Origin of the sequence: Sphingobium bisphenolivorans, assembly GCF_000412635.1 — a bacterium.
Lineage (GTDB): Bacteria > Pseudomonadota > Alphaproteobacteria > Sphingomonadales > Sphingomonadaceae > Sphingobium > Sphingobium bisphenolivorans.
Genome location: NZ_ASTG01000006.1, coordinates 1 through 223,252 on the forward strand (window position 1 = coordinate 1; position 223,252 = coordinate 223,252).

Genomic DNA, 223,252 nt, shown 5'->3' on the forward strand with positions numbered 1-223,252 from the left:
GGCGGGGGCGGCGGAGCAGCAGGCTCGCCGAAGTTGTACGCCAGGCCGAGCAACAGGCTGTGGGTGCGCAGCTTGGTATCGACGGTCGCGCCAGCAGGGCCGGCGAAGGTCGTGTAAGCCGGAACGAGCTTGATATCGTCCTGGTTGAAGAAGCGATACTTCAGCGAGACGTCGATGTTGCTGGTCAGCGGGTAGCGAACACCTGCCAGTGCCTGCCAAGCGAAGCCAGTGTCGCTGTCATTCACCAGATCGTTCGCCAGCTTGGCGCGCGACACGCCGACGCCGCCGCCGACAAAGCCCTGCAGGCCGTCATCAGCACCGAAATCGAGCAAGCCGTTCAGCATGAACGAGAGAGCCGAGGCTGCGCCGCCGAAGCCGCTCTTGTCGAGATCGACTTCCGCACGCTTGTAACCGGCTTCAGCCTCCAGGCGGAAGCCGCCGAAGTCATAGCCGATAACCGCGTCGCCATCCCAGCCCTTGTGGTAGTCCACATTTTCCAGCGTGGTGCTGGCAGTGGCCACGCCGCCAGGTCCACGGCCGGGGGTGAAGGTGATGTCCTGATCTTCGACCAGAACGACGCCGGAATCGATACCGATATACCAGCTGTCATCACGCGCGAGGGCCGGAGTGGCCAGGGCGCTAGTCGCAAGAGCAGCCGCGAGGGCAAGCTTCCGCATTTGGATTCCCCTTTCAAAAGTGTCACGAAGGACTACCGAAACCATCTATCCGGAGGAAAGTTTCATGGCAAGTCCACATTTCGGGAAACTGTTGCATAAAAGCCGCAGCAGAACCCCGAGAGTCAGTCTCCAGGCTATTAAAATGCACCGATGATGGTAAAAAAACCTTTGCCGCAAGTCATGGTTCGACAAGACCATGAGCGCGCAAGACGTCGATGATCCGGGCGATCGCCGCCCGCCCCTCCGCATCGACCGAGCCGCCGCCGCTCGGGTAGGCGATGGCGTCTGCCCGTTCCCCTACTACTCTTTGGCCTGCGATATACAAGCCGTCCTGGCGCAGCGAAGAATCTTGCCAGTCGGTTCCGTCATAGTGCAGCGCGTGCCCCCGGTCCGATACCCACAGCGACAGCCCTGATCGCGGCGTGACGAAGCGCCATCCGCCGTCGGTCCAGCAGGCGACCGCCCCTTCCTGGCCTTCCCACGCATCCCCCGCATCCTCCGCCACGATCCAGCAAGTCCCCACGACCGGAGCCGATGGCGGGATCGCCTGATCCGCGCTTTCCGCCCAACCGTGGAGCAGCATGTCGATGAGTGCCAGAGCCTCGTTATGGTAAAGTTCCTTCTGCGCCTGCCCTGCGAACAGGAAGGGCAATCCCCAGCGCGCCGTCATGTCCACGCTCATATCCTTTGTCCTTTCGAAAAGGGGGTCTTCAGAGTGGAAGAATGATCTGCGAAGCCCGGCCCAGGGCGTGGGAACCGATCTGCCGCACCGCCACAGCCACCGACCCTTCAGCGCCATCCGCGGCCCGCGCGGCAGCGTCATAGGTCCAGCTCGGCTCTCCCGTTTCGACCTGGCGGACCTGGAACTCTCCTGAAAAGACGCGAACATCGTAAAGCTCACGCTCTTCACAAAGGGGAACGTCGGCACCACCCAGCCAGCGCCATCCATTCCGGCTCCGCCTGGTCCAACTCAGGCACCAGCCGCCCTCCCCGTCCGCCGCCGACCTCAAATGGACGGGCGCCAGCGGCGTCACGGCTTCCCCGCTCACGGCGATCGACGCTTCAACGGGCTCCACGTCGCCAGCGCCCAGCGCAACGACAGTCAAGGAGGCGCCCATTTCCAGCGCTCCTCCGCCCGCGGTACGAACCTCCACCAGACGGTCCTCTTCCACCAGCAGGAAATTCTCGCCCGCGAAATGAAGCGCCATGGCCCATTCGGTTCCGCGCAAGCCGCGCCGCAAGCCTTCGAGCCGGAAGCTCGCCGCGCCCGTCCTCACTGCGCGGGAAAACTGGATGAGTTCGCGTCCCGCCATGCAGAGGTTGCGCCCCATCCCGAGCGCCGCCTCATCCGCGCCCGTAAGTTCCATATCTTCAGCCAGCAGCGACACATGGAGAACGCTCGCTTCATCGACCAGCGCCGTGGTTCCGCCGCCCGAAAACAGATCGACCTGGCCCATCACCGCGCGCGGCGCAGCCCGTCCGATCGGCACGGCCTCGCCCGTCGCGCTCATCAGGAACAACGCTGCGCCGCGCCATCCTGCACCGCCGCTCGCGGCCGCCATGACGACCGGCGTGGAGGCCAGGTCGTCGCTCACCGGCGGCAGGTCGATCAGCATCAGCCGTGTTGGCCCGTGCGGCAGGTCCGCCTCCCGCACGATGCCGCCGGATGAGGCGCCCACAGGGGGCGCTCCCTCGGTGGAGGGCAGCCGGCGCAGGCTGAGCCGCACCGCCATCGCTTCCCACTCGCGTTCCTCGATGCGCCAGACGCCGGGAATATCTTCCACCATGACGATGTCACCCGCCTGATGCCGCAACGCGGCCCACCCGCATCGCAGGGTGAGGGTCGCGCGCCCGCTCCATGCGCCCGCAAGCCGCCTCGCAGCAAGCGCCTGCGCGCCGTCGCCCGACAATACCGCCGGCAGGTCGATCCCCTGCTCCACCCGGCCCGGCCCCGGTCGACTGACCCGTTGCACTCCCGCCTGATAGTCACGGGCTGCGTCATGGTAGCGGATGGCAAGCGCCGCCGGCACCGCCTCAGCGGAGGCGGCAGACTGCTCCAGAACCTCAAGCGGCCGCCCGTTCGCCAGCCGGCACAGCACATCCTGCGCAATAAGAGCCCCTGCCTCCCGCGCAGGAGCACGCAAGCGCAAGCCGGTCTCATCGGCGGTGAAGGCCAGGTCGAACGCATCGACCAGCGGCTCGATCGCGTCCCCGATGTCGGCTCCACCTGCCGCCAGCCCTTCCACCATGCCCAGATCATCGCCCGCCAACATCCCGCCGCTCAGTTCAGAAGCGATTTGAGCGACGCCGATCGCACCATCATCGGCTTCCACCTCAAAGGTCAGCGAAGGTATGCGATTGCCATAGTCGGCGAGCGCCAGATCCTCGAACACCGCATAGGCGATCCCTCTGTGCGCCGGAGTACGGCCCGAACCTTCCGAAGCGGCGATCAGCGGGTCCGCGCCCTGATCTTCCTCTCCGCGATAGAGACGAAATCCGCTCAATTCGGTCTTGAAGTCCCCCGCAGCCCCACGCAGCAGATTGCCGTCTGCCCAGATGCGCCGAACGGAGCGGATCGCCCTTGCCGATAGAGCCACCGCGAAACTCGCCGAATAGCTGTAGGTGGTGACGCTCGGCCGACCCTTGCCGCCCCCGCTCTTGCTCTTCGTCTCCTTGAGGTCGGTCGCCCAGATCACCGATCCCGCGACCCGCATCGTTCCGAACAGCTTGGGCAACTGCGCGCCGTAGGTCGACGTCTGCACCTGAACGTCGGCCAGCCGCCGGCCCTGCACTCCCTTGGGCTTGAACAGCACCGCATGGTCGAAGGCGTTGCCGATCAGCCCGCCAATCGCCGCGCCGAGCGGCCCGCCGACGGCAGTCCCCAGCGCGGTCAAAACGATCGTAGCCATGTTCCCCCTTTCGTTACGCTCGCCAGTGGCCAATCACCGGCCAGGGCGACTGGCCGGGCATCTCCACCACGCGCCTCAGTCCCGCATGAGCATGGACGTGACCGCCCGGCACCTTGATCATCAGGTGCAGTTGCAGCGGACCTGCGCGAACCAGGGCCACGTCGCCGGCCATGGCCCTCGACACCTCCTTCAGACCGGCGGCGTTCAGCCAGTCCCGCGCGCGCGCTTCATTCCCCGAACGCAGGCCATATTCGTCAGGCACCACGCCTCGATGTCCCGCCCCTGCATAGGCCAGCGTCGTCAAGCCGACGCAATCCAGACCTCGCGCGTCGCGCCCATGCAGGCGAAAGGGCACGCCGACCAGTGCCCGCGCCGCTGCGACGATCCTCGCCGCCCGATCCGGATCGCTCACGCGCCGGGATAGCGGGTCAGCAGGTCGGTGCCCGGCAGGTAGGGCTCCCCCCGGAAGTTCACCGCATTGCCGAAGCGCGCGACGCAACTGTCCAGCCGCCGGTCGCATCCTTCGGTCAGCAGCGCCAGCGCCTCCGCCTCGACCGGGGAGGGCGGCGGGTCCGCCAGCATCACCGCGCTGGCATCATTGTCGATCACACCCTGAACGATGCCGCAGTTGCGCCCGTTCAGCCAGCGCAGCGAGCCAAAGGCATAATGCCCCACCTCCAACTCGCCCACATGCGCCACGGTGCCGGCAACCTCGCTCACCCGCACCAGCCGCCGCCGTCCCGCCATATCGACGCGGCACTCCCGATCGCCCAGCGCCGCGCGGCAGTCCGGCGAGGTCGAGGGCGCAACCGGACCCTTGAGCGCCGCCATCGCGCCCACCAACTCAGCCGTGAACGCGCCGCCCTTGCGCGCCACCGCGCCGATCTCTCCCCTCGCCAGCAGCAGCCACATCGCGCCCGGCTCCTCCCATTCGGTGAGGCGCAACTCCAGCGCAGCGCCATCCCATCGGCCCGCCATCAGGTCCGCCTCGCTGATCGCATCGGCGACCAAAGCGCCCACGATATCGGCGTCACCCCCTTCCACACCGATCCCGCTGCGCACGGCGGACGGCGTCATCCCCGGCGCCGCGCGGTAGCGGACATACCCCACCAGCAGATCCCGGTCATGGCTCGTCAGGCCGATCGCCACACCGTCGCGCCGCTCCAGCCGCCAGCAGAAGGCCAGCGTCGCAAGCGGCTTGTCCAAAGCCTCCAGCCCGATCATTCGCGTATCTCCACCAGCGGTACGGAGGGCGCCTCGCCCGCCGCGAAGGTCGCCCTGTTGATGTCCAGCCGATCCTCGGCAAAGCGCACCGGTACGTCGAAGCGGAAGCCGGCCGTCAGCACCGCGCCCTCCGCCGGCGCCGTATCGAAGGCGATCACGCCCAACCCCACATGGCTCCACCCGCTGGTCAGCTCGACGCCGTCGGCCGCGACCCTGATCGTGCCAGCCACAGGCCGCGTCACCCGCCGCACCTGGGCGTCCTCGCCAGCCCCGTAGAAGCGCTGCAACCGAAACTCCGCCCGCACCCCGTCACCCACGCCCAGCCGCTGGTCGAGCGCGCCCGGCGCCTCGCCCACGGCGCAGCTGCGATCATCATAGGGGTCGGTGAAGCGGAAGCCGCGCGCAGCCCCGCGCCGCGCCCGGAAGAAAGCAATCAGCGCCGCGATGTCTGCTTCCGACCGCACCCCCGGCCCTGCATCGAAGGACAGGCGCGCATCCGCCCAGTCGCTGCTCCTGCGCTCATGGCCGGAGGGGCTCTCCACCACCTGCGTTGAAAAGCTCGGGGCCACGCTCGCCTCCCGCCCGATAGGCAGAGGAAAACTCACATCGTCAAAGGCTTGCACATCATTCTCCCCATCCAGCCTGAAGCAGGTGAAGCCATCGCGCGCCACCTGCGGCAGCGCCCATATAAATGTCGCCGCCGTGCCCCGCTTGACCGCCGCCTCCGCCGCCGCGGCGATCTCGCGCCACTGCCCTGCCTCCTCCGGACGCAGGACGAACCCCGAAAAATAATGCTGCTCCTCGACCGGGTAGCCGAGCCGTTCGGTCGCCACCTCGACGCCGCGCGCCGTCAGCCGCTCGCGCCCCTGCGTCACCCAGTCATAATCCTCCAGCTGGAGCACATCGAAGGCCGGGGACGCCCACCCGACCGGCATGTTCGCCCGCTTCGCCTCGGGCGCGAGCGGATCGAGCACCGTCGGCAGATAGGCGAGCAGATGCGTCACGGCGCCCGGCGCCAGCCCCTTCACCCAACTGCAAAGCGCCGCCGTCGAAGCGGCCAACACCGCCCCCGCCTGATCCAGCAGCGCCTTCTGCGCCGCGCTCAAAGCACTCCGCACATCGGGAATGGAAACCGGCGCTCCGCCAAAGGCCGCTCGCGCCGCATCGTCATACAGGCAGATGCGCCCATCGGCGGGCATGACCCACCACCAGGGTTCACCAACCTGGAACCGTATCGGAATTTCGGCTGCCAACCCTATGTAAACAAAGGCGCCCGCAACCAGCCGCAAATAGCTCATGGCGCCCTCATGGGCAGGCGACAGCAAAGTCGATGGCGGTGTCCACCCGGTCAGTGCCGGCTCGCCATTCTCCGCTCTTTGCTTCCAGTCGTTCCAGCAATGCGCGTCGAACAGTTCGTAGGACAGCGACCAAATGATCCCCAGCCCCAGCGCCTTCGCGCGTCGTGCGAAGTCCGCGTGCCAGGCGGCGCAGGGCGCATTCAGAACGCCGCCCGCCAGGCTGACATAGTGGCCGCCGCCCAGCGGTTCGAGCCGGAAATAATGGCTCATCCCGACATAATGGTTGATGTCGCCGCGATAGCCGAGCGCATGGATCATCGCCACGATCCGCTCCGGCGTCTGGTTGAAACAGTCGTCATAGCCCGTCGCCATTGACAGGCCATGTTCGGGCAGCACGACATCGCCGATGTGCAGCACCGATCCGGCACCATCGCACTGGATATCAGTCAGTTCTGCCCAACCTTCGACACCCGCTGGGAACGGCGTGCTTCCCGCATCATATCCAGGGGGCGCGAGCGAGATGAACATCCGATCGACATCGCCTGCCCAAACCGGGTCAGCTTCGCCCGGCAACAAAAATCCGCCTGCAAGATCAGAGAAGTTCAACTCGATTTCAGCATCTTCCGCGGTACCGCTCGCATAGTTCCACAGCCGCACATACCAGCTTCGCGGCTCGCCCGCCGCATCGCGCCCCTCGATCGCCAACGTCGGGCCATGCGTTTCATCCAGCCGCCGCAACCCGTCGCTCCGCCAGCGAAAGCGCAGCACGCACTGGCGAAAATCCCGCGCCGTCTCATAGGCCAGCAGCGGATGACTCCATCTGTCCTCCGCTTCCCAGATCAGCCCCGCCAGATCGCCCGATCCGTAAAAGACCGCATCCACGCGCAGCGCATCAGGCGCCGTGGTCACGACCGCCGCCATCATCGGGCGCGGGAAATTGACCGTCCAATGCGTCGGCGCAAACCGCTTGATGAAGCGGCTGTCCTGCCCCCGCCTCCGGTCGGCGAGCCAATAGTCCAGGCCACTCATCCGTTCAGCGCTCCCCTCACCGCCCGCGCCACCTGCCGCGCACTGCGCGCCAGCAGCCGTGCACCGTCCTGCCCTTCGCCGCGGCCTTGCACCGCGATGCTCACCCGCACGTCGCGCGCGCCCGGCGGGCCGTGCGCGACCACCTGCCCGCTTGCCGTCGGCACGAACAGTTCGGGACCCCGCTCCCCCACCATATAGGCGCGCCCCGGCGATACCGGCCCGCCGGTCGCCCGCCCCGGAGCGCCCAGCGCCACCGCAGCAAGCTTCAGCAACCCGCCGCCGTCGCTCACACTCGCCACGCCGGACCGCAACGCATTGGCGGCGATGTCGTCGAGCGTGCGCAGGGCGATCCGCTTCAGATCCTCAAAGCCGAACTGCCCCGTCCGCACCGCGCGCAGCAGCCCCTGTTCGATGCGCCGGCCCGCCCGCTCCGCACCCGACGCCAATGGTCCCTCCAGCTCCCCGCGCATCGCCTCGACGTCACGTCCAAAAGCCTGCCTATCCGCCCGCACCCGCACGACCAGATCATCGATGTCCTCGTCCAAGCCCCACCTCCCAAATGCAAGAAGCCCTCCCTTCAGGTTCAGCAGGGCCACATGACTCTGCTGAAGGCTGGGGAAGGACCTTTCGCGCTCACCTCCCGGCGCCCCGCTTCCTCAACTCCGCCGTTTCGAGCGAAGTCGAGAAACAGCCCGCCTCAATCCGGCATCATTCGCCGCAAACGCTCCAGTTCGCCCGCATCGACGCCAAGTCCCGTCTCCTCCTCTCCCCGCGCCGCGCGCAGCACCGCCTCCAGCTCGTCCGGCGTCGATCGCCAGAACTCGTCCGGCCGCCACCCCAGCAGCCATCCCGCGACCCCGGCCAACCGGGCCGCCGCCTTGAAGAAGCTCATCGTCCCGCCAGTATCTGCTTCAGGATGATCCGCAGCACCGGCGACAGCCTCGCCAGTCCGGCGCCGACGATCGCCTCGCCCAACGCTTCGCGCGTCAGGCCGCTCGGCGGATCAACCAGACAGTGCCAGAACAGCGCCGCCATATCGGCCAGTGACAGCTTTCCGTCCGCCGCGCGCTCCACCAGGTCGAACAGCGGCCCCAATTCCTCCTCCGCCGCCACCAGCGCCGCGAAGCTCGGCCGCAGCGTCAGCGTCTCGCCGCCAAGGTCCAGCGCGGCCTCGCCCCGCGCCCCATTCGCCCCGCTCACAGCGACACCACTGCGCCAGAGCTTTCCAGGCTCAGCGCATAATTGCGCTCGCCATTATAATCGCCCGCATAGTCAAGCCGGGTGACCAGGAAGCGGCCGCGCATCCGCTCGCCGCTTTCGAAGCTCAGCTCGTAATCCTCGATCGTCCCGGCCAGCGCATGGTTGCGCAGCCGCACTTCCGCCGCCGATCCGGTGAAAATCCCGGCCGCCGACACGCTGACCGATCGCACGCCGGCGCCCGAAAGCAACTCGCGCCAGCCGCCGCTGTCCTTGGTCGTGACGTTGACTGCCTCGCCATTCACCGACAGCTGCGTCGTCCGCATGCCGGCGACGGTCGCATAGGCTGCGGGGCTACCGCCATCGCCTATTCTCAACAGAAACGCGCTTCCTTTTTCCACAGCCATGGAGCATTCTCCTTTAAGACAAGTCGTGCATGAATCGGGATTTGGAGAGGTTTAGATGCTCGTTGCCGCACCCCTCATTTTGATGCTGGCCGCTGCTCCGCAGGGTGCCGACGCGGTCGGCGCGGGCCGCAAGGCCTATTCGGAATGCTTGTCGAAGCAGATTCAGCCTGCGCTCGACAAGAAGCTGACGCTCGCCGACTTCCAGTCCGCACTGAAGGAAAAGTGCGGCGCGCAGGAAACAGCCTTCCGCACCGCCATCGTCAACGACGACAAGTCCAGCAAGATGTCCGATGCGGACGCACAATCGGACGCGGACGAACAGGTTTCGGAATATAAGGACAAGATCGTCGGCGAGTTCGAGGATTATTCCAAGCCCGGCGGCTGACCGCGCGCTCCGCATCCCCACTCAGCGTCATGCTGAACTTGTTTCACCATCCATCCATCGCCCCGAGCGATAGCCTGTGGAGGCGCGGTGGATGCTGAAGCGAATTCCTCGCAACATTATGCGTCGTGCCTCAGTCTGAACTGACCTGCAGCGTGCAGAAAAGGTTCGGCCGCGGTTGAGACAGATCGCGTCAGCCCCGCACCACCCGCAGCCGATAATCCGCCACGCCCTGCCAGCCATCCCGCGTTCCGGTCCGCGCCACACGCGAGCGCACCAGCCGCGCGCTGATGACCCGCCACTCGGCCCCCGCGCCGACATCGCGAACCACCAGATCGATCAGCGCCAGCAGCGCTCCCAGCCGCTCCGGCCGCTCCCCGACATCGTACAGCTGGATCGCCAGCGTCAGTTCGCGCCCATCAACATCCTTCGCACCCCAGTCGTTGCCCAGGCAGTCGCCCACCACCGCATAGGGCTCGCTCGCCCGCCCCGGCCTGCCATCGAACAGGCCATTGAGGCCGCTCATCAGCGCGCTGTCCGCCCGCAAAGCCTCGATCAGGGCCGCTCGCACCGCCACCTCAGCGCTCATCCCCGTCCCCTTCCCGCCTCACGCAGCGCCAAATCGCTGAGCCACCGCCGCCTCAGCCCCGGCCCGCGCAGCCGCACCAGTTCACCTTCGATGCCGACATCCTCGACGCCGGCCGCGCGCACCGCCGCCGCGATTTCACGGCGCCGCTTCTCCGCCCCGGATTCCATCAGCGCCTCCACCAGCGCCTGCAGCCGCGCCCTCATGTCAGCCGCATCCGCCGCCAGGGCCGCCACAGCGCGCTCACGACAGCAGGCGGCGTCGCCACCTGCCCGTCCCGTGCTCCGAAATGCTCCGCCGCCAGCCGCACTATGCCCTGCCGGATGGCATCGGGCAGCCCTTCGGCATCCTGCGCCATGCCTGCATGATAGCGCACGGTGGCCATGCCCACATCTGGACGTACCCGTACCCAGCCGTCCCCCGCCGCATCGATGTCGATCGCATAGGCATCCGCCGCCAGCGCGCTCCCCTGCGCCTCCACGCCCAGGATAGCCACGACGGGCCGCCCCGACAGCCTCTGCCATGTTCCGTCCGCACCCGCCGTCTCGCTGGCCTCGCGCACGATCAGCCATTGTCCGATGAACTGTTCGCAAAGCCCCGTGGCGCTCGCCAGCAGCCGCTCCAGCACGCCATCCTCATCATCCGACCCGATCCGCAACCAGGCCTTAAGCTCCACCAGCACGCGCCGCCCTCCCCTTGAAAAAGGGGGACGCCCTACGGACGCCCCCAGCTTCCTTCTCCCTCCCGGAGAAGGATACGCAGCCTTGCCAGCTCTGCTGGCTAGGCGAAGTTGGATGAGGCCGACGTCAGGACGCTGCGAACTTCATCAGCTTGATCGCCTCCGAATTGGCGACCGCGCCGCCGATCCGCTTGACCGCATAGAAATGCACGAACGGCTTGTTGCTGAACGGATCGCGGAGGATGCTCGTCTCGCTGCGCTCTGAGACGACATAGCCCGCCTTGAAGTTACCAAAGGCGATCGAGAGCGACCCCGCCGCCAGATCGGGCATGTCCTCGGCCTCGATCACCGGATAGCCGAGCAGCGTCGCCGGCTGCTCTGCGGCCAGCGAAGGCTGCCAGATGAATGCGCCGTCGGTCGTCTTCATCTTGCGGATGACCGCCAGCGTCGCCGAATTCATCACGAAGCACGCCCCCTGCCGGTAGGGGGCCCGCAGGCTCTGCACCAGGTCGATCAGCTTGTCCGGACCCGCCGCCGTGAACGCACCCGAAGCCCCCGACGCCACATATTGCAGCGACCCGAATGCGCGCACGCTGTCCGCCTCGTTGGTCGTCGTATAGGTCAGGAAGCCCTTGGGCTTGTTCGTTCCATTGCCGTTCACGAACGCCGCACCCTCTGCCGCCGCGAACTCGCGCGCAATCTCGCCCGCCAGCCAGCTCTCGACATCGAACTCAGCGTCGTCCAGCATCGCCTGGCTCGCCGCCGGATTGGCGTAGAGCTCGCCATAGGGCGGCACGATCTCGTTGAAGCTCGGCGTCGCCGTCTCCGTCCGTGCACCCGTCTCGCTCGCCCAGCCCGACACGATGCCGCCCGACGTCACCAGCTTGCGATAGCCCGCCGATCCCGTGCGCACCACATTGGCGATGCTCCTGATCGGCGAGATGCTTTTCAGCGTCGCGTCGATGATCTGGTCGATCTCGCGGGGCACCGCATAGCCGCCTGCCGTGCCGGACGCCCCCGAAAAGCTCTTCAGCTCCACCCCCGCCTCAAGCCCCTGCCGCAGATAGCGTTCGACAAAGGCAGCGTGCCGCGGATCGGCGGCCCCGCCCTTCACCCCGTCCAGCGCCGGCCGCTGCTGCGCCAGCAGGCTCCCCTTCAGCGCGGCGACCTCACCCTCCAGCTCCGCGATGCGCTCACCCCGCACCACCGCGTCAAAGCTTGCTTCCAACTGGTCCGTCATCCACTACTCCCACGAAAAAGGGCGGCCCGAACCGGACCGCCCGCACAGAAACCTCTTGAGCGCCCAAGCGCCTATTCCACCGCGATCACCCGCGCCAGGGGCTGCATCGGGTGCGTCACCACGCTCACCTCCACCACCTCCAGGTCCAGCAGTTCGCGCGGCCCATGCCCCCGCGCAGCCCGCACCCGATAGCCGAACGAGAGCCCGTCCACCGCCTTCTCCCGCAGCGCCCGCGCCGCCTCCCGCCCCGCCGCCGTTCGCGCCGACACCCGCCCGATCACCCGCAGGCCGCGCGCATCCTCCTCGATCCGCTCGACCGTGCCGATCGCCTCCCCCGGCCGATGCTGCCACAGCAGCGGCACCCCCGCCGCCGCTCCCGCAAAGGCGCCCGCCCGCACCACGTCGCCACCGCGATCGACCCGGTCGAACACCGCCGCATAGCCGGCGAAGCGCAGATCCCCGCTCACGCCCGCACCAGCCCCAGCAGCCCCAGCTTCACCGCCATGCCCAGCAGCAGCAGCGCCATCACGATCCGCACGGCCCAGGCGACGACAGCGCCCCGCGCCGCCTTCTTGGCGTCACGCCAGGCGCCCAGCAGCTCGCGCAATTCCCGCACGTCGCCTTCAGCGCTCCGGTCGGCCAGCCCCAGCCGCTCCAGCGCCCGCCCGGCGCCCAGCTCGCTCGCCTCCTCGACCAGCGCCCGGATCATCAGCATGTCGCACCCCACCGGCTGCGCTTCCGCCTGAGCCACCAGCCGGGCCAGCATCTCCCCATCATATTTCATCGTGCCGCTCCCATCCCCAGCATCGCCCGCTTCTCTTCCCCGCTCAGGAAGTCCGCCGCCGCCACCCTGTCCCACAGCGCCCCGCGCTCCTCGGCCAGCGCCGGCACGGCATCCAGGTCGGCGCGCAGACAAAGCTCCGGCCACCAGCCTTGCAGCCCCTGCGCCAGCCCGCCGAAAATCTTGCCCAGCAGCGGCAGGATCGTCTGCCGCCAGAGCGCCCGGTTGGCCTCGCGATAATTGGCATAGGCATTGTCGCCCGGCAGCCCCATCAGCATCGGCGGCACCCCAAAGGCCAATGCGATCTCCCGCGCCGCCGCCGCCTTCAGCCCCACGAAATCCATCTCGGCCGGCGTCAGGCTCATCGCCTTCCAGCTGAGCCCCCCTTCCAGCAGCATCGGCCGCCCTGCATTGGCCGCGCCGGAAAAGGCGACCTCCATCTCCCGCTTCACGCGCTCGAACTGTTCCGGGCTCATCACCGACCCGTCGCCCGGCTCATAGACCATCGCGCCCGAAGGCCGCGCGGCATTGTCGAGCAGCGCCTTGTTCCACACCGTCGCGGCATTGTGGATCGCCACCGCGCCCGCAGCCGCGCCGATGCATCCCAAGCCATAATGATCGTCCAGCGGATGCAGCGCCTTCAAATGGATGATGCTCGTCCGTCCGGCGCTATCCTGGGGCGAGAGCCGCGTCACGCTATCCCCGACACGATAGAGATAGGCAGCCGGCCACCCCCGCCCGTCCGCCTCGACGCTCACCCGCTCGGGCCGCAGCGCGTATAGCTCAGCCGGTAGTCCGTCCGCCCCCAGCAGCATCTGCACATAGCCGTTGCCATGCAGCAGCAGATGGCTCGCCAGCGTCTCGACCAACGGCTGCCCCGCCGAACAATGGGTCAGCAGCGCGGCGATCTTCCTTCGCTCCCGCTCTTCCACGCCGGCGACCGTCAGGGCGGTCCCGCTCGCGCCCTCCGCCACCAGCCGCATCGCCCGCTGCGCCACCGGATTGCCCAGCACCGCCGCGCGCACCTGCGCCTCATAGGATGCGGGCCATTCGCCCAGCGCGACGCCGCCCGATCCCCAGGCGCGCGCCAGCACCGGCCGCGCGCCCCCGCGCGCCGCTTTCGTCCCGAAAAATTTCATGCAAACCCCGCCACAAAAAATCCTCCCCGCTCGGGGGAGGATAGTGAAGCCCGGCGACGATCAGCCGCCTAACGAAAGATGGAAAGGGGCGACGCCCTCAAGGATTGCGGGCCAATACCCGGTCGCAAGCCGCGTTCGTGCCCTCGCTCTTGCCGATCACCCGGCCCGCGACCGCTCCCGCCGCACCAGCCAGCAGCGATTCACCCAGGCTCCCGCCCGCCAGCGCCCCCACGCCAGCCCCGCCGGCCGCGCCGATCACAGTGCCGCGGTCGCGCCCTTTCTTCCCCTGAAGCAGGCAATAGCGCACCTCGTCCCTATCCCGTGGCGCCGCCCGCGCCACCCGCGCGCGCTCCTTGCCGTTGAGCGAAGCGGCGAGAGCCGGGGTTGTCGCCACAGCCATGCCAGCCAGAACCATCACAAATTTAGCGCCCATTTTCATATCTCAAGCTCCTCCTAGATCGCCTGAATATACGCCAGGAGCCGCAGCGCAGTTCCGGCACCCCGACACTCCCCCTGTTCCTGCGATCCGAAGAAGGCCGTCGGCCAACGCAGGAACCCGGCTCGAACGGCGGGGCGGGGCTCCTGTCCGCAGGAGCACGACATCCCTAAATTATCCGCACCCGCGCGTCCGACCACCGCCCCAGCATCAACTCGGTCAACGCCCAGACCAGCGCATCCGCCCGGTCCGGCGACCGCCCCGGCCCGACATAGCCGCCGCCCATCACCATGCCGCACATCTGGTCTTCCAGCTGCCAGAGGGCGCCGCGATGCGCCACGCGCCCTGCCTCGTAGAGCGCCGCCACCGGCTCCGCCCGCGCCACCTTGCCCCGGCTCGCATGGACCAGCCGCACCGGCAAAGCGGCCTCCGCCGCCCGCAGCACGCTCTCGACCATCGCGCCGCCATTATTGGCTTCAGCGACAACCCGGTCGGCACCATGCGCGACTGCCGCCGCTGCGACCGCGCGCGCCCAGCCCTCCGGCCTCATGCCCTCGACAGTAGCGTCGGCAATGACATAGGCGCGCCCGTCACCGCCCAGGCCAGCAACGACAATCCCGCAGGCATCGCCATCGGCGGAAGCGGGCGGGTCCACCGCCACCACTACCCGCGACAGCGTGCCCCCTTGCGGCACATGCGGCACCCGGCATCGCTCCAGCAGATCGCGGCTCCACAGCGCGCCCTGCACATCCTCGATCAGTTCACCGTGCAGCTCCTGCCGCCCGAGCCGCGTGCCGCCATAGCTGCGCTCCATCGCGGCGACGAAGCCGTCCGCCAGATGCGCCGCATTGTCCGCCGTCCGCCCCCGCGTCACCACGACATCCGCGCCGTCCCGCGCCACCAGCCCGCACACCAGCGGCACCGGACGCGGCGTGGTCGTCGCCAGCACACGCGGCCGCGCGCCCAGCCGCATGCCCATCATCAGATTGTCCCAGCACATCTCGCCCGCCGGCCATTTCGCGATTTCGTCGGCCCAGCCATGGCTGAACTGGGGCCCGCGCAGGCTCTCCGGCTCCGCCGCGCCGAACAGCGACGCGACCGCGCCATTGGGCCACAGCAGCCTGCGCAGAGCGGGCGAGAAGACCGGCCGGTTCCACCAGGGTGCCACCGCCAGGATTCCCGACGGTCCCTCCACCATCACGGCGCGCGTCTCGCCCAGCGTCGCCCCAACGATAGCGATCCGCGCCGATGGGTCATTTTCCGCGATCGTCCTGACCCATTCGGCGCCCGCCCGTGTCTTGCCGAAGCCGCGCCCGGCCATCATCAGCCAGATGGTCCAGTCACCCCCCGGCGCCAGTTGTTCCGGTCGCGCCAGCCACCGCCAGTCATGCGCCAGCGCCTCGGCCGCCGCGCCGTTCAGGCCGGCCAGCACCCGCTCGCGCTCCGCTTCGGGCAAGCGCGCCAGCCGCTCGAAATCCGAAAGGCTCCCCATGCACCCCTGCTCCTTTCGCCACATTCTGCCTTATTTTCGGGCTCCGGCCCTTTTCGCGGCGCATGCCCCGAACCTATATGCCTCGCCATGTCTTCGATCCGACCCGCCCGCGCCGCCGATGGTGCCCGCCTGCTCGACATCTGGCGCAGCGCCGTCGATGCGACCCATGATTTTCTCTCGGCGCAGGACCGCTTCGCCATAGAGCAGGAAGTGTCCGCCTCGCTTCCCAATGCTCCCGCCTGGCTCGCAACCGATCCCGATGATCGCGCGGTCGGCTTCATGCTGATCGACGGCACGCATATGGATGCGCTCTTCATCGATCCCGAATGGCGCGGCCAAGGGATCGGCCGCCTCCTCGTCGAGCATGGCCTTGCCCTGCACCCAACGCTTACGACCGACGTCAACGAACAGAATGAACAGGCGATCGGCTTCTACGAACGTCTCAACTTCGCCCGCACGGGCCGTTCGGACACGGATGGACAGGGCCGCCCCTACCCTCTCCTCCACCTACGCCACGCGCCCGCCTAGACCATCCGGCCTCGCGGCCATTTCGCCCGAACCATCTCCGGCGCCGAACGCAGATTGCCTCTTCACATCTTGCCGCCTCACCCTCCCGCTCCGCTGCATCCCCGACAACCCTCCGCCGTTCCCCAAATATCGTCACCCCGGGCTCCCGCTGCCTGCCCCGTCGCGTCCAGCGCAGCGCAGGAGGCCTGACGCCGGAACATCCCGTCACCCCTCATCCTCACCCTTCGCCCGGACAGCCTCCAACGCCGCACGCAGCCGCTCCACCGCGTCGTCCCCATCCGGGCGCTCCGCCTTTTCTCTCAGGCGCCCGGCTTCCCGCTCCACTTCAACGGCATGCTTCTCCAGCAGCAGCGCTGCGATTCGGTGAGGATAGCTTTTCCTGATCTTCCGGCTCTTCACCGCGCCCTCGCCATCCAGCACGATCTCCTCCTCCTCGACGCCGAACAACGACTGCCGCAGCAACTGGGTCTGAAGTTCCGCATATCCGACATCCAGCGCCCGCGCCCATTCGCGCGCGAAGCTGCTGCTGCGCCGCTTGTGATAATAGGCGGTCGACAGATTGATCCCCGCCACCCGCGCCGCCTCGCTGACATTGCAGGTCCCCGCCAGCGTCTCCAGGAAGATCCTGTGCCGCTCGGGCGTCAGCCCGTCCTTGCGTCTTGCCCGCAGTTGCGGTCCGCTGCCGAAAGCCCCCAACTGGTTGTGCTGCAGGGTCATCGTGCGGTCCGGCGCATCGCTGGCCCTGCCGCCAAAGCGCGCCTTGTTCACCTTGTCCGTCATGCCCATCCCCCCGTCACCGAAAGACGAAGGGCCAGTCCTCTCTTCAAGGACCGGCCCGCACCGCCGCATCAGCGACTCACATTTTCCAGTGTCGCCATCTTTGCCAGAACAGCGTGACGATGTCAAGAAAAATGTTCCAGATCGGTTAGTTCATGATGCGGCCATACGCTGGATCATGGGCTCCTCGGCCGCCAGGGCGGAAGCGAAACTCGGCCGCTCCATGATCTGCTGCAGCCAGCGTTGCACCTTGGGCCAACGCCCGTTTGCCGGCACCTCGCTGCAATAGCCGATGTTGATCAACGGGCAGGCAACCGCGATATCTGCAAGCGTGAAGCGCCCCTCCACCAGGAAGCCGCTGTCCGCCATCACCGTTTCAAGATAGTCCAGCGCCCGGGGCAGAGCCTCTGCTTCAGCCTGCGCGGCCGCGTCCAGATCCTGCGGAAGGCCCAGCAGCGGAGCGACCATCCGATGAAAGAATATCGCGCCCCCCGCCGGCTGGACGATGGTGTCGCCAAACTCCTCATACCAGATCGTCCGGGCTCTTGCCCTGGCTTCCGTCGGGATCAGATTGGGCTCGGGGTACAGCGTGTCCAGATAGGTTATGATGGCGCTACTGTCGCTGATCAGGAAGTCGCCATCCTTAAATGCGGGCATCTTCCCGAAGGGCGACGCTTCCTGGAAAATCTGACCGCCTTGGCCGAAGCCGCCGGGTTGCAGTTCCAGCTCGACGCCCTTCTCCGCCGCGAAGACGATCACCTTGCGCACAAAGGGCGAGGGCCCCGCTCCATACAAGATCATGCATCATTCCCCTTCTCATCTTGCGGTCCGCTGCCCGTGCAGCGGAATTCATCCACCGTCGCCGCTTCCTGTGCTCGCCACGCTCTGCCGGTAATCGATCCTGATGCGGACCCAGCTGCCCACCATCACCTTGCCATTGACCCGGGGCGGCAACACGAGGAATTGCCATGCCGCCAGCCGGACCGCCTTGGCAAAGCCCGATCCCAGCGGGGATTCGCCCAGCGCCTGGCAATTTTCGACATGATAATTGTCCACCGTCTTGCAGGCGACCAGCCCCCACCCCGCGCGCGGTGCGTCGCTCGGCAGGTAGCTCGCCAGTTCCGTATGGGTGGGCCGTCGATACCATTCCGCCTCGAACAGCTGGACGCCGCCCGGCCCCTCTCCCGGGCCGGAAACGGCTGCACTGTTCCCCTTCCCGGGCGTACCTTCGCTGCCACCGCTTGCCGGCGCTTTGGCGATGTTGGCTGCGGCCATCTGCTGACTATCGAGCACCAGGAACGGCAGGGGCGAAGGCAGCTGCGGCAAAGGCCGCGCCACCGGCAGCAGCGGCCTCAATTCCGGCTTAACCAGCGGCTCCGGCCGTTTTTTCTCCGGGACCTGCCGTTCGGGCTCCTTCTCGCGCTTCTTTTCCTGTTTCTCGGGCTTTTTGGCCTTGCTCTCCGCCTTCTCCTCTTTCTCCGCCTTGGGCGCAGGCGCCATTTCGAAGGTGACCGGATTGCGCAGGTCGGGCAGCTGCACGACCGGCTTGGGCGCCAGCGTCAGCAACGCCAGCAGCAATAGTCCGTTGAACAGCAGCGCGAACAGCATGCCGCCGCCGCGCTCGCGCCATTTCGGTGTCAGGGGTTGTGCAAGGGTCAATTCAGCGCGCCGCTCGATTTTCGCAAGGGCTCATGCCCAGACGCCGCAGCGCCGTGAAGGCCGTGCGCTCAGCACACATCCTCTTCGCGCACCACCGGGCGGCTTTCCCGCGTCGCGCGCATCCGGCTCGCCTTGTCGTCGGGGTCTGACGTCAGGATCACATGATCCTCATGCACCTCCAGCAGCACGCCCGCGAAGGGGAAGCCCTCCAGCCCGCCGGTCACCCGATAGCTCACCTGATCGCCGACCTTGAACGTCGCCGGGTCCACGTTGAAGTCGAAAGGGCAGGCGCCCTCGCCCATGCCTTGCATGATGGATCTCCTTTTTTAGCGACTCTATTCTGCCGGCCACCCTCGATCAAGCGCAGCCACAAACATCCCTGCCGCGCCGTTGTCTGAAAGCGCTGGATAGCATTCCCATTCTCGGCTAGGCCCGCCACGATGCTCACCAAGCTCTATCAATGGACGCTGGCGAAAGCCGCCCACGCCCATGCCGAACGCTGGCTCTTCGCCATCAGCTTTATGGAGTCGAGCTTCTTCCCGATCCCACCGCACCCGCTGCTCGGCCTGATGTGCCTCGCCCGGCCGGAGCGCGCGATCCGTTTCGGCTTCATCTGCACCCTGGCGTCGGTTCTGGGCGGTCTGTTCGGCTATGCGATCGGCCATTACCTCTATGAAGCGCTAGGCCAGCAGATCCTTCAGGCGTTGGGCCTCGCCGCGAAATTCCCGGTCGCCGCCTGCTACCTGCGCGATTACGGAGCAGAGATCATCCTGATCAAGGGCGCCACGCCCATTCCGTTCAAGCTCATCACGATAACGGCAGGCTTCATCGGCCTTTCGCTCTTCACCTTCCTTTGGGCGAGCATCCTTTCGCGCGCCTTCCAGTTCATGCTTGTCGGCTTCCTGTTCTGGAAGTTCGGCCGCCCTATCAAGGCATTCATTGAGAAATATCTGGGCCTGCTCTCCGCAGCATTTCTGCTGCTCGTTGTCGGAGGCTTTATCGCCGCCTCGACGCTCTCCGGCAACCACGGCGACAAGAGCGACAAGTGCAGTCACGCCACCATAGCCACCCTGCGCTAGTCCGCGCCCCCATGCATTACATCATCACCCGCCATCCCAAGCTCGCTGCCCTGCTCGCCGGATTCATCGCGGCAACAGGCTTCGAGCCGCTCAAGCTCTGGCCTGTCACCCTCGCCTGCTTCGCGCTGCTCATCGCGCTGATCGAGCGCGCGCCCGACCGTCGCTCCGCCTTCCTGCGCGGCTGGTTGTTCGGCGTCGGCCATTTCACGCTCGGCCTCAACTGGATTGCCCACGCCTTCACCTTCCAGGACGCGATGCCGCACTGGTTCGGCTACGGCGCGGTCGTCCTGCTGTCTCTTTATCTCGCGGTTTATCCCGGCCTCGCCACGTTGGGCGCCTGGTGGCTACAAAGCAGCGTTTTCCTGCCGAGGCAGAAGCACGGAAATCTCACCGTGCCCCTCCTCTTCGCGGCCACCTGGCTCGCAACAGAATATCTTCGGGCTGTCATCTTCACAGGTTTCGCCTGGAACCCGTTGGGGGCAACGCTGCTGCCGACCGGCATCGCCATCGCCTCAACCCTCATCGGCACCTACGGCCTGGGCGCCCTCACCATTCTTGCGTCCGGCGCACTTCTCCTCGTCTCGCGCCGCCAGTTCACGCCCGCCGCAGCCATCGCCGTCCCCCTCCTGGCGCTTGCTGCATGGGGCCTGTTATCGCCAGCACCGCCCGCCGGGACAGGCGCCCCCCGCATCCGCGTCGTTCAGCCCAACATCGGCCAGGACGAGAAATATTCGCCCGAACTGGAGCAAGCACATTTCCGCACCCTGGCGACGCTCTCCGGCACGCCTCGCCCGGCGCCCCGCCTGATCTTCTGGCCCGAGGCGGCGATCCCCGCCTATCTCGATATGGAGCCGGAATGGCGCACTCGTCTCGCTAGCCTGCTCGGCCCCGGCGATCTGCTGATGACCGGTGCCACCAAGGTCTATTTCAAGCAGGTCGAAAAGAACGGCTATGCTGAAAATGTGCTGGCCGGCGCGAACAACAGCCTGTTCGTCGTGACGCCCGACGCTCGGCTCGCCGCGCGCTACGACAAGTCGCATCTCGTACCCTATGGCGAATATCTGCCGATGCGATCGATCCTCCAGCCGATAGGCCTCTCCCGCCTCGTTCCCGGCGACGCCGATTTCTGGCCGGGTCCCGGGCCCCAAAGCCTCACCCTGCCCGCAACGCTCGGCCGCCCGGAACTCAAGATGGGCGTGCAGATCTGCTACGAGATCATCTTCTCGGGCCAGGTCGTCGACTCCGCGCATCGCCCCTCCTTCCTCTTCAACCCCTCGAACGATGCCTGGTTCGGCAGTTGGGGTCCCGTCCAGCACCTGGCCCAAGCCCGCCTTCGCGCGATCGAGGAAGCGCTGCCGATCATCCGCTCCACGCCGACCGGCGTCTCCGCCGTGATCGACGCCCGCGGCCATGTGCTGAGCGCACTCGGCCTCCACCGCGCAGGCTTCCTCGACACCGGCCTTCCCTCGGCGCTGCCGCCGACCCTTTTCTCCCGCCTTGGGAATTGGGCGCCCTTCCTCTTCATGGCGCTTCTCCTCGCTCTCGCCATTGCCACCCGCAGAACGACCCGCTAATAGCCACATAAACTTTTCTTTATGTCGCTTGTCCGCACTGCGTGCTAACGGGAGTCCCATGCGCAACAATTATCTCTTCACCTCGGAATCAGTGTCCGAAGGCCATCCCGACAAGGTCGCTGACCAGATCTCCGACGCCATCGTCGACCTGTTCCTTTCGAAGGATCCCGAAGCGCGCATCGCGTGCGAAACGCTGACCACGACTCAACTCGTCGTCCTCGCCGGCGAAATCCGCTGCAAGGGCGTCTATGAAAATGATGCCTGGGCTCCCGGTGCCCAGGAAGAGATCGAACGCACCGTCCGCGAAACGGTGAAGCGCATCGGCTATGAGCAGGACGGCTTCCATTGGGAAAGCTTCCGCTTCGAAAACAATCTTCACGGGCAGTCCGCGCACATCGCGCAGGGCGTCGACGCCGCTGGCAACAAGGATGAAGGCGCTGGCGACCAGGGCATCATGTTCGGCTTCGCCTGCGACGAAACCCCCGACCTCATGCCCGCCACGCTCGACTACAGCCACAAGATCCTGGCGAAGATGGCCGCCGACCGCCACTCCGGCCGCGCCCCCTTCCTTGAGCCGGACGCCAAGAGCCAGGTCACGCTGCGCTTCGAAAACGGCAAGCCTGCCGCCGCCACCGCCATTGTTGTCTCGACCCAGCACGCGCCCGGCTATGATCAGGGCGATAAGGAAGCCGAACTCAAAAACTATGTGAAGGGCGTCGTCGCCGAGGTTCTTCCCGGCGAACTGCTCTCGGCCGAGACGGTGTACCACATCAACCCGACCGGCAGCTTCGAAATCGGCGGCCCCGATGGCGATGCTGGCCTCACCGGCCGCAAGATCATCGTGGACACCTATGGCGGCGCTTCGCCCCATGGCGGTGGGGCCTTCTCGGGCAAGGACCCGACTAAGGTCGATCGCTCCGCCGCCTATATCACCCGCTACCTGGCGAAAAACATCGTCGCCGCCGGCCTCGCCCGCCGCTGCACGATTCAGCTCGCCTATGCGATTGGCGTTTCGGAACCTTTGTCGCTTTATGTCGACACCCATGGCACCGGAACAGTCGCCGATGACCGCATCGAAAATGCGATCAAGGGCATCACCGAGTTGGGAGGCCTTACCCCGCGCGGTATCCGCACGCATCTTGGCCTCAACAAGCCGATCTACCAGCCGTCGGCGGCCTATGGCCACTTTGGTCGCAAGGCGGAAGGCGACTTCTTCCCCTGGGAGCGCACTGATCTGGTGGAAAAGCTCAAGGCCGCCCTTTAAACTTTTTTCCGTTATCGAAGAAGGGCGCGAAACCTGTGTTTCGCGCCCTTCTTAGTTGCTTGACTTCCCCTTTTTCGTTTCCTATGCGTTCTCCATCCGTTCCAAGGAGGGCACGCAGATGTTGACACCCAAGCAACAGGAATTGCTCAGCTTCATTCAGATCCGGTTGGAGGAAGACGGCGTGTCTCCTTCCTTCGAGGAGATGAAGGAAGCGCTCGACCTGCGTTCCAAGTCCGGCATTCATCGGCTTATCAACGCACTGGAGGAACGCGGCTTCATCCGGCGGCTCGCCAATCGCGCTCGTGCGCTGGAGGTGCTCAAGCTTCCCGAAGCCATGCATCGCGCGCCAAAGGCGGTAGCTTCGTCAAAGCCGCAACTGCCCGCCAGCCCTCCTATGGCGGCTAATGACGTCGTTGAAATCCCGCTCCATGGACGCATCGCCGCAGGCGTGCCGATCGAAGCGCTGGAGGGGCAGAATATGCTCTCGGTGCCCGCCGCGCTGCTTGGAGCCGGCGATCATTATGCTCTCGAGGTCGCCGGAGACTCGATGATTGAAGCAGGCATATTGGACGGCGATTTTGCATTGATCCAACGCACCGAGGTCGCGCGCGAGGGGGAGATCGTCGTGGCGCTTGTCGAGGAAAGCGAGGCGACGCTCAAATATTTCCGCCGGGAAGGGCCAAAAGTCCGGCTCGATCCGGCCAACAGCGCCTATGAGGCGCAGATCTACGATCCGCGTCAGGTTCGCATTCAGGGCCGATTGGCTGGGCTGTTGCGGCGATATAACTGACGATCGGTCGGCCGCGCCCTACTCGGTGGCGCGGCTATCCAGGGATGCTCGTCACCGACTGTCCTGACGGTGCGGACGCCAGGATCGTCGAGATAGATGGCGAGTCCGCCAGTATGATGGAGCAGCCACTTGTCTGCCTTCAGCCAACGGGGACGACAGCTGCGCGGAAGACGGCGGTCGCTGACCACAATGTCCGCGCCGGCACAATCATGCGCCAGCCGTTGGGCGTCGACCATCGTGCTGGAACGGGTAACCAGCAGGCTCCACATCCGGTCCGGTCCTTTGAGGTGAACGGCGCACAGATCGACCGAGCATCTCGCCTGCGACAGCGAAGCGATGGCTTCCAGGGCACCATCATATCCAGCGCTTTCGCCCATGCTGTCACGAATATAGTCGCCGGCACCCTCGCGAAGGATCGCCATGGCGCCGCTTTCCGTGCGTATCGCCACATGCCGGCCGTCGCCCGTGACGAGGATGGCGGGAGGCGCATTCAGCCCGATCATGACCATCCCGGTCGCCACTGGCAGCAATCCCGCCCATCTCCATGCAGTCCGCCACAGCAGACACCATAATCCACCCATGACGATCAGACCGAAGCTCGCCGCCGATTGGATCGGCGCAGCCATTACCGCCCATGGGCTCGCGGAAATCGAATGAGCGATCCACAATAGCAGGTCCAGCGCGCGCGATGTCAGCCACCAGAACGGCGCGCCCAGTCCCAAGATGTCGAATAGCAATGCCGCCGCCTCCAACGGCATGACGACAAAAGTCGTGAGCGGTATCGCGACGAGGTTCGCCAGCGAGCCGAGCATCCCTGCCTTGTGGAAATGGAACAAAGCAATGGGAGCGAGGACCAGTTCCACCGCCAGACCGGTAGCAAGCATGACAGCAAGTGATCGGCCGGCCTTGCGCCATACCGCCTCGTCCCTGCCGCCGGCGAAGGCGCGAAAGCGCGGATGCTCGCTCAGCGATACCAGCGCGATCACGGCGGCAAAGCTCATCTGAAAACTTGGTCCAACCAAGGCCTCTGGCCATAGCAGCAAGACGACTAACGCTCCTGCCGCCACCAGCCTCAGCGTAAGGGCATCCCGGCCCAATGCCAGTCCGCCCAGGACCAGCAGTGCCGCGACGCAGGACCGGACCGTAGGCACCTCCGCGCCGGTCAGAAGCGTGTAGCCTATCCCCGCCAGGGCGCCGCCTGCCGCCGCGATCAGCATCAGTGGCCAATCGAGCGCAGCGCGACGGCTGAGTGCCATGCATCGCGTCAGGATGAACACGACGGCCGCGATCAGCGCCGTGACATGCAGGCCACTGATCGACAGCAGATGCGCCAGGCCGCTGCGCCGCATCGCGTCCGCATCCTCCAGCTCAATGCCGCCCTGATCCCCGGTCGCCAGAGCAGCCGCAATCCCCGCGCCCTGCCCTCCGGCCTGCTGAAGGATATGCGCAAAGAGGCGCGAACGCAGCGGAGGTTCCATCGTTGCCGGCTCCAGAACGGCAACGGGCTTGAGCGCCCGGCCTGTCGCGCCGATGCCTGAGAAATAGGCGCGCATCGCAAAGTCATATCCGCCGGGCAGGTTCGGTGGAGCAGGCGGCATCAGGCGCGCGCGGAACCTGATTACAGCCCCTTCTCCCACACCTCCAGGCATGTCGCCGTCCGCGATATTCACGCGAACCAGCCGGGGCAGGTCCGGCCTGCTGCGCGGTCGAACGAGAATGCGACTCATCCGCTGCGCCGGCACGCTATTGACCGCCTGAACCTCGCCCACCATCTCGACAAAGGCCGGTCGAGTGAGGGCAGGCTGTCCCCAAATGATCGCCTTGGTCCAGATCAAAAGGCAGCCGAAGGCCGCCAGAAACCCGCCGAGAATGAACAACCGCCGCAGCCTGCTGCCTGCCGGCAGCAGCAACGCCGCGCAGCACAGACCCACCATCGAAATACAAAAGGTAAGCCATTCCAAGCGATTAGGCAGAACCATCCAGGCGACTACGCCAAAACCGAGCGCTACCGGAACCCAGAGCGCCAGCTGCTCCCGCTCCTGCTCCAGCCATCCCTCCAATCGCGTAAAACAGGCCTGCATTCTCCGCTCCACATTCCCGGAAACGGAGGTTTGTCGTGGCTCAAAAGCCATGCTAGGGGGCGCAGCGATCATGGATGGGCAGGACGAATGTCGGGGAATGAAGCGGTGAGTGCGAAGGGTTCGGACAGACAGGTAGTAACCCGTTTTGCGCCGTCGCCTACCGGTTTTCTTCATATCGGCGGCGCGCGGACTGCTCTTTTCAACTGGCTGTTCGCGCGGCACCATGGCGGCAAGTTCCTGCTGCGCATCGAAGACACGGATCGTGCCCGTTCCACCGAAGAAGCAGTAGCTGCGATTTTCGACGGTCTGGAATGGCTCGGGCTGATGGGTGATGAGCCAGCGATATTCCAGTTCGAGCGCACGCCCCGCCATGCCGAGGTTGCCCACCAGCTGTTGGCTGCCGGGCACGCTTATCGCTGCTACGCCACGCCTGAGGAACTCGCCGAACTGCGTGAACAGCAGCGGGCGGCCAAGCAGCCGATGCGCTATGATGGCCGCTGGCGCGACCGCGACCCCTCGGAAGCTCCGGCGGGCGCGCCCTTCGTGATCCGCCTGAAGGCGGCGCGCGAAGGTGAGACTGCCATCGAGGACGCGGTACAGGGCCGCGTGGTCGTGCAGAATGCAGAATTGGACGATATGATCCTGCTGCGTTCCGACGGCACCCCCACCTACATGCTGGCCGTGGTGGTCGATGATCACGACATGGGCATCACCCATGTGATACGTGGCGACGATCACCTCAACAACGCCTTTCGGCAGCTCGGCATCATCAAGGCGATGGGTTGGGAAGAGCCGGTCTACGCGCACATCCCGCTCATCCACGGTTCCGATGGCGCAAAGCTTTCCAAGCGCCATGGGGCGTTGGGTGTCGATGCCTATCGCGATGAAATGGGGATGCTGCCTGAAGCAGTGCTGAACTATCTCCTGCGCCTTGGCTGGGGTTATGGCGACGAGGAAATCATCGCTCGCGACAGGGCTGTCGAACTGTTCGACATCGGCGGCGTCGGCCGTTCCCCCTCGCGGTTCGACATCAAGAAGCTGGAGAACCTGAACGGCCATTATCTTCGTGAAGCCGACGATGCCCGCCTGGCGGAGCTGGTGGCCCCGCACCTAGCGGATCGCCTGGGACGGTCACTGCCGGACCACTGCTTGCCGCTCCTCGAACAGGCCATGCCGTCCCTGAAGCCCCGCGCGAAGACGCTTAATGAAATTGCGGAGGGGGCCGAATTCCTGTTCAAAAATTGCCCGCTCGATTTTGACGAAAAGGCTTCGGCTCTGCTAGACGAATCGGCGCGTGCGCTGCTGGGCAAGACAGCCGATGCTCTTGAGCCCGTTCAGTCCTGGACGGTCGAAGCAATCGAGGAAGCGATTCGCCGCGTGGCAGAGGATGCTGGATTGGGGCTGGGCAAGGTCGCACAGCCCCTGCGCGCGGCGCTGACCGGACGCACGGTTTCGCCGGGAATTTTTGACGTCCTTTTCCTGCTGGGGAAGGCGGAGAGCTTGGAACGACTGGACGCTGTAAGGCACGCATCGGCCGGTTGACGAATCAAGGAGAACGAGATGTCGGATAATAATGCTACGTTGGCCGTGGGCGGCGAAGCGAAGGACTATGCGATCCTCAGCGGTTCTGTGGGACCGCAGGTCATCGACGTCCGCAAGCTTTACGCGAACACCGGGATGTTCACCTACGATCCGGGCTTCACCTCGACGGCCAGCTGCGACTCCGGCTTGACCTATATCGATGGCGATGCCGGCGTGCTGCTGCACCGCGGCTATCCGATCGACCAGCTCGCCGAGCAGTCGAGCTTCATGGAAGTGTCCTATCTCCTCCTGAACGGCGAGTTGCCCTCGAAGAAGGAACTGGAGGACTTCACCCGCACGATCAAGCGCCACACCATGGTGCATGAGCAGCTGACCACATTCTACCGCGGCTTCCGTCGCGACGCGCACCCCATGGCGATCATGTGCGGCGTGGTCGGCGCGCTGTCAGCCTTCTACCATGACTCGACCGACATCAACGATCCGGAACAGCGCAAGATCGCGAGCCACCGTCTGATCGCCAAGATGCCGACGATTGCGGCAATGGCCTATAAATATTCGGTGGGTCAGCCGTTCGTCTATCCCCGCAACGACCTGTCCTACACCGCGAACTTCCTGAACATGACCTTCTCCGTCCCGGCGGAGGAATATGTCATCGATCCGGTCGTCGTCGATGCGATGGACAAGATTTTCACGCTGCATGCCGACCATGAGCAGAATGCCTCGACCTCGACCGTGCGCCTTGCAGGGTCTTCGGGCGCCAACCCCTTCGCATGCATCGCGGCGGGCATTGCCTGCCTCTGGGGTCCGGCGCATGGCGGTGCGAACGAAGCCGCGCTCAACATGCTTCGCGAGATCGGCACGGTCGACCGTATCCCGGAATATATCGCCCGCGCCAAGAACAAGGACGATCCGTTCCGCCTGATGGGCTTCGGTCACCGCGTCTACAAGAATTACGATCCGCGCGCGACCGTCATGCAGAAGACCGCCAAGGACGTTCTGGCGAAGCTCGGCGTCGACGATCCGATCTTCGACGTCGCCAAGGAACTGGAGCAGATCGCGCTCAACGATCCTTACTTCATCGAGAAGAAGCTCTACCCGAATGTCGACTTCTATTCCGGCGTGATCCTCTCGGCGATCGGTTTCCCGACCGAGATGTTCACCGTGCTCTTCGCCTTGGCTCGCACCGTGGGTTGGGTCGCGCAGTGGAACGAAATGATTTCGGACCCAGCACAGAAGATCGGCCGCCCGCGCCAGCTCTACACCGGCCCGTCGCAGCGCGACTATGTTCCGGTGGACAAGCGCTAAGGGGCCCAGCCTCACAAAGCGAAACGGCGCCTATCGGGCGCCGTTTTTCGTTTCAGCCGAGGGCGGGCAGCGAAAGGGTGAAGCGGGCGCCCCCACCCGGAGCCTCATCGACATGGATATCGCCACCCATCGCGCGAGCCAGGCGGCGGGAGATGAACAGCCCCAGGCCGCTGCCTCCCGGATCGTTGCGGCCGAGACGCTCGAACTTCGCAAACACACGTTCGCGGCTGTCGGCCGGCACCCCCTCGCCCTGGTCCAGCACCGCGATCCAGACCCGCTCTCGCTCGCGCCCGGTTTCCACGCGCACCTGAGAACCTTCGGGAGCATAGCGGATCGCGTTGCCGATCAGGTTCATCAGGATTTGCAAGGCTCGCCGGAACTCCCCAACCGCTGGCGCGACGATGTCGGCGGCAGGCGTGATGACGGCAATATCCCGCTGCTGTGCCTTCACGACCAGCAAACCGGCAGCGCGCCGCCCGAGATCGGCAAGGTCGATCTCTTCGGCAATCACCGTGAAGTCGGGCCTGTCGATCGCCTGAAGATCCGCCAGATCGTCGATCAGCGCCATCAGATGCCGTCCTGCCGTTGCTATGTCGCCGGCATAACCCGCATAGTCGGGCCTCAACTCGCCATGGCCCTGCGCGCCGAGGAGATCGGCATTGGCGATGATCCGGCCCAGCGGTTGCCGCAGCGACCGGTCAAGCCTTTTGCTGAACTCGGCGGGATAGAGGACCGTCGGCTTGGGCAGCACCAGCGGCGCGGTCACGGCCCGCTCCAACGGCAAGGCCGTGCCCCTATAGCCTAGCAGCTGCCCGCTGAGGTCAAACATGGGATAACCCGACAGGCGGTAGCTTTCCCCCTGCTTTCCGACCAGGCCCGCAAGCTGATCGTGGAAGGCGCGCCGCTGCGCAAAGCCGCGCAGGATGGCCAGATCGCCCTCGGCGTCGGGGTGCAATTCGAAATAGCTGGTAAAACGGCTGCCCGGCACCGGCGGCGACGCAGGCAGGGCACCTTCGCTGCCTGCCCCTTCCATCACCATCTGGAATCGAAGCTGGGTATCGATCTGCCACAGCCAGCCATCCGCCAGCGACGCGATATCCGCTTCCCGCCGGGCAAGATCAAGGGTCGCGGTGACCGCCGTGCGCTCATGCCAGTCGATGACAGAGAGTTGCACAAGCTCATCATCCGCCCGCGCCCTTACCCACATCTCGATATCGCCGCTATCGCACGCCGCGACCACTGGGCGGGCGACAGGAACATGCAGATGCGCAACCAGTCTCGCTATGGCGGCCAGCTGCGGGATCGCAAGCCGTTCGCCCAAGTCGCCGCCCGCCTCCCGCTGCAAGGAAAGCAGCGGTTCGTCGGCGCTGAGCAGCCGCCCATCAAGTGCGACGGTCGCCCGAACGATGGCGGGAGGCGCCAGCATGTGCATCAAACCATGGTCCGTCGCAGATGCTCCAGCTTGACCCGAAGCGCCGCTGGAGCGCGCAAGTTGCTGACCATCGCGTCGGCCTGGGCCTCGCTTATCTCCTGGTAGCGCGCCGCCTCTCCCACTATCCTCCCGTCGGAGAGGGTGGTACGTACCGGCCGCAGCGCCACCAGCAGCCGCCGGTAATCGGCGTCCGATCCGCCCAGCGCGCGGCACAGCGCCGCCACCTGCGCGACGGAGCCCATCACCAGTATGTCGGCGACCTGCATGCACTCCATCCGCAGCCGCCGGCCCGCCAGTGCCGCGAACAGCAAAAAGCGGCGCTGCGCCAGGGCAGCGCCGATCAGATCGGGCGCATCGGCCCTCTCCCCCAGCCTCTGCACGAGGCGGTCCGCCGCCGCGATCGGGCCAGCCTGCTCGTCATGCCGCCCCAGCATGGCCCAGCCCGCTTCTTCGAAGAGGGACAGCATCGCCTGCGCCTCCGCCGGATGGTCCTGCTGAGCGACAGCTGCCAGGCAAGCAGCTGCCGTCCAGACCAGTTCCGTATAATGGGCGGCAGGAAGGTCGGGGTGCATGGCCTGGTGCTCACCTCCAGCCATCAGCCAGCGCGCCTCCGCCAGAGCCATGGCGGCCAACGCTTCATCCAGCGCCTGATCCCCGGCGGCGAACAAGGCCTCCGCCTCCGTTTCCCCCGGATGATCTTCTGGGCGGCCGGTCTGGCGCAGCATCAGGCTCACACCCGCGCGCATCTGCATATGGGCCAGCAGAGCAGGCGAAAGAAGGGTCGGCTGTGCACATAACGCCGGCCAGCACAGCGGCTCTGGCCGGGCTGCCAGCAAAGCCGCACCCGCGGCGCTCGCCTCCAGGGAAAGCCGCAACCCGGTTTCGATGGCGGTGACGCATCCGCCAAGATGCCGCCGAGTCTCGACCAGCAAAACATCATTCCGCTCGCGCCCTTCCTCCGGAAAGAAGAACGCGAGATCAATGGCATGATCGATCGGCACGGCGGACATGCCGGGCCTGACTCGCGCCATCGGCCAGCTGTCCGCCATGCTCGGTCCGTTCAAGGGCGAAAAGGCGCTCATTGCGGCGACCATAGCCGCACGTCGTTAAAATGCACTAAACCCTAAGCAGAATTCACGGCTGATCGCGGCGCAGCAAGATCATCGCTCCGACCGAAGCGATGGCGCAGAAGGTCGCGACACTCGTCATGGGCGTGAGCGCGCCTGTCATGGCCGCCAGCAGCAGCAGGATCAGCGCGCTGGCTGGCGTGAAAATCATCCATGGCCTGATGCCGCCCGTCCTATGCCGCCGATCCGCCACTTGCACGATCGCGAGCAGCAGGGCGAGGTAGATTGTCCCCATCGTATCGCCCGACAAGGCGATGCCGAGCAGCGCGACAGCAGGCGTGACGAAGGCCGTCCAGCCCATGGGCGGTGAGCGGAGCGCCAGTTCGTCCAAACGATCGGCTATTTCCGCCAGCAGCAGCGCCAGCAACAACAGGCAAAATCCCGCGCCAACCCAGAGCAGTTCGATCGGCACCAGCCCGATCGCCCCCAGCACCATGGCCGCGATCCGCATTTGCGGCGCCGGCACCTGCATGCGCATCAGCGCCGGACCGACGAGCCGGGCCAGCGGAGCCAGCAGATAATGTTCGGCGCCGCCCCGCGACTGCTGGAGCCGGGGGCCGCTCGACAGCACCGCCTGCGCGGCGACATCAGCCTGTTCCTGCCCATCGACGAGAGCAACCCGCCCCTCCAGCAGATCATCCTGCGGCACCGTGACGCGTCGCGCACCGGCCTGAACCGCGCTACGCACCAGAGTCAGCGACAGGTCCCAGTCGCCGATCATATCGAGCGTGTTGAACAGCAGGTCGGGGCTGATCCGCGCCAGGCCGGCCCAGCGCTGCCCGGCGTCGATCCGTTCGAACGGCGCGCTCGCCCGGCTGTCGTCGGTTACCAGCAGCGCATTTCCTTGCCGCTCCGCCATCGCCTCGAAATGACCCTGCGCCACGATCGCGCCATCTGCGACCAGCAGCGTATCGGCGTCGCGCGGAGCATCGCGAACCATGGACACCATGTCGCGGATCAGCGCGACCGCGATACCGTCCGCCGAAAGACGATCGACGGCCTGCGACAAAGCAGGCGTAATCACGCTGACGACGATCATGATCCGGTCCGCACCAGCCCGCGCAGCTTGGCGTGCCTGATATTCCACCAGTGTCTGACCTGCGAAGTGCAGGCTGCCACGAAGCGGTGCAGCCGGATCACCGGACGTCCGGCTCGCGCTGAGAATGGCTGCAAATGTCATGCCGTTGAGAAACCGACCCGATCGTTGTTCGACCCACCTTTTTGCAAGCCGGGCGCCATCACGCAAGCCGGGTGGCGCTTCACCCCTCGGAAAGCTCATCCAGCATGGCGCGCAACCGGCGCAGCACGCGCGGATCACCGGGTGCCGAATCGGCTGCCTCGTCCGCCATCGCAATCAGGCTGCTCATGCCGAAACTCGCCGCCAGCCCCTTCAGCCGCCATGCGGCCAGTTCCCAGTTCGCGTCGCAGCGTGCCCGGCGTAGCAGATCGAATTGCCGCTCGGCGCTTTCCATGAAGGCGACGCGCAGGTCGGCAATCAGCGTACGGTCGTCGCCCACCGCAGCGGCTAGGGCAGCATTCAGGGCGCCTGGATCGTAGGACATAGGGCGAACGCTATCTGGCTTGCGTTAAGTTTTGGTAACAGGCCATTTTCGTTCGTCGAAAAGCTGCTAGGATGCGCGGCATGAATGGGGGCAGCACAATCGTCGAATTTTGGCGAGACAATAAGGCAGCGGCCGATAACGCCGCGCAGGCCGAGGATATCCTGCTTTTGGATCAGGCTGCACCTGATCTGGAGCAAGAGTCACTCGCCGCTGATGAGGCCGAAGGCTCCGTCCGCGGCGCGCAGATCGCGTTCCTAATAGCCGGGCTGGTTTGGCTCGTCTTCGCCGCTTGGGCAACCATATCGTCGGGCCAGTGGCAGGCTGGTCCTGCCGGGTGGCCGGGACTGGTTGCGACCATTCTCATCCCCCTGACGCTTCTTGGTGTTTGCTATCTTCTGCTCCTGCGCAACAGCCGCACCGAAGCGCGGCGCTATATCGACACGGCCCGAACGCTCCGCGCAGAGGCGGAGTTGCTTGAGCTTCGCCTTGGCCGGATCGCTCGTCAGCTCGAAACGGCGCGGCAGACGATGCACGACCAGGCCGAATTGCTCGACAGCTATGGCGCCGCCGCAAGCAGCAATATGGAGGCTTCGGCGGAGTTGATCGCCGGCCGGGCGAACAGCACAGCGGAACGCGCCGAAGCAGCGGAACAGGCCGCGCTCGCCCTTGTCCAGCGGATGGAAACGCTCATCGGCTCCATTCCAGAACTGGAGGATCGCGCGACTCGCATGGCCGCGCGGATCATCGACAATGGCCACGCGCTGTCCGAGCGGATCGACACACTGGAAGCCCGCCTGCATGCTCTCGGCGAACTGTCCGACGACGCTCGTACGCGCACACTTTCGGCGACCAAGAGCCTGTCCAGCCAGCTTACCCAGCTTCAGGAGGCGACACGGTCTGCCACGCAGGAGGTCAATGGCCTTGCCGATTTGGCCGCCAACCGGATCGACGTCACCACCCAGAATGCCCGCCTGGCGCTGGAGGATAGCCGTCAGGATATCGAGCAGCAGGCAAGTTCGCTCGAATGTCTGGTCGCCCGCATCCGCGACAATGTGTCCGACACCACGCGTTCGATGGCGGCGGCGCTGACGCGGGAACTGGACAATGCCGAAGCGGACGTGCGGCAGCGGCTCGAAGCGTCACTCGCCAGTGCGCGGGAAAGCATGGCTGCGACGGATGCTGACCTCTCTGCGCAGGCGGTATCGCTGCGCACGCTCATCGAAGAAGCACGTTCGGGCATCGTCGGTACCAGCCAGACGGCACTTGCCACCCTGTCCCGCGACGCACAGGCGATCGAGGCCGAGTTGCACGATCGGATCGCCGCTGCCGTGGCGCAAGCGCGTGAAAGCCTGAGCTTCACGGAGGCCGGAATCACGCGTCAGACCGAAGCGCTCGACGCACTGATCGCACGCTCCCGCACGAGCATTGAGGCAATCGGCAATGATTCTGTCGCTCATCTGGCGGATCATGTCGCGGAAGTTGAAAGCCGCCTGCATCAGATCAACGATCTGGTCGAGGGTCAACGGACGCTCGTTTCAGGGCTTCAGACCAACCTCAACGAAGCGGTAGACGCCGCGCAATCGCGCTTCACGGCGATGGAAGACGCCGCCCTCGCCCGCAACGAGCGGCTGACCGAGGCATTATCTCGCCTGACGGCTGAAACCCAGCGCATCGACAGCGCGCTCGCGCAAGGCGGTATCACGGCCGAAAAGCTGATCGGCAGTGCGGAAACCCTGCTGGTCGCGCTCGATTCGAGTGTGCGCGAGCTGGACGAAACCTTCCCCGCGGCGCTGGAGCGCTTTAACGGGCGCATCGAAAGCAGCCGGACTTTGCTCGACAGTGCAGCGCCCGAGATCGAACGGCTGGAGGCCATTTCCGAGGCACTCGTCGGACGCACGCAGGAGGCGGAGGAACTGCTCCGCGGTCAGGGCCGTCGCCTCACCGAATGGTTGGAAAGCACGCAGAGCGGCGTCGATGCCAATCGCGAGCTGGTCGAAAAGCTACGCACCGCGCTCGACAATGCGCATCAGGACGCGACCCGCATTACCGAGGGCGCCGGGCCGCTGCTGGTCACCGCGCTGCTCCGCGTCAAGGATACGGCGGATCAAGCAGCCGAACGCGCCCGCCAAGCCCTGAGCCGGGCCATTCCCGATGCCGCCCAGTCGTTGGCTGACGCCAGTGAGGCCGCCATGCAGCGGGCGATCGACGAAAAGGTCACCGCGCAGATCGAGATGGTCGCGCAAGTCGCGGAGGAAGCGGTCAAGGCCGCGCACCAGGCGTCCGATCGCCTGACCCGGCAGTTGCTGACGATCGCCGACACGAGCGCCGGGTTGGAGGCGCGGATCGAGGAAGCGCAGCGGGCAGCCGAAGACCGCGACCGGGAACATTTCGCCCGCCGCTCCGCGCTTATCATCGAATCGCTCAACAGCACCGCCATCGACGTCTCCAAGATTCTGTCGAACGACGTCACCGACTCTGCCTGGTCAGCCTATCTCAAGGGTGATCGCGGGGTGTTCACCCGCCGCGCCGTCAAGCTGCTCGACGCTGGTGAATCCCGCGAGATCGCGCTTCATTACGACAGCGATCCTGAATTTCAGGAGCATGTGAACCGCTACATCCATGATTTCGAATCGATGCTGCGGATCATCCTGTCGGCGCGAGACGGCAATGCGCTGGGCGTAGCGCTGCTCTCGTCTGACATGGGCAAGCTCTATGTCGCGCTGGCACAGGCGATCGAACGGCTGAGGCAGTAGCGCCAGCAGCCGCAGTAATATTATCGGGCGAGCGCGTCATTGGGATCGATCGCCCGTATAGCCGTCGTCGGTGGATTGACGTCGGCCGCTATCTGGGCCGCCGTTAGCGTTGCCGGCGCTTCCGAAGCGAGCGTTACTTCCCGATCCACATAGACGTCGAAAGCCGTGCCCGCCGGCAATTTGACCTCCTTGCCCCGGACCAGAAAGGCGAGCGGCAGGAAGACGACACCGGCTCCAACCGAACCTAAGGTTCCCGATCCCCCCTTCGCGTTCCACTCGCCGCGCACGGGCACCTCCGCCTGCCCCGCCTTCACCTTGCTGACGCTGATATTGAGCTTGCCCGACCTTCCGAAAAGCCCGTTATCCCTGGCCTGCGCCACTTCTCCCACGACGGGCGTTCCGGCCGGGATCAAGGTGACGCCGCCGATGGTCACGGCCTTGGCGACTGCAAGTTCGACCTGATCCCCCACCTTCGCCGATTTGGAGGAGATATCCTGCCGGGTTTCCAGCTGGATCCTCATGCCTTCAGGAAGGATCAGCGACTGCGCCTGCGCGCATTGCACATAAGCCAAGGAGAGCGCCGCCGTCGCCATGGCCAGCCGCTTCGCCCAAGCGATCCGGAATGCAGCGCGCCGCATGGACATCCTTTCCGCCCGGCGCAGATGGCCGCGCTGGACAGTCAACGAACAATTTACGCTTGAGGGTCCGGGCCGTCAACGAATGCGAGCGCCAGCATGCGCCGCATTTTTGAGAAGGTGGTGCGGGCGGTCGGAATCGAACCGACACTCCTTTCGGAACCGGATTTTGAGTCCGGCGCGTCTACCAGTTTCACCACGCCCGCGTCATGGTGGAGGCCAAATGGCAAAATCGACGCTCAGCGTCCAGTCGAAAAACGGACTTCGCGCCGATGCAATTCGCCTTGCACCGGTTGCGGTATGATTTTCACGCCTCTAGCCTGCTTGCGTAACGAGTGCCGCCTTGTATATGACGGCGCCGTGCAGACCTGAAACACTAGCGGAAAAGGGCTTCCTTTGACCGAACCGTCTGCCACGTTCCTGCTGTTCGGCGCCACCGGCGATCTGGCGCACAGGATGATCTTCCCCTCGCTCTACAATCTTCTCGCGGACGGGCTGCTGCCCCATGATTTCATGATCGTCGCGTCGGGGCGCTCGGAATTCACGGACGAGCAATTTCGGGCCGACATCGACAAGGCGTTGCAGAAGTTCCTGGGCTCGGATCGCTACGATGCGGCAACCGCCGCCAGGCTCCGCGCTTTGATCTCCTATCAGCCGGTCGAGGCGGGCAATGCCGCGCAATTCAAGGCGCTGGCCGATCGGCTGGACGGCCGACTGGACAAGGGCGTTTCGGTCTATCTATCGACCCCGCCCTCCCTGTTCGCGCCCACAGCTCAAGGTCTGGCAGACGCAGGCATCATCGCGCGCGACACCCGCATCGCGATGGAAAAGCCCATCGGCAAGGATCTCGCTTCATCGAAAGAGGTCAATGACGGCATCGGCGCTCTCTTCGCCGAAGACCAGATATTCCGCGTCGACCATTATCTAGGCAAGGAAACCGTCCAGAACCTGCTCGCGCTCCGCTTCGGCAATGTGATGTTCGAGCCGCTGTGGAACGCCACCGCCATCGACCATGTGCAAATCACCGTAGCGGAGACGGTCGGGCTGGAGGGCCGCGTCTCCTATTATGACGGCGTGGGCGCGCTGCGGGACATGGTGCAGAATCATGTGCTCCAGATCCTCTCGATCATCGCCATGGAGCCGCCTGCGCGCATGGACCCCACGGCCGTGCGCGACGAGAAGGTGAAGGCGCTCCGCTCGCTGCGCCCGATGTCCGCCGAAACTGTGAAGACAAACAGCGTGCGCGGCCAATATACGCCGGGCGCTGTCGGCGGACAGATCGTCACCGGCTATGCGGACGAACTGGGCAAGCCCTCCGAGACCGAAACCTTCGTCGCGCTGAAAGCTCATATCGACAATTGGCGCTGGCAGGGCGTGCCCTTCTACCTGCGCACCGGCAAGCGCATGCCCACGCGTCAGTCCGAAATCCTCATCCAGTTCAAGCCGGTGCGCCATTCGATCTTCGGCCGCAACGGCGGCGGATCGGGGCTGGAGCCCAACACGCTCATCATCCGCCTTCAGCCGGAAGAATATATCCGCCTGCTCATCATGAGCAAAAGGCCCGGCCTTGAACGCGAGGTGCATCTGGAGGAGGTGACGCTGGACGTGTCGCTGACCGCCGCCTTTGCCGGGCAACGCCGTCGTATCGCCTATGAGCGGCTGATCCTCGACCTGCTAGCCGGCGACCAGACGCTGTTCGTACGCCGCGATGAGGTCGAGGCGCAGTGGACCTGGATCGATTCGATCATCGCAGGGTGGAAACAGGCCGGGGTGAAGCCTGCTCATTATGCGTCGGGGAACTGGGGACCGTCTTCAGCCATTGCCCTTATCGAACGCGACGGAGCCAGCTGGAATGACTGATCTTCACCCCGTGATCGCAAAGGTCACAGAGCGCATCGAGAAACGAAGCGCGGCCTCGCGCCTCAAATATCTGAGCCTGATCGAGCGCGGGCGTGACGCGGGCACCAACCGGGCCCAGCTGTCCTGCGGCAACCTTGCCCATGGCTTTGCCGCCAGTGGTGAGGACAAGCCTGTCATCCGCACCGGCGCCGCCATGAACATGGGCATCGTCACCGCCTATAATGACATGCTTTCGGCGCATCAGCCCTATGGCCGCTACCCTGAGCAGATCAAGCTGGCCGCGCGGGAGGTCGGCTGCACCGCGCAGGTCGCCGGCGGCGTTCCCGCCATGTGCGACGGCGTGACGCAGGGGCAGGCGGGCATGGACCTCTCCCTCTTTTCCCGCGACACCATCGCGCTCGGCACTGCGATCGCCCTCTCCCACGCGATGTTCGAAGGCGCGCTGCTGCTCGGCATCTGCGACAAGATCGTGCCGGGCCTGCTGATCGGCGCGCTGCGCTTCGGCCATCTGCCCACCATCCTCGTGCCTGCAGGCCCCATGCCATCAGGCCTCGCCAATAAGGAGAAGGTGCGCATCCGCCAGCTCTATGCCGAGGGCAAGGTCGGCAAGGAGGAACTGCTGGAATCGGAAAGCGCCAGCTATCATGGCGCGGGCACCTGCACTTTCTACGGCACGGCGAACAGCAATCAGATGATGATGGAGATGATGGGCCTGCACATGCCCGCGGCCTCCTTCATTCATCCGGGCACCAAACTGCGGCAAGAATTGACGCGGGCGGCGGTGCATCAGCTTTCCCGCATCGGCTGGGACGGCGACGATTATCGCCCGCTTGGGGCTTGCGTGGATGAAAAGGCGATCGTCAACGCGATCATCGGGCTGATGGCGACGGGAGGCTCGACCAACCACGCGATCCACCTGCCCGCCATCGCGCGGGCGGCCGGGATCGTCATCGACTGGACCGATTTCGCCGAGATTTCCGACGTAGTGCCGCTGCTCGCGCGGGTATATCCCAATGGCTCGGGCGACGTGAACAATTTCCACGCCGCTGGCGGCATCTCCTACGTCATCCGCGAACTGCTGGACGCTGGCTTGCTGCATGGCGATATCTTGACCGTCGCGCGCGATGGCCTGGCGGCCTACGGCAAGGAGCCCGTGCTCGAAAACGACGCGCTGACGTGGCGCGATGTGCCGGAATCCCGGGACGAGAGCATATTGCGGCCGGTTGAGCGAGCATTCAGTCCGGATGGCGGCATGCGGCTGCTGACCGGCAATCTTGGCCGCTGCGTCATGAAGGTGAGTGCCGTCGATCCCGCTCGCTGGACGATAGAGGCGCCTGCCGCGATCTTCCAGGATCAGGACGATGTGCTCCACGCCTTCAAGGCGGGTGAACTGGAGCGCGACGTCGTTGTCGTCGTCCGCTTCCAGGGGCCTCGCGCCAACGGCATGCCGGAACTGCACAAGCTGACCCCGGCACTCGGCGTGCTGCAGGATCGAGGGTTCCGCGTCGCACTGTTGACCGACGGCCGCATGTCGGGCGCCAGCGGGAAGGTGCCCGCCGCGATCCACCTCTCCCCCGAGGCGCTGGGCGGCGGCCCGATCGGCAAGCTGCGCGACGGCGACCTCGTCCGGGTTTGTGCGCAGACCGGGCAGGTCGAGGCGCTGGTCGAGGCGGCGACATGGGATGCGCGGGAAGACCCGACGCCGCCCCCTACTCCCTATGATACCGGGCGCGAGTTGTTCGCCTTGTTCCGTCACCATAGCGACCTGGCGGAAAGCGGCGCCTCGCCGATCCTCGCCGCTATGGAAACCGAAGTCTAACGCCCATCATCATCTCATGCGAAAGAGCACGCCCTTAGCCTCACGAAATTCTCAGCCGCCGCTGGAATGACGCACTTGAATGGAGAGGTCCTCGATGACCGAGATTATCGCAGCGGATATCGGCGGCACCAACGCCCGTTTCGCCCGGGCTACCCTCGACGCCCGCAACGTCCCGACGCTGGGCACCGTGCGCAAATACAAAGTCGCCGATTATCCCAGCCTACAGGCTTGCTGGGCCGCCTTTGCCGCGGATGAAGGCGGCGACCTGCCGACATCCGCCTCCATCGCCTTCGCCACCGCAATCGGCCGGGATGTCATTAAGCTGACGAACAGCAGCTGGATGATCCGGCCTGACACGCTGGACGAGGAACTGGGCCTCACCCATTTGCGGCTGGTCAATGATTTCGAGGCGGTGGCCCATGCCGTCGCCCGCCTGCCGCAGGAAAATCTGCCGCTGCTGTTCGGCCAGGACAAGCCGTTCCCCAAGGATGGCGGCGTCACCATTTTGGGTCCGGGCACCGGCCTCGGCGTCGCGATGATCGCGTTCGACGATGGGGAGCCGCATGTCGTCGCGACCGAAGGCGGGCATCTGGACTTCGCACCGCTCGATCCGCTGGAAGAAAAGATCCTCGCCTATCTGCGCGACAAGTTTCTGCGCGTTTCGACGGAGCGGATCGTGTCGGGTCCGGGCCTTAACAATATCTATAAGGCGATGGCGACCATCGGCCATGACCGCGTCATGCTGATGGAGGATGCCGAACTGTGGCAGGCCGCGCTCGATAACACGGACCCGTTCGCGCGGAGGGCGCTGGAGCGGTTCTGCCTGTCCTACGGTTCGGTCGCAGGCGATCTGGCGCTTGCCCAAGGCCCCAACGCGGTGGTGCTTGCCGGCGGGCTGACCCAGCGGATGCGCGACGTGTTGCCGGCCAGCGGCTTCTATGGCCGCTTCACCGCCAAGGGTCGGTTCGAAAGCCTGATGAAGACCATCCCCATCCGCCTCGCACTACATGAAGAAATCGGGCTGTACGGCGCGGCCGCCGCCTTTCGGGAGAAGAAATAATGTCGTTGAGCGTTGAACAGGTCATGGAACTGGCACCCGTGATCCCGGTGCTGGTCGTCGATCGGGTGGAAGACGCGCAACCCATCGCGGAGGCACTGGTCAATGGCGGTCTGCCTGCATTGGAGGTGACGCTGCGCACGCCCGCTGCTCTCGACGTCATCCGCGAGATGGCGAAGGTCGAGGGCGCCGTCGTCGGCGCAGGAACCGTGCTCAACCCCGCGCAACTGGACGCGGCGATGGAAGCGGGCGCGCGCTTCATCGTCAGCCCCGGCCTTACCGAGCCCCTCGGCAAGGCAGCGATTTCCGCGGGCGTCCCCTTCCTGCCGGGCACCGCGACAGCGGGCGACATCATGCGAGGCATGGACATGGGGCTTTCGCATTTCAAATTCTTCCCGGCCGAAACGTCGGGGGGCCTGCCCGCGCTCAAGGCTCTGGCGGCGCCGCTGCACACGGCGCGCTTCTGTCCGACGGGCGGCATCACCCCGGAAAGCGCTCCGAAATGGCTGGCCGAACCCTTCATCAAATGCGTCGGCGGCAGTTGGGTCGTGCCGAAGGGAGCGGTCGATGCGGTCAGGATCGAAGCTCTCGCCCGCGAAGCTGCAGCGCTGGCCCGCTAATGAGCGGCATTGCACCTGCCCGGGCCTCATCCTAGATGCGTGCCATGAACCCACGTCGGCTGCTTCCTTCACTGGCCCTTATCCTGTCGGGCTGCGCCAGTAGCTTTCATGGCTATCCCTCCCTCGCCAAGCGCGCGATCGAGGATGCGCCCTTTGCGGAGCCTGCCGCCCAGCCCGCGCCTGCGGCAACGGACGCGGCGCCTTCCAAGGACATCGACCGCCTGACGGCACAGGCCAAGACAGGCGAGGCAGCCTTCGACCAAGCCTATGCGAAGGCTGACCGTGCGACGCGCGCTGCGTCGGGCGCTGCGGTATCGAGCGACGCATGGGTCGCGGCGCAAACGGCAATCAGCGCACTCGAATCAGCGCGGAACGACAGCGTCTCCGCACTCGCCAGCCTAGACGTTCTGCTGGTCGAGCGAAACAATGCCATTGCGGACGGCAAGGCGAGCGGCGGCATCGAAGCCATCGACGCAGCTCGCGCGTCGGCATTGGCTATCGTCGATGGACAGAATGATCGGCTGGATGGGCTGAAGGCGCGACTGGCGCAGCCCTGACCCCAGCTGGCAGGCGTCAGACCGCCGCCTTCACCGCGCCCTTATGCGCTTTAGCATTGTGGACATAATGATCGACACCCTCGCGCATGTCGATCAGCGCCGCATCGGACAGGTCGCGCATATATTTGGCGGGTCGACCAGCCCACAGCTGCCGGTGCGGAACGGTTTTGCCCGACGACAGCAGCGCTCCTGCCGCCAGCATGGCGTCGCTCTCCACCGTACAGCCGCTCATGACGATGGCGCCCAGCCCGACAAAGGCGCGATCGTTCAGGACGCATCCGTGCACCGTCGCCATGTGGCCGATCAGCACATCTTCACCGATGATCGTGGGCCAGCCATCAAGTGGGCGGCCATCCTGCCGCTCCCCGGCGCTATCGCAATGAACCACCGTCCCGTCCTGTATGTTGGAGCGCGCACCGATCCGAATTCGGTTCACGTCTGCGCGGATGACGCAATTATACCAGATGCTGGCATCGGGCCCGATTTCGACGTCGCCGATGATCCGGCAACCGGGGGCGATGAAAGCGCTGGGGTGTATGACCGGCGTCTTGCCGTTGAAGGACAGGATGGTGACGTCGGGGTGATCGGTCATCACTTCAGGCTCCCAGCAATCGCGCCGCATGGAGCGCATGATAGGTAAGGATGCCGGAGCAGCCAGCGCGTTTGAAAGCCATCAGCGTTTCGAGCACCAAGGCGTCGCGATCCCCCGCCCCGGCAGCCACAGCCGCCTCGATCATCGCATATTCGCCGGACACCTGATAAGCGAAGACCGGTACCGCGAAAGCATCTTTCACCCGAGCGATGATGTCGAGATAGGGCAGGCCCGGTTTCACCATCACGCTGTCGGCACCTTCTGCAAGGTCGAGCGCGACCTCGCGCAGCGCTTCCTCGCTATTGGCGGGGTCCATCTGATAATTTTTCTTGTCGCCCCTCAGTAGCCCGCGCGAGCCGACCGCATCGCGAAAGGGACCATAGAAGGCGCTGGCATATTTGGCGGCATAGGCCATGATCTGGACATTGGCGTGCCCCTCCTCCTCCAGCGCTTCGCGGATCGCGCCCACGCGGCCGTCCATCATGTCGCTGGGCGCGATGATGTCGGCGCCGGCAGCCGCCTGGTTGAGCGACTGGCCGATCAGCACATCGACGGTGGCATCGTTCACAACATAGCCGCTCTCATCGAGCAAGCCGTCCTGCCCGTGCACGGTGTAGGGGTCCAGCGCCACATCGGTCAGCACGCCGATGTCCGGCACGGCGTCCTTGATCGCCCGGATGGCGTGGCACATCAGATTATCGGGGCTGAGGGCCTCCATGCCATCGTCGCTGCGGCGCTCGGGCTGCGTGTTGGGGAAAAGCGCGAGGCAGGGAATGCCCGCATCGCGCGCTTCCTTCGCCCGCGCGACGACCAAATCGACCGACCAGCGCGACACGCCCGGCAACGAAGTGATCGGCTCCTCCACCTGCTGGCCCTCCGTCACGAACAAGGGCCAGATGAAATCACTGGGGTTCAGCCGGTTTTCGGCATGCATCGCCCGGCTCCAGGCCGAAGCGCGGGTACGGCGCAGGCGCAGCGCCGGATAGGGGGCATAGCTCATGGCGGGGGTGTAGGCCGCTCCGCTGAGGGGATCAAGGCTCCGCTTGCCCTCCTCTCACCTCGCGAACCGGCGGAAGAAGCTGTCGCGGTTCCAGGCGGGCCGGGCCGGGGCGTTCGCCACACGGAGGGCAACGGCGGCGACATAGTCGTTCAGCTTCACCGACTGATCCGGCATCACCGGCTGGTTCACGTCATCGCGCGGCGAATGGTAGACATTCGCGCGCCAGGCCTTCTCCACCTCCGCCTCCCGAGTGCCCGCCTTGAACCCATATTTGAAGAACAGTGCCGGCACGCCCTCCAGGATGAAGCTATATTGGTCGGACCGGATGAAGACATTGCGGTCCGGGAAGGGATCCGGCGTGATCGGCAGGTTCATCTGTTGACTGACTGCCTCGGCTTCCTTGCCCAACGTGCTCTGATCATAGCCGATCGGCGTTACGCTCGTGAGGGGGAAGATGGGGAGCGCCATGTCGAAATTGAGGTTCGCGACGATTGCCTCCGCCGGCACCGTCGGCTTACGCGCGAAGTAGCGGGATCCGAGCAGCCCCTTCTCCTCGGCCGTAACGATGGCGAAGAGGATGGAGCGTTTCGAGCGGACCGGACCGTCGCGCAATGTGCGGGCAATCTCGATCAGGCTCGCGACGCCCGAAGCATTATCCAGCGCGCCATTATAGATTGAGTCGCCCCCGATGGGTGTGCCGACGCCATAGCCATCGAGATGGGCGGACAGGACGACATATTCCTTGGCAAGACGCGGGTCCGATCCGGGCATCACGCCCACGATGTTGGACGACGACAGGTCGGTGCGTTCGGCCGCCAACTTGACCTTCAGCCGCTGCGCCAGCGGGAAGCTGGGCACGGGCGCAGCTTCGTCCGCCGCCCCTGCAATTCCCGCGAAATCACGGCCTGACCCGGCAAAGAGCAGCGCTGAACGGGCGGGATCGATTTGTGCGTTCAGGAAAGGCCGACGGGTGTCGCGCAGCGCGGCATCCTTGATGAACAGCGCGGGCTGGCTCGCCAGAGCCATGCGGCGGCTCCAGGGGATCTCCACCTGCTTGGGCGTCACCAGCTGGATCAGCCCGAGGGCGCCCATTTTCGCCAGCCATCCGCTGCGCTCGGATCGGGCATGGGACTTGAGCGCGCCGGAAATATGGGACGGCCCTCCCGAAATCACGACGACGATCTTACCCTTCACATCCAATCCCGCGAAATCGTCATGCCCCGCTTCGGGCAGGTGCAGACCATAGCCGGCGAAGACCAGCGGCGTGTCGAGTGCTTCGGGTACCGGGCCGCCGCTCCCCGAAATGATGAGATCGGCGGGGATGGAAAGCGCCCGCTCGCCTCCTGCGCCGATCAGTGCGGCGCTGCTCCCCTGGGCGATGATAGTCTGCCGGATAAAGGCGATAGGCTGCTTATAGCCCTCCGTTCCCGCAGGCTTGAGGCCGAGCGAACCGAACTGAGCGATCACATAGTCCGCCGCGCGATCATAGCCGGGCGTTCCGGCAGCGCGCCCTTCATAGGCGTCGCTGGCAAGCGTCTGCACATGGCTCCACCATGTTGCCCCCCGGTCCTCCCCAGCGGCGAAGGCCGGCACTGTTACCATCAGGAGGGAAAATCCGATCCAATATGTGTGCATCAGTCGCTTGCCTCCTGAAAAACCGCTTGATCTTGCCCGATCTGGTGCGACGAACAAGGGGGGTTGGAGCCGCCACGTCGCGCGCTTATTCCCCTTCTTGAACGATTTAAGAGGCTCTCATGATCCTGGCGCGCTTTATCCTGCTGACGGTCGTCGGACTCGCCGCCCCCGCGCAGGCGGCAACGCGCGGCTTTACCGTCACCAGCTTCGACGCGATCCGGGTCGACGCCCCCATAGAGGTGATCGTCACGACCGGAGCCGGCGCGTCCGCCCGGTCGGAGGGGGACCAGCAGCTGCTCGACCGGCTGAAGGTCGATGTGTCAGGCCGGCTGCTGACCATCACGATGGAGCGGCCCCGGCCGGGCGAGAAATCCGGAGGTCGCGCGCTGCTGCGTCTCTCCACCGGCAACCTCATGCGCGTCGTGCTGATCGGTGGCGGATCGATATCAATCAACCGGATGAAGGGGCTGCGCGGAGAGATCATCTTGGGTGGCAATGGCGATGTCAGCGTCGCAGCCGTGGACCTCGATCAATTGAACCTGGGCGTGGCGGGTGCGGGCCGGGCGACGCTCGCGGGCCGTGCTGGTGTGGCGACGGTGCGGGTGAACGGACCGGGCGCCGTGGCCGCGGAAGGCCTGCACGCGCGACAGGCGACCGTAGCGATTGACGGACCGGGCACTGTCACGCTGACGGCCGACGTGACGGCAAAGGTCAGCGCGTCCGGATCAGGCGACGTGACGGTGATCGGCAAGGCGGCATGCAGCGTCGATAATCGCGGAACCGGGCGGATTTCCTGCGGCGGCGCGGCTTATTGAGGCAGCTTCTCCAATCAGGCTTAGCCAAGTCTTTACCGAAGCGATTTAAGGCAGCGGGAGTTTTCGATTGCCAGGACGTTCGATGCGCCTTCCGCCTGCCCTCCTCCTCGTTGCTGCCGGGACCTTCCTGCCTCAGCCTGCCCTGGCGCAGGTGGCGGTGGCCGACAGCGGCGATACGGGCTGGTTGATGCTGTGCAGCCTGCTGGTGATGCTGGGCGCCCTGCCGGGCCTGCTGCTGCGCCATGCAGGGCTTACGAAGGCCAGGTCCGCACTGTCGATCATGACGCAGGGCATCGCGGTCGCGGCGGGCGCTTCGCTGCTTTGGGGGATCGCCGGATATAGCCTCGCCTTCGCCCCTGGAAGCGGATGGCTGGGCAGCGGGGCGAACCTTTTTCTCGCCAATCTAGGCGCCTTGCGCGAAGGGCTTACGGTTCCTGAGTCCGCCTTTGCGCTGTTCCAGATGGCGCTGGCACTGCTGGCGGCCTGCCTGTTGCCGGCCGCCGTTGCCGAGCGGGTGCGGATCGGCTGGATGGCGACTTTCGCCCCGCTTTGGCTGCTTCTGGTATACGCCCCGGTCGCCCACTGGATCTGGGCGGGCGGGTGGCTGGCGGCGACTGGCGTGATCGACTTCGCCGGCGCGATCGTTCTTCATGTAAGCGCCGGCTTTTCCGCCCTCGTCCTGACACTGATTGTCGGCCCCCGGCGTGCAGCATCAACGCCGGGCCATTCGCCGGTACTGACCCTCGTGGGGGGCGCTCTGCTGTGGATCGGCTGGGCCGGCATCGTCGGCGGCTGGGCGCTCGGCGCCACGGATGACGCCGCGACCGCCATCATCAGCATGCACTTCGCAGCCAGTGCCGGAGCGCTCAGTTGGGCGCTGCTCGATCGCGCGCTCAGCGGCCGCGCGCGGGCGACCGGCCTGCTGTCGGGCGCGCTAGCGGGACTGGTCGCGATCTCCGCATCCGCCCCGCTGGTGGGCGCGGGCGGCGCCATGCTGATCGGCTTCGCAGCAGCCGCCATCTGCCGCTTGGCCAAGGCTCTGCTGAAGGACCGGATCGACGATGCCGCCGACATCTTCCTGATCCACGGCATCGGGGGCCTGACAGGCGCGCTGCTGCTCGTGCCCTTCGTACTGCCAGAAGCGGGGGGCGTGGGATTTCAGGCGGGGATCGATGTCGGCCATACACTCGCGATGCAACTGGTCGGGGTGGTCGTGGTTGCACTCTGGGCGATGCTCGGCTCCGCCATCCTGGCGCTGATCCTTTCGCTGGTCATGCCGCCGCGCCTGGAGCCGGAGGTAGAAGCCGAAGGGCTCGATCTGCCGCAGCACGGGCAGCAGGGCTGGGATTTTCGCTGAACATCATGCGCGTCGCGGTCGGCATCTTCGCGCATCAGGAGGAGCGGCGCATCGCCGCCTGCCTTGCCTCGCTGCCGCTCGACCGCCCCGGCACGCTGTTCCATGTGCTGGTGAACGGCTCCAAAGATGCGACGGCGGAGCGAGCGCGGGAGGCCGCAGGAGGGCGAGCCAATGTGCTCGTGCATGACTTGCCCTCTGGCGGCAAGTCACGGACGTGGAACCGCTTCATCCATGAACTGCTGACCGGGGAAGAGGAAGCCGTCATTTGCCTGGATGGCGATGCGCAGATCAGGGCCGGATCGATAGACGCACTCGCGAAGACACTGACGGACGGTCCGCGACTGAATGCCGCCGCCGGCATGCCGCTCAACGGCCGGTCTGCCGCCGCCTACCGCGAGAGCCTGCGCCACGACCGCGGCCTGTTCGGCGATCTCTACGCGCTCAGCGGCTTCTTCGTGCGGTCGATAAGGCAGCAGGAATTGCGCCTGCCGGAAGACCTGATTGGCGACGACGGGCTAGTCGCCGCCTGGGCGCATACAAACCTTGGGCCTGACGCCGCCTGGGACCGCGATCGGATCATGCCGTGCGAAGCGGCCGGCTTCCTCTGCGAGCCGGTAAGCCTGCTACACCCTGCGACCATCAGGATGCAATATTGCCGCCTGATCAACTATTCTGTGCGCTTCTTCCAGAACCGGATCATATCCGACATCATGGCGCGGGAGGGGCCGCAGGGCCTGCCGGTGCGGCTCAGCAGCCTCTACCCGCAATGGCTGCCGCGCTTCCGGCCGCGAGCCTTGCCGACCGGTTGGTTCGACCGGAAGGCACTCGCCCGGATGCGGGGGCAGATGGAGGGGAACCGGTAAGGGTCCCGCCTCCCCTTACCAGCGGTCGCGGCCCGCCAGTTCCTTGTTGATGTAAAGCGCCACCATCGTCGCCACTGCGCCCGACAGCAGGTAGATGCCCGAGGCGGCAAGGCCGAACTTCACCGACAGCACCAGCGCCACCAGCGGCGCAAAGCCCGCGCCCACCAGCCAGGCAAGGTCGGACGTCAGCGCCGAACCCGTATAGCGCGCCTCGGCCGCGAAATTGGACGCAACCACGCCCGAGGACTGACCAAACGCCAAACCCAGCAGCATGAAGCCCAGGATCATGAAAGCCACTTCGCCCAGATCGCCGCCGTTAAGCAGCAAGGGGGCCATCACGCTGAACAGTGCGATGCCGAGCGCCGACCATGCGAGCAGCGAGCGGCGGCCGATCTGATCCGCGATAAAGCCCGACACGACGATGGCGAGCAGACCGACCGAGGCGCCGATCATCTCGATGATGAGGAAGCGCTCCAGCGGCTGCTTCGTGAACAGCGCCACCCAGGACAGCGGGAACACCGTCACCATGTGGAACAGTGCAAAGCTCGCAAGCGGGGCGAACGCCCCAATGATGATGTTGCGGCCTTCCGCCTTGACAGTCGGCAGGATCTCCGAAGGCACAAGATCGCGCTGCTCGAACAGCCGCTCGAACTCATGGGTCACCACGATGCGCAGACGCGCGAACAGCGCGACGACATTGATCGCAAACGCGACGAAGAAAGGATAGCGCCAGCCCCAATCCAGGAAGTCCGCGCGCGAGAGCGTCATCAGGAAGAAGGCGAACAGGCCGCTCGCCACCAGCAGGGCGAGCGGTGCGCCAAGCTGCGGAACCATCGCATACCATCCGCGCTGATGCTGCGGGGCGTTCAGCGACAGCAGCGAGGCCAGGCCGTCCCACGTGCCGCCCAGCGCAACACCTTGGGCAGCGCGCAGGAGGATCAGCACGACGGCGGAATAATGGCCGATCGTCTCATAGCCGGGCATGAAGGCGATGGAGGCGGTCGATCCGCCGAGCAGGAACAGCGCGCCGGTCAGCTTCGTGCCCCGGCCATAATGGCGGTCGATCGCCATGAAGATCAGCGATCCCAACGGACGCGTAATGAAGGCGACGGCGAAAATCCCGAAGGAATAAAGCGTACCTGTCAGCGCATCGACATAGGGAAAGACGAGGTTCGGAAACACGATCACCGAAGCGATCGCATAAACGAAAAAGTCGAAAAATTCGGAGGTTCTGCCGATGATTACCCCGATGGATATGTCACCCGGCGCGATCTTGTGGTCGCGCGCGTTGATCTTGCGCGCATCGTCCTCAAGCGGGGTGGAGGTAAAGGCAATCGTCGTTGAATTCATCGGCATCCGCTCCTTGATCGGGCAACCGGGCCGATTTTCTGTTATGCCGGCTGCCTGTAAGAGGCAACATAACAGAAAACCCGCGGAGTCTAAGCGGTATCCCGCACTGCGGCCATTTTTTGCAGCTGCGCATAATAGGACAAACTGTCCACTGTCGCTGCACTCGCAGACCGTCTAGGCGCGCGATCATGTCACATCCCCCTTCTCCTTTCCGGAACCGGCTTCTGCGCTGGACCGCCCCGATGCTGGCGCTGCCTCTGACGGCATGCGACTGGGTCGTCATGAATCCTTCGGGCGATGTTGCGGTGCAACAGCGTGATTTGATTCTGATCTCGACGGCACTGATGCTGCTGATCGTCGTTCCGGTGATGGCGCTGATCGTCTGGTTCGCGTGGCGCTACCGCTCGGCGAGCGAGGCAGCCGAGAAGGAGTATGATCCGGACTGGGACCACAGCACCAAATTGGAACTGCTTATCTGGTCGGCGCCGCTGCTGATCATCATCGCGCTGGGGGCGCTCACCTGGGTGAGCACGCATAAGCTCGATCCCTATCGCCCGCTCGACCGGATCGATGCGCAGACCCCCATCGATCCCAAGGTCAAGCCGTTGGTGATCCAGGTCGTCGCGCTCGACTGGAAGTGGCTGTTCATCTACCCCGAACTCGGCATTGCAACGGTCAACGAAATGGCCGTCCCGACCAATGTACCGGTCCGCTTCGACATCACCGCCTCGACGGTGATGAACAGCTTCTACGTGCCCGAACTTGCGGGCATGATCTATGCGATGCCGGGGATGAAGACGCAGTTGCACGCCGTCGCAAACCAGCCCGTCGCCAGCACCGGCATCTCCGCCAACTATTCGGGCGCGGGCTTTAGCCACATGCGCTTTGCCTACAAGGCGCTGGACCGTGCTGGCTTCGAGGCTTGGGCTGCCGGCGTGAAGGCGAGCGGCGCAAGCCTTAGCCGCGACGTCTACCTCAAGCTCGCCAAGCCGAGCGAGAAAGCACCCGTCGCCTATTTCGCGCGGTCCGACCCCAAGCTGTTCGACACGATCGTCAACCTCTGCCCCAAGCCCGGCCAGCGCTGCATGAGCGAGTTGATGCATATCGACCGGATGGGCGGCGCGGGCAAGGAATCGGCGCATGACATTGGCGGGCTCCAGTACGACATGCCCGACAGCCATGTAATCGAGCAGTCGGACGAGAATAAGGGGCAGGAAACCGCCCCCGACGCCGGCCACGCGGCCAGCGGCCCTGCGGATCACTCCTCTCATAGCGGCGCGGATGCGCACGCGCAGCATCGGTAAGAAATATGACCGGCACACTCACGACAACGCAGATGATCCTCGGTCGTCTGAACTGGGACGCCTTCCCGCTGCACGAGCCGATCGTCGTCGCGACCTTCGCGGCGGTGGTGCTGGGCGGGATCGCGATGATCGCGGCGCTCAGCTATTTCCGCCTCTGGGGCTATCTCTGGAAGGAATGGTTCACCAGCGTCGACCATAAAAAGATCGGCATCATGTACATGGTGCTCGGCCTCGTCATGTTCCTGCGCGGCTTTGCCGACGCCATCATGATGCGCATTCAGCAGGCCTGGGCCTTCAACGGCTCGGAAGGCTATCTGAACGCGCATCACTATGACCAGATCTTCACGGCGCATGGCGTCATCATGATCTTCTTCGTAGCGATGCCGTTCATCACCGGCCTGATGAACTATATCGTCCCGCTCCAGATCGGCGCGCGCGACGTCAGCTTCCCGTTCCTCAACAACTTTTCCTTCTGGATGACGGCGGGCGGCGCGGTGCTGGTGATGATGTCGCTGTTCGTCGGCGAGTTCGCACAGACCGGCTGGCTCGCTTACCCGCCGCTTTCAGGGATCGACTACAGCCCCGCGACCGGGGTCGATTATTATATCTGGGCGCTACAGGTGGCCGGTGTCGGCACGACCTTGTCGGGCATCAACCTGATCGCGACCATCGTGAAGATGCGCGCGCCGGGCATGAGCCTGATGAAGATGCCGGTCTTCACCTGGACCTCCCTCTGCGCGAACGTCCTGATCGTCGCCTCCTTCCCGATCCTGACCGCGACGCTCGTCCTGCTATCGCTCGACCGCTATGTCGGCACCAACTTCTTCACCAATGACTTTGGCGGCAATCCGATGATGTACGTCAACCTCATCTGGATCTGGGGCCATCCGGAGGTGTACATCCTCATCCTGCCGCTGTTCGGCGTCTTTTCCGAGGTCACCTCGACCTTCTCGGGCAAGCGGCTCTTCGGCTACACCTCCATGGTCTATGCGACCTGCACCATCATGGTGCTGTCCTACCTGGTGTGGCTGCACCACTTCTTCACCATGGGGTCGGGGGCCAGCGTCAACAGCTTCTTCGGCATCACGACGATGATCATCTCGATCCCGACGGGGGCCAAGCTCTTCAACTGGCTGTTCACCATGTATCGCGGCAAGATCCGGTTCGAGCTGCCGATGATGTGGACCGTCGCCTTCATGCTGACCTTCACCATCGGCGGCATGACCGGCGTGTTGCTGGCCGTTCCCCCCGCCGACTTCGTGCTGCACAACTCGCTGTTCCTGATCGCGCACTTCCATAACGTGATCATCGGCGGCGTGCTGTTCGGCCTGTTCGCGGCGATCAACTATTGGTGGCCCAAGGCGTTCGGGTTTAAGCTCAACGTCTTCTGGGGCAAGGTAAGCTTCTGGTGCTGGAACATTGGTTTCTGGCTCGCCTTCGGCCCGCTCTATGTGCTCGGCCTCATGGGTGTCACCCGCCGCCTGCGCGTATTGGACGACCCGACGCTGCACCCCTGGTTCATCGTCGCGGCGATCGGCGCGGCGGTCATCGCCTGCGGCATCGGCGCCATGTTGATCCAGTTCGCCGTCTCCATCTGGAAGCGCGAAGAATATAAGGAACTGTCAGGCGATCCATGGGATGGCCGGACGCTGGAATGGGCGACCAGCTCGCCCCCGCCGGACTATAACTTCGCGTTCACCCCCGTCGTTTATGACGGCGACACTTGGACGGACATGAAGAAGCACGGCTATCAGCGGCCGCTCTCGGGCTACCAGCCGATCCATATGCCCAGCAACACGGGCGCGGGGATCATCCTCGCCGGTCTTGCCACGGTCTGCGGCTTCGCGCTCATCTGGTACATCTGGTGGCTGGCTGGCCTCAGCTTCGTCGGGATCGTCGGGGTCGCGATCGGCCATACCTTCAACTACAAGCGCGACTTCTACATCCCGCAGGATGTCGTCACGCGCACCGAGGAAGAGCGCACGCGCATCCTCGCCTCGGCCGGAGTCTGACAGCAATGAGCAGCGCAACTGCAACGGCGCATCGGGAAGAGCGGGCCTACCATCTTCCCGAGGAGCCGCACCTCCACGAAGGCCACAGCACCATGCTGGGCTTCTGGATGTACCTGATGAGCGACTGTCTCATCTTCGCCATCCTCTTCGCCACCTACGCGGTGCTGGGCGGCAATTATGCCGGCGGACCGGGGCCCAAGGACCTGTTCGACCTCAACCTCATCGCGCTTAACACCGCGATGCTGCTCTTCTCCTCCATCACCTATGGCTTTGCCATGCTGGCGATGGAGAAGGACCGGGTGAGCGCGACGCAGGGCTGGCTGCTGATCACCCTGCTGTTCGGCGGCGCGTTCCTGTTCATCGAGCTCTACGAATTCTCGCACCTCATCCATGAGGGCGCGGGTCCGACGCGCAGCGCCTTCCTCTCGTCCTTCTTCACGCTGGTCGGCACGCACGGTCTGCACGTCACCTTCGGTTCGATCTGGCTGATCACGCTGATGGTGCAGGTCGCGCGCAAGGGGCTGATCACCGCCAACAAGCGCCGCCTGCTGTGCCTCAGCATGTTCTGGCACTTCCTCGACGTCATCTGGATCGGCGTCTTCACCTTTGTCTATCTGATGGGAATGCTGCGATGAACGAAGCCGTCCATCCTCACGACGCCCATGGGCATAACGACGATCATCACGAAGAGGGCGCGCATGGCAGCTTCGGCAGCTACATGATCGGCTTCGGCCTGTCGGTCATCTTGACGGCCATCCCCTTCTGGCTGGTTATGAGCGGCTATCTGGGCGACCGGCAGCTCACCGCCTTCGTCATCATGGCCTTCGCCGCGGTGCAGGTGGTCGTGCACATGATCTACTTCCTGCACATGAACACCCGGATCGAAGGCGGCTGGTCCTTCATGGCGATGATGCTGACGCTGGTGCTGGTCGTCATCACCCTGTCGGGCTCGATGTGGGTCATGTACCACCTCAACAACAATATGATGCCGCATGAACAGATGAACATGGACGCAACGCAGGAGATGCGCGTCATGCACAATATGAGCGAGATGCCGTGACATCGCCCGAAACCGGGGAGCGCCGCCGGCGATCCCCGGTTTTCCTGATCGGCCTGACGCTGATCGCCTTTCTCTTTTCCACCGGGTTCGGCGCGCTCGGCGTCTGGCAGGTCCAGCGGCTCGCCTGGAAGCAGGACCTGATCGCCAGGGTTGACGCGCGGCTTGACGCACCGCCCGTAACCGCTCCCCCCTTCGCGACGAGAGCCGACGAATATCGCCGCGTGTCCGTTTTCGGGCATTTCCTGCATGACAGGGCCGTGCTGGTGCAGGCGGTGACGGTGCGCGGCGCGGGCTTCTGGGTACTGACACCGCTCGTCACCGGCCGCGGCTTCACGCTGATCATCAATCGGGGCTTCGTGCCTGCCGACGAGCGCCACCATTATGATCGGCCTCCCGGCGAGGTGCGGATCGCCGGCCTGATGCGGTTGAGCGAACCGGGCGGCGGCTTCCTACGCTCCAACGATCCGGCTGCCGACCGCTGGTACTCGCGCGATGTGGCGGCTATCGCCACGGTGAAGAAAGTGAGCGGCCCCGTCGCCAATTATTTCGTCGACGCAGGCGCATCCCCCTCTCCAGACACATTTCCCATCGGCGGCCTCACCGTCGTCACCTTCCCCAACAATCATCTGTCCTATGCGATCACATGGTTCGTGCTGGCGGCGATGGTCGCAGCTGCTTACATATTCGCCATGCGTCAGGAGTGGAAAGCCCGCCACGGATGAGCCTCGATCTGTCGATCAGCACGCTCTGGCAACCCAGCCAGTGGTCGGCGGACGCGGCTGGCCGGAAGAATCTCGCGCTGCTCGTGCAACTGCGCTGGGTCGCGATCGCCGGGCAAGTGGCGACGATCCTGGCCGTGCATTTCGTCATGGGCATTCATCTGCCGATCGCGCCCATGCTGCTTGTCGCCGCCATCGCCGTCATCATGAATGGCCTGAGCTTCGGCACATTGCGCAAACGGACCGATGTTTCCCACGCCGAACTCTTCCTCTCGCTGTTGTTCGACGTGCTGCTGCTGACCGCGCAGCTTTACCTGTCCGGCGGAGCGACCAACCCGTTCATCTCGCTCTATCTGTTGCAGGTCGCGCTGGGCGCGGTGCTGCTAGACCGGCGGAGCGTATGGGGCATCGTCTTCGTCTCCGCTCTCTGCGCAGGGCTGCTGGCGCTGCATTACCGTCCCCTGGACCTCAGCGGGCCGCTGGAAGGGCGCCTGTTCGACCTTCACATCGTCGGCACATGGATCTGCTTCACCATGATCGCCGTGCTGCTGGTCCTGTTCGTGGCGCCGGTGACCCGCAACCTTCAGGCGCGCGAATCCTATCTCGCCCGGCTGCGGCAGCAGGCAGCGGAGGAGGAGCATATCGTGCGCATGGGGCTGCTGGCGTCGGGCGCCGCGCATGAACTGGGAACGCCCCTCTCGCAGCTGGCGGTGGTGCTGGGCGATTGGCGCCACATGCCGGAGATTAGCGGCCATCCCGCTCTCGCCGAGGAAGTGGAGGAGATGCAGGCCGCGGTCGGGCGCTGTAAGCAGATCGTAACCGGCATCCTCCTTTCCTCCGGCGAGGCGCGTGGCGAGGCGCCGGTCGTCACCAATGTACGCGACTTCGTGGACGAGATTTCCTCCAGTTGGCGCGCCGCCAATCCCGGCATGCCGCTGCGCTGCGACTTCGGGCCGCATGACTATCCGCGCATCATCGCCGATCCCGTCATCAGGCAGGCGATCGGCAACCTGCTCGACAATGCGCGGGAAGCGGGCGCGACCTATATCGACCTGCTGGTGGGCCGCGACAGCAACTCGCTCAACATCGCCGTGCGCGACAATGGCAGCGGCTTTACCGAGCAGATGCTGGAGGATTTCGGCAAGCCCTACCGATCCAGCAAGGGCAAGGAAGGCCATGGACTTGGCCTGTTCCTTGTGGTCAACGTCGTGCGGAAGCTCGGCGGCAGCGTCAGCGCGAGCAATGGCGCCGATGGCGGGGCGCTGATCCTGCTTCGCCTGCCGCTCAGCACCGTCGCGATAGAGGAAGAGGGAACGCATGTCGGCTGAGCCGCTGCTGGTCATCGTCGAGGATGACGAGGCCTTCGCCAAAACGCTGAAGCGCTCCTTCGAGCGGCGCGGCTACAACGTGCTCGCTGCGGACAGCCATGCCGCCTTGCTGGCCCTTCTGGCCGATCACAAACCGACCCATGCCGTCGTGGACCTGAAGCTGGGCGCCGAGTCGGGCCTGGTGTGCGTGGAGACGCTGCACGCGCGTGATCCCGCGATGCTGATCGTCGTGCTGACCGGCTTTGCCAGCATCGCGACGGCGGTGGAGGCGATCAAGCTCGGCGCCTCGCACTATCTCGCCAAGCCATCCAACACCGATGACATAGAGGCCGCCTTCGCCAAATCCGCCGGCGACACGACCACCCCTCTCGCCCCCCGCCCTACGTCGATCAAGACACTGGAGTGGGAGCATATTCATGAGGTGCTGAAGGACAGCGACTTCAACATCTCCGAAGCGGCGCGCCGGCTCGGCATGCACAGGCGCACATTGGCGCGCAAGCTGGCGAAGCGGCAGGTCGGCTGATCAGGCGAGCGTCAGATAGATTTCCGCCTCGATCAGCCAATCCGAACCGATCTGCCGCCATTTGGCGCTATAGGCGCCGGAGGCAAGCGCTGCTCCGCTCGATGCTTCGACGCCCTGCCATTCGCCATGCTCCATCGCAATCGGTTCGACCGCGGACACGACGATCGTAGCTGGCGTTCTGGTGTAGAGGGTGCGCGAGGCCGCGGCGAACTCCCGCTTCCAGGCAAGCAGTTGCGCTTTCCGTCCGACAATCACCGCGCTGTCGGTGCCCGCGACGAGTATCGCATTGGACGCGAGCAGCGGGCCGATGGCGCGGAGGTCAGCTTCCGCCAGGGCGCGATTGAACGTCGCGCGCGCTAAACGGATGGCGAGGTCGGGAGAAGATGTCATGGCTGCATCATCATGGAGCGGGTGAAGGGAATCGAACCCTCGTCGTAAGCTTGGGAAGCTTCTGCTCTGCCATTGAGCTACACCCGCCCGGATTTGCGTCGCTTAGCCCGTCGCCTCGGTGGCGTCAACGCATCTCCGCTCGACCGTAGGGCGCGCTGGCATCACGAGCCGGGATGGCGCCGCGCCGGCCAATATTCCATCCGGCGAGCCGATGCCCGGCGAGAGCAGCCTCGCGGGGCTGCTGACCGGCCAGGCGAGCGGCCAGATAGCCGCCGTTGAAGGCATCGCCTGCTCCGCTGGAGTCGATGACATCGACCTTGGCGGGCGGCGGCACCAAAGCGCCATCGACAAGACAGCCCTCTGCGCCAAGCTTCACGACGACCTCACGACCCTGCCCCGCGCCCCAGCGCCGCGCCGCATCCTGCGCATCGTGGGCCTCCCCCATTTCCACTTCGTCCGCCAGAGTGGGGAGCCCGATGTCGCTGAGCGCGATCGCGCGGTCGCGCCACTGGCAGGCGGTCTGCGCATCGGGCCACAGCCGCGCGCGATAATTGCCGTCGAACGCGATCTTCCCGCCGTTGGCGCGTACCGCCTCGCAGAGAGCAAACAGCTTCTGACGGCCTTCTTCGGGCAGTATGGCGAGCGTGATCAGCGAGAAATAAAGCAGGTCCGACTGCGCCGCCTGCTCCACCATCGCGCCGCTGCCAGGCAGATCGAACATCCGCCTCGCCGCGCTCTCGCCCCGCCAATAATGGAAGCTGCGTTCGCCCGCCGCATCCGTCTCGATCGCGTACAGGCCGGGCAAGCGGTCGGGCGACGCGAGCAGCAGGCTGGTGTCGATCCTTTCCCCTTCCCATGCGGTGCGCAGGTCCGCGCTCATCGGATCAGTGCCGATCGCGCTCGCAAATCGGACCTTGTTTCCCGATCTTGCCAGATGAATGGCCGTGTTGATGACATCGCCGCCATAGCGCAGGTCCCAGCCCTCACCAGTTCCGCGGCTCAGTTCCAGCATCGCCTCGCCGATGACCGTGATGATTGCCTGCCTGCCCATGCCTGTCCATCTCCTTTCAAGCTTCATTGGCGTGGAGCAGGTCTGCAAGTCAATCCGCCAGTGCCATCGGTGGCGCGCTTTTCTTGGCGGAAGCTTTCGCCAGCGGAACGTTCACTTGCTCTGGACGTTGGGGATTAAAACACACAATCCAGACGGGGATCATATGAACAACGCGGCACCCGAGACTCCTGGGAACCGCTTTGAGCTGCTGGTCCAGAGCGTCACCGACTACGCCATCTACATGCTGTCGACGAGCGGGATCGTGGTCAGCTGGAATGCCGGCGCCCGCCGGTTCAAAGGATATGAGGCCGATGAGATCATCGGTCAGCATTTCTCCCGCTTCTACACGCCCGAGGATCAGGCCGTTGGTTTACCCGCACGGGCGCTGGGAACTGCCGAAAAGGAAGGGCGGTTCGAATCGGAAGGATGGCGCGTGCGGAAGGACGGCACGCGTTTCTGGGCCAGCGTCGTCATAGATCCGATCCGCGATCCAGGCGGCAAGCTGCTGGGCTTTGCCAAGGTGACCCGCGACCTCAGCGAACGGCGTGCCGCGCAGGAGGCGCTGCGGCTCAGTGAGGAGCGGTTCCGCATCTTGGTGCAGGGGGTCAGCGACTACGCAATTTACATGCTCGACCCTGTAGGCACCATCACCAGCTGGAACACCGGGGCGGAGCGGTTCAAGGGCTATACCGCCGACGAGATATTGGGGCAGAATTTCGCCCGCTTCTATTCCGACGAAGATCGGATCGCCGGCCGCCCCTCCCGCGCATTGGAAACCGCCGAGCGTGAAGGCCGCTATGAGGCCGAAGGGTGGCGCATCCGCAAGGATGGCTCGCGTTTCTGGGCGCACGTTATCATCGATGCAATTCGCGACGAGACCGGCGAGTTGATCGGCTTCGCCAAGGTGACCCGCGATCTCACCGAAAGGCGGCTGGCACAGCAGGCGCTGGACGAGGCGCAGGCAGCGGTTTTCCAGGCGCAAAAGATGGACGCGATCGGGAAGCTGACCGGCGGCGTCGCCCATGACTTCAATAATCTGCTTGCGGTGATCGTCGGCAGCCTCGATCTGGCACGGCAGCGGCTTGCAACAGGCGCTGATGTCTCGCGCTATATCGACAATGCCATGACCGCCGCCGAACGGGGTGCCACGCTGACGCAGCGGATGCTGGCCTTCGCGCGGAAGCAGGAATTGCGCTTTCAAAGCGTCGACTGCGCCGGGCTGGTCCATGACATGGCGGGCTTGCTGAAAACGACGCTGGGCTCCAGCGTCACCATCGAGACGCGCTTCCCCCTATCGCTGAGCTTCGCCCATGCCGATCCCGCGCAGCTGGAACTGGCGCTGCTCAACCTAGCCGTCAACGCCCGCGACGCGATGTCGCTGGGCGGGCGTATCATCATAGAGGGTGGAGAGGCCACCGTGCTGGCCGATCAGCGGCACGACCTGGGCGCGGGCCGCTATGTCCAGCTTTCGATCATCGATCAGGGCGAGGGCATGGATGCAGCCACGCTGAACCGCGCCTGCGAACCTTTCTTCACGACCAAGGGGCTTGGCAAGGGCACCGGACTGGGCCTGTCGATGGTGCACGGTTTTGCGGAACAATGCGGCGGCGCGCTCACCCTGATCAGCGAGCCGGGCGTCGGCACGACCGTGTCGCTTTGGCTGCCAGTAGCGCAGGAAGGTCCAGCCGAAGCGCAGCCAAGCGATACGGCCGACATCGTTGCCCCTTCCCCGCAGCAACTTGTGATACTGGCCGTCGACGATGACGATCTGGTGCTGACCAACACTGCCGGCATGCTGGAGGAACTGGGCCATACCGTGTTCCAGGCCGCATCGGGCATGGACGCCCTGCGCATGGTCGAGGACGGCGCAATCGACATGGTCATCACCGACTATGCGATGCCGGGCATGACGGGCGTGCAGTTGGCGGACGCGGTGGAGGAAAAAGTGCCCGGCCTGCCCGTAGTCATCATCACAGGCTTCGCCGAACTGCCCCCCCAAGCGACCAGCCGCCCCCGCCTCAACAAGCCTTTCAAGCAGGCGGAACTCGCCCAAATGGTCGCCGCAATCGCCCAGACGCGAACGACTGACCGGTTCATCCGGCTTGCCGCGCATCATCCTGGAGACAGCTGACCGGCGGACTCGCCCGCACTGCCGTGCAAATCTCTTCACCGACTGTCCCTAAACGGCGCGCCGTGCCTGAACAAGTGCTTGCATGCGCAGGGAAGTTCGCCAAAGACAGGGTATTCACTCCTTTCCTGCCAAGGATCGCATGAACAGCGCAGCGCTGACCCCCACTTCGCATTTCTACACCTCCCTTCGGATGCGGCTGCATTATCTCGATTGGGGGAACAGCTCGGCGCCTACGCTGATCCTGGTTCATGGTGGCCGCGACCATGCGCGCAGCTGGGACTGGACCGCCCGCGCCCTCGCTAACGACTTTCACGTCATCGCGCCGGACCTACGCGGCCATGGCGACAGCGCCTGGTCCGCCGAGGGGTCCTACGGCATGGCGAATTATGTCTATGACCTGGCGCAGCTGGTCGAACAGCAGGGCCGTGGACCGGTCGCGATCGTCGGCCACTCGCTCGGCGGCGCTATTACCCTCCGCTACGCCGGCATGTTCCCGGACAAGGTCGCCAAGCTCGTTGCGATCGAGAGTCTAGGCCTCGCCCCCGCCGCTCTTGCGGAGGCTACGAAGAAACCTGCTCCTGACGAATGGATCAAATGGGTCGAAAAGCGGCAGTCGCGCGCCCGGCGCCCGACCCGCCACTACCCGACCATAGAAGCCGCGGTCGCCCGCATGCAGGAACGCAACGATCGCTTATCATTGGAGCGAGCGATCCACCTCACCACGCACGGCGTCAATCGCAATGAGGATGGCAGCTATCGCTGGAAATTCGATCCCTATCTTCATGACAGCGAGCCGATGCCCGACGCAGCCGCAGATCTTCCCGCTTTCTGGAAACGCGTCACATGCCCCACGCTGCTTTGTCTGGGGCTTGACAGCTGGGCCTCGAATCCGGTCAAGGACGGCCGTGCCGCCCATTTCCAGGATGCGCGGCTGGTCGAGTTCTCCGACGCGGGCCACTGGCTGCACCATGACCAGTTCGACCGCTTCATCGCGGAGCTGCGCGCCTTTCTGTAAGCGGGCTACTCGCCCACGATCTTGAGCAGCCGCCGTTCGACCGGTGCCAAGATGCCGGGAAGTTCGGCTCCTCGCTTTAGCACCGCACCCGCCTCTCCGATCAGCGCCCACATACCCTGCCGGTGGCGCAGAGCGGGGCGCTTTTCGATCCGATATTCGGGCCGCTCCGCCGAGCGGCGAAAGGCCGAGAAGATCGCCGCATCCCGCCCAAGGTCGATTGCATAGTCGCGCCAGTGCCCAGCAGCGACCATGCGGCCATAAAGATCCATGATCCTTTGCAGTTCGATCCGTTCAAAGCCGGTCTGCCCGGCAGGCGAAGATTGCGACGGGAACGGCGTCACATTGGTCATCAGGCGCGACCGCGCTCCCGATGCGCCGGAGCGTCATCCGGCGGTGAAGGATTTACAATTTCCCGCTCCTCCAACAATTCCGACAGCCGCTGCTGCAGGCGTTCCACCTCGCCGCGCAACACCTCAAGCTTCTGCTTTTCCGGGTCCAGGCAGTCCGTGCACGGCGTCCCATAGGGAAGGAAGTCCCGCTGATAGGCAGTGACATCGACCAGCATCGGCCGGGCGGGAATGCCTACCATCGTGGCCCCTTCCGGAACATCTTTGGTGACGACGGCATTGGCGCCCACGCGCGCCCTGGCGCCGACCTCAATGGGGCCCAAGACCTGCGCGCCTGACCCGACGATCACACCGTCATGCAGCGTGGGATGACGTTTGCCCGCGATTCCATTTGCCGGATCGGTTCCGCCCAGTGTGACATTCTGGTACAGCGTAACGTCGTCGCCAATCTCGGCCGTCTCGCCAATCACGGTAAAACCATGGTCGATGAAGAAGCGCTTGCCGATGCGCGCGCCCGGGTGAATATCGTTCCCTGTCAGAAAACGGGACAAGTGGTTCACCGCGCGGGCAAGGAAATAGAGGCGCGCGCAATACAGCCGGTGCGCCACACGATGAAAGGCGAGCGACCAAACCCCCGGATAAAGGAGGATTTCGGCGCGGGAGCGCGGGGCAGGATCACGGGATTTAACCGAATCCAGATAAGCAACAAGATCGCGCAGCATAAGCGCCCCTCATGGAACCAATCGCTGGTACATAAGTCCAAATGGAGGAATTTTCCAGATGCACGGCTATTTCGGCTTGGCGCGATAAAACAGAAACTTTGTTGGCGCGCTGCTATATACCAATCAATGCGCTAGACAATCAGAGCAGGGGCACCATGATCGACACCTTAAGCGTCCACCTTGGCGACATATTGCCGTTCATCCTTGTGGGCTTCGGCGCGCAGATGGTCGATGGCGCGCTCGGTATGGCCTATGGCGTGATCTCCAGCACGCTGCTCCTCGCGCTGGGTGTGCCCCCCAGCAGGGCGTCGGCCAGCGTCCACGCGGCGGAAACCTTCACCACAGGTGTTTCCGCAATCAGCCATATCGCCCATCGCAACGTCGACTGGAAACTATTCGCCCGCCTGATCATTCCCGGTGTGATCGGCGGCGTCAGCGGTGCCTATTTGCTCTCCAATGTCGACGGCTCCTATATCAAGCCTTTCGTGCAGATCTACCTGGCCTCGATCGGCGTCTATCTGATCTGGCGCGGCCTTCACTTTCCGCCGCAGAAGCGCGATCCCAAATGGGTCGGCCCGCTCGGCCTGATCGGCGGCTTCATGGACGCGACCGGCGGCGGCGGCTGGGGGCCCGTGGTCACGTCCAACCTGCTGATCCAGGGATCGAGCCCACGCCACACGATCGGCACGGTGAACACCGTGGAATTCATCCTGACCCTGTCGATCAGCATCACCTTCCTGCTGCATCTGGGTTGGGAAACCTTCACCACCTACACGGTGGGCCTGCTGATCGGCGGTGTGATCGCAGCACCCTTCGGTGCTATGCTGGCCCGCCACGTGGCGCCCAGGACTTTGTTCATCGCCGTGGGAACCATCCTGTCGTTGACCTCGGCTTTCGGCATTGCCAAATGGCTTGGATATATCGGCTGAAGCGCTTATAATTGCCCCTCTCATCGAGGAAGGCGATCAATGTCGAGCTACATGCCCACGCTCAAGCAGCTGCAATATCTTGTAGCACTCAAGGAGCATGGGCATTTCGGCAAGGCGGCGGATAGCTGCTACGTCACGCAATCTACGCTGTCGGCCGGCATCCGCGAACTGGAATCGCTGATCGGCGTCACGCTGGTCGAAAGGACGCGCCGCGTCGTGCGCTTCACGGCACTCGGCGATCGCATCGTTGAAAAGGCGCACCGCGTTCTGCGCGAGGCGGAGGAACTGGCCGCCATCGCCGAAGCGTCGAGCAAGCCGCTTACCGGCGAGTTGCGCATGAGCGTCATCCCGACGATCGCGCCCTTCCTTCTGCCCCGCCTGCTCCCCAAATTGCGAGCGGAGCGGCCGGAACTGAAGCTCTATCTGCGCGAAGAGACAAGCCAGAGCGCGATCGAATCGCTGCGCCACGGCAATGTCGACTGCGTGCTGCTGGCCCTGCCTTTTCCGACCGGCGAACTGGACAGCGAGTTGCTGTTCCAGGACCGTCTCTATGTGGCCTTCCCGCGCGATGACCCGCGTGACCCGCCCGAATGGATCGCGCCGGAGATGATCGACGAGGAGCGACTGCTGCTGCTGGAGGATGGCCATTGCCTCAAGGATCATGCGCTCGCCGCCTGTAACCGACCGGAAATCCGCGCGGGGGCGATGATGATGGGCACCTCGCTCCACACGCTGGTGCAGATGGTGGACAATGGTCTTGGCATGACGATCATGCCGGAAATGGCGATCGCAGGCGGCATATTGAACCATACGCAGATCACCGCGCGGCCGCTACAATCCGAGCGGGCGCATCGCGACATCGCCCTTGTTTGGCGCAAGAACAGCCCGCGAGAGAAGGAATTCCGCCTGCTGGCTGGGCTGCTACGCGACGCGGCGGATCTCCCGACGGTCAGCGCTGCGGCCTAGCCCCACAATTTCGAGTTCTTGCGAAGGAAGGAGCACAATCCGCTAACCCTCGCCGCGCCAGCTCTGCGCCTTCGCCGCATCCTCGGCGCGTGCCTCGACCCAGGCGGTGCGGTCGGCGAAATGCTCCTTCTTCCAGAAGGGCGCCTCCGACTTCAGCCAATCGATCAGAAAGGCACAGCTTTCCAGCGCAGCCGTCCGATGCCGAGAGGTCGTGCCGACGAACACGATGCGAGCGCCCGGCTCCAGTCGCCCGTAGCGATGGATCACCCGCGCGCCGAGCAGCGGCCAGCGGCTCATCGCTTCTTCAACGATCCTTTCGACCTGCACCTGCGTCATCGCGGGATAATGTTCCAGCTCGAGCGCGACCAGCCTGCCTTCGCCCCTAACGATCCCGGTAAAGCTGGCAACGCCGCCGCCGCCAAGCCCCTCCAAAGCGGCCAACTCCGCAGCAGGATCGAAATCCTCCGCCTGGATCGAAACCCGGCTCATCCGCCCGTCACTGGCGGGAACAGGGCCAGCTCCTTCGCCTCTCCGATCACGCTGTCCAAAGTGACGAAGCGCTGGTCGAGCGCAGCCCGCAGCCGGGCGGGATCGGCGAACGCCTCCGCATAGGCTCCGTCGCGCGCCGCAAGCAGCCCGATCAGGTCACGTACCGTGACATCCGGCGCAGGCAGGTCAATCCGCTCCTCGTCCAGGCCGACCGCCTCGCGCACCCAAGCGAAATACATGAGGGTAAGCTGCCTCATCGCTCAATCCATATGCTTGATGCCGACGCGCAGATAATCCCAACCGGTAACCAGCGTCAGGATAGCGGCGGCCCATAGGGTCAGGATTCCCACGATCTGCACGAAGGGGAATTGCGGAACAGCCCCCGCCAGGATCAGCGCACCCAGCGACACGAGCTGGAATGTCGTCTTCCACTTGGCAAGCCGCGACACCGGGACCGAAACCTGCAATCCCGCCAGAAACTCGCGCAGGCCCGAAACGGCAATTTCGCGCAGCAGGATGATCATCGCGGCCACGATGTGAATACCAGCGATGTCGCGCGTCGCGGCCAGCATCAGGATGACCGCGCCCACCATGATCTTGTCGGCGATGGGATCGAGGAAGATGCCAAGCTTAGACACAGCGCCTTGGGCGCGGGCGAGATAGCCGTCGAAATAGTCGGTGATCCCCATCAGGCAGTAGAGCGCGAAGGCGAGCATATAGCCGGTCGTCCAGCGCGCGCCGATTTCAGCCGGCCACAACAGGCCGACCAGGAACGGGACGGTCAGGATGCGCGAAAGCGTCAGCAGATTGGGCAGCGTCAGCATGGCGGCGGACTGCCACAGTCCACCGCCTCGCACAAGCGCCGCACGCCCGGCGCGCCCCTACTTTCCGCACGGAAGGCTTGCACTTGGTGGAAAGCAACGGCTAGACCGCGCTTCGCTCATCCACAGCGAAGAAGACCCCCTCGCCTATGCAAGCCTCTCTCAGGCTCCTCGACAAGCGACGTTTTCTGCCGCTTTTCATCACCCAGCTGCTCGGTGCCTTCAACGACAATCTGTTCAAGAACGCGATGGTGCTGTTCGTCGTCTATAGCGTCTATAATGACGAGCGGTCGGAAACCTGGTTCAGCGCGCTCGCGACCGGGGTGTTCATCCTGCCCTTCTTCTTGCTCTCGGCGCTGTCGGGTCAGTTGGCCGATCAGCGCGACAAGGCGACCATCATCCGCTACGTCAAGGCGGCGGAGATCGCGATCATGGCGGTCGGAGCCGCGGGGCTGGCGCTGATCTGGAGCGGGATCGCGGTTCATGTCCTCGCCATTCCGCTGCTGCTCGCCGCGCTGTTCGCCATGGGCGTGCATTCGACCTTCTTCGGCCCGATCAAATATGCGATCCTGCCGCAACACCTGCATGATGACGAAGTGCTCGGCGGAACAGGGCTGGTCGAGGCCGGCACCTATATCGCCATCCTCGCGGGCACCATTTTGGCCGGCATCATCCCGGTTCAGGTGGCAGCCGGCGGCATCGTTGTGACGGCGTTGATCGGTTATGTCGCGGGGCGGGAGGTGCCCCCCGCGCCCTCGCTGCTGGACCGCCAGCCGATCGATTTTCACATCATTCGGTCGTCGATTACGCTGGTGCGAGGCACCATGCATATTCGCCGCCTCTATCTCGCCATCATGGCCATCAGCTTCTTCTGGTCGGTGGGCTCTATCCTGTTCATTCAGTTCCCCCCGCTGGTGAAAAACGTGCTGACCGCCGACAAATCGGTCGCCAGCCTCTTCCTCGGCATCTTCTCGGTCGGGATCGCCATCGGCTCGATCGCGATCAACCGGCTGCTGAGCGGTCATGTCTCCGCCCGCTACGCGCCCGCAGCGGTGATCGGCATGGGGCTCAGCGTCCTCGCCTTCCATGTCGTCTGCGATCTTTGGACCCCGGCTCCGGGCGGCCAGATGCTCTCGCTCGCCGGGTTCCTGGCCCATCCGCTGGCGATCCCGCTGTCGCTGTGCCTGCTGAGCGTCGCGACATTCGGCGGCATGTTCGTAGTGCCGCTCTACGCGTTCCTCACCACCACGGTGGAAAAATGCGAAGCGGCCCGGACGGTCGCAGCCAACAACATCGTCAATTCAGGCGCGATGGTGATCGGGTCGCTGCTCACGATCGGCCTCAGCCTCATGGGCCTTTCGGTCGTCAACCAGCTGCTGCTGGTGGCCGCGCTCTGCCTGCCCTGCGCCTGGATCGCATGGACGCTACACAAGGCCTGCGATTAAGCGCGAAGGTTAAGTTGTCTCAGAAAATAAAGCTGTAGAACGCCGTGAAGAAGGCGCCGAAGCTCAACAGGAAGAGTTTCCAGTCATTGTCGTCCGACTCCGCCGCCTTGCTGCTTTTCCCTTCCAAAGCGCGCAGAACATGGCGCGGCAGCCGCTGGCGGAAGGGATGCCGCGCGGACTCGGTCGTAAGGACAAGGGGTCGGGTTCGCATAAGGGCGAGTTAATGCTTTCTTTACGATCATGGCCACTCTCAATCAGGGTTAACCGGAGCCTGTCCCGCGACGGGACAGGCTTGACTGTATCAGGCAAATAACACAGCATGACCGGACCGATGAAAGATCCGCTGCCCTTGTCCGAGACTGACACGCCGCCGCGCGCGTTCGGAGCAGGACCGCCCAGTGCCTTTGCGCGCCCTTCTCGGCTCAAGCGCCGCTTGCATATAGCCGGCTGGATCGCCGCCGCCATGCTCGCGCTGTTGATGGTCATCGTCGCCTGGCTGGCGGTGACAGCGCCGCTTTCCCGATCGCTGAAGCCGATTGCGCCGCCCAGCATCAGCCTCCTGTCGGCTGACGGCCATCTGATCGCCCGGCGCGGCGCGATCATCGACAGGCCGGTAACGATCGCCGAACTGCCGGCCCATGTGCCCCAGGCGTTCATGGCGATCGAGGACCGCCGCTTCTACAGTCACTGGGGCGTCGATCCGCGCGGCATCGCGCGTGCCGCCTGGCATAATCTCTGGTCCGACGGCTCGTCGCAGGGCGGAAGCACCATCACCCAGCAGCTGGCCAAAGGCGTTTTTCTCTCCAGCGACCGCACCTTCGGCCGCAAGGCGCGGGAAGCCCTGATGGCCTTCTGGCTGGAGGCGTGGCTGACCAAGGATCAGATCCTCGAACGCTATCTTTCGAATGTCTATTTCGGTGACAATGTCTATGGCCTGCGCGCGGCTGCGCTCCACTATTTCGACCGCCAGCCCGAGCGGCTGACGATTCCGCAAGCGGCAATGCTGGCCGGGCTGCTGAAGGCACCCTCCCGCCTCGCACCGACCTCCAACCTCAAGGGCGCCCGTGAACGGGGCGATCTGGTGACGCAGGCGATGGTGGAGGCCGGCTATATCAGCAAGGCCGAGCGTAACGTCCTCGCCCCTGCCCGCCTCCGTGTCCGCGAGACGCCCGATCCGACCAGCGGCACCTTTTTCGCCGATTGGGTCCTGCCGCAGGCGCGCGACCGGGCGGGCGCAGTCTATGGCGCGCAGAATGTTGCCACCACCCTCGACTGGCGCATCCAGCGGCTGGCGGAGGGCGCCATCCGCCGCGCGCCGCTCGGCAAGGCGCAGGCGGCGCTGGTCGCGATGAAGCCCGATGGCAGCGTCGTCGCCATGGTCGGCGGCAAGAATTACAGCAAGAGCGCCTTCAACCGCGCGGTCCAGGCGAAGCGCCAGCCGGGATCAACCTTCAAGCTGTTCGTCTATCTCGCCGCCTTCCGCGCCGGCATGACACCGGATGATTTCATTGAGGACACGCCGATCACCACGGGCAGCTACCGCCCGGCCAATCATGGCGGCAAATATCGTGGAAAGATCACCCTGCGGCAAGCTTTCGCCGCATCCAGCAACGTCGCTGCGGTACGGCTGACGCAGAAGGTCGGTGTGGACAATGTCATCAAGGTCGCCCGCGACCTTGGCGTCACCGCGCCGCTGACCGAGGATCTCAGCCTCGCGCTCGGCACCTCCGAAATCCCGCTCATCGAACTCACCGAAGCCTATGCGGCGGTCGCGGCGGGCGCCTACCCCGTCCTCGCGCACGGCCTCCCGCCCGAGGAGCAGAGCTGGTTCAGCCGGCTGATGAGCCGCCAGCACCGCTTCAGCGACGATCAACTTGAAATGATCCGCGATCTCCTGTCCTCCGCCGCCAACCGCGGCACGGGCAGCGCGGCGGCGCTGCGCACCAGCACCTTCGGCAAGACCGGCACGACGCAGGACAGCCGCGACGCCATCTTCGTCGGCTATGCCGGCGGGCTGGTGACGGCAGTATGGATCGGCAATGACGACAACAGCCCGCTCCCCGGCGGCGCGGCGGGCGGCGGCGTCCCCGCGCGCATCTGGCGCGACTTCATGGGCCGCGCGATCAACGAACCGGTCGAGGATGCGCCAACCGAAGAGCAGGACAGCGACCTCGTCAACGCCATAGCCAACGTCACGGTGGAGGCGGGCCTTGGCAACATGTCCGTCGGCCTCGATACCGAAGGCATGACCGTCAATGTCGGCCCGGCGCAGATCAGGCTGCCGATCGATCAGCCGCCGGGCCCGCCCCCCCGCCCCCCGCCGGGCCGCAGCCCGGCACTCCTCCTCCGCGCGTCGTTCCGACCAACCCCGATGAACTTGAGGAATGATGCCCTCTCGCCCTTTCTCACCGAAGCTTCCTGAACTACATGGGTCGAGATGAACGCCCCCCTTTACAATAAGGACATATTGCGGCTGGCCGCGAGTATTCCGCATCATCAGCGGCTCGCAAACCCGCTGGCGACGGTCGAGAAGCGCTCTCCTACCTGCGGATCGCGCGTCACCGCCGACGCGCGGATGGAGGGCGGCCGGCTCAAGGAACTGGGGCTTGACGTCAAGGCCTGTGCCCTCGGCCAAGCCTCGACGTCATTGATGGCCGCTCACGCCATCGGCATGACCGCGGATGAACTGGCTGCGGCGCGGGACAAGCTCACCGCCTGGCTCGCCGGAGAGAGCGAGGATCTGGACTTCTGGCCCGGCCTTGCCGTGCTCGCGCCTGCGCGGGGCTACCCCGCGCGCCATGCCTCGATCCGCCTCGGCTTTGAGGCGATCGCCGAAGCCGCCCGCACGGCCGACGCCTGATGCAGGACCATGTTGCCGCAGCGGCCGCACCCGCCCTCTCCGCCACCGACCTGCTGCTGTCCGAAGGCGTCATCCTGCTGGGCGCGGCGGTGCTCTTCGTCATGCTGTTCCGCCGCCTCGGCCTGGGCGCGGTGCTCGGCTATCTCGTCGCGGGCGCGCTCGTCGGGCCGCAGGGGCTCGGCCTCGTCACCGGCGGCGAATCGAAGCTCGCCATTGCCGAGATCGGCATCGTCCTGCTGCTGTTCCTCGTCGGCCTCGAACTCCACCCCGCGCGCCTCTGGCGGCTGAAGCGCGACATCTTCGCGCTGGGGCTTGCCCAAGTCGTGCTGTGCGGATGCCTGCTCGCCGCGATCATCTTCTACACCACGGGCTTCACCTGGGGCGCGGCGATCGCGCTCGGCCTGCCGCTTGCCCTTTCCTCGACCGCGCAGGTCCTGCCCGGCCTCAAGAGCAGCGGCCGGATCAATTCGCCCTTCGGTGAGAAGGTCTTCTCGATCCTGCTGTTTCAGGACCTGTCGATCGTCCCGCTGATCACAATCGTCGCCGCCCTGTCGCGCAACCCTGCCGATGCTGGCGGACCGCCCGGATGGATGATGGCCGGCTACACTGTCGCGGCCATCGCGGGGCTGGTGCTCGCGGGGCGCTTCATCCTGCGCCCGCTGCTGCAATTTGTCGGTCGGCTGGGCGAGCGGGAATTGTTCGTGGCGGTCGGCCTCTTCACCGTGTTAGCGGCGGCGGCGCTGATGCACGCGCTGCACCTTTCGACGGCGCTCGGCGCCTTTATCGCGGGCGTGATGCTCGCCGACTCGCCCTACCGGCATGAGATAGAGGCGGACGTCGAACCCTTCCGCTCCATCCTGCTCGGCCTGTTCTTCCTGGCGGTGGGCATGGTGCTCGACCTTCACACCGTCGCCGCGAACCCGCTCTTCGTCATCGGTATGGCGGCCGTCCTGGTCGCGACCAAGGCGGGCCTTATCACCCTCCTCGCCCGCCTGTTCGGCATGGAGTGGACGCAGGCAGTCGGTGCCGGCCTGCTGCTCAGCCAAGGCGGTGAGTTCGGCTTCGTGCTGTTCGCGCAAGCGCAGAACGCCCTGCTGATCGCGCCCCAAGCCGCCAGTCTGTTCAGCGCTATCGTCACCTTCTCCATGGCGACGACACCCTTCCTGATGCTGTTCGCCCGCCGTCTGGAGTTCGCCAAACCGAAAAGCGGCAGCGACCTTCCGGGCCCCGATGAAGCAACGCGCGGCACCGCGATCATCGTCGGCTATGGCCGCTTCGGCCAGACGGTCGCGCAGATGCTGATGGGGCATGGCTTCGGCGTCGTCCTGATCGACAAGAAGCCCTCCCAGATAGAGGTTTCGAGCCGGTTCGACATGAAGGTCTATTATGGCGATGGCACCCGCATCGACCTGCTGCGCCGCTCCGGCGCGGAGGAAGCCCGGCTCATCGCCTTCTGCATCGACGACCCCTCGCTCGACAGCCGCGTGCTCGAACCCATAGCCGAAGCCTTCCCGCAGGCCGCGCTGCTGGTGCGCGCCTTCGACCGGCGCCAACAGATGGCGCTCCGCGACATGGACCTCGCTGGCATCGTGCGCGAAGTCTTCGAATCGTCGGTCTGCATGGGCGTGCAGGCGATGCAGGCGCTCGGCGTGCCACCGGAGGAGGTGGAGGAGGTCGAACGTCAATTCAGGGACAATGATGCCCGGCGCATGGCCGTTCAGGTCGAACAGGGCAGCCTGATGGCGGCGAAGGACCTGATGTTCCGGCCCGGCCGCCGCATGATGCTGGCCGCACGTGGCGATGGAGGGGAAGAGGCATGATCGCGGTTCTGGCCTGTCTTTCTGCGGCGCTCGCCATCGGCGCCGGCGCTTTCGGGGCGCATGGCGCGTCCAGCCCGCAGGCGGCCGAATGGCTGCGCACCGGCGGGCTTTACCAACTGATCCATGCAGTGGCGGCGCTTTGCATCGTGGGCGTGGCGCGCGGCCCCGCCACGCTGCTGCTGATCGGCGGCGCGATCTTCGCCTTCACCCTCTACGCCATGGCAGTGGGCGCGCCCAAATGGCTGGGGGCGGTCACCCCCATCGGCGGCACATTGATGATCGTCGGCTGGCTGTGGGCGGGCTGGACCTATTGGCGCGGCTCATAAGCCGCCCTTGCCCCCGACAGGCGCCAAGCATAGATTAGTATCATGGCCGAGCATAATCATCACGATCATCATGAACGAGGCGGCGCCAGCCTGGCGGATGCGGCACGCTTCACGCTGGAGGCGCAGCAGGAGCAATGGACGCCGATGCGCGCGGCCATTTTCGATGCCCTGGCGGCAGAAACGACCCCGGCCTCGGCCTATGACATCGCCGACAGCGTGTCGAAGGCGCGCGGCAAGCGCGTCGCGCCCAACAGCGTCTATCGCATCCTAGACCTGTTCGTGAACAACAACATCGCGATGCGCGTTGAAAGCGCGAACGCCTATATCGCCAATGTGCATCCGGGCTGCCAGCACGACTGCATCTTCCTCGTCTGCAAGAACTGCAAGCAGGCCACCCATGTCGACGACGACAAGGTGACGGACAAGGTGCGCGCGGTCGCCAGGCAGGAAGGATTCCAGCCCGAGCGGCCGGTCGTTGAGATTTTGGGCACCTGCGCGAAATGCGCCGCATGAGGCCAGCGTTGCGTTATGTACCGGAACGGCCTAGCGCGCATCGGAGTCTATGTCTTTCATGAACGATCGCCCCTCCACCCCTCTGCTCGACCAGGTGATCTGGCCGGCGGACCTGCGCGCCCTGAAGCCCGAACAGCTGGGGCAAGTAGCCGACGAACTGCGGCAGGAAGTGATCTCCGCCGTCGGCGTGACCGGGGGGCACCTCGGCTCCGGCCTTGGCGTGGTGGAGCTGACCACGGCGATCCACTATGTGTTCAACACGCCCGACGACAAGCTCGTCTGGGACGTCGGCCATCAATGCTACCCGCACAAGATCCTGACCGGGCGGCGCGACCGTATCCGCACCCTGCGGCAGGGCGGCGGCCTTAGCGGCTTCACCAAGCGGAGCGAGAGCGACTTCGATCCGTTCGGCGCGGCGCACAGCTCCACCTCGATCAGCGCGGCGCTTGGTTTCGCGGTCGCCAACAAGCTCGCCAACAAGCCGGGCAAGGCCATCGCCGTCATCGGCGACGGCGCCATGTCGGCGGGCATGGCCTATGAGGCGATGAACAACGCGCGCGAGGCCGGCAACCGGCTCATCGTGATCCTCAACGACAATGACATGTCGATCGCGCCGCCTGTTGGGGGCCTCTCCGCCTATCTGGCGCGGCTGGCGTCCAGCCGGGAGTTTCTCGGCCTTCGCGACCTTGCCAAGCGGCTGGCGCGCAAGCTTCCCCGCCCCCTCCACAACGCCGCGCGCAAGACAGACGAGTTCGCTCGCGGCATGGCGATGGGCGGCACCTTGTTCGAGGAATTGGGCTTCTACTATGTCGGGCCGATCGACGGCCATAATCTCGACCAGCTGATCCCGGTGCTGGAAAATGTGCGCGATGCGGCGGAAGGCCCCTGCCTCATCCATGTCGTGACGCAGAAGGGCAAGGGCTATGCCCCGGCCGAAGCAGCGGCCGACAAATATCATGGCGTCCAGAAGTTCGACGTCATCACCGGCGCCCAGGCCAAGGCCCCTCCCGGCCCGCCCAGCTATACTGGCGTCTTCGCCCAAGCGTTGATCGCCGAGGCTGAGCGCGACGAGACGATCTGCGCGATCACGGCGGCCATGCCTTCGGGCACCGGCCTCGACAAGTTCCAGCAGGCTTTTCCCGGCCGCACCTTCGACGTCGGCATTGCCGAACAGCATGCAGTGACCTTCGCCGCTGGCTTGGCGGCGCAGGGCATGCGGCCCTTCTGCGCCATCTACTCGACCTTCCTTCAGCGCGCATACGATCAGGTCGTCCACGACGTGGCGATCCAGAACCTCCCCGTCCGCTTTGCCATAGACCGCGCGGGTCTGGTGGGCGCGGACGGCTCGACCCATGCGGGCAGCTTCGATGTCACCTATCTCGCCAGCCTGCCCAATTTCGTCGTCATGGCCGCCGCTGACGAAGCCGAGCTGGTGCATATGGTGCACACCGCCGCCATGCATGACAGCAGTCCGATCGCGCTGCGCTATCCGCGCGGCAACGGCACGGGCGTGGCCCTTCCGGAGACGCCTCAGCGGCTGGAAATCGGCAAGGGCCGGATCGTCCGCGAAGGGCGGCAGGTTGCTATCCTGTCGCTCGGCACGCGGCTGGAGGAAGCTCTGAAAGCCGCCGAAGCTCTGGAAGCGAAGGGCCTGTCCACCACGGTCGCGGACCTGCGCTTCGCCAAGCCGCTGGACGAAGCGTTGATCCGTCGCTTGCTAACCACCCATGAGGTTGCCGTGACCATCGAGGAAGGCTCAATCGGCGGCCTCGGCGCGCATATTTTGACGCTGGCGAGCGACCTTGGGCTGATCGACAATGGCTTGAAGCTGCGCACCATGCGCCTGCCCGACATTTTCCAGGATCAGGACAAGCCGGAGAAGCAATATGCCGACGCCCGGCTCGACTCCAGCGCGATCATCGACACGGTCCTGACGGCGCTCCGCCACAACAGTGCCGGCGTGGGAACCGAGGCGCGCGCCTAATCCGCAACCAAATAGTTGCGCATTTACACAGAGGGTTCATATCGGCAGTCAGGAGGTGCCGATATGAGCGATAGCATCATCAAGTCCATCGAGATCGCCGCGCCCTTAGCCCGTGTCTGGGACGCGCTGATCGATCATGAGAAGTTCGGGTCGTGGTTTCGGGTAGCACTCGACCAACCCTTCGCCGTGGGAAAGCCATCCACGGGCCATATGACCTATCCCGGTTATGAGGATTATCGCTGGGAAGCGCGGGTCGTGGCAATCGAACCCATGACCCGCTTCGCCTATGAATGGCCTGCGACCGGTGGCGACAAGGAACTGATGGAAAGCGGCGTGCCGGTGCCGGAATGGACTCTGGTGGAGTTCGTGCTGGAGCCGATCGGTGATCGCACTCGCCTTACGGTCACCGAAAGCGGGTTCGAGCATGTACCCGAGCCGCGGCGGAGCAATGTCATGCGCTCCAACGACGGCGGCTGGAACGAGCAGGTGAAGAATATCCGCGACTATGTTGAGGGGTGAAGAAGCGCCTGCGCGGCTCTTTGCGGCATTGGGGGATGCCACCCGGCTGGGGTTGATCGGCCGTCTTTCCGAAGGCTCCGAGCGGTCGATCGTTCAGCTAGGACAGGACTTACCGATCAGCCGCCAAGCGGTCGCCAAACATCTGGACGTTCTGCTGGACGCAGGGCTTGTCCGGCGAACAAGGCAGGGGCGGGAGATGCTGTTCGCCCTTCGCCCCGAAATGGTCACTGAAGCCCGGGACTGGCTCACTGAAGTGGAGAACCAGTGGGAGGGGGCCTTGGGCCGGCTCAAGACTTTTGTCGAGAGCCAGCCCTAGGAAGTTATTACTGCTGAGGCGTGGCGGCGCGGGCGTCCTGGCCGTCACCCTCGGGCGCGGCGATGATATCGCGAGTAGTCGCGCCCTTATCCACAACCTCTGTGCCCGGATCGCCTGCCGACGAACGAATACCGGCGGCGGCATTGGCTCGGCCCGCCGCCGTCAGGGCGGAGGTTTCCGTGGCGCTGCGCTGGGCGGGACCGCCGAACATGGCCTCCATCGCCGCCCTGCTGGAATCCACCGACGCAGCGGCAGGCGTGCCCGGCGCAGGCGGGACGAGGGCGTAGTCAGGCGGGATTACCAGCGGAGCCTGACGCGAAACGGCGAACTCGTCGGGACGGTCGCGGTTGAACAGACCGCCGCCGCCGCCGCAGGCGGACAGAGTCGAGATCAGGCCGGCGGCGAGGATCAGTTTACGCATTAGTTCAAAGTCTCCGTCTTTGCGCCCTTCTCGCGCAGCAGAAGCGCTCGCGCAAGGAGGATCAGCACGCCGATCGTGATGGCCGCATCGGCCAGGTTGAAAATCAGGAACGGGCGCCACTCGCCGAAATGCAGGTCGGCATAATCGACGACATAGCCGAGGCGCACGCGATCCACGATGTTGCCGATTGCGCCGCCAAGGACAAGGCCCAGCGCGGCGACGTCCTGCCGTGCCCTTTCGCGCCACATCCACACGCCGACGAAGCCGGCGATCAGCACGGTCATGCCGACCAGCAGCCAGCGCATCATGTCGGTGTCCGCGTGGAAGAAGCCCATCGAGACGCCGCGATTTTCCAGCCAGCGCAGCCGGAAGATCGGGAGGATCTCTATGCCCTCATCCATCCGGCTTTTCAGGGCAAGCGGATAGGTGACGGTATATTTGATGAGTTGATCGAGCGCGAGGGTAACGATCGCGACGGTCAGGCCCAATGGACGGTGGTTGGCAGCAGCCATCAGCCGAGCACCTCCTCGCAGCGCTGGCAGAGGGTTCCGTCCTCCTCCACCTCGGGCAGGAGACGCCAGCAGCGGCCGCATTTGTGCCAGTCGCTGGGTTTCACCACGATACCGTCGCCCTTGCCCATTTCGATGCGCGCAACAATGGCGATTTCAGCGAAGTTCACACCGTCGCTGGGAACCAGTTCACCCATGGTGACATCGGCCTCCAGGCTGGAGCGGACGACTTTCTCTCGGCGCAGCGGTTCGATGGCTTCGTTGACCTGATCGCGCCGGTCGCGCAGTTCGGACCATTTGGCGTCCAAACCTTGGTCCAGCCAAGCCGCATCGACTTCCGGCCATTCGAGGAAATGGACGCTTTCTTCGTTACCTGGGAAACGACTTTGCCAGACTTCCTCAGCGGTGAAGGGGATGATCGGCGCGGCGTAGCGGACAAGGGCATGGAACAGCGTGTCCAGCACGGTGCGATAGGCGCGGCGCTTGGGGTCGCCCTTCGCATCGCAATAGAGGCAATCCTTGCGAATGTCGAAGAAGAAGGCCGAGAGATCGCTGTTGACGAAGTCGAACAGGGCGCGGGTATAGCGGCTGAATTCCAGCCAATTCTCGCTGCCCGCCGCCTTGTCGACCACGCCGCGGAGCTCCGCATCAAGCTTCGCCAGCAGGTGGAGCATGTAGCGCTCCAGTTCCGGCATGTCGCTGACGGGGAGCTTCTCGTCCTCCGAAAAGTCGATAAGAGCACCCAGCAAGTAGCGGAAACTGTTGCGGAGTTTGCGATAGGCGTCGGAGGAACCGGCCAGCACCTCCTTGCCGATGCGGACATCGTCGAAATAGTCAGTGCTGGCGACCCAGACGCGCAATATGTCGGAGCCGCTTTCGGCAATGACTTTCAGCGGATCGACCACATTGCCCAGGCTCTTCGACATTTTGCGGCCCTGTCCGTCCAGCGCGAAGCCATGGGTCAGGACGGCGTCGTAAGGCGCGCGGCCGCGGGTGCCGCTGCTCTCCAGCAGCGAGGACTGGAACCAGCCGCGATGCTGGTCGGAGCCTTCCAGATAGAGATCGGCGCGGACGGGGCTCCCGTCAGGGTTATTTGGGCCATAGCGGCCCTCGACCACGAAGCTGTGGGTGGAGCCGCTGTCGAACCAGACGTCGAGAATGTCGTTCACCACCTCATAGTCGGCGAGGTCGTAATCGGGGCCGAGCAGCGCCTGATGATCGGCGCCGAACCATGCGTCGGCGCCAGCGCCCTTGAAGGCTTCGATGATGCGGGCGTTGACCGCCTTATCAACGAGATATTCGCCGGTCTTGCGATGGACATAGAGGGCGATGGGGACGCCCCAGGCGCGCTGGCGGCTGATCACCCAGTCCGGGCGCCCTTCCACCATCGAGCGGATGCGGTTGATCGAGCGTTCGGGCACCCAGCGGGTATTCTCGATCGCGTCGAGCGCGGTGCCGCGCAGGGTCGCGCCGTTGTTCTGGCGGGCGAGAATGGCTTCTTCCTCGGCGCAGCGGGGGATGACGCCGTCGCCGATGGGGCGATCCATCGGGATGAACCATTGCGGGGTGCAGCGGAAGATGATCTTCGCCTTGGAGCGCCAGCTATGGGGATAGCTATGCTTGAAGTCGTCGGACGCGGCGAGCAGGCCGCCTGCTTCGCGCAGGTCCGAGCAGATCGGGCCGTCCTTGCTGACGAATTTGGGGTTGATGACGCTGCCCTGGCCGCCGAGCCAAAGCCAGTCCTCGCGATATTTGCCGTCATTCTCGACGGCGAAGACCGGGTTGATACCGTTGGCCTTGCAGAGGGCGAAGTCGTCCTCGCCGTGGTCGGGCGCCATGTGGACGAGGCCGGTGCCTGCGTCGGTGGTGACGAAATCGCCCGCGAGGAAGGGACGCGGCTTGCCGAAGAAGCCGCCGAGGGAGTGCATCGGGTGGCGGGCGACGGCTCCGGCGAGCTTTGCACCCAAGTAGGTATTATCGACCCAGTAGCGCTTCAGACCTTCGTTGTCGTCTTCTGCCGGCACATTGTCGGAGTCGAGTAAGGTCAGTCCTGTGCGAGCCTTGAACTGGTCAATCAGATCGAATGCAATGACATAGCGCCTGCCATCACTCGCAAGAAAATGCGAATAGGCGACCCGCTCACCATAAGCCAAAGCCTGATTGACCGGGATTGTCCAAGGCGTGGTCGTCCAGATCACCGCATGAGCGCCGACCAGTTCCGGCGCGTTGGGCGCTTCGACAATCTCGAACGCCACGTCGATCTGGGTGGAGACGATGTCCTCATATTCCACTTCCGCCTCGGCCAGCGCGGTCTTTTCGACCGGGGACCACATGACGGGCTTGGCGCCGCGATAAAGCTGGCCGCTTTCCGCGAATTTCAGCAACTCGCCGACGATGGTGGCTTCGGCGTCGAACTTCATGGTGAGATAGGGATCGTCCCAGTCACCCATGACGCCAAGGCGCTTGAACTGCTCCTTCTGCACGCCCACCCACTTGTCCGCATAGGCGCGGCACTGGGCGCGAAATTCCTGTGCGGGAACCTCGTCCTTGTTCTGCTTCTTCTTGCGATATTCCTCCTCGATCTTCCATTCGATCGGGAGGCCGTGGCAGTCCCAGCCAGGCACGTAAGGCGCGTCCTTGCCGAGCAGCGACTGGCTGCGGACGATGATGTCCTTGAGCACCTTGTTCATCGCATGGCCCATATGGATGTCGCCATTGGCATAGGGCGGGCCGTCGTGGAGGATGAAGCGTTCGCGGCCCTTCCGGCGCTCGCGCAGCTTGCCGTAAAGGTCCATTTCCTCCCAGCGCGCCAGAATGGCCGGTTCCTTCTGCGCGAGGCCAGCCTTCATCGGAAAGTCGGTGACGGGAAGGAAAACGGTGGACTTATAGTCAGGCTGGTCGGTCATGGGCGCGCTTATATCTGAGCCCGTTCTGCTCGAGCCTGTCGAGAGCCATGGATAGAGAGGCGTTCTCGACAGGCTCGAACCGAACGGAGGTTGGTGCGGATTAGGGCCGTGCCCTACGCGACGTGCGGCATTCCCGCAAGGATTTGCCGCGCGTCTTCGCAGTCCTGGGCGATCGCCGCCATCAGCGCGTCCAGACCGTCATATTTCGCTTCCGGGCGGAGATAGTGGATCAGTTGGACTTCGATCCTCTGGTCGTAGAGGCTCTCGGCAAAGTCGAAGAAATGCGGCTCCAGCAACTCCTTGGGCGGGTCGAAGCTGGGACGGATGCCGAGATTGGCAGCACCGTCCAATACCCGCCCGTCCGGTAACAGGCCACGCACGGCATAGATGCCATAGGCCGGCCGTATATAATGGGCGAGGTCGAGATTGGCGGTGGGAAAGCCGATGGTGCGGCCAAGCTTGTCGCCATGCTGCACCACGTTCTCTATGGCGAATGGACGGGTAAGGAGACGGGTTGCCGTGCCGCAATCGCCGGACTTGAGCGCCTGACGAACACGGGTGGAGGAAACGATCTGACCATCAGCACTGGCGACCGGCGCTACCGCTTCGGCGGCCATGCCCATGGTGGCGCCAAGCTGAGAGAGGGTGATGGTGGAACCCGCGCGATCCTTGCCGAAGGTGAAGTCTTCGCCGGTGACGACGCCTGAGACGCCCCACTCCTCAGCCAGCAGACGGATAAAGGCCTCTGGCCCCAGGGTTGCGAGATGCGGAGTGAAGTCGAAGACCAGCATCGCATCCGCTCCCGCCCTCGCGAAAAGACGTTCCCGCTGGTCGAGGGTCGTGAGGCGGAACCAGGGCGTGTCCGGGCGAAACAGCCGCATCGGATGCGGATCGAACGTGGCGATGATCGCAGGGCGGCCCTGCGCGCGGGCATGTTCGATGGCGCGGCTTGCCACGGCCTGATGCCCGGCGTGAAATCCGTCGAAATTCCCCAGCGCCATGATGCTGCCACGCAGATGGGCCGGCATCGGGTCGCTGCTGTGCAGCCGCTCCATGAGGCGGGCTATAGGGGTGTGTCCGGCCGCTGGCAATGCGCGCGGCGGAAAGTCACGAAGCTGTAGGCAGGGCGGCCACCTTGCGCGGGGTGATCTTCGCGGGCGACTTCTAGCCAGTCGGCAGGGTCGGGATAGTCGATGCTGGTGTTGCCCTCCGCCTCGAAATGCACTTCGGTGAGTTCGATGCGATCGGCGAGGGGCAGGAAAAGCCGGGTGATCTCCGCGCCACCGATGACCGCCACGGTGGAGGCCGCCGCTACCGCTATGGCTTGCTGGGGGTCGCGCACGGGTTCGGCGCCCTCCCCTGTCCATCGGGTATCACGGGTCAGGACGATGTGCCGGCGGCCGGGCAGCAGTCCGGGCAGGCTGTCGAAGGTCTTGCGGCCCATCACCATCGGATGGCCGAGGGTCAACGCCTTGAAATGCTTGAGGTCGGCAGGCAGACGCCAGGGCAGGTCGCCATCCTTGCCGATCACGCCATTGTCGGCGCGGGCGAGGATGATGACGATTTCGGGTGCCTGCCTCACAGCGTCAGGCGCGTGACATGGCCCATCTTGCGGCCGGGGCGGGCCTCATGCTTGCCGTAGAGGTGGAGGTGGTTGGCCGGATCGGACAGGATCTGCGGCCAGTCGTTCGCCTCCGCACCGATCAGGTTGCGCATCTCGACACGCGCGGCCGCAAGGCCGGTATCGCCCAGCGGCAGGCCGCAAATCGCGCGGACATGGTTTTCGAACTGGCTCGTCACCGCGCCCTCGATGGTCCAGTGGCCGCTATTGTGAACCCGGGGCGCCATTTCGTTGAAGACGGGGCCGTCCGCGCTGGCAAAGAATTCCAGCGTCAGCACGCCGACATAATCGAGGGCGGTGGCGACCTTAGACGCGAGCGCGCGGGCTGCGGGCAGCTGCGCTTCGATCAGGGCGCCGGCAGGGACCGTCGATGTATCGAGGATGCCGTCCTTGTGGATGTTGGCCGCGCTGTCCCAGAAGCGAATGTCTCCATCGGCGCCGCGCACGAGAATAACGGAGAATTCCTGCGCGAAGGTGACGAAGCCTTCGAGGATGGCGCTCTGGCGCTGAATCGCGTTCCAGGCGCCGACCGCATCGCCGGGATCGGACAGGCGGGCCTGGCCCTTGCCGTCATAGCCCATGCGGTTGGTCTTCAGGATCGCCTTGCTGCCGATCTGGTCGAGCGCTTCCTCCAGGTCATCGAGGCTCTCGACCGGCGCGAAGGGTGCGGTGAGGCCGCCGAGATCGCAGACGAAGCGCTTTTCGGCGAGCCGGTCCTGCGCCACCCGCAGCGCCTGCGCGCCGGGTCGGACGAGGCCATGGCCGGCGAGCGTTTCGACCGCCGAAGGATCGATATTCTCGAACTCGTAGGTAACCACGTCGACGCCGTCGGCAAAGGCGCCGAGCGCGGCCGCATCTTCATAAGCAGCCTGCGTCCAGCGCGGCGAGACGTCGGCGGCCGGACCGCTGCTCTCGGGCGCGAAGACATGGGTGCGATAGCCAAGCTGCGCGGCGGCGATGGCGATCATCCGGCCGAGCTGACCGCCGCCGAGAATGCCGATGGTGGAGCCGGGCGGGATCATGGTCATCTTATTCAGGCGTGTCCGCTACGTCGTTGGTCTGCTTGGCCCGCCAGGCGTCGAGGCGCTCGGCCAGCGCTTCGTCGGTCGTGGCGAGGATGGAGGCGGCGAAGAGCGCGGCGTTGATCGCGCCGGGCTTGCCGATAGCGAGCGTGCCGACGGGGATGCCGCCGGGCATCTGGACGATGGAGAGCAGGCTGTCCATGCCCTTGAGCGACTTGGATTCGACCGGCACGCCGAGCACCGGCAGGCGCGTCATCGATGCGGTCATGCCGGGCAGGTGCGCCGCCCCGCCGGCTCCCGCGATGATGACCTTGAGGCCCCGGCCGACCGCGCCGGTGGCATAGTCGTAGAGGCGCTGGGGCGTGCGGTGGGCGGAGACGACCTTGCATTCATGGGCGACGCCGAGTGCTTCCAGCGTTTCGGAAGCATGGCGCATCGTTTCCCAATCGGATCGCGATCCCATGATGATGCCGACGATGGCGGCTTCTGTTGGCGCGGTCATTTCGCTTGGCACTTCCCCAAACTGTGCGGAAAGCAAAGCCCCTTAGCCGGAGGAGCGCCGAGGGGCAATGCGGAGCGCATAATATTCACAAGTTCCGTTCGGTTCGAGCCTGTCGAGAACTGTGCTCGACGGACGTCTCTCGACAAGCTCGAAGCTGCTCGAACCGAACGGAGGTGGGTGTATGCTCGATGCTCACCGCTCCGACAGGTAGTAACGGTCCTTCGCGGTGAGGTCATCGGCGAGGTCATAGACGATCGGCTGGCCGGTGGGGATTTCCAACTCGGTGATCTCGTCATCGGGGATGTTCGAGAGATGCTTCACCAGCGCGCGGAGCGAGTTGCCGTGGGCGGAGATGAGGACGCGCTTGCCGGCCTTGAGGTCCGGGGCGATGCGCGCTTCCCAATAGGGCAGCACGCGGGCGATCGTGTCCTTGAGCGATTCCGTCGCGGGGATCGGGATACCGGCATAGCGGCGGTCCTGCGACAGGTCGAACTCGCTGCCCGCTTCCAGCGGCGGGGGCGGCGTGTCGAAGCTGCGGCGCCAGATCTTGACCTGATCGTCGCCATGCTTGGCCGCCGTCTCTGCCTTGTCGAGGCCGGTGAGGCCGCCATAATGGCGCTCGTTGAGGTGCCAGTCCTTCTCGACCGGCAGCCACAGGCGGCCCATTTCCTCAAGCGCCAAGTTCAGCGTCTTGATGGCGCGGGTCTGGACCGAGGTGTAGCACTGATCGAAGTCCAGTCCCTTTTCCGCCATCAGGCGGCCGGCGGCGCGCGCTTCCTCGGCACCCTTCTCGGTCACGTCCACGTCCCACCATCCGGTGAAGCGGTTTTCCAGATTCCAGGACGACTGGCCATGGCGGATGAGGACGAGCGTTGGCATGAAGCGTATCTCCTGCACGAGAAACCAAGATTTGCGCCCTCCCATAGCGCCGGAAATATCCGGCGCAAGCTTGTCCGCTGCGTCATTCCGCCCACATTGCAGTCGTTCCGCCGATGGGATAGCTCAGGAGCAGCAGGAAAGAGGAACCGGAAACTTGGCATTCGTAAAGGGCGTCTGGCGCATTTTGGTGACGATCAAGGACGGCCTGGTGCTGCTGTTCCTGCTGCTGTTCTTCGGCCTGCTCTACGCCGCCCTGTCCTGGTCCCCCGCCCCCGCCGGGTCGGTGAGCAGCGGCGCGCTGCTGCTGAAGCTGGACGGCACGATCGTGGAGCAGCCGCAGGAAGCCGATCCCATGGCGCTGCTGACCGGCTCCGGATCGCGCATGAAGGAATATCGGCTGTCCAACATCATCGCCGCGCTGGACGCCGCGAGGGACGATGACAAGGTCAAGGCGGTGGTGCTGAACCTCAATGGCTTCATCGGTGGCGGGCAGGTCGCACTGGCCCGCGTCGGCAAAGCGCTGGACGCGGTGCGGGCGGCGAAGAAGCCGATCTATGCCTTCGCCACCATCTACACGGATGACAGCTATCAGCTGGCCGCGCATGCGACCGAAAGCTGGGTCGATCCGCTGGGCGGCGTGGCGGTCATGGGGCGCGGGGGATCGGGGCTCTATTATAAGGGGCTGATCGACAAGCTGGGCGTCAACACCCATGTTTATCGCGTCGGCACCTATAAGAGCTTCGTCGAGCCCTTCATCCGGTCCGAACAGTCACCCGAGGCAAAGCAGGCCAATCAGGCGCTGGCCGACGCGCTGTGGCAGAATTGGCAGGATGAAGTCGCCAAGGCACGGCCCAAGGCGAAGGTCGCCGCTTACGCAGGCGACCCGGCCGCAGCCGCGACCGGCGCCGGCGGCAACCTTGCCAAGGCGGCGCTGAATGCTGGCCTGATCGACCGGCTGGGCGATGAGGCAGCCTTCGGCGCGCGTGTCGCGCAGGTCGTGGGCGAGGCCCCGGATGAGCGGCCCGGCGATTTCGCTGCGATCGACCTTGGCACCTATATGAAGGCGCATAAGCGGGTCAATGGCGGGCAGATCGGCGTCATCACCATCGCGGGCAACATTGTCGATGGTGAAGCGGGCCCGGGCTCAGCGGCTGGCGACACGATCTCCGCGCTGATCGACAAGGCGCTGGCCGAAAAGGAACTGAAGGCGCTGGTCGTGCGCGTCGATTCGCCGGGTGGATCGGTGATGGCATCGGAAAAGATCCGCAGCGCCATCATGCAGGCCAAGGCGAAGGGCATGCCGGTGGTCGCCTCCATGGGTAATGTCGCGGCGAGCGGCGGCTATTGGGTGTCGACACCCGCCGATATCGTCTTTGCGGAGCCCGACACGATCACCGGCTCGATCGGCGTGTTCGGCATTCTTCCCAGCTTCGAGGGCACATTGGCGAAAATGGGCGTGACCACCGACGGCGTACGCACCACGCCGCTGTCGGGGCAACCCGATCTGGCGGGCGGCACCACGCCCGAGTTCGACCGGATCATGCAGATGGGCGTCGAGGACATCTACCGCCGGTTCGTGGCACTGGTGGCGCAGGCGCGGCACAGGTCGCCCCAGCAGATCGATGCGATCGCGCAGGGCCGCGTATGGGACGGCGGGACCGCGCGGCAGATCGGCCTGATCGACCGCTTCGGCGGGCTGGAGGATGCCATCGCGGAAGCGGCAAAGCGCGCCAAGATCGATCCGGCGAAGGCCAGGCCCTATTGGATCGAGAAGGAACCCGATAAATTCACCCAGTTGCTCCAGACCATCTCTCAGCGCGAGGAGGATGACGATGCCGGGGCGCCGACCGACCTGCTGGGGCAACAAGCCATGATGCAGCGGAACTGGGCGATGCAGGCGCTCGCCGACGTGCAGGCGCTGGTGAGCGGTGCGGGCGTTCGGGCGGATTGCCTGGAGTGCCGAGGCTTTGGCGCACCGCGCGTGACGCAGGTGAACAGGCAGGGGTGGCTTGGCATCGCGCTGAATCTGTTGCGATAGGCACGGGTCGCGCACCAACCGCTCACGCCCAAGAGGTGCCGGCGGAACGATCCGCCGCCATCGGCCGGGAAAAGGAGGCTTAGCGCGGAGGCTGCCGTAAGAAGCGATCACGCGCTAGTGCGACCTGCTCCGGCTCCAGGAACATGCTTCCGATAACAAGACGGGCCTAATCCCGCATTTCATAGGTAGGCAGCCCCAGCCCGCGCCAGATGGCGACCGCACGCAGCAGAAAGCCGAGCAGCGCAGCGATCACGCCCGCCACCGGAACGTCCAGGCCCCACCAGCGCAGAACCACGAACAGGCCTGACGCCAGCGCGGCCGCAGTCACATAAAGCTCCGGGCGCAACAGGATCGAGGGCTCATGCGCGAGCAGGTCGCGCATGATGCCGCCGACGCAGCCGGTGACCACGCCCATCATCGCTGCGACGAGCGGCGGGATGCCAAAGCTCATCGCCTTCGCCGCCCCATAGACGGCGAAGGCAGCAAGGCCCACTGCGTCGAGCCAGTCGAGCGCATGATCGCTCCACAGGCGGCGCGGGGTGAACCAGACGAGCAGCGCGGCGCTCATGCAGACGATGGCGGGCACCGCGTCATGCACCCAGAAGACCGGCGCGCCGATAAGCAAGTCGCGCACCGTCCCGCCGCCCACGCCCGTCACCAGCGCGAAAAAGGCGAAGGTGACGAGCGTCTGACGCAGCCGCGCAGCAGCCAGCGCGCCTGAAGCGGCGAAGACGAATATGCCGACGATGCTCAGCGCCTCCAGAACAGGACCGATCTGCGGCAGCAATGTCTGGTGCATGAGCGTCGCTGCGGCTTATTTCGCCAGTTCAGTCTCGATGGCGCCGACCAGCGCGGCATCGTCGGGCGCCGTCGTGGGCGCGAAGCGGCCGGCGATGGTGCCATCCTTGGCGATCAGGAATTTCTCGAAGTTCCAAAGCACTTCGGGTTCAGGATTGGGCGTGATGCCATAGCCCTGCAGCCTTTCGCGAAAGGCGGCGCCATCACCCTGCGAGGCCGGCTGGCCGCCGGTCAGCGCGGCATAGAGCGGATGCTTTTCGGGGCCCGTGACCACGATCTTCTCGAACATCGGGAAATCGACACCGAAATTGGTGGTGCAGAAGGTCGCGATCTCGTCATTGCTCCCCGGTTCCTGCGCACCGAAATCATTGGCGGGGAAGCCGGCGACGACCAGCCCCTTGTCCTTATAGTCGCGATAAAGCTTCTCCAGCCCTTCATATTGCGGGGTCAGCCCGCATTTGGAGGCGACATTGACCACCAGCACGACCTTGCCGGCATAATCGCCAAGGCTGGCGTCCGTACCCTCGATGGTCTTGAGCGGGATCTGCTGGATATCGGTCATCTATCGTCTCCTTCAAAAATCTCTGCCGGCCATCACAGGGCCGCGCCGAAAAGCCTGCCTGCTCCCGCCGTCACCGCCATCGCCAGCACACCCCAGAAAGTGACGCGGGCAATGGCGCGCGCGCTATGCCCGCCCCCAAGACGGGCGCCGACATAGCCGAGCAGCGCGAGACACAGGAGCGAGGTGATCGCGACAGCCGCGATGACTGCGGCGGCCGGGCTGACTGCCGCCGCCAGCACGGGCGCGAGGGCACCGGCCGAGAAAGTAAGGGCAGAGGTCAGCGCGGCCTGAACGGGGCGCGCCGTGCTGACCTCCGAAATGCCGAGTTCGTCCCGGGCATGCGCGGCGAGCGCGTCGGCCGCCATCAACTGCCTTGCCACCTCGCCGGCAAGATCGCGGGTGAGGCCGCGCTCCACATAGATGTCGCGCAGTTCTTCCCATTCGACATGAGGCTGCTGCGCCAGCGCCTTCTTCTCCTTGGCGAGATCCGCCCGTTCCGTGTCGGACTGCGCGCTGACGGAGACATATTCGCCCGCCGCCATCGACATCGCGCCAGCGACGAGCGCGGCGATGCCGGAGAGGAGGATGGTCTGGGCAGAGGCGCCTGACGCGGCGATCCCGGTCAGCAGGCTGGCCGTCGATACGATGCCGTCATTGGCGCCCAGCACCGCGGCGCGAAGCCAGCCGACACGGTTGACATAATGGACGGCGTGATGGCCGTCGATCATGTCCCTGTCCTTAATCGCGGTGGCCTGCTCCATGCACCTATCCCTGTCCGGCTCCTTGGCTATCAGATGAGGGAATGGGCGCAAGGGCCTCTAAAGGTTGTCGCGTTGTGACGCCCCGTGTTCCTGCGGAAGCAGGAGCACGTCGTTTCTCGATCAAGCCGGCAGATGAATTACGCGCTCAGTCCTTCGGCCCTTTCCGCCAGTTCCAGCCAGCGCTCCTCCGCCTCGTCCTTTTCGGCGCGCGCCTTTTCGATCGCCTTGGTGAGCGCGTCGAACTTCTTGGGATCGCGGCTGTAGAGGCTGGGGTCGGCCAGGGCATCCTCATCGCGGGCGATCGCGGCCTCTATCTCCTCGATGCGCTTGGGCAACAGATCAAGGTCACGCTGATCCTTGTAGCTGAGCTTGGTCGCGGCCGTCTTCGGCGGCGGGGGCGCGGAGGTCTTCTTCTCCTGCCGCGGCGCGTTCTTCGGCTTGCGCTTGGCGACCCAATCGGCATAGCCGCCGACGATCACGTCTATGGTGCCGGAGCCGTCGAGACCGAGTGTCACCGTTACGGTGCGATCGAGAAAGTCGCGGTCGTGGCTGACGATCAGGACGGTGCCCTCATAGTCGGCGATGACTTCCTGCAGCAGGTCGAGCGTTTCGAGGTCGAGATCGTTGGTCGGCTCGTCGAGTACGAGCAGGTTGGACTCGCGGGCAAATTCGCGCGCGAACAGCAGGCGGGATCGCTCGCCGCCGGACAAGGTGCCGACGCGCGCTTCCGCCAGCGAGGGGTCGAACAGGAACTCTTTCAGATAGCCGTGAACATGCTTGCGCACCCCGCGCACGTCGATCCAGTCGCCCCCTTCGGCCAGAACGTCGCGGACCCGCTTGTCGGGCTGCATCAGGCTGCGCTGCTGGTCGATAAAGATCATGTCGAGCGACTTGGCCTGCCGTACCGTGCCGCTGTCGGGGCCCAGTTCGCCGGTCAGAAGCTTCAGCAGCGTGGTCTTGCCAGCGCCATTGCCGCCGACGATGCCGATGCGGTCGCCGCGCTGGATGCGCAGGGAAAAGTCCTTGATGACGGCGCGGTCCCCGAACTGCTTGGTCACATGTTCGGCGGTGATGACGCTTTTCGTCTTGTTGTCGTCGCTGGCGACGGCAATCTTCGCCACGCCCTGCGGCCCCACCATGGCAGCGCGCTGGGCTCGCATTTCCCAGAGTTTCGCTAGACGGCCCTGGTTGCGCTTGCGCCGCGCCGTGACACCGCGTTCCAGCCAGTGCGCCTCGATCTTGAGCTTGGCGTCAAGCTTCTCGGCGGCTCGGGTTTCCTCGGCATAGACGGCTTCCATCCACTCCTCGAAGCCGCCAAAGCCGATCTCATTGCGCTTTATGCCGCCCCGGTCCAGCCACAGCGTCTGCCGGGTCAGGCGCGTCAGGAAAGCGCGGTCGTGGCTGATGACGATGAATGCACCATTATAGCGGCTCAGCCAGCCTTCGAGCCAGTCGATCGCATCGATGTCGAGATGGTTGGTCGGCTCGTCCAGCAGCAGCAGGTCGGGCTCGCTGGCGAGCGCGCGGGCAATGGCGGCGCGGCGGCGCTCGCCTCCGCTGGCGGTGGCCGCCTCGCGATTGAGGTCGGTGCCGAGCTGGCTGGCGATCGCCTCCACCTCATGGGCCGGCGGTGCGTAATCGCCAGCCAGCGCGAACTCGCGGAGGGTCGCGAAGCCGGCGACGTCCGGGTCCTGCTCCAGCATGATCACGCGTGCGCCGGGCCGGACCGATCGGGTGCCCTCGTCCGCCTCGATCTGGCCGGCGATCAGCTTCAGCAGCGTGGTCTTGCCGGCGCCGTTGCGGCCGATCAGCGCCAGCCGGTCCCGCTCCCCCACGAAAATGTCGAGGTTGCGAAACAACCAGTGGGTGCCCTGCGAAAGGCCGAGATTCTCGAAGGAAAGGATAGGTGCCGCCATGCCGGTGCAGCTAGGGCTTCGGGCGCTTCGCGGCAAGGGGGTGGAACCACATGCTTTCACGATGCTTTCAGCGCATGTCAGCGTCCGTTCATCGCAGCCGTTACAAAGTGGCCACCGCACTCTCTTGGAGAAAAGCCTGTGAAATCAACCATTGCCCTCCTCGCTCTGGGCGTCGCCGCCCTGCCCGCCGCCGCTCTGGCGCAGACCAGCGTCACCATCGCGGAGACGGCTCCTGTGGTGACGCTCAACATCACGGAGACGGTGGAAGCCGCACCGGATGTGGCGATCGTCGGCACCGGGGTGCAGACGCGCGCCCCCACCGCCGCACAGGCGATGCGTGACAATGCAGCCAAGATGGACAAGCTGATCGCGGCGCTCGCCAAGGCCGGCATCGCCAAGAAGGACGTCCAGACCAGCGGCATCAACCTGTCGGCGCAATATGATTACAGCAACCAGAACGGCCAGCCCTCCGGCCCGCGCTTCATCGGCTATGAGGCGTCCAATCAACTCAGCATCAAGCTGCGCGACATCAAGAAGGTGGGCGTGCTGCTCGACACCATGGTGGAGGCCGGCGCGACGAATGTGAACGGACCGAGCTTCTCGATCAGCGATCCCACGCCCATGCTGGCGCAGGCCCGCGCGGCGGCGCTGAAGAGCGCGAAGACGCAGGCGGATTATTATGCACAGGCGGCAGGCTATCGGACGGCGCGCCTCGTCTCCATCGCCGAGAGCAACAGCGGCGGCCAGCCGCCCATGCCGATGATGGTGCGGACGCAGTTCAAGGATGCGGCGGCCGCGACCCCGGTCGAGCCGGGCCAGGTCGGGTCGTCGGTCACGCTGACGGTGCAGTACGCGCTTGAGAAATGACCCGCCTTCCCCTCCGGCGTGGTCGGAGGGGAGGTTCTGCACCATTCACCACCTGTTCAATGGTTGCCCGCTATGCCAGTGCCATGAGAATGATGCGGTTCAGACTGATAGCGGCACTGGGCGTCGTAGCGGCACTTTCCACTGTGAGTCCGGTGGCTTACGCCGGCAGCCAGCGGGACGAGCAGGATGCCGCGCGGCGCGCGATGCTGGACGGGCAGGTCATGCCCTTCTCCCTCATCAAGCGCCGTGTCGATTCCACAATGGGCGGCGCGACCTATCTGGGCAGCGAGTTCAATCCCTCCTCCAACCGCTATCGCCTGAAATATGTGAAAAACGGCAAGGTGGTATGGGTTGATGCGGACGGTCGCACGGGCGATATAATCGGCTGGGCGCGCTGAACGGCGCGGTCAGGGCATAACAACAGAAACGGGGCCATATGCGTCTGCTGATCGTGGAAGATGAACCCAGCCTGGGGCAACAGCTCCGCAATACGCTGGAAGGTGCAGGCTACGCCGTGGACCTGGCGACCGATGGCGAGGATGGGCATTTCCTGGGATCGACCGAAAGCTATGATGCGGTGGTGCTCGACCTTGGGCTGCCTACCATCGACGGCCTGACCGTGCTGGACCGCTGGCGCAAGGAAGGACGCGGCTTTCCGGTGCTGGTGCTGACCGCGCGAGACAGCTGGTCCGACAAGGTCGCCGGTCTGGACGCGGGCGCGGACGACTATCTCGCCAAGCCATTTCAGAGCGAGGAACTGATCGCCCGCCTGCGCGCGCTGATCCGCCGTGCTTCGGGCAACGCATCGAGCGAACTCACCGCCGGCGACGTGCGACTGGATACGCGGTCGGGCAAGGTGACGTTGAAGGGCGAGCCGGTGAAGCTCACCGCGCAGGAATATAAGCTGCTCTCCTATCTGCTCCACCACAAGGGCAAGGTAGTGAGCCGCACCGAACTCATCGAGCATATCTACGATCAGGATTTCGATCGCGATTCGAACACGATCGAAGTGTTCGTGACCCGCATCCGCAAGAAGCTGGGCGCGGACGTCATTACGACGATCCGGGGCCTTGGCTACAGCCTTGACGAGCCGGGGCGGTAGAAATCCGCATCGGCCGAGCGTTCAACGCTGCTGATGACCGCTTCCCACTCCCCTCCCCAGGTCCGCTCCACCGGATCGCTGAGCCGGCGCATGATCGGCATTGCGGCGCTGTGGATCAGCGTGCTGCTGCTGGGCGGCGGCGTCGCGCTCGACCGGGTGCTGTCCGATGCGATCACACGCAATTTCGACGAGGGGCTGAACTACGTCCTCACCGCGATGATCGCCTCGGCGGAGATCGGGCCAGACGGCGAGGTGCTGTTCAATCGCCCGCTCGCCGATCAGCGGTTCCTGGAGCCCAATAGCGGCCTCTATTACCAGATCAGCGCCAAGGGGCATGAGGACTGGCGGTCGCGGTCGCTATGGGATCGGGCTTTGAAGGCTCCTCCACCCGAGCATCAGGACGATAATTTCCACGTCTATGACAGCAAGCAGTTTCCCGGCGAGGACCTGCGCGTCATGGAACGGACGATCATCCTGCCGGGATCGGACACGCGCTGGATGTTCATGGTCGCCGCCGCCCGGCAGGGGCTGGACGCGCAGATCAAGACGCTGCGTTCGACGTTGTTCAAGAGCTTCGCGCTGCTTGCGCTCGGCCTTATCGTGCTGGCAACCTTGCAGACACTTTATGGACTGCGGCCGCTGCGTAAGGTCCGGCATGAAATCGTGCGCATGCGCGGAGGGGAGAAGAACCGCGTCACCGAGCCGATGCCCGCCGAAGTGCTGCCGATGGTGGAGGAGCTTAACGCCCTGCTCGCCCATAATGAGCGGCAGGCCGAGGAGGCGCGCACCCATGCCGGCAATCTGGCCCATGCGCTGAAAACGCCGCTGACCGTCATCATGAACGCCGCGACGGCGAAGGCGCCTGATCTGGGCGATGCGGTGATCCGCGAGGCGACGACGATGCGGCGGCAGGTCGATCACCATCTTGCCCGCGCTCGCGCTGTCGGGCGGCGCGGCGCGGCGCAAAGCCGGGCGGAAGTCTGGACCAGCCTGGAAGCGGTCGAGCGTGCCGTGCAGCGGCTCTACCCCGACGTTCGCATCGACATGGATGGCGACAAGAGCGCTTCCGTGCGGGTCGAGCGGCAGGATCTGGACGAAATGATCGGCAATCTGATCGAGAATGCCGCCAAATATGGCGGCGGCAGCGTCTTTGCGACCGTCCGTCGGGCAAGCGGCATGATCGAGATTCTCGTGGAGGATGACGGCATGGGCATCCCCGAGGCGGAGCGCACGCGCATCTTCGATCGCGGTGTGCGCCTCGATTCGGGCAAGCCTGGTACTGGCCTTGGCCTCGCCATCGTGCGCGATGTCGCGGAAATCTACGGCGGCTCGGTCGATATGGCGGAGAGCGAGGATCTGGGCGGATTGCTGGTGCGGCTGCGCCTGCCCGCCGCCTGATGCGCAGGGCCTTCTACCTTAGCCTTGGCTTTCTATCGGTCGGACTGGGCATGGTCGGGATATTCCTGCCGCTGCTGCCTACCGTACCCTTCATGATCCTGGCCGCCTTCTGCTTTGCGCGGTCGAGCCCGGCGCTGGAGGCAAAGCTGCTCGATCATCCGCATTTCGGCCCGCATGTCCGGCGCTGGCGGGAAAGAGGCGCGATCAGCCGGCGCGGCAAGAAGGCGGCGCTGGCGGCCTTCGCGCTCAGCGCGCTGCTGGCGTTGCTGCTGTCGCCTCTGCCCTGGTGCCTGATCCCAATCGCCGCCGCGCTGATCGGCGGGACATGGATCTGGACAAGGCCGGAAAGCTAGGCGTCGGATCGTGCTCCTACGAAGCAGGAGCACGTCACGCTTCAAAACACGAGAAGGTCCGGGTAGCGCAGCGCTCCCCTCAGTTCATCGCCAGGATCATCGCCCGCACCTGCGGATAGACCTGCTTTTCCCATTTGCTGCCGGAAAAAACGCCATAATGGCCGACGCCGAGCTGTAGATGGTGGCGCTTCAGATGCGGGCGCAAACCCGTGCACAGGCCATGCGCAGCCGCGGTCTGGCCGACGGCGCAGACATCGTCCTTCTCTCCCTCGACCGTCAACAGAGCGGTGTTCCGGATCGCGCCCGGATTGACCAGCCGGCCCCTATAGGTGAGTTCGCCCTTCGCAAGCTGCGCCTGCTGGAAAACCCGATCGACGGTTTCGAGATAAAATTCCGCTGTCATGTCCAGAACCGCGAAATATTCCTCATAGAAAGCCTTGATCTTGTTGGCTTCCACTTCCTTGCCGTCCGCGAGCAACTGGTAGAGTTCCCGATGCTGGGCGCCATGTCGCTCCATGTTCATCGACATGAAGGCGCTAAGTTGCAAGAAGCCCGGATAGACCCGCCGCCCCCGGCCGGCATAGCGCATCGGCACCATGCTGATCAGCGTATTTTCGAACCAGTCAATCGAACGGTCATTTGCCAGATCATTCACCACCGTGGGTGCGGCGCGGACGTCGATAGGCCCGCCCATCAGCGTCATCGACCGCGGCGTGGCAGGGTCCTTGTCTTCGGCCATCAAGGCCACCGCGGCCATCGCCGGGACGCAGGGCTGGCAGACCGAAACCAGATGCGCGCCCGGCCCGAGATGCCGCATGAAGGCCATGACATAATCGACATAATCATCGAAGCCGAAGCTGCCTGCGCTCAAGGGTATGTCGCGCGCATTCTTCCAGTCGGTAATGTAGACGTCATGGTCCGCCAGCATCGTGTGCACGGTGTTCCGCAGCAGGGTGGCGAAATGGCCGGATATCGGAGCGACGATCAGCACCTTGGGCTGCGCCGCCTCGACATCATCCTTGGCAAAATGAAGCAGATCGCCGAACGGCAGGCTTGACACCACTTCTTCTCGCACCCGCACCATGGCGTTGCCGCTGGTGACTTCTGCGATCCCGTATGCGGGTCGACGATGGGTCAGACGCGCTCCCTGAAACACGTCGAGCAGCGCGAACATGCGGCGGGGCATGTCCATTTCCGCAAAGGGGCCAATCCGATCCTTGAACGATAAAGCGATCTGCGCCCCGAAACGGGCTGGCGCCAGCATGTCGCTCCAGGCCTGATAGCCGCTATACATCATCAACATGACCTCGAAAAATCATCCTATCTTAGCGTAAACCGACTCGACCTGTTTTAGGTCCGTATAACGACTTCCTCTATTGCACCGCATCATGATAAAGCGGAACAAGAAACTAACGGAGGTTAGCGATGGCCAATGCAGAATTGAGCATTTCCAGCAAGACCTACTCCTCCTGGTCGCTCCGCGGCTGGCTGCTTTGCCGTATGGCGGGGCTAAGAATCAGGGAGAAGATCGTCGCGCTGGACGATCCAGAGAATCGCGCTGAGCTGCTGCTGCTCACCCCCTCCGTGTTGGTACCCCGCCTGACCCATGAAGGCGCAAGCGTATGGGACACGCTGGCGATCGCCGAATATCTGCATGAGCTCTATCCACATGCGAGCCTCTACCCGGAGGACCGGATCGTACGGGCGCACTGCCGGTCGGTGTCGGGAGAGATTCACTCGGGCTTCGTCAATCTGCGGTCTGCGCTGCCGATGAACCTTAAGGTGCGGCATGAGAAATTCCCGGTCTTCTCCGGCGCCAAGCCCGATATCGAGCGGGTGGAGGCGATCTGGACCGAATGCCTCGCTGCGTATGGCGGCCCCTGGCTGTTCGGGAGCAGGCCGACTGTTGCCGACGCGATGTTCGCGCCGGTCGTCCAGCGCTTCCTCACCTATGCGGTCGCCCTTTCGGCGCCAGCCGCCGATTATTGTACCTGGAGCAATGACTGGGAGCTGATTCGGGAATGGATCGACGCTGCCCGACGCGAAAAGGACGAGGTCGAGGAACTCGAAGTCGAGTTTTAGACGGAGACGCCCGCGAGCCACTCGGCGATCATCGCACGACCAGCCGCTACTGCACCCGGACCATGATCTTCATGATCCTTTCGCAGCGCGATGCCGCACTGTTGGGCGATGTCCAGATCCGCCCAGAAATGGGTCAGCCAATCCTCGAAGCGAGGATCCTCGCCCATCTCGGCATGGAATTGCAGCGCGAGAAGGTTGCGGCCGCGCCGGAACGCCTGATGCGCATAGGCCTCCGTCGAGGCGAGCAGATCGACACCCGCCGGCAGTTCGAACGTGTCGCTGTGCCAGTGAAGCACAGGCACTCCGTCGAGATGGCGGAGCGGCGAGTCCGCGCCTGCCCCGTTCAGGGTGACAGGTGAGAAGCCCAGTTCCATGCGGCCGCCGGGATAGACGCGTGCGCCCAGCGCGGCGGCGATCATCTGGCTGCCAAGGCAGACGCCGAGCGTCGGCAAATCCTGTTCCAGTCGGGCGGCGAGCTTCTCGATCTGGTGCGGGATCCATGGGTGGAGGTCATGTTCGTAGACGCCCATGGGGCCGCCCATCATGATCAGCAGGTCGGGCGTGCAGAGATCGACGTCCAGGAAGTGCGGACCCGCGACGTCGATTCGCTCGATCTCGTACCCTGCGGCCTCGATCGGCTGTAGATAGCCGGCCGCTCCCTCTCGCGGCACATGACGGACGATCAGCGCTTTTTTCATTGCTGAAGATCGGTTAGCCAATCGCGGGGCGGCACACCACCCCAGCCTTTCTTGGGCCGGCGATATTCCTCCTATGGTCGCGCGCGCCGGTGAATGCGCCAGAGCGCCACGGCGCCGATAGCTGCCCATATGATGTTGAGGACCATCGAGGGGATAGCGCCATGCCACCAGGTATTGAGCACGAAGAAGGCGGCTCCCAGCGCGTTCATCCACTGGAACGCCGCAGAGTCGCCGGACAGGCGGCCGTTGGTCACCAGGATATATGCGCCAAGGACGAGGAGCGCGCCGAGCCAGCCAAGGATTTCGATCAGGATGGTCAATGCGATCCCTCAAGCCTGCGGTGCTCCTGGGAAGGCAGGAGCACGATATCTTCCGGATGGAAGGTGATGAATGGAAAGAGGGCCGCCTCCACGGGGGAGACGGCCCTCTTTCTCAACTCGATGCGTCAGCCGATCAGGCGGCCAGCTTGCGCAGGACGTATTGCAGGATGCCGCCGTTCAGGAAATAATCCAGTTCGTTGACGGTATCGATGCGGCAGAGCGCGGTGAAGGTGAAGGTCGAGCCATCGGCGCGCTTCACGATCACTTCGACATCCTGGCGCGGCTTGAGGTTCGCAACGCCCTGGATGGTGAAGGTTTCGTCACCGGTGAAGCCCAGCGTGTCCTTGTTCTGGCCGTCCTTGAACTGGAGCGGCAGGACGCCCATGCCGACCAGGTTCGAGCGGTGGATACGCTCGAAGCTCTCCACGATCACCGCGCGCACGCCGAGCAGGTTGGTGCCCTTCGCCGCCCAGTCGCGCGACGATCCGGTGCCATATTCCTTGCCGCCGATGACGACCAGCGGCGTGCCGTCCGCCTTGTGCTTCATCGCCGCGTCGTAAATCGGCAGGACTTCGCCTTCATATTTGGTCATGCCGCCTTCGACGCCGTCCAGCATCAGGTTCTTGATGCGGATGTTGGCGAAGGTGCCGCGCATCATGACTTCGTGGTGGCCGCGGCGCGAACCGTAGCTGTTGAAGTCGGCCTGGGCGACCTGATGCTCCGACAGCCACTTGCCCGCGGGCGAGGACGCCTTGATCGAGCCGGCCGGCGAGATGTGGTCGGTGGTGATCGAGTCGCCGAAGATCGCCAGCGGCTTCGCCTCGACGATGTCGGTGACGGGCGCGGGGGTCATCGACAGGCCCTCGAAATAGGGCGGGTTGGCAACATAGGTCGAACCGGCGCGCCAGCTGTAGGTGTCCGAACCGGTGACGTCGATCGCCTGCCAGTGCGCGTCGCCCTTGTAGACATTGGCGTAGCGCGCCTGGAACATCTGACGGTCCATGCAGCCCGCCATGGTCGTGGCGACCTCGTCATTGGTCGGCCAGATGTCCTTGAGGTACACGGCCTGGCCGTCCTTGCCGGTGCCGATCGGGGTGGTGATGAAGTCCTCCACCACCGTGCCCTTCAGCGCATAGGCGACCACCAGCGGCGGCGAGGCGAGGAAGTTCGCGCGCACGTCGGGCGACACGCGGCCTTCGAAGTTGCGGTTGCCCGAGATGACGGCGGCGGCGACGAGGCCATTGTCGTTGATCGCCTTGCTGATCGGCTCGGCCAGCGGGCCGGAGTTGCCGATGCAGGTGGTGCAGCCATAGCCGACCAGGTTGAAGCCGATGGCGTCGAGATGCGACTGAAGGCCGGCCTTTTCGAGATAGTCGGTGACGACCTGCGAGCCGGGGGCAAGCGACGTCTTGACCCAGGGCTTGGGCTTCAGGCCCAGCTCGTTTGCCTTCTTGGCGACCAGGCCCGCGGCGACCAGAACGCCGGGGTTCGACGTGTTGGTGCAGCTGGTGATCGCGGCGATGGTAACGTCCCCGTCGCCAATGTCGAAATCCTTGCCCTCGACCGGAACGCGGGCCTGTTCCTTCTTGTAGACCTTCGCCATGTCGGCGTTGAACACGTCATCGACTTCCGGCAGCGACACCCGGTCCTGCGGGCGCTTGGGGCCGGCAAGGCTGGGGACGACGGTGGAAAGGTCCAGTTCCAGCGTATCGGTGAAGACCGGCTCGACCGACGGATCGATCCAGAAGCCCTGCTCCTTGGCATAGGCTTCGACCAGCGCGATATTCTCTTCGGTGCGGCCGGTCAGGCGCATATAGTCCAGCGTCTTGTCGTCGATGCCGAAGAAGCCGCAGGTCGCGCCATATTCCGGCGCCATGTTGGCAAGGGTCGCACGGTCCGCGAGCGACAGGGTGGCAAGGCCAGGACCGAAATATTCGACGAAGCGGCCGACCACGCCACGGGCGCGAAGCATCTGGGTGCAGGTGAGGACGAGGTCGGTGGCGGTGACGCCTTCCTTCAGCTCGCCGGTGAAGCGGAAGCCGACGACTTCGGGGATGAGCATGGAGACAGGCTGGCCGAGCATCGCGGCCTCGGCCTCGATGCCGCCGACGCCCCAGCCCAGCACGCCAAGGCCATTCACCATGGTGGTGTGGCTGTCGGTGCCGACGCAGGTGTCGGGATAGGCGACGGTGACGCCATCGGGGCCCTCGCTCGACCAGACCGCCTGGGCGATATTTTCGAGGTTCACCTGGTGGCAGATGCCGGTGCCCGGGGGCACGGCGTAGAAGTTGGCAAGGCTCTTGCTGCCCCACTTCAGGAAGTCGTAGCGCTCCAGATTGCGCTGATATTCGATTTCCACATTCTGCTCGAACGCCTTGGGCGTGCCGAATTCGTCGACCATGACCGAGTGGTCGATGACGAGGTGGACGGGAACCTGCGGGTTGATCTTGCTGGCGTCGGCACCCAGCGCGTTCATCGCGTCGCGCATGGCGGCGAGGTCGACCACGCAGGGAACCCCGGTGAAGTCCTGCAGCAGCACGCGGGCGGGGCGATACTGAATCTCGCGCTCGGCCTTGCCCTTGTCATTCTGCCACTCGACGATCGCCTTGATGTCGTCGGTGGTGACGGTGACGCCATCCTCGAAACGGAGCAGGTTCTCCAGCAGCACCTTCATCGAGAAGGGCAGGCGCGAGACATCGCCCAGCTTGGCGGCGGCCTTCTTCAGCGAATAATAGGCGATGTCCTTGCCGCCGACGCTCAACGTGTCGCGCGTGCCCAGAGTGTCCTGTCCGATGGCGGTCATAAGATATGCGTCTCCTCGCAATTGCCCCAACCTGGGACGGGAGGAGAGCGACATTCCACCAGAAGCTCGCCGGACGGCGAACGAATACCGGGCGGCAAATGGCGGGAATGCGCCCCAACCCAAGGCCGAAGCGGGTATGTCCCTTGATGCGCGCCGCCATAGCGCCTGCGCCGCTCAAGTCAATCCGGTGGGAAGGCAACCGATTCTTTCCGCGTCTTTCTTATGGACGTCGCGGCGGCGGTCAGGATACATTGTGGGTCAGCCGCGTTCTGCAACGCAGAGCGGGCACCAAAAAATTGGAAGCGGGTCGCACGCTCTGACGTTGACGTTGCATCGGTTGTCGGCGTGAAAATGGGGGTTTTTCCGATTTCAACGCCAATGCCCGAGAATATATGTCCAAGGAGGAAGAGACGATGCGCCCAGTTTCGAGCCTCGCCACGGGGAAATCATTCGACCCGGCAATCAGGGGTTACATCATTCACTATCATCCGGGGGAAGCCAATCATTGCCCCAGCTGCGGACGCAGCCAGTGGATGGTCGGACGCCTGATGGCGGAATGCGCCTATTGCGAAACCGCATTGCCGCTGGAAAATAACCGGGGGGTGGGCGCATGCGCCCGTTTCGTTCGCGCTCATGACGCCGTCGCGTCCTACGACCCGCGCGAAGCCATCCTCCCCTGACCATTGAACGCGAGCCGCCGCTGAAGAATCAGGCGGCGGCCACGCCTTCCACTTCCACTATGTCGTTGCCGGCATAGAATCCCTGCACGCGCACCCGCTTCTCGACATGATCGACGGGCACTCGGAGCAGTACCAGGCGGAATGTCCCGCCCCTGTCACGCTGGAGCAGGAAACCGCTTTCATCTCTAACGAGACGACCGGTTTCGTCCACTCCTGCGCCAATTTCCGTCATTTCATCGATCTATCGCATTCTTGATGCCCTTGCCAGCCATGAGGCCAAGGACGAGGAAGATCACGAACAGCGCGATTGCCAGGAAGAACAGGAACTTGGCGATGCCGACGAACGTGCCCGCAGCGCCACCGAAGCCCAATATGGCAAGGACGGCGGCGATGACGAGGGAAATGATGGCGAGGCGTATCATGCGATGCTCCTGCTGATGAAGTCTCGGCAGGGAAACGGCTGAGTCGCGGCAGCGGTTCCTTGGCGCTTCGCCCAACGGCTTACTCTTGTGGCACAGGCTCTTGAGCGCCGCTTGCTATGCTGCACCTGTTCCTGACACTGATTTGAAACATTCTGCACCGCAACAGCACGAATTCGGCATCAAAGCAGTAGGCGGTACCATAGCCTGACTTCCAACAGCACAAGCTGATCTATGGGAGCAATCGATGAAAATGTCCCGCCTGCTAACTGCCGCTCTCTGCACCGGCGCCATGCTCGCCGCCACCGCGCCGCTGAGCGCGCACGGCATCTGGTTTGCTCAGCGCGCCAAGCAGCTTGCCCTCATATACGGCGTGGGGGCCGACGATCTGGACGCAGTGAAGCGCCTGCCGCTGGTCAAGACGGTCACGGGCTATGACAGCGACTGGGCCCCCGTGACGACATCGTTGCGCGCGGCCGGTCCGATCCCGGTGGTCGACAGCGACGAACCGGTAACGGCCGTCGCGGCGATCATGGACTATGGCTATTGGAGCAAGACGCCCGATGGCGAATGGCATAATGCCGGTCGCGACACCGTCCCCACGGCGACGCTGGCCGAGCATAATTTCAAATATGCCGTGTATCTCGCGCAGGTCCCGACCAAGCCCGTTCCGCTGCTGGAGGGGCACACACTGCAGCTGGTGCCTGCCGACCCCGCCATCCCGCAGAAGATGGGCGAGCCGATGAAGGTGCGCGTCTATTACAAGGGCAAGCCCGTCGCGGGTGCCACCGTCATGCAGGATTATGTCAACGATCCCGACGAGGCAAACCCGGTGAAGACCGGTGCCGACGGCACCGCGACGATCAAGCTGCGCAACCAGGGCATCAATGTTCTGATGGCGATCTATGTCGGCCAAACCACCGACAAGAAGGTGGATCATGAGGAATATCGCGCCTCGCTCTCCTTCGTTCTGCCGCATCTGCCCGAATGAGCCATTTATCACGGAGACTAAGCCCATGAAGATCGACCTTTTCCGCAGCGGGCTGGCTGCCCTCGCCCTCATCGCCGCCCCGGCGGTCGTCCATGCTCATGGCAGCATGAAGCCGCAGCATGGCGGCATGGTCCAGATGACCGGCGAGACGATGTTCGAGCTGGTTACCGGCCCCAAGGGCGTCGATGTGTATCTGAGCGAAGAGGATGAGCCGATCCCGGCTGCCGGCTACACCGCCAAACTGACCCAGACCGCGGCAGGCAAGAAGTCCGAAGCGCCTCTGAAGGCGGCTGGCGGCAACAAGCTCTCCGCGCCGGGCTTCAAGGCAGCCAAGGGGGCGAAGATCGTCGTCGCGCTCATCGACAAGAGCGGCGCCAAGACGTTCGCCACTTTCCAGACCAAGTAAGGGCCACATATGACCAGCGCGACCCTCCCCCCGCTTCGTTTCCAGAATATGCGGCGGGTCGCGCTGCTGGCTCTGGGGCTTCTCATGGCGCTCATGAGTTCGACGCTCTGGGCGCATGGTGTCAATGAGAATGACAAGGCCTTCATCGAAGGCGCGTCGGGCGTCAACATCATCCCCTATATGTATCTGGGCGCCAAGCATATGGTCACCGGCTATGACCATCTGCTGTTCCTCGCCGGGGTCATCTTCTTCCTTTACCGGCTGAAGGATGTGGGCGCCTATGTGACGCTGTTCGCCATCGGGCACAGCACGACGCTGCTGCTGGGCGTCATCTTCGACATTCGCGCCAATCCCTTCATCATCGATGCGATCATCGGGCTGTCGGTCGTTTACAAGGCGATCGACAATCTGGGCGGCTTTCGCACCTGGTTCGGCTTTTCGCCCAACCCCAAGGCGGCGGTGCTGATCTTCGGCTTCTTCCACGGCTTCGGCCTTGCCACCAAGCTGCAGGAACTGACGCTGGCGAAGGAGGGCATGATCCCCAACCTCATCAGCTTCAATGTCGGGGTCGAGATGGGCCAGTTCATGGCGCTCACCATCATCCTGCTGCTGATGAACCTGTGGCGGCTCACCGATAATTTCCGCCGCAGCGCCATTGTCGCCAACGCCGCGCTGATGACCGCCGGCTTCGTCCTGATCGGCTTCCAGCTGGCCGGCTATTTCACACCCATATCTTCCTCTTAGGGGCATGACATGAACACGCAGACCATTTCCGCGCTTCCGGCGCAGATTTCCCCCTCCCCTTCGGCGCTTGCAAAGGCGACCGGCGGCGCAGTGATCGCCGCGGCCGCGATCCTGACGCTGTTCGTGCTGCCGGCGGAATATGGGATCGATCCGACCGGCGTCGGATCGACGCTTGGCCTGACCGGCATGGTGTCGGGCGAGGCGAAGGAAGCGACGCCCGCTCCGGTTGCTGCCGCTGCCGCTGGTGCGCTGCCGACGCCGACCAAGGAAAGCATCTCCAAAGCCACGCCATGGCGCCAGGATGAGATGACGATAACCCTGCCACCGCACAGCGGCCAGGAAGTGAAGGCCCATATGGAGAAGGGCGACAGCTTCATCTTCAGCTGGAAGTCGAGCGGCCCGATCAAGGCGGAGATGCACGGCGAGGAGTTGAACGCGGCCGACGACGCCTTCACCGATTATTGGAAGGAGCTGGAGATCAGCGGCGGCCAGGGCGACTTCACCGCGCCCTTCGGCGGCATTCACGGCTGGTATTTCCGCAACAAGGGCGAGACCCCCGTGACGGTCACAGTCAAGACGGTGGGCTTCTACAAGGATCTTTACCAGCCCAAGGCTGAGTAAGCGTATAAGGGACAAGAGGACAGGTGCCATGAGCAGTATCGCGGGCCAAGCGCCCTCCATCGACCTTCGGGCCGCCCCAGCAACCCCCATGAACGCGGCCAAGGCGCGCACGAGGCTGATCGCGATCGATGCTCTGCGCGGACTCGTCATGCTGTTCATGCTGGTCGATCATGTGCGCGAGACATGGTTCCTGCATTTGCAGGTGACCGATCCGGTCGACGCCAACACGACCGATCCGGGGCTGTTCTTCACGCGCCTGCTCTCCACCTTCTGCGCGCCGACCTTCGTCGCGCTGACGGGCTTGTCGGCGTGGCTCTACGGCCAGTCGCACAGCAAGCGGGAAGTGTCGGAATTCCTCTTCAAGCGCGGTCTGTTCCTGCTGTTCCTTGAATTCACGGTGGTCTGCTACGCCTGGCCGACGCAGGCGAACATATTTCCGCCGCCGGTCCTGTGGATGCAGGTGATCTGGACCATCGGGCTCAGCATGATCTGCCTTGCGGCGCTCATCCACATTCCCCGTCCAGCGCAGTTCGCGCTCGGCCTCGCCATTGTCTGCCTGCACAATCTGCTCGATCCGATCCGGCTGACGCCGGACTCGCCCTTCTTCATTCCCTGGGCGCTGCTGCACCAGCGGGACAAGTTCGAGATCGCCGGGATGGCGTTCAAGACCACCTATCCTGTGCTGCCGTGGATCGGCGTGATCCTGCTCGGCTATGCCTGCGGACCATGGTTCGCGCGGGGCAGCGATCCGGAACGGCGGATCAAACGTCTCACCATGCTGGGGCTTGGCCTCGTGCTCGGCTTCGTCCTGATCCGCTTCCTGAACGTCTATGGCGACAAGCCCTGGTTCTACGCGGAGACGCCGCTGCGCACGGTGATGAGCTTCCTGGCGCTCACCAAATATCCGCCTTCGCTGCTGTTCCTGATGCCGACGATCGGCGTAGGCTGCCTCCTGCTGGCGCTGTTCGAAACCTATCAGGACAGCAAGACGATGCCGCATCTGGCACTGCTCGGCGGCGCCCCGATGTTCTATTACATCCTCCACCTCTATACGCTGAAGGTGATCTACAATATCGCGCTGACGATGTACGGCCCGACCAAGGGAACGGTGTTCGGGGTCGATCATCTGCGCTGGGTGTGGATCTGGGTCTTCATCCTGATCCCGGTTCTTTACTTCCCCACCCGCTGGTTCGCGCAGTTGAAGCAGCGGCGGAAGGATATTTGGTGGCTTAAATATCTGTAATCCCGTGCCTGCGGGTTTCCTGGCCGCCTTCCACCCGGAAGGCGGCTTTTTTATTGGGCCCTTTCGCCATCGAAACGCTGTTTTCAGCCCCGGTGAATCCTGCCGTCCCGAACGGCTTTTCACTATTTTTCACTGCGAGGAGCGTGAAGTTTGAAGTAATATTCCTGCAACAAAGCCATAGCCTCTCTTTCATCAAGAGGCGACAAAACGCCCAGTGACCGGCACCGGAACGAAAGGACCCGAAGAGGTCCGACTGGAGAGAGAGAGAAAAGAAAAGGCCGGTTCACCCCGTTTCGCAGGACAAGTGGGAACAGCGATAGATCAAGGGGTAAGCACAATGCGCAATATATCGGCCTTTCGACTGGCACTGACCGCCAGCGCAGCCGCCATCATTTTGGCTCAGGGCGCGCAGGCTCAGACAACAGCGCCTCAACCGGCAGGAGATGCCGACGGCACGATCGTGGTCACGGCAATGAAGCGGCAATATTTCGGCGACACGCCGGTGAAGGAAATCCCGCAGGCGGTGCAGTTCCTTGAAGGCAAGCTGCTCGACGACCTCAACATCACGCGCCTCGACACCGCGCTGGAACTGGCAAGCGGCGTTTCGAAGCAGAATAATTTCGGCGGCCTGTGGGACAGCTTCGCCATTCGCGGCTTTGCCGGCGACGAGAATTTCCCGAGCGGCTTCCTGGTTAACGGCTTTAACGGCGGTCGCGGATATGGCGGCCCGCGTGATGCGTCGAATGTCGAGCGGATCGAGGTGCTCAAGGGCCCCAACTCCGCCCTCTTCGGACGCGGCGAACCGGGCGGCACGATCAATATCGTGACCAAGAAGCCGGTGCTGGAAAAGACCTTCGGCAGCTTCGGCATCGCCGGCGGCAGCTGGAACACCTACCGCGTCGAGGGCGACTTCAACCTGCCCTTGAACGACATGTTCGGCATTCGCTTCAACGGTGCGGTGGAAGATGCCGACAGCTTCCGCGACACGGTCCACACCCGCAAATATGTGCTGACGCCGTCCTTCCTCGCGAAATTCTCCGACCGCGACCTGTTCACCTATGAAATGGAATATGTGAACCAGGAAGTGCCGTTCGAGCGCGGCGTAGTGGCTGTGCCGACCATCAATACCAACGGCACGATCAGCTATGATCTGGGTGCCATTCCAAATTCGCGTTTCCTGGACGATCCCCGGAACGGCCCGACCAAGGTCGAGGTTTTCGGTCATCAGCTGCAATATCAGCATGACTTCAGCGAAGATTGGACGCTGATGCTGGGCGCCGGCTACAAGGACACCACCTTCGTCGGTTTCTCCAGCGACCCGGAACTGGCGTTCAACCGGACCAATCCCATCGCAGGCCGCCAGCGCATCTATGCCGATGGCCAGACACTGTCACGCCAGCGCCGCTTCCGCGACTACAGCACCAACCATATGGTGGTACGCGGTGAAATCAGCGGCAAGATCGCGACCGGATCGATCGTCCACAATATCCGCATCGGTGCGGACTGGGACCGCTTCAAGATCGAGACGTTCCAGACCCGCTACCGCCCGAGCGCCACGGATCAAAGCTACGCGATCAACATCTTCAATCCGGTTTACACCCAGCCGCTGCCAACGCCGACCGGAGTGATCCAGAACGCGACCGAAATCCAGAAGGCTTGGGGCATCTACGCGCAGGACCAGATCGAGATTACCGAGCAGTTCAAGGTGCGCTTCGGCGGCCGCTATGACGACTTCTCGCAGGACATCGATCTGCGGCTCAACAACACCAACCCGAAAAAGGCGTACACGAAGTTCAGCCCGATGGCCGGCCTCGTCTTCGAGCCCACTCGTTCGCTGTCATTCTATGCCAGCTACGGTAAGGGCTTCCGCCCGAACAGCGGCGTGGGTGCCGATGGCCAGCCCTTCGCTCCCGAACTCAGCAAATCCTATGAAGTCGGCGCGAAGTTCGTGACGCCGGACGGCCGCATCACCAGCACCGTGTCGCTCTACAAGATGAAGAAGACCAACGTGCTGAGCACCGATCCCGGCAACGCGAACTTCTCCAAGCCGGTGGGCTCTGCCAAGAGCAAGGGCATCGAATTCGATCTGAACGCGAAGCTGCCCGCCGGGTTCGAAGCCTTCCTGACCTATGCCTATACCGATGCGGGCTGGGACAGCGCGGTGGGCGACCCCAATTTCAACCAGCCGATCCTTCCCGGCGATCCGCTCATCAACATCCCCAAGCATCAAGGCAACGCACTGCTGTTCAACAATTTCGAGATTGGCGGACATAAGGCGATGCTGGGCGCGGGCGTGAACTACGTCGGCCGACGCTTGGGCGAGACGGCGACGACCTTCTTCCTCCCCAGCTATACGCTGGTGCGGCTGATGGGATCGTTCAACGTCACGGATCAGATCAAGATCTCGGCGGATGTGAACAATCTGTTCGACAAGAAATATTACGCCAGCTCCTACGCCGCGCTGTGGGTGCAGCCGGGCACGCCGCGCCAGTTCACGGTTCGTGCGACGTTCGACTTCTAAAGAGCGCGTGAATTCGGGCCTTTGAGGTTCGATCGGCCGCCGGCGACCCACCCCTCCAAGCCCGAGGGTCGCCGGCGGTCTCATGCGTCAGGAAGGAAGGCACGATGAGCCGGGTGCAATGGCTGCGCGTCCATAAATATGTAGGGCTTGCCATGGCGGCGCTGCTGCTGGTGCAGGCGCTGACAGGCATGCTGCTGCTCTATCGCGGGCCGGTGGCGCGTCTGGTCGATCCGGCCGGCATGACCAGCCAAGGGGCCGGCCCGGCAACGCCGCCCGGCATGGCCGTCATGCGCGCGGAACAGGCGCTGCCCGGCTTTTCCGTCGTGCGCCTCTTCGCCCCCGACGTGGAGGGTGCCACCTATGTGGCGGAAATGGCGAACGGCGCGGGCGAGAAGCGCTATGCGTCGATCGATCCGGCCGGCGGCGCGCTATTGCGAGCGGGCACGATCTGGGCCTTTCCGGTCGAGGCGGCGCTTCAAATTCACTATCGGTTGATGGCCGGCAAGGTGGGCATGGCGCTCGTGCTGCTGAACGCGCTGGCGCTGCTGACGATGGCCGCGACCGGCCTTGCCTATTGGTGGCCCAGGCGCGGCCCCGTTTCAAAGCATCTGTCGATCCGCTGGAGCATCGCCTTCCGGCTCGTGCTGCGGCAATTGCACCGCACCCTCGGCGTCGTCGCCTCGGCGCTGCTGGGCTTCATGGCGGTAACCGGCCTGCTCCTGATCGTGCCCGAGATCGTCGCGGCGGACGGCCCGCCGGCGCTGCACGCGGCATCCAGCGCGACCCGGATAGAACAGTCGCTGAGGATGGCGCAAAGTGCTTTCCCCAACATCCGCTTGCGCGATTTTCGGCTCGCAGGCGGGCAGCTGATCGTCAATTTCAACGCGCCCGAGCGGAACCCGCGCGCCGTGCACCGCGCCATCGTCACGATCGCGGAACCGCATATCGTCAGCGCCACGCGCGCGGAGAATAGCACCGCCTTGTGGATGACGGTGCTCCCGCTCCACGGCGGCAATAGTTTCGGCGCCGTGGGGCCCATGGTGCTGATGATCGTGGCGGTCATCCTTGCGGCGCTCGCCATTTCAGGACCGCTGATGTGGTGGCAGGCCAAGTCCCTGCGCCGGCGGTCCACCACCAGAAAGCAGATTGCATGACCCTGCTCTATACATCCGATCCGGAACGCGGTCGCATCTGGCGTGAAATTTTCGCTGCAGAGGCGCCCGACATCGGCTTTGTGACGACCGAGCAGATGACCGATCCGGCGGCTATCCGCTATTTGGCCGCCTGGGACCCTCCGCGCGATCTGCTGGAGCGACTGACGCGGCTTCAGGCGCTGTTTTCCGTGGGCGCCGGCATCGACCAGTTCGACATGGACAAGCTGCCGCCGCACGTCCGGCTGGTGCGCATGATCGAACCGGGCATCACCGAGGGGATGGTCGAATATGCCTGCGCCGCCGTGCTGGCGCTGCACCGCGACTTCATCGAATATGGCCTTGCGCAACGGGCGCATCGCTGGGCACCGATCACGCTCACCCCTGCTGGCTCCCGCCGCGTCGGGGTGATGGGACTGGGGCAGTTGGGTCAGGCGGTGCTGAACGCGCTGCTGCCGTTCGGCTTCGCGTTGTCGGGATGGAGCCGCTCGCGCCACCACATGGAAGGCGTTGCCTGTTACGCGGGTGAGGCGGAGATGGCGGCGTTTCTGAAAGGTTGCGACATTCTGGTATGCCTGCTTCCCTTGACCGCAGAAACGCGCGGCATCTTGTGCCGGGATACATTGTCCAAGCTACCATTTGGCGCTGCCCTCATCAATGTAGGCCGGGGCGGTCATCTGGTGGAGCATGATCTGCTGTCATTGCTGGACGAAGGACGCATTTCCGCTGCCATCCTGGACGTGACCGAGCCGGAACCCCTGCCGGAACAGCACCCCTTTTGGGATCATCCGCGCATCCTGCTGACCCCCCATATTGCGAGCATGACGCGGGCAGACACCGCTGCGCGGGCGCTGATCGCGAACATCCGGCGGCTTCAGGCGGGCGAGCCGATGGAGGGGGAAGTCGGTCGGGAACGGGGTTACTGACCAACCCCGTTGTCGTTGCCTGGGGGGGGGGCGGGAACCCGTCTCCCATAAGAAGCGCCAAGGTTGACCGGGCCGGGGGGGGTGGATCCCTCCTTCCGCGGGGATGACGAAGCAAGGGCTGGGCGGCGACATGATCTGCCGTAGGTTGCTCGATTCCCCTCCAGAACAAGCTTCCGCCTACCCCCCTTCGCGCCCTCATCCAACCGCAGCAAACTATGCCGAAACCATGCTATAAAAGGCCAAATCTGCGCCTCGTCCCGAACCAATCGGAGACATGTTCCGGACAGCCCATGTCGTAATGACTGCATCAAAGAGATGCCAACCAGGGGGATTGAACCCATGCCCAACTTCCGGCCCAAATATATCAGCTTCGACTGCTATGGCACACTGACCCGTTTTCGCATGACCGAGATGGCGAGCGCCTTCATGGCCGATCGCGTCGCGGCTGAAGACCTGGCGGCCTTCTGCAAGGATTGGGGCGCCTATCGGCTCGACCAGGTGCTGGGGCCGTGGGAACCCTATCAGGAGGTCATCCGCAACTCGCTGCGCCGCACCTGCAAGCGCTGGGGCGTGGAATATCGCGAGGCTGACGCCGACGCCGTCTACAACGCCGTGCCCACCTGGGGTCCGCATGAAGATGTGCCGGGCGGCCTGTCGAAGATCGGCGACAAGATCCCGCTCGTCATCCTCTCCAACGCGATGAACGACCAGATCCATCACAATGTCGAGATGCTAGGCGCGCCGTTCCACAAGGTCTACACCGCGCAAATGGCGCAGGCCTACAAGCCGCGCATGCAGGCGTTCGAATATATGTTCGACCAGCTCGGCGCGAAGCCCGAAGAGATGATGCACGTCTCCTCCAGCTTCCGTTATGACCAGAATACCGCGACGGACCTGCATTTCGGTTGCCGCGTGTTCGTCGGCCGCGGACATGAGCCTTCGAACCCCTTCTATCGCGACGTGGAAATCCCGCACATCGGCGCTCTGCCGGCCGTCGTGGGCCTCTGATCCGCTCGATGAGCGCATCCCCCCTCTCCTACTGGCTCGCAAGCGCGCCCGGCTTCACCGGCGGGGCGCAAGGGAGTGTCGAAGGCAAGGCGGACGTCGCGATCATCGGCGGCGGCTTTACCGGGCTTTCGGCGGCGCTGGCGCTGGCGAAGCGTGGCGCGAGCGTCGTGCTGCTGGAGAAGGGAGAGGTCGTCGGAGAGGCGTCCGGGCGCAACGGCGGGCAGTGCAACAACGGCACCGCGCATGACTATGGCGCGCTTTCCGCCCGCTTCGGGAAGGATGTCGCCAAGGCCTATTACCGCGCACATGTCGATGCGGTCGACAATGTCGAGCGGCTGGTGCGCGAGGAAGCCATCGACTGCGCCTTCAACCGCTGCGGTCGGGTGAAGCTGGCCGCCAAGCCGCAACATTATGAGAAGCTGGTGCGGGCGCACGACCTGCTCGCCGCCGAGGTGGACGACAATGTCCGCCTGGTCCCGCCCGAGCGCATCCGCGAGGAAGTGGGGTCGGACGCTTTTCATGGCGCGCTGATCCAGACGACGAGCGCGCAACTGCATCCGGCGCGCTTTGGCGTTGGGCTGGCGGAAGCGGCGGCACGGGCAGGCGCGAAGATCTACGAGGGTGCCGAAGTTACCGGGCTGGACCGGCTGGCGAAAGGCTGGCGCGTGACGACGCCAAAGGGGCAAGTCGCGGCCGATCAGCTGCTGGTCGCGACCGGTGGTGCGCCTGCGGCTGCGCCCTTCGGCTTTTTCCGGCGACGGATCGTGTCGGTGGGAAGCTTCATCATCGCGACCGAGCCGCTGGATGATGCGGTGATCGATTTGCTGCTGCCCGGCCGGCGCAACTATGTGACCAGCAAGAATATCGGCAATTATTTCCGCCTGACCGCCGACAACCGGCTGATCTTCGGCGGCCGCGCGCGCTTTGCGATCAGTGACCCACGCTCCGACCTCAAGAGCGGCCGCATCCTCGAACAGACGATGCACGATATCTTTCCGGTGCTGAAGGGCGTGGGTGTCGATCATGTCTGGGGCGGGATGGTGGACCTGACCGCCGACCGCCTGCCCCGCGCGGGCGAGCAGGACGGGCTTTTCTATTCGATGGGCTATAGCGGCCATGGCGTGCAGATGGCGACCTATATGGGTCAGCAGATGGCGCAAGTGATGGCGGGCGATCGCGCCGCCAATCCGTGGGACGGCCTCGATTGGCCGAGCGTGCCGGGCCATTTCGGCAAGCCCTGGTTCCTGCCGCTCGTCGGCCTGTGGTATAAGTGGCAGGACGTGATCCATTGATGGACGATCTCCCTTTTTCGCGGCGTGAGCTGCTGGGCGGAGTGGGCGCTGGACTACTGCTGCCGCAAGCCGCGCTCGCAGCGCCCGCGAAGCCGCGTGTCGGCGGGCGCATTCGGGTGGCGAGCCTGTCCAGCTCCACCGCCGATACGCTGGACCCGGCCAAGGGGGCGCTGTCGACCGACTATATCCGCCATTATATGCTCTACAGCGGGCTGACCCAGCTCGACCGCAACCTGGTGCCGCGCCCCGCCCTTGCCGAGCGGATGGAGAGCAAGGATCAGAAGAACTGGCATGTCCGCCTGCGCCGGGGCGTGACCTTCCACGATGGCGCCACGCTGACCGCCAGGGACGTCGCCTGGTCGCTGCTGCGGCACAAGGATCCCGCCGTCGGCTCGAAGATGGCGACCATCGCGGAACAGTTCGCCGAGGTGAAGGCCACCGGGCCGCATGATCTGATCATCCGCCTGACCGGCCCGAACGCCGACCTGCCGACCATCCTGGCCCAGTCGCACTTCCTGATCCTGCGGGCGGGGCAAAAGGATTTTGGCACCGCCAATGGCACCGGCCCCTTTCGCTGCGTCCAGTTCCGCCCCGGCGTTCGCACGCTGGTCCGACGCAATCCCGACTACTGGAAGCCCGGCAAACCCTATCTGGAGGAGATCGAGCTGATCGGGATCCCCGATGAGGTCAGCCGGGTGAACGCGCTGCTCTCCGGCGACGTGCATCTGGTCATCGCGGTCAACCCGCGCTCGGCCAAGCGGGTCAAGGCCTCGCGCCGTCATGCGCTGATGGAAAGCAAATCGGGCCTCTACACCAACCTCATCATGCAGCAGGGCGCGATGCCCACGGGCAACCCCCATTTCGTCGCGGCGATGAAATATCTGGTGGACCGGCCGCTCATCAAACGGGCGCTCTATCGTGACTATGCGACGATCGCCAACGATCATCCGATCCCGCCCTTCCACCCCTATTACCGGTCCGATCTGCCGCAGACCTCGCTCGATCTGGACAAGGCGAGATGGCATCTTCAGCGGGCGGGCCTCAGCGGCGTGCGGCTGCCGGTCTATGCCTCCCCCGCGGCGGACGGGTCGGTCGACATGGCGTCGATCATGCAGGAATATGGATCGCGCGTCGGCCTGAACCTCGCCGTGAACCGGGTGCCGGGCGACGGCTATTGGTCGACACACTGGATGAAGCATCCGCTGACCTTCGGCAACACCAACCCAAGGCCGACCGCCGACCTGATCTTCAGCCTTTTCTACAAGTCCGATGCCGACTGGAACGAGTCCGGCTGGAAAAACCCGCGTTTCGACCGGCTGCTGCTGGAGGCGCGCGGCGAGGCGGATCAGGCGCGGCGCAAGCAGCTCTACGGTGAGATGCAGGGTCTGGTCCATGACCGCTGCGGCGTCGCCATTCCCGTCTTCATCAGCCTGGTCGACGGGTTCGACCGTCGGCTTAAGGGGCTATATCCGATGTCGACGGGCGGCCTCATGGGCTATCAATTCGCCGAGCATGTGTGGTGGGAAGGCTGATGGCGGGCGCATCCTCCTCTTCGGGCGTCAAGGCGGCGTTGTCGCTGATCGCCAAGCGCTTTGCCTCCTCGCTGCTGACGCTGTTCCTGGTGTCGCTGGTGGTCTTCACCATCGCGCAACTGCTCCCCGGCGACGCCGCGCAGGAGGCGCTTGGCCAAAGCGCCACTGCCGAGCAGGTCCAGGCATTGCGCCACGAAATGGGCCTCGATCGACCGGCGCATGAACGCTATGCGAGCTGGCTATCCGGCATGGTGAGCGGCGATCCGGGCCAGTCCCTTGTCGCCAATTTGCCCGTGTCCGAAGTCATATCCAGCCGACTGCCCAATAGCCTGCTGCTCGCAGCCCTGAGCGCGTTGGTCGCCGTGCCGGTTGCTCTCGCCATCGGTATCGGATCGGCGATGAACCGGGGCGGCAAGCTGGACCGGGCGCTCAACATCTCGACACTTTCCATGGTCGCGGTGCCGGAATTTTTGGTCGCGACGCTAGCCGTCCTGATCTTTTCGGTGAAGCTGCGCTGGCTGCCCTCCATCGCTCTGGTCGCGGACGATATGAGCTGGGGCGACTATCTGCGGGGAGCGGCGATGCCGATCCTCTGCCTCTCCATCGTCGTGATTGCCCAGATGGCGCGCATGACCCGCGCCGCCGTGATCGACCAGATGGACCGGCCCTATGTCGAAATGGCGGTGCTGAAGGGCGTCGCCCCGGTCCGGATGGTGCTGCGGCACATCATGCCCAATGCCGTCGCGCCGATCGTCAACGCGATGGCCTTGAGCCTCTCCTACCTGCTGGGCGGGGCGATCATCGTCGAGACTATCTTCAACTATCCCGGCCTTGCGAGCCTGATGGTGAACGCGGTGACCAGCCGCGACATGCCTTTGCTTCAGGCCTGCGCGATGATCTTCTGCGCGGCCTATCTCATCCTCATGCTGATCGCGGACGTCACCGCCATCCTTGCGAACCCCAGGCTGCGCGCACAATGACCGCTTCCTCCCTCCGCTGGGCCAAGGCCCTCCCGCTGTCGGCCAAGATCGGCCTCGCCTTCGTGCTCTTCTGGCTGACGGTCGCGGTTGTCGGGCCGATGCTGGCGCCCTACCCGGTCGGCGCGTTCGTCGCCTATGATGTGTTCGACGGCGTGTCGGCGCAGCATTGGCTCGGCAGCGACTATCTCGGCCGCGACGTGCTGAGCCGCCTGCTCTCGGGTGCGCGCTACACGGTGGGGCTGGCCGCCGCCGCTGCGCTGCTGGCGAGCGCCACCGGCACCGCTCTCGCCCTGACCGCTGCGGTCGGCGGGCCAAAGGTGGACGAGCCGCTGTCCCGCTTCATGGACACGCTGATCTCGATCCCGTCCAAGATATTGTCGCTGGTGCTGGTCGCCGCTTTCGGTTCTTCGCTGCCGCTGCTGCTGCTGATCGCCGCCGTCACCTATGTTCCGGGCAATTACCGCATCGCCCGCGCGCTGGCGGTGAACCTGGCGCAGATGGACTATGTGCAGGTGGCGCGGGCACGCGGTGAAGGGCGCATCCATCTCGCACTCCGGGAAATCCTGCCCAACATGATCCACCCGCTGCTGGCCGATTTCGGCCTGCGCTTCGTGTTCATCGTGTTGCTGCTGTCGGGCCTCAGCTTCCTCGGCCTCGGGGTACAGCCGCCCGACGCGGACCTTGGCTCGTTGGTGCGCGAGAATATCTCCGGCCTTGGCGAAGGCGCGCTGGCGATCCTGATGCCCGCCGTTGCCATCGCGACGCTGACCGTGGGGGTCAACCTGCTGATCGATGGCCTCAAGGGGAAGCGCGCATGACCGCTCATGTCGAGGTAAACGGCCTTCGCGTCACCGCCCGCAATGCAGCGGGCGAAACGTTCCCCATCGTCAGCGAGATCGACTTCGCGCTGAAGCGAGGCGAGGTGCTGGCGCTGATCGGCGAGTCCGGCTCCGGCAAGACGACCATCGCCCTTACCCTGCTCGGCCACGCCCGCCCCGGCGCGACGATCGCGGGCGGGTCGATCCGGGTCGGCGACCACGAAATCCTTTCCCTCGATGCCAGGGGCATCGCCCAGCTGCGCGGCAACCGCATCGCCTATATCGCACAGTCGGCAGCGTCCGCGTTCAACCCCTCGCGCACGATCATGGATCAGGTGATCGAGCCGGCGCTGATCCACCACCTCATGCCGCGTGCGCAGGCGGAGAAGAAGGCGGTCGAGCTGTTCCGCGCCCTCGCCTTGCCCTTCCCCGACACCATCGGCTCACGCTATCCGCATCAGCTTTCGGGCGGGCAGTTGCAGCGGCTGATGGCCTCAATGGCGCTCGTCACCGATCCTGAACTGGTCATACTGGACGAGCCGACCACCGCGCTCGACGTCACCACCCAGATCGAAGTGCTGCGCGCCTTCAAGGCCGTGGTGTTGGAGCGCGGCGCGACGGCTGTCTACGTCTCGCATGACCTTGCCGTCGTCGCGCAGATGGCGGACCAGATCGTGGTGCTGAACCAGGGCCGCATCCGCGAAAAGGGTGCGGCGGACCAGATCCTCCACCGCCCCGCCGACGATTATACCAAGACGCTGATGGCCGCTGCCCGGCCCGCCATCCGTCCCGCGCCCAAGCAAGCCGTCCTGCCCTCCGCGCCTCTGCTGGAAATCCGCGACATGACGGCGGGCTATGGCAAGATCGGCAAGGACGGCCGCCCGCGCATCCCCGTGCTGCGCGACATCAACCTGACCATAGAACGCGGCGCGACCCTGGGCGTCATCGGCGAGTCCGGTTCGGGCAAGTCAACCATGGCGCGCGTGATCGCCGGGCTTCTACCCCCGGCGCAAGGCGAAGTGCTGCTGAACGGCGAGCCTCTGCCGCCGGGCCTCAAGGGCCGCAGCCGCGACCAGTTCCGGCGCATCCAGCTGGTGTTCCAGAATGCTGACACGGCGCTCAACCCAGCGCATAGCGTGGGCCAGATCCTCTCCCGCCCCCTAGCTTTCTACCACGGCCTCAAGGGCAATGCCGCGCGGCTGCGGGTGCTCGAACTGCTCGACCTCATTCGCCTGCCCGCGACCGTCATCGACCGGCGTTGCGGCGAACTGTCGGGCGGGCAGAAGCAGCGCATCAATCTTGCCCGTGCCCTCGCCGCCGATCCCGAACTCATCCTCTGCGACGAAGTGACCTCCGCCCTCGATACCGTTGTGGGAGCGGCGATCCTCGACCTGATGGCGGAACTTCGCAAGGAACTGGGCGTCGCCTATATGTTCATCAGCCACGACATCTCGACCGTGCGCGCGATCTGCGACGACATCCTCGTCCTCTATTCCGGCACGATGGTCGACATGGGACGTCGCGAGGCGTTCCGCGCCGCGCCCTTCCACCCCTATACCGACCTGCTGATCGGCTCCGTCCCGGAGATGCGCGCGGGCTGGCTGGAGGAAAGCGCCGCCGCCCGCTCGCTCCCGCGGATCGGCGCGCCGGCAGAGGAAGCCGATCTCTGCCGCTTCCTCCCCCGCTGCCCGGCGCGGATCGACGGCCTGTGCAACGTCACGCCACCGCCGCGCCACCAGCTGTCGAAGGGCAACGACATATTGTGCCATCATGGAGAAGTGACTTTGACGCAAGTTCAGGGGGTGGCCGCATGAACGGACGCTTCGTTCGGCTGGGGGAAACCGATCGCCCCCATGTGGCCCTGCATGTCGACGGCCAGGCCGTGACCGCGCTGGAGGGCGACACGCTGATGGTTGCGCTGCTGAGCAGCGGCGGCACGCTGCGCGAATCTGAATTCGGCGACGGCCGTCGGGCAGGCTTCTGCCTGATGGGCGCTTGCCAGGACTGTTGGGTGTGGACTGAAAATGGCGACCGCCTGCGTGCCTGTTCCACGCTAGCAGCTTCGGGCCAGCGCATTCTTACCAGCCAGCCGGAGGCGACATGGCCGAACCTCGGATAGTCGTCGTCGGCGCAGGGCCTTCCGGCGTACGCGCCGCCGAAGCGGTCGCTAAGGCCGGGCTGCGCCCGACGGTCATTGACGAGGCGCGGCGCGCGGGTGGGCAAATCTACCGCCGCCAGCCTGATAATTTCACGCGCTCCTATGAGAAGCTCTACGGCACCGAAGCCGCGCGGGCGAAGGCGCTGCACGACAGTTTCGACGCGCTGGCCGGGAAGATCGACTATCGGCCCGAGACGCTGGTGTGGAACATTGCGGCGGCACATGTCTGGACCGCGAACGGGAACGCGCAGGAAACGCTACCCTACGACGCGCTGATCCTCTGCACCGGCGCGACCGATCGGCTGATGCCGGTCAAGGGCTGGAACATGGCGGGCACCTACAGCCTCGGCGGGTCCCAAGTGGCGCTGAAGTCGCAGGCCGTGTCCATAGGCCGCGAGGTCGTCTTCATGGGCTCCGGCCCGCTGCTCTACCTTGTCGCGTCGCAATATGTAGACGCGGGAGCCAAGGTCGTGGGAGTGCTGGACACGTCCTCCAAAGCCGCGCGGATCAAGGCGCTGCCGGACCTGCTCGCCATGCCGTCCGTCCTTTGGAACGGCGTCCAACTCACCCGCAAGCTCAGCAAGGCAGGCGTTCCCGTTCACCACCAGATCACCCCCGTCGAGATCATCGGTAACAGCGAAACGGGGGTGAGCGGCGTGCGCTACCGCACCGCTTCGGGTGAGGACAAGACGATAGGCTGCGACGCGGTGGCGGTCGGCTACCACCTGCGTCCCGAAACCCAGCTCGCCGATCTGGCACGCTGCGAGTTCGCCTTCGACGCGCACACGCATCAATGGCTCCCGCAGCGCGATGCCGATGGCCGCGCGAGCGCTGCAGGTGTCTATCTGGCGGGCGACGGCGCGAAAATCCTTGGCGCACGGTCGGCAGAAGCCAGCGGCAAATTGGCAGCGCTTGCGGCGCTCTCCGACCTCGGCCTGCCCGTCGACAAGGGGGAGATCACCGCGTTGCGCCGTGATGTCGCGAACTACAGCAAATTTGCGCGCGGCCTCTCCAGGGCTTTTCCGTGGCCCGCTGCTCAAGCGGCCGCGCTGCCCGACGAGGCCATTATCTGCCGCTGCGAAGCGGTGAGCGCAGGCGACCTGCGCGCCGTCATGCGCGAAACCGGCGCGATCGAGGCCAACCGTGCCAAGGCCTTCAGCCGCGTCGGCATGGGCCGTTGCCAGGGCCGCTATTGCGGGCTGGCGGCGGCGGAACTGATCGCCGCCGAGGCCGGTATCCCGGTCGAGCAGGTCGGGCGCCTGCGCGGACAGGCTCCGGTCAAACCGCTCCCCATCGCCATCGGAGAAGAAGAAGCATGAGCGCCGCCAGCGACGTCATCATCATCGGCGGCGGCCTGATGGGCAGTTCCGCCGCGCTGTTCCTACGCGGGCATGGCATGTCCGTGACCCTGCTGGAAACCGACCTGATCGGACGGCAGGCGAGCGGCACCAATTTCGGCAATGTCCGGCGGCAGGGTCGCCCGATTCATCAGCTTCCGCTCGCCAATCGCGCGCTCGCCATCTGGCGCAAGTCGCGCGAACTGCTGGGCGCCGACGTTGAATATCTCCAGTCGGGCCACATCCGCGTCTGCTATCGTGAGCGGCCCGAACTGATCGAGGCGATGGAGGATTATGCCGCCAAGGCACGTCTCGAGGGGCTCGACCTCGAACTCCTCACCGGCAATGCCCTGCGCGCGAAATTCCCCTTCTTCGGCAGCGATGTGCTGGCAGGCTCCTATTCCGCCATGGACGGCCACGCCAACCCGCGCCTCGCCGCGCCCGCCTTTGCGCGGGCGGCCCAGCGCATGGGGGCGACCATCTGCGAGAATACGAAGATCGTTGATGCGCAGAAAGTCGGGGAGGATTTCATCGTCACGGCGCAGGATGGCCGCACCTTTCGCGCACCGATCCTTCTCATCACGGCGGGCGCATGGGGCAATGCCCTCTCCTCCCAATTCGGCGAGCCGGTGCCGATCGTCCCGCGCGGGCCGAACATGAGCGTCACCGAACCCGTGCCCTATGCAATCCATCCCGCTGTCGGCGTCATGACGCCGGTCGAGGAGGAAACCGTCTATTTCCGTCAGGTGGCGCGCGGCAATATCGTGCTGGGCGGATCGACACGCGGGCCGTCCTACCCGGATGACTATCGCGCCTATGTGCTGCCGCAGAATACGCTGAGCCAGTTGAAGCAGATACGGCGTCTGGCGCCTGCACTGGGCAAGCTCAACATTATCCGCGTCTGGTCGGGGATCGAGGGCTATATGCCCGACAGCCAGCCCGTCATGGGGCCGAGCGCCACGACCAGCGGGCTTTATTATGCCTTCGGCTTTTCGGGCTCCGGCTTCCAGATCGGGCCGGGGGTCGGCGAGACGATGGCGGAGATCATCGCCCAAGGCGCGACCGATATTCCGATGGAGCCGTACAAGATTGCGCGGTTTGCGGCTTAACACCTCGTCATTCCCGCGAAAGCGGGAATGACGAGGTTGGCTAAAACTCAATCAGCGCGGTCTTGGTCTTGAGGTTCGCCATATAGGCCTCGCGCCCCAGATCCTTGCCGATGCCGGACTGCTTGTAGCCGCCGGTCGGCAGGATGAAATCATTGCTCCGCCCGTAGCGGTTAACCCACACGGTCCCCGCCTCCAGCGAACGCGTGGCCCTGAGAGCCCGCGCGACATCGCCGGTATGCACCCCCGCCGCCAGCCCATAATCGCTGTCGTTGGCGAGCGCATAAGCCTCCTCCTCATCGGCGAAGGTCTGGACCGTCAGCACCGGCCCGAAAATCTCGCCCTGCACGACTTCACTCTTCTGATCGGCATTGGCGAGCAAGGTCGGCGCGTAATAGCTGCCCTCCTGCGGCGCGGTCGCGCGGGCGCCGCCCGCCAGCACCTCCGCGCCCTCGGCAATCGCGCGCTGCACGATGCCGTCCATGCGGTCGAGTTGCCCTTCGGAAATGATCGGGCCGAGCGTCGTATCGGTGCGCCACGTCGGACCGGCCTTGTGCGCCTTGAAGGCGGCGAGGATGCGATCGATCACCTGATCGGCGATCTTCTCCTGCACCAGCAGCCGCGATCCCGCGACGCAGACCTGCCCGGCGTTGAGCGTGATCGCCCGGGCCACCAGCGCCGCCGCCTTGTCGAGGCCAGCATCGGCAAAGACAATCTGCGGGCTCTTGCCTCCCAGTTCGAGCGTCACCGGCTTCGGGCCTGTTTCGGCACACGCCGCCATGATCGCCGCGCCCGTGCGGGTGGAGCCGGTGAAGGTGACCTTCGCCACTTCCGGCCGCCGCACCAGCGGATCGCCGACGGAACGCCCGTCGCCCTGCACGACGTTGAAGACGCCTGCAGGCAGTCCTGCCTCGACCGCCAGTTCAGCCAGTCGCACGATGCTGAACGGCGTCATCTCGGATGGTTTCAGCACGACGCTGTTCCCCGCCGCAATCGCCGGCGCGATCTTCCAGCCCGCCATGACGAGGGGCAGGTTCCATGGCGCGATCGCCGCCACCACGCCATAGGGCTCCGTGATGGTGAGGCCGAGCTTGTCCGGCGTGGTCGCCGCCACCTCGCCGCCGACCTTGTCCGCCCATTCGGCGAAGAAGCGGATCGTCTCGGCGGTATAGCTAAGGTCCCAGGCGTTGATCTCATTGATCGTCCGCGTCGATCCCAGCGCCTCCAGCGGCGCCAGCGCCTCCGCATCCGCCTCGATCAGGTCGGCCCAGCGGCGCAGCACCTTCATGCGCCCGCGCGGATCGGTCTGAGCCCAGCCGCTTTTCTTGTAGGCGGCCTGCCCGTCCTCCACCGCCTCGGCCAGCTGCCCGGCATCGACGCAGTCCAATTCCGCCTGCACCCGTCCGTCCGATGGACGGCGCACGACTATGCCGGCGCCCCGGCCCTGGACTCGCCGCCCGCCGATGAAATTATGGACGTTGCCAAGGCTGATGAGGTCAGGATTGAAAGCATCCACGGCATGATCTCCTGTTGCGCGCCTGCCGCTTAAAATAGGTGAGCGCCGCGGCATTTGTCGCAGTTGCGCCGGAAAGGCTGCGCGATAATCTTCCAAAAAAGCAGCGAAGGCAGCAGCCAATGCTTGTAGTCCGCCCTTAATGTCCCCTCACTGATTCATGACCAAGGGCGGGTTCCCTTTCCGCCGAGGAGCAAGACGGATGGCGACAGGCATAGAGGCGATGGTGGACCTGCGGCGCATGACCGCGGATGACTTGACCGCCGCCCACGACCTTTCCCACGAACAGAAATGGCCTCATCGGATTGAGGATTGGGACCTGCTCCTGCAACTCGGCTTCGGCTATGTGGCGGAGCGGGACGGCGAGATCATCGGCACCGCCATGGCATGGCTCTATGGCGATGACGCCGCAACCCTGGGCATGGTCATCGTTTCTCCGCGCGCGCAGGGCATGGGCATCGGCCGCCGCCTGATGGACGCGGTGCTGGACGAGCTTGGCGACCGCACGGTCCTGCTGAACGCGACCGACGAAGGGGCGCCACTCTACCGCAAGCTGGGCTTCGAGCCGGCGGGGCCGGTGTTTCAGCATCAGGGCGCGGCCTTCGCCGTGCCGATCGCGGAGCTTATCCCCGACGAACGCGTCCGCCCCTTGGGTGCCAAGGACATGGAGGTGCTCTGCGACCTCGCACGGCAAGCGACCGGAATGAACCGCGACGCGCTGCTGGAGGCGCTGGTTCCCGGCGCGCAGGGCGTGGTGCTCACCCGCAGCAACGAGCCGGTGGGCTTCGCTCTCTTCCGCCGCTTCGGGCGCGGCTATGTCGTGGGTCCCACCATCGCACCGGATACGGGCGGGGCGAAGGCGTTGATCTCCCACTGGCTCGGATCGAACAGCGGCATGTTCTGCCGGCTTGACGTGCCGGAGGAAAGCGGCCTGTCGAACTGGCTGGATGAACTCGGCCTGCCTTGTGTCGGCCGCGTCATGCGGATGGTGCGCGGCAAGCCGATCGACGCCAAGGCATCGGTCAAGACCTTCTCCCTCACGACACAGGCCCTCGGATGACACTAGCCCTCAACAACCCCTCGCTGCTGATCGAACGCGCCTATATCGGCGGTGAGTGGGTCGGCGCGCAGGCCGGCGCGACCCTGCCGGTGGACAACCCCGCGACCGGCGCGATCATCGGCACCGTCCCCGACTGCCGGGAGGCCGACACGCAGGCCGCCATCGCTGCGGCGGAGGCTGCCTGGCCGGCCTGGCGGGCCAGGACCGCCGCCGAACGCGCGGCGTTGCTCGAGCGTTGGAACGCGTTGGTGCTGGACAGTATCGCCGACCTCGCCCGCATCATGACGGCGGAGCAGGGCAAGCCGATCGCGGAGTCCGAAGGCGAAATCCGCTACGCCGCCAGCTTCATCAAATGGTTCGCCGAGGAAGCCCGCCGGGTCGACGGCGGTATCATCCCCGCACCCGAGGCCAACCACCGCATCCTCATCATGAAGGAGCCGGTCGGCGTCTCGGCCGCCATCACGCCGTGGAACTTCCCGGCGGCGATGATCACCCGCAAATGCGCGCCTGCCCTGGCGGCGGGTTGCCCGGTGGTCATCAAGCCGTCGGAACTCACCCCCTATACCGCGCTGGCGCTGATGAAGCTGGCGGAGGAAGCTGGCTTCCCGGCGGGCGCCATCAACATGCTGACAGGCGACGCCGCGGCGATCGGCGGCGTGATGACCGGCAGCCCGGTCGTGCGCAAGCTATCCTTCACCGGCTCCACGCGCGTCGGCGCGCTGCTGATGCGCCAATCGGCCGACACGATCAAGCGGCTGAGCCTGGAGCTGGGGGGCAATGCGCCGCTGATCGTATTCGACGACGCTGACCTCGACCTCGCCGTCGCCAGCACCATGGCAAGCAAGTTCCGCAACGCCGGCCAAACCTGCGTCTGCGCTAACCGCATATTGGTACAGGACGGCGTCTACGACCAGTTCGCCGAGAAGCTGGCGAAGGCGGTATCCGCGCTTAAAGTCGCGCCGGGCGACCAGCCGGGGAGCAGCATCGGCCCACTCATCAACGCGGCTGCGGTCGATAAGGTGAAGAACCATGTCGAGGACGCCCTCTCCCACGGCGCGAAACTATTCGCCCGTGCCCCCGAAGGTGCAATCGGGGAGCGTTTCGCCACCCCGGTCATCCTGACCGGCGCCACGCGCGAGATGCGGCTGGCCGAGGAAGAAACGTTCGGCCCGGTCGCGCCGCTGTTCCGCTTTACCCATGAAGAGGAAGGCATCGAGCTCGCCAACGCCACCAGCTATGGCCTTGCCAGCTATTTCTACACCGAAAATCTCCATCGCGCCTTTCGCGTGGGGGAGCGACTGGAGGCGGGCATGGTCGCGCTCAATACGGGCGGCATCTCGATGGAAATGGCACCCTTCGGCGGGGTCAAGATGTCGGGGCTCGGCCGCGAAGGGGCGCACCTGGGGATCGAGGAATATCTGGAGACGAAGGCGTTTCATATCGGCGGGCTGAAGCTCTGATCTGACGGCGGCTCCGTCTGACGTGGGCTCTCACGAGCCACTCGCCTCGTTCGAGTGCCTTCGCAGGAGCATATTCGCTCAATTCACGTGCAGGAAGGGCAATCATGGCGCGCAACTACAGCATCTCCGTCATCCCCGGCGACGGCATCGGCAAGGAAGTCATGCCCGAGGGCATCCGCATCCTTGAACGGGCCGCCAGCCTCTACGGCTTTACGATCGAGCAGAAGTGGCACGAGTTCGCCTGCTGCGACTATTATGCCAGGCATGGCCAGATGATGCCCGAAGACTGGAAGGCCCAGATCGGCAACCCCGATGCGATCTTCTTCGGCGCAGTGGGCTGGCCCGACACCGTGCCCGATCATGTCTCTCTGTGGGGATCGCTGCTCCAGTTCCGGCGGGAGTACGACCAATATGTGAACCTGCGTCCGGTGCGGCTGATGCCGGGCGTGCCCTGCCCGCTCGCCGGCCGCGAGCCGGGCGACATCGATTTCTGGGTGGTGCGCGAGAATACCGAAGGGGAATATAGCTCGGTGGGCGGCAAGATGTTCCCCGGCACCCCGCGTGAGGTCGTGATCCAGGAAACGGTGATGACCCGCCACGGCACCGACCGCGTGCTGCGCTATGCCTTCGAGCTGGCCACGACGCGCGACCGCAAGCATGTCACGTCCGCCACCAAGTCAAACGGTATCGCCATCACCATGCCGTGGTGGGATGAGCGGGTGGAGGAGATGGCGAAAAATTACCCGACCGTCACCCACGACAAATATCATATCGACATTTTGACAGCGCAGTTCGTGCTGAACCCCGATCGTTTCGACATCGTGGTAGCGTCCAACCTGTTTGGCGATATCCTGTCAGACCTTGGCCCTGCCTGCACCGGCACGATCGGGGTCGCGCCTTCGGGCAACATCAACCCGGATCGCACCGCACCTTCGCTGTTTGAACCGGTGCACGGATCGGCCCCCGACATTGCCGGCTTGGGGATCGCCAACCCGGTTGGACAGATCTGGTCGGCAGCCATGATGCTGGAGCATCTGGGCGAGGCGGACGCTGCCGCCGCGATCATGCGGGCGGTGGAGACAGTGCTGGCCGACCCCGGCCTGCGCACCGGCGACCTGAAGGGCAAGGCGAATACGGAGCAGTGCGGCAAGGCGGTCGCCGAGGCTCTTTCCTGATATCCTGGATACCCCTCCATCGTCACCCCGGGCCTGACCCGGGGTCCCGCTGCCTGAAGCTGGACGCCCAGCGAAAGAAAGCGGGACCCTGGATCAAGTCCGGGGTGACGCATTGAGAGATGTCGGCAAACCACCCACCCCTCTCAACACACAGCAGAAAATGCCGCTCTACTTCATCAAAAAGCCGCGAGCCTTCCATCACCCTCTCCAAATTGGCGCATCCGGCCGCGTGCGAGGGATAGTCTCCTCCCTGTAAACAACACCGCGAGTTTCCTGATGACGCTGACTCCCAACCGGTCCCTGATCGACATCGACCGCGATCACCTGATCCATCCCGTCACCTCGTTTCGCGGTCATGAGGCGCGCGGCGCGACGCTGCTGCAAAGCGGCAAGGGCATGTGGCTGACCGACATGGACGGGAACCGGCTGCTCGATGCCTTTGCCGGGCTTTGGTGCGTCAATGTGGGCTATGGTCAGGATAGCGTCGTCGATGCCGCCGCCGCGCAAATGCGCCAACTGCCCTATGCGACAGGCTATTTCCACTTCGGTTCGGAACCCGCGGTGCGGCTCGCGCAAAAACTGGTCGACCTCAGCCCGGAAGGCCTTGAACATGTTTATTTCACGTTGGGCGGATCCGATGCGGTGGACTCCGCCATCCGCTACATCGTCCATTATTATAACGCGATCGGCCGCCCCTCGAAGAAGCAGTTCATCGCGCTCGATCGGGGCTATCATGGCTCCAGCACGACCGGTGCCGGCCTGACCGCGCTGGGCAACTTCCATCGCCTGTTCGACCTGCCCCATGCGTGGCAGCATCATATACCGTCGCCCTACCCCTATCGCAGCGACCTGGCCGACGATGCGGCGATCATCGCCCGCTCCGTCCAGCAGTTGAAGGATAAGGTGGCGGAACTGGGGGCGGACAATGTCGCCGCCTTCTTCTGCGAGCCGATCCAGGGTTCGGGGGGCGTCATCGTGCCGCCCAAGGGCTGGCTCAAGGCCCTGCGCGAGGCCTGCACCGAACTCGACATATTGTTCGTCGCGGATGAGGTTATTACCGGCTTCGGGCGCACCGGTCCGCTGTTCGCCTGCGAGGAAGAGGCAGTGTCGCCTGACCTCATGACCCTCGCCAAGGGTCTCACGTCCGGTTACGCGCCGATGGGCGCAGTCCTGATGTCGGACAAAGTCTATCAGGGCATTGCGGAGGGCGCCGCCCCTGAATTCGCCATCGGCCACGGCATGACCTATTCGGGGCACCCGGTGAGCGCGGCCGTGGGCCTGGAGGTGCTGCGCCTCTATACCGATGGCGGCATCCTCGCCAATGGGCTGAGCGTCGGCAAGCGGTTCGCGGCAGGGCTGGATGCCATCGCCGATCACCCGTTGGTCGGCGACACGCGCGGGCGTGGACTGCTCGGCGCGATCGAACTGGTGGCGGACAAGGGCAGCAAGGAACGGCTGGACCCGGCCCTCAAGATCCCGGACCGGCTGTTCGCGCAAGGCTATCGCAACGGCGTCATCTTCCGCTCCTTTCCCGACAATATCATCGGCCTTGCTCCCGCGCTTTGCGCGTCGGACGAGGAGATGGACGCGATTTTCGCGCGCATCCGCAGAACGCTGGACGACCTGCTCGAAGAAGCGGATATTCGCGCGGTGGTGGGATAATAAACGGGGGAGCAAAACATATGTTGGGTGGCCCAAGACTGGATCGGATCGACCTCAAGATCCTGACGCAGCTTCAGCAATCCGGCCGCGTCACCAATGTCGAGCTGGCCGACGCCGTGGGTCTGTCGCCCAGCCCCTGCCTAACACGGGTCAAGCGGCTGGAGAAGGCGGGCTATATCACCGGCTATGGCGCGCATATCAACCTGCACAAGCTGGGCGAATTCCTGACCGTCTTCACCGAAGTCACGCTGACCGAACATCGGGCGGGAGATTTCTCGCGCTTCGAAACCCGCATCCGCAAGCTCGACGAGATCGTCGAATGCCACCTGGTCAGCGGCGGATATGATTATCTGCTGAAATTCGTGACGCGCGGCGTCGCGCATTATCAGTCGATTGTCGAAGGGATGCTGGAAAGCGATTACGGCATCGAAAAATATTTCAGCTATGTCGTGATCAAATCACCGTTCATAAAGCATCATTATCCGATCCAGCATCTGTTCGGTGAGCAAAAATGATCGACGACCTGCTCGAGCCCCTGATCGCCTTTCGCCGCGACATCCACCAGCATCCCGAACTCGGCTTTTGCGAGCATCGCACGGCCGGCCGCATCGCGGAGCAACTGCGCGCGCTGGGGCTGGAGGTACATGAGGGGATCGGGCGGACCGGCGTCGTAGCGGTGCTGAGGAACGGCACGTCGGGACGCAGCATCGGCCTGCGCGCCGACATGGACGCGCTGCCGATCCATGAACAGACCAACCTGCCCTATGCCAGCCGGACCGACGGCACCTTCCACGGCTGCGGCCATGACGGCCATGTCGCGATGCTGCTGGGCGCGGCGCAGCATCTGACCCGCAGCCGCAATTTCGATGGCACGGTCAATTTCTTCTTCCAGCCAGCCGAGGAGGGCCAGGGCGGCGCGAGGGAGATGGTGAAGGAGGGGCTGTTCGACCGCTTCCCCTGCGACCGGGTCTTCGGCCTCCACAATTGGCCGGATCTGCCCGCCGGCACGATCGCCACCCGGCCCGGCCCGATCATGGGCGCTGCGGACAAGTTCGAGATCATACTGGAAGGGCGCGGCGGCCATGCCGCCATCCCGCAGGATACGCCCGACGCGATCCTGGCCGCCGCAAGCCTCGTCCAGCAGCTTAACAGCATCATCGGCCGCCGGATCGCGCCGACCGCCTCGGCCGTGCTGTCGATTACCCAGGTCCATGGCGGTCACACCCACAATGTCATCCCGGCCGAGGTAAAAGTCAGTGGCACCGTCCGCACCTTCGGTCCCACGGTGCAGGACCGGATCGAAGCGTCTATCCGCCAGATTGCGGCGGGCGTCGCGCTCGCCAACGAGGTGACGGCGAGCGTCGATTATCAGCGCTACTATCCGGCGACCATCAATGACGCAGAAGCGGCGCAGGAGGCCCTGTCCGCCGCCGCGACGGTCGGCACGGCGCAGCTCGCGCCCGAGCCCGCCTTCACGTCGGAAGATTTCGCCTTCATGCTGCAAGCGTGCAAGGGCGCCTATATCTGGCTGGGTCAGGCCAAGCCCGAAGGGTCGGTGCCGCTGCACAACCCGCATTACGATTTCAACGATGATGTTCTGGCGCTGGGCATCCGTTTGCACGTCGCCCTGGTAGAGCAGCATCTGGCTAAAGGCTGAAGCCGAAGCCTGCCACCGCCATCGTTGATTGCAGTGTCTCCCCCTGCCCACGCGCAAGGTCCCGGCTGTCGCCCAGCAACCGCTCATGCGCGACGCCGACAAAGGCGTTGATCTTGTCGTTGAGGCGGAAGCGCAGCCGTACCGAAGCCTCCGCATCGGTAAAACCGGAGCCTACGCCATCCGCCTCCACCCGCTGGGCCGACCATGCTATCGCAGCGCGCGGTTCGATATAGACCTGCTGAGAAACCGGCAGCTGGTAGACGACCTGTGCGTCTCCGGTCAGTCGGCCGTCGTCGGACAGGAACGCATAGCCTTCCCAGCTCACGCGTGATCCGATCGATCCCTGCACGCCGGCCATGGCATAGCTGTCATGCGGATGCGGCTGAAAATCATGCCGTACGCCTACCAGCAGCACGACATTGTCGCTGATCGACCGGCCGTAGAGCAGTCGCGCCTGCACATCGTCGATCCGATTGCGCCGCACCGCCGCCTTCGACCATCAGCATGATCTGATCCGTGCTGTCCCCATAGGAGAAGCTGCCGTCCCACAGGAATATTTCGTCGCCCTCCCCGGCGCGCAGCTCGATAAAGTCGAAGCCGCCGCTCAGCGCAGCCTTGTCCTCTTCGGCAGCTTCCTGCGCCATCGCCGGCGCCGCGCCGGCCAGAGCGCAACTGCCAAGAAAGGAAAGGAGGAAGGCGTGGCGCACGATCTACCCTGATCCGTTGCTTATTCTATCGGGGATCAGATTAGCCGCGATCAGCAGCGCATAAGCGCGAAGCATATGCGCCGCGCCGCCGATCATGACAAGTTGTCACAAAGCAGCGGCAGATCATGCTGATGCGCTTCCATGCTCAAGGCACTTCAATGGAGAGGGCAAATTAAAACCAGAAGCGCACGCCCATGACGAAGCTGGTCACAGATGCGCGATCCCCGTGCGCCCTCGCATAGCGAGCGCTGTCACCCAGTTTGCGCTCCCAGTTCACCCCCAGATAGGGGGCAAATTCGCGGGCGAATTCATAGCGCAGCCGCAAGCCCAGCTCTATGTCGGACAGCCCCGAACCGATCCCCAGTTCCGGCACGTCCTGCGCGGCTATGTTCACTTCCGCCGCCGGTTGCAGGATCAGCCGCTGGGTGAGGCGCTGGTCATAGCTGCCCTCCAGGCGCAGATGTGCGTCGCCCTTGGTCGAGAGGAACGCCTGCGCGCCGACCTCGAACCAATAGGGTGCCAGCCCCTCGATTCCGATCACCGCATAGCTGCGCTGCGGATCGGGCCGGATGTCGTGCCGCACACCCGCTTCCAGATTAAACCACGGGTCGATCGCCCGGCTGTAGAGCGCCTGCACCTCCGCGCTCTCCAGCGGGCCGCCGATCTCGCCCTCGCCTTCGGTCTTGAAGGCGAGGCGATTGATGTCGCCGCCGATCCAGCCTTCGCCCTCCCAATGATAGCCGTCCGCGCCCTTGCCTAGGCGATATTCCAGCCGGTCGAGCATCAGCTGGGAGAAGGTCATGCCGCCATTCTCCTTCAGCATGGCCGCGCGGGATCGGGCCATTTCGGCCGGGCTGTAATAAGCCTCGGCAGCATGATCCTTCGGCGGCGCGGGCGCAACACCCTTGGGGATGCCATCGTCGCTCGCGGGCATGGAATGACCAGCATGAGCATTGTCGGCGGCCGAATTCTCCTGCGCGGGAGCTTCATGCGCGGAATGATCTTCCTCCTGCGGCATCGCCATGGAGCCATGGTCCATCTGGCTATGATCCATTTTCTGCGCCAACCCCGGCCCGGCGACGGAGGCCAGCAGCAGCGCGGCTGCGGGAGCCAGCATCCTCATGCCGCCTCTCCCTCATGCCGCACCGTGACGACGCGCATCATCCCGGCATGCATGTGCATCAGCATGTGGCAGTGGAAAGCCCAGTCGCCCAGCGCGTCGGCGGTGATGTCGAAACTCACCTTGCCCCCCGGCAGCACATTGACCGTATGCTTGACAGGGTCATGCTCTCCCTTGCCGGTGACCAGCTGGAAGAAATGGCCGTGGATGTGGATCGGATGCGGCATCATCGTGTCGTTGATCAGGTTGACGCGCACCCGCTCCATATGGCGGAAGGCGATCGGTTCGGCCCCGTCCGACAGCTTCACCCCGTCGAACGACCACATATAGCGCTCCATGTTCGCGGTCAGGTGGATGTCCAGCGTCCGGCTCGGCGTACGTGTATCCTTGAACGGCTCCAGCGACTTCAGGTCGGCATAGGTCAGCACCCGATGCTCGACATTTTCCAGCCCGGTCGGCCGGTCCGCCGTCCGGTCCGCAGGCATGGGTGAGAGCGTCGCCACGCCCGGCCCCATCTTCACCTGCGGCGCGACGGACGGGTCGAGCATCTTCATCGAATGGCCCGCCATGCTCTCATTGGCGGGCTGGCTGAGGTCGATGACACCCCCCTGCCCCATGTCCATGCCGGACATATCCATGCCCATGTCCTTCATGCCGAGCAGCGGCCGCTCCCGCAACGCAGGCACCTCCGCCGCCATGCCGATGCGCGGCGCCAAAGTCGCGCGGACCAATCCCGAACGGTCGATCGCCTCGGCAATCAGGCCATAGGCTTTCGCCTCCACGGGCTGCACCACCACGTCATAGGTTTCGGCGATGCCGATCTGGAACTCGTCCGTTTCGACCGGCTGCACATGCTGGCCGTCGCACTGCACGACCGTCATGGCGAGCCCCGGCACGCGCACGTTGAAGTTGGTCATCGCCGACGCGTTGATGATGCGCAGCCGCACGCGCTCACCCAGCGTGAAGAGGCCCGTCCAATTCTCCGCCGTGCCGTGGCCGTTGACGAGGAAGCTGTAGGTGGAGCCAGTGACGTCGGAGATATCCGTCGGGTCCATCCGCATGGCGCCCCACTCCAGACGCTCTTTCGCGCTCTGGTCCTTGCCCGCCAAAAGCCCCGCCAGCGTCTGCCGCTGCATGTTATAATAACCGCCCGACTGTTTCAGCCGCTTCAACAGCACATGAGGATGCACCGGACTCCAGTCGGAAAGGATGATCACATGCTCGCGGGTCGCCTGCACAGGGTCGGCGCCGGCGGGATCGATGACGATCGGCCCGTAATGACCCATCGCCTCCTGCATGCCCGAATGGCTGTGATACCAATAGGTGCCCGACTGGCGGATTGGGAATTCATAGGTGAAAGTCTCGCCCGGCCGGATGCCGGGGAAGCTTATGCCGGGCACACCGTCCATCTGAAACGGCACGATCAGGCCGTGCCAGTGGATCGACGTGTCTTCCTTGAGGCTGTTGGTGACGGACAGACGAACATTCTGCCCCTCCTTCAGCCGGATAAGCGGCGCGGGCAGCGTGCCGTTGATCGTGATGGCATGCGCCGATCGGCCGCCGGTCTGGAAGTGGCTCTCACCAACGGTCAGCGCGATCTGCTCGCCGCTGAGGACGCCCGGCGCCGGGGTGAGCCCCGCCGAGCCGCTCTGCGCCCATGCGGGGAAAGCGCGAACCAGGGCGAGCGCGCCAAGCCCGGCGGTTCCACGGATCAGGCTGCGGCGGTCGATGGAGGAGGAAGTGGGCATGGGGATGGGCTCTGATGATAAAGGGCGACGGACTGGCTAGACTGTAGGATCGTAAATCCGTCATCCCGGCCTTGAGCCGGGATCCCGCTTTCTCTTATCGAGAGCCTGAAGCGGGACCCCGGACCAAGTCCGGGGTGACGAGAACCGAAGGGTTGGTCATCCTCTCAGGATCGTTCTTTCTCCCGATACGCACCCCCATCCTCAATCCCTCAGCATCTCGCTCAATTTCTGCCGCGCGCGGTAGAGCCGCGTCTCGACCGCCTTCTCACCGATGCCCAAAATCTGTGCCGCCTCGGCCTGCGACAGCCCCTCAAGTGCCCGCAGCGTCAACACATCCTTGAGGTTCGCCGGCAGCGCCGCGATCGCCATATTGATCCGCGACAGTTCCGCGTACGAATGCGCCGCCTCCTCCGGCGTTTGCGCCAGGTCGGGAACGACATCCGCCTCCTCGATCGGCCGCGCGAAGGTGAAGAAACGCCGCACCGCCCGTCGCCGCGCCCAGTCATGACATTTGTTGATCGCGATCCGCGCGATCCACAGGCGGAAGGGCCTGACCCGGTCATAACGCTCCAGCGCGGCGAAGGCCGACACGAACGTTTCCTGCGTCACGTCGAGCGCCTCGGTCGGGTCCCCCGTCTGCCCGCGCGCGATGCGGAACACCGGATCGCGATGCCGCCGCATCAGCTCGCCATAAGCGCTTTGCCGGCCGGCCAGCGCCAGGCCGACCAGATCGGAATCGCTGCGTTCGGTGAGCGGCAGGCTCACTGTTACCGTGCAGTCTGGCCGGGTTCGGTCAAGGCCTTGACGACGGCAGCGTCGAACTGCGCGGCCTGATCGGGACGCAGCACCGCGCGCATCGCGAAGATATGCTTCAGCGTCTCCTTCTGCAGCATGCCCATGACATGATGCGACCTGTCGACCGCTTCGCCGACCTTCGGGCCATAGCCATGCTCGGCGGCGATGGCCTGCGCCAGGCGCGCATTGTCAGCGCGCATCTCCGCCTCCATCGCTTGCCGGCGCTGCGCGAACGCACCCTCCAGAGCGTGGATGCGCGCTTCCTGCTTCGCGTCAAGCTTCAGCTTCTTGTGGATAAGTGCATGAACCTCGCTCTCCACTTGAGGTTCGGGCGACATCCAGGTTCGCGCCACCAGCACCGCCGCAAGCGCTGCGGCAAAGGCGACCAGCGCCACCAGCAGATATCGCCCCACCCCCCTCACTTTATTGGCCCAGCAACCGCGAAGGCGCATAATCCGACATGCCGAGCACCAGCGGCGGAGAGGCCGCCTGCGCGGGCGCCCCGGGCACGACGCTGCCGACCCAGCCAATGCTGATTGCGACTATGCCGGCGAGAGCCAGGCTACGCCGCGCCACCGCACGCTCGCGCCGCGTCTCGACGCCGGCCATCACCGCAGCCTCTATGCCCTCCAGCCGCGCGTCCACAGGCATGGCGCGCACTTGCCCCAGCAACTGATCGAGATCGCTCATCACCCAGACTCCCTATCGTCACCTCAGCATACGCACGGGCCCATCCCAACCCCTCATGCAAAATTTAGGGCCGCGCGGCGAGGGGTCGGGACGATCGCTGCGTACTCTGCCCTAACCGCAACCTTACTGGAGTATCTCCATGCGTCGCATCCTGCTTACCGCCGCCGTCGCGCTCGCCGCCCTGCCCTCCGTTGCGATGGCGCATCCGAAGCTGCTGTCCTCGACGCCCGCCGCCAACGCGACCGTTGCCAAGCCGACCAAGCTCAGCTTGAGCTTCTCCGAAAAGCTGCTGGCGCCCTTGAGCGGCGTCGAACTTACCATGACGGGAATGCCCGGCATGGCCGACCACGCGCCGATGCCGATCAAGGGCTTCAAGACCGCCGTCGAGGGCGACGGCAAGACCATGGTCGTCACCCTGCCCCGCGCCCTGCCCGCCGGCAGCTATGACCTCAACTGGCACATCGTCGGCGCCGACCAGCACAAGATCGCGGGCAAATACAGCTTCACGGTGAAATAATGCCCATCGACGGAGCGCTGATCGCCCTCCGCTTCGCGCTCTATGCCGACCTTGCCGCGCTCGCGGGCCTCCCCCTTTTCTGGTGGAGCCACGGCGCGGCCCCTAGCGGCGCGCGCAGGGCGGCGATGGCGGTGCTGGCGGTGGGCGGCATTGTCCTGTCGGGGCTATGGCTGCTCGCCAGCGCCGCCGGCATGGCTGGCACTCCGATCTTTGCGCCGGACTTGAGCATCGTCGACATCCTGCTGAAGGAGACGCCTGTCGGCATGGTGCTGGCTTTGCGTTGCGCCGCGCTGCTGCTGGTCTTTCCGCTGCTGTTATGGCGCGGATCCGGGTGGAGCGCCGCACTCGCTTTGCCTGCCTGCATCGCCGCGGCAACCCTTGCCTGGTCGGGTCACGCGGCCGCCAGCGAAGGGGCAGCGGGCAGCATGCACCGCATCGGCGACGCGCTTCATGTGCTGGCAGCGGCCGGATGGTTCGGAGCGCTTCTGGTCCTGCTGCACTCCGTCCTCGCGCGCGGGGGCCGTCTGGATCAGGCGGCCACGCTGCTACATCGCTTCTCCCTATTCGGTACGATCTTCGTAGCCACGCTCATCGTGACGGGCGCGTTCAATGCGGTGATGATCGTCGGCTGGAGCAATCTGCCTGCCTTGCTACACAGTCTTTACGGCTGGCTCCTTTTTGCCAAGCTGGTCCTGTTCGGCGGCATGCTGCTGCTTGCCGCCGCCAATCGCTGGCGCCTGACGCCACGGCTGGAGGGCGCTTTGCGCTCAGGCGAAACCCGCGCCGCGCTGGGTCATTTGCGCCTGTCCCTCATTCTGGAGACAATGCTGGCGGTCTTGATCCTCGGCCTGGTTGCGATGCTCGGCACGCTCGATCCGCTAGCCTGACGGATGCTGAGCCAAAGGGTCAGACCCAGCCCTCAAGCACCTGATTGGGCGGCCTGTGCCCGTCGGCCCAGCTGCGAATATTGGCGATCACGCGCGCGCCGGTCGCGTCGCGTCCCTCGAAGGTTGCAGAGCCCATGTGCGGCAGCAGCACGACATTGGAGAGGTCCAGCAGGCGCGGATCGATCGCCGGCTCATGCGTGTAGACGTCCAGCCCGGCGCCGGCGATCCGGCCCTCCGCCAGAGCGGCGATCAGCGCGGCCTCATCGGTGATCTCCGCCCGCGACGTGTTGATCAGATAGGCGTCCGGCCGCATCAGCGCGATGCGCCGCCCATCGATCATGCCCCGGCTGTCGGCATTCAGCGGACAGTTGATCGAGACGATGTCGCTTTCGGCCAACAGCGAGTCGAGGTCGGCATGCCAGTTAGCCTGCAATTCCTGCTCCACCTCGAACGGCAGGCGGTGGCGGTTATGATAGGCGATGGAAAGCCCGAACGCCGCTGCCCGCCGTGCCACCGCCCGGCCGATCCGGCCCATGCCGATGATGCCGAGCTTCTTGCCGCCGATGCGGTGGCCCAGCATTCCCGAAGGGCTCCAGCCGGTCCAGGCACCGGCCCGCACCAGCTTCTCACCTTCCGCCAGGCGGCGCGGCACCGACAGGATCAGCGCCATTGTCATGTCGGCGGTATCCTCGGTCAGCACGCCGGGGGTGTTGGTGACGATGATGCCCTTCTTCCGCGCGGCGCCAAGGTCGATATGGTCCACGCCGCTGCCGAAGCTGGCGATCAGTTGCAGCCGCTCCGGCGCAGCTTCGATCAGCGCGGCGTCGAGATGGTCGCTGACGGAGGGAACCAGCACATCGCACTGAGCCATCGCCCGGGTCAGCGCAGCCCGATCCATCGGCACGTCGCCCACGTTGAACACCGTGTCGAACAGCTCCGCCATGCGCATTTCCACATTGGGAGGCAGTCGGCGCGTAACGATGACGCGCGGCTTGGCGGGGCGCGGTTTCATGGCCATATCCGGCCGCTATTCCGCGCGGAGGCGATGGTCAAGCGCTTATCCCCCGGCTATGGTCGCGCCAACGGCTTAAGAGGGAAGAGATTGGAATGAAGGGCAGTCTGCTGGGCGCGGGATTGATCGCGGCGCTTTGCGCGAGCGGCAGCGCATCGGGGGCCCCGGCCAAGCAGGTTCCCTATTGGGCTTCCCTGGCGCAGGAGGAGGCGCGGATGCGCGTCGGTCCCAGCCTGGATTACCCCTCCAACTGGGTCTATCGGCGCCGCGACCTGCCGGTGAAGGTGGTGCAGGTTCTGGGCCTGTGGCGAAAGGTCGAGGACTCGACCGGGACGCAAGGGTGGATGCATGTGCGGCTGCTGAGCGATACGCCCACCGCCATCGTCACCTCGCAGATCGCGCCGATGCGGGGTGCCCCCAGCGAGGACGCCCGCGCCGTCTATCGCGCGGAAAAGGGCGTCGTCGGCCGCCTTGCCTCTTGCAGCAAGGGCTGGTGCGCCTTCGACGTCGGCGGGCAGCGCGGCTTCATCCGCGCCAATGATGTGTGGGGCGCGACGGAGTAGGACTTGGCTCAGACATCCAGGTCGCGCTTCTGCGATGTGGCGGGCTCTGCCTGCCCCTCATGCATCAGCCTTTTGACGAAGGGGGCGAGCGCCATGACCGCAGCGCCGGCGGCGACGGAGATCCAGCCGATCTGGCTGTAGACCGCCAGCATGCTCTCCCGCGACGCCTGCCCGCCTTCGCTGCCGGTCGCCGCCGCGATCAGCCCGGCGACATATTCGCCCAGCGCCATAGCCAGGAACCAGATGCCCATCATCAGCCCGATCATGCGCGATGGAGCCAGCTTCGACATGGCCGACAGCCCGACCGGCGACAGGCATAATTCGCCCAGCGTGTGACAGAGATAGAGGAGAAAGATGAACAGGATCGGCGTCAGCGTGCCCGGCGCACCGGCTGTCGCCCCGGCGACCAGGACGAGGAATCCCGCGCCGACCAGCGCCAGCGCCATGCCAAATTTGGCCGGCGTCGAAGGCTCCCGGCCGCGCTTCGCCAGTCCGATCCACAGCGCCGCCATGACCGGGCCGAACATCAGGATATAGGCGGCGTTCACCGACTGGAACATCGAGGCGGGCACATTGAACCCGGCGATAGTCCTGTTGGCATAACGGTCTGTAAAGAGGCTCAGCGACGATCCGGTCTGTTCATAGAGGCCCCAGAAGATCGGGTTCATGACCAGCAGGAACAGCGCCGCGAGCATCCGATCGCGGCCTATCGGTTCCATGCGGCCAAAGGCTTCCCACAGGATATAGACCACCACAAGGATGCTCGCCCCCGCCAGCAGCCAGCCGACCACGACATGCTGCTGAATCAGGAACCAGCACAGCATGATGGCGCCGAGGCTGGACAGATAGACAAGCCATTCGCGGCTGATAAGGCCGCCCACCCGCTGCGCCAGCCGCTCCGGATCGACCGGCTCTCCCCGGCCCTGAAGCAGCGGCTTGCAGAAGATGAAGCCGATGACGCCTGCGACCATTCCGACCGACGCGGCGCCGAATCCCCAATGCCAGCCCCATCGTTGGCCGAGATAGCCGCAGATGATGGGGCCAATGGTCGCGCCGACATTGATGCCCATGTAGAAGATCGTATAGGCCGGGTCGCGCCGCATATCGTCGCGCGGGTAAAGCTGGCCCACCAGCGCCGAGACGCTGGCCTTCAAAAAGCCGGTGCCGGTGATGACCGTCGCCAGCCCCAGCCAGAAGAGGCCAAGCCCCATGGCGCCCGCATCGTCGCTCTCCATCCCCAATATGAGGTGGCCGATGGCGATCACGATCCCGCCGAACAGCACGGCCTTGCGCTGCCCGAGATAGCGGTCGGCGAGATAGCCGCCCATCAGCGGCGAGATATAGATCAGCGACATATAGGCGCCATAAGCATGCGCGGCATCGCGATCGGTGAAGAGGAAATGCTGCGTCAGATAGAAGATCAGCAGCGCCCGCATCCCGTAGAAGGAAAAGCGCTCCCACATCTCGACAAAGAAGAGCAAAAACAGGCCGCGCGGGTGGCCGATCCAGGTCTTGCCATCGCGATCCGCCGCCGGAACTGAAGTCGCCATCCGCTTCCCTTGTTGCAATCTTGGCTATAAATCGCAGCCTAGTGCCCGGATCGTGCGGCTGTCAAAGCCGCTTCGCCCTTGCGTGCGGCCGCCGGGCAGGCCATCTGGAGCGCCATGTTCAACGACCGCAGCACACCTCTCTCCCTCCTCCAGACCCGCCGCTCCGGTAAGCCACGCGACCTGATCGCGCCCGGTCCGGACGATGATCAGCTGCGGGAGATGCTGCAGATCGCGCTGCGGACGCCGGATCATGGCAAGATCGCGCCGTGGCGCTTCGTGATCGTGCCACAGGAGCGGCGGCAGGATTTCGCCGCGCTGCTCGACGCGGCATACCGCAAGGAAAAGCCCGACGCTGGCCGGCTTGAACTGGAGTCGATGCAGCAGTTCGCGCACCAGGCGCCGACATTGGTGGTGGCGCTGTCCGCTCCGGTGATCGGCAGCAAGATACCGCTTTGGGAGCAGGAGTTGTCGGCTGGCGCCGCCATCATGAACCTGCTGCATGCCAGCCACGCGCTGGGCTTCGCGGGCGGATGGCTGACGGGCTGGCCGGCCTATAATGAAGATGTCCGCGCCGCATTCTCCAAGGGACAGGAGCGGATCGCCGGGTTCATCTTCATCGGCACGCCCGGCCGGCCGCAGGAGGAACGTCCCCGCCCCGCCTATGACAGCATAGTGTCGGTCTGGGACAGCTGATTGCCTGCCTGCCGTAGCGTCAAGTGATATCCATGGCTTGACCTGAGTGGCTGTATTATGCCACTGATGCACCATGGCTGAAGACTCGAAGCCCGTCTATCTGCGCATCCGCGAGATCATAGCAGCATCGATACTGGATGGCGTATATCAGGACGGCGACCTGCTGCCATCGGTGCGAGCGCTTGCCAGTCAGCAGGGGGCCAATCCGCTCACCGTCGCCAAGGCCTATCAGACTTTCCAGGATGATGGGCTGGTCGTCGTTAAACGCGGCGTCGGCATGTTCGTCGCTCATGGCGCGGCCCGCCGCCTGCGCGAAACCGAGCGCGCCCGCTTCCTGACCACCGTCTGGCCGCCTGTGGCCGAGCAGATCCGGCGCCTCGGCATCAGGATCGAAGATCTGGACACGCAGAAGGTTTAGGACGCCACTCCGAGCCGGCTGGCGCCTCTCAAATGCTCAATTCTGCATGCGATATTGTTTCAGCAGATCGTAGAGCGTCGGCCGGCTGATCCCCAGCATCTTGGCGGCGCCGGAAATATTGCCATCGGTCCGCGCAATCGCGCGGCGGATGGCGCGGCGGTCCGCGAGCTCGCGCGCGGCCTTGAGGTTCACCGCTTCGCCCCCTTCGAGCCGCTCTCCGTCCAGATCGAGATCGGCCGCCGTGACATGCTTGCCCTCCGCCATGATGACGGCGCGTTTCATCCGGTTTTCCAGTTCGCGCACATTGCCGGGCCAGGGCCATGCGTCGAGCGCGGCGAGCGCGTCGGGCGCCAATCCCTTGACCTGCGGGTTCATCTCACCGGCGAAGCGGTTGAGGAAATGGCGCGCCAGCAGCGCCGGGTCGCCCGGGCGATCCTTCAGCGCCGGTATCCGCACCACGATCTCGGCCAGGCGGTAATAAAGATCCTCGCGGAAGGTGCCGGCCGCGATCATCTCCTCCAGATTCTGGTGCGTGGCGCAGACGATCCGAGTATCGACGGCGATCGGCTGCCGCCCGCCTACCCGCTCGATCACGCGTTCCTGAAGGAAACGCAGCAGCTTCACCTGCAAGGCGAGCGGGATGTCGCCCACCTCGTCGAGAAACAGGGTGCCGCCCTCAGCCATTTCGATCTTGCCCGGCGTCGTCTTGATCGCCCCGGTAAAGGCTCCCTTCTCATGGCCGAACAATTCGGCCTCCAAGAGCGTTTCGGGAATGGCGGCGCAGTTGATCGCGACAAACGCCCCCTCCCGCCGCGGGCTGGCATCATGCAGCCCCTGCGCCAGCAATTCCTTGCCCGTGCCGCTCGCGCCGAGCAGCATCACCGACACCTGCGCGCCCGCGACCTTCTCGATCGTCCGCGCGACCTTCATCATTTCAGGCGCGCCCGTGATGATGCGGCCCAGCACGCGCGCGCTTTCCGGCGCGGTTTCGGCGAGGCGGGCATTTTCCCGTTCCAGGGCGTGGACGTGAAATGCGCGCCGCACGATCAGCCCGAGTTCGTCGATATCAACCGGCTTCTGGTAGAAATCATATGCGCCGCCCGAGATCGCACTGAGCGCGCTTTCGCGCGCGCCATGCCCCGAAGCGACGATGACCTTGGTGTCTGGCTTGATCCGCAATATGTCGGCGAGTGTCGCAAAGCCTTCGCTGGTGCCGTCCGGATCGGGCGGAAGCCCCAGGTCGAGTGTCACCACATCCGGCGCTTCGCTTCGCAGCATCTCGATCGCCTCCTCGCGATCGCCGGCGATGAACAGCTGATATTCGTCATAGGCCCAGCGCAGTTGCCGTTGCAGGCCGGGATCATCCTCCACGATCAGCAATTTGGGTCGCATGTCACTCATCAGGCGGCCTTCCCCCGGTCCATTTCCCCCTGCGCCAATGGCAGGCGCAGCGTGAAACGGCTCCCCTGCCCCAGCCGGCTCTCCACTTCGATCCGGCCGCCCATCGATTGCGCCAGCGCCCGCGCCTCGAACGCACCGATGCCAAAGCCATTGGCCTTGCTGGACGAGAAGGGCTTGAACAAATCGCGGCGGATGAATTCGGCGCTCATTCCGCGCCCCTGATCAATCACGTCGAGCAGCGCAGAGCCTGCATCGCTCGACAGGCGCAGTTCGACGGGGCTATCGGGCGCACTCGCGTCGATGGCATTCTGGAGCAGATGGACGAGGATTTGCTCCACCCGCGCAGGGTCCGCGAGCGCAAGGGGCGCTTCACCGCTGACCCGCACCGGATGCTGGCGCGAGCGCGAACGCGCGACCTGATCCGCGATGTCGCGCAGCGCCAGCGGCCGTGGCTCCTGCGCCCGCCCCTTGTTATGCTGCGACAGGCGGGCGAGCATGTCGTTCATCTTGCCCACCGACTCTTTCAAGGTCAGCAGCATGTCGGCGCGAAATTCCGGATTGTCGGCGTGCCGCTCGGCATTGCGGGCGAGCAGCGACAACTGGCTCACCAGATTTTTGACGTCGTGCATGATGAAGGCGAAGCGGCGGTTGAACTCGTCGAAACGCTGCGCATCGTCCAGCGCCTGCTGCCCCTGCGCCTCGGCCAGGTAACTTGCAGCCTGCCGGCCGGCGGCACGCAGCATGTCGAAATCCTCCCAGTCCAGTCGGCGGTCGAGGGGCGGACGGGCGAGCAGGATCGCACCGATCAGGCGGCCGAAATGAATGAGCGGCACCAGCGCCCAGGCGCGGGGGTCATGCCGCATCCAGCCGGGCGCGATCAGTTCGCCCGCGCCTGATGGCGGATGGTCGATACCGAGTATCCAGCCGCTCCGCTCGATCAGCGCGGCCAGCGGCGCCGGGATCGTGGCCGTCCCCTGTCCTTCATCAGGCCAGTTCCACGCCGCCTCGAACGTCAACGCGCCATCGTCGGCCCGCAGCATCAGCAGCGCAGCGGGTGAATCGGTGATGTCCGCAACCGCCTTCGCCACGCGCTCGCTGAGCGGCAGGACATTGTCGCCCGACCGGCCGATCGTATCGCCAAAGCGCATCCATTCGGTGCGATAATCGTAGCGATGCTGGAAGAAATGCTTGGCGACCTGCACCTTCCAGAAAGCGCGGATGCGCTGTGAGGGCAGGATGACGAGCGCGCTCACCGCCAGGAAGAAGACGAAGCCGATCTCCATGACGCGCGCATAGGGCCCGGCGATCAACTCGATGAGCACCGCCGCCACCGCCAGGAGCACGACGTAAAGCGCGATCGCCACGAAGGAGAGCGACTGGAATGTCAGCGCGCGCGACAGCTGCAGCCTTCCGGCCATGTCGCGTCGCAGGCCTACCGCGATGACCGGCGCCAGCAAGGCCATCATCGCCCCGCGCAGCGCATACAGCTCGTTCGCTCGTCCGATCGCGAAATAGCCGATCGCGTAAAGGCTGAGGTCGTAAGTCCACATCGCCGCCAGCGCGCCGAGCAACAGCGCGACCCCGCCCCGTTCCCGCGCCGGCCAGCTGATATAGAGGTGATGCACCAGCATCAGGCTGCCGATCGCGGTCATCATGTGCAGGATGATCGAAGCGCTGAAGAGCGCGCGGTGCAGGTCGCTCGTCACCGGCAGTTCGTGCCAGATGAGGTCGGTGAAGGTCTGGAGCGCGATCAGCCCCGCCACTACGGCATAGACCATCGCGATGCCCGCCATCGGCGCCCGCTGGCCGCTGACTCCCCTTCGCAGCATGACGAACAGCAGCAGCAGCCACGCTGCGTTGCGGATATTCTCACCGATGCCGGTCAGGGACTTGTCCACGCCGCCGAAAGAGACATAGAGCGACCAGCAGGATGTCAGCAGCAAAGCCGCGGCGAGCAGGCGCTGCTCGATCCCTTCCGCGCGCCGGCGCAGGATCAGGATGCCGAGCGCCGCGAACAGGATCGCGGCGAGGGCGTGCCCCCAATCTCCGACAAATTGCAGCAAAGCGCCCATCGTCCTGCCCTACCGCGCCCCTTCCGGCCAGAGGATGACCCGCAGCGTCTGGATCAGGATCAGCAGGTCGAGGAAAGGCGTGTAATTCTTCGCATAGTAGAGGTCATATTCCAGCTTATGCCGGGCATCCTCGATCGACGCGCCATAGGGATAGTTGATCTGCGCCCAGCCGGTGATGCCGGGCTTCACCATGTGGCGCTCGGCATAATAGCGCAGATGCTGTTCCAGATCCTCGACGAACTGGCGGCGTTCGGGACGCGGGCCGACGAAGCTCATCTCGCCCTTCAGCACCGTCCAGGTCTGCGGCAGTTCATCGATGCGCAGCTTGCGCAGCCAATAGCCCAGGCGGGTGATGCGGGGATCGTCCTTTTCCGCCCAGACGGCCTGGCCCGACACTTCCGCGTCCTGACGCATCGTGCGCAGCTTCACGATCCAGAATTCCTCACCGTAAAGGCCGACGCGCTGCTGCCGGTAGAAGGCCGGTCCTTTGCTGTCGAGCTTCACCAGGATCGCTGCGAGCAGGATGATCGGCCCGGTCAGCAACAGCAGGATGGCGCTGGCGATGATGTCGAACAGCCGCTTGGCAATGGTCGATACACGGCGCCCGGCGGAGAAGCCGTCGGAGAAGATCAGCCAGCTTGGGTTGACGCTGTCCAGATCGACGCGGCCCGTCTCGCGCTCAAGGAAGGTGGAAATCTCGTTCACATGGACGCCGGTCGTCTTGATGCGCAACAGGTCAGACAGCGGCAGCGCGTTGCGCCGCTCCTCCAGCGCCAGCACCACCTCGCTGGCCGCCAGCCGCACCACGAAATCGGCGAGATTATAGATGGCGCTGCGATTGATGGCTTCGGCCACCACCTGCGGCCCGTCGTTCATCGCGATATAGCCGACGACGAGGAAGCCGGAGCCCTTACGCTGCTCCAGTTCGCGGATGCGGTTCGCGCGATTGCCCGCGCCCAGGATCACCAGCCTGCGCTTGAAGGCTTCGCCGCCCAGCATCGATCCCAGCAGCAGTCGGATGGTGAGCAGCAGCGCTATGGACAGCCCCATCGCATAGAGGCTGTTGGAGCGCCAAAGCGTGATGTGCGGCAGCAGAAAATGCATCACCGAGAGGAAGATGACGCCCAGCGAGATCGCCACCAGCAGCCGGGCAAGGGCGAAGCGGATCGACTGGAGCGCTTCGGGGCCATAGACGCCGACCGCCACCATCGCCGTCTGAATGGCGGCGGCGAAGCTGACGAGCGGGCCAATGCGCGTCAGGACATGGTCGACATCCATGCCGATCTGCCGCGCGCGCAGCAGCCAGCCGCCTTCCGCCGCGCCGAGCAGCAGGGCGAAATCGAGCAGCTCCAGCAGCAGCACGGCGTGCGGCACATAATGTTTGAACAACCTGATCATTCGTCGCGCGCATCCTGCCGGCCGTCCGGCCGGACGGCTGAGTATCGGAGAAGCTTACAGCCGCTGTAAGAAAATCCGACAGTGCAGCCATAGTGCACCGCAATCGCAAAGATTTTCTGAACATCGGCGCGGGGAAGAGGCGGGGAACATAGAGGGTGAGGCAGGATTTAACTATGGATCGTCAGGTCGGTCTGCAAAGGGTATCGCCATGACACAAAGCGCCCCCGTCATCGTCATCTGTCCGAACTGCGCCGCCGCCAACCGCGCGCCTCGCGAGAAGCTGAGCGCTGGCGGGAAGTGCGGGCGGTGCGGGCATGGCTTGTTCGGGGGCGAACCGGTAACGTTGACCTCCGCCAATTTCGACGCCCATGCCAGCCGCAGCGACTTGCCGCTGCTGGTCGATTTCTGGGCTTCATGGTGTGGCCCATGCCGGCAAATGTCGCCCGCCTTTTCCGCAGCGGCGCGCAACCTTGAACCCGCAATGCGCCTGGGCAAGGTCGACACGGAGGCGGAACAGATGATCGCGGGCCGCTACGACATCCGCTCGATCCCGACGATGATCCTCTTCTTCAAAGGCCGCGAGATCGCGCGGCAGTCGGGCGCGATGCCGCAACAGGCGATCGTCGCCTGGGCAAGGGCGCAGCAGGTTCCGGCCGCCTAGAAGCTGGCGATCAAGTTGAAGCTGTTGTAAACGGTCATGTCCTTCGGCGGCGCATTCGGCGCCTCCCGCAGGAAGCGGCCCTTGAGCAATAAAAGCCCATCATATTCGAACCGCAGCCGCGCAGGGACCAGCCAATAGCGAAGCCGCGCTTCGATCTGATGTCCGGCAAAGTCGCCCGAGCGGCCCGATGCATCGCGAACGCCAGTCGTGGAGAAGCTGTCCTCCTTCGCGGCCAGCCACATCGGGCGGTAAACGGCGAACCAGTCGACCCGCTTGCCGGGTGTCGCCTCCAACCGGATCCCCGGCGTGATGATGTTGGCGCGCGCCACCGCATTGTAGAGGCCGGCGGGGGCCAGGTCCGCCCGGCGCATGCCGAACAGCGTGTCGAACCGGCCAAAGCGGCCGCCCGGCCGATCACCGCTCGCCCAGTCGAACTCCGCCGACAGGCGCGGCTTCCATGGGCCGCTGAAACTATATCCGACATCCGCGTGAAGGAAGTTCGCGCTGACCGGCAGGCGCGGCGCAGTTGCGGCGAGCGAGGCGCTGACCTCGCCGGTCTGGTGGAAATATTCGACCTCATAGTCCAGGTGGCCCGGACGCGGCTCGGCGATCACCCTGCCGCCATAGGTGTCGAGCGACCGGTCGCGGGTCGGACGCCCCGGCGCGTCACGCTCGCCCAGATGAAAATAGCTGAGTTCCGCCATGAAAGGGCCGATTAGCCGCGCCCGCGACAGCAGCCCGCCCCAGAGCACCAGATCAAAGCTTTCCCGATCCAGCTTCACCTTATGATCGCGCAAGTCCTGCCGATCGTCGGGCAGGCGCATCTGCGGCAGCACGTAGATGAAGGTCCCCTTCAAATCCTTCGAGGCCGTCAGGTCGACACGCAGGCCGGTAGAACCGTTGGTGGTGTTGCGATAATCGTCCGCCGCGACCAGACGGCGCGAGCCAAGGTTCAGCGTCATGCGACCCGCGAGCAGCGATAGCTTCGTGCCCGCCCCGAACGGACGATCGAAGTCGGCGCCGACATACGCCTGCACCGGTTCCAGCGCATTCACTTCATTGGTCGAAAGCGGCGTGCCGGGATCGGCTCCGTAAGCACGACTGTCGAACAATTCCACGCCGAATCGAACATTCCCGGTGCGATATTCGCCCAATATCTGCGTGCGGATATTGGCCAGGCTGTCGCTGCTGTCGAAGCCCGCGCGGGCCTGCCCGTCGATGCTTTCGTAGCGCAGGCGGACGCTGCCGGTCAGGCTGAAGCCATCCTTCGTCTCCTCAGCAAGACTAGGCGAGACGGAGACGACCAGTGCGATAACCGGAAAAGGAATTTTCTTGAGCATGAGATATAGGTGTTCCTGATAATCAATCAATATGATACACATATATCATGAGTTCGAAACCAGAATCTTCTGCTTGGCTCGCGCTATTGCATCAGCTCCCGGCAAAGCCGCCCTATCTGCGCGTGAAAATCTGGCGGCGCTTGCAGGGGGTGGGCGCCATACCGCTCAAGAACGCCGTCCATGTCTTGCCCCGAAGCGCAGCGGCGGAAGGGGAATTCCGTGAACTGCTGGCGGAGATCACCGACAATGGCGGCGAGGCGATCCTTATCGAAGCGCGTCTTCTGGCGGGACAAAGCGATAGCGAAGTGCGCGGCCTGTTCGATGCCGCGCGCGATGCGGACTATGAGGAGATTGCCGATACGGCGCGCCGCCTCATGGAAACCGGCCCTGCCAGCGGCACCGACATCGCAAAGCTGCACAAGCGGATGGCGGAGGTCGGCCGACTCGATTTCTTCGGCGCGCACGGCCGGCAACAGGCGGAGGCAGCGCTCGCCGAACTGGACCGCCAGCGCTACCAGCACCCCGATGTCAGCCGCGCCGCGACACAAGGCCCGGCGGAAACTTCCGACCTGCTCGGCAAGACCTGGGTGACGCGCAGCGGCATCCATGTGGACCGCATAGCCTGCGCCTGGCTGATCCGCCGCTTCATCGATCCGCAAGCGCATTTTCGCTTCGTCGACGCGCGCACGCATGAGCCCGCGCCTGGCGAGCTGCGCTTCGACATGGCTGACGCGGAGTTCACGCATGAGGGCGACCGTTGCAGTTTCGAGACGCTGCTGCTGCGGGCGGGGCTGACCGGCGATCCGGGCTTGCAGGCGATCGGGGAGATCATTCACGATCTCGACATCGGCGATAGCAAATTCGGCCGGCCCGAAACGTCGGGCTTGGGCGCAATGCTCTCGGGCGTCTGCGCCTCCACCGACGACGATCTTCAGCGCATCAGCTTCGCAGGCGAAGCGCTCAACCAATTTCATGCCTATTTCAGCAACCGGAAGAGTGAGAGATGAACAGCACGCTTTCAGCAGCGTCCGATGCGGCGGACACTACACGGCCGAGCCACGGCGTATCTCTTGGCGAAGCGACGCGGGTCTGGGCGCGGGTCGCCGCGCTCAGCTTCGGGGGCCCGGCGGGCCAGATCGCGGTGATGCACCGTCTGCTGGTCGAGGAAAAGCGCTGGATCGGGGAGGAGCGTTTCCTTCACGCGCTCAACTATTGCATGCTGCTCCCCGGCCCGGAGGCGCAGCAGTTGGCGATCTATATCGGCTGGCTGCTGCACAAGACCAAGGGGGGGCTGATCGCCGGCATTCTGTTCGTCCTGCCGGGCTTCGTCGCCATTCTGGCGCTCAGCTACATCTATGTGCTGCTGGGCCAGGTGCCGTTGATCGAAGGCCTGTTCTTCGGCCTCAAGGCCGCGGTGCTGGCGATCGTGGTGCAGGCGGTGGTTCGCGTGGGCTCGCGCGCGCTCAAGAATAATGTAATGCGGGGCATCGCCGCCGCCGCCTTTATCGCCATCTTCTTCCTCGATGCCCCCTTCCCGCTGATCGTGCTGGCAGCCGGCATCGGCGGCTATCTGGGCGGGCGCAGCGGCCTGCCCCAGTTTCGCGGCGGCGGCGGCCACGGACCCTCGGGCGGCGCGGTGGTCCACGATCAGGACACCGCGCTGGGTGAGCAACTTCCGGACCATGCGCGGCCGAACCTTGGCTGGTCCCTGCGTATATCGCTTGCGCTGCTCACCCTGTGGCTGGCACCGGTGCTGGCGCTGATCGTCCTCGCGGGGCCGGACAATGTCTTCTCCCAGATCGCCAGCTTCTTCAGCCAGATGGCGGTGGTGACCTTCGGCGGAGCCTATGCGGTCCTGGCCTATGTCGCGCAGGAAGCCGTCGGCAGCTTCGGCTGGCTGCGGCCGGGCGAGATGCTGGATGGCCTCGGCATGGCGGAGACGACGCCCGGACCGCTCATCATGGTGACCCAGTTCGTCGGCTTCCTCGCCGCCTTCCGCGAGGCGGGCGGTTTGAACCCGCTGGTTGCCGCCACGCTCGGCGCGGTGCTGACGACGTGGGTCACCTTCGTTCCCTGCTTCCTCTGGATCTTCGCGGGCGCGCCCTTCATCGAACGGCTGCGCGGCAACCGCGCACTATCGGCGGCCCTCACCGCGATCACGGCCGCCGTGGTGGGCGTCATCCTGAACCTCGCGCTCTGGTTCGCGATCCACACGCTTTTCCGGGAGGTGCGCCCGGTGGGCACCTTCGAGGTGCCGGTGCTCCAGTCGGCAAATATTCCCGCGCTGGTGTTGGCGGCAGGCGCGCTGATCGCGGCCTTTCGTTTCAAGGTGAACATGCTCCTGCTGCTAGGAGCGTGTGCGGTGCTCGGCGCGGCCTATGTCCTGATTTTTTAGCGCGCCTCCTGATATCTCATTCCGCCGCGGCGCCCTCCACCGCGGCGGCGATGTGGACGGACAGGTCCTGGATCGAGAAGGGCTTGGACAAAAGCCGGACCCCTTCCTTCGCCGCAGAAGCAGCCGCCGCGCTATAGCCGGTCATCAGCATCGAGGGCATGGCCGGCCAGTGCTGCCTGATCTTGCGCACCAGATCGATGCCACTCACTTCGCCCGGCATGATCATGTCAGACAGGATCAGCGAAAAGGCTGAATCCCTCTCCAGCAGGTTCAGCGCAGCGTCGCCGCTTTCCACCCGCTTATTCTCATAGCCGAGTTCCTCCAGCATGGCGCCGACCGTCGCCGCGACATTATCGTCATCCTCGACCAGCAGGATGCGCTGGCGTCCGGACGCGCTGACCGCGTCGGCACCGGCATCGCTGTCCGCCGGTGTCCGGAGCGAGCGCGGCAACAGCAGCGTCATGGTCGTCCCGCTGCCGGGAAGGCTGTCCACCTGCACCTCCCCGCCGGAAGCCCGCGCGAAGCCATAGACCTGGCTCAGACCCAGGCCCGTGCCCTGCCCCACGCCCTTGGTCGTGAAGAAGGGCTCGAAAATCTTTGCGACCAGTTCGGGCGCGATGCCGGTGCCGGTATCGGTGATGGCGAGCCGGACGAGATCGCCGCCCTGCGGCCCCGCCCCCTCCACATTGGCGGCTTCGATCACGATCACGCCGCCCTTGACCATTGCATCACGAGCGTTGAGGGCGATGTTGAGCACCGCCACTTCCAGCTCCGAGGCATCCACCTCGACGGGCCAGAGATCGCCGGGCAGGTGCATGGCGACCCTGATCCCCTCCCCCAGCGAACGGTCGAGCAGTGCGTCCATACCCCGCACGCGCTTGCCAAGGTCGATGACCTCGGGCTTCAACGGCGTGCGCCGGGAGAAGGCGAGCAGTTGCTGCGTCAGCTTGGCGCCCCGATCGACCGCCTGCCGGATGCCAGCCTTCAATCGCTCCAGCTTCGCCGGATCAGTGGTCCGCTCCATCAGGTCCAGCCCGCCCGACGCGATCATCAGCAGATTGTTGAAATCGTGGGCGACCCCGCCGGTCAACTGCCCCATCGCCTCCATCTTCTGCGACTGGCGCAGCGCCTCCTCGGCCTGCTGGCGGATGGCAATCTCCTCCTGCAACTTCTGGTGCGCCTTGCTCAGCGAGGAGTAGGAGCCTGCCAGGATGACGATCAGCAGCGACGCCATGACGACAATCACGGCAATGCCCAGATAGCGGTTCAGCCGCCTTGACCAGCTGTCGAGCGACGATTGCAGGTAGACCGAGCCGAGCTGCGTATTGCCCTGCATGACGGGCGCCGCCACGGTGAGGGCGTTTCCGACGATCTTCGTTTCCGCGGCAAGGCCGCGCTGCGGGTAGCGGGCCGGCGACAGCGCATAGCCAGCGACGAAATCCCCCCGCTCATCATAGGCCGCGGCCGCGACGATCTGGGGATCGGCGCGCAGCGCGTTCAGATACTCCTGCAATGCGTCATGATCCTCGAACGCGAGCGGCGCGGCGATGCCGCTGGCGAGCGTCTGCGCCTGGACCATGATCTGTCGCTCTTTCTCCGACTGGCCGACCCGCTCCAGCTGCAGGGCGAAGGCGAGGCCGGCCGCCAGCAGGCAGATGGCGATGACAACCGCCGTCAACGGCGTCGCCATCTGGGCGGCGATGGCCCTGGCGCGGAGCCGGGCGTCAGGCGAAGGATCGGGAGCGTCCGTCATTTTCTGTTCACCGAAATGGCAAGTCCGAGCAATTTGGAACTGATCTTGAGGCCGTTGGCGCGCGCGGCGCCGTCATCGATATGGAAGCGCACGCGGCCGCCCTGCCTCACAAATTCGATCATGGCGCCCGGCGGACCGCCCGTCCGATCCGCCACCGTCAGGACCGGCTGCCCGGCCAGCGCCGCAAAGGGGGCATAGCCGGGATCGTCGGAATGGCCCGCGAACAGGATGCGGCAGCCTGCGGCGCTCCCCGCGGCCTGGAGCCGCCGAACGGCAACGGAGCGGCCGGCGATCTTCTGGCCGCGCACCACATCGTCCAGCACGCTGCCGAAGGGATCGCCGCCGGCGACGCAGATCGTGAACGTCCTTTCTCCAGCCGCTAAGGCAGTAGGAGGCCAGTCGACGAAGGGCGCGAATTTGAAGAGGAAGCTCGCCTTCACCGCCTGCTCCAGCGTCGAGGGGGGCAGGCTCGCTTCGACCGGCGTGATCGCAAAGAGGATCATGAGCAGCAGCAGTGCGAAGGCAGAGCGATGCCGCATCCCAGCCCTGATGTGCCAGCGGCTCAGACCGTCCATTTCAGCGCCACGAAGATGCTGCGCCCCACGGGATTGCCCTGAGACAAGGGCAATTCCTGATGACGGCGGTGAAGGAGGTTGAACCCTGAAATCGACAGCTCCGCACGGTCATCAAACTGCCAGCCCAACCGGGCACCCAGCTCTACATAGCCGGGAACATGCGGGTCGGGCAAAGCGCTTACGTAACGCAGGTCCGCATCGAGGTTGATGGCGGAACCGATATCCATCGAGGAACGCAGCGAGGCGCGATGGCGCGGATCATTGCCGACCTGCGTGGTGCCGAGCAGCGGCACCGCCCCATCCTTGAACCGGAACTTCTGTATGGTCAGGCTATAGCCCGGCTTCAGCCGCCACCAGTCCGCCAGCCTGATATCGCCCCACGCATCGAACCCATAGCTGTCGCCCTTGATGCCATTGCCCCAGCGCAGCGGCAGGAGCCCGCCCGGCGCGGGATCGACCGTCCGCAGATCGTCATAGATATTGTAGAAGCCCGAAACCGACAGCGACGCGTGGGAGGAGAGGGTCAGCCGCGTACCCAGTTCGAACGCGGTCAGCTTTTCCGATCGGAAGCTGGAGAGCGCGGTCAGGAATACCGTCGTGCCGACCGATTCCACCACATCGCGATCGAAGGGAGTGGGCGCACGCACCGCGCGCGAGACAGCACCCCACAGCAGCGCGGCCTCGCTCGGCTTCCAGGACAAACGGGCGCTGGGCAGCAGGACGAGGTCGGCGTAGCTGCGCGTCTCCAGCTTGACCCCCAGGTTCGCGGTCAGCGACGGGGTCAGCGTCACGCTGTCCTGCGCGAAGATGTTGGCGATATGCAGGCTGCGCCGGTCCGGCACGAACAGCAGGCCCGGAATATTCTCTATTTCATAGCGGCTGAGGCGCGCCCCGCCGCCGAGCACGATCCGGTGGGCAGCACCTGCATCGAACGCATATTGCGCCTCCACATCAAAGCTATCCAAGGCGAAGCGGCCGCCATCATCGTCGATTTCGCGCGCGGTATGGTCATAATAGGCCTGGAGCTGAAACATGTCGCCCGAGGCCCCCGCATGATGCCAGCGGGCGAGCAGGTCATAGCCATAATAGGCCTCTTTCGGCGTGGCGCCCCGTGATCGCGTTCCGTAATAGCCATCGCCCTGCACCATGACCGCGTCGTCCGCCGACGCGTCCCAGTCGACGCGGAAGCCGGCCAGCGTCCGGCGGTTGCCGTCGTTGGCACCGTCGTCGCTTTCGAAATCCTCATGGCGCTTGGCATAGAGCCGATAGTCGAGCCTGTCCCCTGCCTCTCCGCCATAGCGCAGGCCAAGGTCGTAAGTGCGGTTTCCCGCCACGGCCGTGCCGTACAGCCCTTGAGACGCGCCTGCATCGCGGGTGATGATGTTGATGACCCCGTTGACCGCGTTCGAGCCCCACAGGGTGGCGCCCGGTCCGGATATCACCTCGATCCGCTCGACATCCTCCGGCAGGACATCCTGCATGTCCCAATAGACGCCCGAATAGAGCGGCGAATAAACTACCCGCCCGTCGATCAGGACCAGCAGCTTGTTGGAGAAATTCTGGGCGTCCAGATTGCCGCTCAATCCACGGGCGCTGATGACCGTGCTATTGGGGCCGCCGCGCATGACCTGAAGATTGGGCGCCAGCCGCAATATGCCGGGCAGCGTCAGCGTCCCGGATCGCACGATATCGTCATGGGTTATGACATAGATGGCCGCCGGCGCATCGCCGAGCGAGGAGGAGGAGCGGGTGACCGAGGTGACATCCAGCCGGGCCAGCGCGGAAATGGGCATGTCGCGCAATTCGTCGATGCTCTGCGCCCTTGCCGGCAGAGCGCTTCCGGCCATCAACCCCCCGGCCGCCCAGACCGCAACCATCCCTAACCGCATCTATTCCCCCCCCCCCCCGCGGACGATTTTCTCCTCCACAAGCAGATCGTTACGCAAGTGTAGAGAAAAAGTTCCACCGTGCCGCGCAGGTGGCAGCTTAGGGCAAAGATCTACGCCCGTCATCCCAATCCCGATATCTCAGGGTCGATGCGCTTTGCGATGGCGGGCAGCGTCTCGCGCCCTCTGCCGGCCGATGTCGCGCAGGCCCTGCCGGGCGAGGATAGGCAGCGATATCAGAAGAAAGTAGAGGGCGATCGGCAGCCACAGGATCGCGATCGCCCGGTCCAGCCCGTTTACGCCGGCCTTCGCGCGCCACGCGCTTTGCAGGCGCCAAAGGTGCCAGCCGCCAAGGCACCAGATCCCCGCTACCGCAATCACCACCAGCCCGATCATCCACACCACCCGATAAGGACGGCCTCGGCAAAGGACCGGCCGCCATATCCCGCCGGCCGAGGCTTAGCGCAAATCCCGGCGCCCTCCTTTCCCGATAAATCCCCACCGCACATTGCCCCGGCCAAATTCACTCATGTAAATTTCGCCTGCCTGCGGCGCGGATGCCGCACGTTTCATCGGCGGGTCGGAACCCGTGCGATGCTCAGACGATTTCTCCCGCCTGGACATGGAGACTTCAAGCATGAGGGACATGAACGCCAAGCAGATCAGCTTCGGCCTCGGGCTCTTCTCGATCGCGCTGGGCTTGGCCGAAATCGCAGCGACACGCCGGATCGCGGGCGCGCTCGGCAATGACCATAAGGCCGGGCGGACGACATTGCGCGTCTTCGGCGCCCGCGAGATGCTGGCCGGTGCCGGACTGCTGGCGGCGCCGGCGCATTCGGCGCTCGTCTGGAACCGATTCGCGGGCGACCTCATGGACCTCACAGCCCTCGGCCTCGGCGCCCGGCGTGCCCCACGCAGCCGCGCGCTTTGGGGCGCGGTAGCCTTCGTTGCGGGTGCGACGCTCCTCGACGCCTGGGTCGCGCGCTCGCTCGACCGCACCACCGGCAGCACCTTCCCCAGCAGAACGCGGTCGCCGAATGACCGGTCCACGCGCCCGGCACCGAGCCGCCGGCGGCGGGGTGGTGGCCATGCGACGACCATCGAGCCTGACGACATGCCTTATGTGCAGGCGCCGGCCATCACGCACCACTAATCGCGCGAGTGACTGAGACACGGGAGAGAAGCTGAGATGATACGTAAACTGGCACTGCTGGCGGGCGCGGGCTACCTCGCCAAGAAATGGCTGGACCGGGATCGTGCCGGCTCCAACCGCTCGGCTCACGGGGCTGGGGCCGCGCATGTCGGCCATGCCCCGACCGACCTGCTCGGCGACACCCATCCCGACGGATCGCAGCGCGCGGAAGAACATTTCCGACCCGATCCGACCGCCCCTGTCAGCGCGGAGGATCGCGAAAGCCTGCGCCCGGTCACGGCACCAGCGCCTCATGATCCTCCGGGGCGTTGAGGAGCGGTCCCGCCCTTTCCTGCCCTAGTCCGTCTTCAGATCATTGCCGGCGCGCTCCATGGCGGAGCCTACGTCATTGCGGGCATCGCGCGCTTCGCGCTCGGCGTCGCGGGATGCATTGTCGGCGGCCGTTCCCAGCCGGTCCGAACCCTCGTCGAGCGCGCTACCGGCGCGGTCGAGGCCGTTGTCGATCTTTTCACCGGCGCGATCGACGGCATTGTTGACATCGTCGCCGATCGCGGAGCCGGCGTTTTCCAGGCTTTCAGCAGCCTTCTCAGAACACGCGGCCGTGCCCGCGAGCGTCAAAACGGAGATAGCGGCCAGTAATCCTTTGCGCATTATCGATCCTCATAGCTGTCGACAGAGACGGATAAGCGCCGCCGGAGCGATAAGGTTGCGCGGACAGAGCGGCTATCGCCCCCGGAGGCCGAAAACCATCGATCGATCCTGATCGGGAATCAGCCCCTCCAGAACGCGCCAGAACCCGGTGACGGATCCTTGCCCCGCCTGCGCATAAGCTGCCGCCATCTTCTCCCGCAAAGCGCGGAAAAGCTCCGCCTCCAGCGCCGATCCCGCCGGGCTGAGACGCAGCAGCTTTTGCCGCCGGTCATTGGCGCCCTGCCGCGTTTCGATATAGCCCCGCTCCACCAGATCGTTCAGCACTCGGCCCAGCGACTGTTTGGTGATGGCGAGCAGGCGAAGCAAGTCCTTGACGGTAAGATCGGGCTGACGAGAGATGAAATACAGCGCACGATGATGTGCCCGCCCGAGCCCCTGGGAGGCCAGCCCCTCATCGATCGACCGGGTCAGCGCCGAATAGCCGAAGTACAGCATCTCGATGCCCCGGCGAATCTCATCCTCGCGCAGGAAAAGCGGCGACGCGGGTGCGATCTGCGACTGCGCCAGGGGCGACGGCGAACTTTGAACGGGCATGCCAGCAAATCCAGGCCGGAAGGAAGAAAGGAAGCGCGCATATTGGCAACCATCAAGAGCGATGACTAGGCTTTCCTTTCGCGCAACAGACGCTATATGGCGGTCCGCGTCGGAAATATCCGACGCTGCTGGGGCGTAGCCAAGCGGTAAGGCAGCGGTTTTTGGTACCGCCATGCGCAGGTTCGAATCCTGCCGCCCCAGCCAAGTTTTTGTCCCGGTTCTCAGCGCCCCTTCGCGCTCTGTGCCGCATTTCGCTCCCTGCTAACCACCACAGAGCATGCAACGGAACCGCGACGAGAACGTTTCGGCTGCATAACAGCGGAGGAGATGCTCATGAAATGGTTGCCATTCGTGCTGCTTGCGGCAGGTGCGGCATCGGCCGGGCAGGCGCAGATCAGCGCGGCCAGCCCGGTTCTGGCACCGGAAGAAACTTTGCTGATGGTCAGTGGAGAGGGACAGAGCCGCAGGATTCCCGACGTCGCCATGTTTTCCGCAGGCGTGGTGACGCAAGGAAAGACGGGGGGCGAGGCTCTCTCCGCCAACGCGACGCGGATGGATGAGGTGGTGGCAGCGCTTAAGCGCGCGGGTATCGCGGACCGCGATATCCAAACCTCCGCCTTGTCGCTGCAGCCGCAATATAGCAATCCCGAGCAGGAGGCGCAGTTGAGAGCGCGGATGACGCGGGAGCCTTATGTCGCGCCCGCTCAGCCGCAGGCCCCACGCATCATCGGCTATGAGGCGCGCAACAATGTCCAGGTGCGCGTCCGCAATCTCGGGGGCATGGGGAAGATCATCGACGCGCTCGTGGCGGCGGGCGCCAATCAGGTGGACGGCCCCTCCTTCACCCTGGACGATCCCAAGGCTGCCCTTGACGAAGCGCGGGTCGAGGCGGTGAAGGACGCTCGCGCGCGGGCGGAGCTTTACGCTCGCGCCGCCGGGCTCAGGGTCCGGCGCATTCTCTCGATCTCCGAAGGGGGCGGCTATTATCCGGTCCAGCCGATCGTCGTGACCGGCCGGATGGCCGGCGCGCCGCCGCCACCGCCGCCGCCCAGCCCTGTCGCTCCGGGAGAATTGACGCTGGGTGCGACCGTGTCGATGCAGGTTGCGCTGCAGCGCTGATCCGTTCAGCGGCGTGCCAGCAAGGCGTCGCTCCGGGCCAGGACCACTAGCGGCAGCCCCGCCTGGGCGGCACGCTCCGTAGCCAATCTGGTGGGGGCGGAAATGGTGACGAGCAAGGGGCAGTCCGACAGCACCGCCTTTTCGACCAGTTCGTAGGAGCAGCGCGACGATAGAAGCGCAAAGCCGCCATCCCATTCCGCGCCCATCCGACGCATGGCGCCCACCAGCTTGTCGAACGCATTGTGCCGACCGACATCCTCGCGCGCCAGACGGATCCCCCCATCCGCGCCGACCCATGCGGCGGCATGGGCAGCGCCCGTCGCAGCGTTGAGCGGCTGATGATCGGGCAGATGCGTCAGAGCGCGGAAGATCGCCTCCCGATCTGCGGCTGATCGCGCGCTTACCCTTGGCAGCGGGCGGATCGCCTGTTCCAGATTCTCTATGCCGCAAATGCCGCAGGAGGATTCAGAAGCCCGATGACGCACGCGCTCCAGCAGAGCCGGGGTTCGGCCCTGCGGCAAGGTTGCCCGTGCGACAATGCCTTGGTCAGTCACATGGGCGTCGACATCGAAAGGCGCGTCTTCCGGCCCGATCAGCCGCTCGGCAAGGGCAAAGCCCAGGACCAGGTCGGGAATATCCGCCGGGGTCGCCATCAACACCGCATAGCCGATGCCGTTGAACTCGATCGCGACCGGCACTTCGTCGGCGAGCAGGCGATCGACCGGCTCGGTTGTCCCGTCGCGCGTCAGCCGGTCGAATGAGAGCCGGACTAGCGGCGCGCCTTCGGCTTCCCCCTCCATCAGGAAATTGTCAGCCGGCGTCGCAATGACCTACCTCGTCCACCGCGTTGAACTGCGCGGGATTGGGCCCCGCTGGCGTCCTTCCCTGCGCCAGACGCGCGACCGCCGCTGCGACCGGGGGCGACAGGCTGTCGGGATGATCGCGCGCTATAGCGACGATCTGGTCCTTCATATGCGGGTCCCAATAGCTGGTCAGATGCTCGGCCAGTGCAGTCACGGTCCGATCCTCGCCCAGGGCCGCAAAATTGCGGGCGATCTGTTCGGCCATATAGACCAGCCGCTGCGTCGTGGACATGACATGGGGTTCGTCACTCATGCCCGTCACCCTACTCCGCCGCTGCCAGCGGAACAACTCGGCGGCTGTTGCGCGCCTGGCTTGCATAATCCTGCTGCCATTCGCTGGGGCCGTTCGAGGCCGAAACCTGTACCGCCGTCACCTTATATTCGGGGCAATTGGTGGCCCAATCGGAAAAGTCCGTCGTGATGACGTTCGCCTGTGTTTCGGGATGGTGGAAGGTCGTATAGACGACGCCCGGCGCGACCCGCTCGGTGATGAGCGCGCGCAGCGTCGTTTCTCCCGCCCGGCTGCGCAGCGTCACCCAGTCGCCATCCTTGAGGCCGCGATTTTCCGCATCGCTCGGATGGATTTCCAGCCGGTCCTCCGGATGCCAGGCGGTGTTGCTGGTCCGCCTTGTCTGCGCGCCGACATTATAGTGCGACAGGATGCGTCCGGTGGTCAGCAGCAGCGGGAAGCGCGGGCCGGTCTTCTCGTCGGTCGGCACATAGTCGGTGACGACGAACTTGCCCTTGCCGCGCACGAAGCCGCCGATGTGCATGGTGGGCGTGCCGTCCGGCGCGGCCTCGTTCGCCGGCCATTGCAGCGACCCCTCCGCCTCCAACCGGTCATAATGCACGCCGGCAAAGGTCGGGGTCAGCGCCGCGATCTCGTCCATGATCTGCGCGGGATGGTCGTAGCTCCAGCCGAGGCCCATGGCGTTGGCGACCAGCTGCACGATCTCCCAGTCGGCATAGCCGTTGAGTGGCGCCATGACCTTGCGCACCATCTGGATGCGCCGCTCGGCATTGGTGAAGGTGCCGTCCTTTTCCAGGAAGGTCGATCCGGGCAGGAAGATATGGGCGTAATTGGCGGTTTCGTTCAGGAACAGGTCCTGCACCACCACGCACTCCATCGCCGCCAGCCCCGCCGCGACATGATGGGTGTTGGGATCGGATTGCAAAATGTCCTCGCCCTGGATGAATATGCCTTTGAAGCGGCCGTCCGTGGCGGCATCCAGCATGTTGGGGATGCGCAGGCCCGGCTCACCGTCCAGCGTCACGCCCCACGCCTGTTCGAACAGCCCGCGCGTCGCGTCGTCCGACACATGGCGGTAGCCGGAAAATTCATGCGGGAAGCTGCCCATGTCGCAGGCGCCCTGCACGTTATTCTGGCCCCGCAGCGGGTTCACGCCGACCCCTTCGCGGCCGACATTGCCAGTCGCCATCGCGAGGTTGGCGATCGCCATGACGGTCGAGCTGCCCTGGCTATGCTCGGTTACGCCAAGACCATAGTAAATCGCGCCATTCCCGCCCGTGGCATAGAGCCGGGCAGCGGCGCGGACTTCCTCCGCCTTGACACCGGCCAGCGGTTCGATCGCTTCGGGAGAGCGGGCCGGTTCGGATACGAAGTCAGCCCAATCCTGGAACTCATCCCAATCGCACCGCTCGCGGATGAACGCCTCATCATACAGCTTCTCGGTCACGATCACATGGGCGAGCGCCGTCAGCATCGCGACGTTGGTGCCGGGGCGAAGCGGCAGATGATGCTCGGCCATGACGTGGGGCGATTGCACCAGATCGGTGCGGCGCGGATCGATGACGATCAGCTTCGCACCCTGCCGCAGGCGCTTTTTCATGCGGCTCGCAAAAACCGGATGCCCGTCGGTCGGATTGGCGCCGATCACCAATATCACGTCGGCTTTCATCACGCTGTCAAAGTCCTGCGTGCCCGCCGACGTGCCGAAGGTCTTGCTGAGGCCATAGCCCGTCGGCGAGTGACAAACGCGCGCGCAGGTATCGACATTATTGTTGCCGAAGCCCTGCCGGACCAGCTTCTGGACGAGGAAGGTTTCCTCATTGGTGCAGCGGCTGGACGTGATGCCGCCGATGCTGCGCGTGCCATATTTCGCCTGGATGCGGCGGAACTCGCTCGCGGTGTGAGCGATCGCTTCCTCCCAGGACACCTCGCGCCAGGGCTCGCTGACCGATGCTCGGATCATGGGGTTGAGGATGCGGTCCTGATGCTGGGCATAGCCCCAGGCGAAGCGGCCCTTGACGCAGCTATGTCCGCGATTGGCTTTGCCCTCCTTCCACGGCACCATGCGCACCAGCTCCTCACCCCGCATCTCCGCGCGGAAAGTGCAGCCGACGCCGCAATAGGCGCAGGTGGTGATGACCGCGCGGTCGGGCGTGCCGATTTCCACCACCTTCTTCTCGATCAGGCTCGCGGTCGGGCAGGCCTGCACGCAGGCGCCGCAAGACACACATTCGGAACCGAGGAAGTCCTCACCCTGCGAAGGAGAGACCTTGGACTCGAAGCCCTTATTCTCGATCGTCAGGGCGAAGGTGCCCTGCACCTCCTCGCAGGCGCGCACGCAGCGCGAACAGACGATGCACTTGCTGGGATCGAAGTCGAAATAGGGGTTCGACTGATCCTTCGCCTGCCCCATATTGGTCGCGCCGTCATAGCCGTAGCGCACGTCGCGCAGGCCCACCGCGCCCGCCTGATCCTGCAACTCGCAGTCGCCATTGGCGGCGCAGGTCAGGCAGTCCAGCGGGTGGTCGGAGATGTAAAGCTCCATCACGCCGCGGCGCAGTTGCTTCAGCCTGTCGGTCTGGGTGCGCACCACCATGCCGTCGGCGACCGGCGTGGTGCAGGACGCGGGATAGCCCGCGCGCCCCTCCACCTCGACCAGGCAAAGCCGGCAGGAACCGAAGCTTTCCATATTGTCGGTGGCGCAGAGCTTGGGGATGGAACAGCCCGTCAGCGAGGCCGCGCGCATGATGCTGGTGCCTTCGGGCATGGTGGCGCTCTGCCCGTCGATCGTGAGCGTGACGGACTTGCCGGTCGCAATAGCTGGCGGGGTGCCATGATCGGTTTCGCGGGAGAAGGTCATTCCGCAGCTTCCTTTGCCGGTGCGGCCGCACCAAAATCCTCGGGGAAATAATCGAGCGCACTCAGCACCGGATAGGGCGTGAAACCGCCCAGCGCGCAGAGCGAGCCATATTTCATCGTGTCCGCCAGATCGCGCAGAAGGCTGGTCTGCGCCTCGATGGAAACGTCGATCCGGTCCGGCGAGCGGGAATAGAGCGCCTTGCCCAAATATCCGCCATTCGCCTCGGACACGGTTACCGGTGCGGCATCGCGGGCCCCGATGATCCGATCCATGATCTCCACCCCGCGCGTCGATCCGATCCTGCAAGGCGTGCACTTGCCGCAGCTTTCCGCCGCACAGAACTCCATGGCGAAGCGTGCCATATGCGCCATGTCCACGCTGTCGTCGAACACGGTGATCCCGGCATGGCCAATCAGCCCGCCCGCCTGCGCGAAGGCTTCATAATCGAACGGCAGGTGGAACATCGAGGGCGGAAAATATGCTCCTAGCGGTCCGCCCACCTGCACCGCCCGCACCGGACGGCCGCTCGCGGTGCCGCCGCCAATCTCATTCACCAGCTCGCCCAGCGTGATGCCGAAGCCGATCTCGTAAAGGCCGCCATGGCGCACATTTCCCGCCAGCTGCACCGGCATGGTTCCGCGTGACCGGCCGAAGCCCACGGCGGCATAAGCGTTCGCCCCCTCCGCCAGGATGAACGGCACGGCGGCCAGGCTCAGCACATTGTTGATGACCGTCGGCTCGCCGAACAGCCCTTGCAAGGCCGGCAGCGGCGGCTTGGCGCGTACCTGTCCGCGCTTGCCCTCGATACTGTCGAGCAGCGCCGTCTCCTCACCGCAGACATAGGCGCCCGCGCCCTCGCGCACTTCCAGTGTGAAGGGCGCGATCAGATGCGCGCTGGCATCGATCGCCGCGCGCATCGTCTTGATCGCATAAGGATATTCGGACCGGATATAGATATAGCCATGGCCTGCGCCCACGGCATGGGCGGCGATCGCCATGCCCTCGATCAGGCAATAGGGATCGCCCTCCATCAGCATCCGGTCGGCGAAGGTACCGCTGTCACCCTCGTCCGCATTGCAGACGATGAACTTTGTGGAGGAGGCCGCCTCCAGCACGGTCTGCCATTTAATGCCGGTCGGGAAGCCCGCCCCACCACGCCCGCGAAGGCCCGACGCCTTGACCGCATCGACCACGGCCTGCGGAGACAAGCCGCGCGCCTTCTCCAGTCCCTGCCAGCCAGCGTGCGCTGCGTAGTCGGCAAGGCTCAGCGGATCGATGATACCGCAGCGCGCAAAGGTAAAACGCTGCTGCCCTGCAAAGAAGGGCAGCTCCTCTACCCGGCCCAAGCGCTGGGCATGGCTGCCAACCAGCACCGCCGCAACATCCCGCGGCGCGATCGGACCGAAGCCGATCCGCCCTTGCTCCGTCTCCACTTCGACCAGCGGCTCGATGCTGAACAATCCTCGCGATCCGGTGCGCACGACTTCGCAGCCCGCCTCCGCAAAGGCACGCGCGACATCGTCCGCACCCAATGCCGCCGAGGCCATGTCCCGGCTGATGAAGACGCGCGTCATGCCGCCACCTCGACCGCAATCTGCTCCAGCACAGCCCCGTCGATCCGCGCCACCGGCCGGCCGTCGACCAGCGCATTGGGGCCGATGGCGCACAGGCCCAGGCAATAGACCGGCTCCAGCGCCACCTGCCCGTCCGCCCTCGTCTCGCCCATTGCCACGCCCAGCCTGTCCTGCGCCTGAACCTCCAGCGCGGCGGCGCCACGCGCCTGGCAGCTTTCCGCCCGACACAGCTTCACCACATGCCGACCGGGCGCCCTGCGGCGAAAATCATGATAGAAGGTGATGACACCATGCACGTCGGCGCGGCTGAGATTGAGCGCCTTGGCAATCACCGGCACCAGCGCGTCATCGATATAGCCTGCCTCTTCCTGGATGGCATGCAACAACGGCAGCAGCCGGTCGCGCGCGGCGCCGTTTGCAGACAGCCAGGCGCCGATAAACTCTTCCATACAGTCCTACCCGATACGGCTGGCCTTTTAGGCCTGTTGCGCCGGCAGGGTGGAGGCTTGGCAACACCCCGTCAAATTGAAGGGTGCAATGATTGATAGCGATCTTCTATCACATGCTCCCGAAGCCCCGGGGCAGCCGCAAATCCCGCGCCACACTCAGCACCGCTTGCGCCAGCGGCCCCATGGGAGCGCTGTCGGACACGATCACACCGACCCGGCTGCCCTCGCCCATTTCTGGCAATTGGGCCATTTTCGCCCAGGCAAGGCCCGCCAGCAAGGTCGCGTGATTGTCCGGGATGATCGAACAAAGCCCGCCCTGCTGCACCAGCGCCAGAAGCGCGACATAGCTGTCGGCGGTGACCCGTGGACGCAGCGCTAAGCCTCGTTCAGCAAGGCGCGCGTCTAATATTCGCCGGTTCTGCATCCCTTGGTGCAGCAGGCAAAGCGGCAGTTCCGCCAGCGCCTCCCAGTCGAGCGGGTCGGGGATCGGAACGCCACCCACTGCAGTCACCAGCATCGCCCTTTCCGCATAGAGCGGCACCGACAGCGCGTGGGCCGGCGGCTCGAAGTCCAGATAGGTGAGCCCTGCATCCAGTTCGAACGCCGCCAGTTCGCGCTCGATCTGCCGCGATGTCATCGCCCGCACGGAAACATTGAGGCCGGCATGACGGGATTGGAGCGCCGCAATCAGACAGCCGACCGCCGGCATGGAGGCAGGAATGGCACCCAGCCGAACCTCTCCCTTCAGCGGGCCGCGCACCGTGTCCGCCGCTCGGCCGAGCGCATCGGCAGCCGCTACCAGTTGCCTCGCCCAGGGCAGGATCGCCTCCCCCACCCCGGTCAGGCCGATGAACTTCCGGTCGCGCTGGATCAGCCGTTTGCCGAGCTGCGTTTCCAGCGTGGCGATGCCCACCGACAGCGTCGGCTGGGACACGTTGCAGGAGGCGGCGGCGCGGGCGAAATGCCGCTCCCGTTCAAGCGCCAGGAAATATTCAAGAAGTCGGGTCTGCATGCCGCGCTTATAGGGCGCCGCCCGTGGCTTTCATAGCCAAGGTCTATCGTGTCAGGGCCCCTCGTCCGATATTTCGTCGGAACGTCGGGAGGGCCAGGCCGTTTTCTTTGGTCAGGAGATGATCATGAAAGTCGATTTCGGCGCATTTGAAGGCACAGGCCAATTTTACTGTCCGCCCGAGAGGCTCGTCAGCCATGTCTTGGCAGAAGCCGATCGCCTGACCGACGTCATCCTCTGCCCGCCCGACCATCTGGCTCCCGTACCATGCTGCACCGTCACGCGCCGGCATATCGACCAGGGCTTTGCGACGAGCAGCAATGAAGCGCAGCGCCAGCACGCCGCGCTGGTCGCCACGCTGGAAGGTCGAGGCATCCGCTGTCACATGCTGCAACCTTCTGCCGACCTGCCGGACATGTGCTTCACGCGCGATATCGGGGTTTCGACGCCCTGGGGGATGGTCGCGCTCAACCCAGCCATGCCGCACCGTCGGGGCGAGGTCGACGCTTTGGTCGAGGCATGCGGCCGATGGGGCCTGCCGATCCGGCGAATCAGTCGCGGCATGATCGAGGGCGGAGACATCTGCGTGGCGCGGGAGGGGCTGCTCATCGTCGGCCTGTCGGGCGAACGCAGCTCTGCTGCGGGGATCGACGAGTTCGCCCGCCCTTTTCGCGCCGCCGGATGGGAGGTGCTGGTCTGCCCCTTCCACGCCGACCATCTCCATCTCGACACGATTTTCTGCATGATCGACCGGCACGAAGCGATTGGCTGCGTCGATCTGCTCGACCCAGCGTTCATCCGGGCTATTGAGGAGCGTGGGATAGCGATCAGGCCCATGCCCGCCGCCTTCGCCGCGTCGCTCGGCTGCAACATTCTCGCCCTGGGGGACAAGCGAATTCTTGCCAGCAGTGCCGACGATCTCGTCGTGACGACGTTGCGCGCCGCCGATTATGAGGTTCTCACACTCGACATCTCGCAATTTGCGGCATGCGGCGGCGGAATCCACTGCCTGACGCAACCATTGCGGCGGCTGGGCGCGTGAAGGAGCAATGATGAGCCCCGCATCTGACAAGCGCGACCCGGGAGAGCCCTTTCCCTATTATGACGGCGACATAGCGTTGCAGGGTGAGTTGTTCCCGCCTGCGGCGCCGGCGAACGGCCGAGCGGCGCTGGTCGTGCATGAGGCGGACGGCATCGGCGGCAATGTGCGGCGTCACTGCCATGATCTCGCCAGTCGGGGCTATTTCGCGATGGCGGCCGACATGCATGGCGGCGGCCAGCCGCTGAAGGGCGAAGCGATGGCGAACGCGTTGCAACGCTTCCGCGAAGAGCCCGATCTCGTGCGAGGCCGTGTCGACGCAGGCGTCGAAGCGCTGCAGCGCATTTCGGGGGTCGACCTATCGGACAGCGCGGCCATCGGCTTCTGTTTTGGCGGTTTCGCCGCTCTCGAACTCGCGCGTTCCGGCGCCCCCATCGCGGCGGTCGCCAGCTTTCATGGCCTGCTCAGCACGGCCCGCAAGGCGAAGATCGGCCAGGTCAAGGCACGCGTTGCGGTCTATACCGGCGCGCGCGACCCTCTGGTACCTGCGCAAGATCTTGGTACCTTTCAGCAGGAAATGGATGCGGCCGATGCCGACTGGCAATTGGCGATCTATGGCAACGCCCTGCACAGCTTCACCAATAAGGATGTCGATGCGCTGGGCGACCCCCGCATGGCTTATGATGAGCGGGCGCATCATTCGTCGTGGAGCGCCATGCTGGGCTTCTTCGATCAAAGCCTCGGCCTCGCCACTCCGCGTTGATCCTGGTGATCATTCCAGCGAGAGCCGCCAGGTTTCGCTGTCAGCCTCCTGCCGAAAATGCAGACATCCCTATTGCCGAAACCCCAGCGCAGCAACGGGGCGCGGCCATCAACCGCACCCCGTTGCCTCGCGTCAAGCCGCATCGACCATCACGATCTCGCTATCCTGGATCGCCGTGACACGAATGACATCGAGGTCGCTGAGCGCCACTCCATCGCGAGCGTTGACCCGAACATCGTCGATCTGGACTGCCCCCGTGGCTGGCACCAGATAGGCCTTGCGGTCGCGGCCGATCGAATATTCCGCCGTCTCCCCAGCCTTGAGTGTCGCAGCCACGACGCGCGCGTCGGTTCGGATGGGGAGCGCATCCTTGTCATCGTCATAGCCCGAGGCGACCGTCACGAACTGACCGGCGCGGTCGCCCTTGGGAAAGGGGCGAGCACCCCAGCTCGGCGCATCCCCGTTGCGGGTCGGGATGATCCAGATCTGGAATATCCGCGTGGTCACATCCTCCAGATTATATTCGGAGTGACGGATGCCGGTGCCGGCGCTCATCACCTGAACGTCGCCCGCCTCGGTGCGCCCTTCATTGCCCAGGCTGTCGCGGTGCGTGATCGCGCCCTCGCGGACATAGGTGATGATCTCCATGTCCCGGTGCGGGTGTTGCGGAAAGCCCGTCTGGGGCGCGATGGTGTCGTCGTTCCAGACGCGCAGGTTGCCCCAGTGCGTCCGGGCCGGGTCATGATAGCCTGCGAAGGAAAAATGATGCTTGGCATCGAGCCAGCCATGATTTTCTCCACCGAGGCTGTCAAAGGGGCGCAGTTCGATCATCATTCGTCTCCTCATGCGGGCGGCCGCTTGGCCGTCCTGATGGAGCCGATTTAGCGCTTGCCGGCTTTCTTGCTCAGTGGGATAAAAGCGACCGAACCGTTCGAGGAAATAGAAAAGTGCATAATCCGGGCACACCCACTTTCGACCAGTTGCGCATATTTCTGACGATCGTCGATACAGGCAGCTTCGCCGCGGCCGGCCGGAAGCTCAATCGCGCCGTGTCGGTGATCAGCTACGGCATCGCCAATCTGGAAGCGCAGCTTGGCCTCATCCTGTTCGAGCGGGAGGGTACGCGCAAGCCGCAGTTGACCGTTGCGGGGCGTGCGTTGCTGGCGGAGACCCGCAGCATATCGGACGGCATCGACGGCCTGCGGGCGAAGGTTAAGGGGCTGCTCGACGGGCTTGAAGCGGAAGTGGATTTGGCGGTCGATGTAATGCTGCCTTCCGATCGGCTGGGGAAGGTGCTGCGCGCATTCGCAGCGGAATTCCCCACCGTGAAGCTGTGCCTGCATGTGGAGGCCTTGGGTGCGATCACCTCCATGGTGCTGGATCGGCGGGCGCAGGTCGGCATATCGGGACCGCTCTCTGCCGGTGTCGAGGGGATCGAGAGCATGGCCGCAGGCTCGGTACCGATGGTGCCGGTCGCCGCGCCCGATCACCCGCTCGGCCGTATGGACGTGATCGCGCCGGGCGCCGGGCGCAACTATACGCAACTGGTCCTAACCGATCGCTCCCGCTTTACCGAAGGGCAGGATTATTCCGTGTCCAGTCCCAAGACCTGGCGCCTGGCGGATCTGGGCGCGAAGCACGCCCTGCTGCGAGAGGGTATCGGCTGGGGAAACATGCCGCTTCCGATGATCAAACCGGACTTGGAATCGGGCGCCCTGTTGCGGCTGTTCATGCCCGATCATATCGGCGGCACCTACCGCTTCTCCGCTATCTGGCGACGGGACGCTCCTCCGGGACCTGCGGCGTCCTGGCTTCTTGGCCAGTTCGTGGCCCTTGGCCAGGATGACACCGAACTGGAGGGGATGGGGGATGTCTGAGCCAAGCGAAGGCGGCATGAAGTCGGGCCGGCTGGAGGCGTTCACCGACGGCGTCGTCGCGATCATCATCACCATCATGGTGCTGGAATTGAAGGTGCCGTCGGACGGCACGCTGGCCGCGCTGTCGCAGAGCCTGCCGATCTTGCTCGCCTATGTGCTCTCCTTCGTCAATGTCGGCCTCTACTGGAACGTCCATCATCATCTGATGCAGGCGACCGGCAGGATCGACGGCAAGGTGTTGTGGGCGAATCTTTTCCTGCTGTTCTGGTTGTCGCTGGCGCCGTTCGTCATCCGCTGGCTCGACGAAAGCCACTTCGCGCCGATGGCGACCGCCGCCTATGGCGTGGTCATGGGGCTGGCGGCAGTCGGCTATCAACTGACCGAACGCGCGATCATCGCCTGCAACGGGCAGGATTCAGCGCTCGCCCGCGCCATCGGGTCGGACATGAAGGGCAAGGTGAGCCTGGCTCTCTACCTGATCGCCGTGCCGGCCGCCTTCTTCGCGCGGCCGGTGGCCTTTGCCCTCTATGTCGCGGTTCTGCTGCTGTGGCTGGCACCTGACCGGCGGATCGAGCGGGCGCTGCGGGACTAGGCGGCGGCTTCCTTGGCGGCGGGGTGCAGCATGCAGGCAAGCGTTCCCCCCAGAACAAGCGCGCCGGCCAGCAGAAGCGGCACCACCAGCCCGCCACGGGTGACGAGCAGCGCACCCACCGCCGCGCCCAGGAAGATGGCCGCGATGCTGCCGATCCTGCGGCCCCAATTGGGATTGCTTCCCCCCGCGAGCGTCGAATCGGCGGCAAGACCCGTCACTGTAAGGGTCAGCACCGTCGTCGTGAGGTCGGGCACTTTGAGCTGGCGGATGGTGGCGTTGCGAAAGCCCATGGCAAGGCCGGTAAGCGCGATGATGGCATAGACGCTGGACCCGGGGGTCTGGCTGGCGACATCGAACTCGAGGGCCACGCCGGCCGCGATCCACAGCAAGGCAGCCTCGACCGCTGCCGCCACCAGCAGCCAGCGCCGCAACGGCAGGCCGGCATGCCCCTTCCCCACCCGCCCGGCGACTAGCGCGCCGATCAGGAAGGCCGCAATCGCCGCCAGATAGGGCGCCACGCGAAAACCGGTCGTCCCTGCCGCCGCGAACCCCAGAAAGACGATGTTTCCCGTCATGTTGGCGGTGAAGACCTTGCCCAATCCCAGCACGCTGATCGCATCAACCAGTCCGGTGGTCACGGACAGCAGCAACAGCAGCCAGGGCAGCGGCGCGATGGAGGTTGGGGAAGCGGGCGTCATGGGATTCTCCGGAAAGAATGGGGTTGTGCGGCTCGCATAGGGAACGGATCAGGATCGAGGCAGTCGAATAAGCTTGTCTCGTCCGTTCGAGATAATGGAACGGCGTCAGTAACGGAAATTCGCTTCCAGCCCGAGCATCGTGATCGTCCGGGCCGGCCCCGTCTCGCGAATATAGGCACCAGGCGCGAAGGCGGAGAGCGAGGTCGAAAGCTCCAGTTCCGGGGTCGCCTGCCAGCTAAGCGACGCTTCCGCCTGCTTGCCGATGAACCGCGCCGTCGCGCCACCGGGTGCCCGGATGAGGTTGCCGGGAATGTCGTAGATGCCGTCGCCCTTGCTGGCGCGCCAATAGGCCATGGCCGCGAGGTCAAGCGACAGGTCGTGGCGCAGCGCGAAGCTGGCGCCGGGATGCAGGTTGATGATGTTATAGGGGCCGATCGGCGATAGCTCCCCGAAATATTTGCCCTTGGGAAACAGCGCGTTGAAGGTGCCGAGGCGGCCGTCGTCGGCGCGCTTGTCGCCGCTTATGATGTTGAAACGCATGGTCGCACGGGGTTGCAGCGGCAGAGCAGGAAATTCCCGCGCAATCTCCGTGCCGAGCGTCCAGGCCCGGATTTCCTGCCCTTCGAACCGGCCGAACTGCACCACCCCTTCGACATTCCAGCGCCATTCCGCCGAAGCGCCATGCACGCGGAGCCCCATGCTGTGGCGCAGTTCCCGCCCTTCGATCCCGCCGAAGCTTGCGGCACGATTGCGATAGCCCAGATAATAGGCGTCCAGCCCCGGCCACGCGGCATAGATGCCCCACAGCGCCCTGGTCGGCGAGGTGCGATCGTCGAAGCTGCCCGGGCGCGCCTGCACTGGCCTTACCGCAAAGACGCTGAGCCTGGCACCGCCCTCGCGAAGGTCCGCCCGCACCCCATCGAAGGCGAGCGGAACATTGGGGCCGTAGCGCGTCCCGATCAGCCGCTCGGTCCCGAGCGAGAGCATCTGGCGCCCGCCGCGCAGCGTGACGGCTCCTGCCTCCACCTCGACAAAGCCCTGAAGCAGGTCCGCCCGCGTCTGGTCGATCGGGCTCGCCGCGGGCGCCACACCGACCGCATGGGCGGCGATCGGCTGTACGAAAGCGCGCAGCTTCCCCAGATGCAGATCGACATAGGGCATCGCGCGCGTCCAGAGATAGGCATCGTCAGGCGCTGCCGCCCCGCCCCAAAGATTGTTGCCGAAGCTCTCCAGCCGCGCGCGCAGTTCCAGTCCGGTTCCAACCCAGGCACTGCCATCCTCATTCAGAGGAACATGCTTCAGTTCCTCCGTCCACCGCCCGCCACTCTGCTTGCTCCAATCCTCGTCATAACGGGTGTTGGTGAGCGTCGGCGGCTGCCAGGCTTCGCGCGGCTGCGCCGCTGCCGGCGTGGCGAGCAGCAGCAGCTGCAGCAGCTGCAGCAGCAGCGGCTTACGCATCGCCATGCCGGCGGTGCGACAGGATAGCGGCCAGAGCAAAGCCGCCGATCAAACCGATATGTTCGAAAAAGGCGTTGGTCGCCATGAAACGCGCCTGTCCTTCCATTGCCCAGAAATTATTGGCGACGAGCGCGGCGAGCGCGGTGAACATCCCCAGCATGCCTGCACCCAGCCAGACGAGCCGGTCGGCCAGGATCAGCGCCGGTCCGATCAATTCCACCGCTATGGTCAGCGCGGCAAACAGGGCGGCGGGCTGGAGGCCGAAATGCGCCTGCTCGGCAACGGCCCCCTGCCAGTCCCCCAGCTTGACAACCCCGCCCAGAATATAGGGACCGGTGAGCGCCAGGCGGGCAAGGAAGGATGTTGCAGGCCAGGAGAGAACAGCGGCAATCGAGCGGGGCATTTCGTGGGACATGGCAATTCTCGTCCGTTCGCAGCGCCGGGGCGGCGAAGCGGGATATTCAGGGAAGGAAGAATTGGCTCCCCCGCCATGGAGGAGCCGGTGCATCAGGTCAGACCGCCCAGCAGCCGCAGCCCAGCGCGCCCCAGAAGCTCTGGACGTCGACGGCAGGAACGCTGGCGCCGAGCGCGGCGGCATGGTCGTGGCCATGTACGCCGCAGGATGAATGGCAACCGCAGGCGGACGCCATCTTCCGCGTGGTTTCGTCCCGACGATAATAGCCGCCGAAGGTCGCGACCGGCGACCAGTCGGGAATCGCCTTGGGCGCTTCAGGAGCGAGCGGGCCGAAATCGCCCTCACCGTAGACGATCTTGCCGCCAAGCACGGTCAGCACCGACCGCAGATGCGCGATCTCGCTTTCGGGCACGCTGAAATAATCATCCGACAGCAGCGCCAGATCCGCAAGCTGTCCAGCCTTGATCTGCCCCTTCTTGCCCACCTCATTGGAGAACCATGTATTCTTTTCGGTCCAGAGGCGCAGCGCAGTCTCCCGATCCAGGCGGTTACGTACCGGATAGAGGGCAAGACCACCGACCGTCCTGGACGTCACCAGCCAGCTCAGCGAAACCCAGGGATTATAGCTGGCAACCCGCGTGGCATCGGTTCCCGCGCCTACGGGCACACCTGACGCCATCATCCGCTTGATCGGCGGGGTCGCCTCCGCCGCTTTGGCGCCATAGCGTTCGACGAAATATTCGCCTTGGAACGCCATGCGGTGCTGCACCGCGATGCCACCGCCAAGCGCCGCGATCCGGTCGATATTGCGCTCGCTGATGGTTTCGGCATGGTCGAAGAACCAGTTGAGCCCTTGAAGCGGAATGTCGCGATTGACCTTCTCGAACACGTCCAGCGCTCGCCCGATCGTCTGGTCATAGGTGGCATGCAGGCGCCAGGGCCAGCGGCGTTCGGCGAGCAGTCGAATGACCGGTTCCAGGTCCCCTTCCATTTCCAACGGCATGTCGGGCCGGGCGACGCGGAAATCCTCGAAGTCCGCCGCCGAATAGACCAGCATCTCGCCCGCGCCATTGTGGCGATAAGTATCATCGCCATCGCCCGGCTTGATCTGCGTCGACCAGCTGGCAAAGTCCTTCAGCTCTTCCTTCGGCTTCTGCGTGAAGAGATTATAGGCGATGCGCAGCGTCAGTTCACCATCCTTGTGCAGCTTATCGATGACTTCATAGTCGTCAGGATAGTTTTGTGATCCGCCGCCCGCGTCGATGACACTCGTGACGCCCAGGCTATTAAGTTCCCGCATGAAATGCTTCGTCGAATTCAGCTGGTAATCTTGCGGAAGCTTGGGCCCCTTGGCGAGTGTGGAATAGAGGATCGTCGCATTGGGCTGAGCCAGCAGCAAGCCGGTCGGGTTACCCGCCGCATCGCGGACAATCTCCCCGCCCGGCGGGTTGGGCGTGTCCTTGGTGTAGCCGACCGCCCGCAGCGCGGCGGCGTTGAGCAGCGCGCGATCATAAAGATGCAGGATGAAGACTGGCGTGTCGGGCGCGGCGGCGTTGATCTCGTCCAGCGTGGGCAGGCGCTTTTCGGCGAACTGATGTTCGGTGAAGCCGCCAACGACGCGCACCCATTGCGGCGGCGGGGTATTTTCGGCCTGCTTCTTCAGCATCGCCATCGCCTCGGACAGGCTCGGCACGCCTTCCCAGCGCAGTTCCATATTATAGTTGAGCCCGCCACGGATCACATGGATGTGACTGTCGATCAGCCCCGGGATCAGGCGGCGCCCGCGGGCGTCAATAACGGTAGCGTCGGCGGCAGCGGCTGCCCGCACCTCGCCTTCCATCCCGACCGCCAGGAACTTGCCACCACGGATGGCGACCGCGTCGGCGACCGGATTTTCTCGGTCCAGCGTCGTAACCTTGGCGTTGATGATGATGAGGTCCTTGGGGCTCATGGCGAAACTCTCTGTGGCGGTCAGTAGGGCGGTGGTGGCGGCGCTCGCCAGTGCTTGCCGGCGCGTGATCATGCGCCGCCTGTCCGATTCGAAGGCAGTTCGCCAAGCAGGTGGTGGGCAAGCGGAACGACCTGCTCGCCCAGCAATATTCCCGCCAGCCCGATGAGGGCGATCACCGGCGGGGCGGGAGAACGGACGCCGAGCATGCTGTAGACGATGCCGACCAGCAATCCGGCGCCCAAGGAAATGAAATAGGGCTTCATGACGTCCGTCCTTCCCTCGCTTCGCTCAGGCCTGGATGAAGGCGAGGATGTCGGCGTTCAGGACATCCGCGTTCACCGTCAGCATGCCGTGCGACAAACCCTCATAGACCTTGAGCGTGGCATTCGGCAGCAGTTCGGCCTGAAGCACGCCCGCATTCTTGTAGGGAACGACCTGGTCGTCATCGCCGTGCAGCACCAGCGTCGGCACGGTGATCGCCTTCAGATCATTTGTCTGGTCCGTCTCCGAAAAGGCCTTGATGCCCTCATAATGGGCAAGCGCGCTGCCCATCATGCCCTGACGCCACCAATTGTCGATCACAGCGGTCTTCACGTCCGCGCCGTCACGGTTGAAGCCGTAGAAGGGGCCAGCGGCGACGTCGCGGAAGAACTGGGCGCGGTTCGCGGCAAGGCCAGCGCGCAAACCGTCGAACACGTCCATCGGCAAGCCGCCGGGATAGCGATCCGTCTTCAGCATGATCGGCGGAACGGCGCTGACAAGGACGGCCTTGGCAACCCGGCCCTCCGGCAATCCATGGCGGGCGACATAAGCCGCCACTTCGCCGCCTCCGGTCGAATGGCCGATGTGGATCGCATTGCGCAGGTCCAGATGCCGGGCGACGGCTGCGGCGTCGGCGGCGTAGTGATCCATGTCATGGCCAAAGTCCACCTGTGCCGAGCGGCCGTGGCCGCGGCGATCATGGGCAACGGCCCGATAGCCCTTCGACAGGAAGAACAGCATCTGCGCGTCCCAGTCGTCGGAGGAAAGCGGCCAGCCATGGTGGAACATGATCGGCTGGGCATCCTTGCTGCCCCAGTCCTTGTAGAAAATCTGCGTGCCGTCCTGCGTGGTGACATAGTTGGTCATGGAGCGTTCCTTTCGGAGGAAGAAGAGCGGGTGGCCGGTTCCAGGCCACCCCTCATTACCAGATCAGTGCGCGCCTTCGGAGGCGTTGAACATGGTCTTGGCATAGGTGATGCCAAGGCCATAGGCGCCGCCCCACTTGCGGGCGATGCCGGTGGTCATGTCGTAGGTTTCGGTCCGCGCCCAGTCGCGCTGAAGTTCGAGCAGATATTGGAGCGAAGTGATCGGACGGGCGCCCGCCTGGATCATGCGCTCGACGGCGCGCTCATGCGCTTCCTCGCTGATGTCGCCGCTGGCGTCGGTGATGACATAGACCTCGAAGCCCTGCTCGATGGCGGACAGCACCGGACCGACGATGCAGACGCTGGTCCAGAGGCCGGCGAAGACGAGGCGATCCTTGCCGATGCGGTTGACTTCTTCGATGACGGCGGCGTCTTCCCAGGTGTTCATGCTGGTGCGGTCGAGCATCGGCTGGTCGTGGAAGGCTTCGGTGATCTCGCTGAACATCGGCCCGGAAAAGCTCTTCTCGGCGACGGTGGTGAGGATCGCGGGCACGTTGAAGCCGGCGGCGGCATTGGAAACGAGCGCGGCATTGTTGCGCAGCAGTTCGGGCGCGATCGACTTGGTGGCGAAAGCCATCTGCGACTGGAAGTCGATGAGGACCAGCGCGTGATTGCTGGGCGAAAGCAGGGCTTTGGCGGGAGTGGGCGTGGCGGTGATCGTCATGATGCTGTCCTCTTGGGTGATGGTGAGCTTGTGAGAGCAGGGATAGCCACAGAAGGAACTACGACAAAGCCGGATAAATTTGTCCGATCTGTTCGAGAAAGTAGAAAGCAGCGTTGCGCCGGATATTAGGCGCCCGGCCAATCGTCACGAAAAGCCCTCCCTCGCCGCTCAACTGATGCACCCAGCCGAGTTGCGCCAGAATATCCTCCAGCCACCATCCCCCTTCTTCCGCGCTGGTCAACGCCTGATCGGCAGCACCGCCACCCAGCAAGGCGCTTGGCACGGCGCGGACATAGCCAATGCCGTTCGCCGCGAACCAGCGACGCACCTCCGCCAAGCGGTGCCGATGCTCTTCGGGATGATGATATTGATCGCGCAGCCATGCCTTGTGCCGCTTGGCTTGTTCCCGTCGCTCCGCCAAGGCCCGGTCGCCAGGCACCCAGCGCCCGCCACTTGCCAGCGCAACCAAACGCGGGAGCCGGTGCGGCAAGCGCGCATAGCTATTGTATAGACCCAATATGACCAGCCCGCCGCGCCGCGCCAGCCGCGCGACAGGAGCGAAGACCCGCCGGGATCGGGCGCGTGGTGCAACACGCCGGAGCAATAGATGATATCGAACGATCCTGCTCGAAGGCCGGGACGATGCAAGCCCGCCTCGACGAAGCAGACCTGGCCGATCCCCAAATCGACCGGCAGGGCGGCCTGCTCGTTGCCGATGACGTGGCCGGCGTGGTGTGGCGGGTGATTGCAGCCAGGACAGAAGGCTAGCGGGGCTACAAGCTGACGGGCGGCTCTATGGCTGATCGACTTTCTCTCCTGATCCGGACGTCATGGCCGTCCCGATCGAGGCGCAGATGATCAGTCCAATCGCGAGCCATTGTGAGCGCGTCAGAACTTCGCCCAGCAGCAGCAGCGCCATCACCGCCCCGACCGCGGGCTCGGCGCTCATCAGGATACCGAAGCTGTTCGCGGGCAAGCGGGGCAGGGCCACCATCTCCAATGAATAGGGTATCGCGCTGGAGACGATCCCCACGCCCAGGCCGAGCAGCAGCGCTTCAGGGCTGAGCAGCGCAGGTCCGGCCTGCACGATCCCGACGGGCGCCACCAGCAGCGCCGCCACGATCATGCCGCCCGCGGAAGCGGCCGCTCCGTGGATGCGGCCAGCGTGTCGGCCGACAAGGATATAGCCCGCCCAGCACACCCCCGCGACGAGCGCGAGCGCAATTCCGCGCCAGTCGAGTTGGGACGCACCGCCCCAGAGCGGCAGCAGGCTACCCATCCCCAGCACGGCGAGGCCGATCCAGAGAAAGTCCAGCTTTCGCCGGGATGTGAATAGGGCGACAGCCAACGGCCCTGTGAACTCGATCGCGATCGCAAGCCCCAGCGGGATAAAGGCGAGCGCGTTGTAGAAGGAGAGGTTCATGATGCCGAGCGTGACGCCATAGGCCAGCAAAGGTCGCCAACCAGCCTTCAGGTCCAGCCGCCAAGGCCGGAACGCCATCGTAAGGATGATCGCGCCGACGATGAGCCGCAGCGTCGTGGCTCCATCCGGCCCGACCAACGGGAACAGGCGCTTGGCAAGCGTCGCGCCGCAGGTCACGGACAATAGCGACAGGGAGAGCGCGCCGGTGGCAACAAAATCCACGCGCCGGGAATTGGCGCGCGGCGCCGCGAGACTGGTCATAATGCACTCGGTTAATGGCTGAACGCGGCACAGCTACCCGAGCGGCGTTGATAAGGGTGCTCAATTTCAGCGTTTTTGCGATAAAATTTATCGCGTATCGCGCGAGCTGCTATGAAAGTTGATCCCCTCGATTCGTTCGATCGGAAGCTGCTGGAACTGCTGCAAGCCGATGCGCAGCAGCCCGTCTCTGTTTTGGCGGACGCTGTGGGCTTGTCGCCGCCCGCCTGCTACCGCCGGATCCGGCGACTGCGCGCGAGCGGCGTGATCGAACGGGAGATCGCGGTCGTTCGCCCAAGGCAAGTCGGCTGGCCCCTGTCGATGATCGTGCTCATTTCGCTGGAACGTGAGGACGCCCATACGCTCGACGAGATGATGGAAATTTTCCGCAATGAGCCCGAAATTCTGGAGGCCTGGAACGTCACCGGCGACCATGACTTCGCGCTGCGCATCGTCGCGCGGGACATGGAGGGATACGACGATCTTGCCCAGCGCCTGTTCGCTGCCAACGAACGCATCCGCACCTTCAAGACCCTTGTGGTGATCCGCGAGGTCAAACCGCTCAGTCCAGTTCCGGTGAATGACGTCTGACATGGGCGCGGCACGGCCTCACCCCCGGCGCCCCCCCTTCCCGGCTACGCAGTATCATCGATCGCAATGCCGTTCGCGCCCCCCATGAAGGCAAGTTGCGCGAGGCTTCGCAAGAGCTTGGGTGAAGCGTGGTGCAGGACGCAGTCTAGAGCGAACTCGTCTCTGGGACGGATTTCCCTGCCAAGGCCCGTTTAGCAGGGAATTTTGTGCAATCGCTGGGAATTGCACCACTTTGCACCTCTTGGAAAGCACGGATTCCTGCGGCTTTCACGGGCAAATTCCCTGCGCACGCTCACAGGGAATTTTCTCCGCCCAGCAGGGAATTCACCGACCCTGCAGCCGCCCACCACTGGGCAGCGACAAGGATGCAGACAGGGACCGGCTGATCTGCTAATGAACCCGCACCTCGAGCAGATTGTCACCCGGCCACCGGGTTAGGACGCAGCATGAGGACAACCAACTGTCGCTTCACGATGTGAGGCGGGAGGTCGGCTGTCCGCACCTGTGTCCGGCATCTGCTTCCCGTGTCCTTCGTGCAGCGGAACGAAGGACATGACTGTGAACACACATCGTAAACGTACGCGGGCGGCCAAGCCCGCTAGCCTCTCCAATATCGAACGCTCGCTTGGGCCGATCGTCCATCTCCCCATCAGTCAGCTTAAAGCCTATGCCGGCAATCCGCGCCGGCACCCCGAAAAGCAGTTCGTCAAAATCATGGCGTCCATTGCTGAGTTCGGCTTCACCATCCCGGTGCTGGTTGACCCCGATCATGTAATCATCGCGGGTGAAGCGCGCGTCGAGGCTGCGCGGCGCCTGGGCTTCACCAGCCTTCCGGTCCTGGTGGCCGCGGACTGGTCACCCGCGCAGGTGCGCGCCTATCGCCTTGTCGACAACCGCCTAACCGAACATGGCGAATGGGACAGGTCGATGCTGGCGGTCGAGTTCGCCGCCATCATCGAGATTGGCGAAATGCCCATCGACATTCTCGGCTGGGAGATTGGCGAGATCGACGTCATTCTTGAGGAGCAGGAAGAGTCGCCGTCCGAGGACCCCGCCGACGCGATCGAGGCACCGCCCGCCCTGCCGGTCACGCGCCCAGGCGACATTTGGCTGCTAGGCAAGCACCGGCTGATCTGCGGCTCCTCGCTCGACGGCGCGGTGTGGCAGGCGCTGATGAACGGCCAGACCGCCGCCATGGCGTTCACGGATCCGCCCTATAATGTTCCGGTAAATGGCCATGTGTCGGGCTTGGGCAAGGTGAAGCACGCCGAGTTCACCATGGCTTCGGGCGAGATGAGTCCGGCAGAGTTTACCGCTTTCCTCACTGACTTCCTGCGCGAACTCGCAAACCATGCCGCCGACGGCGCCATCATCGACGTCTGCATGGACTGGAGGCATCTGAAGGAGCTGCTGATCGCCATAGAGGCGGCCGGCTTGTCGCTCCTCAACCTTTGTGTGTGGTGCAAGACCAATGGCGGCATGGGTTCGCTCTATCGCTCGCAGCATGAGCTGATCCTCATAGCCAAGAAGGGCAAGGCACCGCACAAGAATAATGTCCAGCTCGGCGCCCACGGTCGATATCGCACCAACACCTGGAACTACGCCGGGGTCAACAGCTTCTCCAAGAGCCGAATGGCCGATCTTGGCGACCATCCGACGGTGAAACCAGTGGCACTGGTTGCTGACGCCATCCGCGATGTGACCGATCCGGGCGACATCGTCACCGACGCCTTCATGGGATCGGGCACGACCATGCTCGCGGCGGAGCGCACCGGCCGTGTCGCTTATGGGGTGGAGATTGCGCCCGGCTATGTCGACGTCGCAATCCGGCGTTGGGAAACCATGACCGGCCGAGAGGCAACGCTCGCAAGCACCGGCGCCACCTTCAGCGAAACCACCCGCGCCAGGGTCCAGGACGAGCTGCCTGAGGAGGCCGCCGAATAGGCGGCCCTTACTCGATCAGATCACCTCATTCCCAAGGACCCGATCCATGTCTTCAAACGATGACGCTCCCAACCGTCCACCCGTCCGTGTCCGCATCAGGCAGCGCCCGCCTGCCCTTGATCAGCCGCCTGTCACGCGGCCGGATAGCTTCGAGGCTGAACCTGGTTACGCCGTGGGCTATAAGAAGCCGCCGGTGCACAGCCGCTGGCAAAAGGGTCAGTCCGGTAATCCGCGAGGACCCAAGAAGCGACAGAAGAGCCTCAACACCATCGTCCGCGAGATCATGACCGCCCCGATCAGCATTCGGACGGGGGGCCGTGATCAGGTCATGAGCCGTGCCCAGGCGCTGGTTCTTAAATCCGTGGAGGCCGCATCCAAGGGCAACGACCGCGCCCTTGACCGACTGCTGCGCCTCTATGCGGCCGCCATGCCTGATGATGGCGGCGGTCAGACTGCGGTGGCTAGCGAGCAACCCTTGAGCGCGACTGACGAGGCGACGCTCGCAGCGTTGCGCGACATTTTGATGGCAGAACAGCAAGCGGAGGGTGGACAATGATCTCGGACCGCAACCTGTTGGCCGCCGGGCAGCGATCGCGTCTCTGCCTGTTTGTGATGAAAGTATTCGAGCTTCTTCATCCCGGCGTCCCCCCTCTCCTGTTGAGCTGGCATATTCAGGCGATGTGCCATGCCCTGGAGGAGGCCTATCACGGATCAGGCGGCAGGCTGGTCATCACCGTCCCGCCGCGGCATCTTAAGTCCGTCACGACCTCAGTGGCCTTCGTCGCCTGGATGCTCGGGCATCGCCCGGACATGAAGATCATGGTTGCAAGCTACAGCCAGGATCTGGCGCGGCTACATGCCAATTACACCCGCAGGGTCATGGAGAGCGCCTGGTATCAGGCGCTCTTCCCTGCGACCCGCATCAGCGAGCGGGGCAATCGCGCGCTGGAGGTTGAGACAACCGCTGGCGGCGCGCGCAAGGCTGTGTCGGTAGGCGGCTCGATAACCGGGTTTGGCGCCGACATCATCATCGTGGATGACTGCATGAAAGCGGACGAAGTGCGCAGCCAGGCCGTGCGCGACGAGGTCAAAGCCTGGTTCGACAACACGCTCCAGACCCGCTTGAATGACAAAGCGACGGGACGCATCGTCTCGATCCAGCAGCGGCTCCATGAGGATGACCTACCCGCCTATTTGCTCGACAAGGGCTATGACCATCTCAACCTGCCCGCGATCGCCGAAAAGGAGGAAGTGATCTCCATCGGTAGGGCAGGACCCATCTCCGGCAGGCCGGCGATCTGCTGTCGCCTGACCGCGAGAGCCAGCCGGTACTGGAGCGGCTGCGGTGCGAACTGGGACCGGCCGTGTTCGCCGCGCAATATCAGCAGGATCCGGTCGCGCCCGAAGGCAATCTGCTGCGGATGGAGTGGTTTGGCACCTATCACGAACCACCCATCCGCGAGAATTTCCAGAAGATCGTGCAGAGCTGGGATACAGGCATGTCCGCTGCGCCCACCAGCGATTATTCCGTCTGCACAACCTGGGGCTTTCTCGCTCGCAAATGGTATCTGCTCGATGTGTTCCGCGAACGGCTGGACTATCCCGACCTTAAGCGAGCCGTCATCCGCCTTTGGCGGCAGTGGACAGCGGATCGGGTTATCATTGAAGATGCCGGCAGCGGGAAATCACTATGGCAGGAATTTTGTCACCAAGGCCCTTTCCGGCCGCTCATGTGGAGCGTCACTCAGGACAAGGAGACGCGGTTCGTCGGCACGTTGGGCGAGGTCGAGGCGCGCAACCTGCTCTTGCCGGCACAGGCTCTTTGGCTTGACGCCTTCCGTTCCGAGCTCAAGGCGTTCCCCAGCGGGCGTCATGACGATCAGGTCGATAGCTTTAGTCAATTTGTTCAGTTCCAGCTCAACAACTGGAAGTGGGTGGAAACGCAATATGACGCCAAAGGACGGCCTTTACGCGTCGTGCGGAAGTCAAAACGGGATTGGTGAGCCAGATAATTCGCCGCGTACTGCTCCGCAGCACTGGGGAACGTGCCCAAGCGCATTTCAGCTGTCAGCTCACGAGAGGCTTCGCAACGTGATCGACCGGCGCGGAGCAGCCATCTCGGCAATGCATGCTCCCACTCACGCCGTGCTTCACCGACAAGATGATAGATAGCCTGTGGGAACCCAGAAGATAACAGCAGCTTTCTTGTCGTCGCTCACCGGACCTTCATGGATCTAAAGCAGGCATTTACAGGCAAGGATGACAACGCGATCATCCAGGAAGTGGAGCGCGGCGAGGACGACCTCAAAGCCAAGTTAACCGGCCGCCGCCCTTCATCCACGATGACCCGGTCATATGAATGGCGAGCGATGCCGGGTCGTCAAGACGCGCGAACAGCGCATCCGGAGCCGCAGCGATTTCCCGGACCTCTTCGAGGTGATGCGTGAGTTGCGGCACTATGCCGATTTCGGCGGTCATGATCTTTGCTTCACAGCCGCACCGTCCGGAGCCGCAGCGCGTTAGTCACGACGCTCACCGATGACAGCGCCATCGCGGCCGCGGCGATGATGGGCGAGAGCAGGATGCCGAACACCGGATAGAGCACGCCCGCCGCGACCGGAACGCCGGCGGCATTGTAGATGAACGCGAAGACCAGGTTCTGGCGGATGTTCGACATGGTGGCCTGGGAAAGTCGCCGCGCCCGCACGATACCGGTGAGGTCGCCCTTGAGCAACGTGACGGCTGCGCTCTCGATCGCGACATCCGTTCCAGATCCCATCGCGACGCCCACATCAGCTGCGGCGAGTGCCGGCGCGTCGTTGACGCCGTCGCCGGCCATGGCGACCACGCGCCCTTCACCCTTGAGGCGAGCGACAACGGCGCTCTTCTGGTCTGGCAGCACTTCCGCCTCGACCTCTTCGATGCTAAGACGCTTGGCGACGGCGTCGGCCGTTGTGCGATTGTCCCCCGTCAACATCACCACCCGGATGCCTTCGGCCTTGAGGGCAGCCAGCGCTTCCGGCGTCGTTGGTTTCACCGGGTCGGCAATAGCAAACGCGCCCCCGACCTTGCCATCGATGCCGATGAAGATCGCGGTGGCGCCATCACGGCGAAGTGCGTCCGCCTGCTCGGCCAAGGCTTCGGTCGCAATCCCCTCATCGGTCAGGAACCGGGCATTGCCAAGCACGATTCGGCGGCCATCGACGGTGCCCAGCGCACCTCGCCCGGTCGGGGAGTCGAAGTCGCTAACATCGCTGGTGGAGACCCCGCGTTCCTCCGCGGCGTGGACGATCGCCAGGGCAAGCGGATGCTCGGACGCGCGCTCGACCGATGCGGCCAGACGCAGCAATTCTGCCTCCTGGAAGCCCGGCGCGGGCACGATCCGCGTTACGGCCGGCCTGCCTTCCGTCAGAGTGCCCGTCTTGTCGACAATGAGCGTGTCGACCTTCTCCATATGCTCTAGCGCTTCGGCATTCTTGATGAGAACGCCAAGCTCCGCTCCGCGCCCGACACCGACCATGATCGACATCGGTGTCGCGAGCCCGAGCGCGCAGGGGCAGGCGATGATCAGAACCGCGACGGCGGCGACGAGCCCGTAAGCGAAACGCGGCTCTGGTCCCCAAATCCCCCAGGCAACGAACGCGGCCGCCGCGATGAGGATCACGATGGGTACGAACCAGCCGGAGACCTGATCAGCCACGCGCTGGATCGGCGCACGCGATCGCTGCGCCTCGGCGACCATCTGGACGATGCGGGCCAGCATGGTATCCCGCCCTACCTTGTCCGCGACGATGACCAGCGCGCCGGTCTGGTTGAGCGTGCCGCCGATGACCCGGTCTTCCTTCGCCTTGGTCACCGGCATCGATTCCCCGGTCACCATGGATTCGTCGAGCGAGGAGCGGCCATCTTCGACCACACCGTCGACTGGCACCTTCTCGCCAGGACGCACCCGCAGGCGATCGCCTACGGCGACCTGGTCAAGCCCGATCTCCTCCTCGATGCCATTGGCGGCGATGCGGCGCGCCGTCTTGGGCGCGAGGTTGAGCAGCGCCTTGATCGCGCCCGACGTACGCTCACGCGCGCGCAGTTCGAGCACCTGTCCCAGCAGCACGAGGACGGTGATGACCGCCGCTGCCTCGAAATAGACCGCGACTATGCCATCGTCGTCGCGGAACGCGGGAGGGAACACCTGCGGCGCGAGCGTCGCCACCACGCTGTAGGTCCAGGCGACCCCGGTGCCCATCGCAATGAGCGTGAACATGTTGAGGTTACGGGTCCTGAGCGATGCCTGGGCCCGCTCGAAGAACGGCAAGCCGGCCCAGAGCACGACTGGCGTTGCCAGAGCGAACTGGACCCATATCGACACGGTCATCGGCACGATGCGATGCAGCGCCGGGAGCAGGTGCCCGCCCATTTCAAGGATCAGCACCGGGATGCTGAGCGCCAGGCCGATCCAAAAGCGGCGGGTCATGTCAGCCAGTTCGGGGCTTGGTCCGGCATCTACCGTTACCGTTGCGGGTTCCAGCGCCATGCCGCAGATCGGACAGGCGCCAGGATGGTCCTGCCGCACTTCGGGGTGCATCGGGCAGGTCCAGATCGACCCCTCGGGCGTGGCGGCCGGCGGCGGGGGTGGGCCCAGATAGCGACCCGGATCGGCGATGAACTTGGAACGGCACCCTGCGCTGCAGAAATGGTAGATCGCACCGTCATGCTCGGCATGATGCGCGGTCTTCGCGGGATCGACAGTCATCCCGCAGACCGGATCTTTGCCGCCAGCCGGCTTCGCGACTTGGTTTGAACGGTAGCTATGGCCGTGCCCATCGTGCGCATTGTGGTCGTGGTTCATGAGTCCATTCCTGCAACGCGATTCCATCTGGCGTCTGAAATTGTCTCTGGGTCGATTGCTTGGATCGCTATGCGTAACAATACTTAAAGCTGAAAAAGGCGGGTCGCGCTATGACGCAGTTACTGGTTGTTGGCGTGAGTCAGAGGAGACTGCTTCGACACGGTATCCTATTCTGAAAGCGGTGAAAGATGACCCGGCCTCAAAGTATCGTCTTCATGTTCGCGGTCGCTGTCGTTGCGGCGGTGCTGTTTTTTGTAGGTCGCGAGCATTGGGGACATATTTTCGGGTTTCTTCCCTATCTCCTCTTTTTAGCCTGCCCGCTCATGCATCTCTTCATGCACCACAGCCACGGACACCATCACGGCGCTGCCAGGAGCACCCCGCCCAAGCCTTGAGGGAGCCCTTCACGGCAGGGCTGCAAGGGCTCAAGCGCGCCGAGCCATACGACGAGAAGATCAGGATCGCGCAGCCCGTCTCGATCCCGAGGCTTCGGCGAAGCACCTCGAGCGCGCGTATGATCGCCATTAGCGCCCAAAGCCCGGAACCATTCGGAAGCGATGCGACCCTGCCAGGGCGCGCACCGTACGACGGTGATGTGGTCATGAAAGACCGATCAAGCCGCGAGCAACTCGTCGGCGGGGCCGAAAAACTCATAATGGATGCGACTGGCGGGCACTCCAGCAAGGGACAGTGTCGATACGGCGTGCCGAAGGAATGGGCGTGGGCCACAGATATAATAATCGGCCTCTGCAACCGGCGTGTTCGCAACCAGCCATTCATCCGTGATGATGCCGGCCGCATCATAATCCTGACCCTCGATTTCGCCGGCAAGCGGCGTCTGATGGAAATCCGTCACGCGTACGGCCCCGCCCTTGGCGCCAAGCGCGCGGACATGATCCCGCATGGCATGCGTTTCCCGGTCGTGCGTGCCGTGGATATATTGGACCGGGACTTGCGCACCGCTGGCTACTAGCGATTCCAGCATCGCAACCATCGGCGTGAGCCCTACCCCGCCAGAGAGCAGTACCACCGGCCGCTCGACATGCTCGCTGAGGTAGAATTCCCCGGCAGGAGCAGCCACCTTCAGCACCGTGCCGGACTTGGCTTCATCATGAAGCCAGCCCGATGCGAGGCCATCTGGCTCGCGCTTGACCGAGATTCGGTAAGTCTCGCCATTGCTCGCTGAGGAAATCGAATAGTTGCGTTTGATCGGAGGATTTCCGGGAATCTCGAGCCAGAAGGTCAGATATTGCCCTGGCCGATGCGTCATCACGGGTCCGCCATCAACCGGCCTCAGGATGAAGGAATTGATCACGCTGCTTTCGCGGATGACCTCATCCACCCGGAAGTCCCGCCATCCATTCCAACCGCCAGTGGTTTCCTTCTGATCGGTGTAGATGCGGCCCTCACGGGCGATCAGGATGCTGGCGAGGAACCAGTAGGCTTCACCCCATGCAGCGAGAATCTCATCGGTCGCGGCATCGCCCAGGATCGCCTTGATCGCGCCCAGCAACGCTTCGGCGACATGGGGATAATGTTCCGGCAGGATCTGAAGACCGACATGCTTTTGCGCGATCCGCTCAACGGCTGGCGCAAGGGCACCGAGATTGTCGATGTTGCTCGCATAGGCCAGGATTGCGCCGGTCAGGGCCCGGGGCTGCGAGCCGGAATCCCCATGATGGGATTGATTGAAGAGATCGCGGATCTCCGGGTTCTGGAACATTCGCGAATACATTTCATGGACGATGTCCAGCCCATGGGCTTCCAGTGCGGGAACCGTGGCTTTGACGAGCGCAATGGTCTGATCACTGAGGGGCTGCGACATCTACATCTCCTGTGAAATATATTATCGGACAAGACGGTCTAACATATCAGCGGGCAGGTGGATGATCGTAAAAGTCGACCTGCATCTTCACCGCGCCGATCGGAGTGACGAAATGGGGCTGTTGCGGCTGCACCAAACCAGGCTTGTCGGGCGTGAGAATTGTCGTCGAAGGCGGATCAAGATAGGTGAGTTCAAGCTGTCCCTCAATCACGCGAATGACGCCCCAAACACCGGCCTTGGTATCGTGGCGCGCGCGCAGGGCCGCCGGCAGCGTGTCCTGGTCGAACACAGGCGTCGAGCGGTAAGGTTGGACAGTTTTCATCGGCGTAACCTCTGTTCAGTCTCCTCCGCGCTGAAGATGCCTCCCAGAAGCGCAGGCCGACGCGGCATGGCATCGAGCCGGAAGTAGAGGGCGAGTTTCAAACTCTCGGCGATGCGGGCCGCCTTGGCCTGGAGCGCTCCGGCGGCGGCGGGCTCCATCAATGCCTCGGTAGTCTCGTTCCAGAGGCCGAGCCAGCGATCAAACAATGCGGGCGTGATGCGATCCTTATGGTTAAGGTGCGCCGGGACCGGCTGCCCCTTATACCGACCGCTCCCCAACATGACCGACGACCAGAAAGCGGTCAATTTTTCCAGATGGTCGGGCCAGTCACGTACTGCATCATTGAAGATGGGACCGAGCTCTGCATCTGCCCGCACGCGAGCATAAAAGGCATGCACCACCCGTTCCAGGCCGGCTTCGTCGATTGTTGAGGCATTGTCCACGACTCATGCTCCAATCATGCATCAGCGATACATCTATAAGCGACATTTGAAAGATGCAATGAATTTACCTATTATCCGCGCAGGCCGGGCGGGGCTTTCGGAACGGTCATGAAGCTGACGCTGTTTACGGATTATTCAATGCGCGTGCTGCTCTATCTCGCCGCGCGGCCTGATCACCTTTGCTCGATCGCGGAGGTCGCCATGGCCTATCGCATCTCGCAGAATCACCTCATGAAGGTGGTGAATGATCTGGCGCGGTCGGGATATATTGAAAGCGTCCGCGGGCGTGGAGGCGGCATCCGTCTCGGCAAGGCTCCTGAGGAGATCAACATCGGCAAGCTTGTCCGCCATACCGAGGGTGGATTTGATCTCGTCGATTGCGCAAGCTGCGTGATTGCGCCTGCGTGCAGCCTGACCGGCGTGCTGAAGGAAGCTCTCTGCGCTTTCCTTGCCGTGCTGGATCGCTACTCGCTGGCGGACCTCATGGACAAACGACGGGACATGGGGCTCTTGTTGGCAGGAACAGCCTCCAGCCAGCGGCCGGCCGATGATGTACGGGCATGAGTATCCAGCTCCATCCGACTTTACGTGCCAACTAGATCGACGCATCTATCGTCCGGCTAACGTGTCCCGCCATGCGGCTATATTCAAATGATTGGCTCGGCTTATACAATGGAGAAGCATCCTCTCCTCCCGGGTGAGCGATTGACGAACCGTCTTTCGAGAGCAGAATTCATCAAACTGGCGCAGCTGTAGTTCAAGATATTTGACACAGGGATGGACTGTCATGTCCGACCCTTTTCCTGAAGCGCAGCGATCATTGCCGCCAATGCGTCCTCGGCCCGCTCCCGAAGCATGGGGTCAATCGCGTTCAGGTCGCCGCGCAACCATTGCGGAATCCGCCGTACCATGTCGCGGACGGCGACGTTGGCGAGTATGCGCTCATTTGTTGTCATGCTTTCCTTGCACACATTCTTGCCCGTTTCCTGATCGATCCTTTGGTTCACGATGAAGAGCCCTCGGCGGCTCAAGTCTTTACCAATCCGGTCCACCGCGTGTTCCCCCTCAAGCTGCATGCAGATGAAGGATGATCTAGAATTTATCTATCACATAGCATATATGCGGTGAAAGATTGTAATTTGATGTTTAATATATCATTGAGTGCCCTATGATCACGTCTCAGCAAATGCGGGCTGCGCGAGCGTTGCTCGGCATCGATCAACGCCAACTCGCCGCCTTGGCGGGTGTCTCCCTGCCGACGATCCAGCGGATGGAAGCGTCCGATGGGCAGGTACGAAGCGTGGTCGATACCTTGGTTAAGGTGATCAACGCGATTGAGTCCGCAGGGATCGAGATCATAGGAGAGAATGCGCCGAGCAGCGGCGCAGGGCGCGGCGTGCGCCTCAAGGACACCCTTGGCGGCGGACAAAGCAGGCGCATACCATCGGTCTTGTTCGATCAATCGGCGCAAGACGATGAATGCTGACGGGCGCCTGATCGCCTTCACACCGAAGCTGATCACGGTCTTGCAAGAGGGCTATTCGATCGACCGACTGCGCCGCGACTGCGTTGCCGGCCTCACCGTTGCGATCGTCGCCCTCCCCCTGGCCATGGCGCTGGCGATCGCCAGTGGCGCATCGCCCGACAAGGGGCTTGTCACGGCTGTTATTGCCGGCTTCCTGATCTCGGCGCTGGGTGGCTCGCGGGTTCAGGTCGGAGGACCAACCGGCGCCTTCGTCGTTGTCGTTTTCGGCGTCATCGCGCAGCATGGCTATGATGGCCTGCTGCTTGCGACACTGATGGCGGGGGTGATGCTCATCATCGCCGGCTATTCGGGTCTGGGCAGCCTCGTGCGCTTCATTCCGCAGCCGGTGGTCACGGGCTTCACCGCTGGCATCGCGGTTATTATCGCGTCGAGCCAAGTGAAGGATTTTCTCGGCCTGCCGATGGAAAGCGTTCCTGCCGATTTCCTACGGAAATGGGGAGCCTATTTTGCCGAGCTGGACAGCATCCGGCTCGTCACCCTGGCGATAGGTGCGGGGTCGCTGGCGCTGATCATAGCCCTCCGCAAATGGGCACCACGCTTACCCGGCTTCCTGATCGCCGTCATATTCGCCGCGGCGGCCGTGGCGCTTCTTCATCTTCCGGTCGAGACGATCGGGTCGCGCTTTCCGGACCTGCCGACAGGGCTCCCTGCCCCTGCGTTCCCGGACTTTTCCCTTGCCAAGCTTCAGGCGGTTATACCGTCGGCTTTCACCATCGCCTTTCTCGCCGGGATCGAGGCACTCCTCTCGGCGGTCGTCGCCGATGGTATGATCGGCTCACGGCATCGATCCAATCAGGAGTTGGTGGGTCAGGGCGTGGCGAACATCGCCTCGGCACTGTTTGGCGGCTTGCCCGCGACGGGCGCCATCGCTCGCACTGCGACCAACATCAAGGCCGGCGCGATCACGCCCATTGCCGGCATGATGCATGCGCTGTTCCTGCTCCTGTTCATCCTGTTCGCTTCGAATCTCATGGCCTATGTGCCCTTGGCGGCGCTCGCGGCCATATTGTTCATGGTCGCCTGGGGCATGAGCGAACATCATCGCTTCATCCAGTTACTGCGCATGCCCAATGGCGACCGCACCCTCCTCCTGCTGACTTTCGGCCTCACGGTGCTCGTCGATCTCACGGTCGCGATTGGCGTCGGCGTGACGCTCGCCTCACTACTCTTCATGATGCGCATGAGCCGAACGGTGGAGATTGCAAACGACAGCAGCGAATTTGCACTGCCGTCAGAGGAGGAAGGGGAGGACATCCATCAGCGTGACGCACTTCCGCCAGGCGCCGAAGTCTTCCGTATCGATGGCCCTCTCTTCTTCGGCGTTGCAAATGAATTGCTCGATACGCTGCGGCGCCTCGGGCCGCCGCCGAAGATCATCATTCTTCGCATGCGGCGTGTGCCGCTGCTCGATGCCAGCGGCGTGACAACGATCGGGGAAATCGTGCGGCAAGCCGCGTCAGCCGGCACACAGATCATCGTCTCAGGCATCCAGCCGCAGCCCATGGCAATGCTCCAGCGGGTTTCATTGGGGCCAGCGGACCGGCATATGATCTTCAGTGATGATTTTCCCGACGCCTTGCGCGTTGCAAGGGCAATCGCCGCTGCACCCGCGACGGCAGCCGAACGGCTCAACTGATCAGCAACAGATGGAACCCGAAATGAACGATGCGAATGATGATTATGTCTATGACGAAGCTTCAGGTGAGTGGATCTCCACAGAAGCAGCCGCGGCGAAGGCATCGGAGGCCGACCGGGTCGAAGTACGCGATGCCGCCGGTAACCTCCTGGCGGACGGCGACAGCGTCATCACGATCAAGGATCTGAAGGTCAAGGGCGCTGGGCAAACGCTGCGCAAGGGGACCGTGATCAAATCGATCCGGCTCACTGGCGACCCGCAGGAAATTGACTGCCGCTATGAAGGTATCAAAGGACTCGTCCTGCGTGCCGAGTTCGTTCGCAAACACTGATTGAGGCCGCGGCTGCGCCGTCATCTCTCTCGCCGTCGCGTGTCCGGACTCATGAGTATCCACTTGCATCGGCGGCATGGCAGGTGAGATGAATGTGGCGGATAATCAAGATCTGCAAGACGTCACTCTGCACCCATGAAAGCTTGACCTATGCAGCGTCCTTTCCATGTTTCGCCCTGGCAGTTGACGATCGCATGTGGGCTATTCAAAATTTTGCTCGCTGCGGCTGCTCTTGCCCTGCCCCTGACTCAGGTCCATGTGCTGCCTCGCCTGGTTGGCTGGATGCTGCTGGCCGGCGGCATGTCTGAACTGCTACTCTCCTGGACCGGACGCCATAGCTGGACGGGCCGTCTCACGTTCGGATCAGGAGCTCTCACCGTTGTCTTGGCAGCCATGTTCCTCGGCGCGCCCTGGCATGGTCTTCATCCTCTTGCTGCATTCGTCATGATCTGGTTCCTCCTACGAGGAATTTTGTCGCTGGATGTAGGTTTTCAGTCACGCTTGGGTCCGACGGCGAACTGGGCATGGCTGCTTGTGCGGGGGTTCGCTGACCTTGGACTGGGGTTGGCCTTGATGGCAGGCGCTCCCCTCGCGATGTTCGCTATCGTGATCTTCGGTGAGGTCAGAGAGTTCGTGGCAGTGTTCTCGGCTACTCTCGCGATCAGTTTTGCGGTCGCAGGTATCAGTCTTATAAACATCGGTTTGTCGCAGCGGCAGCAGAAGCTTACGAATTCAGTACGAAATGGGAACTGATCTGCGCACACTGCGTGTGCTATTCCAGAAACCTGCGGTAAGGATCGCGCATGCAAAACTGGCGGGGTTACCGCGCTACATGGAATCGCTGATGGTGCGGGCTCCAAGTCGCTGCCGTCCCATTCCCCCGCGCTGATCGCTGCCGCCGGAATCAAAAAGGGCGGGTTCGGACCCGCCCTTTTAGTATCTTTTCGCCCCTGCCGCTCAGCCGTTCGAATCAGCGCCAGCTTGTCGGCCGGGCGCAGATGACCGATGGCCGTCGTACAGATGGCGCGCGCGATCTCCTCCGGCGCGTCGGGCTGGTCCCGGCTGGCGATCAGGGTCTTGAGGCCCATGCCGCCCAGTTCGGCCAGCGTCCCGATCGTGTCCGGGCGCAGCGCGTCGGCGAAACTGATCAGCGCGGAGCGATCCCCGTGCCGATGTTCGCTTGTCAGTCCAAAAAAGCTGACGACGCTGCGCGGGCGACCCAGGCACACCGGCACATCCCCGCAGTGCGCGGACACGCCTTCGCCGAAGTTCCCGAACATGGGAAAGCACGGCCGGGACCACGCCTGCGGTTTCCCGTGCGAGTCGCAGCAATACGCTGAGCGGGTGGCGGCTTGTCTGTGCGAGCGCAAGCAGGATCGGCCGATCCGCATCCGGCACCTGTTGAGGTCGACAGGGGTCCGGCGGCCGAGGGTCAGGCGTGCCGGTTTTGTCGAAGATCGCCTCGCTGACTTTGGCAAGGCGTTCCAGTGCCGATCCGTCCTTCACGAGAACGCCCCGCCGCAGGCGACGATCTGGCCGCCGGAACCACAAGGCCAAGGGCACTCAGGGGCAGGTGATCAACAGCACCGCAACCGCGATCAGCAGCGCCTGGTGCACACCCGCGCCCGCGATCATCCATCCGGCGAAGGACAACGCCGCCAGCAGATGCACGCAAGCGCGTGACAGCGGGCGCCCTGTCCGCGAGGCGCACGTAACGCGACTTGCCCTGCCCCGCTTCCTCCATCAGCCGGGCAATGTTGGCGAGACGGCGTCGGCGCCTGCCGCGCTGATCTCCACGGTGATCGGGCCGTCCACGTCCAGCGCGCCCGCTGAAACCATATCGCCGGAATGCACCCGCACCGGCGCGCTCTCGCCCGTGAGGATGGCTATGCCGAGGCCGCTCGTCCCGTAGGCCGCTGGCGAACCCTCGCCATGATGAATTATCAGTCGCCTTCGGCCATGCTCTCCAACCACGGTGCGTCCACGATGCATACGCCGCGGCGCCGGTGAAGGACGATCACACCCATCCGCTTCATTTCGCTCATCTGCCGAGACACCGTCTCGATCGTCAGCCCCAGCACGTCGGCGATCTGCTGACGGGAGAGCGGCAGTTCAATCACGCCTTTTCCGTCCGCGCGCACGCGCCGCTGCATGTCGAGGAGGAAGGTCGCGACCTTCCCCCGCGCATTCTTCCGCCCCAGCAGCAGCATCCACGACCGCGTCCGATCAAGATCATCCAGGGTCCGCCGCAACAATCGGTGCTCCAGAGCGGGATGTTCCCGCGCGAAGCCATCGAACGCGCCCCGCGGGTAGAGACACAGGCGCGCATCGGTCAGCGCCGTCACGCTATGCGGCGTCCGCGCGCCGAAGGGCCTGCCGATGAAGTCCGATGCGTAAACGACGCCCACTATCTGCTCGCGCCCGTCCCCGGTCGAGGTCGACAATTTGAGCGTCCCGTCGATCACGTTCGCTACCAGCGTGGACTCCTCGCCTTCCCACATCACCGTCTGCCCGGCCTTCACTGTCAGACGCCGTCCAAGGCGATTGAGGCTCGCTCGCTGCGAAGAGTCCAGGTCGGCGCAGATCGCCCGATCCCGCACGTCGCAGCGGTCGCAATCATGCGCGCCGCAGGTCCGGCCGACCGCTATCGAGGTGGGCGCTGTTTGCGCCAGATCAAATTGGCTGTCCATGTCCAGTGCATGGTCCCACGCGCGCGTCGGACCTATCCGTAAATGTCCCTACCATGATGAAGAGGGGCCGCAAAATGGGCGGTTTTGCTCCACCCGTTCATGCCGAGCCTGTCGAAGCACAAAGCGCGTCCTTCGGCATGTTCAGGACGAACGAAGGCAGGTGTTCAGACGCATGCACTTGTACTGCTGATCGACATCCTCACTCCCCCGCATGGAAAGCGATGCGCAGCGCTTCCGCTAGGCTCTTGACCTCCAGTTTCTGCATCAGATTGGAGCGATGGATCTCCACCGTGCGTGGACTGATCCCCAGATCATAGGCGATCGTCTTGTTGGGCAGCCCCTCAACTAGCCCATCTAACACGTCCCGTTCCCGGTCGGTCAGGATGTTGAGCCGCGCCTGCGCATCCTGCGCCCGTGCATTAGCGCCGCGATCGGCCACCGATATCCGGCGCGCCGCCTCCACGCAGCCCAGCAGCGCCGCTTTCTCGAACGGCTTCTCGATGAAGTCGCTGGCGCCCCCCTTCATCGCGGCGACTGCCATGTCGATATCGCCATGCCCGGTCATGATCACCACCGGCAGCATGACGCCGCGCGCGCGCAATTCGCGCTGCACTTCCAGCCCGTCCATATCCGGCATCCGCACATCCAGCAGGACGCAGCCCGGCGACAAATCAGTCGCCGCTTTCATGAAGGCATTCCCGCCCTCAAACAGCTGCACCGCATAGCCGCTCGTCTTCAGCATGAAGGACAGCGACCGCCGGATCGCCTCGTCATCATCCACGACGTAGATGGAATAGGGTTTGCTCATGCTCCGTCCGCTGCGTCCAGTGTGAAATGAAAGGCCGCGCCGCCCCAGGGCGATGGTTCGGCCCAGATTCGCCCGCCATGGCCTTCGATGATGGTCTGGCAGATGGAAAGGCCGACGCCCATGCCCGATGCCTTGGTGGTTGTGAAGGGCGTGAAGAGCGTGCGCGACATGTCGGGGTCCAGCCCGGGTCCGCTATCGGCCACGGTCACCTCGACGCGACCCTTTTCCCCCGGCGCGGCGGACAGGCGCAGAATACGCGCAGGGCTGTTCGCCATCGCTTCGACCGCATTCTTGATCAGGTTGATGATCACTTGCTGCAATTGGACGCGGTTGACCAGCACCTCGTCCACTCGCCGGTCGACGCTGATGTCCATGTCGATGCCGCGACTGTTGGTGCCGATGAAGGCCAGCGCCGCCCCTTCCGCCAGCAGCCCGCGCAGCGGCTCAGGCTGCCGCATCGTCTCGCCGCGCCTGATGAATTCGCGCAGCGACCGGATGATCTCACCCGCGCGCAGCGCTTGGCCCGCGCTTTCCTCCATGGCTTCGCGCAGCAACTCACGATCCAGCGGGCCTCCGGCATCGATCATGTCGCGCCCGGCTTCCAGATAGTTGGCGATGGCTGTCAGCGGCTGGTTCAGTTCATGCGCCAGCGCCGAAGCCAGCGTGCCCATGGCGGTCACTCGGCTCGCATGGGCCAGTTCGGCCTGCAGGTCGGCGACGCGCCGCTCGGCCTGCTGCCGCTCGGTCAGGTCACGGATGAAACCGGTGAACAGGCGCCGTCCCTGATCATGGACCTCGCCGACTGACAATTCGATGGGAAAAACGGACCCATCCCGCCGCCGTGCACTGGTCAGCCGCCCGATGCCGATGATCCGCTTTTCGCCCGTGCCGAGATAATGATCGATATAGCCGTCATGCCGTTCCCGGTCGGGCGAAGGCATCAGCATCGAGATATTTTCGCCTAGCACATCGCTCTCGGCATATTGGAACATGCGCTGGGCAGCGGCGCTGAACGAGATGATATGGCCCGTCATGTCGATGACGATCAGGGCGTCCGGCACCGTTGCCAGGATCGACCCCAGCAGCGCCTGCTCCAGGCTGTGCTCGCGCTCGCTCAAGCCCTCGATTTCGTCGTCCGCAACCCCCATGGCGCCATCATGCCGCGTCTTCAATGCGCCAGCAAGAGCGGCACTTGCGCCTCGCGCAGCATGACCCGTGTCACCCCGCCGAAAGCGAGTTCACGCATCCGGCTGTGACCAAAGGCGCCCATGACGATCCAGTCAGGCCTCAAGGCCCGAACCGCTGTCATCAGCGCGTCCTCGACCGATCCCTCTTTGCGCGCCTCGCTATGCAACTGCGAGGGGATTGTGTGCAGCGATAGATATTCGCACGCGCGCGTCGATGGGAAAGCATATTTCCTCTGCTCCTCGATGGTGACGACATGCACCTGCTCAGCCAGCTTGAGGAGCGGCACGGCGAGCCGGAGTGCAGTCGATGCCTCTTGCGACCCATCCCAGGCGATCAGGGCAACACCCGCCACGTTCAATGATTTCGCCGCCTGCGGAACAGCAAGCACCGGCGTCCGTCCTGCCAGGGCGAGGTCGGCGGCCAGGTTCAACGGATCGCGCAGATGCTTGCGCGGCTGTTCGGGCAGGGTGACGAGAATGATGTCAGCCAGCGTGGCCGCCGACAGCAAGCCATGGACGAGGTCGCTTTCAACGTGGACCCAGTCCCAGTTCACGCCTTCGCGAGCCAGCCGTTCTTCGACTCGAAGGCGCATCTTTTCGTCGACCTCGCGCAACTCGGCCATGATTTGAGGGGCAGCTGACGCGCCGCCATACATGTCGGCGCCGACAAAGTCGGGCATCGACCTCACCTGCACACAATGGATATGGCCGCTAGTCGCGCGAACAATGTCGCAGGCGGCCTGCAGGCGGCCTTCAGATCCCGTATCATCATGAATGTGCAGCAGAACCGATTTCATCGCACGTCTCCCAGCAAGCCATTCCTCACTTGCTATCGGTAGGCCGGGTGCGGTCGTCCCTGCCATCAGGGATAGTCCTTATATGATTTCCCCCGGCGGAATCGGATTGATGAGGAATGACTTGGACGACGATACGCCTTGAACTTGCCCGCACGCAGGCTTTCCCCAACGGATCGGCGGCACGCTGCTATGTGATGCGCTTGCCGCTGGGCCCGGAAGGCCTCATCGACGAGCAGGAATATCGCCGTCATCCCGAACTGGCGACGGTGCGCCGCTTCTGGCCGAATGAGCCCGATCATCACGGCTGCCTGCTGCACACCCCTTCGGGATGGGCGTTGTCCTACGAAAAGGGGGAGGAGGATGATGAAAAGATCTTCCGCCTGGACACCCACGCCATTCAGCCCGGCAGTTATCTCTCCCTGACCGCGCCGAGCGGCGAGCGCCTTCCTTTCGTCGTGAAGGCGCTCGCGTCGGCGTGAACGGGTGGGCCTACAGCCTGAAGCCGATCCCTGCGCCAAAGACAAAGAGATCAAGATGCACTTTGACCCGCTGCACGCCGGCGGCGCTGGTGGTCAGGCGCGCCGTGGTGTCGATGTCGAGATATTTGACGTCCGAATTGAGAAAGATCGTGTCGGTCAGGTCCACGTCGACGCCCGCCTGGCCTGCCCATCCGACGCTATCGGTCATATGCACCCGAGCCGCACCCACCGCGCTTTCCAGCGCTCCGGAAGCTTTCTCGTTATAGAAAAACGTATAGTTGATCCCGGCGCCGACATACGCGCGGATCTTTCCTTCGGGCAGTAGATGATATTGCGCCGTCAGCGTCGGCGGCAGCACCCAGATAGAGGCGAGCTTCCCGATCGCTCCCAGTGGTTCCGGTCAGCCCGCTCGCGCTGTGCTTCGTGGTCCCGGCGACCAGTTCAAGGCCGATATGGTCGGTGGCCATGTAGGTGACATCGACTTCCGGCATCGCGCTGTTGTGGACCTTCACCTTCTCTCCCGGAAAGGCCGGAAGGATGCTGCCGCTCTTTTCACTGGGCGCCACCATGATACCGCGCAGCCGCAGCAGCACATCGCCCCGGACCGCCTGCGCCGGACCAGCCGCGAGCGCGGCGAGCGCCGCCGCGCCGCACAGGATCATCTTGACCGTCATTGCTGTATCTCCCTGATGTTGGAGAGTTGAGTGTGTCGCTATCGACACGATACGACATTGATGCGCGCAACCGGCAATTTGACCTTTCTCAAGGTTCCGCCGCGCTGGTCGTGGGATCAGAATTCCCCATGTGGACCTATCATCCTGACCTGTTGACGCAGTCCGTGCCGCGCTACACCAGCTATCCCACAGCCGCGCAATTCAGCAGCGATGTCGGCGCGGCCGATCTAGCCGCACGGCTCGACGCGGCGGAAAAGGGCACGGCCCTCTCGCTTTATCTCCACATCCCCTATTGCCACGACATCTGCTGGTATTGCGGGTGCAATACAGGCGCCGCCAATCGCGCCCAGCGCCTCACCGCCTATGTCGAAGCGCTGGAGCGGGAGATCGCCCTGATCGCGCAACGAATTGGTAATCGCGGCCAGGTCCTCCGGATCGCCTTCGGCGGCGGAAGTCCCAATTCACTGCCCCTCGTGGATTTCGTGCGGCTGCTGCAACAGCTTTTCCTCTGCTTCGATGCCAGGCAGGCAGAGGTATCTGTCGAACTCGACCCGCGACGGCTCGACGGGCAATGGATCGCCACGCTCGCGGCAACGGGTGTTGGCAGGGTCAATCTAGGCGTCCAGACCTTCACGCCCCATGTCCAGACCCGCATCGGCCGCATCCAGCCGCTCGACATGGTCGAACGCGCTGTCGATCAGCTGCGCGCAGCCGGCATCGCCGTCGGGTTCGATCTCATGTACGGCCTGCCCGGCCAGAGCCTCGACGACCTCGCCTCCACGATCGATGCCAGCATCCGCATGCAGCCTGCGCGCATCGCGCTGTTCGGCTATGCCCATATGCCGCGGCTGCTGCCCCGTCAGCGGCGCATTGACGCCGCCGACTTGCCGGACCTCGCCACCCGCTTCTACATGGCAGGACAGGGCCATGACATGCTGACCGCGGCGGGATACAGCGCCATCGGCTTCGATCATTTCGCTTTGCCCGAAGACGGGCTGGCCCGTGCCCAGCGCGAAAGGCGCCTGCGCCGCAATTTTCAGGGCTTTACCGATGATCCCGCCGACTTCCTGCTGGGCCTCGGTGCCAGCGCGATCAGTCAGTTCCCGGACCTGATCGTCCAAAATGAGAAACAGGCTGGGGTTTGGCGCCAGCGCGTCGAGGCCGGGCAGCTTTCGGCCGTGCGTGGCTCTCTCCGCACGCCCGAAGATCGCCTCCGGGGCCGCATCATCGAGGAACTGCTCTGCCATGGCGAAGCGCTTATGGGCGTGACGCAGCCCCTCGGCGATCTTTCTTCGTTCATGGCGCGCGGCCTGGTGCGGATGAATGGGGATCGCATTGCCCTGACGCGCGAAGCGCTCCCCTACGCGCGCAGCATCGCCGCCTGTTTCGATAGCTATCTTCTGCCGGCAGAAGGCCGTTTCAGCCATGCGGTCTAGCGCGCCTATGTTGGCCGCCCTCGCCTCTCTTGGCATGTCGTTGGATCGCGCGCCGGTCTTTACAGCCTCCCGGACTTATTTCTGCGGCTTGGCCCCTTGGACTTGCCCCACCCTGGCAGCGTCACCCTGTTCCCCCGCCTGGCAAGAACCTCGCCTGCCACCTCCTGATCTGCGAACGGCGCGGACCACGATGTGTGGCCCCCCTAGAGCCGGATGGCTCTCCCAAAAAATGCGTTCTGGGTCCGCCGCCGCTCACGCGCTTTGACCAAAATCAAATTCCCGCCACGCCGGCCAAGCTAGAGTTCCTTTGTAAGGAGAGCTTCCATGATTGACGTTTTCACCGGCCATTACGACCTGTTCGTTGTCATCGCGCTTGCCACCTTCGCGGTGGTGCTCGGCGGCGTTTCCATTGATGATGCTCTGAGGGCAAAGCGCCCGTGACGGCAACCGTTGAGGTCCAGACTCCCTTCGAGACCATCGGCGGCGGCGAGGCCGTGCGGCGCATCGTGGATCGCTTTTATGACCTGATGGACAGCGTGCCCGCCTATCGGGATCTCCGCGCCCTGCATGCCGATGACCTCGGCCCCATGCGCCATTCGCTTACGGGTTTCCTCTCAGCTTGGCTGGGCGGACCACGCGATTGGTTCGACAGCAATCCGGGCAAATGCATGATGTCGCTTCACGCAGCGGTGCCGATCCCTAACATAGTCGCGGACCAGTGGGTGGACGCAATGCGCGCGGCAATGCGCGACACCTCCGTTGACAATGCGCTGGCAGACCAGATCGCTGTGGCATTCCAACGAATTGGTTCAGGCATGATCAACAGGTAAGACCGAGAGAGAAATGGTTTGGAACTTACATCTGCCGGAGAGCTTAAGTAGGTTGATTTGAATGAGCTGGCGTGGCTCCTAACGGGCGGCTTTGGCGACTTCGGATCAGGCTCGGGCTTTGAAGGCCGCCCTCCCCTCGCGATGTTCGCTATCGTGATCTTCGGTGAGGTCAGACAGTTCAGGGCGGTCTTCCCGGCTATGCTCGCGGTAAGTATTGCGATCGCAGGAAGTGGGCTTGTATTTATGGCCCTGACCCGGCGGCACCAGAAGCCTGCTGAACTTTCAGGGTGACAGGTTAAAGAACCGCGTGGGTCAAACTGCGGACCATCTGCCGGAGTTCTGATAGGCTCTGTTGCGGGTCACTTTAGCTTTGGAGGAGAAGCCTTCCATGACCCGTATCACCATCATCGACGGCCATCCTGATCCAGCGCAAGGACGATTCATACATTCTCTCGCCGACGCATACGAAACGGGGGCTAGAGCGGCGGGCCATCAGATCAGGCGCATCAGCGTCGCCAGCCTTGAATTTCCGCTGGTGCGCACTCAATCGGAGTGGGAACATGGCGTTGTTCCGCCGGACATCGAGCAGGCGCAAGCAGCCATAATGGCGGCCGAGCATTTGGTGATCTTGTATCCTTTGTGGCTCGGCGACATGCCCGCACTGCTGAAGGCCTTCCTTGAACAGGTCGCGCGGCCCACCTTCGCGTTTCGCTATCGTGAAAAGGGCTTTCCTGAGAAGCTGTTGCGCGGTCGCTCCGCGCGGATAATCGTCACGATGGGAATGCCAGCGATCCTCTACCGACTCGTTTACAGGTCGCATAGCTTGAAGAGCCTGGAAAGGAACATTCTAGGCTTTACAGGAGTCAAGCCGACCCGACACTCCATTATCGGCAGCATCGCTCATCAACGTCAGCGGGTTCGGTGGCTGAAGCGGGCGGAAGCCCTTGGAAGGGGAGGCGCTTAGCTAACCGCATCCGCTGTAGCATTAGTGAGGCGGGGTTGATGGAGTAGATAAGGGAAGGACCGCAAATGCGGCTCACCTCGCCTCCTCGCAACATATCCATTTTTCGCGAACAGGGATTAGCGAGTTTCTTTCCATGTAAACCACCTCTGGGAAGGCTGGAGCAGATTTCTGCCAGCAGACGAAAGCGTAGGAATACCTATATCGGACAAATCTGCGATCGTGGAAGACAGGTCTACTAGCGGTTATTCACCTGTGACGGCACTTCACGCGAGAGGATGGCATGAACCTCGAGAAATTTACCGACCGCGCCAAGGGTTTTCTCCAGTCGGCGCAGACCGTGGCGATCCGGATGAGCCACCAGCGCATTGGTCCGGAGCATCTGTTGAAGGCGCTGCTGGAGGACAGCCAGGGCATGGCGTCGGGCCTCATCAAGGCGGCGGGCGGCGATGCCGGCGTGGCGCTGCGCGAGATCGATGCGGCGCTGGCGAAGGTGCCGTCGGTTTCCGGCAGCGGCGCGCAGCAGACGCCGGGCCTGGACAATGACGCCGTGCGCGTGCTCGACAGCGCGGAGCAGGTCGCGGCCAAGGCGGGCGACAGCTTCGTCACCGTCGAGCGGCTGCTGCTGGCGCTCACCCTCGCGACCACCACGGCGGCGGGCAAGGCGCTTGAGCGCGCGGGCGTCAAGGCCGAGGCGCTGAATGCCGCGATCAACAATCTGCGCGGCGGACGCACCGCCGACACGGCGGGCGCTGAGGATCGTTACGACGCGCTCAAGAAATTCGCCCGTGACCTGACCGAAGCGGCGCGCGCGGGCAAGCTGGACCCGGTGATCGGCCGCGACGAGGAAATCCGCCGCACCATTCAGATCCTGGCCCGGCGTACCAAGAACAACCCCGTCCTGATCGGCGATCCCGGCGTCGGCAAGACCGCCATCGCCGAAGGGCTGGCGCTGCGCATCGCCAATGGCGACGTGCCCGATACGCTCAAGGACCGCACGCTGATGGCGCTCGACATGGGCAGCCTGATCGCCGGCGCCAAATATCGCGGCGAGTTCGAGGAGCGGCTGAAGGGCGTGCTCGACGAGGTGAAGGCCGGCGAGGGCCAGATCGTCCTGTTCATCGACGAGATGCACACGCTGATCGGCGCGGGCAAGAGCGAAGGCGCGATGGACGCGGGCAATCTGTTGAAGCCGGCCCTGGCGCGCGGCGAACTGCACTGCATTGGCGCGACGACGCTCGATGAATATCGCAAATATGTCGAGAAGGACCCGGCCCTACAGCGGCGGTTCCAGCCGGTGTTCGTGGGCGAGCCGACGGTGGAGGACACCATCTCCATCCTGCGCGGGCTCAAGGAAAAATATGAGCTGCACCATGGCGTGCGGATCACCGATGGCGCGATCGTGTCGGCGGCGACGCTCAGCAATCGCTATATCACCGACCGCTTTCTGCCGGACAAGGCCATCGACCTGATGGACGAGGCTGCATCGCGGCTGCGCATGGAGGTGGAGAGCAAGCCCGAGGAGATCGAGACGCTGGACCGGCGGATCATCCAGCTGAAGATCGAACGCGAGGCGCTCCGCAAGGAGACGGACAAGGCGTCGAAGGACCGGCTGGACGCGCTGGAGGAGGATCTTGCCAATCTGGAGGAACAGTCGGCGGGGCTGACGCAGCGCTGGCAGGCCGAGAAGGACAAGATCGCCGGTGAGAGCAAGCTGAAGGAACAGCTGGACGCGGCACGGGTCGAGCTGGATCAGGCGCAGCGCGCAGGCGACCTCGCCAAGGCGGGCGAACTGGCGTACGGGCGCATCCCCGATCTGGAGCGCAAGATCGCCGAGGCGGAGGGCGCTACCGAAGGGGCGATGCTGCGGGAGGAAGTGACGAGCGAAGACATCGCCTCGGTCGTGTCGCGCTGGACCGGCATTCCCGTCGACAAGATGATGGAGGGCGAGCGGGAAAAGCTGCTCGCCATGGAAGCGGAACTGGGCAAGCGGGTGATCGGGCAGGCCGATGCGGTGAAGGCCGTCTCGACCGCCGTGCGCCGGTCGCGGGCCGGTCTGCAGGACCCGAACCGGCCGCTGGGGTCTTTCCTGTTCCTGGGTCCCACGGGCGTCGGCAAGACCGAGCTGACCAAGGCGCTCGCCGGATTCCTGTTCGATGACGACAGCGCGATGGTGCGCATCGACATGAGCGAGTTCATGGAGAAGCATTCGGTCGCGCGGCTGATCGGCGCGCCTCCGGGCTATGTCGGCTATGAGGAAGGCGGCGTGCTGACCGAGGCGGTCAGGCGGCGGCCCTATCAGGTCGTGCTGTTCGATGAGGTCGAGAAGGCGCATGGCGACGTGTTCAACGTGCTGCTTCAAGTGCTGGACGATGGCCGGCTGACCGATGGGCAGGGACGCACGGTCGACTTCACCAACACGATCATCGTGCTGACGTCGAACCTGGGCAGCCAATTCATTGCCGGCCTTGCCGACGACGAGCCGGTCGAGAAGGTTGAGGATCAGGTGATGGACATCGTCCGGGCGCATTTCCGGCCGGAGTTCCTGAACCGCCTTGATGAGGTGATCCTGTTCCACCGTCTGGGCGCGGCCCATATGGCGCCTATCGTGGACATTCAGGTGGCACGCATCGGCAAGCTGCTGAAAGACCGCAAGGTGGTGCTGGACCTGACCGACGGCGCGCGGGCGTGGCTGGGGCGGGTCGGCTATGACCCGGTCTATGGCGCACGGCCACTCAAGCGCGCGGTGCAGCGTTACCTGCAAGACCCGCTGGCGGACCTGATCCTGCGCGGCGAGGTGCCGGATGGCGCGACGGTGCGCGTGGACGAGGGGGATGGCGCGCTGAAGCTCAACATCGCATGAAAAAAGGGCGCTTCCGTATCGGAAGCGCCCCTTCTCTTACGCTTCGGGGGAGCCGAAGGTCAGTAGTTGAACTTCGCGCCGACCCGGAAGTAGCGGCCCAAGATGCCCTCGCCGCCCTGAACCGGGTTGTAGGCGTGGGCGCCATAGGTCACCGGATCGATCGGAGGCAGCTTGTCGAACACGTTCAACATGTTGGCGTAGAAGGTGAACTGATCCGTCACCTTGACCTGCGCGTTGAGGTCGAAGGTGATATAGTCCTTCACCCGGCAAGGCACGAAACGGTCCGGGTTCTGGCCGCAATCCTTGTAATCGTCACCCTGATCCATCGCCGACAGATCATAGCCGCCAAAGAAGTTGACGATACCCGTGAGCGCGACCTTGCCGAAGTCGAGCGTGTTCGTCCATGTGCCGCGCCATTTGGGCGTACCCGAACCCGATGTCAGGTTGAAGTTCCCGAGCGTGCCGTCATAGCGCTGCGTCGTGCCGTCGGGGAAGGTGGTTTCCAGACGGAGGATGTAGCTGGCCTCCAGCGAGCTCGACCAACGGATGCTGTCGGTGATCGGCAGGTCGGCATTGACGCCGAAGTCGAAGCCTTCCGACTTGATGGTGTCGGCGTTGATGAAGCCCGACTGGACGAAGGCGACGCGCGGCTGACGCGGATCGCCCGGAGCGATGGGAACATCCTCGATCACGTTGAACCCGGCCGGGATCGGCAGGCCGGCATAATAGGCCTGCAAAGCGGGCGTGTTGTCCGCCGTGGTGATCGCCCCCGTCTTCTTGATGTTGTAATAGTCGACGGAGAAGGACAGGCCGCGCATCGGCTCGACCAGGATGCCGGCCGTGAAGCTGCGTGACTTTTCGGGCTTCAGGTCGGGGTTGGCGAGCGAGGTGGCGCCATAGGTGCCGCTGCGGATATATTGCGGGCAGCTGCTGAAGGTCGCCACCGTACAGCCATATTGGGCCAGATAAGTGTCGTTGAACAGCGTCGCGCCATTGCCGACGAAGCCAGTCGTCGGGAAGGTCGCGTTCGCCTCACCGAAGCTGGGGATGCGGAAGCCCTTCGAGTAGGTGCCGCGCAGCAGCACCTCCCTGATCGGCTTCACCTTCACGCCGAGCTTCGGCGAGAAATTGTCGATACCCCCGGAATAACGGTCATACCGGCCGGAGACGTTCACCTCGACCTGATCGATGATCGGGGCGTTGATCTCCGCATAGGCCGAATAGACCTTGCGGCTGCCCTTCACGGCAAAGCCGTTCAGGCGATAGTAGCGCTCCGTCCCGCCGTTGATGTCGGAGTTGATAGAAGGGGAATCAATGGCTTCGTAGCGGAAGGATACTCCGACGCCGACCTGCAGCGGACCGCCCGGCAGGTCGAGCAGGTCACCGCTTACCACGCCTTGCACCTGAACCATGTCCGACGTCGACGTCGAGAGCGCCGTCGGCATCAAATAGTCCATCACCGCCTGGCTGTTAGCGGCAGGGTTGACGAAGTTGAAGCTGCCATCCGCGATTACGTCCAGCAGATGCTGGATATAGACATAGCCGTCCGACTTACGGCGCAGGTCCATGTGCATGGCCGTCGCGTCGACCTGATAGTTCCACCTGTCGTTGATCGGTCCCTTGATGCCCAGCGCACCGCGATAGGCTCGGGTGCGAGATTCATCATGTTCGAGCGAGTTGGAGAGGCGGCCGATGATGGCTGCGTTCTGACCCGACGCCGCAAAGGGATTATTCGGGTTCAGCGTGCCATTCGCGGCGGTGCAAGCGACGGTCGTGCCGCGCGGGCAGACATAGACCGGCAGCTGCAGGATTGTGTTGTTGCCATAATAGGCGACGTTGCCCGAGCTACTGTAGCGCGGGAAGTAGAAGGGCGCAGGCGCGTTTCCGCGGATCGTGCTGGGCAGGCCGTCATAGCTGACGTCGGTCTGGAGGAAGTTGAACTGCGCATAGGCTTCGCTCGAATCGCCGATGCGCGCGGTGAAGCGGGCCGACAAGCCGTAACGCTGGATATTCGGGTTGATGATGCCGTAATTCTGCGTCAGATCTTCCTGGCACACCGTTGTCGGCGCGGAGGCGTTGATGAGATTGCCGTCCTCGTCGGTCGCCGCCAGTTCTCCAGGCGTCAGTGAATAAGGCGTGCTGCGGCCGTTGCAGCCGGCGGGATTCAGGATTTCGTACCGGCCGTTCTGAGCACCGGTCAGCGCATTTGCCGGCCGCACGAAGAAGTTGCTGCCCGTGTTGGTAACGACGGGGCTGAAGCCAGGATAGGCGCCATCGGCGTCGAGGCCATCGACGACATTGTTGGGGCCGCAATTGCCGTCGTTGCAGACGCCGCGATAATCGTCGCTGTTATAGGGATATGGACGCTGGCTGTTCTTCAGCTGTTTGCTCTTATAATAGAAGCCGCTGACATAGGCGTTGTATCCATTGTCATCCAGGTCGCCGGTGCCAGCAGTCATCGACAGGCGATATTGCGAACCGTCGCCACGGCTGGAAATGCCAGCCTCCGCGCGGCCTGCAATGCCCTTGAACTCCCGCTTGGTGATGACGTTGACCACGCCGGCGATCGCGTCCGCGCCATAGCTGGAAGAGGCGCCGTCGCGCAGCACTTCGATATGATCGACAATGTCGTCAGGGATCGTGTTCAGATCGACGAAGTTGCGCGTGCCGTCATCCGAAAGCGGGTAATAGGCGGCGCGCATGCCGTCGAACAGAACCAGCGTGGAGTTGGTCGACAGGCCACGCAACGACACCGCTGACGCACCAGCCGCAAAGGCCCCGTTCGCCGAAAAGCTGTTGGTCAGCGCCGGACCGTTATTGGCTGCGATGCGCTGCAATCCTTCCTGGACCGTGCTGATACCGCGACGATCGAGATTTTCGACCGATACGGTGGTGACGGGAGACGGAGTTTCCGCATCGGTGCGGCGGATGATGGAGCCGGTGACGACGATGACGTCGCCCTGATCGTCAGCCGCGGCATCCTGGGTCGTGGTGGCTGCCTGTGGCTCCTGCGCGACGGCAGGCGCGGAGAAGGCGGCGAATCCGGCGCCAGCTACGGCAAGCGCCTGCAGTGCTGCGCTCGCGCGCAGGCACGCATCATTGTTGATCTTTTTCACAGTCCAGTCCCTTGCTCTGGAGACACGCGGATTGCTCCGCATGCTTTGTTCTTGACGACCGAGGAGGGCGTTAGGAGCCCGACAGCAAACCCTCTTCAGCCGTGCTGCTTGGCAATCTGCGCAGCCATTTTATGACTGTAAAGCAATGACGCGGACGCCGGTTCGATTTGAATTATACTGTCGTAAATTTGCCACATATGGCCGATCCTGATCTTGAACAGCCGTCAAACAACAATGTTATTCTGTTGCATTTAGTGGCGGAATTATCGTTCCGCAGAACGGCAACGCCTGCGACAAAATTTCGTTCCGCGAGCGTTACACAGATTAGGAAGTGGGCATCGGTCCGGCGAGCAGGAGCGGGTCTATCCGCGCCTCCTTCCAGCGCAGACCCCAGTGCAGATGCGGTCCGGTCGCTCTGCCGGTTGCGCCGACTGCTCCGATCCGCTGGCCCTGCGCAACATGCTGCCCCACTTTCACGTCGATGCGGGAGAGATGCAGGAAGGCGCTGCCCAGGCCATGACCATGGTCGATCATCAGCAGATTTCCCTCCAGGGTGAAAGGCTTGTCGGCTGCCAGGGTGACGACGCCGTCGGCCGGGGCAACGACGGGATCACCTGTCGCGGCGGCGATGTCGATGCCGCCATGATAGGCGCCGGGCTCCCCCTGATAGATTCGCTGCGATCCGAACAGGCCCGACACCCGCCCGATGCGCGGCCACAGGAAGCGCTGGCGCCAGCCGCTCGCGTCGGTGGTTAGCGCCCGCGCGGCGGCGATGCGCGCCAGTTCGGGCTGGCGAATGGCAAGGAAAGCCTGATTATCGCGCACCGGCCGCATCGGCGTGTTCACCCGCTCGATCCGCCAGGCGCGCGGCGCCACGGTGAGCGGGCGGTCAACAATACGTCCGTCCGCCAGGCGGGCGGTGAGGCGCGCCTCTGAACCAGCGTCGCGATCGAAGGCGACGAGGAAGCGGCCGTCCGGATCGACGGGCACAGGCTCCCCGTCGAACCGCAGCTCGACTGCGCCAGCCGGCGCCGTACCGCTCAGCGCTCCGCCCTGGACCGGGGCGCCCGACAGGTAAAATTGTTCTGATCGCTGCGCTGAAGCGCCGATGGCCGCACCGGCCAGCGCCAGCACAGCTGCGGCGCACAGGAGCCTCATGCCTGGAGGCCGCGCGCCTTCAGTTCAGCCTTGGCGGAAATCTCGGCGCTGGCATAGGGCTCCTGCCGCGCGATGCTCCAGTAGCGCAGATCGTCGAGCGGGATTTTCTCGCCGCTGACTGCGCACACGACATGATCACCCGCCTGCAGCACGCGGAAGCTGTAGGCCATATAGTGAAGCCGGGCCGGGCGATCGCGATGGGACATCAGCATGGGTGGGAAGGGCCTTTCTGCTTCAGGATCAGGAGAAGAGGTCCTGCTGTCCGCTTCCCTGCTGCTGGTCGCGCACCTTTCGGGGCGCGCGCTGCGCACTGGATATAACCTCCGCCGAAGGCTTCTCAAGGGGTGCGGGGACGGAGCCGCCCTCGATCGTCGCACCCACCGCGCCATCGGCGAAGTGCAGGCTGACGGCGCCGGCCGCCTGCGCATCGCCCACCGTCCGGATAAGCCGGTCGGCGGCCATCACCCGGGCGAAGCCGCGCTGCAAGGGCAGGTCGGGATTGACCGAGAGGAACAGGCGCGCAAGGCGGTCAAACGCCGTCGCCCGGTCGCGATAGACGCGGGCGAGATAGTCGGGGCGCAGTTGCAGGCGCTCGACCCGTTCCTTCGCGCGGTTCACATATTGGCGCAGCAAGGCGGGCCGCAGCGCGCCGCTCGCCTGGCTGAGATGCGTGCGCGCGTCGGCAACGCGATGGCGCAGGCAGCCGACGAGATTGTCGGAGAGCTGGTCGAGCCGCTGCCGCTGCGGCGCCAGCAGCGTGTCGGGCGAGGGAAGCAGCCGGACCTGCATGTCGAACCGCTCGCGCGCCTGGGCGGCGCCGCGCCGCACCGCGCGATCCATGCGCAGGCCTTGTTCCTTCAGCAACGCGGCCAGCTCGGCGCGCACGGGCACCGCCATTTCCGCCGCAGCGGTGGGCGTCGGCGCGCGCATGTCGGCGGCATAGTCGCAGAGCGTCGTGTCGGTTTCATGGCCCACGGCCGAGATGATCGGGATCGAGCATTCGGCGACCGCGCGGACGACAATCTCTTCGTTGAAGCTCCACAGATCCTCGATCGAGCCGCCGCCGCGCGCGACAATCACCAGATCGGGCCGAGGTATGGGGCCGCCCGGCTGCATGGCGGAAAAGCCGCGCACCGCCCGTGCCACCTGTTCGGCGGCGCCCTGCCCCTGCACCAGCACGGGCCAGAGCAGCACCTGCGTGGGGCAGCGATCCTCCAGGCGATGGAGAATATCGCGGATCACCGCGCCGGTGGGCGACGTGACGACGCCGATGACGCGCGGCATGAAGGGCAGGCGGCGCTTGCGGTCGCGATCGAACAGCCCCTCCCCCGCCAGCTTGGCCTTGAGCTTTTCAAGCAGCGCCATCAGCGCGCCTTCGCCCGCCAGCTCCATCCGATCGATCACGATCTGATATTTGGAACGGCCGGGGTAAGTGGTGAGCTTGCCGGTGGCGATCACCTCCACCCCGTCCTGCGGCGCGAACGGCAGGCGAGCCGCCCCGCCCTTCCACATCACGCCGTCGATGACGGCATTGTCGTCCTTGAGGCAGAGGTAGATATGCCCCGACCCCGCCCGCTTGAAGCCGGAGATTTCCCCACGCAGGCGGACATGGCCGAACCGGTCCTCGACCGTGCGCTTCAGCACGGCCGACAATTCGCTCACCGAGAGCGGCGGCGCGTTGTCGCCGGCCCGATCCTCGGCTAACAGGCGCCCCGACACATCAAAACCAGCTTCATATTCCGGGGACATGGGCGAAATGAACATCCTTCTGTTGGGCAGCGGCGGCCGCGAACATGCTCTGGCGTGGAAGCTGGCGCAATCGCCCGCTCTCACGACGCTTTATGCGGCGCCCGGCAACCCCGGCATAGCCCAGCATGCGACGCTGGTCGACCTTGATGCCACGGATCATCGCGCGGTCGTCGATTTCTGCCTGCGCCACAGCATCGGGCTGGTGGTGATCGGGCCGGAAGCGCCGCTTGTCGACGGGCTTGCCGACAATCTGCGCGTCAAGGGCTTTCCCGTATTCGGCCCAGGCAAGAAGGCGGCGCAGCTCGAAGGCTCCAAGGGCTTCACCAAGGACCTCTGCAAGCGCGCAAACATCCCCACCGCCGCCTATGAGCGCGTCACCAGCAAGGACGGCGCCATCGCCGCGCTCGACGATTTCGCGCTGCCCGTGGTGATCAAGGCCGATGGCTTGGCCGCAGGCAAGGGCGTCATCATCGCGGAAACTCGCGAAAAGGCGGTCGAGGCGATCGAGGACATGTTCTCGGGCAGCTTCGGCGCGGCCGGCGCGCAAGTGGTGCTGGAGGAATTCATGGTCGGCGAGGAGGCGAGCTTCTTCGCGCTGACCGACGGCAGCGCCATCCTGCCCTTCGGATCGGCGCAGGATCATAAGCGCGTCGGCGATGGCGATACCGGCCCCAATACCGGCGGCATGGGCGCCTACAGCCCTGCCCGCGTGCTGACGTCCGAACTGGAAGCGGAGGTGATCGAGAAGATCATCCGTCCGACGGTGGATACGCTCGCTGCCGAAGGAACACCCTATAGCGGCGTGCTCTATGCGGGGCTGATGCTGACCGCCGAGGGGCCCAAGCTGATCGAATATAATGCGCGGTTCGGCGATCCTGAATGCCAGGTGCTGATGATGCGCTTCGACGGCGACCTGGCGGCGCTGCTGCTCGCGGTGGCGCAGGAGAGGCTGGCCGACGAGGGACCGGTCGAGCTGGCGGACCGCACCGCGCTTACCATCGTCATGGCGGCGAAGGGCTATCCCGCCACGCCCGAAAAGGGCGGCGCCATTCGCGGTATCGATGCGGCGGAAGCGACCGGGGCGCGTGTCTTCCACGCGGGCACGGCGGAAAAGGAGGGCGCGATCGTCGCCAATGGCGGCCGCGTGCTCAACGTCACGGCCACGGGCGAAACGGTCAAGGCAGCGCAGCAGGCCGCCTATCAGGCGGTGGACGCGATCGACTTCAAAACCGGCTTCTGCCGCCGCGATATCGGCTGGCGCGAGGTCGCGCGGGAAGAGGCTAACGGCTGAAAGGCTTGCCCCGCACGTCCGAGCATCCTTATTAGAGGCAGGTCAGACAGGGAGGGATGAGAGGGATGCAGGAATTTTTCATGGATTATGGCCTGTGGCTGCTGATCGCGCTGCTGGTCATCATCGGCGTCGTGTTCCTGCTTTCGGGCCGCAAGAAGCCGGTGGAGCCGAGCGCTCCCCTTGAGGTGAAGCGCTCCGCACCCCCTGTCGCGCCGCCAGCTCCCGAGCCGGTGTCGCCTGCCGCCGCCCCCTTCGTCGCGCCGGAGCCGGTCGCGGCCGCTCCTGCCGTCCCTGTGGCTGAGGCGATCCCCGCCTCGCCCGCCGTCACCAGCAGCGATGTGGGCGCTCACGACGACTTGCTGAAGCTCAAGGGCGTGGGTCCCAAGCTCAATGCCCTGCTGATCGAGTTGGGTGTCACCCGTTATGCCCAGATCGCGAACTGGAGCGATGCCGACGTCGCGGCGATCGACGCGAGGCTCGGCAATTTCAAAGGCCGCCCGGTGCGCGACCAGTGGATCGATCAGGCCAAATATCTCGCGGCGGGCGATCTGGCGGGCTTCGAGGCCAAATACGGCAAAATCTGAGCGTCAGGCGGGGAGCAGCGCCAATCTGGAGGCGCAGCGATTATGCAGCGAGGCGGCACGTCGGCTGTCCGCGCAGATGCCGCTCACCTATTTCGCCGACGTCACCACGCCGCTGCTGAAGGGCGGCAGGCTGGATGGCAATTATCAGCCTGAAGGCGTGCATATGAACCCGGCGGACTATCACATATGGGCCGATGTCGTGCGGCAAAGGCTCGAACAGGTTCTGCCGGCAGCAACCGTGCGCCGCTGTACCGCGCAGTGAAGCGGCTCAGCCCTGCCCCAACAGTTCGCGGGCGCGGGGGCCCAGGCGGTCGGCCGCCGCCGCGTGGATGCCGGGCGCCGCGCAGAGCAGACCGAAGGCGGTCGGCTCCGGCCGGTTGAAGGACAAGGGATCGCCCAGCGCATCGGTGACGATCGCGCCCGCTTCCTGCGCGATGAGCGCGGCGGCGGCGACATCCCATTCATTGCCCCAGCGCACCGTCGCCACCAGATCGGCCTCATCCGCCGCCACCATCGCCATGCGCAGCGCGATGCTGTTGGGCTTGTGGACTACGGTGAGGTCGCGGTCATGGCGGGGCAGCTGGTCGGCCGGCACCCGTGCGCCCGGGAGGTCCATGCGCGCCCCCGCCCGAAGCGCGCGGCCGTTGCGGGTCGCGCCTGCCCCGGCTTCTGCGATCCACAATTCGTTGCGCGCGGGCGCGGCGAGAATGCCGATCCGCACCGCGCCATGCTCCACCAGGGCGACCGACACCGCCCAGCCGGGCTTGCCGCGCAGATAGTCGCGCGTGCCGTCGATCGGATCGACCACCCAGACGCGGTGCAGGTCGAGACGATGGACGGTATCGGCGGTTTCCTCCGACAGCCAGCCGGCCGAGGGATCGATTCCGTAGAGGCTTTCGCGCAGCATCCCATCCAGCTCGAGGTCGGCCTCGCAGACAGGATGGCCGGGCATTTTCTCCCACTGGCGCACCTGCGTCTGGCCGCCCGCCCACAGGGTGAGGGCACGGTCCGCCGCGTCGGACACGGCCCCGACTAGCCGGCGCAGATCGATCTCAACCGCCGGCAACGGTCATCCCATCGACGCGGAGGGTCGGCACGTTCATGCCATAGCGGAACTCAAGGTCGTTGGCGGGCACAAGCGCGCGGAACATCGCCTTCAAATTGCTGGCGATGGTGATTTCCGACACCGGCCGCGTCACCGCGCCGTCCTCGATCAGGAAGCCCGCCGCGCCGCGGCTATAGTCGCCGGTCACGCCATTGACGCCCATGCCGATCAGTTCGGTGAGGTACAGGCCGCGCTTCACGTCCGCCATCAGTTCAGCGGAAGTCAGGCTGCCGGGCTCCATATGGACGTTGGTAATGCCGACGCCCGGCGCGCCGCTGCCGCCGCGGCTGGCATGGCCGGTCGGTTCCAGCCCCAGTTGCCGGGCCGAGGCGCTATCCATCAGCCAGCCGGTCAGCACGCCCCGCTCGATCAGCGCGCGGCGCGCCACGGGAAGGCCCTCTCCGTCGAAGGGACGGGAGCGCAGGCCGCGCGCGCGCAACGGATCGTCGATGATGGTGATATTCGCGTCGAACAGCGCCTCGCCCAGCGATTCCAGCAGGAAGCTCGACCGGCGCGCGATGGCCGGCCCCATCATGCCGCCGATCAGGTGGCCGAGAAGGCTGGGGCCGATGCGCGGATCGAAGAGGATGGGCATGACGCCGCTTTCGACCTTGACCGGGTTGAGCCGCGCGACCGCACGCTCGCCGGCGCGGGTTCCGACCGTTTCGGGGTCTTCCAGATCAGCGATATGGCGCACGCTGTGGCTGGAATGATCGCGCTGCATATCGCTGCCGGTGCCGGCGAGCACGCTGGCCCAGGTGGAGTGGGTCGTTCCCCCATAGGCGCCGGCGAAGCCGTGGCTGGTGGCGAGCGCGACCTGGCTGTGGCCCGTCGCCGCGCCGCCGCCTTCGCTGTTCGTGACGCCGTCGACGCCGCGCGCCGCCTCCTCCGCGGCGCGCGCGCGTTCGCGCAGTTGCGCCGGCTCCGGCTCGAACGCATCGACCAGGTCGAGCGCCGGAAGCGCGCCCCGCAGCAGCCGATCCTCCGGCGCGAGGCCGGCAAAGGGGTCCTCCGGCGCTTGCCCGGCCATCGCAATGGCGCGCTCGATCAGCGTGTTCAGCGTGGCCGGATTCATGTCCGAAGCGGAGATGCTGGCCGAACGCCGGCCGACGAAGACGCGCAGGCCGATCTCCTCGCCCTCCGACCGCTCGACATCCTCCAGCGCGCCGAGCCGTACCGACACATTGGTCGAGGCATTGGCGGCATAGATGGCGTCCGCCGCGTCAGCCCCGGCCCTGCGCGCGGCGTTCACAAGATCCTGCGCGCGTGACTGGGCGTCTTCTAGGCTGAGCATGTCGAACGATATCCTGAAGCGGGGCGGGACAAGGCTGCGGCCTTACGCGCTTGGCCAGGCTCAGGCAACCTGCCCGTCCAGCCAGTGCTTCAGCAGATGCCAGGCGACCGCCATCGGCGGCGGCGCGACAAAGGGCGCGTCCGGCTCCTCGGCCAGCGCGGCGCGGACGCCCGCCGCATCGCACCAGAAGGCATGCTCTATTTCCGCCTCATCGATCGTCAGCGCGTCGTCATCGGATTGCGCGGTACAGGCCAGCATCAGCGACGAGGGGAAGGGCCAGGGCTGGCTCATGACATAGCGGACCGAGTGGACGGCGACGCCGGCCTCTTCCTTGATTTCGCGCACGACCGCTTCCTCGATCGTCTCACCCGGCTCGACGAAGCCGGCCAGCGCCGAATAGCGGCGGGCGTCCCAGCTATGCTGACGGCCGAGCAGGACGCGCCCCCGATGCTCGGCCAGCATGATGACGACCGGATCGACGCGGGGGAAATGCTCCGCCTTGCAGGCGGGACAGTTGCGCGACCAGCCCGCCTTGGCCGGCTCGGTTCGCTGGCCGCAGACCGAGCAGAAACGGTGCCGGACGTGCCAGGACAGCAGGCTGCGCGCGGTGCCGTAGAGCGCCACCTGATCGGCCGGCACCTGGCTCGTCAGCGACCGGCTGCGCGGGGAGGGGAAAACATTGTCAGGCGCATCGGCCAGCAGTTCCGCGAAGATCGGCCGCTGCTCCGCATCGACGCCCAGCAGGACATAATGTTCGATCCAGGCGTCGGAAGGGAGCGGCTCCAGCACGACGCGGCCGTCACCCACTACGGCGTCAAGTCCCTCCAGCACCAGCTGGCGGGCGAGCGGCGACGCGAAGGCTTCCGCCAGCAGAGCCGGGTTGGTGCGGATCGGGTCCACCCGGTCCAGCGTTCCCCCGGCAAAACCGAGCGGCTGCGATCCAGGGACGTTACTGCCGTGCATTGTGCATCATCTCCTTCTTTGCCTGCGCCACCACTTCCGCCGCGCGCGCGAACAGGGTCGGCAGGCCCGCCTCCCCGATCCTGGCTATCGGCCACCACTCGCCCGCGCCGGGCGGGGTGACGTCAGGCCCGACATGGGCATGATGCACCGAGAGTGCGAGCGAAAAATGCGTGAAGACATGGGCGACCGGTGGCTCCGCGCGAAACCAGCGCGCGGCAAGCGGCGGCGTGGCGTCGGGGGCGTCGCTCCAATCCGACGACGGCAGCGCGCGCATGCCGCCCAGCATGCCCTTGTCCGGCCGCCGCACCAGCCAGACATGCCCGTCGGGCCGCTCGATCCACCAGCCATGGCCCTGCCGGCGCGGCTTGGCCTTCTTCGCCGCCTTGACCGGGAAAGCGGCCGGATCTGCGGCCAGGAACGCCGCGCAGTCGGGGCGCAGCGGGCATATGCCGCAAGCCGGGCTCCGCGCCGTACAGATGGTCGCGCCCAGATCCATCATCGCCTGCGCGAAATCGCCGGCCCGCAGGTCGGGCGTGATGGCGTCGGTCGCCGCGCGGATCGCCGTCCGACCGGCAGGCAGCGGCGTATCGATGGCGAAGAGCCGCGCCACCACCCGCTCGACATTGGCGTCGACCACCACCGCCCGCCGACCGAAGGCGATCGCCGCCACGGCTGCGGCCGTATAGGCGCCGACGCCCGGCAGGGCGCGCAGCCCCTCCTCCGTATCGGGGAAGATGCCGCCATGATCGGCAGCGACGGCGCGGGCACAGGCGAGCAGGTTGCGGGCGCGGGCATAATAGCCAAGGCCGGCCCAGGCGGCCATGACATCGGCGTCCTCAGCCGCCGCCAGCGCCTCGACGGTCGGCCAGCGGTCGGTGAATTTGGCGAAATAGGGTCCGACCGCCGCCACGGTCGTCTGCTGCAACATCACCTCGGACAGCCAAACACGGTAGGGATCGGCGGCGTTGGCGCCCGGCGGCGCGCGCCACGGCAGCCTGCGCGCGTGGCGGTCATAATGAGCGAGCAGGTCTTGCGCGATTTTCCTTGTTGATCCCTCGACGTGCATGCCGGCCCTATGCCATTAAGCGCGCCATGACGGAACGCCCCGCGACTCCCAAATTGAAAAACCGCAAGGCGGAGCGGGAGGAACGGCCCCGCGTCGGCGGCCCGCGCCAGATCGCCGACCTCATGCCCACAATCGGCGCGGCTGCCTTCCGCAAGTTCGGCTTCGTCCAGTCGAGCATCGTCACCCGCTGGGCGGAGATCGTCGGACCGCATTATGCCGGCATCAGCGAACCCGAATCGATCCGCTTCCCGGCGGGAAAGAAGGCGGGCGGCACGCTGCAGCTGACGGTGATGAGCGGCCATGCGCCGATGATCCAACATGTGCTGCCCGACATTATCGACCGGGTGAACCGCTTCTTCGGCTATGCCGCCGTCGCCAAGGTGGCGATGAAGCAGGGCATGGTCAGCGCCGCCCCGCCGGACCGCCGCGCGCCACCGCGCAACCTGAAGCCCATTCCGGTGGAGTTGGGCGATTCCCTGCGCGACATTGGCGACCCGGAATTGCGCACCGTCCTTGAATCCCTCGCGCAGGGGCTTGCCAATTCCAGCGGCTTGCCCAAGATCGGCTGAAAATCCTTCCGTTTCAGGATCGTTGCATGACATCCATCCGACTGCTTCTGGCCACCCTTCTCGCTATTCCCGCCATGGCGATCGCCGCGCCCGCCGCCAACTGGGTGGCGCAGGTCGCGCGCTCGCCGATCGGCGGCCATATCCTCGGCAATCCGGCGGCGCCGACCAAGCTGGTCGAATATGTGAGCTACACCTGTTCCCACTGCGCCCATTTCGTGGGCGAGGCGAGCGCACCGCTGAAGGCCAATTATGTGAAGGGCGGCAAGGTCAGCGTCGAGGTGCGCAACGCCGTGCGCGACAAATATGACCTGACCGCCGCGCTGCTGGCGCGTTGCGGCGGCCACAGGCGCTTCTTCGGCAATCATGAGGCGCTGTTCGCCAACCAGAGCGCCTGGATCGAGAAGGTCGAGGCTTATGACGGCACGTCCGACAAGCCGACCGAGCAAAAGGCAGCGCTGCGCGACATCGGGCAGAAGACCGGCCTCTATGCGCTGATGGGCAAGCGCGGCTTCACCCCGGCGCAGCTCGACGCCTGCATCAACGACCCGGCGTCGACCAAACAGGTGCTGGCGATGACCGACGAGGCGTGGAACAAGGTGAAGATCGGCGGCACGCCCGCCTTCACGATCAACGGCACCATGGTGAACGGGTCGGACTGGACGCGTCTTCAGGCCGCATTGCCCGACACCGCGCACTGATCTAAACCCCCTTTCGACCACGCCCGAATAGCGGAGCTTGTACCAACGTGAAAAGCCTGACCGGACTTGCCCTGATCGCCGTTTCCCTGACCCTTGCCGGCTGCGGCAAGGGCGAAAGCAACAGCACGGCAGCCGCCGAGCCGGTGGCGGCGGTTCCCGCACCCGCCGGCACCAACTGGTCGACCACCTTCTCCGCCACGCCCGAGGGACAGTTCGTCATGGGCAATCCCAATGCCAAGGTGAAGCTGGTCGAATATGGATCCTACACCTGCAGCCATTGCCGCGATTTCGCCGCCGAAGCGTCGGAAGAAATCAAGCAGATGGTCGATACCGGCAAGCTGAGCTACGAATATCGTCCCTTCGTGCGCGACCCGATCGACATCGCGACCGCGCTGCTCGCCCGTTGCGGCGGCAAGGACGTGTTCTTCCCGCTGTCCGAGCAGTTTTTCGCCAACCAGAACGCGATGTTCGAAAAGGCGCAGAGCCTGGGCGAAGCGCGTTACCAGCAGTTGATGAGCGCTCCGCCGCAGCAGCGCTTCGGCCAACTGGCCTCGGCGGTGGGCCTGGTCGATTTCGCCAAGCAGCGCGGCATTGCCGAGGATCAGGCGAAACAGTGCCTGGCAGACACGGCTTCGGCCGAAAAGCTGGCCAAGAATGTCCAGGAAGCCAGCAACCAGTATAAGATCGACGGCACGCCGACCTTCATCCTGAACGGCGTCAAGGTCGAGAATGCCGCCGCATGGTCGGCGCTGAAGCCCAAGCTCAAGGAAGCGGGGATCTGATTGGACCAAGGGGGGCTGACATCGTCGATCCAGCTCGGCCCTGAAGGCGGGGCGGCTTCGCGCTGCCCGGCTCTGGCGCCATGCAGATAAAGCGCCTCAAGCTTTCCGGCTTCAAAAGCTTCGTCGATCAGACGGAGCTGCGGATCGAGCCGGGCCTGACCGGCATTGTCGGGCCGAACGGCTGCGGCAAGTCCAACCTTCTGGAAGCGATCCGCTGGGTCATGGGCGAATCCAGCGCCAAGTCGATGCGCGGCGGCGGCATGGAGGATGTGATCTTCGCGGGCACATCCACGCGCCCGCAACGCGACTTCGCCGAAGTGTCGCTGCTGACGGTGCAGGAACAGGGGGAATTGTTCAACGCGGTGGAGGTCGCCGCCGACGGCGAGCTGGAAGTCACCCGCCGCATTGAACGGGGCGCGGGCAGTGCCTATCGCGCCAATGGCCGCGACGTGCGCGCCAAGGATGTCGCGCTGATCTTCGCCGACGCCGCCACCGGGCCGCATAGCCCGGCGCTGGTGAGCCAGGGGCGCATCGCCGCCGTGATCGCCGCGCGGCCGCAGGAACGGCGCGCGATGCTGGAGGAAGCGGCGGGCATTTCCGGGCTCCACGTCCGCCGCAAGGATGCCGAGCAGAAGCTGCGCGCGGCGGAAGCCAACCTGATGCGGCTGGACGAGATTCTGTCCGAAATGGACGCGCGCGCCAACAGCCTGCGCCGGCAGGCCAAGGCGGCGGAACGCTATATCCGCCTGTCCGAGCAGATCCGCATCGGCGAAGGACGCGTGATTTTCGCCCGCTGGCGGGAGGCGGCCGCAAGCGCCGACGCGGCGCGAGCGGAGGCGAAGCAGGCGGAAGGCGCGGTGGTTGCCGCGCAGGAGGCGCAGGCTGCCGCCGCCGTTCACGCCAATGCCGCCGTCGAAGCGCTCGCCACCCAGCGGAGCGCGGCGCAGGCAGCACGGGATGCCGCCAGCGAGGCGGGTCATAAGCTTGCGGCGTTGCGCACGGAGCGCGACGGCGTCGTTCGCCGCCTGCACGACCTCGCCCAGCAGGCGGCGCGGCTGGAAGAGGATCGAGAGCGCGAAGGGACGCTTGCCAACGACGCGGCGCAGGCGATCGCGCGCCTGACGGGCGAGATCGCCGCGCTGAAGGCGCGGATTGCCGAAACCGAAGCGATGCGGCCCGATTTCGCCGGCCGTATCGCCCGCGCCGAAGATGCGGCGCGGGACGCCGAACTGGACCTTGCCAAGGCGATGGCGAAGCAGGCCGGGGAACAGGCCGAACTGCGCGTGGCAGAGGCGGCACTCACCGCCGCGCGCAGCCGGCTTGAGCGTGCCCGGCGAGAGACAGAGCGCCTTGAAGCGGAAGCGGCAGCCCTGCCAGATGCCGCGCCGCTCAATGCCAGGCGCGCCGAAGCCCTTGCCGTCCAGCAGCAGGCGAGCGCCGATCGCGACGCCGCCGAGGCGGCGATCGGTGCGGCAGAGACGGATCGCGCCGCCGCCGCCGAGGATCGCGCGGGCGCAGAGGCAGCCCTCGCCGCCGCCCGCGCGGCTCTTGCGGCCCTCGACAGCGAGGCCGCCGCGCTAAAGCGGGCGGTGGAGAGCGGCGCGGGCAACAGCCGCGCGCTCGATCGGCTGAAGGCTGCCCCCGGCTATGAGCGCGCGCTCGCCGCCGCGCTGGGAGATGATCTGGAGGCGCCGATCGCAGAGGAGGGCAAGCGCCGCTGGGCGGGCGCCGAGGCGCTCGACGGCGATCCTGCCTTGCCCGCTGGTTGTGTGGCGCTGGCGACCCATGTCACGGCGCCGCCGGAACTTGCCCGCCGCCTGGCGCAAATCGCTGTGGCGCAAGAGGATGAGGGGCAGCCGCTTGCCGTGGGGCAGCGCCTCGTGACGCCGGGCGGCCATCTGCGCCGCTGGGACGGCTATGTCGCGGTCGAAGGCGGGGCGGCAGCCGCGGAACGTCTGATCCGCCTCAACCGGTTGGAAGCGATCGCCGCCGCCCGCCCTGCGGCAGCGTCGGAGGTGGACAGCGCGCGCGCCGGGCAGGACGATGCGGCGGGCCGCGAACAGGCTGCGGCGGAGACGCTCGGTGCCGGGCGCGCGCAGCTTTCCGGCGCTGACCAGCGGCTGCGCGCGGCCCTGCGCGCCGCCGACGAAGCTGCCACCGCGCTCGACCGGCTGAGCGGCCGGCGCGAGGCGATCGAGGAACGGCTGCAGGAGGCGCGGGCGGACCTTCATGTGGCGCAGGCCGAGCATGAGCGCGCGCAGACAGGGCGCGCCGCCGTGCCGGATGGCAAGGAAACCCGCGCTTTCGTCACCACGCTGCAGCAGGCGAGTGAACGGGCGCGGCTGGCGGTGAGCCAGCTTCAGGCCGATCAGGCTCTGGCCGACCGCGCGCTGTCGAGCGACCGCGAGCGCATGGCCGCCGCCGATGCAGAGGCCAAAGGCTGGCGCGCGCGCGCAGGCGAAGCGGCCAAGCGCATCGCCGCCATGGTCGAGCGGGGCGAGGCCATCGCCGCCGAGCGCGCGGCGATCGCGGACCAGCCGGACCTGTTGGCCGGCGCGGTTGCGACGCTGAGCGAACAGGGCGACATGCTGACGCAGGCCGCCGACACCGCGCGGCGCGAGGAGTTCGAGGCCGAAGCCGCGCTCCGCACCGCCGAACAGCGTGCGGCCGAGGCGGGTGAAGCGCTCGCCCAATGCCGTGAGACGCGCGCGACCGCCGCCGCCCGCGCCGAGGCCGCCGACGAGAAGCGGGTCGAAACCAACCGGCTTTCAGGCGAGCGGTTCGAATGCCCGCCCCCGGTGCTGCCGGAGAAGCTGGGCTTTGCCAGCGCCGACATCCGCACCGCGCAGACCGAGCAGGCCGAGCATGACCGGCTCGTTGCGGAGCGGGAGCGGATCGGGCCGGTCAACCTGGTCGCCGCGCAGGAACTGGAGGAGCTGGAAACCACGCAGGCGAACAGCCGCGCGGAGAGCGAGGAACTGTCCCAGGCGATCAACCGGCTGCGCGGGTCGATCGGCAGCCTGAACCGGGAAGGCCGACAGCGCCTGCTCGCCGCGTTCGAGGCGGTGGACGGCCATTTCCGCCGTCTGTTCACCACATTGTTCAACGGCGGGCAGGCGCATCTGGAACTGATCGACAGCGACGATCCGCTGGAGGCGGGGCTTGAGATCATGGCGCAGCCGCCGGGCAAGAAGCTGTCGGCGCTGACGCTGCTCTCCGGCGGCGAGCAGGCGCTGACCGCCGTGGCGCTGATCTTCGGGCTATTCCTCACCAACCCCGCGCCGATCTGCGTGCTGGACGAGGTCGATGCGCCGCTGGACGACGCGAATGTGGAGCGCTTCTGCGACCTGCTGGACGCCATGGTGGCGCAGACCAATACACGCTATCTGATCGTCAGCCATAATGCGGTGACGATGGCGCGCATGCACCGGCTGTTCGGCGTGACCATGGTGGAGCGCGGCGTGAGCCGGCTGGTGTCGGTCAATCTGGGCGGGGCGGAGGAACTGCTGGCGGCGGAGTGAACGTCACTCCATGCGGCTCAGCTGCGCCCCGGCCGCCCCCGCATCCGGCGGAACAAGCCCCGCTCGGTCACCGGCTCGAACATCTCGGCCGGACCTTCGGGATCAAGCACCTCATTTTCCGCCAGCCATGCCTGCACGTCGTTGATGTCGGGCGTGACATAGGGCCGCAGCGTCCGTCCCGGCTTGTCGCGCAGCCGCTCGATCGCGGCGATCATGCCGTCTTCGGCGATCACCGCCGACACCCGCTCGACAGGCAGGTCGAGATGCTCGGCGATCAGCTCGTCGCGTATGGCAAGGATAGCGGCCTCCCGCCCCGCATTGGCCGGGAGCGCCGCGTCGATCGTCACGTCGCATTCGGTATCGAGCCGCATCGAGCGGTTGTTCATGTTGGAGGAGCCCACCCGCAGGACGCGGTCGTCCACGATCAATATCTTGGCGTGAACATAGATCGCTTCGCCGCGGGTGGTGAAGGGGTGATAGATGCGCAGCCGCCCATGCGTGTCCAGCGCCCGCAGCGCCTCCACTAGCCGCGCGCGGGCGGTGTCCATCGCCTGCTGTTCCAGCCAGCCGTCGGCACGTTCCGGATTGACGATGACGATCTCCGGCCCGTCTTCCTCGCCGAGCCTCTTCGCGATGGCTTCGGCGATGCGGCGGGAGGCGAAATATTGGCTCTCGGCATAGATGGTCCGCTTGGCCGAGGCGATCTGGTTGAGGTAGAGCCGCTCGATCTCGATCAGCGGTTGCTGATCCTCCATCTCCGGCGCGGAGCGGGCGATGGCGACATCGACGTCGCGGAACTGCACCGGCAGCGCGTCGGGCCAGCAGTCATGCTCGCCCCAGATCGGCTCCAGCGGATCGGCGCCCGCGCCCTTCCACCGCGCCCGCGCATGATCGCCGAGCGCCATCGCGACATCGCCCTGCAAGGCCGTGGTCGCATCGTGCCATGGCCCATAGGGCGACCCGTCGGGATGCTTGCGCCCGGGGTCCTCATCGCGATGATGCCGCGTGTCCCAACGGTCCCCGGTCATGTCGATGCCGCCGCAAAAGGCGAAGCAGTCGTCGATCACGACGATCTTCTGATGATGCGAGGCAGCCGTCGGATGATGGCTGTCCAGCTTCACATGAATGCGCGAATGGGCCATCCATTTGACCGTCGTGAACAGGTTGGACGGCCGCACCATCGACTTCATCGCGCCCACGTCCCAGCGCAGCAGATAGATGTCGAGCTCCGGCTTCTGCTCCACCAGCCAGCTGATGAAATCGCCGATGATCACCGGCGCGCCGTCATCCGCCTCATCCTCACGGATCAGGCTGATGGCGGCGTCGAAGTCCCAGCCGATCAGCATGATGCGTCGCTTCGCCTTCAGCATCGCCGCCCGCGCGTGACGGAAATAGGCGTCCGCATCGACGATCACGCTGGCCTGCGCCGCGCGCGCGATCCGCCAGCAATCCTCCCCCGGGACCGGTGCGCTCATGCGTTCCCCACGACCAGACAGGCAAGAAACATCAATAACCCCGCAAAGCGATTGGACCGGAATTTGAGCAGCGGATCGGCGCCGTCCTGCCTGAGCGTCGCCACCTGCCACGACAGATGCGCCGCCATTGGCAGCAGCGCGAGCAGCGCCAAAGCCTGCGGGCGCACCTGCCAGAGCGCGCCCGCCCAGAGCAGCAGCGCCGCCAGATAGCAGAGCGTCACGCCGGCGCGCACGTGCCGGCCCATCGACAGGGCGCTCGATCCGATGCCGATCAGCGCATCATCCTCCCGGTCCTGCAAGGCGTAGATGGTATCGTAGCCGACGACCCAGAAGATGCAGCCGCCATAGAGCAGCAGCCCCGGCAAACTGAGCGTGCCCATGACCTCGCTCCAGCCGACCAGCGCGGCCCAGGAAAAGACCAGCCCCAGCCAAAGCTGCGGCCATCCGGTGATCCGCTTCATGAAGGGATAGGCGGCGACCAGCGCCAGCGACGCCAGCGCCACGACCTGCGCATAAAGCCGCAATTGCAGCAGCACCACCAAGCCCACGAGACAGAGCGACACCAGCCATATCCAGGCGGTTTTGAGCGATATCGCTCCGCTCGCCAGCGGGCGCGAGGCCGTCCGCGCGACCTGCCGGTCGAGATCGCGATCGACGACATCGTTGAAGACGCAGCCGGCGCCCCGCATGACGATGCTGCCCAGCAGCAGCCACAGGATCAGCGGCCAACGCCCGCCTGTGCCGCCCGCCAATGCTACCGCCCATGCCCCCGGCCAGAACAGCAGCCACCAGCCGATCGGCCGGTCGAACCGCGCCAGCAAGGCCAGCGCGCGCGGCGTGTCGGGCAGGCGCGCGACCAGCCCGCGCGCTTCACTGTCGGGAACTATCGTATGATTCACCGCGACTCCGTTCAGGCTGGCTTGTCGAAGCCCTTTCCTCCTCTTTAGGGAAGAACGACCGCCGGACAAGCCAGGAGACGAAATGACCGCAACCCCCGCATGGCCGCCGCAAAGCGCGCCCCGGCTTCATGTCGAAACGCCGCTTGAAGAGGGCGTCGCCGTGCCCGTCGATGGCAATCCAGCCCATTATCTCATCAGCGTCATGCGGGTGAAGCCGGACGATATCGTGCTGCTGTTCGACGGCCGGTCGGGCGAATGGGCGGCCAAGGTGCGCGACATCCGCAAGCGCGATCTGGTGCTGGAGGTCCTCAGCCGGACCAAAGCGCCGGAGGATGTTCCCGACTTCTGGCTCTGCTGCGCGCCCATCAAGAAAGGCCGCATCGACCTGATCGCCGAAAAGGCATGCGAACTGGGCGTCGCGAGGCTGCAGCCGGTGCTGACCCGCCGCGCCGTGGTGGACAAGCTCAACCTCGACAGGCTGCATGCCCATCTGGTCGAGGCCGCCGAGCAATGCGGGCGCACCGCGCTGCCGGAGCTGACGGGCATGGTGAAGCTGGACGCGCTGCTGAAGGATTGGCCCGATGAGCGCTGGCTGTTCTTCGCCGACGAGACGGGCGGCGCGTCGCTCGCCGAGACGCTGAAGGACCATCCTGGCCCGGCGGCCTTCCTGATCGGGCCCGAAGGCGGCTTCGACCCGGTCGAGCGGGAAGCGATCCGCGCGGTGGCCAAGGCCGTGCCGGTGTCGCTCGGCCCCCGCATCCTGCGCGCCGAAACCGCCGCCATCGCGGCGACGACCGCATGGATGGCGATCAACGGCGATTGGCGTTAGCCAGGTTTTCTTCCGCAACCGGATTGAAGCCGCCGCGGGTGCAGCCTATTTGAACGCGGCGCGTTGTGCATTTGACGCGCCGGGGGGAAAGATTAAGGCGGGGCATGAGCACCAGAACCGACACAGGGGGCAATGATCCCATTATCGAGAGCCGCGAGCAGCTGATTGCGGCCTTCTCAAAGGGTGAAAAGCCCAAGGATCGGTGGCGCATCGGCACCGAGCACGAGAAGTTCGTCTACAAGCGGCAGGACCATCGAGCGCCCTCCTATGAGGAGATGGGCGGCATTCACACGCTGCTGATCGGCCTCACCCGCTATGGCTGGAATCCCGTGTTCGAGGGCGACAATATCATCGCCCTGTCCGGTACGGACGGCACCGTCAGCCTAGAACCGGCAGGTCAGCTGGAACTGTCGGGCGCGCCGCTGGAAAATCTGCACCAGACCTGCGCGGAAACGGCGCGGCATCTGGAGCAGGTCAAATATGTTGGCGACATGCTGGGCCTCGGCTTTCTGGGCCTTGGCATGTGGCCGGACAAGAAGCGCGATGAACTGCCGATCATGCCCAAGGGCCGCTACGACATCATGCTGCGCCACATGCCGCGCGTGGGGTCGATGGGCCTCGACATGATGCTGCGCACCTGCACGGTCCAGACCAACCTCGACTATGGCAGCGAGGCGGACATGGTGAAGAAGTTCCGCGTCAGCCTTGCCCTGCAGCCGCTGGCGACGGCGCTGTTCGCCAATTCGCCCTTCACCGAAGGCAAGCCCAACGGCTATCTTTCCTACCGCAGCCATATCTGGTCGGACACCGATCCGCACCGCACCGGCATGCTGCCTTTCGTGTTCGAAGAGGGCTTTGGCTATGAGCGCTATGCCGACTATGCGCTCGATGTGCCGATGTATTTCGTCTATCGCGACGGCGGCTATATCGACGCTGCCGGGCACAGTTTCCGCGACTTTCTGAATGGCAAGCTGGCCGTCCTGCCAGGCGAGAAGCCGACGGAAAAGGACTGGGAAGACCATCTGTCGACGGCCTTCCCTGAAGTGCGGCTGAAAAGCTTTCTGGAGATGCGGGGTGCCGATGGCGGCCCCTGGAGCCAGATCTGCGCGCTCCCGGCGCTTTGGGTCGGACTGCTCTATGATGATGGCGCACTCGACGCCGCCTGGGACCTGGTCAAGGACTGGAGCATGGAGGCGCGGCAGACGCTACGCGATTCCGTGCCGAAACTGGCGCTGAACGCGCCGCTTCCGGGCAATCGCAAATTGGGCGACATCGCGGCTGAAGTCCTGTCGATCGCACGGCAAGGCCTTGCCGCCCGCGCGCGCCTCAATGCGGCGGGCGACAATGAGAGCGGCTATCTCGCGCCGCTGGATGAGATCGTCGCATCGGGGCAGACCCATGCCGAGCGGCTGCTCGCCCGTTATCATGGCGAATGGCAGGGCGATCTCAGCCGCATCTACGCTGAGGAGAGTTTTTGAATTCCCGTGCTCCTGCATTGGAGGGAGCACACATTATTCACTCAGCCGGCTGGACCACCGGCTGCGGCTTGCGCCCTGCAACCCATCCGAAGAAGCGGGGCACGATCCCGTTCCGCTCCATCCACTCGCTATAGGCGCGGTAGTCGGCATCGGCGCTGAGATGCGCTTCCTCCGTCCTGGCGCGCCAATAATAGACGGCGTTGGTGACGCCCAGCAGCGCGCAGTTGCGCACCATGTCGGTCAGGCTGCCCGAGACGCTGAGGAAGGGCAGCGCCGAAAACCACCAGAAGAGGTTTTTCGACAGATAGGCGGGGTGCCGCGACCAGCGATAGGGGCCGTGGGTCAGGATGCCGCGATGGGTAAGGTTCGAGAAACGCAGTCCGAAGGCCACGGTCGCCCAGGCATAGATGCCGGTGAGCAGTACCAGCCATCCGCCCAGCAGCCATTGCAGCACCGGATAGCCCTGCGTCCAGACGTCCCACTCGGCCCCGCCGGCATGATAGTCGATCGGGCCGCCATTCCCCATGAGCACGAAGGGCGGGTAGCAGATCAGCGCCGCGACCCAGCCGGCGAGCAGCGGATTGGCGGTGCGGATGTGCGAATCCAGCGGCTTCAACGTCAGCACATAGCCGACAGTCGCCATGCAGACGTCGATCATGAACATGACCGCGATCAGGAAGCCTGCCATCGCCGTCGGATTGTGGAGGACATCGTTGATCCG

Annotated in this window: 226 protein-coding genes, 3 tRNA genes and 1 pseudogene (1 of these 230 cut by a window edge); 109 read left to right on the forward strand and 121 right to left on the reverse strand. The window is 64.7% G+C overall.

What is annotated here, in order from left to right; genetic code table 11:
- From L858_RS0105540 to L858_RS0105585, 10 genes are all read right to left on the reverse strand, one after another.
- A partial coding sequence (locus L858_RS0105540) for an outer membrane protein (RefSeq protein ID WP_022682153.1) occupies positions 1-677 on the reverse strand: 677 nt, incomplete at its 3' end.
- A 178-nt stretch (positions 678-855) separates the two neighbouring features.
- Positions 856-1,359 (reverse strand): DUF2793 domain-containing protein, encoded by a 504-nt coding sequence (locus L858_RS0105545; RefSeq protein WP_022682154.1) that lies wholly within the window; start codon positions 1,357-1,359, stop codon positions 856-858.
- A 28-nt stretch (positions 1,360-1,387) separates the two neighbouring features.
- Entirely contained in the window at positions 1,388-3,586 is a 2,199-nt protein-coding gene (locus tag L858_RS0105550) for a phage tail protein (RefSeq protein ID WP_022682155.1), read from the reverse strand.
- A 13-nt stretch (positions 3,587-3,599) separates the two neighbouring features.
- Positions 3,600-3,998: a C40 family peptidase gene (locus L858_RS0105555; protein WP_022682156.1), complete on the reverse strand. Its 399-nt coding sequence runs from the start codon at positions 3,996-3,998 to the stop codon at positions 3,600-3,602.
- Positions 3,995-4,810, reverse strand: a complete 816-nt coding sequence (locus L858_RS0105560) for a DUF2163 domain-containing protein (protein WP_022682157.1) — start codon at positions 4,808-4,810, stop codon at positions 3,995-3,997. Before L858_RS0105560 ends, L858_RS0105555 begins: the two co-directional genes overlap by 4 nt.
- Positions 4,807-7,137, reverse strand: a complete 2,331-nt coding sequence (locus L858_RS0105565) for a DUF2460 domain-containing protein (protein ID WP_022682158.1) — start codon at positions 7,135-7,137, stop codon at positions 4,807-4,809. Before L858_RS0105565 ends, L858_RS0105560 begins: the two co-directional genes overlap by 4 nt.
- Complete coding sequence (locus tag L858_RS0105570; RefSeq protein ID WP_022682159.1) at positions 7,134-7,682, reverse strand: hypothetical protein; 549 nt, start codon at positions 7,680-7,682, stop codon at positions 7,134-7,136. Before L858_RS0105570 ends, L858_RS0105565 begins: the two co-directional genes overlap by 4 nt.
- Positions 7,683-7,834: 152 nt before the next feature.
- Entirely contained in the window at positions 7,835-8,029 is a 195-nt protein-coding gene (locus tag L858_RS0105575) for a phage tail assembly chaperone (protein ID WP_022682160.1), read from the reverse strand.
- Positions 8,026-8,337, reverse strand: coding sequence for a gene transfer agent family protein (locus L858_RS0105580; protein ID WP_022682161.1), 312 nt, complete (start codon positions 8,335-8,337; stop codon positions 8,026-8,028). The genes L858_RS0105575 and L858_RS0105580 overlap by 4 nt, the downstream gene beginning before the upstream one ends.
- On the reverse strand, positions 8,334-8,741 hold the full coding sequence (locus tag L858_RS0105585) for a phage major tail protein, TP901-1 family (RefSeq protein ID WP_022682162.1): 408 nt from the start codon (positions 8,739-8,741) through the stop codon (positions 8,334-8,336). Before L858_RS0105585 ends, L858_RS0105580 begins: the two co-directional genes overlap by 4 nt.
- A gap of 55 nt (positions 8,742-8,796) precedes the next feature.
- Between L858_RS0105585 and L858_RS0105590 the strand changes: the two genes are divergently transcribed.
- Positions 8,797-9,126 (forward strand): hypothetical protein, encoded by a 330-nt coding sequence (locus L858_RS0105590; protein ID WP_022682163.1) that lies wholly within the window; start codon positions 8,797-8,799, stop codon positions 9,124-9,126.
- A gap of 190 nt (positions 9,127-9,316) precedes the next feature.
- On the opposite strand, the gene L858_RS0105595 is transcribed toward L858_RS0105590, so the two are convergent.
- The 9 genes from L858_RS0105595 to L858_RS0105635 all read right to left on the reverse strand — a co-directional run bounded on the left by L858_RS0105595 (position 9,317) and on the right by L858_RS0105635 (position 15,476).
- On the reverse strand, positions 9,317-9,712 hold the full coding sequence (locus tag L858_RS0105595) for a DUF3168 domain-containing protein (protein WP_022682164.1): 396 nt from the start codon (positions 9,710-9,712) through the stop codon (positions 9,317-9,319).
- Positions 9,709-9,915, reverse strand: coding sequence for a hypothetical protein (locus tag L858_RS0105600; RefSeq protein ID WP_022682165.1), 207 nt, complete (start codon positions 9,913-9,915; stop codon positions 9,709-9,711). The genes L858_RS0105595 and L858_RS0105600 overlap by 4 nt, the downstream gene beginning before the upstream one ends.
- A complete protein-coding gene (locus tag L858_RS0105605; RefSeq protein ID WP_022682166.1) occupies positions 9,912-10,391 on the reverse strand; it encodes a head-tail connector protein in 480 nt (159 codons plus the stop codon). The genes L858_RS0105600 and L858_RS0105605 overlap by 4 nt, the downstream gene beginning before the upstream one ends.
- Positions 10,392-10,515: 124 nt before the next feature.
- Entirely contained in the window at positions 10,516-11,628 is a 1,113-nt protein-coding gene (locus L858_RS0105610) for a phage major capsid protein (RefSeq protein ID WP_028055850.1), read from the reverse strand.
- 71 nt (positions 11,629-11,699) lie between these two features.
- Positions 11,700-12,095 (reverse strand): HK97 family phage prohead protease, encoded by a 396-nt coding sequence (locus tag L858_RS0105615; protein ID WP_022682168.1) that lies wholly within the window; start codon positions 12,093-12,095, stop codon positions 11,700-11,702.
- Positions 12,092-12,412 carry a DUF6127 family protein gene (locus L858_RS0105620; RefSeq protein ID WP_022682169.1) on the reverse strand — a complete coding sequence of 107 codons (321 nt, stop codon included), beginning with the start codon at positions 12,410-12,412 and terminating at the stop codon, positions 12,092-12,094. The genes L858_RS0105615 and L858_RS0105620 overlap by 4 nt, the downstream gene beginning before the upstream one ends.
- A complete protein-coding gene (locus L858_RS0105625) occupies positions 12,409-13,548 on the reverse strand; it encodes a phage portal protein (RefSeq protein WP_022682170.1) in 1,140 nt (379 codons plus the stop codon). The genes L858_RS0105620 and L858_RS0105625 overlap by 4 nt, the downstream gene beginning before the upstream one ends.
- A 97-nt stretch (positions 13,549-13,645) precedes the next feature.
- Positions 13,646-13,987: a hypothetical protein gene (locus L858_RS0105630; protein WP_022682171.1), complete on the reverse strand. Its 342-nt coding sequence runs from the start codon at positions 13,985-13,987 to the stop codon at positions 13,646-13,648.
- Positions 13,988-14,153: 166 nt separating this feature from the next.
- Positions 14,154-15,476, reverse strand: coding sequence for a DNA-packaging protein (locus L858_RS0105635; RefSeq protein ID WP_022682172.1), 1,323 nt, complete (start codon positions 15,474-15,476; stop codon positions 14,154-14,156).
- A gap of 87 nt (positions 15,477-15,563) precedes the next feature.
- Here L858_RS0105635 and L858_RS0105640 point away from each other — a divergent pair, with 87 nt between their 5' ends.
- Complete coding sequence (locus tag L858_RS0105640) at positions 15,564-16,004, forward strand: acetyltransferase (protein ID WP_022682173.1); 441 nt, start codon at positions 15,564-15,566, stop codon at positions 16,002-16,004.
- Between the two features lie 204 nt (positions 16,005-16,208).
- Here the strand turns inward: L858_RS0105640 and L858_RS19735 are convergent, their stop codons facing one another.
- The 4 genes from L858_RS19735 to L858_RS0105660 form a co-directional block, all read right to left on the reverse strand.
- Positions 16,209-16,784: a hypothetical protein gene (locus L858_RS19735; RefSeq protein ID WP_037504420.1), complete on the reverse strand. Its 576-nt coding sequence runs from the start codon at positions 16,782-16,784 to the stop codon at positions 16,209-16,211.
- A gap of 150 nt (positions 16,785-16,934) precedes the next feature.
- Complete coding sequence (locus L858_RS0105650) at positions 16,935-17,582, reverse strand: glutathione S-transferase family protein (RefSeq protein ID WP_022682175.1); 648 nt, start codon at positions 17,580-17,582, stop codon at positions 16,935-16,937.
- A 48-nt stretch (positions 17,583-17,630) separates the two neighbouring features.
- Positions 17,631-18,389, reverse strand: a complete 759-nt coding sequence (locus L858_RS0105655) for a hypothetical protein (protein WP_037504411.1) — start codon at positions 18,387-18,389, stop codon at positions 17,631-17,633.
- A gap of 119 nt (positions 18,390-18,508) precedes the next feature.
- Complete coding sequence (locus L858_RS0105660) at positions 18,509-18,751, reverse strand: hypothetical protein (protein ID WP_022682177.1); 243 nt, start codon at positions 18,749-18,751, stop codon at positions 18,509-18,511.
- 129 nt (positions 18,752-18,880) lie between these two features.
- Here L858_RS0105660 and L858_RS0105665 point away from each other — a divergent pair, with 129 nt between their 5' ends.
- From L858_RS0105665 to lexA, 4 genes are all read left to right on the forward strand, one after another.
- Complete coding sequence (locus tag L858_RS0105665) at positions 18,881-19,519, forward strand: YqaA family protein (protein ID WP_022682178.1); 639 nt, start codon at positions 18,881-18,883, stop codon at positions 19,517-19,519.
- 11 nt (positions 19,520-19,530) lie between these two features.
- On the forward strand, positions 19,531-21,093 hold the full coding sequence (gene lnt, locus L858_RS0105670; RefSeq protein WP_022682179.1) for an apolipoprotein N-acyltransferase: 1,563 nt from the start codon (positions 19,531-19,533) through the stop codon (positions 21,091-21,093).
- A 58-nt stretch (positions 21,094-21,151) separates the two neighbouring features.
- On the forward strand, positions 21,152-22,357 hold the full coding sequence (gene metK, locus L858_RS0105675) for a methionine adenosyltransferase (RefSeq protein ID WP_022682180.1): 1,206 nt from the start codon (positions 21,152-21,154) through the stop codon (positions 22,355-22,357).
- Positions 22,358-22,475: 118 nt separating this feature from the next.
- Positions 22,476-23,147 carry a transcriptional repressor LexA gene (gene lexA / locus L858_RS0105680; RefSeq protein ID WP_028055853.1) on the forward strand — a complete coding sequence of 224 codons (672 nt, stop codon included), beginning with the start codon at positions 22,476-22,478 and terminating at the stop codon, positions 23,145-23,147.
- Here lexA and L858_RS0105685 read toward each other — a convergent pair.
- Entirely contained in the window at positions 23,108-25,228 is a 2,121-nt protein-coding gene (locus L858_RS0105685) for a ComEC/Rec2 family competence protein (RefSeq protein ID WP_037504412.1), read from the reverse strand. The two genes, lexA and L858_RS0105685, sit on opposite strands and share 40 nt — an antisense overlap.
- 87 nt (positions 25,229-25,315) lie before the next feature.
- Here L858_RS0105685 and gltX point away from each other — a divergent pair, with 87 nt between their 5' ends.
- Both gltX and L858_RS0105695 read left to right on the forward strand, forming a co-directional pair.
- Complete coding sequence (gene gltX, locus L858_RS0105690; RefSeq protein WP_022682183.1) at positions 25,316-26,770, forward strand: glutamate--tRNA ligase; 1,455 nt, start codon at positions 25,316-25,318, stop codon at positions 26,768-26,770.
- Between the two features lie 18 nt (positions 26,771-26,788).
- Positions 26,789-28,075, forward strand: coding sequence for a citrate synthase (locus tag L858_RS0105695; protein WP_022682184.1), 1,287 nt, complete (start codon positions 26,789-26,791; stop codon positions 28,073-28,075).
- Positions 28,076-28,127: 52 nt separating this feature from the next.
- Here the strand turns inward: L858_RS0105695 and L858_RS0105700 are convergent, their stop codons facing one another.
- The 4 genes from L858_RS0105700 to L858_RS0105715 form a co-directional block, all read right to left on the reverse strand.
- The gene (locus L858_RS0105700) at positions 28,128-29,507 is read right to left on the reverse strand and encodes a sensor histidine kinase (RefSeq protein WP_022682185.1); all 1,380 of its coding nucleotides are present in this window, start codon (positions 29,505-29,507) and stop codon (positions 28,128-28,130) included.
- Positions 29,507-30,601 carry a DUF2336 domain-containing protein gene (locus L858_RS0105705; protein WP_081643303.1) on the reverse strand — a complete coding sequence of 365 codons (1,095 nt, stop codon included), beginning with the start codon at positions 30,599-30,601 and terminating at the stop codon, positions 29,507-29,509. The genes L858_RS0105700 and L858_RS0105705 overlap by 1 nt, the downstream gene beginning before the upstream one ends.
- Before the next feature lie 40 nt (positions 30,602-30,641).
- On the reverse strand, positions 30,642-31,814 hold the full coding sequence (locus L858_RS0105710; RefSeq protein WP_022682187.1) for a hypothetical protein: 1,173 nt from the start codon (positions 31,812-31,814) through the stop codon (positions 30,642-30,644).
- Between the two features lie 79 nt (positions 31,815-31,893).
- Complete coding sequence (locus L858_RS0105715; protein WP_022682188.1) at positions 31,894-32,196, reverse strand: Hpt domain-containing protein; 303 nt, start codon at positions 32,194-32,196, stop codon at positions 31,894-31,896.
- An 80-nt stretch (positions 32,197-32,276) separates the two neighbouring features.
- Between L858_RS0105715 and L858_RS0105720 the strand changes: the two genes are divergently transcribed.
- Positions 32,277-34,949: a coiled-coil domain-containing protein gene (locus tag L858_RS0105720; protein ID WP_028055857.1), complete on the forward strand. Its 2,673-nt coding sequence runs from the start codon at positions 32,277-32,279 to the stop codon at positions 34,947-34,949.
- Between the two features lie 20 nt (positions 34,950-34,969).
- On the opposite strand, the gene L858_RS19740 is transcribed toward L858_RS0105720, so the two are convergent.
- Both L858_RS19740 and L858_RS0105730 read right to left on the reverse strand, forming a co-directional pair.
- Positions 34,970-35,587, reverse strand: a complete 618-nt coding sequence (locus tag L858_RS19740) for a hypothetical protein (protein WP_022682190.1) — start codon at positions 35,585-35,587, stop codon at positions 34,970-34,972.
- A 118-nt stretch (positions 35,588-35,705) separates the two neighbouring features.
- Positions 35,706-35,790: transfer RNA gene (locus tag L858_RS0105730), tRNA-Leu, on the reverse strand.
- Between the two features lie 190 nt (positions 35,791-35,980).
- Here L858_RS0105730 and zwf point away from each other — a divergent pair.
- The 5 genes from zwf (at position 35,981) to L858_RS0105755 (ending at position 41,497) form a co-directional block, all read left to right on the forward strand.
- Positions 35,981-37,444 (forward strand): glucose-6-phosphate dehydrogenase, encoded by a 1,464-nt coding sequence (gene zwf, locus L858_RS0105735; protein ID WP_022682191.1) that lies wholly within the window; start codon positions 35,981-35,983, stop codon positions 37,442-37,444.
- Positions 37,437-39,263 carry a phosphogluconate dehydratase gene (gene edd / locus L858_RS0105740; RefSeq protein WP_022682192.1) on the forward strand — a complete coding sequence of 609 codons (1,827 nt, stop codon included), beginning with the start codon at positions 37,437-37,439 and terminating at the stop codon, positions 39,261-39,263. The genes zwf and edd overlap by 8 nt, the downstream gene beginning before the upstream one ends.
- 94 nt (positions 39,264-39,357) lie before the next feature.
- Positions 39,358-40,323 carry a glucokinase gene (glk, locus tag L858_RS0105745; RefSeq protein ID WP_028055858.1) on the forward strand — a complete coding sequence of 322 codons (966 nt, stop codon included), beginning with the start codon at positions 39,358-39,360 and terminating at the stop codon, positions 40,321-40,323.
- Complete coding sequence (gene eda / locus L858_RS0105750; protein ID WP_022682194.1) at positions 40,323-40,940, forward strand: bifunctional 4-hydroxy-2-oxoglutarate aldolase/2-dehydro-3-deoxy-phosphogluconate aldolase; 618 nt, start codon at positions 40,323-40,325, stop codon at positions 40,938-40,940. Before glk ends, eda begins: the two co-directional genes overlap by 1 nt.
- A 44-nt stretch (positions 40,941-40,984) precedes the next feature.
- Entirely contained in the window at positions 40,985-41,497 is a 513-nt protein-coding gene (locus tag L858_RS0105755) for a hypothetical protein (protein ID WP_028055859.1), read from the forward strand.
- A 16-nt stretch (positions 41,498-41,513) separates the two neighbouring features.
- On the opposite strand, the gene L858_RS0105760 is transcribed toward L858_RS0105755, so the two are convergent.
- The 3 genes from L858_RS0105760 to L858_RS0105770 are packed head-to-tail and all read right to left on the reverse strand — an operon-like array spanning position 41,514 to position 44,691.
- Positions 41,514-42,089: a gamma carbonic anhydrase family protein gene (locus L858_RS0105760; RefSeq protein WP_028055860.1), complete on the reverse strand. Its 576-nt coding sequence runs from the start codon at positions 42,087-42,089 to the stop codon at positions 41,514-41,516.
- 4 nt (positions 42,090-42,093) lie between these two features.
- Positions 42,094-43,089, reverse strand: a complete 996-nt coding sequence (gene hemB / locus L858_RS0105765; RefSeq protein WP_022682197.1) for a porphobilinogen synthase — start codon at positions 43,087-43,089, stop codon at positions 42,094-42,096.
- Between the two features lie 54 nt (positions 43,090-43,143).
- Positions 43,144-44,691 (reverse strand): M28 family metallopeptidase, encoded by a 1,548-nt coding sequence (locus L858_RS0105770; protein WP_238564933.1) that lies wholly within the window; start codon positions 44,689-44,691, stop codon positions 43,144-43,146.
- 152 nt (positions 44,692-44,843) lie between these two features.
- Between L858_RS0105770 and L858_RS0105775 the strand changes: the two genes are divergently transcribed.
- The 3 genes from L858_RS0105775 to L858_RS0105785 all read left to right on the forward strand — a co-directional run bounded on the left by L858_RS0105775 (position 44,844) and on the right by L858_RS0105785 (position 47,759).
- Positions 44,844-45,539, forward strand: coding sequence for a head GIN domain-containing protein (locus L858_RS0105775; RefSeq protein ID WP_022682199.1), 696 nt, complete (start codon positions 44,844-44,846; stop codon positions 45,537-45,539).
- Positions 45,540-45,621: 82 nt separating this feature from the next.
- On the forward strand, positions 45,622-46,896 hold the full coding sequence (locus tag L858_RS0105780; RefSeq protein ID WP_022682200.1) for an ammonium transporter: 1,275 nt from the start codon (positions 45,622-45,624) through the stop codon (positions 46,894-46,896).
- 5 nt (positions 46,897-46,901) lie between these two features.
- Complete coding sequence (locus L858_RS0105785) at positions 46,902-47,759, forward strand: glycosyltransferase (RefSeq protein ID WP_022682201.1); 858 nt, start codon at positions 46,902-46,904, stop codon at positions 47,757-47,759.
- Between the two features lie 15 nt (positions 47,760-47,774).
- Here L858_RS0105785 and L858_RS0105790 read toward each other — a convergent pair whose 3' ends face one another.
- Positions 47,775-49,109, reverse strand: coding sequence for an MFS transporter (locus L858_RS0105790; RefSeq protein ID WP_028055861.1), 1,335 nt, complete (start codon positions 49,107-49,109; stop codon positions 47,775-47,777).
- A gap of 242 nt (positions 49,110-49,351) precedes the next feature.
- Between L858_RS0105790 and cyoA the strand changes: the two genes are divergently transcribed.
- Genes cyoA through L858_RS0105825 form a run of 7 tightly spaced genes read left to right on the forward strand, consistent with a single transcriptional unit; the run spans position 49,352 to position 56,055 of the window.
- Entirely contained in the window at positions 49,352-50,413 is a 1,062-nt protein-coding gene (gene cyoA, locus L858_RS0105795; RefSeq protein ID WP_022682203.1) for a ubiquinol oxidase subunit II, read from the forward strand.
- Positions 50,414-50,418: 5 nt separating this feature from the next.
- Positions 50,419-52,425: a cytochrome o ubiquinol oxidase subunit I gene (gene cyoB / locus L858_RS0105800; protein WP_022682204.1), complete on the forward strand. Its 2,007-nt coding sequence runs from the start codon at positions 50,419-50,421 to the stop codon at positions 52,423-52,425.
- 5 nt (positions 52,426-52,430) lie between these two features.
- On the forward strand, positions 52,431-53,060 hold the full coding sequence (cyoC, locus tag L858_RS0105805) for a cytochrome o ubiquinol oxidase subunit III (RefSeq protein ID WP_022682205.1): 630 nt from the start codon (positions 52,431-52,433) through the stop codon (positions 53,058-53,060).
- Positions 53,057-53,485 (forward strand): cytochrome o ubiquinol oxidase subunit IV, encoded by a 429-nt coding sequence (cyoD, locus tag L858_RS19745; protein ID WP_022682206.1) that lies wholly within the window; start codon positions 53,057-53,059, stop codon positions 53,483-53,485. The genes cyoC and cyoD overlap by 4 nt, the downstream gene beginning before the upstream one ends.
- Positions 53,482-54,207, forward strand: coding sequence for an SURF1 family protein (locus L858_RS0105815; RefSeq protein WP_022682207.1), 726 nt, complete (start codon positions 53,482-53,484; stop codon positions 54,205-54,207). Before cyoD ends, L858_RS0105815 begins: the two co-directional genes overlap by 4 nt.
- Positions 54,204-55,532 carry an ATP-binding protein gene (locus L858_RS0105820; RefSeq protein ID WP_022682208.1) on the forward strand — a complete coding sequence of 443 codons (1,329 nt, stop codon included), beginning with the start codon at positions 54,204-54,206 and terminating at the stop codon, positions 55,530-55,532. The genes L858_RS0105815 and L858_RS0105820 overlap by 4 nt, the downstream gene beginning before the upstream one ends.
- Positions 55,522-56,055: a response regulator transcription factor gene (locus L858_RS0105825; RefSeq protein ID WP_022682209.1), complete on the forward strand. Its 534-nt coding sequence runs from the start codon at positions 55,522-55,524 to the stop codon at positions 56,053-56,055. Before L858_RS0105820 ends, L858_RS0105825 begins: the two co-directional genes overlap by 11 nt.
- Here the strand turns inward: L858_RS0105825 and L858_RS0105830 are convergent, their stop codons facing one another.
- From L858_RS0105830 to L858_RS0105840, 3 genes are all read right to left on the reverse strand, one after another.
- Positions 56,056-56,445, reverse strand: a complete 390-nt coding sequence (locus L858_RS0105830) for a nuclear transport factor 2 family protein (RefSeq protein WP_022682210.1) — start codon at positions 56,443-56,445, stop codon at positions 56,056-56,058.
- A 13-nt stretch (positions 56,446-56,458) separates the two neighbouring features.
- Positions 56,459-56,532: transfer RNA gene (locus L858_RS0105835), tRNA-Gly, on the reverse strand.
- 37 nt (positions 56,533-56,569) lie between these two features.
- Entirely contained in the window at positions 56,570-57,496 is a 927-nt protein-coding gene (locus L858_RS0105840) for a sugar kinase (protein ID WP_022682211.1), read from the reverse strand.
- A 163-nt stretch (positions 57,497-57,659) separates the two neighbouring features.
- Here L858_RS0105840 and L858_RS19750 point away from each other — a divergent pair, with 163 nt between their 5' ends.
- Entirely contained in the window at positions 57,660-59,627 is a 1,968-nt protein-coding gene (locus L858_RS19750; protein WP_022682212.1) for a hybrid sensor histidine kinase/response regulator, read from the forward strand.
- A 139-nt stretch (positions 59,628-59,766) separates the two neighbouring features.
- Positions 59,767-60,642: an alpha/beta fold hydrolase gene (locus L858_RS0105850; protein ID WP_022682213.1), complete on the forward strand. Its 876-nt coding sequence runs from the start codon at positions 59,767-59,769 to the stop codon at positions 60,640-60,642.
- Positions 60,643-60,647: 5 nt separating this feature from the next.
- On the opposite strand, the gene L858_RS0105855 is transcribed toward L858_RS0105850, so the two are convergent.
- Positions 60,648-60,992: a DUF2794 domain-containing protein gene (locus L858_RS0105855; protein WP_022682214.1), complete on the reverse strand. Its 345-nt coding sequence runs from the start codon at positions 60,990-60,992 to the stop codon at positions 60,648-60,650.
- Positions 60,992-61,711 carry a serine O-acetyltransferase EpsC gene (gene epsC, locus L858_RS0105860; RefSeq protein ID WP_022682215.1) on the reverse strand — a complete coding sequence of 240 codons (720 nt, stop codon included), beginning with the start codon at positions 61,709-61,711 and terminating at the stop codon, positions 60,992-60,994. The genes L858_RS0105855 and epsC overlap by 1 nt, the downstream gene beginning before the upstream one ends.
- A gap of 155 nt (positions 61,712-61,866) precedes the next feature.
- On the opposite strand from epsC, the gene L858_RS0105865 reads away from it, so the two are divergent.
- Together L858_RS0105865 and L858_RS0105870 are read left to right on the forward strand one after the other, a co-directional pair.
- Positions 61,867-62,640, forward strand: a complete 774-nt coding sequence (locus tag L858_RS0105865) for a sulfite exporter TauE/SafE family protein (RefSeq protein WP_028055863.1) — start codon at positions 61,867-61,869, stop codon at positions 62,638-62,640.
- A gap of 39 nt (positions 62,641-62,679) precedes the next feature.
- Positions 62,680-63,606, forward strand: a complete 927-nt coding sequence (locus L858_RS0105870) for a hydrogen peroxide-inducible genes activator (protein ID WP_022682217.1) — start codon at positions 62,680-62,682, stop codon at positions 63,604-63,606.
- A gap of 42 nt (positions 63,607-63,648) precedes the next feature.
- On the opposite strand, the gene L858_RS0105875 is transcribed toward L858_RS0105870, so the two are convergent.
- Genes L858_RS0105875 through pgsA form a run of 3 tightly spaced genes read right to left on the reverse strand, consistent with a single transcriptional unit; the run spans position 63,649 to position 64,919 of the window.
- On the reverse strand, positions 63,649-64,095 hold the full coding sequence (locus L858_RS0105875; protein ID WP_022682218.1) for a molybdenum cofactor biosynthesis protein MoaE: 447 nt from the start codon (positions 64,093-64,095) through the stop codon (positions 63,649-63,651).
- Positions 64,092-64,352: a molybdopterin converting factor subunit 1 gene (gene moaD / locus L858_RS0105880; RefSeq protein ID WP_022682219.1), complete on the reverse strand. Its 261-nt coding sequence runs from the start codon at positions 64,350-64,352 to the stop codon at positions 64,092-64,094. The genes L858_RS0105875 and moaD overlap by 4 nt, the downstream gene beginning before the upstream one ends.
- A gap of 3 nt (positions 64,353-64,355) precedes the next feature.
- Positions 64,356-64,919 (reverse strand): CDP-diacylglycerol--glycerol-3-phosphate 3-phosphatidyltransferase, encoded by a 564-nt coding sequence (pgsA, locus tag L858_RS0105885; protein WP_022682220.1) that lies wholly within the window; start codon positions 64,917-64,919, stop codon positions 64,356-64,358.
- Positions 64,920-65,065: 146 nt separating this feature from the next.
- Between pgsA and L858_RS0105890 the strand changes: the two genes are divergently transcribed.
- The gene (locus tag L858_RS0105890) at positions 65,066-66,361 is read left to right on the forward strand and encodes an MFS transporter (RefSeq protein WP_022682221.1); all 1,296 of its coding nucleotides are present in this window, start codon (positions 65,066-65,068) and stop codon (positions 66,359-66,361) included.
- 19 nt (positions 66,362-66,380) lie between these two features.
- On the opposite strand, the gene L858_RS0105895 is transcribed toward L858_RS0105890, so the two are convergent.
- Positions 66,381-66,572 carry a hypothetical protein gene (locus tag L858_RS0105895; protein WP_022682222.1) on the reverse strand — a complete coding sequence of 64 codons (192 nt, stop codon included), beginning with the start codon at positions 66,570-66,572 and terminating at the stop codon, positions 66,381-66,383.
- A gap of 138 nt (positions 66,573-66,710) precedes the next feature.
- On the opposite strand from L858_RS0105895, the gene L858_RS19755 reads away from it, so the two are divergent.
- From L858_RS19755 to L858_RS0105935, 8 genes are all read left to right on the forward strand, one after another.
- A complete protein-coding gene (locus L858_RS19755; RefSeq protein WP_420801825.1) occupies positions 66,711-68,783 on the forward strand; it encodes a transglycosylase domain-containing protein in 2,073 nt (690 codons plus the stop codon).
- Between the two features lie 15 nt (positions 68,784-68,798).
- Positions 68,799-69,221 carry an iron-sulfur cluster assembly scaffold protein gene (locus L858_RS0105905; RefSeq protein WP_022682224.1) on the forward strand — a complete coding sequence of 141 codons (423 nt, stop codon included), beginning with the start codon at positions 68,799-68,801 and terminating at the stop codon, positions 69,219-69,221.
- Complete coding sequence (locus tag L858_RS0105910) at positions 69,221-71,041, forward strand: monovalent cation:proton antiporter-2 (CPA2) family protein (protein WP_022682225.1); 1,821 nt, start codon at positions 69,221-69,223, stop codon at positions 71,039-71,041. Before L858_RS0105905 ends, L858_RS0105910 begins: the two co-directional genes overlap by 1 nt.
- Positions 71,038-71,367, forward strand: a complete 330-nt coding sequence (locus L858_RS0105915) for a DUF423 domain-containing protein (RefSeq protein ID WP_022682226.1) — start codon at positions 71,038-71,040, stop codon at positions 71,365-71,367. Before L858_RS0105910 ends, L858_RS0105915 begins: the two co-directional genes overlap by 4 nt.
- 42 nt (positions 71,368-71,409) lie before the next feature.
- Positions 71,410-71,880 carry a Fur family transcriptional regulator gene (locus L858_RS0105920; protein ID WP_022682227.1) on the forward strand — a complete coding sequence of 157 codons (471 nt, stop codon included), beginning with the start codon at positions 71,410-71,412 and terminating at the stop codon, positions 71,878-71,880.
- Between the two features lie 49 nt (positions 71,881-71,929).
- A complete protein-coding gene (gene dxs, locus L858_RS0105925) occupies positions 71,930-73,864 on the forward strand; it encodes a 1-deoxy-D-xylulose-5-phosphate synthase (RefSeq protein ID WP_022682228.1) in 1,935 nt (644 codons plus the stop codon).
- Positions 73,865-73,927: 63 nt separating this feature from the next.
- A complete protein-coding gene (locus tag L858_RS0105930) occupies positions 73,928-74,383 on the forward strand; it encodes an SRPBCC family protein (protein ID WP_022682229.1) in 456 nt (151 codons plus the stop codon).
- Positions 74,370-74,699 carry an ArsR/SmtB family transcription factor gene (locus L858_RS0105935; protein ID WP_022682230.1) on the forward strand — a complete coding sequence of 110 codons (330 nt, stop codon included), beginning with the start codon at positions 74,370-74,372 and terminating at the stop codon, positions 74,697-74,699. Before L858_RS0105930 ends, L858_RS0105935 begins: the two co-directional genes overlap by 14 nt.
- A 7-nt stretch (positions 74,700-74,706) precedes the next feature.
- Here the strand turns inward: L858_RS0105935 and L858_RS0105940 are convergent, their stop codons facing one another.
- The 8 genes from L858_RS0105940 to gpmA all read right to left on the reverse strand — a co-directional run bounded on the left by L858_RS0105940 (position 74,707) and on the right by gpmA (position 82,559).
- Entirely contained in the window at positions 74,707-75,120 is a 414-nt protein-coding gene (locus L858_RS0105940) for a DUF3035 domain-containing protein (protein ID WP_022682231.1), read from the reverse strand.
- A complete protein-coding gene (lspA, locus tag L858_RS0105945) occupies positions 75,120-75,632 on the reverse strand; it encodes a signal peptidase II (protein WP_022682232.1) in 513 nt (170 codons plus the stop codon). Before lspA ends, L858_RS0105940 begins: the two co-directional genes overlap by 1 nt.
- On the reverse strand, positions 75,632-78,535 hold the full coding sequence (gene ileS / locus L858_RS0105950) for an isoleucine--tRNA ligase (protein WP_022682233.1): 2,904 nt from the start codon (positions 78,533-78,535) through the stop codon (positions 75,632-75,634). The genes lspA and ileS overlap by 1 nt, the downstream gene beginning before the upstream one ends.
- Positions 78,536-78,648: 113 nt before the next feature.
- Positions 78,649-79,590, reverse strand: a complete 942-nt coding sequence (locus L858_RS0105955) for a bifunctional riboflavin kinase/FAD synthetase (protein WP_022682234.1) — start codon at positions 79,588-79,590, stop codon at positions 78,649-78,651.
- A gap of 8 nt (positions 79,591-79,598) precedes the next feature.
- A complete protein-coding gene (locus L858_RS0105960; RefSeq protein WP_022682235.1) occupies positions 79,599-80,117 on the reverse strand; it encodes a dihydrofolate reductase in 519 nt (172 codons plus the stop codon).
- The gene (locus L858_RS0105965) at positions 80,114-81,184 is read right to left on the reverse strand and encodes a 5-(carboxyamino)imidazole ribonucleotide synthase (RefSeq protein WP_022682236.1); all 1,071 of its coding nucleotides are present in this window, start codon (positions 81,182-81,184) and stop codon (positions 80,114-80,116) included. The genes L858_RS0105960 and L858_RS0105965 overlap by 4 nt, the downstream gene beginning before the upstream one ends.
- Position 81,185: 1 nt before the next feature.
- Complete coding sequence (purE, locus tag L858_RS0105970; RefSeq protein ID WP_028055864.1) at positions 81,186-81,680, reverse strand: 5-(carboxyamino)imidazole ribonucleotide mutase; 495 nt, start codon at positions 81,678-81,680, stop codon at positions 81,186-81,188.
- A gap of 192 nt (positions 81,681-81,872) precedes the next feature.
- Positions 81,873-82,559: a 2,3-diphosphoglycerate-dependent phosphoglycerate mutase gene (gpmA, locus tag L858_RS0105975; protein WP_022682238.1), complete on the reverse strand. Its 687-nt coding sequence runs from the start codon at positions 82,557-82,559 to the stop codon at positions 81,873-81,875.
- A 154-nt stretch (positions 82,560-82,713) separates the two neighbouring features.
- Here gpmA and sppA point away from each other — a divergent pair, with 154 nt between their 5' ends.
- Positions 82,714-84,597, forward strand: coding sequence for a signal peptide peptidase SppA (gene sppA / locus L858_RS0105980; protein WP_022682239.1), 1,884 nt, complete (start codon positions 82,714-82,716; stop codon positions 84,595-84,597).
- Between the two features lie 166 nt (positions 84,598-84,763).
- On the opposite strand, the gene L858_RS0105985 is transcribed toward sppA, so the two are convergent.
- The 4 genes from L858_RS0105985 to L858_RS0106000 all read right to left on the reverse strand — a co-directional run bounded on the left by L858_RS0105985 (position 84,764) and on the right by L858_RS0106000 (position 88,634).
- Positions 84,764-85,396, reverse strand: a complete 633-nt coding sequence (locus L858_RS0105985; protein WP_022682240.1) for a trimeric intracellular cation channel family protein — start codon at positions 85,394-85,396, stop codon at positions 84,764-84,766.
- Positions 85,397-85,411: 15 nt separating this feature from the next.
- Positions 85,412-85,957 carry a glutathione peroxidase gene (locus L858_RS0105990; protein WP_022682241.1) on the reverse strand — a complete coding sequence of 182 codons (546 nt, stop codon included), beginning with the start codon at positions 85,955-85,957 and terminating at the stop codon, positions 85,412-85,414.
- Between the two features lie 32 nt (positions 85,958-85,989).
- Entirely contained in the window at positions 85,990-86,718 is a 729-nt protein-coding gene (locus L858_RS0105995; protein WP_022682242.1) for a VIT1/CCC1 transporter family protein, read from the reverse strand.
- 137 nt (positions 86,719-86,855) lie between these two features.
- Positions 86,856-88,634, reverse strand: coding sequence for an ABC-F family ATP-binding cassette domain-containing protein (locus tag L858_RS0106000; RefSeq protein WP_022682243.1), 1,779 nt, complete (start codon positions 88,632-88,634; stop codon positions 86,856-86,858).
- Positions 88,635-88,772: 138 nt separating this feature from the next.
- Between L858_RS0106000 and L858_RS0106005 the strand changes: the two genes are divergently transcribed.
- The 5 genes from L858_RS0106005 (at position 88,773) to L858_RS0106025 (ending at position 92,354) form a co-directional block, all read left to right on the forward strand.
- On the forward strand, positions 88,773-89,501 hold the full coding sequence (locus tag L858_RS0106005) for an SIMPL domain-containing protein (protein WP_022682244.1): 729 nt from the start codon (positions 88,773-88,775) through the stop codon (positions 89,499-89,501).
- A 59-nt stretch (positions 89,502-89,560) separates the two neighbouring features.
- Entirely contained in the window at positions 89,561-89,899 is a 339-nt protein-coding gene (locus L858_RS0106010) for a hypothetical protein (RefSeq protein ID WP_022682245.1), read from the forward strand.
- Positions 89,900-89,937: 38 nt separating this feature from the next.
- Positions 89,938-90,603, forward strand: a complete 666-nt coding sequence (locus tag L858_RS0106015; protein ID WP_022682246.1) for a response regulator transcription factor — start codon at positions 89,938-89,940, stop codon at positions 90,601-90,603.
- 90 nt (positions 90,604-90,693) lie between these two features.
- A complete protein-coding gene (locus L858_RS0106020; protein WP_022682247.1) occupies positions 90,694-92,001 on the forward strand; it encodes an ATP-binding protein in 1,308 nt (435 codons plus the stop codon).
- Positions 92,001-92,354, forward strand: coding sequence for a YbaN family protein (locus L858_RS0106025; protein WP_022682248.1), 354 nt, complete (start codon positions 92,001-92,003; stop codon positions 92,352-92,354). Before L858_RS0106020 ends, L858_RS0106025 begins: the two co-directional genes overlap by 1 nt.
- A 79-nt stretch (positions 92,355-92,433) precedes the next feature.
- On the opposite strand, the gene L858_RS0106030 is transcribed toward L858_RS0106025, so the two are convergent.
- Complete coding sequence (locus L858_RS0106030) at positions 92,434-93,657, reverse strand: polyhydroxyalkanoate depolymerase (RefSeq protein WP_022682249.1); 1,224 nt, start codon at positions 93,655-93,657, stop codon at positions 92,434-92,436.
- Positions 93,658-93,779: 122 nt separating this feature from the next.
- Between L858_RS0106030 and L858_RS0106035 the strand changes: the two genes are divergently transcribed.
- Complete coding sequence (locus L858_RS0106035; protein WP_022682250.1) at positions 93,780-94,436, forward strand: glutathione S-transferase family protein; 657 nt, start codon at positions 93,780-93,782, stop codon at positions 94,434-94,436.
- Here L858_RS0106035 and L858_RS0106040 read toward each other — a convergent pair.
- The 3 genes from L858_RS0106040 to acnA form a co-directional block, all read right to left on the reverse strand.
- Positions 94,433-95,134, reverse strand: a complete 702-nt coding sequence (locus tag L858_RS0106040; RefSeq protein WP_022682251.1) for a glutamine amidotransferase — start codon at positions 95,132-95,134, stop codon at positions 94,433-94,435. The genes L858_RS0106035 and L858_RS0106040 overlap by 4 nt on opposite strands.
- 71 nt (positions 95,135-95,205) lie before the next feature.
- Complete coding sequence (locus tag L858_RS0106045; protein WP_022682252.1) at positions 95,206-95,454, reverse strand: CBU_0592 family membrane protein; 249 nt, start codon at positions 95,452-95,454, stop codon at positions 95,206-95,208.
- A 133-nt stretch (positions 95,455-95,587) separates the two neighbouring features.
- On the reverse strand, positions 95,588-98,257 hold the full coding sequence (gene acnA / locus L858_RS0106055; protein ID WP_022682254.1) for an aconitate hydratase AcnA: 2,670 nt from the start codon (positions 98,255-98,257) through the stop codon (positions 95,588-95,590).
- Between the two features lie 413 nt (positions 98,258-98,670).
- Here acnA and L858_RS0106060 point away from each other — a divergent pair, with 413 nt between their 5' ends.
- Positions 98,671-98,937 carry a hypothetical protein gene (locus L858_RS0106060; protein WP_028055867.1) on the forward strand — a complete coding sequence of 89 codons (267 nt, stop codon included), beginning with the start codon at positions 98,671-98,673 and terminating at the stop codon, positions 98,935-98,937.
- A 28-nt stretch (positions 98,938-98,965) separates the two neighbouring features.
- On the opposite strand, the gene L858_RS0106065 is transcribed toward L858_RS0106060, so the two are convergent.
- Complete coding sequence (locus L858_RS0106065) at positions 98,966-99,169, reverse strand: DUF5818 domain-containing protein (protein WP_022682256.1); 204 nt, start codon at positions 99,167-99,169, stop codon at positions 98,966-98,968.
- Between the two features lies 1 nt (position 99,170).
- Positions 99,171-99,359: a DUF1328 domain-containing protein gene (locus L858_RS0106070; RefSeq protein ID WP_022682257.1), complete on the reverse strand. Its 189-nt coding sequence runs from the start codon at positions 99,357-99,359 to the stop codon at positions 99,171-99,173.
- Positions 99,360-99,603: 244 nt separating this feature from the next.
- On the opposite strand from L858_RS0106070, the gene L858_RS0106075 reads away from it, so the two are divergent.
- The 17 genes from L858_RS0106075 (at position 99,604) to L858_RS0106155 (ending at position 118,193) form a co-directional block, all read left to right on the forward strand.
- Positions 99,604-100,347, forward strand: coding sequence for a DUF4198 domain-containing protein (locus L858_RS0106075; protein ID WP_022682258.1), 744 nt, complete (start codon positions 99,604-99,606; stop codon positions 100,345-100,347).
- A gap of 25 nt (positions 100,348-100,372) precedes the next feature.
- Positions 100,373-100,753, forward strand: coding sequence for a hypothetical protein (locus L858_RS0106080; RefSeq protein ID WP_022682259.1), 381 nt, complete (start codon positions 100,373-100,375; stop codon positions 100,751-100,753).
- A 9-nt stretch (positions 100,754-100,762) separates the two neighbouring features.
- Positions 100,763-101,497 (forward strand): HupE/UreJ family protein, encoded by a 735-nt coding sequence (locus L858_RS0106085; RefSeq protein WP_022682260.1) that lies wholly within the window; start codon positions 100,763-100,765, stop codon positions 101,495-101,497.
- Positions 101,498-101,506: 9 nt separating this feature from the next.
- On the forward strand, positions 101,507-102,118 hold the full coding sequence (locus L858_RS0106090; RefSeq protein ID WP_022682261.1) for a hypothetical protein: 612 nt from the start codon (positions 101,507-101,509) through the stop codon (positions 102,116-102,118).
- 28 nt (positions 102,119-102,146) lie between these two features.
- On the forward strand, positions 102,147-103,361 hold the full coding sequence (locus tag L858_RS0106095; RefSeq protein WP_022682262.1) for an acetyltransferase domain-containing protein: 1,215 nt from the start codon (positions 102,147-102,149) through the stop codon (positions 103,359-103,361).
- A 337-nt stretch (positions 103,362-103,698) separates the two neighbouring features.
- On the forward strand, positions 103,699-105,882 hold the full coding sequence (locus tag L858_RS0106100; RefSeq protein ID WP_022682263.1) for a TonB-dependent siderophore receptor: 2,184 nt from the start codon (positions 103,699-103,701) through the stop codon (positions 105,880-105,882).
- Between the two features lie 104 nt (positions 105,883-105,986).
- Positions 105,987-107,036 carry a PepSY-associated TM helix domain-containing protein gene (locus L858_RS0106105; protein WP_022682264.1) on the forward strand — a complete coding sequence of 350 codons (1,050 nt, stop codon included), beginning with the start codon at positions 105,987-105,989 and terminating at the stop codon, positions 107,034-107,036.
- A complete protein-coding gene (locus L858_RS0106110; RefSeq protein ID WP_022682265.1) occupies positions 107,033-107,959 on the forward strand; it encodes a 2-hydroxyacid dehydrogenase in 927 nt (308 codons plus the stop codon). The genes L858_RS0106105 and L858_RS0106110 overlap by 4 nt, the downstream gene beginning before the upstream one ends.
- Positions 107,960-108,298: 339 nt before the next feature.
- A complete protein-coding gene (locus L858_RS0106115) occupies positions 108,299-108,967 on the forward strand; it encodes a haloacid dehalogenase type II (RefSeq protein ID WP_022682266.1) in 669 nt (222 codons plus the stop codon).
- 8 nt (positions 108,968-108,975) lie between these two features.
- A complete protein-coding gene (locus tag L858_RS0106120; RefSeq protein WP_022682267.1) occupies positions 108,976-110,259 on the forward strand; it encodes an NAD(P)/FAD-dependent oxidoreductase in 1,284 nt (427 codons plus the stop codon).
- A complete protein-coding gene (locus L858_RS0106125) occupies positions 110,259-111,791 on the forward strand; it encodes an ABC transporter substrate-binding protein (protein ID WP_022682268.1) in 1,533 nt (510 codons plus the stop codon). Before L858_RS0106120 ends, L858_RS0106125 begins: the two co-directional genes overlap by 1 nt.
- Positions 111,791-112,771 (forward strand): ABC transporter permease, encoded by a 981-nt coding sequence (locus tag L858_RS0106130; RefSeq protein ID WP_022682269.1) that lies wholly within the window; start codon positions 111,791-111,793, stop codon positions 112,769-112,771. Before L858_RS0106125 ends, L858_RS0106130 begins: the two co-directional genes overlap by 1 nt.
- Entirely contained in the window at positions 112,768-113,589 is an 822-nt protein-coding gene (locus L858_RS0106135) for an ABC transporter permease (protein ID WP_022682270.1), read from the forward strand. The genes L858_RS0106130 and L858_RS0106135 overlap by 4 nt, the downstream gene beginning before the upstream one ends.
- Positions 113,586-115,403: an ABC transporter ATP-binding protein gene (locus L858_RS0106140; RefSeq protein WP_022682271.1), complete on the forward strand. Its 1,818-nt coding sequence runs from the start codon at positions 113,586-113,588 to the stop codon at positions 115,401-115,403. The genes L858_RS0106135 and L858_RS0106140 overlap by 4 nt, the downstream gene beginning before the upstream one ends.
- A complete protein-coding gene (locus L858_RS0106145; RefSeq protein ID WP_022682272.1) occupies positions 115,400-115,708 on the forward strand; it encodes a (2Fe-2S)-binding protein in 309 nt (102 codons plus the stop codon). Before L858_RS0106140 ends, L858_RS0106145 begins: the two co-directional genes overlap by 4 nt.
- Complete coding sequence (locus L858_RS0106150; RefSeq protein ID WP_022682273.1) at positions 115,690-117,066, forward strand: FAD/NAD(P)-dependent oxidoreductase; 1,377 nt, start codon at positions 115,690-115,692, stop codon at positions 117,064-117,066. The genes L858_RS0106145 and L858_RS0106150 overlap by 19 nt, the downstream gene beginning before the upstream one ends.
- On the forward strand, positions 117,063-118,193 hold the full coding sequence (locus tag L858_RS0106155; protein ID WP_022682274.1) for an NAD(P)/FAD-dependent oxidoreductase: 1,131 nt from the start codon (positions 117,063-117,065) through the stop codon (positions 118,191-118,193). The genes L858_RS0106150 and L858_RS0106155 overlap by 4 nt, the downstream gene beginning before the upstream one ends.
- 40 nt (positions 118,194-118,233) lie before the next feature.
- Here L858_RS0106155 and L858_RS0106160 read toward each other — a convergent pair whose 3' ends face one another.
- On the reverse strand, positions 118,234-119,706 hold the full coding sequence (locus tag L858_RS0106160) for an aldehyde dehydrogenase family protein (protein ID WP_022682275.1): 1,473 nt from the start codon (positions 119,704-119,706) through the stop codon (positions 118,234-118,236).
- A 199-nt stretch (positions 119,707-119,905) separates the two neighbouring features.
- Between L858_RS0106160 and L858_RS0106165 the strand changes: the two genes are divergently transcribed.
- The 6 genes from L858_RS0106165 to L858_RS0106190 all read left to right on the forward strand — a co-directional run bounded on the left by L858_RS0106165 (position 119,906) and on the right by L858_RS0106190 (position 126,717).
- Positions 119,906-120,763 carry a GNAT family N-acetyltransferase gene (locus tag L858_RS0106165; protein WP_022682276.1) on the forward strand — a complete coding sequence of 286 codons (858 nt, stop codon included), beginning with the start codon at positions 119,906-119,908 and terminating at the stop codon, positions 120,761-120,763.
- On the forward strand, positions 120,760-122,223 hold the full coding sequence (locus L858_RS0106170) for an NAD-dependent succinate-semialdehyde dehydrogenase (RefSeq protein WP_022682277.1): 1,464 nt from the start codon (positions 120,760-120,762) through the stop codon (positions 122,221-122,223). The genes L858_RS0106165 and L858_RS0106170 overlap by 4 nt, the downstream gene beginning before the upstream one ends.
- Positions 122,224-122,327: 104 nt before the next feature.
- Entirely contained in the window at positions 122,328-123,398 is a 1,071-nt protein-coding gene (locus L858_RS0106175; protein ID WP_022682278.1) for a tartrate dehydrogenase, read from the forward strand.
- A gap of 276 nt (positions 123,399-123,674) precedes the next feature.
- Positions 123,675-125,060 carry an aspartate aminotransferase family protein gene (locus L858_RS0106180; RefSeq protein WP_022682279.1) on the forward strand — a complete coding sequence of 462 codons (1,386 nt, stop codon included), beginning with the start codon at positions 123,675-123,677 and terminating at the stop codon, positions 125,058-125,060.
- A 20-nt stretch (positions 125,061-125,080) separates the two neighbouring features.
- On the forward strand, positions 125,081-125,575 hold the full coding sequence (locus tag L858_RS0106185) for an Lrp/AsnC family transcriptional regulator (protein WP_022682280.1): 495 nt from the start codon (positions 125,081-125,083) through the stop codon (positions 125,573-125,575).
- Positions 125,572-126,717, forward strand: a complete 1,146-nt coding sequence (locus tag L858_RS0106190; protein WP_022682281.1) for a M20 aminoacylase family protein — start codon at positions 125,572-125,574, stop codon at positions 126,715-126,717. Before L858_RS0106185 ends, L858_RS0106190 begins: the two co-directional genes overlap by 4 nt.
- Here the strand turns inward: L858_RS0106190 and L858_RS0106195 are convergent.
- The 7 genes from L858_RS0106195 to L858_RS0106230 all read right to left on the reverse strand — a co-directional run bounded on the left by L858_RS0106195 (position 126,707) and on the right by L858_RS0106230 (position 131,777).
- Positions 126,707-127,201, reverse strand: coding sequence for a copper resistance protein B (locus L858_RS0106195; RefSeq protein ID WP_081643305.1), 495 nt, complete (start codon positions 127,199-127,201; stop codon positions 126,707-126,709). The two genes, L858_RS0106190 and L858_RS0106195, sit on opposite strands and share 11 nt — an antisense overlap.
- Positions 127,107-127,424 carry a hypothetical protein gene (locus L858_RS21935; protein WP_193742849.1) on the reverse strand — a complete coding sequence of 106 codons (318 nt, stop codon included), beginning with the start codon at positions 127,422-127,424 and terminating at the stop codon, positions 127,107-127,109. Before L858_RS21935 ends, L858_RS0106195 begins: the two co-directional genes overlap by 95 nt.
- A gap of 172 nt (positions 127,425-127,596) precedes the next feature.
- Complete coding sequence (locus tag L858_RS0106210) at positions 127,597-128,547, reverse strand: copper resistance protein B (RefSeq protein WP_022682285.1); 951 nt, start codon at positions 128,545-128,547, stop codon at positions 127,597-127,599.
- On the reverse strand, positions 128,544-130,292 hold the full coding sequence (locus L858_RS0106215) for a copper resistance system multicopper oxidase (RefSeq protein ID WP_022682286.1): 1,749 nt from the start codon (positions 130,290-130,292) through the stop codon (positions 128,544-128,546). Before L858_RS0106215 ends, L858_RS0106210 begins: the two co-directional genes overlap by 4 nt.
- Positions 130,293-130,493: 201 nt before the next feature.
- On the reverse strand, positions 130,494-131,057 hold the full coding sequence (locus L858_RS0106220) for an RNA polymerase sigma factor (protein WP_022682287.1): 564 nt from the start codon (positions 131,055-131,057) through the stop codon (positions 130,494-130,496).
- 2 nt (positions 131,058-131,059) lie between these two features.
- Complete coding sequence (locus tag L858_RS0106225) at positions 131,060-131,500, reverse strand: periplasmic heavy metal sensor (RefSeq protein ID WP_022682288.1); 441 nt, start codon at positions 131,498-131,500, stop codon at positions 131,060-131,062.
- 10 nt (positions 131,501-131,510) lie between these two features.
- Positions 131,511-131,777 (reverse strand): hypothetical protein, encoded by a 267-nt coding sequence (locus L858_RS0106230; protein ID WP_022682289.1) that lies wholly within the window; start codon positions 131,775-131,777, stop codon positions 131,511-131,513.
- A 139-nt stretch (positions 131,778-131,916) separates the two neighbouring features.
- Here L858_RS0106230 and copC point away from each other — a divergent pair, with 139 nt between their 5' ends.
- Positions 131,917-132,294: a copper homeostasis periplasmic binding protein CopC gene (gene copC / locus L858_RS0106235; protein WP_022682290.1), complete on the forward strand. Its 378-nt coding sequence runs from the start codon at positions 131,917-131,919 to the stop codon at positions 132,292-132,294.
- Positions 132,294-133,181: a copper homeostasis membrane protein CopD gene (gene copD / locus L858_RS0106240; RefSeq protein WP_022682291.1), complete on the forward strand. Its 888-nt coding sequence runs from the start codon at positions 132,294-132,296 to the stop codon at positions 133,179-133,181. Before copC ends, copD begins: the two co-directional genes overlap by 1 nt.
- 19 nt (positions 133,182-133,200) lie before the next feature.
- Here the strand turns inward: copD and L858_RS0106245 are convergent, their stop codons facing one another.
- Positions 133,201-134,199 carry a 2-hydroxyacid dehydrogenase gene (locus L858_RS0106245; RefSeq protein ID WP_022682292.1) on the reverse strand — a complete coding sequence of 333 codons (999 nt, stop codon included), beginning with the start codon at positions 134,197-134,199 and terminating at the stop codon, positions 133,201-133,203.
- 89 nt (positions 134,200-134,288) lie between these two features.
- Between L858_RS0106245 and L858_RS0106250 the strand changes: the two genes are divergently transcribed.
- On the forward strand, positions 134,289-134,756 hold the full coding sequence (locus L858_RS0106250; protein ID WP_022682293.1) for an SH3 domain-containing protein: 468 nt from the start codon (positions 134,289-134,291) through the stop codon (positions 134,754-134,756).
- Positions 134,757-134,764: 8 nt separating this feature from the next.
- Here L858_RS0106250 and L858_RS0106255 read toward each other — a convergent pair whose 3' ends face one another.
- Positions 134,765-136,306 (reverse strand): peptide MFS transporter, encoded by a 1,542-nt coding sequence (locus L858_RS0106255; RefSeq protein ID WP_022682294.1) that lies wholly within the window; start codon positions 136,304-136,306, stop codon positions 134,765-134,767.
- Positions 136,307-136,420: 114 nt separating this feature from the next.
- On the opposite strand from L858_RS0106255, the gene L858_RS0106260 reads away from it, so the two are divergent.
- Complete coding sequence (locus L858_RS0106260) at positions 136,421-136,999, forward strand: nitroreductase family protein (RefSeq protein WP_028055868.1); 579 nt, start codon at positions 136,421-136,423, stop codon at positions 136,997-136,999.
- A 73-nt stretch (positions 137,000-137,072) separates the two neighbouring features.
- Positions 137,073-137,417, forward strand: coding sequence for a GntR family transcriptional regulator (locus tag L858_RS0106265; RefSeq protein ID WP_022682296.1), 345 nt, complete (start codon positions 137,073-137,075; stop codon positions 137,415-137,417).
- A 36-nt stretch (positions 137,418-137,453) separates the two neighbouring features.
- Here the strand turns inward: L858_RS0106265 and prsR are convergent, their stop codons facing one another.
- The 3 genes from prsR to L858_RS0106280 are packed head-to-tail and all read right to left on the reverse strand — an operon-like array spanning position 137,454 to position 142,288.
- Positions 137,454-138,818: a PEP-CTERM-box response regulator transcription factor gene (gene prsR / locus L858_RS0106270; protein WP_022682297.1), complete on the reverse strand. Its 1,365-nt coding sequence runs from the start codon at positions 138,816-138,818 to the stop codon at positions 137,454-137,456.
- Complete coding sequence (gene prsK, locus L858_RS0106275; protein WP_022682298.1) at positions 138,818-140,890, reverse strand: XrtA/PEP-CTERM system histidine kinase PrsK; 2,073 nt, start codon at positions 140,888-140,890, stop codon at positions 138,818-138,820. The genes prsR and prsK overlap by 1 nt, the downstream gene beginning before the upstream one ends.
- A 9-nt stretch (positions 140,891-140,899) precedes the next feature.
- Positions 140,900-142,288, reverse strand: a complete 1,389-nt coding sequence (locus tag L858_RS0106280) for a TIGR03013 family XrtA/PEP-CTERM system glycosyltransferase (RefSeq protein ID WP_022682299.1) — start codon at positions 142,286-142,288, stop codon at positions 140,900-140,902.
- A gap of 208 nt (positions 142,289-142,496) precedes the next feature.
- Between L858_RS0106280 and trxC the strand changes: the two genes are divergently transcribed.
- Entirely contained in the window at positions 142,497-142,949 is a 453-nt protein-coding gene (gene trxC / locus L858_RS0106285; RefSeq protein WP_022682300.1) for a thioredoxin TrxC, read from the forward strand.
- Here trxC and L858_RS0106290 read toward each other — a convergent pair.
- A complete protein-coding gene (locus tag L858_RS0106290) occupies positions 142,946-144,289 on the reverse strand; it encodes an alginate export family protein (RefSeq protein ID WP_081643314.1) in 1,344 nt (447 codons plus the stop codon). The two genes, trxC and L858_RS0106290, sit on opposite strands and share 4 nt — an antisense overlap.
- Before the next feature lie 86 nt (positions 144,290-144,375).
- Between L858_RS0106290 and L858_RS0106295 the strand changes: the two genes are divergently transcribed.
- The gene (locus tag L858_RS0106295; RefSeq protein ID WP_238564929.1) at positions 144,376-145,296 is read left to right on the forward strand and encodes a chromate resistance protein ChrB domain-containing protein; all 921 of its coding nucleotides are present in this window, start codon (positions 144,376-144,378) and stop codon (positions 145,294-145,296) included.
- Positions 145,293-146,684: a chromate efflux transporter gene (gene chrA / locus L858_RS0106300; RefSeq protein ID WP_022682303.1), complete on the forward strand. Its 1,392-nt coding sequence runs from the start codon at positions 145,293-145,295 to the stop codon at positions 146,682-146,684. Before L858_RS0106295 ends, chrA begins: the two co-directional genes overlap by 4 nt.
- A gap of 16 nt (positions 146,685-146,700) precedes the next feature.
- On the opposite strand, the gene L858_RS0106305 is transcribed toward chrA, so the two are convergent.
- The 4 genes from L858_RS0106305 to L858_RS0106325 all read right to left on the reverse strand — a co-directional run bounded on the left by L858_RS0106305 (position 146,701) and on the right by L858_RS0106325 (position 151,294).
- Positions 146,701-148,437: an ATP-binding protein gene (locus L858_RS0106305; RefSeq protein ID WP_022682304.1), complete on the reverse strand. Its 1,737-nt coding sequence runs from the start codon at positions 148,435-148,437 to the stop codon at positions 146,701-146,703.
- Positions 148,434-149,012, reverse strand: a complete 579-nt coding sequence (locus L858_RS19760) for a TOL_0243 family YfiR-like periplasmic protein (protein WP_037504416.1) — start codon at positions 149,010-149,012, stop codon at positions 148,434-148,436. Before L858_RS19760 ends, L858_RS0106305 begins: the two co-directional genes overlap by 4 nt.
- The gene (locus tag L858_RS0106320) at positions 149,000-150,859 is read right to left on the reverse strand and encodes a TOL_0244 family TonB-dependent receptor (protein WP_274518595.1); all 1,860 of its coding nucleotides are present in this window, start codon (positions 150,857-150,859) and stop codon (positions 149,000-149,002) included. The genes L858_RS19760 and L858_RS0106320 overlap by 13 nt, the downstream gene beginning before the upstream one ends.
- Before the next feature lie 180 nt (positions 150,860-151,039).
- A complete protein-coding gene (locus L858_RS0106325; RefSeq protein WP_022682308.1) occupies positions 151,040-151,294 on the reverse strand; it encodes a hypothetical protein in 255 nt (84 codons plus the stop codon).
- 241 nt (positions 151,295-151,535) lie between these two features.
- Here L858_RS0106325 and L858_RS19765 point away from each other — a divergent pair, with 241 nt between their 5' ends.
- Complete coding sequence (locus tag L858_RS19765; protein ID WP_238564930.1) at positions 151,536-152,051, forward strand: hypothetical protein; 516 nt, start codon at positions 151,536-151,538, stop codon at positions 152,049-152,051.
- 36 nt (positions 152,052-152,087) lie between these two features.
- A complete protein-coding gene (locus tag L858_RS0106335; RefSeq protein WP_022682310.1) occupies positions 152,088-152,363 on the forward strand; it encodes a hypothetical protein in 276 nt (91 codons plus the stop codon).
- A 24-nt stretch (positions 152,364-152,387) separates the two neighbouring features.
- On the opposite strand, the gene L858_RS0106340 is transcribed toward L858_RS0106335, so the two are convergent.
- Together L858_RS0106340 and L858_RS0106345 are read right to left on the reverse strand one after the other, a co-directional pair.
- Entirely contained in the window at positions 152,388-152,702 is a 315-nt protein-coding gene (locus tag L858_RS0106340; RefSeq protein WP_022682311.1) for a hypothetical protein, read from the reverse strand.
- A 72-nt stretch (positions 152,703-152,774) separates the two neighbouring features.
- Positions 152,775-153,296 (reverse strand): MarR family winged helix-turn-helix transcriptional regulator, encoded by a 522-nt coding sequence (locus L858_RS0106345; protein ID WP_028055871.1) that lies wholly within the window; start codon positions 153,294-153,296, stop codon positions 152,775-152,777.
- A gap of 129 nt (positions 153,297-153,425) precedes the next feature.
- Between L858_RS0106345 and L858_RS0106350 the strand changes: the two genes are divergently transcribed.
- A tRNA-Gln gene (locus tag L858_RS0106350) sits at positions 153,426-153,500 on the forward strand.
- A 129-nt stretch (positions 153,501-153,629) separates the two neighbouring features.
- The gene (locus L858_RS0106355) at positions 153,630-154,415 is read left to right on the forward strand and encodes an SIMPL domain-containing protein (protein ID WP_022682312.1); all 786 of its coding nucleotides are present in this window, start codon (positions 153,630-153,632) and stop codon (positions 154,413-154,415) included.
- 5 nt (positions 154,416-154,420) lie between these two features.
- Here L858_RS0106355 and fdhD read toward each other — a convergent pair whose 3' ends face one another.
- The 6 genes from fdhD to L858_RS0106385 form a co-directional block, all read right to left on the reverse strand.
- On the reverse strand, positions 154,421-155,215 hold the full coding sequence (gene fdhD, locus L858_RS0106360; protein WP_022682313.1) for a formate dehydrogenase accessory sulfurtransferase FdhD: 795 nt from the start codon (positions 155,213-155,215) through the stop codon (positions 154,421-154,423).
- Between the two features lie 10 nt (positions 155,216-155,225).
- A complete protein-coding gene (locus L858_RS19770; RefSeq protein ID WP_022682314.1) occupies positions 155,226-155,531 on the reverse strand; it encodes a formate dehydrogenase subunit delta in 306 nt (101 codons plus the stop codon).
- Between the two features lie 10 nt (positions 155,532-155,541).
- Positions 155,542-158,388, reverse strand: coding sequence for a formate dehydrogenase subunit alpha (fdhF, locus tag L858_RS0106370; RefSeq protein ID WP_022682315.1), 2,847 nt, complete (start codon positions 158,386-158,388; stop codon positions 155,542-155,544).
- The gene (locus L858_RS0106375; protein ID WP_022682316.1) at positions 158,385-159,962 is read right to left on the reverse strand and encodes an NADH-ubiquinone oxidoreductase-F iron-sulfur binding region domain-containing protein; all 1,578 of its coding nucleotides are present in this window, start codon (positions 159,960-159,962) and stop codon (positions 158,385-158,387) included. The genes fdhF and L858_RS0106375 overlap by 4 nt, the downstream gene beginning before the upstream one ends.
- The gene (locus L858_RS0106380; protein WP_022682317.1) at positions 159,959-160,411 is read right to left on the reverse strand and encodes an NAD(P)H-dependent oxidoreductase subunit E; all 453 of its coding nucleotides are present in this window, start codon (positions 160,409-160,411) and stop codon (positions 159,959-159,961) included. The genes L858_RS0106375 and L858_RS0106380 overlap by 4 nt, the downstream gene beginning before the upstream one ends.
- A gap of 109 nt (positions 160,412-160,520) precedes the next feature.
- Positions 160,521-161,423: a LysR family transcriptional regulator gene (locus tag L858_RS0106385; RefSeq protein ID WP_022682318.1), complete on the reverse strand. Its 903-nt coding sequence runs from the start codon at positions 161,421-161,423 to the stop codon at positions 160,521-160,523.
- Positions 161,424-161,547: 124 nt separating this feature from the next.
- On the opposite strand from L858_RS0106385, the gene L858_RS0106390 reads away from it, so the two are divergent.
- Positions 161,548-162,462: a dimethylarginine dimethylaminohydrolase family protein gene (locus tag L858_RS0106390; protein WP_202951356.1), complete on the forward strand. Its 915-nt coding sequence runs from the start codon at positions 161,548-161,550 to the stop codon at positions 162,460-162,462.
- Between the two features lie 10 nt (positions 162,463-162,472).
- Complete coding sequence (locus L858_RS0106395; protein WP_037504429.1) at positions 162,473-163,222, forward strand: dienelactone hydrolase family protein; 750 nt, start codon at positions 162,473-162,475, stop codon at positions 163,220-163,222.
- Positions 163,223-163,354: 132 nt separating this feature from the next.
- Here the strand turns inward: L858_RS0106395 and L858_RS0106400 are convergent, their stop codons facing one another.
- Positions 163,355-164,053: a pirin family protein gene (locus L858_RS0106400; RefSeq protein WP_028055873.1), complete on the reverse strand. Its 699-nt coding sequence runs from the start codon at positions 164,051-164,053 to the stop codon at positions 163,355-163,357.
- Between the two features lie 116 nt (positions 164,054-164,169).
- Here L858_RS0106400 and L858_RS0106405 point away from each other — a divergent pair, with 116 nt between their 5' ends.
- Both L858_RS0106405 and L858_RS0106410 read left to right on the forward strand, forming a co-directional pair.
- On the forward strand, positions 164,170-165,099 hold the full coding sequence (locus L858_RS0106405) for a LysR family transcriptional regulator (protein WP_022682322.1): 930 nt from the start codon (positions 164,170-164,172) through the stop codon (positions 165,097-165,099).
- Positions 165,092-165,691 (forward strand): TMEM175 family protein, encoded by a 600-nt coding sequence (locus L858_RS0106410; RefSeq protein WP_022682323.1) that lies wholly within the window; start codon positions 165,092-165,094, stop codon positions 165,689-165,691. The genes L858_RS0106405 and L858_RS0106410 overlap by 8 nt, the downstream gene beginning before the upstream one ends.
- On the opposite strand, the gene L858_RS0106415 is transcribed toward L858_RS0106410, so the two are convergent.
- The 8 genes from L858_RS0106415 to L858_RS19780 form a co-directional block, all read right to left on the reverse strand.
- Positions 165,688-166,389, reverse strand: a complete 702-nt coding sequence (locus tag L858_RS0106415) for a YoaK family protein (protein ID WP_022682324.1) — start codon at positions 166,387-166,389, stop codon at positions 165,688-165,690. The two genes, L858_RS0106410 and L858_RS0106415, sit on opposite strands and share 4 nt — an antisense overlap.
- Positions 166,390-166,494: 105 nt before the next feature.
- On the reverse strand, positions 166,495-167,847 hold the full coding sequence (locus L858_RS0106420) for an alginate export family protein (protein ID WP_022682325.1): 1,353 nt from the start codon (positions 167,845-167,847) through the stop codon (positions 166,495-166,497).
- Positions 167,840-168,262, reverse strand: a complete 423-nt coding sequence (locus L858_RS0106425) for a DoxX family protein (protein ID WP_028055876.1) — start codon at positions 168,260-168,262, stop codon at positions 167,840-167,842. The genes L858_RS0106420 and L858_RS0106425 overlap by 8 nt, the downstream gene beginning before the upstream one ends.
- A gap of 97 nt (positions 168,263-168,359) precedes the next feature.
- The gene (locus L858_RS0106430; RefSeq protein ID WP_022682327.1) at positions 168,360-170,285 is read right to left on the reverse strand and encodes an amidohydrolase; all 1,926 of its coding nucleotides are present in this window, start codon (positions 170,283-170,285) and stop codon (positions 168,360-168,362) included.
- Positions 170,282-170,476: a DUF1427 family protein gene (locus L858_RS19775; protein WP_022682328.1), complete on the reverse strand. Its 195-nt coding sequence runs from the start codon at positions 170,474-170,476 to the stop codon at positions 170,282-170,284. The genes L858_RS0106430 and L858_RS19775 overlap by 4 nt, the downstream gene beginning before the upstream one ends.
- 25 nt (positions 170,477-170,501) lie before the next feature.
- Positions 170,502-171,341 (reverse strand): alpha/beta fold hydrolase, encoded by an 840-nt coding sequence (locus L858_RS0106440; RefSeq protein WP_022682329.1) that lies wholly within the window; start codon positions 171,339-171,341, stop codon positions 170,502-170,504.
- A gap of 63 nt (positions 171,342-171,404) precedes the next feature.
- Positions 171,405-172,064 (reverse strand): hydrolase, encoded by a 660-nt coding sequence (locus tag L858_RS0106445; protein WP_022682330.1) that lies wholly within the window; start codon positions 172,062-172,064, stop codon positions 171,405-171,407.
- Positions 172,065-172,122: 58 nt separating this feature from the next.
- On the reverse strand, positions 172,123-172,668 hold the full coding sequence (locus L858_RS19780; protein ID WP_022682331.1) for a hypothetical protein: 546 nt from the start codon (positions 172,666-172,668) through the stop codon (positions 172,123-172,125).
- 38 nt (positions 172,669-172,706) lie between these two features.
- Here L858_RS19780 and L858_RS22405 point away from each other — a divergent pair, with 38 nt between their 5' ends.
- Positions 172,707-172,832 (forward strand): hypothetical protein, encoded by a 126-nt coding sequence (locus tag L858_RS22405; RefSeq protein ID WP_022682332.1) that lies wholly within the window; start codon positions 172,707-172,709, stop codon positions 172,830-172,832.
- A 25-nt stretch (positions 172,833-172,857) separates the two neighbouring features.
- Here the strand turns inward: L858_RS22405 and L858_RS0106455 are convergent, their stop codons facing one another.
- On the reverse strand, positions 172,858-173,748 hold the full coding sequence (locus tag L858_RS0106455) for an EamA family transporter (RefSeq protein WP_022682333.1): 891 nt from the start codon (positions 173,746-173,748) through the stop codon (positions 172,858-172,860).
- A gap of 111 nt (positions 173,749-173,859) precedes the next feature.
- Here L858_RS0106455 and L858_RS0106460 point away from each other — a divergent pair, with 111 nt between their 5' ends.
- From L858_RS0106460 to L858_RS20945, 3 genes are all read left to right on the forward strand, one after another.
- The gene (locus L858_RS0106460) at positions 173,860-174,336 is read left to right on the forward strand and encodes an Lrp/AsnC family transcriptional regulator (protein WP_022682334.1); all 477 of its coding nucleotides are present in this window, start codon (positions 173,860-173,862) and stop codon (positions 174,334-174,336) included.
- A 558-nt stretch (positions 174,337-174,894) separates the two neighbouring features.
- On the forward strand, positions 174,895-176,280 hold the full coding sequence (locus L858_RS19785) for a site-specific DNA-methyltransferase (RefSeq protein ID WP_238564931.1): 1,386 nt from the start codon (positions 174,895-174,897) through the stop codon (positions 176,278-176,280).
- Positions 176,281-176,326: 46 nt separating this feature from the next.
- On the forward strand, positions 176,327-176,836 hold the full coding sequence (locus tag L858_RS20945) for a DUF5681 domain-containing protein (RefSeq protein WP_022682336.1): 510 nt from the start codon (positions 176,327-176,329) through the stop codon (positions 176,834-176,836).
- Between the two features lie 296 nt (positions 176,837-177,132).
- On the opposite strand, the gene L858_RS20950 is transcribed toward L858_RS20945, so the two are convergent.
- Complete coding sequence (locus tag L858_RS20950; protein ID WP_051132609.1) at positions 177,133-177,453, reverse strand: hypothetical protein; 321 nt, start codon at positions 177,451-177,453, stop codon at positions 177,133-177,135.
- A 191-nt stretch (positions 177,454-177,644) separates the two neighbouring features.
- Between L858_RS20950 and terL the strand changes: the two genes are divergently transcribed.
- Complete coding sequence (terL, locus tag L858_RS20955; protein WP_051132610.1) at positions 177,645-178,283, forward strand: phage terminase large subunit; 639 nt, start codon at positions 177,645-177,647, stop codon at positions 178,281-178,283.
- Between the two features lie 301 nt (positions 178,284-178,584).
- Here the strand turns inward: terL and L858_RS22215 are convergent, their stop codons facing one another.
- Entirely contained in the window at positions 178,585-178,758 is a 174-nt protein-coding gene (locus L858_RS22215; protein WP_022682337.1) for a hypothetical protein, read from the reverse strand.
- Between the two features lie 10 nt (positions 178,759-178,768).
- The gene (locus tag L858_RS0106485; protein ID WP_022682338.1) at positions 178,769-181,126 is read right to left on the reverse strand and encodes a heavy metal translocating P-type ATPase; all 2,358 of its coding nucleotides are present in this window, start codon (positions 181,124-181,126) and stop codon (positions 178,769-178,771) included.
- A 215-nt stretch (positions 181,127-181,341) separates the two neighbouring features.
- Between L858_RS0106485 and L858_RS0106490 the strand changes: the two genes are divergently transcribed.
- Positions 181,342-181,521: a DUF2933 domain-containing protein gene (locus tag L858_RS0106490; protein WP_238564935.1), complete on the forward strand. Its 180-nt coding sequence runs from the start codon at positions 181,342-181,344 to the stop codon at positions 181,519-181,521.
- A 218-nt stretch (positions 181,522-181,739) separates the two neighbouring features.
- Here the strand turns inward: L858_RS0106490 and hmpA are convergent, their stop codons facing one another.
- Genes hmpA through L858_RS0106505 form a run of 3 tightly spaced genes read right to left on the reverse strand, consistent with a single transcriptional unit; the run spans position 181,740 to position 183,716 of the window.
- Positions 181,740-182,951, reverse strand: a complete 1,212-nt coding sequence (gene hmpA, locus L858_RS0106495) for an NO-inducible flavohemoprotein (protein ID WP_022682340.1) — start codon at positions 182,949-182,951, stop codon at positions 181,740-181,742.
- A 46-nt stretch (positions 182,952-182,997) separates the two neighbouring features.
- Positions 182,998-183,273 (reverse strand): TehB family protein, encoded by a 276-nt coding sequence (locus L858_RS0106500; RefSeq protein WP_022682341.1) that lies wholly within the window; start codon positions 183,271-183,273, stop codon positions 182,998-183,000.
- On the reverse strand, positions 183,270-183,716 hold the full coding sequence (locus L858_RS0106505; RefSeq protein WP_022682342.1) for a group III truncated hemoglobin: 447 nt from the start codon (positions 183,714-183,716) through the stop codon (positions 183,270-183,272). Before L858_RS0106505 ends, L858_RS0106500 begins: the two co-directional genes overlap by 4 nt.
- A gap of 108 nt (positions 183,717-183,824) precedes the next feature.
- Between L858_RS0106505 and L858_RS0106510 the strand changes: the two genes are divergently transcribed.
- On the forward strand, positions 183,825-184,280 hold the full coding sequence (locus tag L858_RS0106510) for an Rrf2 family transcriptional regulator (RefSeq protein ID WP_022682343.1): 456 nt from the start codon (positions 183,825-183,827) through the stop codon (positions 184,278-184,280).
- 221 nt (positions 184,281-184,501) lie between these two features.
- On the opposite strand, the gene L858_RS19800 is transcribed toward L858_RS0106510, so the two are convergent.
- Positions 184,502-184,768 (reverse strand): protein kinase family protein, encoded by a 267-nt coding sequence (locus L858_RS19800; protein ID WP_152639782.1) that lies wholly within the window; start codon positions 184,766-184,768, stop codon positions 184,502-184,504.
- Positions 184,769-184,884: 116 nt separating this feature from the next.
- Here L858_RS19800 and L858_RS0106520 point away from each other — a divergent pair, with 116 nt between their 5' ends.
- The 4 genes from L858_RS0106520 to L858_RS0106535 all read left to right on the forward strand — a co-directional run bounded on the left by L858_RS0106520 (position 184,885) and on the right by L858_RS0106535 (position 187,982).
- A complete protein-coding gene (locus L858_RS0106520) occupies positions 184,885-185,202 on the forward strand; it encodes a helix-turn-helix domain-containing protein (protein ID WP_022682345.1) in 318 nt (105 codons plus the stop codon).
- Positions 185,192-186,898: a SulP family inorganic anion transporter gene (locus tag L858_RS0106525; protein WP_022682346.1), complete on the forward strand. Its 1,707-nt coding sequence runs from the start codon at positions 185,192-185,194 to the stop codon at positions 186,896-186,898. Before L858_RS0106520 ends, L858_RS0106525 begins: the two co-directional genes overlap by 11 nt.
- A 22-nt stretch (positions 186,899-186,920) precedes the next feature.
- On the forward strand, positions 186,921-187,229 hold the full coding sequence (locus tag L858_RS0106530; protein ID WP_028055879.1) for a zinc ribbon domain-containing protein YjdM: 309 nt from the start codon (positions 186,921-186,923) through the stop codon (positions 187,227-187,229).
- A 150-nt stretch (positions 187,230-187,379) separates the two neighbouring features.
- Complete coding sequence (locus L858_RS0106535; protein WP_022682348.1) at positions 187,380-187,982, forward strand: DUF308 domain-containing protein; 603 nt, start codon at positions 187,380-187,382, stop codon at positions 187,980-187,982.
- Between the two features lie 990 nt (positions 187,983-188,972).
- On the opposite strand, the gene L858_RS22480 is transcribed toward L858_RS0106535, so the two are convergent.
- From L858_RS22480 to L858_RS0106560, 5 genes are all read right to left on the reverse strand, one after another.
- Positions 188,973-189,221: a P-type ATPase actuator domain-containing protein gene (locus L858_RS22480; protein ID WP_081643310.1), complete on the reverse strand. Its 249-nt coding sequence runs from the start codon at positions 189,219-189,221 to the stop codon at positions 188,973-188,975.
- Positions 189,173-189,919, reverse strand: coding sequence for a Crp/Fnr family transcriptional regulator (locus L858_RS0106545; RefSeq protein ID WP_022682351.1), 747 nt, complete (start codon positions 189,917-189,919; stop codon positions 189,173-189,175). Before L858_RS0106545 ends, L858_RS22480 begins: the two co-directional genes overlap by 49 nt.
- A 199-nt stretch (positions 189,920-190,118) precedes the next feature.
- Complete coding sequence (gene fixJ / locus L858_RS0106550) at positions 190,119-190,727, reverse strand: response regulator FixJ (protein WP_022682352.1); 609 nt, start codon at positions 190,725-190,727, stop codon at positions 190,119-190,121.
- Complete coding sequence (locus tag L858_RS0106555; RefSeq protein WP_022682353.1) at positions 190,724-191,875, reverse strand: sensor histidine kinase; 1,152 nt, start codon at positions 191,873-191,875, stop codon at positions 190,724-190,726. Before L858_RS0106555 ends, fixJ begins: the two co-directional genes overlap by 4 nt.
- Positions 191,876-191,895: 20 nt before the next feature.
- Positions 191,896-192,711 carry a universal stress protein gene (locus tag L858_RS0106560; protein ID WP_022682354.1) on the reverse strand — a complete coding sequence of 272 codons (816 nt, stop codon included), beginning with the start codon at positions 192,709-192,711 and terminating at the stop codon, positions 191,896-191,898.
- 116 nt (positions 192,712-192,827) lie between these two features.
- On the opposite strand from L858_RS0106560, the gene L858_RS0106565 reads away from it, so the two are divergent.
- Positions 192,828-193,190: a hypothetical protein gene (locus L858_RS0106565; protein ID WP_022682355.1), complete on the forward strand. Its 363-nt coding sequence runs from the start codon at positions 192,828-192,830 to the stop codon at positions 193,188-193,190.
- A 10-nt stretch (positions 193,191-193,200) separates the two neighbouring features.
- Here L858_RS0106565 and L858_RS19805 read toward each other — a convergent pair.
- A pseudogene (locus L858_RS19805) lies at positions 193,201-193,864 on the reverse strand (OmpW/AlkL family protein).
- A 128-nt stretch (positions 193,865-193,992) separates the two neighbouring features.
- Between L858_RS19805 and hemN the strand changes: the two are divergent.
- From hemN to clpB, 4 genes are all read left to right on the forward strand, one after another.
- A complete protein-coding gene (gene hemN / locus L858_RS0106575) occupies positions 193,993-195,300 on the forward strand; it encodes an oxygen-independent coproporphyrinogen III oxidase (protein ID WP_022682356.1) in 1,308 nt (435 codons plus the stop codon).
- A gap of 437 nt (positions 195,301-195,737) precedes the next feature.
- A complete protein-coding gene (locus tag L858_RS0106585; protein ID WP_022682358.1) occupies positions 195,738-196,130 on the forward strand; it encodes a group II truncated hemoglobin in 393 nt (130 codons plus the stop codon).
- Between the two features lie 388 nt (positions 196,131-196,518).
- Positions 196,519-197,094 carry an NAD(P)H-dependent oxidoreductase gene (locus L858_RS0106595; protein WP_022682360.1) on the forward strand — a complete coding sequence of 192 codons (576 nt, stop codon included), beginning with the start codon at positions 196,519-196,521 and terminating at the stop codon, positions 197,092-197,094.
- 280 nt (positions 197,095-197,374) lie between these two features.
- Complete coding sequence (clpB, locus tag L858_RS0106600) at positions 197,375-199,954, forward strand: ATP-dependent chaperone ClpB (RefSeq protein ID WP_022682361.1); 2,580 nt, start codon at positions 197,375-197,377, stop codon at positions 199,952-199,954.
- A 59-nt stretch (positions 199,955-200,013) separates the two neighbouring features.
- Here the strand turns inward: clpB and L858_RS0106605 are convergent, their stop codons facing one another.
- From L858_RS0106605 to xseA, 4 genes are all read right to left on the reverse strand, one after another.
- Positions 200,014-203,112 (reverse strand): TonB-dependent receptor domain-containing protein, encoded by a 3,099-nt coding sequence (locus L858_RS0106605; protein ID WP_081643311.1) that lies wholly within the window; start codon positions 203,110-203,112, stop codon positions 200,014-200,016.
- 282 nt (positions 203,113-203,394) lie between these two features.
- Positions 203,395-204,228 carry a M23 family metallopeptidase gene (locus L858_RS0106615; RefSeq protein WP_022682364.1) on the reverse strand — a complete coding sequence of 278 codons (834 nt, stop codon included), beginning with the start codon at positions 204,226-204,228 and terminating at the stop codon, positions 203,395-203,397.
- Entirely contained in the window at positions 204,225-204,440 is a 216-nt protein-coding gene (locus L858_RS0106620) for a DUF2093 domain-containing protein (RefSeq protein WP_022682365.1), read from the reverse strand. The genes L858_RS0106615 and L858_RS0106620 overlap by 4 nt, the downstream gene beginning before the upstream one ends.
- 28 nt (positions 204,441-204,468) lie before the next feature.
- Positions 204,469-205,977 (reverse strand): exodeoxyribonuclease VII large subunit, encoded by a 1,509-nt coding sequence (gene xseA, locus L858_RS0106625; protein ID WP_022682366.1) that lies wholly within the window; start codon positions 205,975-205,977, stop codon positions 204,469-204,471.
- Positions 205,978-205,984: 7 nt separating this feature from the next.
- Here xseA and purD point away from each other — a divergent pair, with 7 nt between their 5' ends.
- The 3 genes from purD to L858_RS0106640 all read left to right on the forward strand — a co-directional run bounded on the left by purD (position 205,985) and on the right by L858_RS0106640 (position 208,114).
- Positions 205,985-207,268, forward strand: a complete 1,284-nt coding sequence (gene purD / locus L858_RS0106630; protein ID WP_028055882.1) for a phosphoribosylamine--glycine ligase — start codon at positions 205,985-205,987, stop codon at positions 207,266-207,268.
- Between the two features lie 65 nt (positions 207,269-207,333).
- Positions 207,334-207,852: a hypothetical protein gene (locus tag L858_RS0106635; protein ID WP_022682368.1), complete on the forward strand. Its 519-nt coding sequence runs from the start codon at positions 207,334-207,336 to the stop codon at positions 207,850-207,852.
- Between the two features lie 76 nt (positions 207,853-207,928).
- Positions 207,929-208,114: an SGNH/GDSL hydrolase family protein gene (locus L858_RS0106640; protein ID WP_022682369.1), complete on the forward strand. Its 186-nt coding sequence runs from the start codon at positions 207,929-207,931 to the stop codon at positions 208,112-208,114.
- Positions 208,115-208,120: 6 nt separating this feature from the next.
- On the opposite strand, the gene L858_RS0106645 is transcribed toward L858_RS0106640, so the two are convergent.
- From L858_RS0106645 to L858_RS0106660, 4 genes are read right to left on the reverse strand one after another with little or no spacing between them, the layout of a single operon-like run.
- Entirely contained in the window at positions 208,121-208,918 is a 798-nt protein-coding gene (locus tag L858_RS0106645; RefSeq protein ID WP_022682370.1) for an inositol monophosphatase family protein, read from the reverse strand.
- Positions 208,905-210,251 carry a TldD/PmbA family protein gene (locus L858_RS0106650; RefSeq protein ID WP_022682371.1) on the reverse strand — a complete coding sequence of 449 codons (1,347 nt, stop codon included), beginning with the start codon at positions 210,249-210,251 and terminating at the stop codon, positions 208,905-208,907. The genes L858_RS0106645 and L858_RS0106650 overlap by 14 nt, the downstream gene beginning before the upstream one ends.
- A 60-nt stretch (positions 210,252-210,311) precedes the next feature.
- On the reverse strand, positions 210,312-211,214 hold the full coding sequence (nudC, locus tag L858_RS0106655; RefSeq protein WP_022682372.1) for an NAD(+) diphosphatase: 903 nt from the start codon (positions 211,212-211,214) through the stop codon (positions 210,312-210,314).
- Positions 211,201-212,280: an A/G-specific adenine glycosylase gene (locus L858_RS0106660; RefSeq protein ID WP_022682373.1), complete on the reverse strand. Its 1,080-nt coding sequence runs from the start codon at positions 212,278-212,280 to the stop codon at positions 211,201-211,203. Before L858_RS0106660 ends, nudC begins: the two co-directional genes overlap by 14 nt.
- 26 nt (positions 212,281-212,306) lie before the next feature.
- Here L858_RS0106660 and L858_RS0106665 point away from each other — a divergent pair, with 26 nt between their 5' ends.
- From L858_RS0106665 to smc, 4 genes are all read left to right on the forward strand, one after another.
- Complete coding sequence (locus tag L858_RS0106665; RefSeq protein ID WP_022682374.1) at positions 212,307-212,849, forward strand: DUF721 domain-containing protein; 543 nt, start codon at positions 212,307-212,309, stop codon at positions 212,847-212,849.
- 26 nt (positions 212,850-212,875) lie between these two features.
- Positions 212,876-213,547 (forward strand): DsbA family protein, encoded by a 672-nt coding sequence (locus tag L858_RS0106670; RefSeq protein ID WP_022682375.1) that lies wholly within the window; start codon positions 212,876-212,878, stop codon positions 213,545-213,547.
- 47 nt (positions 213,548-213,594) lie between these two features.
- Positions 213,595-214,329 carry a thioredoxin domain-containing protein gene (locus tag L858_RS0106675; protein WP_022682376.1) on the forward strand — a complete coding sequence of 245 codons (735 nt, stop codon included), beginning with the start codon at positions 213,595-213,597 and terminating at the stop codon, positions 214,327-214,329.
- Positions 214,330-214,409: 80 nt separating this feature from the next.
- Positions 214,410-217,850 (forward strand): chromosome segregation protein SMC, encoded by a 3,441-nt coding sequence (smc, locus tag L858_RS0106680; protein ID WP_022682377.1) that lies wholly within the window; start codon positions 214,410-214,412, stop codon positions 217,848-217,850.
- Positions 217,851-217,867: 17 nt separating this feature from the next.
- Here the strand turns inward: smc and L858_RS0106685 are convergent, their stop codons facing one another.
- Positions 217,868-219,325, reverse strand: coding sequence for a phospholipase D-like domain-containing protein (locus L858_RS0106685; RefSeq protein ID WP_022682378.1), 1,458 nt, complete (start codon positions 219,323-219,325; stop codon positions 217,868-217,870).
- Positions 219,322-220,224, reverse strand: a complete 903-nt coding sequence (gene ubiA, locus L858_RS0106690) for a 4-hydroxybenzoate octaprenyltransferase (RefSeq protein WP_022682379.1) — start codon at positions 220,222-220,224, stop codon at positions 219,322-219,324. Before ubiA ends, L858_RS0106685 begins: the two co-directional genes overlap by 4 nt.
- A gap of 82 nt (positions 220,225-220,306) precedes the next feature.
- Here ubiA and L858_RS0106695 point away from each other — a divergent pair, with 82 nt between their 5' ends.
- Both L858_RS0106695 and L858_RS0106700 read left to right on the forward strand, forming a co-directional pair.
- Positions 220,307-221,053, forward strand: coding sequence for a 16S rRNA (uracil(1498)-N(3))-methyltransferase (locus L858_RS0106695; protein ID WP_022682380.1), 747 nt, complete (start codon positions 220,307-220,309; stop codon positions 221,051-221,053).
- 104 nt (positions 221,054-221,157) lie between these two features.
- Positions 221,158-222,531: a glutamate--cysteine ligase gene (locus tag L858_RS0106700; RefSeq protein WP_022682381.1), complete on the forward strand. Its 1,374-nt coding sequence runs from the start codon at positions 221,158-221,160 to the stop codon at positions 222,529-222,531.
- Positions 222,532-222,568: 37 nt separating this feature from the next.
- Here the strand turns inward: L858_RS0106700 and L858_RS0106705 are convergent, their stop codons facing one another.
- A protein-coding gene (locus L858_RS0106705) for a methyltransferase family protein (RefSeq protein ID WP_022682382.1) crosses the window boundary here: on the reverse strand, positions 222,569-223,252 show its 3' portion. It continues 612 nt past the right edge of the window; the window shows 684 of its 1,296 coding nt (coding positions 613-1,296); its start codon lies beyond the right edge, outside the window — the gene reads right to left on this strand; it ends in the stop codon at positions 222,569-222,571.

What these genes read in the sequence shown, in the direction of transcription:
- L858_RS19765 (WP_238564930.1), top strand. Translation starts at nt 151,536, where the DNA reads ATGAGGGACATGAACGCCAAGCAGATCAGCTTCGGCCTCGGGCTCTTC.
- L858_RS0105965 (WP_022682236.1), bottom strand. Translation starts at nt 81,184, where the DNA reads ATGACCATGATCCCGCCCGGCTCCACCATCGGCATTCTCGGCGGCGGT.
- L858_RS0106125 (WP_022682268.1), top strand. Translation starts at nt 110,259, where the DNA reads ATGGACGATCTCCCTTTTTCGCGGCGTGAGCTGCTGGGCGGAGTGGGC.
- L858_RS0105635 (WP_022682172.1), bottom strand. Translation starts at nt 15,476, where the DNA reads ATGGGGAGCCTTTCGGATTTCGAGCGGCTGGCGCGCTTGCCCGAAGCG.
- cyoA (WP_022682203.1), top strand. Translation starts at nt 49,352, where the DNA reads ATGCTGGCGCTGCCTCTGACGGCATGCGACTGGGTCGTCATGAATCCT.
- L858_RS0106020 (WP_022682247.1), top strand. Translation starts at nt 90,694, where the DNA reads ATGATCGGCATTGCGGCGCTGTGGATCAGCGTGCTGCTGCTGGGCGGC.
- L858_RS0106555 (WP_022682353.1), bottom strand. Translation starts at nt 191,875, where the DNA reads ATGGGGGTTGCGGACGACGAAATCGAGGGCTTGAGCGAGCGCGAGCAC.
- L858_RS0105770 (WP_238564933.1), bottom strand. Translation starts at nt 44,691, where the DNA reads ATGGTAACAGTGCCGGCCTTCGCCGCTGGGGAGGACCGGGGGGCAACA.
- L858_RS22215 (WP_022682337.1), bottom strand. Translation starts at nt 178,758, where the DNA reads ATGACCGCCGAAATCGGCATAGTGCCGCAACTCACGCATCACCTCGAA.
- hemN (WP_022682356.1), top strand. Translation starts at nt 193,993, where the DNA reads ATGTGGACCTATCATCCTGACCTGTTGACGCAGTCCGTGCCGCGCTAC.
- L858_RS0106620 (WP_022682365.1), bottom strand. Translation starts at nt 204,440, where the DNA reads ATGCTGATGTCCCATCGCGATCGCCCGGCCCGGCTTCACTATATGGCC.
- L858_RS0105780 (WP_022682200.1), top strand. Translation starts at nt 45,622, where the DNA reads ATGCGCCTTCCGCCTGCCCTCCTCCTCGTTGCTGCCGGGACCTTCCTG.
- epsC (WP_022682215.1), bottom strand. Translation starts at nt 61,711, where the DNA reads ATGCTGCGCGATCTTGTTGCTTATCTGGATTCGGTTAAATCCCGTGAT.
- L858_RS0106560 (WP_022682354.1), bottom strand. Translation starts at nt 192,711, where the DNA reads ATGAAATCGGTTCTGCTGCACATTCATGATGATACGGGATCTGAAGGC.
- L858_RS0105840 (WP_022682211.1), bottom strand. Translation starts at nt 57,496, where the DNA reads ATGGGCAGGCAGGCAATCATCACGGTCATCGGCGAGGCGATGCTGGAA.
- L858_RS0105760 (WP_028055860.1), bottom strand. Translation starts at nt 42,089, where the DNA reads ATGACCGATCACCCCGACGTCACCATCCTGTCCTTCAACGGCAAGACG.
- L858_RS0106095 (WP_022682262.1), top strand. Translation starts at nt 102,147, where the DNA reads ATGAGCAGTATCGCGGGCCAAGCGCCCTCCATCGACCTTCGGGCCGCC.
- L858_RS0105600 (WP_022682165.1), bottom strand. Translation starts at nt 9,915, where the DNA reads ATGAGGGCGCGGCTGCAGGCGCTGGTGGAGGCGCTGATGGAATCCGGG.
- L858_RS0106400 (WP_028055873.1), bottom strand. Translation starts at nt 164,053, where the DNA reads ATGATCGAACTGCGCCCCTTTGACAGCCTCGGTGGAGAAAATCATGGC.
- edd (WP_022682192.1), top strand. Translation starts at nt 37,437, where the DNA reads ATGACTGATCTTCACCCCGTGATCGCAAAGGTCACAGAGCGCATCGAG.
- L858_RS0106070 (WP_022682257.1), bottom strand. Translation starts at nt 99,359, where the DNA reads ATGATACGCCTCGCCATCATTTCCCTCGTCATCGCCGCCGTCCTTGCC.
- L858_RS0106215 (WP_022682286.1), bottom strand. Translation starts at nt 130,292, where the DNA reads ATGCCCACTTCCTCCTCCATCGACCGCCGCAGCCTGATCCGTGGAACC.
- L858_RS0105710 (WP_022682187.1), bottom strand. Translation starts at nt 31,814, where the DNA reads ATGACATTTGCAGCCATTCTCAGCGCGAGCCGGACGTCCGGTGATCCG.
- L858_RS0105775 (WP_022682199.1), top strand. Translation starts at nt 44,844, where the DNA reads ATGATCCTGGCGCGCTTTATCCTGCTGACGGTCGTCGGACTCGCCGCC.
- L858_RS0105560 (WP_022682157.1), bottom strand. Translation starts at nt 4,810, where the DNA reads ATGATCGGGCTGGAGGCTTTGGACAAGCCGCTTGCGACGCTGGCCTTC.
- L858_RS0105630 (WP_022682171.1), bottom strand. Translation starts at nt 13,987, where the DNA reads ATGAAAATGGGCGCTAAATTTGTGATGGTTCTGGCTGGCATGGCTGTG.
- L858_RS0105640 (WP_022682173.1), top strand. Translation starts at nt 15,564, where the DNA reads ATGTCTTCGATCCGACCCGCCCGCGCCGCCGATGGTGCCCGCCTGCTC.
- L858_RS0106065 (WP_022682256.1), bottom strand. Translation starts at nt 99,169, where the DNA reads ATGACGGAAATTGGCGCAGGAGTGGACGAAACCGGTCGTCTCGTTAGA.
- L858_RS0105685 (WP_037504412.1), bottom strand. Translation starts at nt 25,228, where the DNA reads ATGCAGGCCTGTTTTACGCGATTGGAGGGATGGCTGGAGCAGGAGCGG.
- L858_RS20945 (WP_022682336.1), top strand. Translation starts at nt 176,327, where the DNA reads ATGTCTTCAAACGATGACGCTCCCAACCGTCCACCCGTCCGTGTCCGC.
- L858_RS0105990 (WP_022682241.1), bottom strand. Translation starts at nt 85,957, where the DNA reads ATGACCGATATCCAGCAGATCCCGCTCAAGACCATCGAGGGTACGGAC.
- L858_RS0106700 (WP_022682381.1), top strand. Translation starts at nt 221,158, where the DNA reads ATGAGCACCAGAACCGACACAGGGGGCAATGATCCCATTATCGAGAGC.
- L858_RS0106460 (WP_022682334.1), top strand. Translation starts at nt 173,860, where the DNA reads ATGAAAGTTGATCCCCTCGATTCGTTCGATCGGAAGCTGCTGGAACTG.
- clpB (WP_022682361.1), top strand. Translation starts at nt 197,375, where the DNA reads ATGAACCTCGAGAAATTTACCGACCGCGCCAAGGGTTTTCTCCAGTCG.
- L858_RS0106340 (WP_022682311.1), bottom strand. Translation starts at nt 152,702, where the DNA reads ATGCGCAAAGGATTACTGGCCGCTATCTCCGTTTTGACGCTCGCGGGC.
- L858_RS0105930 (WP_022682229.1), top strand. Translation starts at nt 73,928, where the DNA reads ATGAGCGATAGCATCATCAAGTCCATCGAGATCGCCGCGCCCTTAGCC.
- prsK (WP_022682298.1), bottom strand. Translation starts at nt 140,890, where the DNA reads ATGGGCGCTTTGCTGCAATTTGTCGGAGATTGGGGGCACGCCCTCGCC.
- L858_RS0106420 (WP_022682325.1), bottom strand. Translation starts at nt 167,847, where the DNA reads ATGCGTAAGCCGCTGCTGCTGCAGCTGCTGCAGCTGCTGCTGCTCGCC.
- L858_RS0106490 (WP_238564935.1), top strand. Translation starts at nt 181,342, where the DNA reads ATGTTCGCGGTCGCTGTCGTTGCGGCGGTGCTGTTTTTTGTAGGTCGC.
- L858_RS0105890 (WP_022682221.1), top strand. Translation starts at nt 65,066, where the DNA reads ATGCAAGCCTCTCTCAGGCTCCTCGACAAGCGACGTTTTCTGCCGCTT.
- L858_RS0106665 (WP_022682374.1), top strand. Translation starts at nt 212,307, where the DNA reads ATGACGGAACGCCCCGCGACTCCCAAATTGAAAAACCGCAAGGCGGAG.
- L858_RS0106140 (WP_022682271.1), top strand. Translation starts at nt 113,586, where the DNA reads ATGACCGCTCATGTCGAGGTAAACGGCCTTCGCGTCACCGCCCGCAAT.
- smc (WP_022682377.1), top strand. Translation starts at nt 214,410, where the DNA reads ATGCAGATAAAGCGCCTCAAGCTTTCCGGCTTCAAAAGCTTCGTCGAT.
- L858_RS0106440 (WP_022682329.1), bottom strand. Translation starts at nt 171,341, where the DNA reads ATGACCAACTATGTCACCACGCAGGACGGCACGCAGATTTTCTACAAG.
- L858_RS0106085 (WP_022682260.1), top strand. Translation starts at nt 100,763, where the DNA reads ATGACCAGCGCGACCCTCCCCCCGCTTCGTTTCCAGAATATGCGGCGG.
- L858_RS19775 (WP_022682328.1), bottom strand. Translation starts at nt 170,476, where the DNA reads ATGAAGCCCTATTTCATTTCCTTGGGCGCCGGATTGCTGGTCGGCATC.
- moaD (WP_022682219.1), bottom strand. Translation starts at nt 64,352, where the DNA reads ATGAGGCAGCTTACCCTCATGTATTTCGCTTGGGTGCGCGAGGCGGTC.
- L858_RS0106150 (WP_022682273.1), top strand. Translation starts at nt 115,690, where the DNA reads ATGGCCGAACCTCGGATAGTCGTCGTCGGCGCAGGGCCTTCCGGCGTA.
- L858_RS0105785 (WP_022682201.1), top strand. Translation starts at nt 46,902, where the DNA reads ATGCGCGTCGCGGTCGGCATCTTCGCGCATCAGGAGGAGCGGCGCATC.
- L858_RS0106500 (WP_022682341.1), bottom strand. Translation starts at nt 183,273, where the DNA reads ATGAAAACTGTCCAACCTTACCGCTCGACGCCTGTGTTCGACCAGGAC.
- L858_RS0105755 (WP_028055859.1), top strand. Translation starts at nt 40,985, where the DNA reads ATGAACCCACGTCGGCTGCTTCCTTCACTGGCCCTTATCCTGTCGGGC.
- L858_RS0105610 (WP_028055850.1), bottom strand. Translation starts at nt 11,628, where the DNA reads ATGACGGACCAGTTGGAAGCAAGCTTTGACGCGGTGGTGCGGGGTGAG.
- L858_RS0106430 (WP_022682327.1), bottom strand. Translation starts at nt 170,285, where the DNA reads ATGATCACGCGCCGGCAAGCACTGGCGAGCGCCGCCACCACCGCCCTA.
- L858_RS0106455 (WP_022682333.1), bottom strand. Translation starts at nt 173,748, where the DNA reads ATGACCAGTCTCGCGGCGCCGCGCGCCAATTCCCGGCGCGTGGATTTT.
- L858_RS0106100 (WP_022682263.1), top strand. Translation starts at nt 103,699, where the DNA reads ATGCGCAATATATCGGCCTTTCGACTGGCACTGACCGCCAGCGCAGCC.
- fixJ (WP_022682352.1), bottom strand. Translation starts at nt 190,727, where the DNA reads ATGAGCAAACCCTATTCCATCTACGTCGTGGATGATGACGAGGCGATC.
- L858_RS0106670 (WP_022682375.1), top strand. Translation starts at nt 212,876, where the DNA reads ATGACATCCATCCGACTGCTTCTGGCCACCCTTCTCGCTATTCCCGCC.
- L858_RS0106545 (WP_022682351.1), bottom strand. Translation starts at nt 189,919, where the DNA reads ATGGACAGCCAATTTGATCTGGCGCAAACAGCGCCCACCTCGATAGCG.
- L858_RS0106510 (WP_022682343.1), top strand. Translation starts at nt 183,825, where the DNA reads ATGAAGCTGACGCTGTTTACGGATTATTCAATGCGCGTGCTGCTCTAT.
- L858_RS0106520 (WP_022682345.1), top strand. Translation starts at nt 184,885, where the DNA reads ATGATCACGTCTCAGCAAATGCGGGCTGCGCGAGCGTTGCTCGGCATC.
- L858_RS0105705 (WP_081643303.1), bottom strand. Translation starts at nt 30,601, where the DNA reads ATGGTCGCCGCAATGAGCGCCTTTTCGCCCTTGAACGGACCGAGCATG.
- L858_RS0106210 (WP_022682285.1), bottom strand. Translation starts at nt 128,547, where the DNA reads ATGAGGATGCTGGCTCCCGCAGCCGCGCTGCTGCTGGCCTCCGTCGCC.
- gltX (WP_022682183.1), top strand. Translation starts at nt 25,316, where the DNA reads ATGTCGGGGAATGAAGCGGTGAGTGCGAAGGGTTCGGACAGACAGGTA.
- L858_RS0105855 (WP_022682214.1), bottom strand. Translation starts at nt 60,992, where the DNA reads ATGACCAATGTGACGCCGTTCCCGTCGCAATCTTCGCCTGCCGGGCAG.
- gpmA (WP_022682238.1), bottom strand. Translation starts at nt 82,559, where the DNA reads ATGCCAACGCTCGTCCTCATCCGCCATGGCCAGTCGTCCTGGAATCTG.
- L858_RS0106010 (WP_022682245.1), top strand. Translation starts at nt 89,561, where the DNA reads ATGGTTGCCCGCTATGCCAGTGCCATGAGAATGATGCGGTTCAGACTG.
- L858_RS0106145 (WP_022682272.1), top strand. Translation starts at nt 115,400, where the DNA reads ATGAACGGACGCTTCGTTCGGCTGGGGGAAACCGATCGCCCCCATGTG.
- L858_RS0106115 (WP_022682266.1), top strand. Translation starts at nt 108,299, where the DNA reads ATGCCCAACTTCCGGCCCAAATATATCAGCTTCGACTGCTATGGCACA.
- L858_RS0106080 (WP_022682259.1), top strand. Translation starts at nt 100,373, where the DNA reads ATGAAGATCGACCTTTTCCGCAGCGGGCTGGCTGCCCTCGCCCTCATC.
- L858_RS0105590 (WP_022682163.1), top strand. Translation starts at nt 8,797, where the DNA reads ATGCTCGTTGCCGCACCCCTCATTTTGATGCTGGCCGCTGCTCCGCAG.
- L858_RS0106025 (WP_022682248.1), top strand. Translation starts at nt 92,001, where the DNA reads ATGCGCAGGGCCTTCTACCTTAGCCTTGGCTTTCTATCGGTCGGACTG.
- L858_RS0106530 (WP_028055879.1), top strand. Translation starts at nt 186,921, where the DNA reads ATGAACGATGCGAATGATGATTATGTCTATGACGAAGCTTCAGGTGAG.
- L858_RS0106635 (WP_022682368.1), top strand. Translation starts at nt 207,334, where the DNA reads ATGCAGGAATTTTTCATGGATTATGGCCTGTGGCTGCTGATCGCGCTG.
- L858_RS0106190 (WP_022682281.1), top strand. Translation starts at nt 125,572, where the DNA reads ATGATCGACGACCTGCTCGAGCCCCTGATCGCCTTTCGCCGCGACATC.
- L858_RS0106185 (WP_022682280.1), top strand. Translation starts at nt 125,081, where the DNA reads ATGTTGGGTGGCCCAAGACTGGATCGGATCGACCTCAAGATCCTGACG.
- L858_RS19740 (WP_022682190.1), bottom strand. Translation starts at nt 35,587, where the DNA reads ATGCGGCGCGCTGCATTCCGGATCGCTTGGGCGAAGCGGCTGGCCATG.
- L858_RS0105830 (WP_022682210.1), bottom strand. Translation starts at nt 56,445, where the DNA reads ATGACATCTTCTCCCGACCTCGCCATCCGTTTAGCGCGCGCGACGTTC.
- L858_RS0105905 (WP_022682224.1), top strand. Translation starts at nt 68,799, where the DNA reads ATGAACGCCCCCCTTTACAATAAGGACATATTGCGGCTGGCCGCGAGT.
- L858_RS0105595 (WP_022682164.1), bottom strand. Translation starts at nt 9,712, where the DNA reads ATGAGCGCTGAGGTGGCGGTGCGAGCGGCCCTGATCGAGGCTTTGCGG.
- L858_RS0105995 (WP_022682242.1), bottom strand. Translation starts at nt 86,718, where the DNA reads ATGGAGCAGGCCACCGCGATTAAGGACAGGGACATGATCGACGGCCAT.
- L858_RS0105700 (WP_022682185.1), bottom strand. Translation starts at nt 29,507, where the DNA reads ATGCACATGCTGGCGCCTCCCGCCATCGTTCGGGCGACCGTCGCACTT.
- L858_RS0105920 (WP_022682227.1), top strand. Translation starts at nt 71,410, where the DNA reads ATGGCCGAGCATAATCATCACGATCATCATGAACGAGGCGGCGCCAGC.
- L858_RS0106030 (WP_022682249.1), bottom strand. Translation starts at nt 93,657, where the DNA reads ATGTTGATGATGTATAGCGGCTATCAGGCCTGGAGCGACATGCTGGCG.
- L858_RS0106565 (WP_022682355.1), top strand. Translation starts at nt 192,828, where the DNA reads ATGACTTGGACGACGATACGCCTTGAACTTGCCCGCACGCAGGCTTTC.
- L858_RS0106170 (WP_022682277.1), top strand. Translation starts at nt 120,760, where the DNA reads ATGACACTAGCCCTCAACAACCCCTCGCTGCTGATCGAACGCGCCTAT.
- L858_RS0106110 (WP_022682265.1), top strand. Translation starts at nt 107,033, where the DNA reads ATGACCCTGCTCTATACATCCGATCCGGAACGCGGTCGCATCTGGCGT.
- glk (WP_028055858.1), top strand. Translation starts at nt 39,358, where the DNA reads ATGACCGAGATTATCGCAGCGGATATCGGCGGCACCAACGCCCGTTTC.
- L858_RS0106175 (WP_022682278.1), top strand. Translation starts at nt 122,328, where the DNA reads ATGGCGCGCAACTACAGCATCTCCGTCATCCCCGGCGACGGCATCGGC.
- L858_RS22405 (WP_022682332.1), top strand. Translation starts at nt 172,707, where the DNA reads ATGCAAGCCCGCCTCGACGAAGCAGACCTGGCCGATCCCCAAATCGAC.
- L858_RS0105720 (WP_028055857.1), top strand. Translation starts at nt 32,277, where the DNA reads ATGAATGGGGGCAGCACAATCGTCGAATTTTGGCGAGACAATAAGGCA.
- L858_RS0106060 (WP_028055867.1), top strand. Translation starts at nt 98,671, where the DNA reads ATGCGCCCAGTTTCGAGCCTCGCCACGGGGAAATCATTCGACCCGGCA.
- L858_RS0106130 (WP_022682269.1), top strand. Translation starts at nt 111,791, where the DNA reads ATGGCGGGCGCATCCTCCTCTTCGGGCGTCAAGGCGGCGTTGTCGCTG.
- lexA (WP_028055853.1), top strand. Translation starts at nt 22,476, where the DNA reads ATGTTGACACCCAAGCAACAGGAATTGCTCAGCTTCATTCAGATCCGG.
- purE (WP_028055864.1), bottom strand. Translation starts at nt 81,680, where the DNA reads ATGACCGCGCCAACAGAAGCCGCCATCGTCGGCATCATCATGGGATCG.
- L858_RS0106335 (WP_022682310.1), top strand. Translation starts at nt 152,088, where the DNA reads ATGATACGTAAACTGGCACTGCTGGCGGGCGCGGGCTACCTCGCCAAG.
- L858_RS0105620 (WP_022682169.1), bottom strand. Translation starts at nt 12,412, where the DNA reads ATGAAATATGATGGGGAGATGCTGGCCCGGCTGGTGGCTCAGGCGGAA.
- L858_RS0106280 (WP_022682299.1), bottom strand. Translation starts at nt 142,288, where the DNA reads ATGATCAGGTTGTTCAAACATTATGTGCCGCACGCCGTGCTGCTGCTG.
- copC (WP_022682290.1), top strand. Translation starts at nt 131,917, where the DNA reads ATGCGTCGCATCCTGCTTACCGCCGCCGTCGCGCTCGCCGCCCTGCCC.
- L858_RS0105550 (WP_022682155.1), bottom strand. Translation starts at nt 3,586, where the DNA reads ATGGCTACGATCGTTTTGACCGCGCTGGGGACTGCCGTCGGCGGGCCG.
- L858_RS0105940 (WP_022682231.1), bottom strand. Translation starts at nt 75,120, where the DNA reads ATGCGTAAACTGATCCTCGCCGCCGGCCTGATCTCGACTCTGTCCGCC.
- L858_RS0106255 (WP_022682294.1), bottom strand. Translation starts at nt 136,306, where the DNA reads ATGGCGACTTCAGTTCCGGCGGCGGATCGCGATGGCAAGACCTGGATC.
- L858_RS19735 (WP_037504420.1), bottom strand. Translation starts at nt 16,784, where the DNA reads ATGACGGACAAGGTGAACAAGGCGCGCTTTGGCGGCAGGGCCAGCGAT.
- lnt (WP_022682179.1), top strand. Translation starts at nt 19,531, where the DNA reads ATGCATTACATCATCACCCGCCATCCCAAGCTCGCTGCCCTGCTCGCC.
- L858_RS0105625 (WP_022682170.1), bottom strand. Translation starts at nt 13,548, where the DNA reads ATGAAATTTTTCGGGACGAAAGCGGCGCGCGGGGGCGCGCGGCCGGTG.
- L858_RS0106425 (WP_028055876.1), bottom strand. Translation starts at nt 168,262, where the DNA reads ATGTCCCACGAAATGCCCCGCTCGATTGCCGCTGTTCTCTCCTGGCCT.
- L858_RS0105895 (WP_022682222.1), bottom strand. Translation starts at nt 66,572, where the DNA reads ATGCGAACCCGACCCCTTGTCCTTACGACCGAGTCCGCGCGGCATCCC.
- L858_RS0105715 (WP_022682188.1), bottom strand. Translation starts at nt 32,196, where the DNA reads ATGTCCTACGATCCAGGCGCCCTGAATGCTGCCCTAGCCGCTGCGGTG.
- L858_RS0105575 (WP_022682160.1), bottom strand. Translation starts at nt 8,029, where the DNA reads ATGAGCTTCTTCAAGGCGGCGGCCCGGTTGGCCGGGGTCGCGGGATGG.
- L858_RS0106395 (WP_037504429.1), top strand. Translation starts at nt 162,473, where the DNA reads ATGAGCCCCGCATCTGACAAGCGCGACCCGGGAGAGCCCTTTCCCTAT.
- L858_RS0106035 (WP_022682250.1), top strand. Translation starts at nt 93,780, where the DNA reads ATGGCCAATGCAGAATTGAGCATTTCCAGCAAGACCTACTCCTCCTGG.
- L858_RS0106180 (WP_022682279.1), top strand. Translation starts at nt 123,675, where the DNA reads ATGACGCTGACTCCCAACCGGTCCCTGATCGACATCGACCGCGATCAC.
- hemB (WP_022682197.1), bottom strand. Translation starts at nt 43,089, where the DNA reads ATGAGCTATGCCCCCTATCCGGCGCTGCGCCTGCGCCGTACCCGCGCT.
- L858_RS0106015 (WP_022682246.1), top strand. Translation starts at nt 89,938, where the DNA reads ATGCGTCTGCTGATCGTGGAAGATGAACCCAGCCTGGGGCAACAGCTC.
- cyoD (WP_022682206.1), top strand. Translation starts at nt 53,057, where the DNA reads ATGAACGAAGCCGTCCATCCTCACGACGCCCATGGGCATAACGACGAT.
- L858_RS0105695 (WP_022682184.1), top strand. Translation starts at nt 26,789, where the DNA reads ATGTCGGATAATAATGCTACGTTGGCCGTGGGCGGCGAAGCGAAGGAC.
- xseA (WP_022682366.1), bottom strand. Translation starts at nt 205,977, where the DNA reads ATGTCCCCGGAATATGAAGCTGGTTTTGATGTGTCGGGGCGCCTGTTA.
- L858_RS0106695 (WP_022682380.1), top strand. Translation starts at nt 220,307, where the DNA reads ATGACCGCAACCCCCGCATGGCCGCCGCAAAGCGCGCCCCGGCTTCAT.
- L858_RS0106345 (WP_028055871.1), bottom strand. Translation starts at nt 153,296, where the DNA reads ATGCCCGTTCAAAGTTCGCCGTCGCCCCTGGCGCAGTCGCAGATCGCA.
- ileS (WP_022682233.1), bottom strand. Translation starts at nt 78,535, where the DNA reads ATGACCGACCAGCCTGACTATAAGTCCACCGTTTTCCTTCCCGTCACC.
- L858_RS0106230 (WP_022682289.1), bottom strand. Translation starts at nt 131,777, where the DNA reads ATGAGCGATCTCGATCAGTTGCTGGGGCAAGTGCGCGCCATGCCTGTG.
- L858_RS0105660 (WP_022682177.1), bottom strand. Translation starts at nt 18,751, where the DNA reads ATGCAAGGCATGGGCGAGGGCGCCTGCCCTTTCGACTTCAACGTGGAC.
- L858_RS0105820 (WP_022682208.1), top strand. Translation starts at nt 54,204, where the DNA reads ATGAGCCTCGATCTGTCGATCAGCACGCTCTGGCAACCCAGCCAGTGG.
- L858_RS0106305 (WP_022682304.1), bottom strand. Translation starts at nt 148,437, where the DNA reads ATGACGGACGCTCCCGATCCTTCGCCTGACGCCCGGCTCCGCGCCAGG.
- L858_RS0106445 (WP_022682330.1), bottom strand. Translation starts at nt 172,064, where the DNA reads ATGACGATCACCGCCACGCCCACTCCCGCCAAAGCCCTGCTTTCGCCC.
- L858_RS0106320 (WP_274518595.1), bottom strand. Translation starts at nt 150,859, where the DNA reads ATGGCCGGAAGCGCTCTGCCGGCAAGGGCGCAGAGCATCGACGAATTG.
- L858_RS0106615 (WP_022682364.1), bottom strand. Translation starts at nt 204,228, where the DNA reads ATGAGGCTCCTGTGCGCCGCAGCTGTGCTGGCGCTGGCCGGTGCGGCC.
- L858_RS0105565 (WP_022682158.1), bottom strand. Translation starts at nt 7,137, where the DNA reads ATGAGTGGCCTGGACTATTGGCTCGCCGACCGGAGGCGGGGGCAGGAC.
- fdhF (WP_022682315.1), bottom strand. Translation starts at nt 158,388, where the DNA reads ATGACCTTCTCCCGCGAAACCGATCATGGCACCCCGCCAGCTATTGCG.
- L858_RS0106380 (WP_022682317.1), bottom strand. Translation starts at nt 160,411, where the DNA reads ATGGAAGAGTTTATCGGCGCCTGGCTGTCTGCAAACGGCGCCGCGCGC.
- L858_RS0106165 (WP_022682276.1), top strand. Translation starts at nt 119,906, where the DNA reads ATGGCGACAGGCATAGAGGCGATGGTGGACCTGCGGCGCATGACCGCG.
- L858_RS0106000 (WP_022682243.1), bottom strand. Translation starts at nt 88,634, where the DNA reads ATGGCGGCACCTATCCTTTCCTTCGAGAATCTCGGCCTTTCGCAGGGC.
- cyoB (WP_022682204.1), top strand. Translation starts at nt 50,419, where the DNA reads ATGACCGGCACACTCACGACAACGCAGATGATCCTCGGTCGTCTGAAC.
- dxs (WP_022682228.1), top strand. Translation starts at nt 71,930, where the DNA reads ATGTCTTTCATGAACGATCGCCCCTCCACCCCTCTGCTCGACCAGGTG.
- L858_RS0106090 (WP_022682261.1), top strand. Translation starts at nt 101,507, where the DNA reads ATGAACACGCAGACCATTTCCGCGCTTCCGGCGCAGATTTCCCCCTCC.
- L858_RS0106595 (WP_022682360.1), top strand. Translation starts at nt 196,519, where the DNA reads ATGACCCGTATCACCATCATCGACGGCCATCCTGATCCAGCGCAAGGA.
- L858_RS0106245 (WP_022682292.1), bottom strand. Translation starts at nt 134,199, where the DNA reads ATGGCCATGAAACCGCGCCCCGCCAAGCCGCGCGTCATCGTTACGCGC.
- L858_RS0106325 (WP_022682308.1), bottom strand. Translation starts at nt 151,294, where the DNA reads ATGATCGGGCTGGTGGTGATTGCGGTAGCGGGGATCTGGTGCCTTGGC.
- L858_RS0106415 (WP_022682324.1), bottom strand. Translation starts at nt 166,389, where the DNA reads ATGACGCCCGCTTCCCCAACCTCCATCGCGCCGCTGCCCTGGCTGCTG.
- L858_RS0105790 (WP_028055861.1), bottom strand. Translation starts at nt 49,109, where the DNA reads ATGAATTCAACGACGATTGCCTTTACCTCCACCCCGCTTGAGGACGAT.
- lspA (WP_022682232.1), bottom strand. Translation starts at nt 75,632, where the DNA reads ATGGCTGCTGCCAACCACCGTCCATTGGGCCTGACCGTCGCGATCGTT.
- acnA (WP_022682254.1), bottom strand. Translation starts at nt 98,257, where the DNA reads ATGACCGCCATCGGACAGGACACTCTGGGCACGCGCGACACGTTGAGC.
- L858_RS0106385 (WP_022682318.1), bottom strand. Translation starts at nt 161,423, where the DNA reads ATGCAGACCCGACTTCTTGAATATTTCCTGGCGCTTGAACGGGAGCGG.
- L858_RS0106355 (WP_022682312.1), top strand. Translation starts at nt 153,630, where the DNA reads ATGAAATGGTTGCCATTCGTGCTGCTTGCGGCAGGTGCGGCATCGGCC.
- L858_RS0106640 (WP_022682369.1), top strand. Translation starts at nt 207,929, where the DNA reads ATGCCGCTCACCTATTTCGCCGACGTCACCACGCCGCTGCTGAAGGGC.
- L858_RS0106525 (WP_022682346.1), top strand. Translation starts at nt 185,192, where the DNA reads ATGAATGCTGACGGGCGCCTGATCGCCTTCACACCGAAGCTGATCACG.
- hmpA (WP_022682340.1), bottom strand. Translation starts at nt 182,951, where the DNA reads ATGTCGCAGCCCCTCAGTGATCAGACCATTGCGCTCGTCAAAGCCACG.
- L858_RS0106685 (WP_022682378.1), bottom strand. Translation starts at nt 219,325, where the DNA reads ATGAGCGCACCGGTCCCGGGGGAGGATTGCTGGCGGATCGCGCGCGCG.
- cyoC (WP_022682205.1), top strand. Translation starts at nt 52,431, where the DNA reads ATGAGCAGCGCAACTGCAACGGCGCATCGGGAAGAGCGGGCCTACCAT.
- L858_RS0106260 (WP_028055868.1), top strand. Translation starts at nt 136,421, where the DNA reads ATGTTCAACGACCGCAGCACACCTCTCTCCCTCCTCCAGACCCGCCGC.
- L858_RS0106105 (WP_022682264.1), top strand. Translation starts at nt 105,987, where the DNA reads ATGAGCCGGGTGCAATGGCTGCGCGTCCATAAATATGTAGGGCTTGCC.
- pgsA (WP_022682220.1), bottom strand. Translation starts at nt 64,919, where the DNA reads ATGCTGACGCTGCCCAATCTGCTGACGCTTTCGCGCATCCTGACCGTC.
- L858_RS0105865 (WP_028055863.1), top strand. Translation starts at nt 61,867, where the DNA reads ATGATCGACACCTTAAGCGTCCACCTTGGCGACATATTGCCGTTCATC.
- L858_RS0106605 (WP_081643311.1), bottom strand. Translation starts at nt 203,112, where the DNA reads ATGCGGAGCAATCCGCGTGTCTCCAGAGCAAGGGACTGGACTGTGAAA.
- L858_RS0106250 (WP_022682293.1), top strand. Translation starts at nt 134,289, where the DNA reads ATGAAGGGCAGTCTGCTGGGCGCGGGATTGATCGCGGCGCTTTGCGCG.
- L858_RS19770 (WP_022682314.1), bottom strand. Translation starts at nt 155,531, where the DNA reads ATGAGTGACGAACCCCATGTCATGTCCACGACGCAGCGGCTGGTCTAT.
- L858_RS0106375 (WP_022682316.1), bottom strand. Translation starts at nt 159,962, where the DNA reads ATGACGCGCGTCTTCATCAGCCGGGACATGGCCTCGGCGGCATTGGGT.
- L858_RS0105985 (WP_022682240.1), bottom strand. Translation starts at nt 85,396, where the DNA reads ATGCACCAGACATTGCTGCCGCAGATCGGTCCTGTTCTGGAGGCGCTG.
- L858_RS0106040 (WP_022682251.1), bottom strand. Translation starts at nt 95,134, where the DNA reads ATGAAAAAAGCGCTGATCGTCCGTCATGTGCCGCGAGAGGGAGCGGCC.
- L858_RS0105585 (WP_022682162.1), bottom strand. Translation starts at nt 8,741, where the DNA reads ATGGCTGTGGAAAAAGGAAGCGCGTTTCTGTTGAGAATAGGCGATGGC.
- L858_RS0106535 (WP_022682348.1), top strand. Translation starts at nt 187,380, where the DNA reads ATGCAGCGTCCTTTCCATGTTTCGCCCTGGCAGTTGACGATCGCATGT.
- copD (WP_022682291.1), top strand. Translation starts at nt 132,294, where the DNA reads ATGCCCATCGACGGAGCGCTGATCGCCCTCCGCTTCGCGCTCTATGCC.
- L858_RS0105850 (WP_022682213.1), top strand. Translation starts at nt 59,767, where the DNA reads ATGAACAGCGCAGCGCTGACCCCCACTTCGCATTTCTACACCTCCCTT.
- L858_RS19760 (WP_037504416.1), bottom strand. Translation starts at nt 149,012, where the DNA reads ATGGACGGTCTGAGCCGCTGGCACATCAGGGCTGGGATGCGGCATCGC.
- L858_RS0105955 (WP_022682234.1), bottom strand. Translation starts at nt 79,590, where the DNA reads ATGGAGCGGCTGCACAGCAGCGACCCGATGCCGGCCCATCTGCGTGGC.
- L858_RS0106660 (WP_022682373.1), bottom strand. Translation starts at nt 212,280, where the DNA reads ATGCACGTCGAGGGATCAACAAGGAAAATCGCGCAAGACCTGCTCGCT.
- L858_RS20950 (WP_051132609.1), bottom strand. Translation starts at nt 177,453, where the DNA reads ATGGAGCCGCTGCTGGATCGAGACGATGCGTCCCGTCGCTTTGTCATT.
- L858_RS0105915 (WP_022682226.1), top strand. Translation starts at nt 71,038, where the DNA reads ATGATCGCGGTTCTGGCCTGTCTTTCTGCGGCGCTCGCCATCGGCGCC.
- L858_RS0105910 (WP_022682225.1), top strand. Translation starts at nt 69,221, where the DNA reads ATGCAGGACCATGTTGCCGCAGCGGCCGCACCCGCCCTCTCCGCCACC.
- fdhD (WP_022682313.1), bottom strand. Translation starts at nt 155,215, where the DNA reads ATGGAGGGGGAAGCCGAAGGCGCGCCGCTAGTCCGGCTCTCATTCGAC.
- L858_RS0105825 (WP_022682209.1), top strand. Translation starts at nt 55,522, where the DNA reads ATGTCGGCTGAGCCGCTGCTGGTCATCGTCGAGGATGACGAGGCCTTC.
- metK (WP_022682180.1), top strand. Translation starts at nt 21,152, where the DNA reads ATGCGCAACAATTATCTCTTCACCTCGGAATCAGTGTCCGAAGGCCAT.
- L858_RS0105665 (WP_022682178.1), top strand. Translation starts at nt 18,881, where the DNA reads ATGCTCACCAAGCTCTATCAATGGACGCTGGCGAAAGCCGCCCACGCC.
- L858_RS0106075 (WP_022682258.1), top strand. Translation starts at nt 99,604, where the DNA reads ATGAAAATGTCCCGCCTGCTAACTGCCGCTCTCTGCACCGGCGCCATG.
- L858_RS0106410 (WP_022682323.1), top strand. Translation starts at nt 165,092, where the DNA reads ATGTCTGAGCCAAGCGAAGGCGGCATGAAGTCGGGCCGGCTGGAGGCG.
- L858_RS0105545 (WP_022682154.1), bottom strand. Translation starts at nt 1,359, where the DNA reads ATGAGCGTGGACATGACGGCGCGCTGGGGATTGCCCTTCCTGTTCGCA.
- L858_RS0106485 (WP_022682338.1), bottom strand. Translation starts at nt 181,126, where the DNA reads ATGAACCACGACCACAATGCGCACGATGGGCACGGCCATAGCTACCGT.
- L858_RS0106290 (WP_081643314.1), bottom strand. Translation starts at nt 144,289, where the DNA reads ATGCTCAAGAAAATTCCTTTTCCGGTTATCGCACTGGTCGTCTCCGTC.
- L858_RS0105650 (WP_022682175.1), bottom strand. Translation starts at nt 17,582, where the DNA reads ATGATCTTGTATGGAGCGGGGCCCTCGCCCTTTGTGCGCAAGGTGATC.
- purD (WP_028055882.1), top strand. Translation starts at nt 205,985, where the DNA reads ATGAACATCCTTCTGTTGGGCAGCGGCGGCCGCGAACATGCTCTGGCG.
- L858_RS0105935 (WP_022682230.1), top strand. Translation starts at nt 74,370, where the DNA reads ATGTTGAGGGGTGAAGAAGCGCCTGCGCGGCTCTTTGCGGCATTGGGG.
- prsR (WP_022682297.1), bottom strand. Translation starts at nt 138,818, where the DNA reads ATGAGTGACATGCGACCCAAATTGCTGATCGTGGAGGATGATCCCGGC.
- L858_RS0106390 (WP_202951356.1), top strand. Translation starts at nt 161,548, where the DNA reads ATGAAAGTCGATTTCGGCGCATTTGAAGGCACAGGCCAATTTTACTGT.
- L858_RS0106650 (WP_022682371.1), bottom strand. Translation starts at nt 210,251, where the DNA reads ATGCTCAGCCTAGAAGACGCCCAGTCACGCGCGCAGGATCTTGTGAAC.
- chrA (WP_022682303.1), top strand. Translation starts at nt 145,293, where the DNA reads ATGAACAGCACGCTTTCAGCAGCGTCCGATGCGGCGGACACTACACGG.
- L858_RS22480 (WP_081643310.1), bottom strand. Translation starts at nt 189,221, where the DNA reads ATGCATCGTGGACGCACCGTGGTTGGAGAGCATGGCCGAAGGCGACTG.
- L858_RS0106265 (WP_022682296.1), top strand. Translation starts at nt 137,073, where the DNA reads ATGGCTGAAGACTCGAAGCCCGTCTATCTGCGCATCCGCGAGATCATA.
- L858_RS0105655 (WP_037504411.1), bottom strand. Translation starts at nt 18,389, where the DNA reads ATGCTGTTCGCGCTGCTGTTCAACGGACTATTGCTGCTGGCGTTGCTG.
- trxC (WP_022682300.1), top strand. Translation starts at nt 142,497, where the DNA reads ATGACACAAAGCGCCCCCGTCATCGTCATCTGTCCGAACTGCGCCGCC.
- L858_RS0105875 (WP_022682218.1), bottom strand. Translation starts at nt 64,095, where the DNA reads ATGAGCCGGGTTTCGATCCAGGCGGAGGATTTCGATCCTGCTGCGGAG.
- L858_RS0106120 (WP_022682267.1), top strand. Translation starts at nt 108,976, where the DNA reads ATGAGCGCATCCCCCCTCTCCTACTGGCTCGCAAGCGCGCCCGGCTTC.
- nudC (WP_022682372.1), bottom strand. Translation starts at nt 211,214, where the DNA reads ATGCACGGCAGTAACGTCCCTGGATCGCAGCCGCTCGGTTTTGCCGGG.
- L858_RS0106135 (WP_022682270.1), top strand. Translation starts at nt 112,768, where the DNA reads ATGACCGCTTCCTCCCTCCGCTGGGCCAAGGCCCTCCCGCTGTCGGCC.
- L858_RS0106155 (WP_022682274.1), top strand. Translation starts at nt 117,063, where the DNA reads ATGAGCGCCGCCAGCGACGTCATCATCATCGGCGGCGGCCTGATGGGC.
- L858_RS0105870 (WP_022682217.1), top strand. Translation starts at nt 62,680, where the DNA reads ATGTCGAGCTACATGCCCACGCTCAAGCAGCTGCAATATCTTGTAGCA.
- L858_RS19750 (WP_022682212.1), top strand. Translation starts at nt 57,660, where the DNA reads ATGAACAACGCGGCACCCGAGACTCCTGGGAACCGCTTTGAGCTGCTG.
- eda (WP_022682194.1), top strand. Translation starts at nt 40,323, where the DNA reads ATGTCGTTGAGCGTTGAACAGGTCATGGAACTGGCACCCGTGATCCCG.